This is a genomic window from Aureivirga sp. CE67, from assembly GCF_015767245.1.
In the GTDB taxonomy this organism is placed as follows: domain Bacteria; phylum Bacteroidota; class Bacteroidia; order Flavobacteriales; family Flavobacteriaceae; genus Aureivirga.
In genome coordinates, this window is sequence record NZ_JADOTV010000005.1 from 1 (window position 1) to 215783 (window position 215783).

The window sequence follows — 215783 nt, forward strand, 5'->3', positions numbered from 1 at the left end:
CTTTCCGTTTTAGCGGTTGCAAATGTAATAACTTTTTTTATTCTGACAAGTCTTTTTCAAAACTTTTTTAAAAATTATTTTTTCAACCTTGTTTTAGAACTTTTTGCTGCTACAAACGCCGTTGCCTTTGTTTGTTTTAGCGGATGCAAATGTACGTGAATTATTCGTTCCTGCAAGCCTTTTTGAAAAGTTTTTGCATTTATTTTTGATTGTTTTTGGAGAGGGTTTGGTTTTCAGTGGGTTGGGTGTGAAAAAATTTAACCACCCCCTACCCCTCCTTTAAAAGGAGGGGAGTTTTTGTGGGTATATTCGCAATGCGAATATATTATATTGTATTTGTAAGTGCGTTAGGGATTGGAGTGGTTAGCTTTTGTTTTTCAAAAATTAGAAGTTCTTGGGAAACGGAGGCGACCTAAGAAGCCAACGGATGATCTAGAAATTCTTTTTTTGAAGAACAAAACTAAAAACGGAAAGCCCGACCCGGAGTTTTGACGGAGGGGAACGCTATAATGTTAACTTGTATATATTGCTATTTCTTCTATCGTATTTCGTGAACTCAATCTAATTGCAAATGCAGTTGAGTCATATGATTCGTGAAAAATTATTATTGTATCTCCTTTAAACTTTTGACCAAAAAAAGATTCTAATTCTTTTCTATCTACCTTTTGAAACATTTTAAATTCTCTTCCTTTAAATTTTAATTTAGTTCCATAATGTTGTAATGAAAAAGAAATAATATGTATTTTATCTTCATTTTGTGGTATTTCATCTAGAGAAAAATTTTCTGAACATGAAGGGACTGTAAAAAAGATATCATTTCCATAAGTTATGCTTGTCCAATCGATAGTTGAATCGTTATAGATAAAAATAAAACCATCATCATAATTATTATGTATGATACCTTTGCAACCTCCTAAATAGTTTTTAAGATCTTTTATTTTTAGCTGATCAAAACTTATTTCTTGATTTTTGATTGTAAAAACGATATCCTTATCTGTGTAGGTTTTATTTTGTGCAAAATTGATTGTACAATTTAGTAATAGGAGTAATAAAGCAATTTTTTTCATGTTCGTTTAAGTTATAATTTGATTTTTCGTAAAAGTAATTTTTAATTAAATCTTTATCAATAACCTTAAACCGTTATTTTTTTATCGAAAAATAGAAAAATCTATTTTGGAAGTTATTTTCTGCAACTTTTGCTCTTTCTCTACTTTGAAATTTTCGAAATCGAAATCTTTTAGTTTTGATTGTTTTATTGAAGTAAATAAATCCTTTTTTTGAAGATAAGTTGCTAGGTATTCTTGTTCTTTTTGATTTGGTGTTGGAATTAGAATCGCATTTTTGTTTAGTTTGTATAAATCCATAATAGAGCTATAGCCTGCTCTACATATGATAAGGTTACTATGATTGAGTTCTTTTTCTAGTTCTTTGGTTAGTAGAAAATCTTTGATTTTAAAATTTGATAAAATTTGTGTTGTTTGATTTTCTTTTGTAATAATTCCTCTAATCATTAAAACCTGCTTTTTTGTGTTTTGAAACTTCTCTTTTAAAATTTCCTCTAAATAAGTTCTTTGTGGTTCTGGTCCTGAAAGAATAATCAGAATATCGTTTTGAGTTGGTATGTCTTGTTTTTGAAATCGACTTAAAGTTCCAATAAATTTTTGGTTAAGATTTCTATAAGAAAAACTCAATTTTCCGGAAATCCTTGTTTTCTCATCATCTGGAATCCAACATTCGTTGAACTTTTTTATGATGTTTTGATGAAAAAATGTTGTGATTGGAGTAGTAATCCCAGAAAAGACGGTAGTTTGGTGAGTGATGTAAACTGAAGGAGTCGAAGAATGACAAACTCCGAAACGATTATCAGAAATAATTCCTTGAATATTTTCTTTCTGAATAATTTCTTCTACTAGTTTTTTTTCTTGCTGGACAGCTTTCCAAATATGTGGTGCTTTTAATAGAAGATGTAAATTGAAAAAAAAACTGTTTTTGGAATAAGTTATATTATATGAAGGAAGTTTGTATGATTTTAGGTTTGGAAATTCTTTTTGAAGAAGTTTTAGCGCATTTCCGTCGCTAGCAATAATTGGTTCGAAATTATTTTTAAGAAGTTGATTGATAATTGGGACACACCGAGAAGCGTGTCCCAATCCCCAATTTAATGGAGCAATCAATATTTTCTTATAAGTCAAAACCTATATCTTTTCTATAATAAACTCCATCAAAGCTGATTTCTTTCGCATTTTCGTACGACTTTTCTAAAGCTTCTTTGAAATCATTTCCATAGGCAGAAACAGCGATTACACGTCCTCCATTTGTAAGAACTTTATCACCATCTAATTTTGTTCCTGCGTGGAAAGCCATACAATATCTTGTATTTTCTAATCCTGAGATTTCTTTTCCTTTTTCGTAAGCTTCTGGATATCCTCCTGAAACTAACATTACTGTAGTTGCACTTTTTGGTACAAATTCGATTGTAGCTGTATCTAAAGTTCCTTCTCCTGTTTTTTCTAATAATTCCACGAAATCAGATTGAATTCTTGGCATTACAACTTCTGTTTCTGGATCTCCCATTCTACAGTTGTACTCAATTACTTTTGGCTCATCTCCTACTTTAATTAAACCAAAGAAAACAAAACCTTTATATGGAAGATTATCTTTTTGAAGACCTTCGATTGTTGGTTTGATTACTTGATTCTCTACTTTTTCTAAGAAAGCATCATCTGCAAAAGGTACAGGAGAAACAGCTCCCATTCCACCAGTATTTAATCCAGTATCTCCTTCACCAATTCTTTTATAATCCTTAGCATTTGGAAGTGTTACATAGTTTTTTCCATCTGTAAGAACGAAACAACTCATTTCGATTCCGTCTAAAAACTCTTCGATTACAACTTTTGCACTTGCATCTCCGAATTTTTGGTTCGAAAGCATTTCTTTTAATTCTTTCTTAGCTTCGTCTAAATCATTTAAGATCAAAACACCTTTTCCTGCAGCTAAACCATCTGCTTTTAAAACATAAGGAGCTTTTAAAGTTTCTAAGAATTTATAACCATCTTCTAAAGTTTCTGCTGTGAAGCTTTCGTAAGCAGCTGTTGGAATATTATGACGCATCATAAATTCTTTCGCAAACTCTTTACTACCTTCTAATTGTGCAGCTTCTTTTTGAGGTCCGATTACTTTTACATCTTTCAATTCTTCATCAGCTAAAAAGAAATCGTGAACTCCAGCAACTAAAGGAGCTTCTGGACCAACTACTACTAAAGAAATATTGTTTTCTAAAACTAATTCTTTTACTGCTTGAAAATCTTCTGGATTGATAGCGATGTTTTTTCCAAGTTTTGCAGTTCCTGCATTTCCTGGAGCAATAAATAACTCTTCTACTTTTGGACTTTGCATGATTTTCCATGCAATTGCGTGTTCTCTTCCTCCAGAACCTAAGATTAAAATATTCATTGTTGTGTTGTTTTGTGTTGTTGTTTTAGTATGCTTTGTCTTCGCCTTCAATTGCATTTGTAACTGTCAGCAAAATTATTTTTAAATCTAATAAAAAAGACCAATTTTCAATATAAAAAATATCTAAACGAACACGATTATCAATATCATGTTTTGTTTCAATCTCTCCTCGATATCCTTTTACTTGTGCAAGTCCTGTAATTCCTGGTTTTACGAAATGACGAACCATATATTTATTTACAGTCTTACTATATTCTTTGGTTTGTCGTACCATATGTGGTCTTGGCCCGACAATACTCATATCTCCTTTAAGTACATTAAAAAACTGTGGAAGTTCATCAATACTTGTTTTACGCATAAAACTTCCAATTTTTGTGATTCTTGCATCACCACGAGTTGCTTGTTTTTTGTCTGAATCGTTATTTACTTTCATCGAACGAAATTTGTAACATTCGAAAGTAGATCCATTCAGTCCATCACGAGTTTGTTTGAAAAATACTTTTCCTTTAGATTCTAACTTAATCAGAATTGCAAAAATTGGTATTAACCAAGAAAGTACAAAAACAATTACTCCAAGCGAAAATAATATATCAAATAAACGTTTTAAACCTTTATTAAATGAATTATCAAAAGGAAGGATTCTTCTAGAAAGAATTGGGATATAATCGTAATATTCTAAAACTGTTTTATGCAGCATTTTGGTTGCATCTGGAACGAATTTCACCAAAACTAGATTGTTATCTCCAAAATCGACAATTTTTTCAGCCATTTTTGTACTCAGGCTTGAAATAGAACAATAGATTTCATCAATTTTATTATCTAAAACATAATCAAAACAATCTTCTACTTTACCTAAATACTTATTTCTACATTCTTTATTTGTCTCTGAGAAAAAACCTTGGTATTTATATCCGTATTCTGCATTTTTATTGAAAAAGTTTCTCAATAAATCTACGCTTTGATTTTCTCCAATAATCACAACTTTTCGAATATTTCCTCCTTCAATTCTATATTTTTTTAATGCGAAAATATATAAATAACTAAAAATAAATTGAATTGAAAAAGTAAGAAGTAAAACATTGATATTTCTATCTACATCAATAAATTTATTCGTTACTCCAAAATAAGCGAAAAATAAAAAACTAAACACGAAGGCATGTTTCAAAAAGTTGAACATGATTATCGATAATTTAGAATATCTTCTAATCCTATAAGTATTAAAAATTAATGATGTATACAGCCAACCTATATTATAGACTAATATAGATTCTAAATTCCAGTAGTTATTTTTAATCAAAAAATAAAAAATTCCATTTAAAATAAATAAATGGCTAATGATTAAAATAGGTATTATAAATATGGAATATCTTTTGTTCAAAATTAGCTGTTAGTTTTCTTAATTTTTAAATCCATTTGCAAAAGTACTGAAAAGCTGATTTTATATGTGCCATGAAAAGCGATAAATTTTTAGAAGATGCTCTTTCGTAATAATGATAAATTGGTGTATCTGGACTAAACATCACAGTATAGCCATGTTTGTAAACTTCTTTACAAATATCAATATCTTCTAAATACATAAAATATCTTGGATCAAAACCTTTCAATTCTTTAAAAACTGGTGTTTTGAATAATTGAAAGCAACCTAAAACATAATCCACTTGTGATATTTTATCGATATCTTGATCTAAATATTCTTCACTTTCAATTCTTTTTTTAAAAAACTTCTTGAATGGTCCAGATCTACGAATGATTAAATCAAAAACTGTAGGAAATTTTCTGATAGAAGGTTGTAATTCTCCATTTGGATACAAAACTTTTGGTCCTAACACTCCTGCTTTTTCATTTTGAATTAATTTTTCAATCATCTTTTCTAATTGAATTGCATCAAAATAAACATCTGGATTTAAAATAATGTGAAAGTCAGAATTAAGTTTATCTAGGATATAATTGTGCCCATTACCAAAACCTAAATTTTGCCCTGTATATATATAATCGATTTTTGGATGATTAAATTTACCTTCAAAAATTTTTGTAGGAGAATTATCTACTAGATATAAAATAGAAGCATTCTCTACATTAAGAAAACTTTGAATTGCTTTGTTTAACTTCTCTAGGTTATTATTGTATAATACAATTGTAGCAGAAACGCTATAATTTTGATTCATTTTGGTTTGATTTGATAAAAAGTGAGCTGAAAAATGCATAAAACACTACTCCATGATTCCTTACTAATACATTTTCTACAAGAAAACTTGTTGCTACCATTATTAAAAAGCATGCAAATAAAACATTCTGACTTGAGAATGCCAACTTGAATTGAAAAATTAGAGCTATTATAAATAAGAATAAACCTATAACTCCAGTAATTAAAGCATAATGAAAATAATTATTATGTGTATTATAGGATGCTCCATGGAATACTTTTGAATTAATTTTTTTCTTATAACATTCATTTAACTTTTCTTGTGCATCCCCGATACCAACACCAAACAACCAATTTTCTGAGAACACATCAGAAAAACATTTCATAATACCAAATCGAATATTAATCGAATTATGCGTATTTCCAACAGGTGGTTCGAACTTTGTAACTTTTATTTCATCTACAAATCTTACTTTCAAAAAAGGAATCTTAAATATTGCAACAACAGAAATTGTTAAAAAAGCTATAACACCAACAAGCTTCATTTTCCATCCTTTGATTTTTGAAAACAAAAAATATAACATTGCGAAACCAAAAGCGATAATCGATATTTTGGCTGAAGATGCAATTGATACAAATAACAAAAGTGCAATTGATATAAAAAGTAATAATTTCTGATATAGTTTTGTATCTCTATAATTTTCGAACAAATAATGAACTGAAATCATTACTGCAAAAAGTAACCAAAGAGAAAGATAACTTGGATGAAATTTCATATAATCAAGTTTATATATCAGTTCTCTAAAAGGTAAATTATAGAATTGTGCATTTCCAATTTTATTAAATAACCCGTGTGAATAAAATTGTGAAAGTATATAAATAGCTTGTAAAGAACAGGAAATAACAAAAGAAAAAGTAATATATTTCAAATGTTTTCTAGAAATATTACCTCCAAAAAGAAATAAAATTAAAGGAAAAAGTAATATAGGAACGCTTGTTTTTAATTCAGAAAATCCTTCTTTAATATCTGAAGAATAAGAAAGGCTTAAAATTGAATATAAAAAATATCCAGTTACTATAAATAAATTACGAACATCTAGCTTTTGAATTTTTTGCTTTGAATAAATAAAACACCCGAGAGTGACAGCAGAAAAAACAATAATAGAAATAGACGATAATGCATTTTTATAAAATGGAAAAAAAGCGACTACTATTAAACTTATAATGTCGAATCTTTTTTCTGAAATTAGCTCTTTCATTTAAAAATTTTACTGAATCAAATGGTTTAATAAATTATCCCAACCTACAACATGAGGATTAACGATTTTTTTCGCATTATGTTTTGTAAAATTTAGTTTTTTTGCAACAAAATTTTCCAAATGATTTTTTAATTCTTCTGCCTTATAAGGATCAAAAAAAACTACTTTATCATAATCCCCTAGCGTTTCGTGGGCATATGGAAGATCTGCAAGGAAAATAGGTTTATCATACTCTTTAAATTCAGTAATAGGTAAACCCCAAGATTCTAGTCTAGATGGAAAAATTAAAGCGTCTGACTCTTCATATAATTCAAAAACTCTTTCTCTAGGTTGTAAACCAATAAACTGTAAACCTTTTAAATGTTTATATTTTTCTACAACAAAACTAGCATAAGAATTTAAAGAAGCATCAATCGTTAATTTTATTTCTATTTTATCTTGAAACTCTTTATCTAATTTTTCGAAAGCTTCACAAATAATCTCAAAATTTTTAAATGACCTTGGGAAACTAGGATAAAATAATTGTACTTTATCATTCTTTTGTTTTTTAACTTCCTCCGAAATTTCTTTCTTTTTAAACTCAATAGAAGGATATGCTACCACAACATTTTCCAGACCCCATTTTTTATGAAATTCTTTACGTAACCAATCTTGTTGAACGATTACATTTGTATTTTTCTTGATATTAATTCCATACAAATAAATATAAAATAAAGAAAAAATTGCTGTTGTTTTCCCGTATTTCCAATCGTTTTTGGTTGGTTTAAAAAAAGGAGCAGAATTATGACAGTAAACAAATTGCTTTTCACAAAATACATTAGGTGTCATATCATGCATCGAAAACCAATATTTAGGCTTAAGTTCTTTAGAAAGTTTTTTAAAATACGAATATTCGTATTTCATTCTCTTTAGCCAACTACTCTTTGAATCTTCAAATTCAATATAAGTAACATTTGGAGTTGAATACAAGGTTTTCTTATGTACTAGAGCGATAATTTCATATTTATCTGCATAAATATGAGATATTCTGTCTAAGAAATCTTGCATTACTGAAAGGGGGCCTCCTTCGGTAAAATTAATACCTGATACAACAATTTTATTTGTAAATGTCATTATATATTTGTGGGTCTTTTTGTAAAATAAGTAGTTTTAAATTCTTTCCCAAGAATTTGTTTTATCATTAAACTTTTTTAATGCTCTAGCTGGTGTCCCGGCAATTATTAAATTCTCTTCAAATTTCCCTGAAACTACCGAATTTGCACCAATGATACAGCCATCACCAATAATTGTACCAGGAAGTATAGATACATTTTCAGAAATCCAGACATTCTTACCTATGATTACTTCTTTGGGAATTGCTTTTCTATCTTTTGGAGAAATTAAAGGAGAATCTTGATTATCTCCAATATATGTTCCATGATTATGGTCAATAATTAACACATTACTAGCTACTAAAGTATTAGCTCCAATAGATATTTTATTTAATACTCCAATATGAACATTATTATTTAAAGTAATATTATCTCCAAAAATTAATTCTGGTTTTCCATCAAAATCTACATTATGTCTTACAAAATTTTTATCTAAAACCTCCAAACGTAGCATATTACCAGAAGAAAAATTCTGTCCAAACTTTATGTGTTTTTTTCCAATAATATATGCAGGTTGTCTTATCATTCTTACAGAAGAAGGAAAAAATATTTTCGTTAATAGCATATCTCTCAACATTCTAAAAACATCTAGCATATAATAATTTTTAAATAACCTTATTAATTCTTTCATGTACCTATTTCTATTCTAAAAGCAAATATAACATATTAACTAAGCTTATTAAATTTATAAATCAATCTTATTGAAAAAATAAAACAATTGTCAGTTTGTTTTACTTCAAAAAGTATATTTTTGTTTAAAGTCATCATTATAACTACATATAAATTCATAGTAAAAAACAAATGTTAAACATAACTAGAAAAGAATTAAGTATTCTAATTTGTAAAAGGTTAGAAGAAGAAAAAGAGGTTTCAATAAATAAATTTAATCAATCAAAAGATAAAATTGGATATTTTTTTGTTGATGATTTATTACCAAAACATATCGTAGATGCAATTTATCAATCTTTTCCTAAAACAAATAATATGATTTTAAGAAAAAGCTTAAGAGAATATAAATATATTGCAGCTCAAATGGATAATTATCACCCAATATTAGAAGAAGTAATTTACGCCTTTCAAGAACCTAATGTTGTTAAAATAGTTTCTGAAATATGTGATTTAGATGATATTCATCCTGATGAAAACCTTTATGCAGGTGGACTTTCTTCTATGGGACATAAAAACTTCTTAAATCCACACTTAGATAATTCACATGATAAAGATCGAAATATGTGGAGAGTTTTAAATTTACTTTTCTATGTAACACCTGACTGGAAAGATGAAAACGGTGGACATTTGGAAGTTTGGCCTGATGGAATGAATAATCCTCAAACAACTATTTACAGTAGATATAATCGTTTAGCAATTATGGCAACTCATGATCAATCATGGCATTCAGTATGCCCTGTAAATGCTGATAAAGCAAGATCATGTGTTTCTAACTATTATTTTTCTTCGAAACCATTTAGGGAAACAGATAGTTTTCATGTAACAAAATTTAGAGGAAGACCTGAAGAAATTGTAAAGGATCAAATTCTTAAAGTAGATGCAGCAATTAGGTCTGGAGTAAGAAAAGTTTTTAAAAAGGGAGTCAGAGAAAATCCACATGTTTATAAAAAAGAAGAATAGAATTAAATATTTTATTTAAAACCAAAAGAGCATCGTAAACTTCAATCAATCTACAATGCTCTTTTTAAATCTTATTTTCTTCTAAATTCTTTTATAAACTAAAAGAAACCCCAATAGCACCATTAGATCCTAATTCTGTATAGACTGCAATAGAATTTGTTATCGCATACCTTGCGGCAATATGAAATCCAATATTAAAAGTTTCCGAACCTATTGCCCCTAATTCTGCTCCAGTATATAAATCCCACTGTCTAGGAATTTCCAAATAACTTGCGAAGTGAAAATCTCCTCTGGCATAAATATAAAAGTCTTCACTATATTTTCCTCCTGTAATTAGAGAAACTCCAGCTCCAATAGAAAAAGGCTCACTTATTCCATAATCATAAGTCAATTTTAAAGAATTTCTATTTCCTAAAGGATTAACTCCTGCAGATATCTTTTGGTCTCCTTGTCCTTTATATGCTGTTTGAGAAAATGCTGTAACCGAAACGAGCATCACCAATAATAGAATAAATTTCCTCATATATATAATTTCAGATTAAATATTAAATAATATAACTATTTTGAAATTTTGTAAACGCAAATATTAGTCCATTTATTTCGATAGATTTTAAAATATAAGCAAAATAATCTTCTTTTTATATTAATTCTTTGTAAATCATATCGTAAGATTTCTCTTTTAATATTTTTTTATCTTTATGTTCTAAATTTGTAGTTTTTATAAATGGTAAAATTTTCACTCTTAACTTACCAGGTTTTCCACTAAAGAAAGTATATGAAAAACGTTTTTTACAATCTAAAAATACCATCGGAACAATAGAAACATGATGATCTATGGCGATATTAAAAGCTCCATTTTTAAAAGGTGCCAAAACAACACTTTCATCATCAGGAACCATTCCTTCAGGAAAAATACAAATACTTCTTCCCATTTTTATTTTATTCTGCGCATCTTCAAAAGCTTTCTTTCTACTTTTCATACTTGAACGATCCACTAAAATATTCGTTCTTCTATAGAAATATCCGAAAATTGGATATTTAGCCAGTTCTGCTTTACCAATAAAAACAAAAGGATTTGGAACAATAGAAAGCATCAACATAATATCTATTATAGAGGTATGATTTGCTATGAAAATATAACTTTGTTTTTTATCTAGTTTTAATTTCTTATTCAGTTTTACTCGAAACCCCATTAAAAATAAAATCATTCGAGCCCAAGACTTCGCTATTTTGAAAAAAGCAGGATAAAAAGATTCTTTTGATGTTGTTATAATTAATAAAGGTAAAGCAATAATAATGGTCAACATAAAAATAGTGTAGAACCAAATTCTCCAAATTGCAATTAGCATTTTTTTTAAAAAACTCATTTTTTTAATATAAATAATTAGAGTTATTAACTTAAACAATCAATAACTTCTTCTTTTTAAACTCTCAAATTTAGAATTAATTTTTAATTCCTAACACAATTCTATGTTTTAGAAAAAATCAAAACTAAAATTTTGAATCATTATTTTAGTTTTTGAAAATAAAAAAGGTTACCCTAATGGATAACCTTTTCATTCTTTATTTCTTTTTATCTCGATTTTCTTCCAATTCTTTCAAAAATTCTTCCATAATCGGTTTAATAGTACTTTCTGGAATATCTTCAATTTTCATAAAAATTAATCCATCGATTGCATTATTAAACTTCGGATCTACATTGAAAGCAACCAATCTTGCATTTTGTTTGATATATTTTTTAATCAAAACAGGCATTCTTAAGTTTCCTGGTTCAATTTCATCAATAATTTTATCAAACTTATTCAAATCTGCTTTCGTTACATCAAAAATGAAATCTTTATCTGTATCTTTTAGCTTTACTTTATATTCTTTTTTCGGACGAATATATTGTGCTAAATATGGATCGTAATAATGAGATTTCATAAACTCAATCATCAATGATTTGGAAAAATCTGAAAACTGATTACTAATACTTACTCCTCCAGTTAGATATTTTAACTCCGGGTACCTAATCGTAACATGAATAATTCCTTTCCAAAGTAAAAATAAAGGCATTGGCTTTAATTGATACTCTTTAGAAACAAATGCTCGCCCCAACTCGATTGTTTTCTCAAACATTTTATGCAGTTCAGAATCAAATTTGAAAAGAGAATTCACATAAAATCCTTCCACTCCATATTTTTTATAAATATCTGAACCTAATCCCATTCTATAAGCTCCAACAATCTTGTTGTTTTCATTATCCCAAAGAAATAGATGCCTGTAATATTTATCATATTTATCTAAATCTATTTCTTCATTAGTCCCTTCTCCTACTTCACGAAAAGTCATTTCTCGAAGACGACCAATTTCATGTAAAATACTAGGAATATCCGAAGCTTCTGCAAAGAAAATTTCATAATCTTTGGTTTTCATCATTCTAGCATCTTTCTTTCTTAGCTTTTCAACTTCCTTGATGATTGCCTTATCTCCTTTTCCTTTTACAATTTCTTTCGGTGTTTTATTTAATTTTAAATTATTTGGTGTTAATAATTTCGAAGAATCTTCCACATAAGGATTTGCCAACATATAAGTTTTTCTTCGAAGAAAGTCACTTAAATTTTCTAAGTCTTTATATTGATCAAGATCTTTTACAGGAATCGGATTCCCGATTCTTACTTTAATCTTTTTATCTTTTTGTTTTAAAAGTTCTGAAGGAAGTTTTGCAGTTCTTAAAGTTCCGTTGATTTTTGAAAGAAGATAAAATAATCGACTATTTTTCGCATGAAAATAAATAGGAATTACAGGAACTTTTGCTTTTTGAATTAAACGTACTGCTCCAGGCTCCCAAGGTCTATCTACCAACAGATTTTCATCTTTTTGTGTAGAAACTTCTCCTGCCGGAAAAATTCCCATAGGCTTACCTTCTCTTATATGCATCAATGCATTTTTGATTCCTGCCACACTTGATTTTGCATCTTTATGATTTTCAAATGGATTTACAGGCATCACATAAGATTTCATCGGTTGAATTCTATGTAACAAAAAGTTGGCAATTACCTTATAATCTGGTCTCTTCTCTGCAAGAATTTTTAATAATAATATTCCATCAATTCCACCTAAAGGATGATTTGAAACTGTGATAAAAGGACCATCTTTAGGAATCCTTTTTAAATCTTCTTCTGGAATTTCAAAATCAATCTCTAAATCTTCTAATATCGCAGTAAAAAACTCTAAATCTTTTAGATGCTTATTTTTATTATAAATCTTATTAATTGTAGAAATTCTTAGAACTTCCATTAATGACCACCCTATAAAATTTCCAAATATTCCGAATTTGTCTAGGTTAATGGCTTTCGCCATTTCTTTAGGTGTTATTAAACTCATTTATATTCTTTAAATATTCTAATTTAATATAAAACAATATACAAACTATTTATTTAACAATAATTTGCAACGTTTTTTTACTCATTTGCTTCAATAAAACAGTATTTTCTTTTTCAATTGTTTCAATAGAATTTTGTGTGAAATGTCTTATAGTAAATAGACTCACATTTTCATTATATGTTACATTGTATTTTAGCTGCAAATCACTTAATAATTCTTCAAAATTTTCAAAAGAATCTTCTAAACAAACGGAAAAACTAAGCGCTGAGTTTTGAATTAAATTTACTTTTACTTTGTGTTTGTGAAACAAATGAAAAACTTCTCCTATAGACTCTTCTACCATGAAAGAAAAATCTGTTTTAGAAATAGAAACTAAATATTGTTTTTTCTTCAATATAAAGCAAGGAATTTTTGGCACAATATCCGTGCCTTTTCTTACAATTGTTCCTTTTTTTTCTAAATTAATGAAAGATCTAACATGAAGTGGAATTAATTTATTTTCTAAAGGCTTTAAAGTCTTTGGGTGAATCACAGAAGCTCCATAAAAAGCCATCTCGATTGCTTCCTTATAAGAGATTGATTCTAATAAACTTGTCTCTTCAAAATATTGTGGATTTGCATTTAAAACTCCTTCCACATCTTTCCAAATTGTCACACTATCCGCATCCATGCAATATGCAAAAATGGCAGCCGTATAATCTGAACCTTCTCGTCCAAGTGAAGTTGTAATATTACTATCTGTTCCTCCAATAAAACCTTGTGCGATATTCAGGCTTTTTCTGTCAATATCTTGAATGTTTTTTTGTGTCAATTTAAAATCCACTTTCGCATCACGATAATACATATCTGTTTTGATATAATTTCTTACATCCAACCAATTATTATCTACCCCAATTTCATTCAAATAAAAACTTACAATTTTTGTAGAAAGCAGTTCTCCAAAACAAATAATTTGATCATAAATAAAATCATAATCCTTACTTGTATTGTTACCCATAAAAATTCCTAAAGAACCAAAAAGGCAATTTACTTCAAACAAAACATCTTTAGAATCTTCAAAAAGATCTTCGATAATTGTAGCATGATATTGATATACAAAATCAATCGCATCTTTCAACGAAGGTTTTTGATAATAATAGCTGTCAATAATATTTTCGAAAGCATTTGTCATTTTTCCCATTGCAGAAATCACTATTAGCGTGTTTTCATATCCTTCATGTTGTAAAATTCTACCGACATTTCGCACAGAATCAGCATCTTTTACAGAAGCGCCTCCAAATTTATAAACCTTCATGTTTCAGAAACTTTAAGTAAATATTAAAATTAATTATCAAAATAATTTTTCAAACCATTCTCGTCCATCTGTACTGTTTTCCAATCATCAAAAACAGTTGCTCCACTTTTTTCGTAAAAGTCAATTGCATTTTGATTCCAATCTAAAACAACCCATTCTACACGACGAACTCCTTCATTTTTGGCATATTCAAGTACTTTATTGTAAAGTTTTTTTCCTACACCAAATTTTCTTTTTGACTCACGAACAATCAAATCTTCCAAATGAATTGTCTTTCCTTTCCAAGTAGAATATCTAGGATAAAAAAGTGCTGCACCGATAATATCATCACCTTCTAAAGCAACGAAAGTATTAAACAATGGATTTTCAGAAAAACCATCTTTTACTAGATCTTCAGCAGTAATTACAACCGCTTCAGGTTCTTTTTCAAAAACTGCCAATTCTCTAATAAGCTCTAAAACAGCTGGCATATCTTCTTTTTGTCCTTCTCGAATGATTATTTGCATCTAAAATTATTTTTTTCGCAAATTTAAGCGATATTTGTACACAACACACAATATGAACCGTATATAATGAAGAAAAAGCATATTACCTTAGGAGAATTTATCATTGAAAACCAAAAACATTTCAAATATACTTCTGGTGAACTTTCTAGATTAATCAATTCTATTCGTCTAGCTGCAAAAGTAGTAAATCATGAAGTAAACAAAGCAGGTTTAGTTGATATATTAGGAGCTGCAGGGGAAGTAAACGTTCAAGGAGAAGCACAACAAAAGTTGGATGTTTATGCAAATGATGTATTCATGCAAACACTTGTTAATAGAGAAATTGTTTGCGGAATTGCTAGTGAAGAAGAAGATGATTTCGTAGTAATTGAAGGAAAAGAAAATACGAATGAGAATAAATATGTTGTATTAATTGATCCTTTAGATGGTTCTTCTAATATTGATGTAAATGTTTCTGTAGGAACAATTTTCTCTATTTACAGAAGAGTAACTCCAGTAGGAACTCCTGTAACAAAAGAAGATTTCTTGCAAAAAGGAAACGAACAAGTTGCTGCCGGATACGTTGTTTATGGTACTTCTACTATGTTAGTTTATACGACAGGACACGGAGTAAACGGATTTACATTAAATCCTGCAATCGGAACTTTCTATCTTTCTCACCCAAATATGCAATTTCCAGAAAATGGAAATATCTATTCTATCAATGAAGGAAATTATAAGCAATTTGGACAAGGAGTAAAAGAATATTTGAAATATTGTCATTTAGATAATCCAGCTGAAAATACTCCTTATACTGCAAGGTATATCGGATCTTTAGTTTCGGATTTCCATAGAAACATGATCAAAGGAGGAATTTATATTTACCCTACAAGTACGAAAGCTCCACAAGGAAAACTACGTTTACTATACGAATGTAATCCAATTGCTTTCTTAGCAGAACAAGCAAACGGAAAAGCAACAGATGGATACAGAAGAATTATGGATATTCAACCTACGGAATTACACCAAAGAGTTCCAATTTTCTGTGGAAGTAAAAACATGGTGACAAAAGCAGAAGAGTTTATGGCACAATTTCCTGATGAAGCGAATTATTAGAGCTTAAGTTCATTCAAAATATTTAAAAGCTATCCTTAATTAGGATAGCTTTTTTCAATTCTAAAACTACCTTAACGTGTAGCATAAATATTACACCCCTAGTTTATATTTGAAATAGCAATCATAATTAATCAAAACCATGTATATCAAATATATTAAAAACACAAAAAAATCTCAGTGGGGCTGGGGAGGTTCAATTACTTCAAAAATCACAATCGAAGACGATTATATTTATTTCAACAACAATGCTCTAAATATTAATTTCTTGACAGAAGCTAGTATTGAAGAAAAAGTATTTTGGATTTCTAATAACTATTACATTCTTACTTTAGTTTCAAACGGAAATACCTATCATATTTCTTGTACAAGAAAACTAATTAAAAAACTAAAAGAAAAAACAAATCTAACTTATTCTGGTAAATCACTTAATATCTTAAATAATATATTATATACAGGAGTTCTTATATTAGGGCTTTATAGTATTTACAAAATCATTATGCCTCTTTTATAATTTATTGGAGAGTTTAAAAAATCACAAATATCTCTTTTAAATTTTTAAAAACGATTTTTTCTACCCAAAATAAATCTTCAAAAATTATCACTTTTTTACAGGTTTTACCTCTACTCTGTCAAACTTTTATTAAAAATAAAACAAGTATATTCTTAAAGAATTAATTAATTCTATATTTATTTGGTATAAAATTTGAATTTAAATACGCAAAACAGAGAGATATGAAACCTATAAAATACTTTTTCGGACTTTTATTCATCTTAGTAACAGCCAGTTCTTGTTATGTAGATGATGATTTTTACAGAGATGGACCAAACCCAGGAATTACACTAGATGAACTTCTAAACACTTATTCTATCTGGTATGTAGACTACGATAGAACTGAAGGACCTGATAATATTCCTTTCCTTTCCAAAGCTTTTACAATTTCTTTTAGAGACGGAAGACTTTATGCAAACAACAATTTAGTAGGAATTGGACAAACAGGAAATGGTCTTGGTGTACAGATAGGATATTACGATGCTTTTGGAGAAACATTAGAAGTTTTTCATGATTTAGATGGAAGATACGATTTCTATGTAGACCAATTAGCAAACAACAGAATCCGATTAGTAAGTAAAAACTACGATGTTTCCTACTATTTAATAGGTTACCACCGAAGTGATTTCGATTTCGATCGATTATTTTACGACAATATAGAATACTTTTTACAAGAATATAGAGCCTGGGAAAAGACCTATACTTCACAGGTTGGTGCCTTAAATGAGTTTGATAATGAGAACTTTTTAAGATTTACACCTGAAAATTTAACAACTTTTTATTCTTCACAAGACCCGATTGGTACGGATATTGATTTAATACAATGGGATTACGAAGGAGATTATGAAGTCTTTGATGTTCAAGGATATGAAAATCTCAAAATCCTACGTTTGGATTACGATTTCTTTAATAATGATGAAGAATTTGAGTTGACAGTTATAAACGATGCCACCATTTCTCTTTATCATGTAGAATCTGGAACAACATATCATTTCCAAGGAAGACAATTTACACCTTTCTTAAGAAAAAAATCAGATTCCACAGACGATAATCAAGGTCGCGAACGTTATAAAATAGAAAGAAAGATAAAAACTCGAAAGAGTTCTGAAAAATAAAGTTTGGTTAGTTGATTTTTGGTTGGTTATGTGGAAAACATAACCATTGAAGAGGTTATCTCAAGATGAGATAGCCTCTTTTATTATTACCACTATTTTAACGCTATTTTCAATTTCTTCAAGTTTTATTATTCGTATTTTTAGAATATGGAATCGGATAAGGCACTTTTTAATAGAAAAGAAGAAAATGTAAATATTCTCACACATGCCATCGGAGTTGTGTTGAGTATCCTTGCAATTTATTATCTCTACGAAAAAGCCAAAACCCATCCAGAACCAATTTATACCACAGCCTCTCTAGTTTACGGTTTCAGTCTTCTGATTCTCTACATTGCTTCCACTTCATTTCATGCAGCAACCAACAGAGTTTTAAAACTACAACTAAACGTATTCGATCATTCTGCAATTTTCGTACTCATCGCAGGAACGTACACACCTTATTGTCTTCTAAGTTTGCCAAAAAGAGATGGAATCTGGTTATTAATTTTTATCTGGATTGTAGCAATTCTCGGAATTACCATGAAAATTCTCACAAAACTGAGAAACAAAAAAAGATACGAAAACCTATCCACGATGATTTATGTAGTAGCAGGCTGGTTTTTCCTTGTAGAATTTCATCCACTCACACATTCTATACATGAAATAGGGCTTTTCTGGCTAATCCTCGGAGGCGTTTTCTACACAATCGGAGCAGTTTTCTATTCCTTACGAAAACTCCCTTATAACCACGGAGTCTTCCACGTTTTTGTTCTTCTCGGAAGTGCCTCACATTTTATCAGCATCTACAAATACGTATTATAATTTTTTGGGCGCGTCCCTTTCTTTTCGCTCCGTTGCACTTCGCTCAGCGTTCGGGTCGGGCTATCCGCTATATCTTTTTTGCTAAAGCAACTTTATGAAGAAAAGCAAAAAAGGATGCCGCTGCTATCCCTCGCGCATTTCGTCATTTCAAAAATCAAATCGTAATTGCCTATTTTTCGGTGGTTCTTTTTTCTCCGTATTCAAATTTGATAAACTAATCCCAAGCAAACGAACCGAATTCAGAATTTCATTCTGATACAAAAGCATTTTCGTCAACTCCAAGATTTCTTCTTCAGTCGCAATAAAATGATCCAAAGTTTTACTTCTAGTCTGTACCGAAAAATCACTGTATTTTATTTTCAACGTAATCGTTTTCCCTTTCGTCTTCGATTTTTCAATTCTTCGAATCAATTCTTTAGCAATTTTCTCCAATTTTTCCATCATAAAAATTTCCGAAGTCAGATTTTCAGAATAGGTATGTTCCACAGCAATGGACTTCCGAATACGATTTGGTTTTACAGCACTATTCTGAATTCCACGAACAATTAAATAATAATGTTTCCCAGAATTCTTAAAATGTTTTTCCAAAAAATCAAGAGATTTATTTTTCAAATCTTTCCCCGTAAATATTCCAAGACTATACATTTTCTTTGCAGTAACTTTTCCTATTCCAAAGAATTTCTCGATAGGAAGCTCTTCCAAAAAAGCATCAACTTCTTCTGGTGGAATAGTTTTTTGTCCATTCGGTTTATTAATATCCGAAGCTATTTTAGCCAAAAATTTATTGATCGAAATTCCCGCCGAAGCATTCAATCCAGTTTTTTCTTTTATCTCTTCTCGGATTTTTCGAGCAATCGAGCTTGCAGAACTTAAACCTTTCTTATTTTCTGTAACATCAATAAAAGCTTCGTCTAAAGATAGAGGTTCTACCAAATCCGAATATTCAAAAAAAATCTTCCGAATCTCCTTCGAAATTTCTTGATATCTAGAGAAACGAGGTTTTACAAAAATCAAATCTGGACAAAGTTCTTTTGCCAAAGCTCCAGAAATTGCAGAACGAACACCAAATTTTCGTGCTTCATAACTTGCAGCAGCAACCACACCACGAATTCCTCCTCCTCCAACAGCAATAGGTTTTCCACTCAAATCAGGAAAATCCAATTGTTCTACAGAAGCGTAAAAGGCATCCATATCTATATGAATGATTTTTTTTATGTGTTTTTCTACTTCCAAATCTTTCTTTTTTCAAAGGTATTTCAGAATATGGAATTTATCAAATCAAAAGAAATGGAAACCGAAATCGGAAAACATTAATTATTTATATCCAACGATGATATGAGAAGGTTGTCGTTCTAAAAAATAATCCCAATACCCATCTGGACATTTTTCAATTCCTACAGGATCCACTTCTACTGGATGCCAATGAATTTTCGAAAATCCAGCTTCTTTAAAAGCCCACTCGTAAGTTTCAGGAGAAAAATAAATACATCGCAAAGAAATTGGAGCTTCACTAAAATCATTTGCATTCATATTATCATACAAATCCAATCTATAAGTACTTCCTTCCAAACAAGGTTCTTCAAAAAACAAACGATAACCATATTTTCTAGTATTTTTTGGTTCACTTTTCGTAGAAAATGGATTAATTGTATAAGCTACAAATTGTCCTCCTTTTTTCAGATTATTATAGATCACTTTACAAAAAGCCAAAAGCTCTTCTTTATTTCTTGCATAGTAAAGAAGATAAACTGCAAGCACTAAATCAAAATCTTCTAAATAACCAATATCAGCAGCATTTTTCACATGAAACTCACACCCTAATGAATGTTCTTTTTCAGTTTCTTTAGCTTCCTGAATCATTTTTTCAGAAATATCATAACCAACGGTTTTTTTCGCTTCTTTTTGCATGCACAATCTAGAAATATTTCCATTTCCACAAGCCAAATCCAAAACACTAGCATTTTGAAGATGTTCTATGTATTTGAATACGCTATATTGTTTTGCATATACCGCACTTACATTTTCTGAAATACTTTTATAATTCTGATGAAAATTGTTGTAATCATTTGGATTCTCTTTCATAATGAAGATTTTATCAATTAAATATATACCAATCAGTTATACATGTTATTTCGTAATATAATTTACAAGAAAGTTACTATTTAATTTTCTCAAAAATGATTTATCGATTTTAATATATCAATAATAAGACCTACAAAAAATATGTCTTTTTTATTGATTTCTTTATTTAAATTTGTTATGTTTGAGATTAAATGAAATAAAAACCCCAACTTTTAACATTAAAAATAACTTAATATTCATTTAAATATAAAATTAACATTTTAAGCTCCTTTTTATTATTTAGCAATTAATCTTAAAATGTTTCTTTACTCATAAATGTTAATTAAAAAACAATATGTGTATTTACTATATCATAAAATTAAAATAATGGTTTTATTATGTTAAAAAAATAATATAACTATATATTTGTATATATATAATAATTACTGAAATCAATTACTTACTATTCAAGCCATGAGAAAAAAACTACTATTAGCTAGTGTTACTAGTGTAGCATTAGCGGTGGGTTTTGTTTCTTTTGATGACATGAATGTTGATTTAAAACAGAAACATTCATCATATTTAAAAAACAGCCCCCACAAAAAAACTTTACAACTTTCTAAACAAGAAAGAAAAGAAAATCAACTGCCCCCAAACAAGTATTATGAGAGAGAATGGGAATTAACTTTCAACCCTGAAATTGGAAGACCTACTCCTGAAAATGTAATTGCAGCCCAAAGAGAATTAAAGAATAATTTAGCAAGAATCCCTGGTGAATCTAATGATAATAGCTGGGAATTTGTAGGACCAAATAATGTTGGTGGTAGAACAAGAGCTTTATTATTCGATCCAAACGATGCTTCTGGAGAAACTGTTTTTTCAGGTAGTGTTAGTGGTGGATTATGGAAAAACACTAATATTTCTAATCCAAACTCTTCTTGGGAAAAGGTAGAAGGAGTTCCTCATAATTTAAATGTTTCTTGTATTATTTCTGACCCTACAAATCCACAAATTATGTATTTGGGTACAGGAGAACAATATACAAATGGTGCTGCTACTGGAGATGGAATGTATAAATCAACAGATGGAGGTAATAATTGGGAATCATTAGATTTTAATATTGAATATGATGATCAATTAATTAATGAAGAATTCTTTTTTAAATCAGGATTTAATTTTATTACAAAAATAACTCCTAGAGTTGTAAATAATTCTCTAGAATTATATGTAGGTGTTGGAGGTGTTTTTGCTTCAGCTTCTGGAAATGAGCAAATTGATTATTTAGGGATTTTAAATACGGGTTTATATAAATCCGTAGATGAAGGGGTTACATGGGAAAGAATAGAATCTGAAATCATGAAACAGAATTTCGGTTCGGATGAAGTATATTTTATTCCAAATGATATTGAAATTGCGACAGATAATTCCATTTGGATTTCTACTATGAATGTTCCTGGAGTAAATGCAGGAGCAGGAAAAGTATTTAACTCAGTAGATGGAGAAAATTGGGAGTTAAAAACCTTATTACCAAATGCAAATAGAGTAGAATTAGCAGTATCTAGTTCTAATCCTGGAATGTTAGTGGCACTTACTGAAAACATGAATAATATTAATCCTGTTTCATTATATAAAACAAATAATAAATTCAGTACTATTACACCTTTACCTCTTCCTCATGATGCAGATACGGGAATTGCTGATAATGACTTTACAAGAAATCAAGCATTCTATAATTTAATGTTAGAATTAGATCCAAATAATGATAATATCGTTTATGTTGGAGGTATTGATTTATTTAGAGCGTCTGATGGAGTAGTTTCTTCAAGTTCTTGGAGACAAATTTCTAAATGGTCCAATAATAATAATTTGTTTGGTTTAGATTGTTCTCTTGTTCATGCAGATCAACATGCTATGGTATTCCACCCAACAAACTCAAATAAAGCTTTATTTGGAAATGATGGAGGAGTATATTATGCAAATAATTTACAAAATGCAGAAAACTCTGAAACAATTTCAGAAAGAAATAAAGGATATAATACAACGCAATTCTATCATGGTTCTATTAGTCAAGTAGAAAATGAAGAAGGTGAATTTTTTGTTGTTGGAGGTACACAAGATAATGGAACGCATGTAGTTTCTTATCCAAACCAACAATCAACAAGAATCAGAGGTGGAGATGGAGCTTTTTGTGAAATTCATGAAAGCGATACGTATCTTATCGATTCTTATGTTTATAATTCTTACAGATATGTAGATATTGAAAATGAAAGTGAATATTATTTAGAATCAAATAATAATGGAGATTTTATCAATGCTGCTGCTCTAGATCATAATTTAGATATTCTTTATGCAAATGGTTCTTTTCAGAATCCACAAAATGGAGATTATTCTTATTTAATTTATAGATATCAATTAGGTGTTTCTTCTGCTCAAAGATCAGAGATTTTCTCTTATTTTATAACGGGTGCACCAACAACATTTAAAGTTTCTCCATATACAGAGGATAGTTCTTTATTATTAGTAGGAACAGAAGATGGAAAAATTATTAGAATTCCTGAAGCGAATCTGCCAGAACCAAATTCTACAGTTATTGGAGATTTCTTAGGTAGTATTTCTGATATTGAATTTGGTAAAGATGAAAATCATATTTTAGTTACGATTCACAATTATGGTGTAGATAACATTTTCTATACTTCTAACGGAGGAGAAACTTGGGAGAATAAAGAAGGAACTGGACTTCCTGATATTCCTGTAAAATGTATTTTACAAAACCCTCTTCCTGATACTACAACAGATACACAAACTTTAGAAAACGAAGTCATCATCGGAACGGAACTTGGAGTATGGAAAACAACAAATTTCCTATCTGAAAACCCAACTTGGTCACATTCTTATAATGGAATGAGCGATGTTAAGGTTGTAGATTTAGATTTAAGAAAATCAGATAGTAAAGTTTTAGCTACTACTCATGGTGCAGGTATGTTTGTTGGAGAATTCATCACAGATAATCCTATTATTATTGGAATTGATGAGGATAAATATTCATCTTCAGAGATTTCAGTTTATCCTAACCCAACAGTAGATTTTATTAATATAAAATCAAAAGTAAACTTTACAAAAGCAATTGTAAATGTATTTGATTTACAAGGAAAGTTAGTTTTAACAAAAGAATTAAAAGGAAATAGTTCTTCTATTGATATTCAAAATTTAGAACCAGGAACTTATATTTTAAATCTAAATAACAATGGCAAAACTTTTGAACAAAAAATAATTAAAAACTAATAGAAACTTTTAATAGGTTTTAATATTAAAGTTATTTGAGAGCTAGTGATAATCTAATATCACTAGCTCTTTTTTTATGAAAATGTATAAATCCTTAGTTTGTTTCTATATGGTAAATAACAAGCTTCCATTCGTAATATTATTGAATAAAAAAAGAGGTAACAATTATACTGTTACCTCTTCTATTTTATAAAACCTAAATTGTTATTTCAACCTAGAAAGCTTATGCGATTTCTAATGTAAAAGAAAATTCCGATCCTTGACCATATTCACTTTCGATGAAAATCGATTCGTTATGAGCTTCCAAGATATGTTTAACGATTGATAAACCTAAACCAGAACCTCCTTGATCTCTAGATCTACTTTTATCTACTCTATAGAATCTTTCGAACAAACGTCCGATATCTTCTTGTTTGATACCTTCACCGTCATCCGTTACTTTTACAAGAAGCTTATTTTCTTTATAAGATTCTATACTAACAGTGATTGTTCCGTCCATTTTTCCATATTTGATTGAGTTTACAATCAAATTAGTTAAAACTTGTTCGATTCTCTCCACGTCTCCTTTTACAAGGATTGGAACATCGTAATTTTTGTCAAATCTTAACAAGATATTTTTTCTTTTTGCTTTCATTTCAAAAAGATCAAATACATCTTGTACTAATTCAACACAGTTAAATGTAGAAATACTTAAGTTCAAATCGCTTGATTCTAATTTTGAAATCATATCAAGATCTTTAACGATCGAAACTAATCTTTCTACACCTTTATTTGCTCTTTCAAGATATTTATCACGAATATCTACATCTTCTAGACCACCTTCTAGTAAAGTTAAAATATAACCTTGTACTGTAAAAAGAGGTGTTTTTAATTCATGTGAGATATTCCCTAGAAATTCTCTTCTATAAGATTCTCTTTCATTCAGAGTTTCAATTTCTAATCTTTTTCCTTCTGCAAATTTCTGAACTTTTAAAGAAAGTGTTTCCATGTCTGTTGTAATAGAATCTCTTTTTAAATCATTAATATCTAACAAAGAGACATTGTCATAAATTTTTTCGACTCTTCTGTATATAAATCTTTCTACTCTATATTGAATAATAATAAATGTGAATATGAATATTAAAACAAGGAAAGTAAATAAAAACAAAAAGTTTATTTCCTTATAGAATATAAATAGACATATACTTATTAAACCTGTTGCGAAACAACTTAATAGTAGAGAAGACCAAAAAGCGAATGTATACGTTTTTTTAAATTTCATCCATTACAAACTTATAACCAACTCCTTTGACTGTCTTGAAGTAATTATCTCCAATTTTCTCACGAAGTTTACGAATATGCACATCAATAGTTCTTCCTCCTACTACTACTTCATTCCCCCAAACACTATCTAGAATAAGATCTCTTTTGAAAACTTTTCCAGGTTTTGATGCTAATAAAGAAAATAATTCAAACTCTTTTCTTGGTAGAGAAAAACGTTCACCATCTTTAATAATTACATACTCATCTCTATCGATGATAATATCTCCAACCGTGATTTGTTCTGCAGAGCTTTCTTCTTTGATTCTACGTAAAAGTGCTTTTACTTTTCCAATTAATACTTTTGGTTTAATTGGTTTCGTGATGTAATCATCAGCACCTGCATCAAATCCTGCTACTTGAGAATAATCTTCTCCTCTTGCCGTGAAGAAAACAACAATAACATCTTCCAAACCAGGAGTTTCTCTAATCTTTTCACAAGCCTCGATCCCGTCCATTTCTGGCATCATGATATCTAATAAAATTAAATGTGGTTTAATTTTTTTCGCCTGTGCAATAGCTTCTTTTCCGTTAGAAGCAGTATAGATGTTGTATCCTTCATTTGATAAATTGTAACCAACTATTTCTAAAATATCTGGTTCGTCATCTACTAGTAAGATTTTTATATCCTTTTTTTTCATCTGTTATTTGTTCCTTTTTTGCCAAAAGTAAAGATAATAATTTATAAAAAATTGGTTGTTAACGATGATTTAACTTGGTAACATTATAATAACACTGAAGTTAACTAATGTTAAAATTAGACTCCTCTTTAAGTTAAATTTTTAGTTTTTTTTTGCATCTAATATTACAAAACACAACACAACACCTAAATTATTTTTAAAAATGAAAAAATTTCTTTTCGTATTTATTTCATTATTATCCATTTCCGCATTTGCTCAGAAAGCAACAATTATCGGAACTGTCTTAGATAAAGACATGAATAATGAGCCTATGGCATTTGCTGATGTAACGATCCAAGGAACTACAATTGGATCTTCTACAGACATCGATGGTCATTATACATTACAAGTTGATCCTGGAACTTATACTGTCGTATTTAGTTTTATGGGTTATGAAACAATCAAGGAATCAGTTTCTATCAGTGCTGGAGAAACTAAAAGAATTGATAAGACTATGGCCTCAAGTGAAGGAATCACTTTAACAGAAATTGAAATTCAAGGAACTAGAAAGAAAGAAACAGAACAAGCTTTATTAAATGCTCAAAAAGAATCTGTAACAATTGTACAGGCAATTGGTTCTCAGGAGTTAAGCAGAAAAGCAGTTTCTGATGCATCTGGAGCAGTAGCGAAAGTAACAGGTATTTCTAAACAAGAAGGATCTGGAAACATCTTCGTACGTGGTTTAGGAGATCGTTATAATGTTACTACTTTAAACGGTTTACCATTACCATCAAATAACCCATCTAGAAAAAACATTGATTTAAACTTATTCTCTACAGATGTAATTCAATATATCGGAATTAGTAAAATCTTCAACCCTAAAAACTATGGAGATTTTGGTGGAGCAGATATTAACATTCAATCAAAAATTCATTCAGGAAAACCATCTTTCGAAGTAGGAATTACTTCTAGAGCTAACAGTAATGCTCTTTCTCAAGATAATTTTTATTTACAAGATGGACCAAATTATTCTGGATTCTATACAAATGATTACCCTTCAGATCCTTTAAACGGATACAACTTTGACACAAAATTAAACAGAGTATCTAAAGGATTTCCTGTTGGATTTGGTTTAGCTCTTAATGGAGGAAGAAGTTTTGAAGTTGGAGAAGATGGAAAATTAAACTTATTTGCTACAGGATCTTTCGATAATGGATTTAAATATAGAGAAGGAGTTACAAGAGGAGCTGTTACAAAACAGAGTGTTGCTAAAAGAGATTTAACAAACGAATCTTATAAGTATACTACGAATGCTACATTAATGGCAAACTTAGAATACAGAATTAATAATCAAAATAATATTGCTTTTAATACTTTATATATTAATTCTACAGAGCAAAAATTAGATGAGTATGAAGGTGTAATTAATATTTATGATAATGCACCAAAAGGAGGAGGATACATCAGTAGAGAATCTTTCGAAAGAACTCAAATTTTTGTAAACCAATTATTAGGTGAGCACAAATTAACTGATAGATTAACTGTAAACTGGGGAGGTGGATTTAACAATGTAAACAACACACTTCCGGACAGACGTCAAAACATGTTAGTACCTATCAGAAATAACGATTTAACAAAATTAACTTTCTCTGATATTTCACCATCAGACAACAATAGATTCTACCAAACTTTAAAAGAAGATGAATTTGCTGCTAACATTTCTGCAGATTATAAATTTGGAAAAGGAGAAGGAGAAGATGAGGATACTTACAGATTTAAATTCTCAGCTGGATATAGTGGAAGATTCAAGAAAGTAAACTTTGAAGTAACTCAGTTTAACTTCAAAATCAACGAATATTTAGAAGTTGATAAGCATAATTTAGATGCTTATTTTACACAAGAAAACTTTGATAAAGGATATTTTGATATCAAAACATTTAGAGGAGGAGCTACAAATGCAAATGCATTAAAGCCTCAAACTTATGATGGAGATCAAATTATCAACGCAGGATTTGCATCTTTAGAAGCAAAACTTACTTCAAAATTAACTGCAATGGTTGGTGCAAGATTTGAGCAAGTAACTCAAGAAATCAACTGGAATACACAAATTCAACCAGCAGGAGGAAATAGTAAATTTGATAAAACAGAAATTTTACCAAGTTTATCTGCAAAATATGCAATTAGCGAGAAACAAAACTTAAAGTTTGGAGCTAGTAAAACTTATACATTACCACAGTTTAAAGAAAGAGCTCCTTTCTTATTCGAAGAAATTGGACAATCTTCAATTGGTAACCCTTACTTATATCCATCTTCAAACTATAATGTGGATTTAAAATGGGAATTCTTCCCAGCAAGCTCAGAAGTATTAGCTGTAACTGCTTTCGGAAAATTAATCCAAGATCCAATTAACCAAGTAACTGTAGCATCTGCAACAAATGATTTATCATATTTCAATACAGGAGATGAAGCTAATGTTTATGGAATTGAGTTAGAGTTTAGAAAGAAATTATTCAAATCAAGTGAAGACGCTGAATTCAATTCAGATTTAACTTTCGGATTAAACGTTTCATATTTAAATTCAAACCAAGAATTTGATAAAGAAAAAATTCAAGAAGAAAACAACAACAAGTCTGTAAACTTTACAAATAATGATGGGCAACTTACTGGAGCTTCTGATTTATTAGGAAACGTAGACCTTTCTTACTTCAAAGAATTTTCAGAAAATAAAAATATTCAGTTAACTGTTGTTGGAGCTTATTTCTCAGATAGAGTTTATGCTATCGGAACAAACGGAGTAGGAAATGCAGTAGATAAGAGTTTTGTTACTTTAGATTTTGTAGCTAAATCAAAATTATCTGAAAAATTATCTATTGGATTATCAGTTAAAAACATTTTAAACCCAACAATTGAAAGAGTACAAGAAACTCAAAATGTTGTGTTACAATCATACAAAAAAGGAGTTAATTCAAGTATATCTTTAAAATATCAGTTTTAATAACATTAAGCAGACTTTCTTAACATACGTTTAATGTTACCATAAACACAAGAAAATAATGAAGTTATTTCTTTGAGGTATTAAAAAATAAACTAAAAAAGTAATTAAAAAACCAAACAATGAAAAAAATTTTCCTAACAATCACAGCGGTAGTAGCAATGTTAGCAACAAGCTGTAGTAGTGACGATGATAACAATACAACTATTACACCACCTGTAACTGTTGATCCAGATAACTTCCAAGGAACGTTTGATGAGGATGTAACTTTAGATGCTTCTTTAACTTACAACTTATCTGGTCCAATCATCATGAAAGATGGAACTACTTTAACTATTCCTGCAGGAACTGTTATCGAAGCAACTGGAACAACTTCTTCTTACATTGCAATCTCTCAAGGTGCAAAAATTAATGTAAACGGAACTGCTGATAATCCTGTTGTAATGACTTCTGGTGAAGCTACTCAGTCAGCTGGAGATTGGGGAGGATTAGTAATCTGTGGTAAAGCTCCAATTAACAATACTGTTGATGGTGGAACTGCTATCTCTGAAGTTGGAGATTTAACTTATGGTGGATCTGATTCTAATGATAACTCAGGATCTATCAAATATTTAAGAGTTGAGTACACTGGTGCTACTTTCAACGGATCTAAAGAATTTAACGGAGTTTCTTTCTTCGGTGTTGGAGCAGGAACAACTGCTGATTACATCCAATCTTACAAAGGAGGAGATGATGGAATCGAGTTCTTCGGAGGAACTGTAAACGGAAGTCACTTAGTTACTATTGATCACGCTGATGATTCAATTGACTTCGCTGATGGATGGTCAGGAACTGGAGAGTACTGGTACATCAAAGATGGTGATAAAGCAGGAATCGAAGGATCAAACAACGGAGATGATGCTGGAAAAACTCCATTAACAACTGCAAACGTTTCTAAAGTATCTATCGTAAATGTTGGTAGATCTAAGAACGAAGGTGGTATCTTCGTAAAAGAAGGAGGAGGAGAATGGACTATGTCTGATATCTTCATCAGTGATTCTGAAACTGGAATCTTCATGAAAGGAACTGAGGATGATCCTGTATCTAACCAACAAATTGCTGATGATAAAATTAACTTTACAAACGTAAAATTAATGAACATTAATGAGCAAACTAACTATACTGGAACTGCAGATTTCATCTCTGAAGCTGAAACTACAGGTGCTGGTGCAGGAGCTGATTTACCAGCTTGGGCTCAAGGATGGACTAAAGAATAATATTTCGATATAAGAATAATATATTATTAAGATTAGGTGTTTAAAAAGGGTAGTGTTAATTCACTACCCTTTTTGCTTTTATTAAGCAAAAATTAGTACAAAAAGAAAATGATTTTCCTTACTTTTGCCGCACTCAAATTTTTTAGATAATAGAAATACTATGGGAGTTATCAAAGTAAGAAATATCCGTGTATACGCTTATCATGGATGCCTAATAGAAGAAGGAAAGATTGGTTCAGATTATAGAGTTGATGTAACTGTAAAAGCAGATTTATCAAAATCAGCTAAAACGGATGAGTTAGCAGACACTGTAGATTATGTTTTTATCAATCGAGTGGTGAGAGAAGAAATGGAAATTCGTTCAAAACTTCTTGAAGAAGTGGTAGATAGAATTATCAATAGAATTTTGAAAGAAGAAAAATTGGTAAAAAAAGCAACAGTTGCAGTTTCTAAGATTAATCCACCAATTGGAGGAAATGTTGCAATGGTAACTGTAGAAAGAACAAAAAATAGAAAACATATTGAAAAAAATTTGTAAAAAATAAAATTTTACATATATTTGCAATCCAACAAAACAAGGTGTCGTGGCCGAGTGGCTAGGCAGTGGTCTGCAAAACCATGTACAGCGGTTCGAATCCGCTCGACACCTCGAAAAACAAACCGTTTCAATCTTTTTTGAAGCGGTTTTTTTGTTTTCTTTAACAATTTATTTCTATAATTTCTGCATATTTGTACTACTTAAAAACTAGTATGAAAATATATCCATTAGAAACAGGTAATTTTAAATTAGATGGAGGAGCAATGTTTGGTGTTGTTCCAAAAACACTTTGGCAAAGAACAAACCCTGCAGATGCTAACAACTTGATTAATTTGAGCATGCGTTGTATGCTTATTGAAGATGGTGATAGATTGATTCTTATCGATACTGGTATTGGAAACAAACAGTCAGATAAATTTTTCGGTTATTACTATCTATATGGAGATTTTTCTCTAGATTCTTCTTTAGCAAAATATGGATTTCATAGAGATGATATTACAGATGTTTTCTTAACACATTTACATTTTGATCATTGTGGAGGAAGTATTCAATGGAATAAAGATCGAACTTTTTTAGAACCAGCTTTTAAAAATGCGAAGTTTTGGTCAAATGAAAATCATTGGGATTGGGCTGTAAATCCTAACCCAAGAGAAAAAGCTTCTTTCCTGAAAGAAAATATTAATCCAATGCAAGAAAGTGGGCAATTAAATTTTGTGAATATTCCAGAAACAGATTTTCTACAAAATTCACCACTAGGATTTGATATTTTAATGGTAAATGGACATACAGAAAAGCAAATGATTCCACATATTCAATATAAAGGAAAGACAATTGTGTTTATGGCAGACTTATTGCCTACAACAGGACACATTCCGCTTCCTTACGTAATGGGATATGATACAAGACCTCTTTTAACAATGGATGAAAAATCTAAATTCTTAAATAGGGCTGCAGAAGAAGAATTTGTATTATTTTTAGAGCACGATTCTGTAAATGAGCTTTGTACAGTTCAAAAAACAGAAAAAGGTGTTCGTTTAAAAGAAACATTTAAATTTAACGAAGTATTTAATTAACAACTAAGTCAATAAACAATGAGAGTATTAAAACCACTTTATGTATCAGCATTTGTTGGAGCTTTATTAGCAAGCTGTGGAGCGCCAAAAACGTTGACTACTGCTGAAGCTTTACAAAAAGCAAACTTAAAAACATCAACAGAAAATGTTGTAGCTAAAAAAGCACCGATGACGGATGCTGAAATTAGAGGATGGCAACATGCTGATATTTATAAAGATTCTGTACCAGGAATTAGTTTATATCAAGCATACGATTTCTTAAAAGGTAAAAAAGCTTCTCCGATTGTAGTTGGAGTTATTGATTCTGGAACAGATATCGAGCACAAAGATTTAGTTGATATTGTGTGGACAAATCCAGCTGAGACTTTAAACGGAAAAGATGATAACGGAAATGGATACATTGATGATATCCACGGATGGAACTTCTTAGGAGGTGATGGTGTAAATACTCCAGAGCAATTAGAGTTAACTCGTATAGTAGCTAAAGGTGATAAGAAATTTGCAGGAAAATCTGCTGCAGATATCAAACCAGAAGACAAAAAAGAGTACGATTACTACATCGCAGCAAAAGCTGATTACGACAAAAAAATTAAAGAAACTAAAGAGACTGCTATGCAGCAGATGGCTTTCGTAAACCAAGCAGAGGCTGCATGGGAAAACTTAGCAAAAGCTATCGGAAAAGAAGATTTCACTTTAGAAGATTTAAAAGCTCTTGAAACTGAAGATGCTGAATTACAAAATCAAGCAGGTTTCATTGGTAATTTATTACAACAAGGTTTTGACAAAAAACGTTTAAACAGATATAAAGAATATTTCTCTAAGCAAGTAAATGTTGATAAAGAGCCTCATTATAACTTAGCATTCGAAGGAAGAATGACTAAAGATAACCCAGAGGATATCAATGATACAGTTTATGGAAACAATAAAGTAATTGGTTCTAAAGATGATGAGATCCACGGAACTCACGTATCTGGAATTATCGCTTCAATCATCGAAGGAGGATTAAAAGAAGATGGTACTTACAGAAAAGACCAAAAAGAAAACATGGAGAACATCAAAATCATGGCAGTTCGTGCAATTCCTGATGGAGATGAGAGAGATAAAGATGTTGCTTTAGCTATTCGTTATGCAGTAGATAATGGAGCTAAAGTAATCAACATGAGTTTTGGTAAAGCTTATTCTCCAAATGCAGAATGGGTTTATGATGCATTCAAATATGCAGCTGAAAAAGATGTATTATTAGTACATGCAGCAGGAAACTCTTCTTTAGATTTAGATGTTGCTAACAATTTCCCAACAGATTCTTACAACAAAGCTGATAAGTATGTAAACAATGTTATTACAGTTGGAGCAATGTCTCGTAACTTTAATGATCATTTACCAGCTTCTTTCTCTAACTACGGACAAAAAATGGTTGACGTTTTCGCTCCAGGATTAGAGATTTACGCTACTTTCCCTAAAGATACTTATGAGTCTATCCAAGGAACTTCAATGGCTGCTCCAGAGGTTGCAGGTGTTGCTGCTTTAGTTAGAGCTTACTACCCAGAATTAACTGCTCCTCAGGTAAAAGAGATCATCATGAAGTCTGGAATTGAGTTCCATAAAGATGTTATCGTACCAGGATCTCAAGCTACAAAGAAAAACTTTGATGAGATGTCTATTTCTGGACGTATCTTAAATGCTTACAATGCATTAAAATTAGCTGATGCAATGGCTAACAGAAAAAAATAATTAGTTATTTTTAAAAATATAGAAAGAGTATTTTCACTACGAGAATACTCTTTTTTTTGATATTTTTTAAAACTAAAATCATAATTATACTTTTTTCTAGTTATTTAAAATAAATTCTATCTAAAATAAAAATTAATAAAAATGAAAAAAAACAACTTATTGACACTTTTGTTTTTAGCACTTTCTACAGTTGTGTTTGGACAAAAAGACTGTGAATACTGGCAGCAGCATGTAGACTATACAATGGATATTGATGTAGATCATGAAAAATTCCAATATAAAGGAAAACAAAAACTAGTATACACAAATAATTCACCAGATGCATTAGATCAGGTTTTCTATCATTTATATTTCAATGCTTTCCAACCAGGAAGTGAAATGGATTTAAGACTTCAAAATATTGAAGATCCTGATAAAAGAATGATGCAAGAAGTTGAGGAAAATGGACAAAAAGTTTTAAAAAGTAGAATTTCTTTATTGAACGAAGATCAAATTGGTTTTATCAAAGTAAATTCTTTAACAATGAATGGAAAAGCAGTAAATCATAAAACTGTTGGAACTGTTCTACAAGTAACATTAAACGAAGCTATTCAACCTGGAACTTCTGTAACTTTTGAAATGGAGTTTGATGCTCAAATCCCAGAACAAATCAGAAGATCTGGTAGAAATAGTAAAGAAGGAGTAGCTTTTTCAATGACGCAATGGTATCCTAAAATGGCTGAATATGACTTTGAAGGATGGCATGCAGATCCATATATTGGAAGAGAATTCTTTGGTGTTTGGGGAAATTTTGATGTAACACTTCATTTAAATAGTCAATACATCATCGGAGGAACTGGAGTTTTACAGAATGCTAATGAGATTGGATATGGGTATGAAGATAAAGGTGTGAAAGTAAAAAAGCACAAAAAGAAAAAGAAATTATCTTGGAATTTCAAAGCTGAAAATGTTCATGATTTTGCTTGGGCTGCAGATAAGGATTATACACATGAAAAATTAGTGACAGAAGATGGAATTGTTCTTCACTTCTTATTTAAATCCACTATGGAACCAAAATTTGTAAAAAGCTGGATGAGATTACCTCAAAAAACAGCTGATATGATGAAGTTTTTTGGAGAAAAAGTTGGAAAATATCCTTACCCACAATATACAGTAGTTCAAGGTGGTGACGGTGGAATGGAGTATGCACAATGTACTTTAATCACTGGAGAAAGATCTTATGGTAGTTTAGTTGGAGTAACAGCACATGAGTTAGCACATTCTTGGTTCCAACATTTATTAGGAACAAACGAGAGTAAATATCCTTGGATGGATGAAGGGTTTACAACATACATTTCTACTTTATACGAAAATATGGAATTCAAAAAATCAGATGATGAAGCATTTCAAAATGCTTATGGAGGATATATGTATTTAGTAAGATCTGGTAAACAAGAAGCTCTATCTACACATGGAGATCGTTATAGTACTAATTTAGCTTACGGTATTGGTAGTTATACAATGGGGTCTCTTTTCTTAGCAGAATTAGAATATATCATTGGAGAAGAAAATTTAGATAAGACTTTAAAAGAGTATTATAATCAATGGAAGTTCAAACACCCAAATCCAAATGATTTTAAAAGAGTTGCAGAAAAAGTTTCTGGAATTCAATTAGATTGGTTCTTAAATGAATGGACACAAACTACACATACAATCGATTATAGCATTAAATCTGTAAACGGAACTGAAATTACTTTAGAAAGAGTTGGTGCTATGCCAATGCCTATTGATATTGCAGTAGTTTATGAAGATGGAACTTCTGAAAACTTCAATATTCCATTAAGAATGATGCTTGGATCAAAACCAACAGGTGCAAAAGTTTTAGAAGCTTGGGCTTGGGCTATTCCAACTTATACTTTTAATGTTTCTAAACCTGTAAAAGAAGTTATTATTGATCCTGCATTTAGATTAGCAGATGTTAATAGAAATACTCTGATTTATAAGAAGTAATATTTTAGAAATAATCAAAAAAATAGGCTATCTCAAATTTGAGATAGCCTATTTTTTTATTGTATAATTTAAAAAACTAATTAGATACTAGCTTTCATAAATTCTCTGTTCATTCTTGCAATGTTCTCTAAAGAAATTCCTTTTGGACACTCTACCTCACAAGCTCCTGTGTTAGTACAGTTTCCGAATCCTTCTTCGTCCATTTGTTTAATCATGTTACTAACACGCTCAGCAGCCTCAACTTGCCCTTGTGGTAATAAAGCATACTGAGATACTTTAGCTCCAACGAAAAGCATTGCAGAAGCATTTTTACAAGTTGCAACACAAGCTCCACATCCGATACAAGTTGCAGCATCCATAGATAAATCTGCATCTTCTTTAGCAATTGGAATTGCATTTGCATCCTGAGTGTTTCCTGATGTATTAACTGAGATATAACCTCCAGCTTGTTGAATTCTTTCAAAAGCAGTACGATCTACTACTAAATCTTTAATTACAGGGAAAGCTTTTGCTCTCCAAGGCTCGATATAAATAGTATCTCCATCATTAAACATTCTCATGTGTAACTGACAAGTCGTTACTCCTCTATCTGGACCATGAGCTTCTCCGTTAATAAACATAGAACACATACCACAAATTCCCTCACGACAATCGTGATCAAATGCAACTGGTTCTTCTCCTTTATTAACTAATTGCTCGTTTAATACATCCATCATTTCAAGGAAAGACATATGTTCCGAAATATCAGTCACTTTATATTCTACCATTTGACCCTCAACTTGAGAGTTTTTTTGGCGCCATATTTTTAGTGTAAGATTCATAATAATACTATTTATATGAACGAGTTTTTAATTCAATATCTTTAAATTCTAATTGCTCTTTGTGAAGTACAGCCTCGCTTGGTTGTCCAGTGTATTCCCATGCAGCAGCGTATGCGAAGTTTACATCATCACGTTTTGCTTCTCCATCTTCAGTCACATATTCTTCACGGAAATGACCTCCACAAGATTCTTTACGCTCATAAGCATCACGAGCAAATAATTCTCCTAATTCTAAGAAGTCAGCAACTCTTCCTGCTTTTTCTAACTCAGGATTCATTTCATGACCATCTCCAGGTACTTTCACGTTTTTCCAGAAATCTTCTCTTAATTCTTTGATTTCTTTCATCGCTTCTTGTAATCCTTTCTCATTACGAGCCATCCCTACTTTATCCCACATGATTTTTCCTAATTTCTTGTGGTAATAATCTACTGAATGTGCTCCGTCATTATTTAAGAAGAAATCAATTCTATCACGAACTTCTTTCTCTGCTTCTTCGAATTCTTTAGTTTGCGTTGAGATTTCTCCAGTACGAATATCGTCTGATAAGTAATCTCCAATTGTATAAGGAAGTACGAAATATCCATCAGCTAAACCTTGCATTAAGGCAGAAGCCCCAAGACGGTTTGCTCCGTGATCAGAGAAGTTTGCTTCTCCAATTGCGTATAATCCCTCTACACTTGTCATTAAGTTATAATCTACCCAAAGTCCTCCCATTGTATAGTGAGTTGCAGGATAAATCATCATTGGAGTTTTGTATGGGTTATCATCTACAATTTTCTCATACATTTGGAATAAGTTACCGTATTTTTCTTCTACGATTTTTGTTCCTAATTCTACGATTTTAGCATGAGTTGGATTGTGAATACCATGGATGTTTGCTTGTTCTTTTCCATAACGCTCAATAGCAGATTGGAAATCTAAGTAAACAGCCTCTCCAGTTTTATTTACTCCATAACCAGCATCACAACGTTCTTTTGCTGCTCTTGAGGCAACATCACGAGGTACTAAGTTTCCGAATGCTGGATATCTTCTTTCTAAGTAATAATCTCTATCTCCTTCTGCAATTTCTGTTGGTTTTAATCTACCTTCACGAATTGCATGAACATCTTCCATTTTCTTTGGAACCCAAATTCTACCATCATTACGTAATGACTCAGACATTAACGTTAATTTTGATTGGTAATCTCCTGATCTAGGAATACAAGTTGGGTGAATTTGTGTAAAACATGGGTTTGCGAAGTAAGCTCCTTTTTTGTGAGCTTTCCAAGCTGCAGTAGCATTAGATCCCATTGCGTTTGTTGATAAGAAATAAACATTTCCATATCCTCCTGATGCAATAACAACAGCGTGTGCAGAATGTCTTTCGATTTCTCCAGTTACAAGATTTCTTGCAATAATTCCACGAGCTTTTCCATCTACGATTACAACATCTAACATTTCATGTCTGTTGTGCATCTCGATTTTACCACGAGCAATCTGACGGTTCATTGCAGAATAAGCTCCTAATAATAACTGTTGCCCAGTTTGTCCTTTTGCGTAGAAAGTTCTTGATACTAATACTCCTCCGAAAGATCTGTTATCTAATAATCCTCCATAATCACGAGCAAATGGTACACCTTGTGCCACACATTGGTCAATAATGTTTGCAGAAACTTCCGCTAAACGATAAACGTTAGCTTCACGAGAACGGTAATCTCCTCCTTTTACAGTATCGTAAAATAATCTGTAGCTAGAATCTCCATCTCCTTGATAGTTTTTTGCTGCATTGATTCCTCCTTGTGCTGCAATTGAGTGTGCTCTACGTGGTGAATCCTGATAAGCAAATGCTTTTACATTGTATCCTAATTCAGCTAAAGTTGCAGAAGCAGAACCTCCGGCCAAACCAGTTCCAATTACAATAACATCAATATTTCTTTTATTGGCAGGATTTACCAAATCGATCTTATCTTTATAGTGTGTCCATTTATCTTTCAATGGTACACCAGTAGGTACTTTTGAATTTAACTTTGTCATACCTTTTCGTTATAGAGAATTAATATAATGAAATACTGCAATAAACATGTATCCTACAGGAACTGCAATTGCGTATATTGTTCCAAGTTTCTTGATAGCTGGCGTATATTTTCTATTGTTAAAACCAACTGATTGGAAAGCTGATTGAAATCCGTGTAATAAGTGTAATGCTAAGAAAGCAAAAGCTACAACGTAAATTAATACGAACACTGGATTAGCAAATTTAGCCACTACCATTTCATATGCATCTAAATGCGTATGATCAATGTAATGTGCTTTGATTGTTGGGAAAAAGAAGTCAACCATGTGTAAACAGATGAATAATAAAATCATCACACCTGTAATAATCATGTTTCTTGACATCCAAGAAGCATTAGCTGCTGCATTGTTTTTTGCATACTTTCCACCTCTTGCTCCTTTATTTTTTGCATCTAAATACATTCCCATAATCAAATGATAAATGATACCAAAGAAAAGTACTGGTTGCAAAGCGTATTGAACAAATGGGTTTGTTCCCATGAAATCTGACGCACCATTAAATGCCTCTTTGTTAAATACCGATAAAAAGTTAATTAAGAAGTGTTGTAGTAAGAAAAACAACAGAAAAAAACCAGAAAGTGCCATTAACACTTTTCGTCCTACTGAAGAAGAATAAAATCTGCTCATTTTTGTTTATTATGTTTTTACAAGAAACAAAGATAAGATATATACATGGCTATTTATAGCAATTTTCAGATTTTACACTTATTTAGAATCATTTTAAAAAAGATAAATTCATCAATTTTTCATAGTTTAAACTAATTTAAAATATTGTTTTACACATTTTTTAGCACTTACTTTATAAAATTCCTATTAAAATCAAGAAAAATCATTTTTATAAAGAAAGTGCTTTTAAAATTTTATGTGTTTTATATTAAAAAATAGTCTAATGCTTTTATATTTTAATTAAAAATGAATAATAACTTCAAATTTAAATATTCATTATTTCCATTCCAATAATTGCATCTTCCCGTCTTCTAAGACTCCGTAAGTAAAATAAGAAACCCAATCTCCTGTATTTATGTAGGTTGAATCTTCTTTCAACTTAATTTCCATTGGAAAATGACGATGTCCGAAAACAAAATAATCATAATGTTTTGTCTCCAATTTTCGCTTACAATATTGCACCAACCATTCTTTGTCTTCTCCCAAAAATTTTACATCTTCATCTCCTGAGATTAATTTATTTTTCACTGAAAGATATTGTGCCAAACGAACGCCAATATCTGGATGCAACCAACGATAAAGCCATTTTGAAAAAGGATTTGTAAACACTTTTTTCATTCTTTTATAACCTTTATCACCTGGTCCTAAACCATCTCCATGTCCGATTAAAAATTTCTTCCCTTGAAGTGTAAATTCTTTTTTCTCATGATATACTGGGATATTTAATTCCTTCTCAAAATAATCTCCCATCCACAAATCATGATTTCCAACAAAGAAATATACTGGAATTCCACTATCAGTGATTTCTGCAAGTTTTCCTAAAGTTCTAACAAAACCTTTTGGAACCACCGTTTTATATTCGAACCAAAAATCAAATAAATCTCCTAGTAAAAATATCGCTTCCGCATCTTGTTTTACTGTATCCAACCATTTGACAAATTTTTCTTCTCTTACTTTACTCAACTCTGGAGTTGGTGCTCCCAAATGTTGATCCGAAGCAAAATATATCTTCTTATTCGTCATTCTTCTCCTTTTGTAATTCCAACACTTTATCGATCATTTTGTCCGAATCTTCTTGTACTTTATAGTAACCTATATCGTCAAATAAGTTTTGTGCAATCAATGCTTTCAAATAACGATGAATTACTTTTTTCTCTTGTGTAGAAATATTTTTTTCTAAAGAAAACTTTTTTAAATATTGGTTTAAAATTTTATTATCTCTATCAAATTCTTTCACAAAAGTATCTACATCCCATTTGCTTAAATCTGCTCGATTATTATCTACATATTCAAATACAAAATTGTTTAAATCTGAAACAAAAACACCATGAACAGAAGTAGTAGTATCGATTGGAACAAAAACATCTGGAACGATTCCTCCTCCTCCATAAACTACTTTTCCTTTTGGAGTTGTAAATCGAAGAGAATCCACAGTTTTGATACTATCTGCACTCAATAACTCTCCACTTTCTACTCTTTTCAGATAATCTTCGTAGTAAGTTTCTGTTTTTTCTCCATAAGGTCTTTGAATCGATCTTCCTGTTGGTGTGTAGTATCTTGAAGTTGTCAAACGAACCGCAGAACCATCTCCAAGATTCATTTCTTGTTGTACTAATCCTTTACCAAAAGATCTTCTTCCAACAATAGTTCCTTTGTCATTATCTTGTAATGCTCCAGCAACAATCTCACTTGCAGAAGCAGAGTTTTCATTGATTAAAACATATAAATTTCCATCTTCAAAAGCTCCTTTTTTCTTCGCAAAAGATTTATTAATTGCTCCTTTTTTATTTTTAGTATAAACGATTAGTTTTCCTTTTTCTAAAAATTCATCAATAATTTGATTTGCAATATGAAGATATCCACCAGAATTATCTCTAAGATCTAAAACCATCGTGTTCATTCCTTTTGATTTTAAATCATCTAAAGCATTTTTAAACTCATCATAAGTTGTGTTTGCAAAACGCTCCATTTTGATATAACCTGTAGTATCATTCAACATATAAGCTACTGGAATACTTTTGATACTTACTTTTCCTCTCGTTACAGGAATATTCAATTTCTCTCCTGTTGATTTTCTATAAACCAACAAATCAATTTCTGAATCTGGAATTCCTTTTAAAGACTTCATCACATCCAAACTAGAAAATTGTCTTCCGAAAAGTGTATCCTTATTTGCCATCAAGAAACGATCTCCCGCCAAAATACCAGCTTTTTCACTTGGTCCATCTTCAATAGTTCTTACCACCATCAAAGTATCTTTATACATTCTGAACTGAATACCAACTCCAACAAAGTTTCCTTGCATTCTTTCTGTAACTTGCTCTAAGTTTTCTTTCGGAATATATACCGAGTGTGGATCTAATTTTTCAAGCATATTTTCGATAGCTTCATCCAAAAGGCTATCTGTATCTACCTCATCGACATATTCGTATTGAATATAATCTATCAGACGCTTGATTTTCTCTTCACTTCCAGTTGTTGAAGCAGAAAATACAATGGCATTATTTTTATAATTAAATGTACTTCCTATCAGAATTCCGAATGCAATTCCAAGTCCGATAAAAAGAGGTAAATTGATTTTATTTTTCATTGTTTAAACTTCTAAATGAATCAGTTCGACTCCTGCTTTTTCAAGAAACTTTACTCCAGCATCATCTTTATATTGTTCCTTATAAATCACTCTCGTGATTCCTGCCTGATGTATTAATTTACTACATTCTTTACACGGAGATAATGTGATATAAAGCGTTGCTCCTTTACAAGATTGTGTAGAACCTGCTACTTTTAAAATCGCATTTGCTTCAGCGTGTAATACATACCATTTGGTATTTCCTTCTTCGTCTTCGCAACAATTTTCAAAATTGGTTGGTGTACCATTGTACCCATCCGAAATAATCATTCTATCTTTTACTATTAACGCTCCTACTTCCTTTCTTTCACAGTGAGATAATTTCCCCCATTCCGTCGCCATTCGCATGTAAGCTTCGTGATATCGTAATTGTTTTTGCGTCATTTTCTTATAGTAATTTACTTATTTTATTTCTCTTTTACCAAATTTTATTTTCCATCAAGATTGGAAAAACTACTCCTGCCACCATAGACGAAGTAATCAGAATCCACTCTCTTTTCGGAAGTTTTGCATATCTTGATAATGCTGCTTCGATACTGAAAATTGCGAAAATTATAATGATTTGCGCAAATTCTATTCCAAGTGCAAACTCTAATAACGGTACAAATTTGTTTTCCGTACTTCCAATCAACATTTTAAAATAACTTGAAAAACCTAATCCGTGAATTAATCCAAAGAAAAAGGCAAAAATTAAATTCAAGTTTTCTTTCACAAATGATTTTTCTTTTCTCTTTTGTGTAATATTAAAAATACAAGTGATTAAAATCGTAACTGGAATCAAAAACTCAATAACTTCAGAAGGAAAAGCAACTACTTGATATGCTGCTAAAAGTAAAGTAACTGTGTGTCCAACCGTAAAAAGTGTAATCAGACTCACTGCTTTTTTCCATTCTTTAAAACTATAAATTACTGCTAATGCTATTAAGAATAAAACATGATCGTAAGCATTTATATCTAAAACATGATTTATTCCTTCATTAAGAAAAAATATAAAATCGTTCATTTCTGTGTGTATTTAATCGAAAATCAAAGGTAGTAGTTTTTTTAATTAGAATTACAGTTTTTCAGACAAGGCTTCAAAGCTTTTAAAAATACAAATGATATCCTCTTTTTTATTTTGGGCGAATCTTTTTCCTTTAAGAAATAAAGGAAAAAAGTCGGGCTTTTCTTTCCAAGTTTTCTCTTTCAAAAAAAGTTTTTCTAAACAATACGTGGGCTTCTTAGGTCGCCTACGCTTGTTAAGAAAAATTATTTTTTTTCAAAAGAAAAGCTTTCCACTACAATCCCTTTCGCAAAAAACAAAAAACCTAATTCTAAGCAATTATAGAATTAGGTTTTCATTTTATATCTTTAAAAATATTTTATTCCTGATCTGAAGCAAACCACTCCGCATGCGAAGTTCCTGTTTCTTGTAATCTTAAAGAATGAAGTTTAATGTTTTCTGGTAATTTTGCATTAATAATTGCTGCAAAATCAATCAACATCATCTCACTAGTTGGTTGATAATCTACCAAACGAACATCGTGTCCTCTAGCTTTTAACTCATTTGCAAGTTCAATATGTGGGGTATTTTTATTAAAAACAGTTGCATGATCGAATTTGTCCACAATTTCTTGCTTCACGATTCTTTTCAAATCTCCAAAATCGATTACCATTCCACATTTCACATTATCCATATCTGTAATTGGTTTTCCAATCACTGTTACAGATAATTTGTAGCTATGTCCATGTACATTCTTACACTTTCCATCATAACCAAATAAAGCGTGTCCCGCTTCAAAATCAAACTGCTTTGTAATTCGAATTGTACTCATAATTATTTATCTAAGTCTTTTATTTTCTTCATTCTATAATAAATGATGTATGCAAAGATAATCAATATTACCAAAGGAATAAATGATCCTATTGTTGCTCCAATCTCATAATCAGAATTTGGTGCATCTTTTATTTTTTGCTTTATATCTGGAACTTCTTGTATTAATGCGATGCTTGTTGCTAACATGTTTTATTTTTTAAATTTAGAAAGTGCTTCTTTCGTGAAATTAGAAAGGACTAATTTACCACTTATTTCTGCTCTTTCCGCTAATAAAGTATCCCAATTTTCTGTATTTTTCCAAAGTACTTTTTTCAAGTCTGCTAAAGCTTCTGGATTGTAGTTTGCAAAACGCTCTGCAAATTTTTGTACAGAAATATCCATTGTTTCAATAGACTCAAAAACTTCTTGAAATAATCCTTTTTCTGCTGCCCATTTTGCATTTCTCCAGTTTGTTGCATCTAAAGATAATTCTGAAGTTGCTGCCAATCCGATTTTTCTCTCCACAGCTGGCTCGATTACAAAAGGTCCAATTCCAATCGTAATTTCTGAAAGTTTTATAGAAGCTGCATCTGTTGCAAAAGCATAATCACAAGCAGCAGCCAATCCAACTCCTCCACCTACGGTTTTCCCTTGAATTCTTCCGATGATAATTTTAGAACATTTACGCATTGCATTAATTACATTCGCAAATCCCATGAAGAATTTCCCTCCATCTTCTAAATTATCAATTGCTAAAAGCTCATCAAAAGAGGCTCCAGCACAAAAAGCTTTTTCTTTCGCACTTTTTAAAACAATTACATTGATTTCTTCATTTTTATCTAATTGATTAAATGTTTCTGCCAATTCTGCTAGTAAATAACTTGGAAAAGAATTACTCGCTGGGTGAAAAAATGTAACTGTTGCTATTTTATTTTCAATATTCGTTTCAATCGTTCCTTGATTCATTAGTTGGTTATTTTTTGGGTTAAAATTTTTGTTTTGAATTTCCAGATTAAAATTCCTGCTCTAAACAACATCCAAACCGTGAAAGCTAGCCAAATTCCGTACAATTCATAATGGAAATAATCTCCCAAAAGAAGTGTAGGAACAAAACCGATAAAAGTTGCAATAATCAACGTATTTCTCAAAGTTGTAGCATCTGCCATTCCTTTAAAAATTCCATCAAAAACAAAAGCAATTGCATTCAATGGTTGCATTAAAATCACAATCCAAAAAACATCATAAAACAATTTTAAGACATCTTGTTCATCGGTAAACATTTCACCAATTGGTTTGTAAAGAGCGAAAAATAGAACTGCTAAAATAATAGAAATAACAATAGCATATTTACTTATAATTCTACTTAATTCTGCTAATCCATTATAATTTCCTTGTCCAAGTAATTTTCCAGAAACAATATTCCCAACACTGGAATAACCATCGATAAAAAAGGCGAAAAATAACCAAATCTGAAAAGCAATTGTTTGCGCTGCAATATGTGCTTCTCCATAGCTTGTCGCATAAGCATTTGCCATATAAAGTGCAATATTCAGAGATAAAGCTCTCAAGAATAAATTGATGGTGATGATTACAATTTGTTTTACTTCTTTGTGTAAAGGAAAAATTAGTTTCAATCTAAAAGGAGTTTTCCAAAGCATAAAAACAAATGCCAAAACAGACATTGTAATTTGTGCAATTACACTCGCAATTGCAGCTCCTTCAATGTGCATTGGTTCAATAAATCCTTCTACACCAAAAACCAATAAATAATCCAAACCTACATTCAAAACAGCTCCAATAATACTGATTACCATTGGCCAAAATGTATTCTGTAATCCTCTAAAAACTCCAAAAATGGAGAAAGTTAGAAGCGTAAAAGGCAAACCAATTGCCCGAATATTATAATATTGAATGGTATAGTTTAAAAGCAATCCATCGGCATTGTACATCTTAAAAATGGATTCTGCAAAAGTGATGGAAATGACATAAACGATTAAACTTAAAATCAGATTTATCGATAAAACTTGTGCTGGAAGAATATGAATATCTTCTATTTTTTCTGCACCATAATATCTTGCAATCGTTGCAGAAATTGCAGAACGAGATTGTGCTAAAATCCAGATTAGAGCAGAAATCAATGAACCTGCAATTCCTACAGCAGCCAAAGATTCGGTTGGATTTATTTTGATGTTTCCAACGATTGCTGTGTCTGTAATAGATAAAAGAGGTTCGACAATCCCAGCAATAATTGCAGGAATTGCTAAAGCATTTATTTGTTTAAATGTAATAACAGGTTTTCTTGTTGTCATGGAATGACTTTTTGAAAAGAGAATTAACCATTCAAAATTTCTAAACTTTCTTCTAACTTTTCTTCATTAAAACCTAGTGTAAGTTCAGTTGAAACTAAATGATTTTTGAAATTAGAGTTTAAAGAATGTAAAGACTTATCATCATCAAGGATTAAAAAATTCTCTATATTATTTTCTTTAATAAATTGTTCGATTTCTTCTTTTCGAGATTTACAATTTGGATATTCAGGTACAAAACCTTGAATTGTTTGTACAATATTTCTATGCGCAAAAATTGCATTAAATTCTTCTAAAGTTCTTACAGTTCTTCTAGTAGAACTTAACCAAATTTCAAAAGGATGATATTGTAAAAGTTGATTTAAATTTTGAACACATTTAGAATTAAATCTAGAATAATTATCTGAATCCATTTCATCTTGTTTCCAAGGAGGTGTTGTAATTAAAACTCCATCTAAATCTAAAATCAAAATTTTACACTCCATTAATTTTTGAATTATTTATCTCGATTAAAATCTGTGCAAATTTCGGAAATTGTTGTTGAAATTGGCTCAAAATCAAAGGATAATTCTTGTTTTATTTTATCGGAGTTGTAATACGTTTTAGAATGTGCAGATTTTACAGATTGTTCTGTCAGAAGTGGTGTTCCGTTTGTAAAGAAACATCTAATTTTATCTAAAACTGCTAAAAGTTTCATGCTTCCTTCTGAAACTTTTTTGGAAGGTTTTTTCTTTTGAAAATTTCCAGCAATGGAAAAGAACAAGTCTTTGAAAGAAATATTTTCAGAAACTAAAACGAATCTTTCATCTTTAATATCTGATTTCATCAACTGAATCATTGCTTTTACGGTGTCTTTCACACCAACAAATCCAGTAATTCCTTCTGTGTAATATGGAAAACCTTTATGAAATTTAGAGAAAATATCTCCTGTTCCGTTTTTCCAAAAACCAGCTCCTAGAATTACTCCCGGATTTACGATTACGGCGTTTAATCCCTCTTGTGTTCCTCGCCAAACTTCCATTTCGGCTCCGTATTTGGAAATTGCATAACCATAATTTTTTTCTTCAGGATTCCAATCACAAGATTCGTCTAAAAATTCTTGGTTTACTTTTTTGCTTAAAGTTGCTACAGAACTTACATAACATAGCTTTTCTACATTAAAATCAATACAGAAATTCACAATATTCATCGTTCCTTGAATATTAACTTGACGCATTTTTTTATAATCTTTCGGGTTGAAAGAAACTAATGCTGCGGCGTGATAAACTTGTGTGATTTTGTGTTTTTGAAAAAGTTCTTCTAAAGAAATAGTGTCTTCGATATCTGCTTTTTCCCAAATGATTTTTTTGAAAAGTTGGTTGGTGTTTTCAGTGTAGTAAGAAAATACGTTTTCTACAGCTTTTAATTTTGATTCGCTTCTGTAAATCGCAATTATTTGCTCGTTTTCTAGCGCTAAATGATATAATAAATGCGCTCCAACCATTCCTGTGCCTCCTGTAACTAAAATCATGCAACGAAAGTAAAGAATTATTCTAGAATGATACTTATAATATAAATGGATTTTTATCTTTGCTATACAATTTAAGAAACTTTATTGGTTTTTGGTTCTATTTCGTTGAAATGAATGCGTTAGGGATTGTAGTGGAAAGCTTTTGTTTTTGAAAAAATTAGATTTTCTTGGGAAACGGAGGCGACCTTAGAAGCCCACGGATGACCTAGAAATTCTTTTTTGAAAAAACGAAACTTGTAACGAAAAGCCCGACCTGTAGCTGGAACATAGAGGAAGCGAAAGGGAACGCCCAAATATTGTTTTTTGGATTTATGATTTTATTTTTAGAGGTTTTTACACACCCCTAGCCCCTCTCAAGAGGGGAATTTGAAATAAAATTTTTACTAATTTTTGAATTTAATTTTTATATAAATATGAATACTAACTTTGTTGAAGAATTACGTTGGAGGGGAATGTTGCACGACATCATGCCTGGAACGGAAGAGCTTTTGACTAAAGAAGTAACTACAGGTTATATTGGTTTTGATCCTACTGCGGAATCATTGCATATCGGAAGTTTGATTCCGATTATCATTTTGATGCATTTCCAGAAGGCAGGACATAAACCTTTAGCTTTAGTTGGAGGAGCGACTGGGATGATTGGTGACCCTTCAGGGAAGTCTAATGAGAGAAACTTATTGGACGAAGAAACATTGAATCGTAATGTTGCAGGTTTAAAGAGAACTTTAGAGCGCTTTTTAGATTTTGATGGTGATGCAGAAAATGCTGCGGAGCTTGTAAACAATTATGATTGGATGAAAGACATCTCACTTATTGATTTTGTTAGAGATGTTGGAAAACATTTAACTGTAAACTACATGATGGCAAAGGATTCGGTAAAGAAACGTTTGGGTTCTGAGTCGAATGTGGGAATGTCATTTACAGAATTTACTTATCAGTTATTCCAAGGTTACGACTTCTATCATTTATATAAAAATAAAAACTGTTTGCTTCAGATGGGTGGTTCTGATCAGTGGGGAAATATTACTACTGGAACGGAATTAGTTCGTAGAAAAGCACAAGGAAAAGCGTATGCATTAACTTGTCCTTTAATCACGAAAGCAGATGGAACAAAGTTCGGAAAATCAGAAGGAGGAAATGTTTGGTTAGATAAAGAATTGACTTCACCTTATAAATTCTATCAATTCTGGTTTAATGCTTCTGATGAGGATGCGGAAAACTACATCAAGAAATTTACTTTCTTAGATAAAGAAATAATTGATGCTTTAATTGCAGAGCATAAAGAAGCGCCTCACATGCGTATTTTACAAAAACGTGTTGGAGAGGAAGTAACTTGTATGGTGCACTCTAGAGAAGATTATGAGAATGCTTTAAAAGCTTCTGGAATCTTATTTGGAAAAGCAACTGCGGAAGAATTAAATGCTCTTGGTGAGCAAACTTTCTTAGATGTTTTCGGAGGAGTTCCGCAAGCAGAAGTTTCCAGAGATGCTATCGAAGCTGGAATTGATATTGTTGCTGCATTTGCAGAAAACGGATTCTTAAAGTCAAACGGAGAAGTTCGTAGAGCTTTAAAAGAGAATTCTATTTCAATCAATAAAGAAAAAGTAAAAGATGATTTTGTTGTTGGAACAAAAGATTTGATTGCTGATAAATATGTGCTTTTACAAAGAGGTAAGAAAAATTACTTCTTGTTGAAAGTAGTATAAATAATAGTTTAATAGATGTTAAAAAGGTTTTCTCAGTTTCTGAGAGAGCCTTTTTTTTATTCCAAAAAAAAGAGACTGAATTTGATAATTCAGTCTCTTTTTAATTTTATATAAGTTTTATTCTTATTTCTTACCTTCAGTAGCAGCTTCTTCTACTTCTTCCGTTCCTTGAATTTTAGCTACAATTTTAGCTTCTAATTCCTCAGCTAATTCAGGATTGTCTTTGATGATGTTTTTCACTGCATCACGTCCTTGTCCTAATTTAGAATCTCCGTAACTGAACCAAGAACCACTTTTCTTGATAATTCCGTACTCAACTCCTAAATCTAAGATTTCTCCTACTTTAGAAACTCCTTCTCCATACATAATATCAAATTCTGCAGTTTGGAAAGGTGGTGCTACTTTATTCTTAACAACTTTTACTTTCGTGCTGTTTCCGATTACTTTATCTCCATCTTTGATTTGCGTTCTTCTACGAATATCAATTCTTACAGATGCGTAGAACTTTAATGCGTTACCTCCTGTTGTAGTTTCAGGATTCCCGAACATTACACCAATCTTCTCACGTAACTGATTAATGAAAATAACCGTACAGTTTGTTTTATTAATAGAACCTGTTAACTTTCTTAAAGCTTGAGACATTAAACGAGCTTGTAATCCCATTTTAGAATCTCCCATTTCTCCTTCGATCTCACTTTTTGGTGTAAGTGCAGCAACTGAATCAATTACTACGATATCAAAAGCACCAGAACGAATTAAGTTATCAGCAATCTCTAAAGCTTGCTCTCCATTGTCTGGTTGAGAAATGATAAGGTTATCGATGTCTACTCCTAATTTTTCAGCATAAAAACGATCAAAAGCATGCTCTGCATCAATAAATGCGGCAATACCTCCAGCTTTTTGAGCTTCTGCAATAGCATGAATTGTCAAAGTCGTCTTTCCTGAAGATTCAGGTCCGTAAATTTCGATAATTCTTCCTTTTGGATATCCTCCAACTCCTAATGCCAAATCAACTCCTAAAGATCCTGATGGAATTACATCAACATCTTGCACAGCAACATCACCAAGCTTCATAACAGAACCTTTTCCGTATGTTTTGTCTAGTTTGTCAAGTGTTAATTGTAATGCTTTTAATTTTGCTTCTTTTTCTTTTTCTACGTCTTTTGTCGCCATAAGCTTAAAAATATATTTTTTTAAATATTGAGAAGCTAAAGTACAAAAAAACTAATGAAAAATAGCATCAATTTTATCATTAAAACCTATTTCATGATGGAAAAAAATTATACTTAAAGTCTTTCAAAATAAATTGTTTGAAAATGAGATATTTAAGTTTCACTTTTCAAAAAACACACATAAACACTTTAAAATCAACAGTTAATTTAACTTTGTAATTATTTGTAACTACCAACAATTAATAACAATCAAGTATTTATTAGAATAAATTATTATTCTGTTCTGAATAAAAAATAGTCCTTGCGAATTTGCCCATGTTTAATCTTAAAATTTAAAACATGGAAACAACTATTTTAGTAGAAAAAGAAACTTCTAACACCTATTTAGGGCATCCAAAAGGATTGTTCTATTTATTCTTTGCAGAGCTCTGGGAACGATTTTCTTTCTATGGAATGAAAGCTTTGTTAATGTTATACATGACACAAAAATTAATTTTCTCAGATCATAATGCTTTCGGAGTTTTTGCAGCATATATGTCTTTAGTTTATGTTACGCCACTTTTCGGAGGAATGATTGCCGATAAAATCATCGGATATCGAAAAGCAATTATGCTTGGAGGAGTTTTAATGGCAATCGGACATTTTCTTTTGAGTTTTGAAACACCAATTTTCTTTTACGCCTCTTTAGCAATTATCATTGTAGGAAATGGTTTTTTTAAGCCTAATATTTCTTCATTTGTTGGTTTATTATATCCTGTTGGAGATAAAAGAAGAGATTCTGGTTTTACTATTTTTTATTTAGGTGTAAATGTTGGAGGAGCTATCGCGCCGCTTATTTGTTCTTGGCTTGCTATTTCTTACGGATGGCATTATGGTTTCGCAATGGCAGGAATCGGAATGTTATTTGGGCTTTTTATGTTTTATAGAGGAATGAAAGTTGGCGTTTTTGGCGAAAAAGGAAAAATTCCAAAAAAAGAAGTTTATAATCAAAAAAGATTCGGAATCAAGCAAGGGAAATTAATCAACATTCTTTCCTTTTTAGTAGTTCCAATTTTTGCTGTATTAATTGTTTTTCATCAATACGAACATTATTTGGTAGGAATCGTTTTTCTATTAATAGCTACTATTTTATTCTTCATCTACAGAAAAGTTAGTAAAGAAGAAAAAAGAAGACTTCTGGCTGTTGTTTATTTTGTTTTGTTAGGAAGTTTATTCTGGGCAATTTTCGAACAAGCAGGAAGTTCTGTAACACTTTTTGCAAGTAGAAATGTGAATCTAATAGGAATCAATGCTGCACAGACAAATAGTATCAATTCTGGATTTATTATGTTATTGGCAATTCCTTTTTCTTGGTTATGGACTTATCTAGATAGAAAAAAAATAAATCCAAATGCTGCGGTAAAATTTGGAATCGGAATGTTTTTATTAGGACTTGGTTTTTTAATTTTTGGTATCTCAGGTCATTTTTCAGATGCTTTTGCTAGAACTCCTATGATTTTCCTTTTCATCGGATATTTTGTGCTTACAGTGGGGGAATTATTTCTTTCTCCAATTGGTTTATCTAAAATGGAAGCATTGTCTCCAGCAAAAATGGTTGCATTCATTATCGGAATTTGGTATTCGGCTTCTTTTTTCGGTCATTTTTTTGCAGGAAAAATAGCACAACTTACAACAAAAGTAGAAACTTCATCAGAGTCTAGTTGGTTGGATTCTATTGTTCATTTTTTTACAGGAATTTCTAATGAGAATTTCCTTAATGAAAACTTCCAACAGCTTTATGGTTATGTTTCTACTTTTGCAAGTTTTGGTTTACTTTCTATTGTAATCGGAATAGTAGCCATACTTATTTCTCCTTGGATTAAAAAATTAATGGTTTAAGAATTGGCCTAAACAAAAAAGCTCATTTTAATTAAAAAATGAGCTTTCTCTATATCTAAAATATTTTGTTTAAAATTCTCTGAAACTTTCCGATTGTACCCAACCTTCACTTCCATTTGCTATCTTGATTTTACTCCAACCATCTTCCATAGAATCGATCACTAAAACTTTCGTTCCTTCATGCAAATCATACAGTGTTTCACTATTCATTTTTGGTGATTCTTTCACAGGAATCTTTTCTGAGAAAATGATCGCTTCTTTTGTTTTTGTAATTAAACTATGATTTTTAATCGCAAAAAAGAAACTTATTCCAAAAACGATAAAAGCAAAAATAGAAACATTGAAAAACAATAATTTCTTTTTAGAAGTATAAGAAAAATAATAAATCAAAAAGAAAATTGCACAAACAAAAGCGCCAACTACAGCAATCCATGCCCATTGGTTATAATTGAACTTCATGATAAAATTATCCGAAATATTTTCCAAAACAGAGTTCGGAACTTCTTCAATTTTATCCAAAGCCAATCTGTTTGCAAAAACTAAATTGTTTTTCGCTTCTTTATTATTCGGATTTACTTTTAAAGCTTTCTCATAATAATAAATCGAAGGCGCAATTTGGTTCAATTTATAATACGTATTTCCCATATTGAAATACAAAACATCCGAGATATAATCTTCGCTTTCTATCTCTTTATATTTCTTTATTGCTTCGTTGTATTTATCTGCTTTGTAAAGAGAATTTGCTTGCTCAAAAAGCGTTTTTGGATTTTGATTTTGAGCACTTGCAAAAGAAAAAATACAGATACATAAAAATAAAATTAGTTTTCTCATCTCTTAAAGTGCTTTATCAAGTTTAATAATTAAATCTTTCGCTTTGTCAAATTCTTTTTGCATCATCACATTTGTTGTAGGTGTAAATCTTGCAAAATCACAATCGTCTAATACCGTAATAAATTCTTGAATCACGACAGCATCTACATCTTTAGATCTTAAAATATCCGCGATTTTCTCTTTACTGATATCTGTAGTTTCAATCTTCAATTTGGCTTTTAAGAAATTATGTAAAGCCTTTTCAAGTGCCACATAAAATTCTTCTTTTTTACCTAATTGCTTCTTAGCATCTGATAAATATTTCTTAGCTAATTTATTCGCTCTACGTAAACGTTTTCCTTCTACATCAGCATCTCTAGCTTGTTTTCTATTTCCAATGATGATTCCAACAGGAATAGCCAATAATGGAATTATAATTAAAATGTAATATAAAGTTGAGTTGTAGAAATCAGAAGTATCTTCTTTAAAGAACTTCGTTTTTGTCTCAATATCTTTAAAATTATTATCATTATTTGCTAAAATATCTTTCTTTGTTTCAACAGGTTTTTCTTCTTGTGCTTTTGGTGTTCCTCCTAAAGATTCGATGAAAATTGGTGCTGCTGTAATCGTATGATATTTTTTGTCTTTTGGATTAAAATACGAGAAAGATGTCTCTGAAATTTTATACTTTCCTTTATATTCTGGAACTACAACATAAGTATCCGAAACTCTTCCTGAAAGTGTATTCCCTGATGGTCTTACTTTATCAGCTCGAGTAGGTGTATAAACTTCTAACTCTTCTGAAGTTGTAATTTTTGGTAATTCAAACAGATTTAAATTTCCTTTTCCAGTTACTTGTACTTTAATTTCCGCAGAAGAATTCTCTTTTAATCGAGTTCTGTTTGCAGTCATTTTATACGTAAAATCTCCTACTGCTCCTGTAAAATTCTCTGGCTGTCCTTCTACTGGCAGTTCTTGAACATTGATCAATCTTTTCTTTGTAGTCAATTCTTTTGCAATATTTCTTGTAATCATATTACCAAAAAAATCTCCTCTACCTGTAGGAACTCCAACTGTTACTCCCATTTTAAAAGGATCAATATATAATTTCCCTGATTTCTGTGGAATCAAAAGATCTTTCTTTACAATCAAATATCTATAGCGCTCACCATTATACATTGTTTCTTGTACACGTTGGTTTTTAAGCTCGATATTCTGGTGCCAAAATCCATTAAATTGCTGTGAAGGCCTTTCTCTTAAATTATTTGCTATGATTTTTTCACTAACCAAGATTTTATATACAACCGTAATTGCTTCTCCAATATAGGGCTTCGTATTCGAAACCTCAGCAACTAGATGAATATTCTGATCTGCGATATAATCCGGATTATTAGGATCTGCTGGAACCTCAACTTCTTTTGTAACTGAAATTTTTACAGGTTTTGTTTTCAACAAATTCCCATTGTATTCAATCGTTGCACTTCCAACCGTAAGATTTCCCATCTTTTTAGGTTGTAGTGTATAAATATATCTTTGCGAAAAAGTGACTTTTCCATTCATCCAAGTTTGATTTACAGATTGACTTGGACCACTTATCACAGTAAAATTTGCAAAACTTGGTGGTGTAAAATTATCTGCTCCTTGAACATTAATATCAAACTCGATTCTAAAACGTTGGTTTAATCCTAATTTATTTTTACTCACACTAGCTTTGAAAGCTGCTTGTTGTGCAAAAATTAATTGTACTGCAAAAAAGAAAAATATTAATAAGTTCTTTGTTTTAAAATTCATTTGATTACCAGTCTTTTTCTTGATTAGATTTTTGACCTTTTGCTTTTTGTGCATTTATTTTTTTCTGAGTTTTATTCTCTTGATTATTCATCGCATCTAAAAGCTGTTTCATTTGTTGTGGAGAAAGTTTTCCTTTTTGCTGTTTAGGTTCTCCTTGCTTCTCCTGGTCTTTATTATCCTTATTGTCTTTGTTATCTTTATTTTGCTCGTCTTTATCTTCTTCGTCCTCTCCGTCTTTCTTGTCTTTGTCTTTATCCTCGTTTTTGTCCTTCTCGTCTTTCTTGTCTTCTTCGTCCTTTTTATTCTCGTCCTTATTGTCTTTTTTGTCTTCGTTTTTATCCTTCTCGTTTTCCTTGTTCTGATCTTTTTCGTTCTCCTTATCTTTATTCTGATCCTTGTTTTGATCTTTATTTTGATCTTGAGGCGGATTATCTTTTAAGAATTTTTGAGCTAAAGCTAAATTATAACGAGTTTCTTCATCTTTTGGATTATTACGAAGAGAATTCTTGAAAGCTTCCACTGCTTTTTGATAATCTTTTTCTACCATAAAAGCATTTCCAATATTATGGAAAGAAGCTGCTTTTTCCATTTTGTTATCAGACATTTTGTTGAAAGATTTGAATTGAGCAATTGCTTCTTTCATTCTTCCTTGTCCTAAAATAGCATCTCCAAGATTATACACAGCCTTTTTGTTTAAAGGATTTTTCACCAAAGCTTCTTTGTATTTTACTTCGGCTTCTGCATATTTCTTTTCTTCGAATAAATCATTTCCTTCTTTTACGAAAGCATCTGATTCTAATCTCATTTTTTTCAAATCTTCTTGTGAAAAAACAAAACTAGAAATCAAACAAATTATATATAGTATAGCTTTATTTTTCATTGAATAAATTTAATTTTTGAATCCACTTCGTTTTCTTTTCAAACAATAATAAATCGATAATTAACAGAATTAACCCAATTCCTAAAAACCATTGAAATTGTGATTTATAATCTGAAAACTGTTTTGATTCAAATTCATTTTTATCTGCTTTTACCAAAATATCTTGAATTGCATCTACAGTATTTTTTGTACTATTTCCATTCAGATATTCTCCATTTCCTTCCTCTGCAATTTGCATCAACATTTTAGGATCCATCTTCGTATTTACAACATTTCCTTCACGATCCCTTTTGTACTCTACGACTCTTCCATTATGCTTCAAAGGAATTGGACCTCCTTTTTCTGTTCCAACACTAATTGTATAAATCTTGATTCCGTCTTTTGCAGCTTTAGCAACAATAGAATTATCTACTCCTTGATGATCTTCACCATCCGAAATAAGAATCAAGAATTTATTCGTTTGTTCATCATTATTATAATACGTTTCTGCTAATTGTAAAGCATCATTAATAGAAGTTCCTTGCGAAGAAACTAAATTTGGATCTGCATTTTGTAAAAATATTTTTGCAGCTCCATGATCTGTTGTAATTGGTAAAAGAGGATAAGCATTTCCTGCATAAGCGATAATTCCAATTCTATCACTTCCTAATTTATCAATTACTTTATCAATAATTTGTTTTGCTTTCTGAAGTCTACTTGGCGCAATATCTTCTGCCAACATACTCTTTGAGATATCCAAAGCAAAAACAATATCTACTCCTTGTCTTTTTATCGTCTCTAATTTGGTTCCCATCTTAGGGTTTACCAAAGCAATTACTAAAAATGCTAATCCTAAAGAAAGTACTACAATTTTTAAAATAGATTTAAATGTAGATTTTTCTGGACTCAATTTTTTGATCAAAAAAGAATCAGCAAATTTCTTTTGTGTACGTTTTTTCCACCAATACATCCCTAAAAATGTAACGATTAGTATTGGTATCACTATAAGTGCTATAAAATATTTTGGTTCTTCTAATTGATACATTTTTAAATAAAACTTTTATAAACTGTAAATCGCAACAACATTTCTATAAATATCAAAATTCCTGCTAAAATCACTAAGAATCGATATTTTTCATCATAATTATAATACTTGAATTCTTCAATTTCTGTTTTTTCAAGTTTATTAATCTCGTCATAAATAGCTTGTAATTTGCTATTGTTTGTTGCTCTAAAATATACTCCTCCTGTTTCCTTTGCGATGTATTTCAAAAGTGTTTCATCAATTTCTACAGGAGCATTTCTATACATAAATCTTCCATTTGCAGTTTTCGCATATGGAAATGGCGCCATTCCATTCGTACCGATTCCGATAGTATAAACTTTGATTCCATAATTCACTGCAAGTTCTGTTGCTGTTTTTGGATCTACAAATCCTGCATTATTTACACCATCTGTAAGTAAAATAATTACTTTACTTTTTGCCTTACTATCTTTCAGTCGATTTACTGCCGAACCAAGTCCCATTCCAATGGCTGTTCCATCATCAATTTGTCCCCAAGTAATATTTTCAATCGAATTTTTTACAATTCCTTTATCACTTGTAATTGGAGTTTGTGTATAACTTTCTCCAGCATAAACAACAATTCCGATTCGATCATTCGGGCGTTCTGAAACAAAGTTAATTGCCACTTTCTTTAAAGCTTCCAAACGATTTGGCTTTAAATCTTTTGCCAACATACTTCCAGAAACATCCATTGCCATTACAATATCAATTCCTTTGTTCACTTTTCTTTTAGTACTAACATCTACCGTTCTTGGTCTTGCTAATGCTACAATCAAAAATGCAATTGCTATTAATCTTAAAATAAATAATAGCGGATATAATTTAGTCAACCACGAAGACTCTAATTGAAATCCTTTTAAAGATCCCATTTTCAAAGTGGCTCTTTCTTTTTTTCTTGTAAAAATTTTCCATACCAAAAGAAGTGGAATTATGATTAAAAACCACAAATAGGATGGATTCATAAACTCAAAATTTTCAAACATAATTTTATTCTTCGTCTTTTTCTAATTGAATAGAGTTTATAATTCTTTCTGAGATATCTTCTCCATAAACATCCGAGTCTAAATAACTAATCTGAACAATTTGAACTCCATGTTTACTTCCAAAAATTGCTAAATCTAAATATCTATCGTAAACTTCTTTAGATTCTGGATCTTCAAACGAGAAATAAGCTTTTACCAACATACACTCATTTCCGTTAATTGTTTTAATATCGCTATCAATTTTCTTAAAGCTTGCTCCTTCTTTCTTTAATCTTTCGATTGCAGAATTTTTCGCTGCTTCTAATTCGAAGTTTGGTAATTCTTGTTTGAAAGAAGTTGTATTTACTGCAATCTCGAATCCGCTAGAAGAAACATTTGAGAAAACACCAACTTCCATTTGCTCTTTGATTTGCGGAGGAAGCACAATATCTTCAGCTTTCAAGATTACAGGAGTTTCAATAGAAACCGATGGATATCCATAAGAAGATCGATTCCATTCTTTCTCTGTATACTGTAAACTTTCGTTTCTAAAAACAGTATCAATTACATATTTAGGTCCAAAATAAACCATAGAACCAACTGTAAGAACAATAATCGTTGCAACTGTAACAGAAACTGCAATTGCCATTCTTCTGTTTCCTTTTTTCTTTGCAATCATCTCTGGAGTTTCCTCTATAATAGGATTTCCATTTTCGTCCAGTTTTGGTTTATGAACAATAGATTGAATTTCTTTTACTACATTTTCTGCTGTGTTTTTATCCACAGACATTTCTTCTTGTAAAGGTCTAGATTTGGCAAATTTTACTAAATCTGCATTTTGTAAAAACTTACGTAAACCTTCAATAGTTTCTTTCGGAATTCCTAAGTTCTCCGACTTATTGTGTAAAGAAAGTAATGTAATCAACTCATCCGAAGTAACCTCCAGCGTTGGAATTTTCACATCACGTCCAATATAATTTCTCACAATTTCCGTAAGCATACTATAGTATTCCTTTGCTTCTTCTTGCGTATTTACTTTAGAAACATCCAATACTTTCAGTTTTTCAATTGCTTCTTCTAATGGAGGCAATACAATTTCTGAATATTTCTCTTTTCTTCTTTTTCTTGTAGAAATAATAAATAATGCAATCAAAATAATAACCATTACTCCAACAATCCACCAGATGTAATTGTTATTTGGAACATCTACTTCTTCTTGGAAGAATATTCCTTTGCTAGGATACAATTTTTGTTTCGTAGTATCCACAGCAACAGTTGCTACCTCAATAAAAAGTGAATCTGTATAAAATGGTTTATTATTTAAAAGAATTTTTTGTCTTGGAATCACATATCTTCCGCTATCAAAACTTGTCAAAAGATATTTTTTCACCAATCTTTCATTAATTGTATCCACATCAAAAGACTCTAAGACCTCTACTTTATTCAAATTTTCTAAAGTAGCAGGAAAATCAGCCTTTTCAGATGCTTCTACAGAAACTTCATAGTGAAATTGTTCTCCAATACGAATATTTTCAGTATCTGTTTTTGTCTCAATCTTATAGTCTTGTTGCGAAAAACCAACAAAACAAACTAAGAATAAAGCAATATGTAGTAAATATTTTTTCAAAATATTATGCTCCTTTTTGTTTAAAATAACCTAATAACTTTGTTACATAACTTTCGTCAATACGAGTACTAATCGTACCAGCTCCACTTCTACTAAATGATTTATCATAATAATCAATCATCTTTAAATAATGTGCTTTGTATTGCGTTCGAACTCTTTTAGAAGATGTATTCACCATCATTGTTTCTCCTGTTTCTGCATCTAACATCGGAACAATTCCAAGATTCGGTATTTCCATTTCTTTTTTGTCATATACTCGAATTCCGGTTACATCGTGTTTTTTCCCAACAATTTTTAGTGTTTGATAATAATCTTCATCCATAAAATCAGATAAAACAAAAACAATAGCTTTTTTCTTCATCACATTAGATAAATACTTTAAAGCTCCTGAAATATCTGTTTTTTTACTTTTTGGTTGAAATTCTATCAACTCACGAATAATTCTCAAAACGTGCGTTTTTCCTTTTTTTGGTGGAATAAAAAGCTCTATTTCATCCGAAAAAAGAATTAGTCCAACTTTATCATTATTCTGTGTTGCAGAAAAAGATAAAGTCGCAGCAATTTCTGTAATCGTATCTTTTTTAAATTGTTTGGTTGTCCCAAAAAGTTCCGAACCACTGACATCGACCATCAACATCATGGTAAGTTCTCTCTCTTCTTCAAAAACTTTGATATAAGGTTCGTTGTATCGAGCAGTCACATTCCAGTCGATTGCTCTTACATCATCTCCAAATTGGTATTTTCGAACCTCGCTAAAAGTCATACCTCTTCCCTTGAATGAACTATGATATTCTCCAGAAAAAATATGATCTGATAGACGACGTGTTTTTATTTCAATTTTACGTACTTTTTTAAGTATTTCTTTCGTATCCATTGTTTTTAGTTTTAAGTAAAGAAAGGAGAATCAAATTCTCCTATCATGATTTATTTTACATTAAAACATATTCTATGGCACTTCTACTTCATTGATAATTTTATTGATAATATCAACTGAAGTTACATTTTCTGCTTCTGCTTCATAAGTAATTCCGATTCTGTGACGTAATACATCAATCACTACAGCACGAACATCTTCAGGAATTACATATCCTCTTCTCTTGATGAATGCATAACATTTTGCAGCAGTTGCTAAACTAATAGATCCACGAGGAGAAGCTCCGAAACTAATTAAAGAAGATAAATCTCCTAAATTGTATTTTTCTGGATAACGAGTCGCAAATATGATATCAAGTATATATTTCTCGATTTTTTCATCCATATATACTTCTTTGATTGCTTTTCTTGCATTATTGATTTGATCTAAAGAAACCACTGGGTTTACTTTTTCAAAAGAACCTTTAAGATTACTTCTCATAATCAATTGTTCTTCTTCTAATTTAGGATAATCAATAACTGTTTTCAACATAAAACGATCCACCTGTGCTTCTGGTAAAGGATACGTTCCTTCTTGCTCCACAGGATTCTGTGTTGCCATTACTAAGAAAGGCTCGTCTAATTTGAAAGTTTCATCACCAATCGTAATCTGGCGCTCTTGCATTGCTTCTAAAAGTGCAGATTGTACTTTAGCTGGTGCACGGTTGATCTCATCCGCTAAAACGAAATTTGCGAAAATTGGTCCTTTTTTAATAGAGAAATCATTCTCTTTCATGTTGTAAATCATGGTACCAACAACATCCGCAGGTAATAAATCAGGAGTAAACTGAACTCTACTAAAAGAACCATGTACTGCTTTTGATAAAGTGTTAATCGCTAATGTTTTTGCAAGTCCTGGAACCCCTTCTAAAAGAATGTGTCCGTTACCTAACAAACCAATAAGTAATCGTTCAATCATATATTTTTGACCTACAATTACCTTGTTCATTTCCATTATTAGCATATCAACAAATGCACTTTCCTTCTCGATTTTCTCGTTAATTGCTTTAATATCAACAGATGCAGTAGTGTTTTCTTCCATTATTTTTTTCAATTATTTAATGCGTGAATTTACATTGCTTTATTTATGAATGCAAATAGCATAAAAAAAAATATTTTCCTTGTTAAAGAACGGTTAAAATTTTTTAACTAAAATTAAACTTAGATTAGTATTATTTCTTTTTTTTAACTATTTAAGTAGTAAAATTATAAAAAAATAGCAAGATTAAAATTATATATTCAATTTTAATTCAAGCATTTTTTTAAACTTTTTTCAAAAATTTTCTAGATTTTATTCACTTATAATAAAGAATGTTTCTAGAAATTAAAAAAGCAATGTCTTAGAATTAAAACATTGCTTTTTATTAAATATACTGTAAATCAATTTTTTATTACAAATTATGGCGCAGGATTTGGCTGCGAAGTATGTATTTTTTCGATCTCATTTAATAATTCTTCCGAAAGTTCTACATCCACACTTTCAATATTTTCCTTTAACTGCAACATTTTTGTAGCTCCAATAATCGTACTTGTCACAAAAGGTTGTTGTCTAATGAATGCTAAAGAAAGTTGTGCTAAAGAAATTCCGAAGTCATTTCCTAAAGAAGCATACTTTTTTACCACTTCTGAAACTTCCAAATTACTATATCTTTTCATTTGTGGATACAAAGTCAATCTTGCATCATCAGGTTGCTCTTGTAAATATTTCCCAGACAAAATTCCGAAAGCTAAAGGAGAATAAGCCAAAAGTCCGATATCTTCTCGGTGAGAAATTTCTGCCAAACCTGTTTCAAAAGTTCTATTCAACAAAGAATACGGATTTTGAATCGTGATAGGTTTTTCCCAATCATTTTTTCTAGCTTCTTCACAAAAACGCATCAATCCCCAAGGTGTTTCATTCGAAACTCCAAAATGACGAATTTTCCCTTCTTTTTTAAAACCCTCTAAAGTTTCGATGATTTGTGCAAAATTATCTTCCCAAAGATCTGTAGCGTCTTGTTTAAAACCTCTTTTCCCAAAAAAGTTCGTTTTTCTCTCTGGCCAGTGCAATTGATAAATATCCAAATAATCCGTTTGTAGTCTTTCTAAACTTTGTTCTAAAGCTTTATTTAAATTCTCTTTAGAAAAACTCAAATCCGGACGGATGTAATCTAAACTTCTGTTTGGTCCTGCAATTTTGGAAGCTAAAACAACTTTCGAACGATTTTCTTTCAACCAAGTTCCTAAAATTCGCTCTGTTTCTCCATAAGTTTCCGCTTTAGTTGGAACTGCATATACTTCTGCAGTATCGATAAAGTTTACTCCTTTATCTAAAGAATAATTCAATTGCTGATGTGCTTCCTCAAGCGTGTTTTGTTCTCCAAAAGTCATCGTTCCTAAACAAATCTGACTTACTTCTATTTCTGTGTTTGGTAATTTTTTATATTTCATTTCCTAGTTTTCGATATTTTGATTCTATTTTTTCAGTAATAATTTAAACTTGAAAACTAAAAATACAAATATTTTCTTTTGAAAAACTTACTTTAAAAAGTCTTATACTTGTAGTAGAACAATTTTTGTTATGAACTTATCTGTCGATTTTTTTCATCTTTTAGCAAGTATTTTTATTTCTTTTATTGGAGGAAGTCTGCTTCTTGCTATTTGGTACCATATTCAAAAACAATTTAAAACAAAACTTATAGAAGACGAGCAACAACCAAGATTAGATAAAGGTCTTTTTTACCTAGCTTTGGCAATGTTTGTTTGGGTAGTTTCTGGAGTTTGGAATTTAATTTATATCAATTTCTCTTCCTTAGATGCTCAAAACTTTACTGCAGGTCTTTCTATTTTTTCAGCTTTAAATAATATTTGCTTCTTTTTTGCGCTGTTTTATTTTCGTCATGCACCAAAATATTTATTTCAAAAATCTAAAATTCGAACTACGATTTCGTTTACCATTTTAGGATTAGCTTTTATCACCATCATTTCTACCTTTATTTTTGGTGACGATTTTTATATTTTTAATAGCTTAAAACTAAATGCCATTCCAGATTTTCTGATTTCTATATTAATCACTTATTGGCTGATGTTGACTTTTTATAAAACTTTTACCCAAAGAAATTTAAAACTAATTGGAATTATAGCATTTCTTGCTTTGTTGATGATGTTAGTTTCACAATTACCAGATGTGATCAAACTTCCTGAAAGTATTTTTACTTTTCATTTAATCAAAATCATTGCGAAAACTTCTCTTATAAGTATTTGTCTAGTTTTGGCTACTAGTTGGGTTATCGAACTTGCACAAACTCCAACTTCTAAGGAAGTAACTCTTCATTTTATAGATTGGTCTTTGGTAAAAATCACTATTCCTTCAAAAGATATTTATGATGAATTAATTGACTTTGGTTCTAAAACTACACAATTCAAAAATTTCTTGCTATTTGCTATTTCCAGACAAAATCAGAATGCTTCTAAACAGGGAATTTTAGTTGGTTCCGATGGGAAAATAAAAAGTCAAACTTATCTTTCTAGAATTATAGAAAACATTAATTCCATTTTAAATCTAGAAAAAAATAATGCTTTAGAGCGAAAAGATTTGTTTACTTTTTTGGGTGAAGGAACTTATCGACTTCGTGTGTTACCAGAACATATAAAAATAGATGAAGCTTTGAAAAATGAGTTTCAGAAGAAATAAAAATATTATCACTAAAAGATTTTGTTTCTTTAAAACACACCCTAGCCCCTCTCAAGAGCAGGGCTGTCAAGTTCTAGTCTGATTTTATTAATTTTATATGATCGCTGGCGCGAGTTTGTAACTCGTGACCATACAAATACTAGAAACAATGGGCACACTTTACAAAAGTGCACCAGGTTTTCAATTTAAAAAATGGAGAACCTGACAGCCCTGCCTCTCAAGAGGGGAACTTATTGATTTATAGATTTTAATACAAAATAAAGCTTACTAATATCAATTAAAATAAAAAGAGATTACCCTTTGATAGAATAATCTCTTTTTTAATATGGTTTAAAAATGAATTTTATTTAATCTCGAAAACAAATCCACTTTCTAAAAGTTCGAAATATTTTTCACGTTTAAAAGCAAACAAACTTGCAGGTCTTCCACGTCCTTCGCTTACTTTTTCGTTTAATTCTTCTAAAATATTAAAACTTAAAATCTTTTTTCTGAAATTTCTTCTATCGATACTTTTTTCTAAAATTGTAGTATAAAGTTTCTCTAGATCTGAAAATAAGAATTTGTCGTTTAAAAGTTCAAACCCAATTGGCTGATAAGAAAGTTTGTTTTGAAGTCTTTCTTTAGCATCTGCAATTATTTTTGCATGATCAAAAGCCAAGTCAGGAAGATCGTTAATCGGAAACCATTTTGCTTCCTTTGCATCCGTGTCTGCTTTTACTTCAAATTTATCAGGTTTTACAATTGCAAAATATGCAATCGAAATTACATGACCTCTCGGATCACGATCGGGTTTACCATAAGTATATAATTGCTCCAAATAATGGATATCTAAGTTGGTTTCTTCTTTCAACTCTCTACTTACTGCATCTTCTAGAGATTCGTTGTCTGTAACAAACCCTCCTGGAATTGCCCAACAATTTTGGAACGGTTCTGTTAGTCGTTCTATTAACAGTAATTGTAAAGAATTTTCGATATATCCAAAAACAATTGCATCGACTGCTACACTTATATTTTGTCTCATTTTAGTTTTTGCTTTAGCGCTTTCAATTCGTTCTCCAAAATTGATAATTTATTTTCAAATGGACTTTGTATTTCTGGTAATTTGTGATAAAAAGCGTGAATTACTTTCCAAACTTCTAAAATTTGGTCTTTTTCTATCTCTACATCGTCTACACTTGGGTGAAAAGCGCGCAACATCACCTTTTCTTCTTGCACTAAAATATTTCTAAATAAGATTTCATCTTCCAAAACTACGAAACCTAAAAACTCTCCTTCTTTCTTAAGAATGTTCTCTACAGACATCTCTTCTCCAATAACAATATCTTTTGGAGAAAAACCTTGTCCGTAATTATTCATTTCTAAAGAAGAAATCACCAAAGCTCTCATTTCTTTAGAACTGTTAGAAGGAATTGTAATGGTTGGAAGATCTTTTATATAATGTGCTTTACCAAAATAACTCGGATAATTTTTCAATTGACTTTTGGTAATACAAGGAATGGAAGTAAAATTTTCTTCCCAAGATATTTTAGATTGAAATAATAAATCGTCTTTAAACTGTAAAAGCTCGTTTACTTTCATCTCACGAGTCAAAATATCTTCTAAAGTAATTTGGAAATGTTTCGTAATCTTTAATAACGTTTCGATTTTTGGTTCCGAACGTCCTTCTTCATAAGCTCCTAAAGTTCCTCTCTTAAGATCAAATAAATCTGCAAATGCTTGCTGACTTAAATTTTTTACACCTCTTATTTTCTTTATGTTTTTACCAAAGTATGTCATCCTTCCTAAATTTTGAGCAATAATATAGAATATATTTTTAATGAGTAATAAAATTAGTGAATATTTACAGATACTAAAAAACTTAGCAATTTATTAACAAAAAAAAATATTTAACATAAACTATTGATTTTATTAAGCTTAAACTCAAATTAAAGAATAATTTAAACTAAAATAAATAGCTTAATTTCATTTTTTTGCAAATTATATTTGCATATACTAAAATTATGTGTACCTTTGAATCATTGAAAAGAAAGAAAAAGTCAATATTTGAAGCCTTAAAAACCGAAACTGGGAATAATTGCTAATATTTATTGCAAACAAAAAGAAAAAGTCAAATTTTAAAAGAAAAGAAAAAGTATTCACAAATCAATTTTGTAATATTGAAGTAAACAAACTAACTATTAAAAACCAATGAAAGATCATTTTCAAATTATCAAATCTTATTTACTAGAATTAGATTTTGACATTACGTATGAAAACCAAGAAGAAGGAATTTTAACCATTGCAAAAGAAGAAGAAGGAATTGCAAATTTAATTGTTGGCGTAGCTGCTCCGATTTTAATTTTAGAGCAGTTTATTTTTGAGATCAACAATCCTTCTGTAGACGTGTATCAGGAGCTTCTTAGAAAAAATAGAGATATTATTCATGGGGCTTTTGCATTAGATCAGACAGGTAGAAAGGTGATTTTTAGAGACACACTTCAATTAGAAAATTTAGATTTAAACGAATTAGAAGGTACTTTAAACTCATTAAGTTTATTACTTAGTGAATATTCTAAGCAGATCTTAGAATTTGTAAAATATTAATTAGACTATAAAAGAAAATTTAAGATGAATATATTTAGGAGATTATTTAAGATAGGTGAAGCAGAAGCAAACTCTGCAATAGATAAATTAGAAAACCCAATAAAATTGACGGAACAAGGAATCCGTGATTTGAAAAAGGATCTTGCAAAGAGCATGGAATCATTAGCACAAGTAAAAGCAATGACAATCCGTTCTAGAAAAGAAATGCAAGAGCAAGAAAGCGTTGCAAATGACTACCAAAGTAAAGCAATGCTATTATTGAAAAAAGCGCAGAATGGTCAAATGACTATGGAGGACGCAGACAGATTAGCTAAAGAAGCTTTAATCAAGAAAGATGCTGCTGTACAAAATGCTGCTAGAGCAAAAGAAGAAGTAACTAAATTTGAAAAATCTATTTCTCAGTTGGAAGCAAATATCCAAACAATCAAGAGTAACTTGAGTAAATGGGAAAATGAATTAAAAACTTTAAAGGCAAGAGTAAGAGTAACAGATGCTACGAAGAATCTTAATAAACAATTGGCTTCAATTGATAGTTCTTCTACAGTGAGTATGTTAGAGAAAATGAAAGAGAAAGTTGCTCAAGAGGAAGCTTTAGCAGAAGCTTATGGAGATATCGCAAATGAAAGTAAGAGTGTAGATGATGAAATCGAAAAAGCTTTAAATACCACAAATGCTTCAGCTGATAATGATTTAGAGAAGTTGAAAGCGCAGTTGGGAATGAACGATGATACAAACAAATTGTAGATTATAGATTAGTTTAAGTTTACGAATGCTTCTGTCAAACCTAGAGTTTGCAGAAGCATTTCAAAACATTCTTTATATAAATTATACCATTTTTAAATTCACATTATATGATACTTTTATACTTAGTTGGAGCTTTTGGCTTTTATTTATTTTCACAGATTTTTTAAACTCAACTTTCTTTTGAAAAAAGTTTGAATTTTATTCCAATTGTGGTAAACAAATAAAATATTCAATATTGCTACAATTGCTTCTAGACCTAATGTATTTGGATCTAGTTTCAGATAGAAAAATAATACATTAAAAGATAAAGGCATAAGCATTATAAGTGCTAAAACTTGCCATTTCTTAGTTAAAATCAGCCCGCCCCCTATTATTTGCATTATACTTATTACATCTGCAAAGTAATTTAAATTAAAAATATTTAGTAATTCTAGGTTAAAAATTTCTTCTGAAAGAAGATGAAAAAAGTGATTGAAACCTAAAAAAATAAGGATGGATGATAACAAAATCCTTAATAGTAGAGTTAATTTTCCATTCATAATGTAAGTGATTGTTTGTAAGTTAGTTGAGGTGTATTCCTTATAAATACAGGTCTAATATATATAAAATATTTTTTTAAAAAAAATTAAATTAATATTAAATATTTTAACATTAAACATTAAATTAATTACAAAATACCTAACAAACAAGCATAATCATTAAATTAAACATAATTAAAAATTAAGTATTAATACTTAATTTTTCTTGATATTCTCTACGTTTTATTTTGTACTGTAAAGAGGTTAAATAATACATTATCCACATAAATTCTATACCTAAATGAATATAATGTCCATTTCTCAATAATCTTAATATAAATAAGATGAAAAGTCCATTATTAAAACACCATAATAGTATTAACTCTTTATTATCTTGATAATTTTTAGGAAATCGAATTCTATAATGATATAGAAACCAAAAGTAAAATAAAATTCCTATAAGACCTGTCTCAGTAAGAAAACGAAAAAAAAAGCTGTTTGCCTCACCTCTATTCAACCATATTTTATATTTTATAAATTTATTAGGAGGTAGTACTTCATCAATCAATTCATCATATCTCAATTCATAATTTCCCAAACCACAACCAAAAATTGGATCTTCTTTAAATGAAGCCATTGCAACTTTAAAATTACTGAACAAAGCATAAGAACTAAAGTTTAGATCATCAATTTGTTCTGTAGTTATTTGATCACTAGTTAAAATATTTATAGTATCATCTACTCTAGTTTTAACTTTTGGTAAATTATAAACAAACAAAGAGACAATTATTACTGCAATACTTATACTTACTAGAAAAATAGGTTTCTTAACAAATGAATATTTTGAAATTAAAAATAATCCAACACTTAAAAGAATACTTATAAAACCTATTGATGACATTGATAAAAAAACTACAAAAATTGTCAGAACAGATATAAAAAATGAAACTTTTCGATGAAGTCCAAAAAATCTTGTAATGACAATTAATAATATTGGAGTGATTGCGTATACCAAAAAAGAAGGTTCTTGAAACCAGCTATGAACTCTAAAAGGATATTTTTTATATTCATTATTACCTAGATCAAATCCTAAAACTGAAAAATCAACTAAATAATGTTTTCCTAACTTTGCAAAAATAAATTGTAGCAGACCTCCTATTATAGCTATTTTTATAACTAATATATAATCTTCAATTATTTTTTTAAAATCAAACTTATAAACAGCTATAAATAAAAAGGAATAAATAAAAGCAATCGATATTCCAATAAATTGCTTCATAAATAAAACTATTCCTGAAATATTAACAAAAAGATTTATCATTAAAAAAAATAATACAAAAGTTAAAATTTGAAGATCTTCTTTTTTGATATTAACCCTTCCGATAATTGATGTTGCATATACAATAAATAACAACATAAATATATATATCAGTTTAAAATCAAAACCAATATCAAAAGGTAAATACATGTTATCAAAAAATATAAAGAATAATCCTAATTTACATATCAAGTTTTTCATAATTCAAATTTTATCTTCTGAACTTATTCTTAAGTTTTAAGAAATAACTTTCATAATACTTGAAAGATAGATGTGATATTAAAAATGTTAATATAAAAGTTAAAATATTAATAGAAATAATCACCAAAGTATCGGTTAATATTATTTTATCTTGAATTTTTAAAAATAAAAACACAACAAAATTTAAAACTATTACATGGTACATATAAATTCCATATGATATTTTACCCAAATAATTCAACATTTTATTCTTAATTTTAAAACCAACATTCCCATATCCTAAAACAAAAACAAAAAATGTAAATACAATTCCAGTAAATAAGTTTTTTAAAAATAAAGTTTTAAATAAGAATAAATCTGTAAAGAAATAAAGTACCGTAAGTGATATCATTGTGAAGGCAAATATTCTACTTTTTTTAAAAAACTCTAATTTCTTTTTTTCTTCAAGAATAGCAACAATACCTCCAAAAAATAAGAAAAAATACATAAATTCATATTTTCTCAGAAAATCAAGTGCAGGTAAATGAAATATTATAAAATATATAGAAGCTAAAATAATGAGCGTTTTTAAAATCTTTTTTAATGGTAATAAATACATCAAAGGTGCAACTAGAAGGTAAAATTGTTCTTCGATACCTAAAGACCATAAAACTTGTAAAATTCCTCCAGGCTCATACATGATACTAAATACATTTGGTAAAAAAAATACCATCATTGCCAATCCGACAGGAATCGAATAAGTTATTTCAAATGGTATTCCAATTAATGGTAATATTAAATTATAAAAAATTAAACCAAAAATCATCACAAAGTAATAGACAGGGAAAATTCGTAAAATTCTTCTCACATAGAAGTTTTTAATCGAAAAAAAACTCTTCGACTTCTCTTCATAAATGGATTTTATAATTAAAAAACCACTTAAAACAAAAAATACATAAACAGAATCTACTCCTCTATTTAAAATCGGTAAACCGTCAAAATATGGTAAGTTTTGATTTTTACACAGTTTTGGTAAATGTTGTAAAACTACAAAAGATGCCAAAAAAAAACGTAATACGTCTAAATTTGGGATCTTTTTCATATGAAACTTTTTATCTTTAGGGTTCATTTAATTTATTTCTTATTTTTATATAAACATTCTTTTAAACTTTCTCTCCAATAAGGAATCTGAAAATCGAAAGTTGTTAAAATTTTATTTTTATCCATCACACTAAATTTTGGTCTTTCTGCTGGTGTTGGATATTGTTCTGTACGAATAACATTCACTTTTACCTCTATATTCTCATACTCAAAAATAGCTTTTGCAAAATCATACCAACTTGCAGCTCCTAAATTGCTAAAATGATAAACTCCAAAATCTTGTTTTTTATTTTGAATTAAATAAAGAATAAACTTTGCTAAGTCCATTGCATACGTTGGAGTTCCGATTTGATCGTAAATAATTCCAAGTTCATCTCTATCCGTTCCAAGACGAATCATCGACTTCATGAAGTTATTTCCAAACTCAGAATACAGCCAAGAAGTTCTTAGTATAAAATAACTCTCCAAAACATTTTGAATCGCTAATTCCCCTTCTAATTTCGTTTTACCATAAACTCCAAGAGGATTTGTAACATCATTTTCTACATATGGCGTGTTTTTATTTCCATCAAAAACGAAATCCGTAGAAATATGAATTAAAACCGTTTTATTTTTTTTAGAAACTTCGGCAAGATTTTTACTTCCTAAAACATTTACTTTTTCAGCATTTTCAACATCTGATTCTGCCTGATCAACTGCTGTATAAGCAGCACAATTAATACAATAATCATATTGATTTTCTGTAAAATCTCTCTCTAAATCTTCAATATTTGTAATATCTAAATCTTTAGATGACTTGAAATAAAAAGCAAATTGCTTAAAAGAATCTGCTAACTCTTTTAAGCAATTACCTAATTGACCACTTGCTCCGGTAATTAATATTTTCATGCTAATCGCGCATTTTCAATGTTTGGTAAAACGATATCTTTATCAGAAATAATCAACTCAGATTCCTTCATCTTCCAATCGATTCCGATTGTTTTATCGTTGTAAATAATTCCTCCTTCGGATTCTTTATTGTAAAAATTATCACATTTATAAAAGAAAGTTGCAGTTTCACTTAAAACAACAAAACCATGTCCAAATCCTCTAGGAACGAACAACTGCTTTTTGTTTTCAGCAGTTAGTTCCACTACTACATGTTGTCCAAAAGTTGGTGAATCTTTTCTTAAATCTACTGCTACATCCAGAACAGTTCCTTCTAGAGCTCTAACTAATTTCGCTTGTGCATGTTCTCCTACTTGATAATGTAATCCTCTTAAAACTCCTTTAGAAGAAAAAGATTGGTTATCCTGAACAAAATTTATTTCTTTTCCAATTGCTTCATTAAACTTTTGTGTATTAAAACTTTCGAAAAAATAACCTCTTTTATCTTCAAAAACAGTTGGTTCGATAATAAAACAACCTTTTAGTTTTGTTTCTTGAACTTTCATTTATTTTAGTAATTCTAATAAATTCTTTCCATAACCACTTTTTACTAAAGCAGTCGCTAATTCTTTAAATTGCTCTTCATTGATGAATCCCATCTTAAAGGCAGCTTCTTCAATTGCTCCAACTTTCAATCCTTGTCTTTCTTCAATCACTTGAACAAACTGAGATGCTTGCATTAAAGAATTAAATGTTCCTGTATCCAACCAAGCTGTACCTCTATCTAAAATACTTACTTGAAGCTTATCTTTTTCTAGATAAACTTTATTTACATCTGTAATTTCTAATTCTCCACGATCGCTTGGTTTGATGTTTTTTGCAATTGAAACTACATCATTATCATAGAAATAAATCCCAGGAACTGCATAATTTGATTTTGGAACTTTTGGTTTTTCTTCCAAAGAAATCGCTTTTCCTTCTGCATCAAATTCCACCACTCCATATCTTTCAGGATCATGAACATGATAAGCATAGATAATTCCTCCATCAGGATTATTATTTGCTTGTAATAAATCCGCTAAACCTGTTCCGTAAAAAATATTATCTCCAAGAATCAGAGCAACTTTATCATCTCCGATAAATTCTTCACCAATAATAAATGCCTCTGCTAATCCATTTGGATGTTCTTGCACAGCATATTCGAATCTACATCCATATTTTTTCCCATCTCCTAATAAAGATTTGAATAATGGTAAATCATGTGGTGTAGAGATTATTAATATTTCATTGATTCCAGCCCACATCAAAGTTGATAATGGATAATAAATCATTGGTTTATCATAAACAGGCATCAATTGCTTGCTTACAGCTAAAGTCAAAGGATGTAATCTTGTTCCTGAACCTCCTGCTAATATTATTCCTTTCATATTCTATTGTAGTATTCCTGATTCTTTATATTTTTCGATGTACCATTCGATAGTTTTCACTATTCCTGTTTCGAAATTTTCATCTGCTTTCCAACCTAGTTCATTTTCTATTTTAGAAGCATCAATTGCATATCTAAAATCATGTCCAGGTCTATCTGTAACAAATGTGATTAAACTTTTATAAGAAGAACTATCCTCTTTTGGATAATTTTCATTTAAGTATTCACAAATAGCGTGAACAATATAAAGATTTGTTTTTTCGTTTCTTCCTCCGATATTATAAGTTTCTCCAGGTTTTCCTGTTTCATAAGCCAAAGCAATACCTTTACAATGGTCTAAAACATAAAGCCAATCACGAATATTTAAACCATCACCATAAATTGGAATATTTTCTCCCTGAAGTGCTTTTCTTAATATCGTTGGAATTAATTTTTCATCGTGTTGTTTTGGTCCATAATTATTAGAACAATTTGTAGTAACGACATTCATTCCATAAGTATGAAAATAACTTCTTACTACAAAATCACTCGATGCTTTTGACGCAGAATAAGGACTATTTGGTGCATATGGAGTTGTTTCTTCAAAAAGACCAGTTTCTCCTAATGTTCCATAAACTTCATCTGTAGAGACATGATGAAATCTTGTATTCTCATATCCTTCTTTATATGAATTTGGGGCATCCATCCAATAATTTCTAGCTACATCAATCAACGTAAATGTTCCAATTACATTCGTTTGCATAAATGCTTCTGGACCCGTAATAGAATTATCTACATGAGATTCTGCTGCGAAATGAATTACTCCTCGGATATCGTATTCCACAAATAATTCTTCTACAAGTTTTCTATCACAGATATCTCCTTCTACAAAAATATGTCGATCAGAATTCACATCTTTTAAATTTTCTAAACTACCAGCATAAGTTAGTTTATCCAAATTTATGATAGTTACATTTTCTTCCTTTTCTATATAATATTTTACAAAATTTGCACCAATAAATCCTGCTCCTCCCGTAACTAAGATATGTTTTTGATTCATTTATTTTTTATAGTTTTTTAAATATGTATTAAACTTTAAAAGTAATATAACTGCTAATGCCAAAACAAAACTAAGAATTCCAAATAGTTTAATCGGATCTGATGTAACAGACTTTGTATAAACTCCTTTAAAGTTTAAATCTGAAATAACTCTTATAATTTCTTGATATTTTAATTTTTGCTCTGAAACAGTATTTAATTTTTTAATTAAATCTTCTGCTGTACTATATAAGTTTTGATCTTCCGTAGTATTTCTTTGATCAACCTCATTTTCTTTTCGATCATTACTGTTTACAATATCAATATCAGAACCTAAAGTTGTAATATGTTCTGCTGATTTCAATGCAACTAATCTATTAGTTAGTCTTAAAGAATCAATATCCGCTAAACCTTTTTTAATTGTTTCTTCCTCTAGATCTAAGTTTTTAATTTTAAAATTTCTAGCAAGCTTAAACTTAGAATTTTCTGAAAAATAAGAAATTAATTGTTCTTGAAAATTCTTTGAAATAGGTTCATGTACAACTATATCTATATTATACCTTTTTGAAGAATATTTTGAAAAAGATTGTGACTGAAAATCCTTAAATGTAACTAATTTTGATACTATAGTATCATTATTCTTTATAAACTCTTCATATTCCAATACTTTATCTTTTAAATAATGAATTGGGATTAGTTCTATATTTTTAATTTTCTTTAAATCTTCAGCACTTAATTCTAAAATTTTATTTAATTCTTCATAGTTTTTAAAAGCTAATTGAATATTTATATTATTGATTTTATCCGCAATATAAACCTCACTATCATAGTTAGGCTTAATTTCCATCTCATAAAAGTATAGCTCTCCTTCATATTTTTTCACAAAATATCCAACGCCAATACCTATTAATATTGACCCTATAAAATACAAAGCATATTTTTTAAGAAATATAATAGTTAAAATAAAAACATGAAAAATCTTAGAAAAAAATCTTCCTATACCTTTAATAAAATTAGAAATTCCTTTACCTATAACTCCTAATAATTTTGATAATTCTACCTCTTCTTCAGGATTATGATTTGTACTCATTTAATGTGAACTTTAGTTTTTGTTTTTTTCCTTTCTCGACAAATATACAATATAATTTAAATGTTAAATTAAACATTACCACGATTAAAATAGTATAAGTTTAAAAAAGACTTCAAAAGGTTATAGTTTTGTTTCTACCAAAAAATAATCCTAACCCCCGAAGTCTTGAGCAAATTTAATTCATTATTAAGTCTAAATACAAAAGAAATAGAAATATTATTACCTGTATTTGAAAAATATGTAACGAAAAAAATAACACATTATACCTTGAAAGGGAAATTACGTAAAACTCCTTGTTATAAAGAACGAAAAAACATGAGTTTAAAAGGAAGCTATTTAAAGTTGAAATTCTATTTAATGTATCTTAAACATAATCCGCTACAAGTACTTCTAGAAGGTTTCTTTGAGTTATCCCAATCTAAAATTAGTGAGTGGTTTCACTTTCTAACAGATCCTTTTCTAGATTCTTTGAAAGAATTAATAGCACTTCCTCAGTTTGGAGAAATATATAACCATCTAGAGGATTCGGAGGATCACCTATTGGCTTATGTTGTTGAAAATCAAGCTCCAAGATAAACAAATTTAGCTAATCAAAAAGAAGAATATAGTGGCAAAAAGAAAATTCATACGATAAAACATTTGGCAATTGGAAACAAAAAAGGATATATTCATTTTTTAAGTTCAGCCTATTTTGGGACAGTTCATGATAAAAAAATTTGGGATGACCTTTCTATCAATATAGACAAAACACATATACTTGTCGATTTAGGTTTCCAAGGAGTTCAAAAGGATTTTGAAAATATTATTATCCCTTATAAAAACACAAAATTAAAGCCTTTGACACCATTTCAAAAAGTATATAAATACCCTTATTGAAAGTATGAGAGTAAGAATTGAGTATGCTTTTGCTGGTGTAAAAAGATTAAAAATAATCAAAGAGAAAATTCGAATAAAATACTTTAAAAAAAGAGAGAAAATTATGAAAATTGCTATCGGATTACATAATTTCAGAGTTACACTCAGAAGTCCATTACAAAATCAATCGTAATAATGTTTATTAAAAAATAAATACGACTTTTAACATTAATTCCACTTAAAAAACTCATTTTTAATTGATTTATTTTATACCAAAAAAAAAATCATCTAAGAATAACTCTTAGATGATTTATAGTTAATTTTGGTTAGTTTCTTTTTTATTCAACTAATGCGGCATACAACCCTGTGATATTATCCATATTCTTCAACATTGCATTTGTAGTAACTACTACTACTGATGGCATTAATCTATCTGATCTTGGATCAAATGTTTTCTTAGAGAAAGCCCATTGAGAATTGATTTTCTTTAAGTTTGTATCAATTTCTTCTGTATTTAGCTCTGATTCATTTAAGATAATTAAAGCTTGCTCGTACTCCTTAGTAGTATTTACAAGGTTTACATATAAATCATTATTTGGTACTTTCCAGTAATGTGCGATATAATACATCGCAATCTTTTGAGATAACATTCTCTGACGTCCTGCTTTATCAACCAATTTTGCTGATTTTAATCTTAAATGATTCTCTATTTCTTCAACAACATCTTGACTCGCTGTTAATAATTTGTCCGCTTCTTCTAATAACAAAGAAGCATCTTTATGATTTGGTGTAGATACAATATGTAATCTAAATGGTTCCCATAATTTTCTTACTTCATCAAGCGATTTTGATACTTTTCCACTTGAAGCATATTCACTCAATAACAAATACCCTTCTTCAAAAGCTGCTACTGATTCATCCAACTCTTTTCTTGCTTGATCAGTTTTAATATCAGCACCTATCATCATATAACATTTCAACATTCTTTGAGAAATCATTCTTTGTTTCCCTGCAATGTTTATAGCCTCACCATTTGATATTTGCGAATACCCAATTTGTGTTAGAAATGATATAACGAAGATTAATATAATTTTTTTCATTTTATTAGTGGTTTAACTTTGAGCAAAGTTATTTATTATGCATCCATAATTTTATGATTTATGTCATACTAATATTATTTTATTATTAGTATATATATAGTATCAAAATATGTGTTAATATTTAAATATATTTTAAATCATTTTACATATCATACAATAAAATTAATTCAATTGTATGATATAATTAATTACACAATACTATTAAACGTTACATAAAAAAACCTTTTTAGAATTAAAAACTATTAATAAGATTTACATATTAAACTTTTATTTATATTTAGACTCTTTTTCACAGATTCATATTCAGTTTAAATCAATTATTCTATTCCATTTTAGATTAAAAAATAATACTTACATTCACAAAAAAATAAATTCTAAAATTCTAGACAATGACAATAGAACTTGATAAAGAACTTTTTTTAGAAAAGGTCTTTAATTATGAAGAAAGCCAAGATTGGAAATATCAAGGTGATTTACCTTGCATCATCGATTTTTATGCTGATTGGTGCAATCCTTGTAAGATGTTGGCACCAATTTTGGAAGAACTAAGTGAGGAGTATAAAGATGAAATTATCATATATAAAGTAAACACAGAAGTAGAAAGAGAACTTGCAGCTGCTTTTGCTGTAAGAAGTATTCCTACTCTTGTTTTTTGTCCTAAAGAAGGGCAAGTACAAATGGCTCAAGGAGCTTTACCGAAACTACAACTTCAGAAAATTATTTCTGAAGTTTTTGAGGTATAAATAAATTTCCCCAAGAATCCAAGAGGTTATTTTTATTAAATAACCTCTTTTTTATTGTATCACAAAACCAATTGTCTTATCCACCACTTCTTGTAATTCATCCGACATAATTGGCGCTTTCCAAGGATGTTTGGTTTGGTAAGTATGGTTTGCATTTTCTAAAATATATAACTCACTATTCGAATTCCAGCGATTCATTTTAAAAGCTTCTTTGATCAAAACAGCTTCATCATTTGCTCCATGAATAATCAGATGTGGAACTTTCAATTTCTTCACGGCTCGCTGAATATTAAATCGTGTTTTATTTTCTTCAAAATTTTCAAAATAACTATAATAATGTGGCATTTGTTGATTTGTTCTAGCATTTGCTACATAAGTTACTCCTGTTTCTTCCCAAGCTAAAAGCTCTTCTCCTGCCGGAAATCTTTTTGAAAAATCACAAACTCCTGACCAAGTCGCAACTTTTGCTACTCGTTTATCTTCACTTGCTTTTAAACTTACAATTCCACCACCACGCGAATGACCAACAATAGTTATATACCTAAGGTTTACATCATCTTTATAATCTTCACATTCGAAAATCCAATCAATCATGGTTTCCAAATCATCCAATTCTTTTTCAATATTATTTTCTCCAAATGCTTCCAAATCTGGAAAATCTAACGGATGATCAATAGTTCCTCCATTATGAGAAAAATTAAATTTGATAAAAAAAACATTTGCAGCAGCAAAAGCTTCTGCAACCAAATTCCAAGCACCCCAATCTTTAAAACCTTTATATCCATGGCAAAAAATAACCACGGGTTTTGGTTCATTATTAGGGTTGTAAAATACGTCTGCTAAAATTGGTCTTTGGTGTTTTCCTGGGATTACGATGTTTTTCTCTATCCTCATAAATACCTAATTTTTAGGAGAAATTAAGCTTTAGACTTCTTTTCTTTCAAATAATTTATCCAAATCGAAAATATCTAAAATTATATTTCTCAATTGTTCTTCTAATTGTTCAAATCTCTCTTCGGTAATTTTACTATCTACAACATTTCTTTTCGTACTGAAATTAAGTTGTATCAGCTTTTCCTTTAAGTTTTTAAAAGAAAAAATACCACATATTACATCTTCATGGTTTTCGTTCTGATGTTTCTTATAGATATAAGCATACATCATCACTTGCAAAGCTTTCAGATATTTATCCTCAGAAATCATATTCTGAAAATCTGTAACTTTTAACTCCGAAGAAGTAACTCTTCCTGTCTTATAGTCAATAATTCGTTCTTCGCCATCTACTTCATCAATTCTATCCACTATACCCTTTAAATAAATTGGAAAATCAATCGAATCAACATTAAATTTTATCCTAAATTCTTTCTCTAACTTTAGGATTTTTATTTCTCTTCCTTTTTCTATTTCTGACTTCTCAAACTTCAAAAAACGTTCTACATAATTCTTAGAAACTTCATAGATCAATCTATTCTTTCCAGATGTGATATTTCCATTTTTATAATGCTTTTTAAAGTAATTTTCTACTAATATAGGAAATTTTGACATCATTTTTGCATTATCCTCTAAAGAAATGCATTTATTAACACCTTCATAATCAATATATAACGAATACAAAACATCATGAATGATAGTCCCCATCGTATTTGCTTCAATTGTTTCCTCAACTTCTTCAAGTTCACGAATTCCTAAAATTCTTTTCTCATAAAAATCAATCGGATCTTTGATATACATCGCTAAAGCAGAAGGAGAAATCCCTTTTTTAACAAATTCCTTCAACTTTTCTATCACTTCTTCCGTCTTCGGAACTGTAAGCGGTTCTTTGTTAATTGCTTTTACTGTCGGATTTAAAATTTTATATTCAATTCCTTTTTTATAAAGTTCCAATTGTGTCAAAAATCTACTCTTCTCTCCCGCTCCATAAAAATCTGGCTCAGTATTATAAATCATGTAAATTTTAGAAGCTCGCTGAATCAATCTATAAAAGTGATAAGAGAAAATCGCATCTTTTTCATAATATGTTGGTAAGTCATAAAAATTCTTCACATCATGCGGAATAAAAGAGTTTTCCGACTTTCCTGTTGGTAAAATTCCTTCATTCACCGAAGTCATAATCACCGTATCAAAATCTAAAACACGAGTTTCTAAAACTCCCATCAACTGCAAACCTTGTAGTGGTTCTCCCTGAAAAGATAATTTTTCATTTGCTGTCAGTTGATAATAAAATGACTGTAAAGTCTTGATATTTGTAATATGATTAAATTGTTTGTTTAAATTTTCTAACTGCTGAAAAACTTTAAAAAATCTATAAACATATTCTCTTTCCAATCCTTCTGTAAGATTTTTCAAGATTTTGATTATAGATAAACATCTTTCTATAATTTCTTTTGTAGAATAAACAGTATCGAAAAGCTCACTTACAAGTTTAAATTTTTCAATTTCTTCTTCGGTAAAATCAAACTCTTCTACATTTCTATTTTCAATTTCAAACATTAAATCTTTTTTCGATATAAAAATGTAATTCTTAAATCGAATTTGATTTATCAAAAAGATGGCAATATTATGATTTTCAGTAACTGTAATTTTCTTCAAATACGGATGGCTTAAAAAAGCAATTACATCTTTAAAATAAAACGAACCTTCTGCTTTTTTATGAAACTTTTCTTGATTCAAATGCAGTTTAAAAATCAAATCAAACAAACTCGTCACCGGAATATCTTTCAACGGATATCCCATCGTAATATTGATTTTCTCTACACTTTTTGGCAAAGAATTCAAAGCCAAAGAAAGCATCGCTTCTTCTGCCAAAACCAAAGCCGTATTTTCATAAGTTGGCAAATTCTCCAAAATCTCTCCAACATACTTCATCTGACTCACATTTTTCGGAGCTGCTATATAATGGATTTCTTTCTTTTTCTCTAAGTTTTTGTTAATCCAATTAAACGGATGATTATCAAAATAATTCCACTTTTTATGCTTTCTCAAAAACATTCCAGCTTCACTATTCGAATTAAAATACATCGCATCTACATCCCAAAAAACTCGATTTAACGGATTTTGCAAAATGGTTTTAAACATTGTTTCTTCCGCATTATTCAAAGCATTAAAACCAACTAAAACAATTTTATCCAATCCAGATTTTTGTAGATAATTTTCAATTTTCGCAGCAGATTCTCGATAAATCAAACCTTGATAAGCCGATTTCATCTCCAAAAGTCGGTTTTTCAAAGCTTCATAATAAACACCCAAATCATGAATAAAACTCAAATGTTTACTAATCAATTCCGTGATTTCCCCCTTTTCAACATCCCAATTATTAATACGATTGATATCCTGCAAATTCTCAAAAAACTTTTTCGTCGGAATCAAATAACGATCAATTTCATTATAATCATGAATTGCCATCGTTGCCCACTTCGAAAATTCATCAAAATTTTCAATTTTCTCCAAGTCCGTATGCTGTTTATACACCGCATAAAACTCAAAAAGCAACTGAATATTATCCATCTGTTTCAACTCCGCTACCTCCTGAATAAAATGCTCAATACTTGTCATTTTAGGCAAAAAAGTAACCTCCGAAACTTGCTTATGTATTTCATCTTTTAAGAACACACAAGCCCTCTGGCTTGGCAAAATAAAGGTATAATCAGAGATAGGAAACTCTTCCTTTAATATACTCGATACAACTTCTGAAAGAAATGTCTGCATTCGTTTTTTTGTTAAAAATAAAAATAATTAGAAGCTAAGAAAATCGAAACTATAAAAAAATCTTATTTTCTGGATTTTTATGCAAAAGGGATTGTAGTGGAAAGCTTTTGTTTTTGCAAAAATTAGTTATTCTTAGAAAACGGAGGCGACCAAAGAAGCCCACGTATTTCTTAGAATAACTTTTTTGGAAAGACAAAACTTGGAAAGGAAAGCCCTACCCTTTTTGATTTTTTAAATTGAAAAAAGGGTTTTGTCCAAAATAAATATTAAATTTAGTTATTATTTAAAAAAACACCTATGAAATTAATTACTTACTACATCGCCATCACATTTCCATTTGTTTTACTAGTACTGATGATGCAAAACGGCATGAAGACATTTGCCTCTTCTGGTCTACTTTTCTATGCTTTAATCTACCGACCAATCATCGACGGACAAAGACTGATGAATATCAATAAACTTGAAAAAAGTCAATTTATTCGTGTTTTCAATCCAATTTTCATGATGTTTAAAAGACGTGAAAACTACAGAGCAATCTATTTTGGAAAATAAATATTGATCGTTTGGGGCTTCCCATTTTTTCTTCGTTTCCAAAAAACTCAGAAAAAGGTCGGGCTATTCGCTATATCTTTTTTGCCAAAGCAACCTTATGAAGAAAAGCAAAAAAGGATGCCGCTACTATCCCTAAGCCAGTTTCAGCAACAAAACAAAAAACCTCTAAAACAATACATTTTAAAGGTTTTATTTTTTTGAATTAATAATCTTCTATATTTATAATAAAATTACTTCTGAAAACTTTTAGACAATTTGTCTAATCTGCAATCTTAAAATCAATTGCATGTCTAGTCTGCCATCCTGTTTTGTCCGTCAGACGAACTTCAAAATGATAATCTCCTACATCAATAGCATCAGGAATTACAATTTCCAATGTTGGTTGATATTCCTTTAAGTCACCTTCGATAGTAAAATTCTGTATATAGATGAAAGGATTTACAGGTGCCTTAATTGGAGATAAATCACATTGAACATCATAATTATCATGCGTATGATGATCAAAATTATTATGAATATCAATAGCATAAGATCCTAAAACATCATTATCTGAAAACTTCGCATGAAAATTGAAAGTTGTTCCTCTCTGTACAACCACACAAGGTTTCGGAAATGAAGATTCAAAATCAAAATCAATTGTCGGATTCGTTTGATCTATATCATCTTCATCATCAGAACAGGCTGCTAAAAAGATCATTAACACAAAAAATATTGGTGTAAATTTTAATTTTTTCATCTCTATAATATTTTAAATAATTAAAAAATTGGATTTTGAAAAAACACCATAGAGCTTACTTTCATCATTATCTCATTAAATTCTAAAAAAAGAATACAAAAGAAGCTCTACAGTATTTTAAAAGAAATTTTTATTATGCTTCTTCGTGTTCATCTTCATGCTCCACAATTTTCAATTCGGCATCTACTTCTTCTGTGTTTCCTGCTAAATCTTTTACTTCTAAATGGAAATGATAATCACCAGGAACTGCATCTTCTGGAATTAAAATATGTTCATGAAATTCTGTATTGATAGCATTTAAATACTTCCCAGTAAATACTTGCTCTAACTCCCAAGAACCTCCATTTTCACTATGTAATTCTACTGTGATTGTTGCAACTTTTTCTGAAGCATAAACTTGAGCAGCAATATGCAAATCTCCTCCTGGTTCTATTTCTGCAGCTTCCTCATGCTCATGTCCTTCTTCTTCGTGGTCATGCCCATCTTCTTCATGATCATGGTGTCCTGAACCAAGCTCTAAATCTGTAATTTCAATTCGTGCAGCTGCTGTAGCATCATCATCATCACTACATGATACAAAAGAAAATAAAGTAAATACGATCGCTGTTATATAAGTTAATTTTTTCATTTTTAAATATGTTTTAATTTTTTAAATCTTATTAATTGTAAGAGCTTTTTTAAAATTGTATCAGAATTGTTTTATAGCTTATTAAAATACTATTTTGAAGACTTTTTTAGAGTTCATAGCATCGCTATGGATGAGAAAAAAGACAAAAAAGAGCTTTTAAGAAGCATCGAAAACTTTTTGATATAAATTTAAATATGCTCTAATTCCGTTTTATTAGAATTTTCTAGGTTTATTTATTGTTTAATCTTCGATGTTTTTTCTATTCTTAAATAAAAACTTAGCAAAAGGCGGAGCTCTGGAATTAAAAATTAAGGATTCTTTTAAAAAATATTTTGCTTCTTTTTCTACGATAGAAACACCACTAAAATTTATTTCTAATTCTTCTTTATTTTGGCTATTTAACAAACTGAAATATTTCAATCCATAATAACAAAACTGACATTTTTCTGTAAGATTATTTTCTTCCCAATAATCTACTTTTTGCTCATGATTTTGAAAATCATTTCCACCTTTTGAAACATGAAACAACGAAGCATGACTTATTCTTAGCAATAAGCCAAACAGCAACACAATCCCATAGATTGTTTTCTTATTTGTATGTTTCAAAAATATCTTCAACTTGCAATTTTTAAAAAGGAATTCTTACTTCTAATGAAAAATTTCGACCTGGTTCTGGCACTTCAATTATTCTATAAAAACTAGTATGATTAAAATATTTTGTATCTAAAATATTATTGACTCTAAAGTATACATCAGCCCATTTTTTATCTTTTTTATACAAAGAAGTAGACATCGTAAAATTCCCAACAGTATAGCCATCTGTAGGACTTTCTGGCGGAACAATTTCATTTTGTTTCGCTGTAAATCTCCAGTCTAATTCAAACTTTGTATTTTTAAAATATTTGTAATTTTTCAGTGTATAATTCGCTCCAATAATTCCAGAAAGTGGCGGAGAAAATGGTAAGGTAAATCCTTTTTTAGCTCCACTTAATTGTCTTGCATAGATGTATTCTACAGAAGTATTTAGAAAAAGTTTTTCTGTCAAAAGAAACGAAGAAGTAATTTCTCCACCAAAACGAAAAACTTCTGCTTCTTGAAACTTATAAATCTGTAAAGCTTCATAATAATCTGAAGTTGGATTTAAATAAATATAATTTGGAAAATAATTTACAAAAGGACTTACAGCTACATTAAATTTTGGTTTTGTATAAGAATATTCCAAATCAACCTGATAGGATTCTTCCGCTTTCAAATCTGCATTTCCTAGCTCATATCTATACATGTGATAATTCACACCATCTGAAGTCAATTCGTTTGCTAGCGGCATACGAAAACTCTTTCCAAGATTGAATTTGAACATTTGATTCTTCAAATCATAAACTCCTCCGAAAGACGCACTAAAATCTCCAAATTTGAAATCTTTTGCAGTAGCTCTGATTAAATATTCTTCTTTAATCGTTCCATTTTCATTCACTGGAGATAAAAACCAATCTTGATATTGTTCTGTTTTCAGAGTTCCATAATCATAACGAATTCCTGTGTGTAAGTAGAATTTTGGAGAAATTTCAATTTTATCATACACAAAAGCTCCAGCAGAAAATCGATGATACGCTGGAATAATATATCCCCAACCTCCAATAGAATTATCTTGAAATTCAGAATTCACTCCAAATTTCAACTTGTGCTTACTATTTGTATATAAATCTGCAAAAACATTCAGAGAATAAGTGTTTTTATTAAATTCTCGCTCCAAACTACTTGTAGGTTTTGGCATATAACCATGTTCGGATGGCTCCGAAAGTTCTTGTCTTGCATTATTTTGAAATCCTGCATTAATCCTCAAAGTATAATTTTCCTTATGAATTTCTGTTTCATTCGTAATCTTGAAATGATTCAATTTATGTTTTGGCAAATCAATATCTCGACTGCTTTTATCATAATCTATCTGTGATTTTATAACTTCTAAACCATGTGCATTTGCAAAAAAACCATTCTCTTCATTTACATTACTTATGATTGTACGATTCAAAAAATCATCTTTTGTATAACCAATCGTTCCTGAAATATTTAAAACTCTCCCAGCCGTATTTCTCAATTGATGATTATGTAAATCAAATACATAACCGTTATACAGAATTTTATCTGTCGGAACTTTAAAATCTCCGTAACTATTCGCAGTAATTGTATTCTTGAAAAACCAATGCTCTTTTCTTCCACTCAAAAATGTAGAAAGCCCAACTAAATCATTGTTTGTTCTTCCGATCAAACTTACATTTCCACCAAAAGAATTCTTTTTTGGAATCGATACTTCTTTAATGTTTATCACACCTCCAATAGCATCAGAACCAACTAATAATGACAAAGGCCCTTTATAAATTTCGATATGTTCTACGGCATTCTGATCAATTTCCAAACCATGATCTGCTCCCCACTGCTGCGCCTCATGTTTGATTCCGTTTTGTACAACAACAACTCGATTAAATCCAAAACCCCTAATTGTTGGTTTCGCTTGCCCAGAACCAATACTAATTGTACTAACTCCAGCAACATGTTCTAGAGATTTAGCCAAGCTAGTTTCCTTTCTTTGTTGTAAATTTTCTTTATTAATTACCGTCGTAGACAAAGCTGATTTTTTCTGAAAAACTTTTCTTTTATTTCCATTAATTTCTACTTTTTCAAGCTCCTCAATATGATGTTCAAGCTTAAAAACTTCAGAAATATGCTCCTGATTGATGGTAATTTGTTTGGTAAGTGGCTCGCATTCGTAATGAAAAACAGTAACCGTATAAGTTCCAGAACAAAGATTTTTAAATATAAATTCTCCTTGCGGATTTGTAGAAACTGTTTTATTAATTTCTTTAATGTGGACAGAAGCTCCTAACAAAATAGAAGAATCATGTAAGTCCATTACCTTCCCTGAAAAGGTATGTTTACAGTCTTGACTAAAACTCAACATACTGCTGAAGATTAGCAAAACGAATAGATAAGTTCGCATGTACTTGTCTTTAATAATAAATAATTGGGTGAAAAGTTTGATTACATTCTGCTTGATTCGCAGTTGGAATAAATCTATTTAAAACAAAGACTTACGCAACTTAAAACACAGAATATCAAAAAGATAAAAAAACCATAATTATTCTTTAATCCGACAAAACAACATCCAAAAAGACATTATTCTCCCATCAGAAATAAAGCAATAAAATGATTAAAAATTAAGATAATACGGGAGGGGCTCTCAGTTGGCCCGAATCTATTTTATAAGAAAAGTATACAAAATCAAATAGAATTTGAGTTTTTGTATCTAAATTTTTAGGAGGAATTTCTTCCAGCGAAGAAACACTAGAGTTTTCTATATACTCTGATTGAGAAAGGTTAAAATGACACACGAAACAAGATTCGATATCCAAATCACTTGAAAGTTTATTAAACTCGTTTCCTTCAAAATTGTCACTTATCGAACTTTCTTCAACATTAGATGCATGGTGATGATGAAATGAAGATAATAAAATAGGAAATGCCACCAACACTGTCAAGAACAATGCGATGAATGTATTTGCTATATTTTTATTTCTTAAACTCATAATTTTACCAACACCTAATTGAAAATTCAACTAACCGTTTCAAGTCGGCTAATTTAGATAAATTTTAAACAAAAACACAAAGCTTTTTCATTTTTAAATTTACAGTGTACAAAATACCACAAGAAGATTTTAAATATTAAACCTGTTTAAAATTTATTTTCAAAATTGGTTTTTAATCAGTTTTACGAAATTTAAATGACCTATTTTTAAAATTGAAAAAATCAAGAATTTTGAAAATAATAGACGAAAAACTGTTTGAGCATCAGCGAGTTTTTTGAGTCTTTTTCAAATTTCGTAGATTTTTTATTTTAAAAATAAAAGTCTTGATTTTTTTGGTTCGTTTTTTTATCAAGAAAAAAATGAACATAGATTTTTTAAAAAGAAAAATATTATTTGGGGGCTTCCCATTTTTCTTCGTTTCCAAAAAACGTAGAAAAAGGTTGGGCTATTCACTATATCTTTTTTGCCAAAGTAACCTTATGAAGAAAAGCAAAAAAGGATACCGCTACTATCCCTAAGCCAGTTTCAGCAACAAAACAAAAAACCTCTAAAGCAGAACACTCTAGAGGTTTTAAATTTTATATTAAAAATTGTTTTAAGACAATTTCGAATTTCTATTATAAATCGGTAAAAAGATAAAAGCCAAAGCTCCTAAAACTAATACCATCGCTGTTTGCGCTGTCCACATAATCCAACCAAAAGCAACACCAGAAGCTTCTGCAATTCCGTAAATAGCAAATGCTTTACTCACTCCATAAGGATACGTTCCGATTCCTCCGTTTGTAAGTGCAATACTGATTGCTCCGGCAACAAATCCTACAATAATCGTCGCTAAAGAAAGGTTTGAAGTTTCAGGCAAAGCAAAAGTTACAACATAAAACATCGCAACATACATCACCCAAATAAATACTGTATGAAAGATAAAAGCCCATTTTTTCTTCATAGAAAAAATACTTTTTACACCTTCCACTAATCCAGCTACAAATCCTCTAATTTTTACAATTATTTTGTTTGTAGACTTCTGTAAAAATTTAAACCCTAAATAAGCTACAGCCAACACTCCTACTACAATCCCTCCTAGTTTTAAAGGATTCTCAGGAAGCGATTTAGAAATGATTCCGTAGAAATAATCAAACTGTAATAAAAAAGCCGTTAAGATGATTAATAAAAGCATTAATACATCCGCAACTCTTTCTGCTACAATAGTTCCAAATCCTTTCTCAAAAGGAACATCTTCGTATTTTGTAAGTGTTGTTGCTCTACCAATTTCTCCAGAACGAGGAATTGCTAAATTCAATAGATAAGTTACGGCAACTGCCATAAAATTATTCAAAAATCGTGGCTTATATCCAAGTGGATCTAATAAAAACTGCCAACGGTAAGCTCTAGAAAGATGGCTCAATGCTCCAAAAACTATCGATAGTAAAACCCACCAATAATTTGCATTTCTAAAGCTATCTTTTACTTTTTCTAACTCCGCATCATCAAGCCCAGAAAATACATACCAGACCAAAAAAACTCCCAATAAAATTGGGAGTGATAATGTGATTATTTTTTTAAGCTTTTTATTCAAACTATGTTAATGTGTTATCGTTTTCGTTTGGAAACACTAAAGTAGGCTTGAAATTTTTAGCCTCTTCAAAATCCATAATTCCATAAGAAATAATGATAATAATGTCTCCTTTTGCAACTCTTCTTGCAGCTGGACCATTTAATGTGATCTCACCACTCTTACGTGGTCCTGGGATAGCGTAAGTTTCCAGACGTTCTCCGTTATTAATATTAACGATCTGAACTTTCTCTCCTTCAATAATGTTTGAAGCATCCATTAAGTCCTGATCAATAGTAATACTACCGATGTACTGTAAATCGGCACCTGTTACTTTTACTCTGTGTATCTTTGATTTTACTACTTCTATTTGCATGGCGCAAAAATAATTATTTTGTTTAAAATAGCTTCTATATCAAGCTAATATTATCTATTAATCTAATTTCTCCTGCAAAAACAGCGATAAATGCTCTTGGCTTAACGCTATCGCTACCTGTTTTTATTTCTTTCAAGCTTTCTTCTTCTGCTATAATGAAATATTCAAGCTCTAGTTCTGATTGTGTTTTGAATTGATTTTCAACCCATTCACAAATATCATTCCTTTTTTCTTCACTAAAAAGTTTTTTAGCTTTTTGAAGTGTTTCGTAAATAAAAGGTGATGCTTTTCTTTGCGCTTCTGTCAGTCGCATATTTCTAGAACTCATTGCTAATCCATCTTTTTCTCTAAAGATAGAACAGCCTATAACGTTAACTTCTAAAGAAGTTTTCGCTACCATTTTCTTTATAATCTGAAGTTGCTGGAAATCTTTTTCTCCAAAGTAGGCATTTGTAGGATTTACGATTTCGAAAAGTCTTCTAACAATAGTTCCGACACCATCAAAATGTCCAGGTCTAAACTTCCCTTCCATCTCATTTTCTAAACCGTCAAATTCAAATGTTTCTGAGTTAATATTTTGTTCATACATTTCTTCCACAGAAGGAACAAATACACAATCACAATTCGCTTCTTCTAACATTTTCAAATCATTATCCAGTGTTTTTGGATAATTTACTAAATCACTAGAATTGTTAAATTGAGTTGGATTTACAAAAATACTTACTACAACAATTTCATTTTCCTTTTTCGCCTTTTCTACAAGAGAAATATGCCCTTTATGTAAGGCTCCCATTGTAGGTACAAACCCTATATTTTCCTGAGGAATAGAAGGTTTTAAATATTCAATTAATTCACTTTTTGTTTTGAACACTAACATGATATCTGTGTTGTTTACCGTTAAGCGGATGCAAACTTAATCTATTTAAAATCAATTTCTACATAAAATTTTGTAATTTTGCAGAATCTTTAATTATTTTAGTTCAATTTATGAAAGATAAAAGAGTTTTATTTGTTTCTTCGGAAGTTACACCTTATTTACCAGAAAACGAAATGTCATCAACCTCATTTGAAGCAGCAAGAGCTGTTCATCATAAAGGAGGTCAAACTAGAATCTTCATGCCACGCTTTGGAGTAGTAAACGAGCGTAGACATCAATTACACGAAGTAATTCGTCTATCAGGTATGAACTTAGTTATTAATGACATGGATATGCCATTAATTATCAAAGTTGCCTCAATTCCTAAAGAGAGAATGCAGGTATATTTCATCGATAATGATGAGTATTTCAAGAGAAAAGCTACCTTCACAGATGAGGATGGAAACTTATTTCCAGACAATGATGAGAGAGCAATCTTTTTTGCTAAAGGAGTTGTAGAAACTGTAAAGAAATTAAACTGGGCACCAGATATTATCCACGTGCACGGATGGATGTCGGCTATGCTACCTGTTTATTTAAAGGAATATTATTCAAATGATCCTTTATTTGAAAATAGCAAAATCGTAGTTTCTTTATATGATAATGGTTTTGAAGGAACATTAGATAGTGAATTCATCAATAAAGTTAAATTTGATCAAATTTCAGATGAAAACGCTGCTATTTTAGAAACACCTTCGTATGATAACGTTATGAAAAATGCTATCAATAATTCGGATGCTGTTTTAATAGCAAATGAAAATGTATCTGCTGATTTAAAAGAGTTTGCAAAAAATTCTGAGAAACCTGTATTAGAATATAATTCAGAATTGGATTTTTCAGAAGCATATTTATCATTTTATAACGAAAAAGTTTTAGATAACTAGAAGTTCGTTATTGATAATTTTTGATTTGCATTTGTTAATATTCTTTTAAATTAGGCACAACGTACTAGAATACTTAAAAATAAGTTTATATACTTGTGACTATAAATCAAAATTTATAATAACGATTCATTATTAAATTAAAATTTTAAAATTAATGACTATCAAAGTTGCAAAATATATAAGCTTATTATTGTTATCAAGTTTTGTTATCTCATGTGATAAAGAATTAGAGAACTCTGGAGTAGATTTAATTGACAATGATAAATTTTCAACTAGAACATATACTTCTCAAGTTAAGACAACTACTGAAAATGTGGAATCTGTCAGAACAGATAATGCTCCAAATTATCTGTTAGGAATTTACGATGATCCAGATTTCGGTGTAACAACAGGATCGATTGTTTCTCAATTAAGAGTTCCATTTGCTGGACTTTCATTTGATGAAACTGCTAGAATTGATGCTGTTATTCTTGAAATTCCATATTATTACACCAATGATGGAGTTTACGATGATAACAAACCTAAATTTAAATTAGATTCTGTTTACGGGAATGCTCAAACTCCATATAGATTAAAAGTAAATAGAGTAGCAACTTATTTGAATAATCTAGATCCTGAAGATCCTTCAAAACAATTGAAATATTATTCAGATAAGGATTATGAATTATCGGATCTTCTAGCAGAACAAGTATTCGTACCAAATCCAAATGATACGATGATTGTAATTTCAAGAAGAGCTGAAGATGGAACAATTTACGAAGAAGATGAACGTAAAAGTTCACCTGTAAGACCTTCAATTAAAATTTCATTAGATCCAGATTTCTTTACAAATAACTTTTTAGGGGACGAAAATAAATCAAAATTCACTACGAATGATGATTTTATAGACTTCTTTAGAGGAATTTATATCCAAGCTGAACCTATTGATGGATTTACAGATGCATCTTTAATTCAGACAAATCTAGATAATGCAAAATTGACAGTTTATTTTTCTGAAACTATTGATGGAGAAAATACACCTTCTCTTTTTAACTTTGGTTTTAATAATGTAACTGCAAATAATTTTGAAAACTCAACGATAACTTACAATCCACAGAACAATTACGTTCAGGGAGCTGGAGGTTCTATCACAACAATTTCTTTATTCGGGCAAGATTCAGAAGATGAAATTCCTGCTGAATTAGAGGAATTGAGAACTAAAAATTGGATTATCAATGAAGCTCGTTTGGTTTTCAATGTAAATGATGATCTATCTTCTGATTTTACTCCAGATAGATTATTAATCTATAACTACGATAAAAACCGACAATTACCAGATGTTTTTGGAATTGATGGTTTTTCAGGAATTGGTGGTAGTGTAGAAAAAGATGATGATGGTAAAGCTATTAAATATACATTTAGAATAACAGATTATATTACGAATTTATTAGACGAATCGAATGACGAGGAATTGAATAAGTTAGCTATAAAAGTCTACAATACATCTGATGCACCACAAAGCAACCAAGATTTTCTTATTAAAGATTATGGTTGGAATCCTAAAAGAGTAGTTCTTTATGGAAGTGAATCTCCAATTGAAGATAAAAAAGTGAAACTAGAAATAATATATTCGGAAATAAACTAAAAAAGTATGTGTGGAATAGCAGGATATATAGGACATAGACAAGCTTACCCTATTGTAGTTAACGGTCTGAAAAGACTTGAATATAGAGGATACGATAGTGCTGGTATTGTTTTATATAATGATCAAAAATTAAACGTAAGCAAGACAAAAGGAAAAGTATCAGATTTAGAAGAAATATCAAATAAAGATAATAACCATATCGGAAATATTGGATTTGGTCACACAAGATGGGCAACACACGGTGTTCCTAACGATGTGAATTCTCATCCACATTTATCTCAATCTGGAGAATTAGCAATTGTACATAACGGAATTATTGAAAATTATGATACAATTAAAAAAGAGCTAATTACTAGAGGGTATACTTTTAAAAGTGATACAGATACTGAGGTACTTATCAATTTAATTGAAGAAGTAAAGAAAGAAAACAATTGTAAATTAGGAAAAGCAGTTCAATTAGCATTAACTCAAGTAATCGGGGCATATGCTATTGCTGTATTTGATGTAAACAAACCTGACGAGGTAATTGTAGCTCGTTTAGGAAGTCCAATTGCAATTGGTATAGGAAAAGATAATAAAGAATTTTTTGTAGCTTCTGATGCATCTCCATTTATTGAATATACAAAAGAAGCAATCTATTTAGAAGATCAAGAATTAGCCATTATTAAGCTTGATCGTGATATTAGAGTAAGAAAAGTAAAAGATGATTCTATCGTTTCTTCTCCAGAGGTTTTAGAGCTTGAAATGAGCTTAGAACAAATTGAAAAAGGAGGATATGATCATTTTATGCTAAAAGAAATTTATGAACAACCAGATGCTATTGTTGACACTTACAGAGGTCGTCTTTTAGCAAATGAAGGAATCATAAAAATGGCAGGAGTAGATGATAACATGGAGCGTTTCTTAAATGCAAACAGAATTATCATCGTTGCTTGTGGAACTTCATGGCATGCTGGATTAGTTGCAGAATATATGTTTGAAGATTTTGCAAGAATTCCAGTAGAAGTAGAGTATGCTTCAGAGTTTAGATATAGAAACCCGGTTATCAACGAAAAAGATATCGTAATCGCTATTTCTCAATCTGGAGAAACAGCAGATACTTTAGCGGCTATCAAACTAGCTAAATCTAAAGGAGCGTTTGTTTTTGGAGTTTGTAATGTAGTTGGTTCTTCTATCGCTAGAGAAACAGATGCTGGTGCTTATACACATGCTGGTCCAGAAATTGGAGTAGCTTCTACAAAAGCATTTACAACTCAGATTACTGTTCTTTCACTTATCGCACTTAAATTAGGAAAAGCTAATGGAGCATTATCAAATGCTAGTTACCATTCTTATTTACAAGAAATGGAGCTAATTCCTAATAAAGTTCAAGAGTTATTGGTAATCAACGATCAGATTGAAAACATAGCAAGAGAATATAAAGATGCTCCTAACTGTTTATATTTAGGAAGAGGATTTAATTTCCCTGTTGCTTTAGAAGGTGCTTTAAAACTGAAAGAAATTTCTTACATCCACGCAGAAGGATATCCTGCGGCGGAAATGAAGCACGGACCAATTGCTTTAATTGATGAGCAAATGCCAGTTGTAGTTATCGCTACAAAGAAAGGACACTACGAAAAAGTAGTAAGTAATATTCAAGAAATTAAATCTAGAAAAGGTAAAATTATCGCTATTGTAACACAAGGAGATGATACTGTAAAACACATCGCAGATCACGTGATTGAAGTACCAGATTCTGAAGAAGCATTTAGTCCATTACTTACAACAATCCCAATGCAATTACTTTCATACCACATTGCATTAATGAGAGGATGTAACGTAGATCAACCAAGAAACTTGGCAAAATCTGTAACTGTAGAATAAAACTTATTCAAAATATATTAAAAAAGCCTCCAAAGGATTTCTTTGGAGGCTTTTTTTATGAAACTTAATTAAACAAGTTTAAGGTATTTTTCTTTTAATAATTTGTCTGAATGATTTGGAATAATTCGAACAATTATGTCTAAAAGTATAATTGAAATTGTATATGCAATAGATATAAAAATAATTTTATAACCATTTATCGAATTAAAAAAACTTGAAAGTAAAAAGAACTGATACATAAAATTCAAAGTTAAAAAACCTGTAGAATTTGCACCATAGAGTACTTTTTGCAACAACCATTTTTTATTATCCTTTTGAAGGAATTTATGAACAATTATTTTTCTCAAAAAAAGTATCGTGTAAATTCCTAAAAAGAATCCGTTAACAACCATGAAATTAATAGATTCATTGAAAAGAGAAACTAAACTAAAGATAACTCCAAATAGAAATAATGAAAACATAATTCTTGGAAAAGAAAAATACTTTAAAAACCAAGAAAACAACATTTTTCCATATTCTTTTTGAAGCTTATTATGATTTTCTTCAATCAATTTTTGAAAACCAGATAAACCAAACTTCTTAAAAGCAAAACGAAAAGCTTCATTAAAACTAATATTTGGATTCAATTCCATTTGTGATTCGATATCATTTGCCATATGATCTACAATCTCGATTTGTACATCATAGTATGGTACTTTTCCTTGTTTTTCTACAAAGTCATAAATCGTATCAATTTGCTCTTTAGTTAATTCTTTTTTCATAGTTTTTAATGGATTAGTTTATAATATGGATATTTTTTCTCTAATAAATCATTCTCAATATCTGGTATATCTTTCGTAAAAATTATTTCTAATAAAACCCAAACAGCTGCGATAATTGTTGCAATAACTACTAAATAAATATTTGTACTATTAAAAGCTAAATCTGTTGTTTTAGTTAAATTATCAGGATTAAAATATATTGGTAATATAGCACCTGTTCCCAAAGCTCCATTTCCTAAATATTTAAATTTTATCAATATCACTTCAAATAAAAGCTTCTTTTTACCTTTATTTTTCTTTCTATGTTGAAAAGATTTTACAAGATTAAAAATCAATTTTGAAAAATATAATATCCCAAAACCAATAAAAGCATATTGAAAAGGTAAAATTTTAAAAAATGAAAACATCAACGCAAAAATGAATAGAGTTCTAAAAATTCTTGGAAATTTAAATTGATTCCAAAACATTTTAAAAACCAAATTTCTATATTCATCATGCATAGACTTTTCTTTTTCTTCTTGAATTTCAGTAAAACCAAATATTCCAAACTTTTTAAAAGCTTTATCTCTAGCTTCCGAAAAAGTAAGTTTTGGATTTTCTTCCAGAATATCCTCTATATCATTTGCCATATGATCTACCAATTCCAATTGTAAATCATAATATTCTACATAATGTTTTTCTGTAAACTCAAATAAGCTATCTATCTCTTTTTCATTTAATTTCATCTTAAGCCAATTTTGTATTTAATAATATTTCCATGTTTTGGATAAAAGAAGCCAAATCACTTAGCCGATTCGCCGTTTCTTTCGTTCCTTTTTCTGTTAGTTTATAATATTTTCTAGGTCTATTTCCAACCATTTCTATTTCTGAAGTCAGTAAATCTTCTGCTTCCAATTTGTGTAGAGCAGGATAGAGGGCACCTTCTGTAATTTTTAAATCTCCTTTAGTGATTTCTTTTACTTTTTGCGTAATCTCATATCCATACATTCTAGTTTCGCTCTCTAAAAGCTTTAAAATGATTGTTTGAAGAGATCCTTTATACAATTTTTGATTTGACATTGTTTCATAATTTTGATTCAAATATACATAATTTTCTTATACATAAAAAACTTAGGTATATGAATTTGAATTTTGACTTGAATAATTGAAAAGGAAATGTGTATTTTTGTTTTTATTAAAAAAATAAGAAATGTCAAGAATATTAACAGGAGTTCAGAGTACAGGAACACCACATTTTGGTAACCTTTTAGGGGCTATTATACCGGCAATTGAAATGTCTAATGCCCCTAAAAATGAATCTTTTTTGTTTATTGCAGATATGCACTCTTTAACACAAATCAAAGATGGAGAAACTTTACGTCAAAACACTTATAGCACAGCTGCTGCTTGGCTTGCTTGTGGTTTAGACACCGAAAAAACTGTTTTCTACCGTCAGAGTGATATTCCAGAAACAACTGAACTTACTTGGTATTTAAGCTGTTTCTTTCCATACCAAAGACTGACTTTAGCGCATTCTTTCAAAGATAAAGCAGATAGATTAGAAGATGTAAATGCAGGACTTTTCACATATCCAATGTTAATGGCAGCAGATATTCTTTTATACGATGCTGAGATTGTTCCTGTAGGAAAAGATCAATTACAACATTTAGAAATGACTCGTGATGTTGCTTCTCGTTTTAACCACAAAATGGGAGAAACGTTCGTACTTCCTGATGCTAAAATTCAAGAAAGTACAATGTATGTTCCTGGAACAAACGGAGGAAAAATGAGTAAATCTAAAGGAAACATCATCGATATTTTCTTGCCAGAAAAAAAACTGCGTAAGCAAATCATGAAAATCGAAACAGATAGTACGCCTTTAGAAGAACCTAAAGACACAGAAAACTGTAATCTTTTTGCACTTTATAAATTAATTGCTTCTGAAGAGCAAATTGCTGAAATGAAAGCAAACTATGAAGGTGGAAACTACGGATTTGGTCATGCTAAACAAGCTTTCTATGAATTAATCTTAGAAAAGTTTGCAGAGCCACGTGAGAAATATAATTATTACATGAATAATCTAGAAGAGATTGATAAAGTCTTAATGTCTGGAGCTGCTAAAGCAAAAGTAATTGCAGCAGATGTTCTGAAAAGAACTAGAGAAAAAGTAGGATATTAGAAAAATAAAAAAGAGGATTTTCAGTGTGAAAATCCTCTTTTATTTTATGCTTTAAAGTTTAAGATTCAATCTTCTTGGTTAGAAGCCAAGCGTCTTTATATCCTTCCTTTTTTATCTTATTTAAAGTTGTCAATGCTTCTTCTTTTGTCTTAAAACTAGCAAACGCAACTTGAATTAAATCCCATTTATTTTTCCCAATAACTTTAGCTGAAAATCCTTTTTTAGACAATTCATTTATTTTTTTGTCAGCATTTTTCATTTGTCTAAAACTTCCAGCAACGATATGATAGTTTAAAGTCTCTGCTTTTGGTTTTAATCCAATATTTAGAGTAATAGCAGGTAATGGATTTCCAACATAAAAAGTAGCTTCCTGTATCTTCTTTTCGATGTTTTCTTGCTGTTTACTAGAATCTGCAAATTCTGTTTCTAATTCTTTTTCTTCATAGAAATAATTTCCAGCACTATACAATCCGAAAAGTAAAGCAATTCCTGCAGCATATTTTATATATGTTTTATAATTCGTAGGAGTAGCTTCTTTTTCTTCTACTTTTTCTGCTCTTGGAAGTTTGATAACTGGTTTTTCTTCTACAACTTTTTCTTCTTCTCGCTTGATTGGAGGAGAAACAAAACTTGAAAGTCCAAATGAAGATCTTAAATAATTAATATCATTTGAAGGTTCAAAAACCAAGTTTTCATTTTGATCTAAAGAGAAAGAACCAATTCCTGACAACTCTAGCGTACCAGCTTTTATTGAAGAATTCCATTCTGAAATTGTTTCTTCAATTTTAAGCATCGCTTCGTCATAAGTAATTTTGTTTTGTTTCGCAATATAATTTGCCAACAAACCATCATTCTCACTTAAATACTTGTTGAATGTTATTTTCTTAGTTGGAGGTGTAAATGTATGTGTTATTTCGTCCAGTGTTGCTGAAGTTTCTGAACAAATAAATCCCCCAAAATTTGGTACAATTACGCAATCGTATCTGTACAATAAATCTGCTATGTTCTCTACTATCATCCTCATTGCTACAAATATAGCTAAAAAAGAACTACTTAGATATATAAAATTTACTATTTTTATTAACATAACCTATTAAAGCTCAGTGAAAGAAGTTAAAATCTATGGAAGAAAATCTACGTTATGTATTGGCTTTGCAAAAAGTAAAAGGAATTGGAGATACTTATGCGAAAAAATTGATCAATTATTGTGGAAGTGCAAAAGCTGTTTTTGAAGAAAAAGAGAAAGATTTATGCAAGATAAATGGTATCACTCCAAACATCATGAAAAATTTAAAAAATCCAGAAATTTTTCAAAAAGCAGAGGAGGAGCTAAAGTTTATCGAACAGAATAATATTCAAACTGTATATTTTGAATCAGAAGAATATCCTGATAATTTAAAACAATGCTTAGATAGTCCTATTTTACTTTTTAAAGATGGAAATTTTGATTTTAAAGATCGAAAGACTTTAAGCATCGTCGGAACTAGAAATATGACTAGCAATGGAAGAATTTTTTGTCAAGAACTTGTAGAGGAAGTTGCATCTTATGATCCTATTATTGTTAGCGGTTTTGCTTACGGTGTCGATATTTGCGCACATTTAGCTGCTTTGGATAATCACTTGAAAACTGTTGCTGTTTTAGCGCATGGTTTCGGACATATTTACCCAAAAGTTCATAAGAAATATGTGAATAAAATTAATGATTGTGGAGGATTCCTGACGGATTTTTGGTATGAAATGACTCCACAAAGAGAGTTTTTCTTGAGTAGAAATCGAATTGTTGCAGGAATTTCGGATGCTGTTATTGTGATTGAGTCTGCTGAAAAAGGTGGTTCTTTGGCTACAGCTGAAATTGCAAATTCTTATCAAAAAGATGTTTTTGCTGTTCCTGGAAGAGTTTCTGATAAATTCAGTGTTGGATGTAATAATTTGATTAAAAATCATAAAGCAACAATGATTACAAGTCCTTCAGATTTGATAAAAGCTTTGAAATGGGATGAAAAAAAACAAAAACCAATTCAGAAAATGCTTTTTGTGAATTTGGATGAAGACGAACAAAAGATTTTTGATTTTTTGGAAGAAAATGGAATGCAATTACTGGATTTAATTTCTTTAAACTGTGATATTCCAATTCATAAAGTAGCGTCTATTTTGTTGAATTTGGAACTAAAAGGAGTCATCAGACCTCTTCCTGGAAAAATGTTTGAGTTGGCTTAAAAATAGAAATGAAATAACCGTTTACATTCGTTTAAATTCAAATGTAATCGGTTTTAAATAATTATTAACCGAATCTAATTTTCGATTCGTCTTTACTTTGTCTCATAATCATTTAAAATCAACGCATTATGAATAACTTAAGAAATAAAGTACAGTTAATTGGAAGATTAGGAATGGATCCAGAAGTAAAGGTTTTAGATTCGGGAAAAAAATTAGCAAAATTTTCTATCGCAACCACAGAAGCTTATAAAAATCAAAAAGGAGAAAGAGTAGAAGATACACAATGGCATAATATTATCGTGTGGGAACGAAATGCTGAATTTGCTGAAAAATTCTTATCAAAAGGAAAAGAAATTGCTTTAGAAGGAAAACTTTCAAATCGAACTTATGAAGACTCTAATGGTGTAAAAAGATATACAACAGAAATTATTGCAAACGACTTTGTTTTGTTTGGAAAAAAGTGAACTGATTTAAACTTTTTAGCCAAAACAAAGAGTTTCATCTGATGTTTATTACTGGTGAAGGAAAAAGTTTTCAGCATAGCCTTAGTTATGGTTAAAATTTTTTACAAACCAGAAATGAACATGCTTAAAACGAATTTTGAGTTAAAATTTTAAATCTGTTCAAAAATTAAAAAGAAACTCTATACAGTAAATTAGGAGTAATTTTCAGTCCAAGTCTATCAATTACTTCTAATTTATTTTCTAGTGTAGAACTGGTTCTATACTCTCGATTTATGTAATTATTTTGATTTAAGACATTCAAAATTGAAAATCCGATTTTACTTTTAATATTTGATTTTTTTACCAAATCAAAATCGTAAGTCATCGAAAAATCTACTCTAGAATAGTTTGGAAGTCTTTTATTATTTATTTCATCATAAGCAATAATTGGAGCACCAAAAGAAGTCAAGTTTGAATTGTAAATTTCCGTATAAGGTTTTCCTGTATGCCAAGTCCATAAAAGTGCAAATTGAATCTTATTTAACTGATAAATATTCGTCCATTTTATAGCATGTTTGATGTCTGTATTCGCAAAAAAATCTTTGTTGTCATTTAAGTTTTCGAAATAGGTTTTATTTCTTAAAAAAGAATAACTAAAAGAAGTTTTGAAATTATGAATCGTTTTCTGACCAAAAAAATCTAAACCACTAATCGTACTATTCCCGATATGATATGCATTGTCATAAGGATTTAAAAAACCAAGGGTTCTCGTGGTAATTCCTTTTACTTTTTTCTGATAAAATTCAGTACTGAAATACCATTTATTCTTGAAATAAGAAAGACTTAATGTATTCTGAGTACTTTTTATAATCGGAAATTTATCTTCGCTAGAAAGCGTCCATAATTGATTTTCTAAAACAAAATTATTGAAAGCATTTTCACGAATTTGACTAATTATTTGATGTTTTAATTCTGAAGAAAAAGAAACCTTCCAATTTTTGGCAAATGGCTTCGAAATCACAATTCTTGGCTCTAAATAGTTTTTAGACAAAAGAGAAAAATAATTCGATCTTAAACCAACATCTAAAAAGATAAATTTGGAGTTTTTATAAGAATACTGTAAAAATCCGGCGTAAGTTCTATTTTCTTTTTTACTTGCATCCAGATCCAAAACATAGTCTTTTCCTTTTCCTTTGAAATCGTATCCAACATTTTTATAATCATATTCAAAACCAAAATGAAGACGATTAAATTTATCAAAATGATACTTCCAATTAGACTTCGCACCAACATCTGAAATACTATTTCTTTTCGCATAATTTTCCAAAATATTTTCTTCCGAATCTTGATAAACATTATAGTTATAAATCAATTTATATTTGGATAAAAATGCAGAAGTTTCAGATTCTAATTTTTCAGACCATTTATTTTTTGCTTGAAAACTATAACCGTAATTTCTTGTGAAAAGATTGTCTTTAAAAATCTCATTATTTTCTGAAATACTCTGATATTCTAGTTCATTATTCAAATAAATATAACTGAAATAAAATTTATGATTTTCTGTAGGATGCCAATTGATTTTTCCGTTTAAATCATTAAATCTAAAAGTTTCAAAATCTTCATCTTTATAGGAAATACGTGTGTTTTCGAAAGTTTTTTTAGCAATATTTTTTAAGGTTATCGACTGAAAAACGGGAGCAATAGAAGTTCTGTTTGCAACTACAATTCCTAGTTTATTTTTGATAATCGGAACATTTAAAGCAACATCTGTATTCAGTAAATTTATTCCAGCTTCTCCTCGGATTTTCTCTGGAATATACTTTTCCGATTCCATCAAAATTGTACTTGAAACTCTTTGCCCAAATTCTGCTGGAGTTCCTTTGTTTATAAAAGTAACTTTCTTTGTGATATAAGGATTAAAAGCCGAAACCATTCCGAATAAATGTCCTGTATGAAACATCTGAATTCCATCCCAAAGAATCAAATTCTGATCAGGAGTTCCACCTCTCACATGAAGTTTTGTAGCAGATTCTGTAGGACTTTTGACACTTGGTAAAAGTTGAATACTTTGTAAAATATCTGGTTCAGTAAGTCCTGGAATAATTCCTAGTTTTTTAGGTTTAATAACAAAAGAATTGCTGGTTTTAATTATTCCTTTTGTCAAGAAATTCGAAATATTGATATTCGGAATTTGATTTACTTTTTCTTTTAATTGAAGTTTTAAAACTGTTTCTTTTTTCTGAGAATTCAACAAAATAGTTCGAGTTTCATAAACGATATGTTGGATTTTTAATTCCTTGAAATTATTCGTTTCAATTTGAAAATAACCAAATTTATTCGAAATCGTATATTGTTCTCCAACTCGAATAACCGCTCCAGCTATCGGTTGTTTATACTCAGAAAACAAATATCCTTTTATAATTTTTGGAGTTTGAATACCTCGAATTACATAATATTTTTCAGAAATTAAATCAAACTGTAAATTGGTTTTTGATTCTAAAACTTGAATTAATTCTTCAAGATTTAAATCTTTATCCGAAGCTGAAATTTGAATCGTTTCTATAAGGTTTGATTCATAAGAAAAACGAATATCAAAATGGTCTTCTATCTTAGAAAGTGCGGATTTTAAAGCTGTATTTTTAAAATTACACGTGTAGGTATTCTTTTTCTGAGCAAACACAGAAATAGTTAAGCATAAACTAAAAAAGACACCTAAAAAGAATTTCATTATTTACTCCGTTATTGTAATATTTTTTCCTGAAATAGTATATTTTAATTGCATTGCAGAAGTCAAAGTCTGTAAAGCTAATTCAAGATTGGTATTACTTAACGTACCTGTAAATAATTTATTTGATGAAGTTTTGTTTTCAATAGAAATATCAAATTGCTTTTCAAGGCTTTCGAAAACAATTTTTAAAGGTGTTTTTTCAAAAGAAATTTCACCATTGATCCATGTTGGAGCTTCGTTTTTAGAATTCCAAGTAGTTATTTCGTTTTGAATATTTTGATAAGCATCTGATTGCGTAAGAATTACTTCTTTATTTTGTTGTTTTACGGAAACTTTTCCTTCATAACAAACAACTTTGAAGAAATCATCCGACGTATTCACGTCAAACTGTGTTCCTAAAACAGTAACGCTTCCGTTTTCTGTTTCTACTGTGAAAGTACTTCCTTTTTTAACTTTGAAATATCCTTCCCCTTCAAGTTTTAATTTTCGTTCAAACTTCCATAATTCTGGTTGGTAAGTCAATTTCGATTTTGCATTCAAAATTACTTCCGAACTATCTGCAAGCATCACGATTCTTTGCTCTCCAAAACTTGTCTGAATCACTGTAGAAGAAGTTTTAAACAAGAAAAATGAAATCATAATCACCACAGAAGCAGCAGCAGCGTACATCCAAAGTGGAATAACTTTAGATTTTTTCTTAGGAGTTTCCAATTTTTGCTTGATTGCACTAAAGTTTTTATCTGTATCAAAATTTGGTACAGACAAATGTTCTGATTGATTTTTTATTTCTTGAAAGACATTAAAATCTTCTTCCGAAACTAATTTTTTCAATTCAGAATCTGAGATTTCTCCAGCAATCCATTTTGCTAAAAAAATATCTTTATTTTCTATGTTATCTTCTGTTTTCATGACTTTACACAAATAAAACAACTAGAGTAAAAAATACCCTACCTTAAATTTTTCCAATTTTATCTCTTAAAATAACCAATGCATTATGCATTCTTTTTTCTACCGCTTTTACAGAAATACCAAGTGTTTCAGCTATTTCTGCATATTTTTTCTTGTCGATTCTACTCATTAAAAAAACTTCTCTTTGTTTTTCAGATAAAGAAGCAATCGCATTATTCAGCTTGTCCTGAAATTCTTTTTGTCTTAAAACATTTTCAGGAGTATCATTATCTTTATAAGAACTTTTATTCTGATTTTCAATGTATTTATGTACAACTTTTTCGTGTTTCTTTTCGTTTAGAAACAAGTTAGACGAAACTGTAAAAAGAAAAGATTTTGCTTTTTCATAAGCGACTTTCTCACAGTTCTTCCAAAGTTTTACAAATGCTTCTTGAAGCAAATCTTCTGCATTTGCTTTTGAACCTGTTTTGTAAAACATAAAGTTGAAAACATCTTTGGAATGTTTCTTATAAAGCTCTTCAAAAACGGTAGGTTTACAAACTGATTTTTTATCTTCTGTCATCTAAGAGTAAAATTAAAAGATGGTAAAATTATTATTTTCAACAAAAGAATGAAAGTTTTGAAATAATTTATTTTATTTGACAAATTAAGTAGGGTAATTTAGAATCATATTGTTTTATCGATATAGTATAGTAGGGTGAACATGAAAAATTTAATGACATATTTTCTTTTGATAATCTTTTCTTTTTCCATTTTTTTAGGGTGTGAAAATGATGATTCTATTGGAGATAATTCGTCTAATACAGAAAATATACAAGAGAGTGCTTCCTTGGAAGATTTTATGGTAAACTTTCGTTCTTATCTTCAAAATGAAGAAGAAGATATTGAAGATTTATTATGTTTTGATTTTATATACCCAATAAAACTTCAATTTGATGAACAACTAGTTATTACTATTGAAAACTTTGAAGGTTTAAAAGAGATTATTGAGTTTCAAAGTACAGATAATACGAAGTATGGAATAAAATTTCCTTTCCAGATTTCTTTTCCAAAAGTTGGAATCACTAAAGATATTTTAAACGAAGATATTTTTGAAGAAACTATAGAAAATTGCAATTTTGAAACAGAAGAATGTTTTGAAGTACAGTTTCCAGTACAAGTGAATATTTATGGTTCTCCATTGATTATTTACTCGATAGATCAATATGAAGATATTATCGAAGAATATGATGAACAAGATGTTATTAATATCTTCCCTGTTATTGTTAGAATGAATACTGGTGAGATTCGAATTATCGAAAATAATCAACAATTAGAATCTCTTTTAGAAGAATGTGAAGATGACGAAGATAATGAAGCTCAAGCTTATTGTTATACTCTTGATTTTCCTGTTGAATATACTATAAATGATAATGAAGATGAAATAGAAAATCATGGACAGCTTTTAGGGCTTATAGAAACTTTTATTAGTGGAAATAATGATAATATCGAGTTCGATTTTCCATATACAGTAATTAGTGAAGATGATGAAGAATTTGAGATAGAGGATTTTGCTCTTTTAGTTCATTATATCAAATTCTGTGGAGATTTTCATTTAGAAACTGCTTTTGATTTTTCTTATCACGAATGTATTTCTAGTTTGAAATATCCACTACAAATGACTATAAGTGGGAATACTGTAACTTTCCAAAATCAAACACAACACGAGAATCATTTTTCTGATTATGATGAAGAAACAATAGAAAACGTTGAATATGTTTATCCAATAACTTTTTATTTGAATAATCAGGAAGAATATACTATTGAAAATGAAATCGAATATGCTGAGTTGATTTTTGCAGAAGATTGTGAAGAATTGATCGAAGATTAAAACAAAAAAGGCATCCGATTAAAATCGGATGCCTCAATATCTTTTTTTTAGTTTCTTTTACATGTTTAATACACTAAAACTAACTCTTCTATTTTTAGCTCTTCCTTTACTAGTTTTATTTGTTGAAATAGGATTTGCCTCACCATTTCCTTTTACTTCTAGTCTTGAAGCTTCAATACCATTTTCTATTAAATACTGACGTACACCTTCAGCTCTTCTTAAAGATAATTTCTCATTATAAGTATCAGAACCAACATTATCTGTATTTCCAGTAATTAAGAATCTTGCATTTTTAAATTCTTTCATCAATGCTAAAATTTCATCTAATTCTTTTGATTTTTTTGGAGCAAAATCATCATTATCTGTATTGAATTTAATAGATTTTGCAGCGTACTGAATCTGTTCTAAAGCTTTTAAAGTAATAATCACTTTTGGACAACCTCCTTCACCAGCAACACCTGCTTCGTTTGGACATTTATCATCCTTATCTTGAACTCCATCATTGTCAGAATCCACAAAAGGACACCCTCCATTTTCAGTTGTTCCAGCTTCTTCTGGACATTTATCTTCACTATCTAAAACTCCATCATTATCCTTATCAGGACAACCATTTGTTTTTCTATCACCTTTTAAATTTGGACATTTATCTTTTTTATCAATAACTCCATCTCCGTCTGTGTCAGGACACCCTCCTTTTGTTCCTTTTTCTAAAGGACAAGGATCATTTCTATCAATAACTCCATCTCCGTCAGAATCTGGGCATCCTTTGTTTTTCTTAAGCCCTTTAATTCTTGGACATTTATCTTCTTTATCTTTAATCCCATCTTTATCTGTATCTGAAGCTCCAAATCTGAATGCTATACCAACAAAATGCTCAAAATGTCTCATTACATTATCTTGATTTGTAGTTCTTTTATATTCTGTTTGAATATTTAAACCATATTGATCAAGAAACCAAATATTGAAACCGGCCTCGGCATCGTATAAAAAACTAGTTTGATTATCCATTCCTGCCATACCGATTTTAAGACCTAAATAAGGATCAAACCAACCTCTTTTCCCGAAAAAACCTTCTTTTCCGAAAATATGGCTAAGTCCATATTTAGCTCCTCCTGTAAATGATAAATAAGGAATATCTTGTCCTCTAACTCTTTCACTTCCAAACCTGTCAATAGAATTTACTGACATATCAACCTCTGGGCTAAGTCCTATTTTAAAATTATACACGATATTAAATCGTATAGAAGTAGCATGAATATTATAATGTTTATCATTAAAAAATTCATTAAATCTACCATTTCCTGTAGCTCCTGAAGAGTTAAAATCAACAGCATTATAACCTGCTTCTACCATCCAACGATAGGTGCCTGACCCTTGTGCTGAAATTTCTTTTGTACATAGCAATAAAGCAAAAGCTAAAACAGCTTTGAGTAAAAATTTGTTCTTTTTCATTTTTTTATAGATTAAGTTTTAATTTTCTGGACAACCATTATTTTCTTTCGTCCCTTTTTCTAAAGGACATTTATCCTCTCTATCTGTAATTCCATCTCCATCAGAATCTGGACAACCATCTAAAGCTTTTGGACCATAAATTTTCGGACACTTATCTTTTCTACCTTTTACACCATCTTTATCCGCATCCGAATCTAGTCTTAAAACAATTCCTAAACTGTGTTGAAAGTGCTTTTTAACTTCTTCTGTTTTTAAAGTATTTTTAAACTCTGTTTGGATATTGAAACCAACAGTTTCAGAAACCCATAAATTTGTTCCTAATTCAAAGTCATAATAATTACTTTTCCCTTTATCTAAAAATACCATTCCGTATTTTACTCCAGCAAAAGGGGCAAACCACTCTTTATTTCCAAAACCATCTTTTCCTGTTACTCTTGCAATATTATATTTTGTTCCAAGTGAGATAGAAAAATAAGAAAGATCTTGTGTTTTAACTTCTTGTTCTAAAAATTTATCAATAGAATTTAGAGAAAATCCAAATTGAGCACTTATTCCTTTTGTAATAAAGTAAGCTGCGTTAAGTCTGATTGAAGTAGGATGAATATTAAAATATTTTGGATTATAATAATCTGAAAAATTACCTTTTATATTTTTCGTTATAGTTTGTGTTTCTAAGGTTACTGGATCCGTAATTTTCTCATCAACATCATATGAATTAAAAGAGATCGCATTAATTCCAAATCCAAATAGAAAACGACTATTTTCATTTTGTGAAATTGCTTCTTTTGAGCATAATAAAACAGTTAAAATAAATAGTACGTTTAAAGAAAAAATCTTCATTTATATAGTTAAATTAAGGTTGAATAATCATAGCAGAAAACTTCATAGCATCCATTTTCAAAGCCAATATTTTTCGTTTTTTAAAATTATCAAAAACTATGCAAAACTAAATAAAATGTTAAAAAAAGCAAACTAAACTATTGATTATCATAAATTATAGCATTTTATTAATATTCAACCATCTTTTATTATAATTAATTTCAAACAAAAAAGGTAATGAGAAATTAATCTCATTACCTTTTTTATATTTTATTTTAAAGTTAAATCTAATTAAAGAATCTGTTCTAAAATTTTCTGTGTAATTGCATAAGTTGGCGTAACTCCTGTAGTTCCTAATCCTCCCGAAGCTAATGTACTTCCTGTTTCTAGTGGATTATCCGAAGCATAATATGCATATCTTACTTTTACATCTTTAGAAATTGTATGTCTAATTTTTGAAGCAGCCTGAATCGCTTTTTGATAATGCGCTCCTTCCATTTCTAGACCAATAACTTTCCAAGTTGATTTTGAGAAAAACTCTAAGATATCTTTATTTTGAAGAGAAGTTCCAAGAACAGAAACCATTGCTCCATCATAAACTCCAAGTCCAAATCCTTCTAAATCCTCTTTTTTCAATTCATTTTCAAATGGATAATTATCCGCAGTTCCTTCGAAAATATGTGAGTTTGGAATCATGATATCTCCTTTTCCTCCAAATAGAATCCCCGCTTTTCCCATAATAGAAACAGACTTTACGTCTAAATAATGAACATTTCCTTCCTCACAGTAATAAGGTTTTAAAAGTTCATCCATTGTTTCATAAGCTTGCTCTCCGAAAGCATAATCCATCACGATTATCACAGGATCTTTTCCTTCTTTTTTAGAATTTTTAATTTCAAAATCAGAAGATTTAAAATCAATTTTAGAAGTATCAATAATTTGAACATTAATATTTGTTCCAGAACTATCTTTTAAGTAAATCAATCCGTTTTTTGCAGCGTATTCTTTTACTTTTTTAGACAAATGTTCATTTTCATTTAAACTTAAAAGTTCAAAAAGCTTGATTCCTTTATTTTGCTTTGCTTCTTTAGTTAAAACACTTTTCGCATAAAGAGAATTCATAACACTATGCATATTTGCACTAATAATATGAATTGGCCTTTTTAATAAATCATTACTTCTAAGCGTTTCTTTGATATTATCCGCCCAAATTTCACCATAAATATGATGACCAATTCTCTCACGCATTACAGGACTAAAAGAAATTGCTCTTTTTTCATTGTCAACAACTTCTCTGATTCCTAAATAACCTAACCAATAAATTAAATGTAAGAAACGATCAGGGTTATCTTCTGTAGCTAAATCTGCATGAACTTTTAGAGTTTCTTCAAAAGTTCTTCCCAAAATAATTGCTAAAAGTGCTAAAACAACTTCTCTTTCTTTCTGATCAATTTGTTTATTGTTAACAACTATTTCTTCCAGTTTTTGCCACTCTCTAGTAGTTTTTTCACCCCCATCGATGATTACTCTATTACAGATTTTATGTGATTCTACGAAAAGAAATGTAAGGTGTGTCAGAATATCATAAATTTCAGAGCGACCTCTGGTAACTTCAATATTCATCTGATCTGCATCAATTCTATAGCAATTTCTTCTTCTTTTGGGAGGAATGATTGTTTCAAAATGTGATTTTGAGTAACCTTCGTCTGCAGTTAAATTAATAAATCTACATTCTTCAATTCCTTCTGGAAGCCTTTCAATCACATAAACTAATCCATTCAATTCTACTTTCTCCTCAGCGATAGAACCATAAATTTCTGGTCGTAACATCAACAATGATTGTCTTAATGTTTCTCCTGAAATTCCCATCGGCTTATAAAAACCTCTATTAAACAAGTGACGCATCGTGATATAAATACGTTCAATTGCTCCTGATGATTCTTGCGCTCTAGTTCTTGCTTTTATTTTCTTCTTATCCATTGGCTTCCTCATTTTACTTATTAAAATTATTACAAATATACGATATTGATAGGCATAACTTGTTTATTCTAAACTTATAAAACTGCTAATTTTTTGTTTCCCTATCATTTATTTACAAAAAAGCAGATTATTTAGAATAATCTGCTTTTTGAATTTTTTATTTCATTTTTGTTACTTAACCGTAACAACATTATTCAACATCTTAAACAATTTTTGTGTTGTTTTATGATCATCTAAATTTTTAGATGTATGCACTTCTGCTACAAAAGATTCTTCTCCATTTGCATAAATATAAAAGAACACTGAAAAATGAATATCCAACATATCTCCATCTACTTTATAGAATGTTACTTTATTTCCATTAACAATTCTATCTTCTTCAATGGAAATCTTAGCATCTTCATCTACAGTTCTGATTTCCTCCATAACTGCATTAAAAATTTCATCTACAGTAGCATTCGATTTATCAGCTGAAAAAGTTCCATAAACTGTTTTTCCATCAATCTTTGTTCTCAAAATGTATTCCGTAGAGTCATCCTCATTATCATTTACTTCAAATTTCCATTTTTTAGGATCTAAATAAATTCCATATTTCGGATTTCTTTTACTTTTAACTAAAAAAGTAGCTTTTTTATCTACATAAAACTCCTCATCATTTAGATCACGATAATTGATTCCGTTTGTTGGTTGCTCAACATATTCCCATGTTCCATCACTTTTTAAAAATACCTGTTTTCCTTCTGATGTTAAAGCATTTTGAGCAAACATTGTAGATACTCCAAGCGTTAAAATTGCTGCTAGTTTGATTCCGTTCTTCATGTTCTATAAATTATTATTAATTGAATGTAGATTGTTAATTTATAAAATTAAATGTCAAATAAAAAACTCATTTTAAGGTACGAAAATATTGTTATGAAAACTTCATAATTATCCCTTTGATATTGTTCATATCAGAAAATTGTACTTTAAAAATTATAGATTTTTAATAGGTGGTTTTTAAAAACAAATCCAAATTATAAAGAGTAAATCGAACTGAATTTATATGACATAAATTTTCAAAAATTGAAATAAAATCTTGTTTTTAAATATTTTAAAAATATTAACAAAAATGATACCAAAAAATTAAAAATAACTAAGGAATATTCTGTAATTTAAATATACTAAAACTTAAAAATATGTCTTACAAGGAATTATACAAGAATATTTCTTTCTTAATTACAATAGTACTTATTATCATAAGTTTTTTTTGGATTCATGCTTTATGGTTTTTTCTCTTTTTTGGGCCATTATTTCTTCTCGGAATCTATGACATGCAGCAAAAAAGACATGCTATTTTAAAAAACTTTCCTGTGATTGGTCACTTTAGATATTTGTTTGAAAAAATTCGACCAGAAATCATGCAATATTTTGTTGAAACCAACACAGAAGGAAGACCAATTAATAGAATTTATCGTTCTCTAGTTTACGAAAGATCAAAAGGTGTGAACGATACAACTCCTTTTGGAACTCAAATGTCTACTTACAAAGCAGGATATGAATGGATTGATCATTCTATGTATGCAAAAAATAAAAAAATTGAAAAACCTTTTCCAAGAGTTTTGATAGGAGGAAAGGACTGTAAACAGCCATACTCTGCTAGTCTTTTAAATATTTCTGCGATGAGTTTTGGAGCTTTGAGTGATAATGCTGTTTTAGCTTTAAACAAGGGTGCAAAAGCTGGAAATTTTGCTCATAATACAGGTGAAGGAGGTTTAAGTCATTATCATCTTAGAAATGGAGGAGATATTGTTTGGCAAATCGGAACTGCATATTTTGGTTGTAGAACTGAAGATGGAAATTTTGATGAAAAATTATTCGAAGAAAAAGCTAAGAAAGAGCAAGTAAAAATGATTGAAATCAAACTTTCTCAAGGAGCAAAACCAGGCCATGGAGGAATTCTTCCAGCTGTCAAAAATACTCCAGAGATTGCTAAAATTAGAAATATAAAACCGCACATTGATGTACATTCACCTCCTTCACATACTGCTTTTTCAAATCCAATGGAGTTTGTACATTTTATAAAAAAACTTCGTGATTTGTCTGGTGGAAAACCTGTTGGATTTAAATTATGTGTAGGGAAAAAACAAGAATTTGTAGATGTTTGTAAAGCAATGATAGAAACAGGAATCAAACCTGATTTTATTACTGTTGATGGAGGAGAAGGTGGAACTGGAGCTGCGCCTGTAGAATTCTCCAATTCGGTAGGTTTTCCTCTTCGTGATGGTTTGGTTTTCGTGGTGGATACTCTGGTTGGTTTTGATTTAAAAAAAGATATTAAAGTAATTGCTTCTGGAAAAATATTGAGCAGTTTTCATATTGCTCGTGTACTTGCTCTTGGTGCAGATTTATGTAATAGTGCTCGTGGTATGATGCTTTCTCTTGGTTGTATTCAATCTTTAGAGTGTAATAAAAATACTTGTCCAACAGGTGTAGCTACACAAAATCAAACTTTAATCAAAGGATTAGATGTGGATAGAAAAGCAAAACTTGTGGAAAACTTTCATAATAATACAGTTTTTAGTCTTTTAGAACTTATTGCAGCTACAGGAGTGGAAAGTCATACAGATATCGAAAGAAAACATGTCATGCGAAGAATAAACATGAATAATGTAATGAGTTTTGCTGAAATTTTTCCCGAATTAGAACCAGGTTGTTTTATCAATGAGAAAAATATTCCGCATCGCTTTGCGCAATTCTTTGTTTCTTCTTGAATGAAATAAGTAATTTTTTTCATAAAACATCTTCAAAACATTCTATTTCAATTGAAATTAAACTATAATTTTCTGTAATTTTGCACCTTAATTTAACATTAATAGTTGAAAGAAATGACAGAAGAATCAAAATCGCTTAATTTTATTGAGCAAATTATTGAAGATGATCTAACTAATGGATTATCAAAAGATAAGTTACGTTTTAGATTCCCCCCAGAACCAAATGGATTTTTACACATTGGTCATGCTAAAGCAATTTGTCTAAACTTTGGATTAGGAGAAGAATACAATGCTCCTGTAAATTTACGTTTCGATGATACAAATCCAGAGAAAGAAGAGCAGGCATACGTTGACGCAATCAAGAAAGATGTAGAATGGCTTGGATTTCAATGGGATAAGGAATGTTATACTTCTGATTATTTCCAGCAACTTTATGATTGGGCTGTTCAATTAATTAAAGAAGGAAAAGCTTATATTGATACACAAAATTCTGAAGAAATTGCTTCTCAAAAAGGTACACCAACAACTCCAGGAACAAATAGTCCACAAAGAGACAGATCTGTGGAAGAAAACTTGGAGATGTTCGAAAAAATGAAAAATGGGGAATTCCCAGAAGGTCATTGTGTACTTCGTGCAAAAATCGATATGGCTTCTCCAAATATGCACATGCGTGATCCTATCATGTATCGTATTATGCATAAAGATCACCATAGAACAGGAAGCGATTGGAAGATGTATCCAATGTATGACTGGGCTCATGGACAATCAGATTATATGGAGCAAATTAGTCACTCATTTTGTACATTAGAATTTGAAGTACACCGTCCATTATACGACTGGTATTTAGATCAAGTTTATGATTCAGAAACTGTAAGAAATAAACAGAGAGAGTTTGCTCGTTTAAATCTTAACTACACAGTGATGAGTAAAAGAAAACTTTTACAATTAGTAGAAGATGAAATTGTAAATGGTTGGGATGATCCACGTATGCCTACTATTTCTGGTTTAAGAAGAAGAGGATATACGCCAAAATCTATTCGTAATTTTGCTAATACAGTAGGAGTTGCAAAACGTGAAAATATCATTGATGTAGCTTTATTAGAATTCAACATTCGTGAAGATTTAAATAAAATAGCTACTAGAGTTATGGGAGTTTTAGATCCTGTAAAACTAGTAATTACTAACTATCCTGAAGGAGAAGAAGAGTGGTTAACAGCTACTAACAATCCTGAGGATGAAAACTCTGGTACACACCAAGTTCCTTTCTCTAGAGAATTATTTATCGAAAGAGAAGACTTTAAAGAAGAAGCAAACAAAAAATTCTTCCGTCTTACTTTAGGTAAAGAAGTTCGTTTGAAAAATGCTTACATCATCAAAGGAGAAGATGTTGTAAAAGACGAAGAAGGAAATATTACAGAAATTCACTGTACTTACGATCCAGATTCTAGAAGTGGAAGTGGAACAGAAGCTAGTAAGCGTAGAGTAAAAGGAACACTTCATTGGGTTTCTCAGAAGCACGCAGTTCCTGCTGAAGTTAGATTATATGATCGTTTATTTACAGATGAAGCTCCTGATGGACACAAAGAGCAAAGCTTTAAAGATTTTGTAAATCCAGATTCTTTAGAAGTGATTACAGCTTATGTAGAGCCTTATTTAAAAGAAGCTAAAATTGGAGATAGATTCCAGTTCCAAAGAAAAGGATATTTCTGTGTAGATAATGATAGTACTGAAGAAAATTTAGTTTTCAACAGAACAGTTACATTGAAAGATTCTTGGGCTAAAAAGCAAAAGAAATAACATATAAATACATAAAAAGAACCTAAAATTTAGGTTCTTTTTTATCAACAAAAAAATCCTGATTGTTAATTAAAATAAATTAATAATCAGGATTTTTCTTTCTGTATATTAAAGACAATTACTATTCTTTATCTTCGTTTTTCTTGTCGATGGCTTTCTTATCGTCATCATCGTCCTTAGAAGCATCTTTAAATTCCTTGATTCCGCTTCCAAGACCTCTCATTAATTCTGGAATTTTTCTACCTCCAAAAAGTAAAAGTATAGCGACCACAATTAAAATAATTTGTGGTGCTCCAAACATTCCCAAAAATATATTTAGTGTATTCATTATCTTAATATTTATGTTGCAAAGATACTAATTAATTATTTATACAAAGTATTAATATAAAATAAAATACTAATCTGTTTTTTCAATTTTACCTCCTAAAATCTTGTCTTTGTTTAAGGCAGAAGGGTTTCCTCGATAGTAAATTTCACCACCAATCTTCACTTTAGCGTTTAAAACATCATTAACCAAAACGTGACCAATTCCTCCTGTAGCAGCAGAAATAGTAGTTTGAGCTGTTCTTAAACCATATCCGTTATAAATTCCTCCAAGAGAAAGAACAACATCTTGTGTTTGAGAAAAACCAGTAGTTTCTACTCTAGATCCTGAAACAGATTTTACTTTTAAATAATTTAAACTTAAATCAATCTCAATCATAGAACCTTCTTGAGCTCTTAGTTCTAGAGCACTTTGTTTTATCGTTTCTCTAGCTGTAATTTTTGCACCTTCGTTTACATCAATTACATTGATTGGATCTTTATAAAATACTTGAATAATTGCATCTTTTGAATTGAAAAGCCCTGAGATATTCACAGAAATTTTCAACATCTTGTTTTTTAATTTCACACGAACATCTTCTGCTCTTTTTCCAGCAACTATAACTTTTGCTTCATCCGATTTGATTAACTCAACTTCTAAAGCATTAAAAACTTTTAATGAATTAAATCCATCAACACTAGTTGTAATTTGTTCTTGTGCAAACGAATTTGAAGTAAATAAAAACATCATCATAGTTATCAACATACTTGTTAATAACCCTGACTTTTGTTTATAAATATCATTTAAATATTTTATCTGCATAATTTTACTTATTAACTTTATTCAACAGAAAACAATAACTGTACCCAAAAAAAGATTGGAACTAAAAAATGTTACATCTGCCTTTTTCCTTTTTTGGTTTTAAAATTAAATATTTAGAATAAAATAATCGATCAAATATATATTTTTTATCATTTTTTTAAAAAATAATTTAAAAAAACGGATTCTCATTAAAAGTTTTTAAACGAAAAAAATTATAATTTTTCTATCAATTCGAAATCTAAATGCTTTCTTTCTAGGTCAGTATTCTTCACTTTGATTACAACATCGTCTCCTAATTGGTAAAGATTATGTGAACTTTGTCCTACTAAAGCATATTGTTCTTCGTCAAAAATGTAATAATCATCTTTCAGATCTCTAGTTCGAATCATTCCTTCACATTTATTTGACTTGATTTCTACATAAATTCCCCACTCTGTTACTCCAGAAATTACACCTTCGAACTCCTCATCCTTATGATCTTCCATGTATTTCACTTGCATGTACTTAATAGAATCTCTTTCCGCTCTTGCTGCTAATTGCTCTCTATCTGAACTATGTTTAGATTTATCTTCATAAACTTCAGCATTCGGCGATTTTCCTCCATCTAAGTAATGTTGTAATAAACGATGTGTCATCACATCCGGATATCTACGAATTGGAGAGGTGAAATGGCTGTAATAATCAAATGCAAGACCGTAATGTCCTATATTGTCTGTTGTATAAAGTGCTTTACTCATCGAACGAATCGTTAAAGTTTCCACCATATTTGCTTCTCCTTTACCCGAAACATCCTTTAAAAGCTTGTTAAGTGAGTCGGTAGTCGACTTTCTTGAATGCGTATCAATCTTATATCCGAACTTATTAACAATATTCTGTAAAGATGTTAATTTCTCACTATCTGGCTCATCGTGCACACGGTAAATAAACGTCTTATTTGTCGGACGTCCGTTGGTAAACCCAATGAATTCGGCTACTTTCTTGTTCGCAAGTAGCATAAATTCCTCGATTAGCTTGTTAGAATCTTTTTGTTCTTTAAAGTAAACTCCTGTCGGATTTGCTTCTTCATCAAGGTTAAACTTCACTTCAATCTTATTATCGAAGGTAATTGCACCAGCATCCAAACGTTTTCCGCGTAAAATCTTGGCTAGTTTGTCTAAAGTTGTAATTTCTTCTACAAATTTACCTTCTCCAGACTCAATAATCGCCTGTGCATCTTCGTATGTGAATCGATGATCCGAATAAGTTACTGTTCTTCCAAACCACTTATTAACAATTTCAGCTTTATTGTTCATTTCGAAAACAGCAGAGAATGTCAATTTCTCCTCATTTGGACGAAGTGAACACACATTATTGGATAAAACTTCTGGTAGCATCGGAACCACTCTGTCTACTAAATATACAGAAGTTGCTCTAGAATATGCCTCCTCGTCTAGGATTGTGTCTGGTTGTACGTAGTGAGAAACGTCTGCAATGTGAACTCCAATTTCGATATTTCCGTTTTCTAATTTTTCAAAAGAAAGCGCATCATCAAAATCTTTTGCATCTTTTGGATCAATTGTAAAAGTCGTCACAGAACGCATATCTCTACGTTTTGCTATTTCTTCTTCAGTAATCTCTATAGGAAGCTCAGAAGCTTCTTTTTCAACCTCTGGAGGGAAATTATAAGGTAATCCGTATTCTAATAAAATAGAATGGATTTCTGTATCATGCTCTCCTGGTTTTCCAAGTACTGTGGTGATTTTTCCAAAAGGATTTTTAGAATTTTCTGGCCAATCTGTAATTTTTGCAACTACTTTATCACCATCTTCTGCATCTCCAACTTTGTTTTTAGCGATAAAAATATCTGCATACATTTTTGGATTATCTGGAACAACAAAACCGAAGTTTTTACTCATTTGCAGCACTCCTACGAACTCTTTCTTAGCTCTTTGGATGATTTCTACAACTTCTCCTTCAAGTTTCTTATTTCGTCTTCTTTTATAAACATATACTTTTACAGTATCGTCTTGTAGTGCATGATTTAAATTGATCGATGGAATAAACACATCGTCTTCAAATTCTTCACAAATAAAATATCCATTACCTGAAGATGTTAGATCTACAGTTCCTGTATAATAATCTTTTGCAAGATTGATTTTATATTTTCCTCTACTTGTTTCTTCAATTTTTTTCTGAGCCTTCAATTCTTCAAGCTTCTTGATCACTTGTGCCTTTCCACCTGCGTTTACCACACCCATTTTTGCACAAATCTGCTTATAATTGAAGGATTTATTAGAATCTGCATTTAAGACTTTCAACACTTTCCTAGTTAAATCTTTAATAACATTTCCTTTTTTCTTAAATAATCTTTTTTTTCTACTCATTATACTATAGTATTTCTCTAATAACAATAGTTATCAACAATTGTTATCAATATCTTTTAATAAAACTAAATCTTTGGGCGAAATTCTTTAATTCAAGGACACTAAATTGTGCCATTAAATAATACTAGGCAGTAAAACTGTTACAAAGGTAGTCTATTTTTTGAATCTAAAGCTAGAAACTAAATACTTAATTATTCTATAACATTGAAAAATGAAAAATAGTTACTTGTTATTAACATATATTAATATATATACTTTCTTTAAAAATTTTTAAAAAAATAATTTATGTCTTATTATATAGTGTTAATAAGTACAATAAGTTGTGGATTAAAAATTTGGTTTTCTACTTATGTAAGACTAATGAACAATTATAAACACCTTATGTTGATAGTAAACTATTGAAATACTTAGCTTTTATTAGGGTTATAAACATTTTGTTCATAATTGTTAATTACAGTTTTGAAGATAAAAATAAGATCTGATATTGTTTATAACTGGCTTTATAACTGTGTAAAATCTTTCAATAATAAAAAGAAAAAAAAGTTGCAAATATTGAAAGTAGTGCTGTATGTAAATCTTATGTTAAAAAACAAATTATCTTATTTTTTTTAGTTCCTATTTTATTCACATCTGTTGTTAATTTTAAACCCTTGATTTTCAAAGGAAGTTTAGTTTTCATTAACATTGTTGATAAAGGGGTGTTAATAAGACGGAATTCGTATTTTTGTACCTATATATTATTAATAATAACAAACACAACTTATGACAATAGCTATTGGAAATGACCACGCTGGTACAAATTACAAGTTCGAAATCATCGAATATTTAGAAGCAAAAGGAATTAAAGTATTAAATTTTGGTACTGATGCTGAAGATAGTATGGATTATCCGGATGCAGTTCACCCTGTTGCAGATGCTGTAGAATCTAAAGAAGCAGACAGAGGAATTATTATTTGTGGTAGTGGAAATGGAGCAGCAATGACAGCAAATCACCATAAAGGAATTCGTGCAGCTTTATGTTGGACTAATGAAATTGTATCTTTAGCAAGACAACATAATGATGCTAACATTTTAAGTATTCCTGCAAGATTTGTTTTATTAGAAGATGCTATTGAATTTGTGGAAACTTTCTTATCAACTGAATTTGAAGGAGGTAGACACCAAAATAGAATTGATAAAATTCCTGTAAAATAATGAATTGGATCTTGAAGACTTTTGATGAATTGTCAAAAGAAGAACTTTATCAACTATTAAAATTACGCTCTGAAGTTTTTATTGTTGAACAAAATTGTCCTTATCAAGACATTGATGATCTAGATCAGAAAGCTCATCATTTATACATATATAATAAGGAGAATACGAAGATTGTAGCTTATTCACGACTTTTCAACAAAGGTATTTATTATGAACAAGCAGCAATTGGTAGAGTTTTGGTTTCGGAAGAATATAGAAAATATGGTTATGGTCATGATTTGATGAAAGAATCTAAACGAGTTATTAAACAATTGTTCACAACTTCGGAAATAAAGATAGGAGCGCAGTTATATTTGAAGAAATTTTACGAATCTCACGGTTTTCAACAATTAGGAGACTCTTATATTGAAGACGGAATTCCACATATTCACATGCTTTGTGAATAATTTAAATAGTTTAAAAAGAATTATTTAGGTTTAAAATTTCTTAAAAAAATATAAAAATAGAAAAGAATTAAAACTAGGTTGTAAACAAGTTATTCACAATATTGTTGATAAGTTAATAACTGTTTATAAAGTGAAATTTAGCTTTAAAACTTTCCAAAATATACTTAGAAAAGTGATATGAAGATTTTATATAATTCATATCACTTTTTTACGTTAATAACTTGTTGATAACCTATAATAATTGTGAATTAAATCTTAATATTTAATAAATCTGAGTTTGTTTATAGGTATTTTATAATTAGATAATTATTAATGCATAATACTTTTTAAACCTTATTAAATATTAAAAGAATCCACTGTTTATAACTTGTTGATATATGTTTAATAATTGTATATTGCAGAAAAATTTACAGAGGAAATTTAACACCAAATTAAACTTATGAAAATTATTGTCCCTATGGCGGGAGTTGGTTCGAGATTGAGGCCTCATACATTGACTACCCCAAAACCATTGACACTTATTGCAGGAAAACCAATCGTTCAGAGATTAGTTGAAGATATTACAAAGGTTGTAAAAGAAGATGTTGAAGAGATTGCATTTATCATCGGGCCTGCAACTAAAGGATTTAAAGAAGAAACAAAAGAAAACTTAATAAAAATAGCAGAAAGTTTAGGAGCAAAAGGACATGTATTTGTTCAGGAAACTGCTCTTGGAACTGCACACGCAATTAATTGTGCAAAAGATGTTTTAGACGGACCATGTGTGGTAGCGTTTGCAGATACTTTATTCAAAGCAGAATTTACTTTAGACACAGAAGCTGACGGAGCTATTTGGGTAAAACAAGTAGAAGATCCAAGTGCTTTTGGAGTTGTAAAGTTAAAAGACGGTATCATCACAGACTTCGTTGAAAAACCTAAGGAATTTGTAACTGATCTTGCAATTATTGGAATTTATTACTTCAAAGATGGAGCAAAATTACAAGCAGAATTACAACATTTAATTGACAACAATATCATGGATCGTGGAGAGTTTCAATTAACAGATGCTCTTGAGAACATGAAACAACAAGGAATGAAATTTGTTCCTGGTAAAGTTGACGAGTGGATGGACTGTGGTAAAAAAGATCCTACAGTAGATACAAACACAAAGATTTTAGGTTTTGCACATAAAGATGGTGAAAAACTTATTGCTGATTCTGTTGTTTTAGAAAATGCAACAATTATTGAACCATGTTTTATTGGTGAAAATGTTGTGTTGAAAAATGCAATCGTAGGTCCAAATGTTTCTTTAGGAGAAAATAGTGTTGTAGAAAATGCTACCATCAAAAATTCTTTAATCCAAAAGAATGTGGAGATTTCAAATGCAAATTTAGACAATGCAATGATCGGAAATCACGCAAAATACAATGGTAACTTTACTTCTGTTAGTATTGGAGATTACACAGAATTAATTTAACTTAAACCATATGAAAAAAAGGAATACACATATAGCTATTTGGATAGGAATCTTTTGTATTCCTTTTTTTATCAATGCGCAAAAAAATCAGGAAGAAGAAAATTATTTAAAATTCCAAGAACACTTTTTTGAAGCTTTAAAATTGAAAGCAAACAATGAAGTTGAAAAGTCGATTTTGGAATTTGAAAATTGCTATACTTTAGATACTTCAAATACTGCAGTACATTTTCAGCTGGCAGAGAACTATTTAAAACAAAAAAAATATTTTGAAGCAGATTTATTTATCAACAAAGCTTTAAAACAAGAAACGGATAATTATTGGTTTCAAGAATTGGCAGCAACTATTTTTGAAGAGCAGCATAAATATGAAGATGCAATTGTGCTTGTGAAAAAAATGGTAGAGAAAAAACCTTATAAATCGAATGATCTAATTATGCTTTATATCAAAAATCGAGAGATGGAAAAAGCGCGTGATTTGATAAAAGATTTGGATGAAAAAGGTTTGTTGGCTTCCAAATATAATTACTACAAAGAGTCTGCAAGAAGAAATGCGGACAAGAATAAGAATAAAGGAAATTCAGATAAAAATTCTATTAAAAGTTTAATTAACGAATTTAATTCTACGCAAAAATTTGAAGTTTTAAGACAGCTTTTGATTTTGGTAGAAAAAGAAAATGATTTTCAAAAATTATTAAAATACAGTGAAGTTGGAATAGAATTGTATCCAACACAAGCTTTTTTATATTTGCAAAATGCAAAAGCTTTAAACCAACTAAAAAAATATAGTGATGCAGTTGATATCCTAGAAATGGGAATGGAATATGTTTTTGAAAACAAGAAAATGCAAAAACAATTCTACAAACAATTTGTGATGTCTTATGAAGGTTTAAATAAAAAAGACAAAGCAAAAGAATATCAAAAGAAGCTTTAAAATAATTTATTGAAAATGAAATCTTTATTAAAATATACTTTATTAATATCTGTATTGGTATTGAGCTCATGTAAGAGTACGAAAAATGTTACTTCTAATGTTTTGGAAGTAAAGGAGATGAGTTCTAAAAAAATTATCAAAAGACATTATAAAAACGAATTACCAGAAAAGACAGTTCTAGCGAAAATGAAAGTTCGTTATGAAGATCCAAATCAAACACAAAATGTTACGGTGAAACTTCGTATGGAAGTGGATAAGAAAATTTGGATAAGTGCTGGAATGTTTGGAATAACTGGTGCAAAAATGTTAATAACTCCGGATAATGTGAAGTTTTATAACACGATTGATAACACTTATTTTGATGGGGATTTTGAAATTTTGAGTAATTTTTTAGGAACGGATTTAGATTTTGAAAAAGTACAAAATTTACTTTTAGGACAAGCTATTTATGATCTTAAAGATGGAAGATATTCTTCTGAAATTGAAGCGAAAAATTACTTATTAACACCAAAAAAGCAAAAAGAATTATTTGATTTGTTTTTCTGGATCAATCCTTCAAATTATAAAGTTGCAAAACAACATATTATTCAAGAAGAAAAAAATCAAGAACTTACAATTGATTATCAGTCTTATCAGACTAAGAATAATATAATTTTCCCTAAAGACGTAGAAATTATTGCTAATTCTGAAGATAAAATCACGAAAATTAATATTGATTATAAATCGGTAGAATTAGACAAAAAATTAAGTTTTCCATTTAAAATACCAAAAGGTTACAAAGAAATCAGTTTAGATTAATGAAACGAATTGTAAAATATTTCATCGTTTTAAGTTCTTTTTTTCTTTTTGCAAATGTAGGTTATGCACAATCTACCAAGCGAAAAGAATTGGAAAAGAAGCGTGAGCAACTTCAGGAGGAAATTAAAACGATTCAAAACTTATTTTTTAAAACCCAAAAAGAAGGGAAAAGTTTGTTGGTGAAAGTAAATGATCATCAACAGAAAATTCAACGACGAAATTATTTGATTCAAACAATAGAAGAAGAAATTGAAGAACTTTCTTTAGAAATTGATTCCTATCAGGTTGTTGTAGATACTCTTGAAAATAAACTTCTTAAGTTGAAAAAAGAGTATGCAGATATGGTTTACCAATCTTATAAAAGTAAATCGCAAAATAGTCGTTTGATGTTTATTCTATCTTCCGAAGATTTTTATCAAGCTTATAAAAGATTGCAATACATGAAGCAATATTCTCAGTTTCGAAAGAAGCAGGGAGAAGTAATTGTGATTCAGAAATTGGAAATTCAGAAGTTTACAGATTCTCTTTTAAATAGAAAAAAATTAAAAGAATCTTTGATAGAAGAACAAGTTGGTGAGCAAAGTTTGATTGCACAAGAGAAAGAAAATCTTGAAAAAATTATTAAGCAAATCAAGAAGAAAGAATCGAAGTATAAAAGAGATATTAAGAAAAAAATTGCTGCTGAAGCAAAGATAGATAAGCAAATTGATAAGTTAATTAAAGACGAGATTGCAAGAGCAAATAAGAAGGCAAAAGAAGAAGCGGCAAAGAAATTAGCTGCTGCATCTAAAAAGCCTGTTAAAAAGCCAAAAACAACTGAAAAACCTAATAATAATAAGTTCATTCTGACGAAAGAATCTAAGTTTTTAGCGGTAAAGTTTGAGTCTAATAAAGGAAAACTTCCTTGGCCAGTAGAACGAGGTTTGGTTGTACGAAAATTTGGTCCGCAACCACATCCTACATTTAAAGGAATTACGATTGTAGGAACTGGAATTCATATTGCAACAGAAAAAGGTGCAAAGGCTCGTTGTGTTTTTGATGGTGAAGTTTTTGCAATTCAGGTTTTAAAAGAAGGGAAAAAAGCTGTTTATATTCGTCATGGAAACTATATCACGATTTATAATAATCTGGAAAATGTTTCTGTGGCTAAAGGAGATATCGTGGAAACGAAGCAGGAAATAGGAACTATTTTTACGGATAAAGTTACGGACAAAACTATTTTATCTTTTGTACTTTCTAAAGATACCAAACGTCTAGATCCGATTAAGTGGATTCATAAAATTTAGGCATAAAAAAAGTAAGAGATCTAAAAATTGCGCAAAACTGATCTCTTACTTAAAATTATTTAATCTTCAAAAAATGAAAAAAGTATTTATTTTTACTTTCTTGATGCTAATATAAGTATATTTTTATATTATACAATAAAAATGTTAAATAATTATTTATTTATATTGAAATTTAGATTTATTAACTAATAAAAAATAATCATAACTTTTAATAATTGATTATTCTACAATTGATTATTAGTTCTGTTTGAAGATTCAATTTTTTCTTTTCCCTACCTTTGTATTTTATTAAAAATCATCATGAAATTATATTTAGTTCCTACGCCAATCGGTAATTTAGAAGACATGACTTTTCGTAGTGTGAAAGTGTTGAATGAAGTAGATGTTATCTTAGCAGAAGATACAAGAACATCAGGAAAACTTTTGAAACATTATGAGATTTCTACACCAATGCAAAGCTATCATATGCACAATGAGCATAAAATTGTAGATAGATTGGTAGAAAGAATGAAATCTGGAGAAACGATGGCTTTAATTACAGATGCAGGAACTCCAGCAATTTCTGATCCTGGATTTTTATTAACAAGAGCTTGTGTTGAAGGAGATGTTGAAATTGAATGTCTTCCTGGTGCTACTGCTTTTGTGCCTGCTTTGGTAAATTCTGGTTTGCCAAATGACAAATTTGTTTTCGAAGGTTTTTTACCAATTAAAAAAGGAAGACAAACAAGATTTAAAATTCTTGCTGAAGAAAATAGAACGATGATTTTTTATGAATCTCCACATAAGTTGTTGAAAACTCTTCAACATTTTAAAGAATATTTCGGTGCTGAACGAAAAATGTCGGCTTCTCGTGAGCTTACGAAGATGTATGAAGAAACAATCCGTGGAACTGTGGAGGATTTAATCCAACATTTTGACAAAAAAGCTCCAAAAGGTGAGTTTGTTTTGATTGTTGAAGGAAAGAAATAATTATAAATTGTAGCTTTTTACACATTATTTGTGAACAACTTGTTGATAACTGTGAATAAAGTTAAATAAATTTTAATAAAAATTAACAAATAAGAAAAGACTGTTGATAAGCAGTCTTTTTTGTTTATAATTGTTTTTTACTTTTAATTAAAAATCAAATTCTAGAAAATGGAAACAAAAAATTGGTTGATAGAAAAAGAATATCTTTTAGAGAAATTTACTGGAAAAGCAGCATGGACTTATATAGAGATTCCAGAAATCAAACCAAATAAAAATATGCCTTTTGGTTGGGTAATTGTTTCAGGATTTATTGATGATTTTAAATTAGAGAAAATAAAATTGATGCCAAAAGGAAATGGAAATCTATTTTTGGCTGTGAATGCTAAAATTCGAAAAAAGATTAAAAAAGAAGCAGGAGCGAAGGCTTTTTTAAAATTGAATATCGAAAATGCTCCTAGCGAAATTCCTGAAGAAATCATGGAATGTTTTGCAAATGAATCGAAAAAAGTCTACACCAATTTTTTAAACTTAAAAAAAGAACAACAACAAACTTTTCTAAATTGGATTTATAGCGCAAAAAGTGAAGATCAAAAAGCAGAAAGAATTATTGACATGATGGATAAATTAGCTAGAGGTGATCATTTTTTTACTAGAAAAGAGAAAACATAAAAAAAGCTGTCCGAAGACAGCTTTAATAAAAGTGTTTGATTTTGACTTGTTTATTAAAATTTGGTGTAAATACCGAAGCTTAAAGCGTTTTTCCTTGCAACCAAGTTTCCAGAAAATGCGCTATTCGTTCCGATTACTGCACCAAACTTAGGAGTGATCTCTCCTAAAATCTTAAATCCGTAAGCAATAAACTCTTGATTATCTAAATATAATCCTGTTTGTAAATTAGACATTGGAAGTGCAATTTCTCCATCTTCAAAAGATTCTAAAACATGAATTCCTCCAATTACCCAAATTCTATTTATGAATTTAATTCCACCTTCTAAATTAGCTACAACACTGTTGCTATATTTATTTGTTTTGAAGTTGAAACCAAAATTACCTTGAAGATACACTTTTTCCCATCCTTTTCCAATATTAATTGTTGGAATAATTTCCCAAGCATCGTATCCTGTTCTTAGTCCAGTTTCATTATCAAAATCTGAAGTATTGATTCCAATATTTAACTGACCTGAAACAACAACACCTTTATCTATCAGCTTTTGTTGTACTCCAACGGTAATATTTCCAAGTCCAGAAAAGTCTCCTTCTTTAATTGTTAATGGATGTGTAGGGTTATCAACAATATCTCCTGTCTTCAAAATTTTATATGGAAGGTCTATTAAAACCGTTGTTTTATCTGTAATTCCATATTTTGCATAAATTTGTAAAGTATTGTCTGTTATTTTTCTAGAAGTTCTATAAGTATTGTCATTTGTACCAAAAAGCCTCGAATATTCGTTTATATTAGAGAAACCAGCTTGTACATACCATTCATTTTTTTTCTGTGTCCAAGCGCTTTGTGCATAAATACTTAGAGAAAGAAAAAATGCACACAGAATCAAATACGTTTTTTTCATAATTATATTAACTTTACGTTTTTACTAACTATTTAAATAAATTGTCTGTTTTGCAATCCATTCATTACATAAAAGATAAGTTAAAATTCTTTATCAAAAAATATTATCGAAACGAATTATTAAAAGGAAGCATTTTATTTTTTAGTTTCGGATTGCTTTATTTTATTGGTACTCTGTTTGTTGAGCATTTCTTTTGGTTGAAATCTTCTTACAGAGCTTTGCTGTTTTGGATGTTTATTTTGGTAGAATTAATTTTATTAATTCGTTTTATTTTTCTTCCAATTTTTAAATTAATCGGTTTGCAAAAAGGAATTTCGAATGAAGATGCTTCAAAAATCATCGGAAATCATTTTCCTGAAGTAGGAGATAAGCTTTTAAATGTTTTACAGTTGGGAGCTTCGGATGCAAAATCAGAATTATTATTAGCTAGTATTGAACAAAAAAGTAAAGAGTTACAACCGATTCCTTTTAAAAAGGCAATTAATTTTAAAACAAACGTAAAATATCTTCGCTACGCAGCTTTTCCACTTGGAATTATTTTTATCACACTTTTGACTGGAGATGTAAAAATATTTAATGATAGTTTAGGTAGAGTAGTTCAGTATCAAAAAGAATTTGAGCCACCAGCACCGTTTAAATTTCATCTTTTGCATGAAAATTTAAAAGCAGTAGAAGGGAGCTCGCTTCCAATAACCCTTGAAATTATTGGTGATGTGTTACCAGAAAATGTAGAAATTCATTTTGATGGTGAAAATTATCTTTTGACTAAAAATGATTTAGGAGCTTTTGAATTTACTTTTCAAAACATTCAAAAACCTGTTGATTTCTATTTTGAAGCAAATGGTTATGCTTCTAAAAATTATAAAATTGATTTAGTAAATGCTCCTGTGATTACTGATTTTGAAATGTTATTAAGTTATCCAGCTTATACAAACAAGAAAAAAGAAACAGTAAAAAACACAGGAAATATCGTGATTCCTGAAGGAACAAATGTGGAATGGATTGTTAAAACTAATAATACAGAAAATGTAGCATTCAATTCTGAAGAAATTGAAAGTTTTACAAAATCTAATGATAATAATTCAGAGTATCATTTTAAGAAAAGAATTTTTAAACCAATAAATTATACAATTTCTTCTTCTAATAAAGCTTTGAAAGATTATGAAGTTCTACAATTTTCTATTGAAACGATTTCAGATGCTTCTCCAAAAATTGATGTGATTACGAATATCGATTCTATTTCTCGTGGGCCAGCTTTTTTCAAAGGACAAGTTTCGGATGATTATGGAATTTCGAAATTGCAATTGGTTTATTTTGATGAAAAAAATCCTGAAAACCAGAAGATTTATCGTTTTCCAATAAATACGGAGAGTTATCAACAATTTCAATATGTTTTTCCACAACACTTAAAGATTGAAGATGGCGTTTCTTATGCTTTTTATTTTGAAGTATTTGATAATGATATTCTTCATGGAAATAAATCTGCAAAAACAAAGACATTTAGTTATTATAAAAAGACGCAAAAAGAAGTTCAAAACGAATTAATCAAAGAACAAAAACAGTCGATTGATAAGTTGGAAGATGCTTTAGAAAACACAAAAGAGAATTCTAAAGAGTTGAAAAATTTTGAAGATAATCTACAAAAGTCTGAGAAAATGCAATGGTCTGATAAGAAAAAATTAGAGCAATTTTTGAAAAGACAAGAGCAGTATAATGAAATGTTGGAAAAACAAGCGGAGACTTTAAAGCAAAATTTCCAAGAGCAGAAGTCAAATGATCTAGAAGAACGATTAAGAGAAGATCAGGAAGCTATTGAAGAAAGATTAAATGAAGCAGAAGATCTTGAAAAACAAAAGAAACTTCTGGAAGAATTAAAAGAACTTTCGGAGAAATTAAATAAAGAAGATTTAGTTGAAAAACTGAAACAATTAGCAAAACAACAAGAAGCACAGGAGCAAAGCTTAGAAAGAGTTTTAGAATTGACAAAGCGTTTTTATGTAGAGCAAAAGGCAAATGATATTGCGAAAAAATTAGAAGATTTAGCTAAAAAACAAGAAGAACTTGCAGAGAATAAAGATAATAAATCTTTAGAAGAGCAGAAAAAAGCGCAAGATGAATTGGCTAAAGAATTTGAAAAATTGAAGAAAGCATTGGAAGAACTTCGAAAAGATAATGAGGAGTTAAAACAACCAATGCAATTACCTGATACAAAGTTTGAAGAAAATCAAGTTTCTAAGGAATTAGAAAAAATTGAGAAAAAGCAAGATGAACAATTAAAAAATCAGGAAAAAACGGAAGGTGAAAAATCTTCAGATTCTGAGAAAAAAGATTCTGAAAAAGGAGAGAAAAAAGACGGAGAAAAACAAAATAGCGATAAGAAGGACGGTCAAAAAAACGACGAAGAAAAGAAAGAAGGAGAAAAACAAGACGGAGAGAAACAGGATTCTGAGAAAAAAGAAGAAGAGCAAAATAAGAAGCAAGGAGGAAAACAACCTTCTAATCAGCAAAAGCAAAATTCACCTCAGAAAAACCAGAAAAAAGCTAGTCAGCAGATGCAAAATATTAGCATGCAAATGATGCAGATGATGCAACAACAATCTGGTGATATGATTCAAGAAGATATTGAAACACTTCGTTTGATTGTTGAAAATCTATTGACTTTTTCTTTTGAACAAGAAGATTTAATGAAACGATTTGAAAGCGCTTCTACAAAGCATCCATCTTTTGCTTCAAATATCAAATTACAGCAAAAATTAAAACAACATTTCGAACATATTGATGATAGCTTATATGTCTTATCGTTACGAACACCAAAATTGTCCAATAGAGTTTTAGAAGATGTTTCTAATATTCATTATTACATAGAAAATTCATTTGAACATTTTACAGAAAATCAATATGAAACTGGACTTTCAGATCAACAATTTATCATCACTGGAGCAAATAATTTAGCCTTATTATTGAGTGAATTATTAAATAATATGCAATCTCCACCGCCATTTCCTGGGCAAGGAGAAGGAAATTCACAGGATCAGAATTCCTTTAGTTTACCTGATATAATCCAACAACATGATGAAATGATGGAGAAAATGAAAGAAGGGCAGAAACCAGGAGAGAAAGGTAAAGAAAGTGAACAGCAAGGCCAGAAACAAGGGCAAGGCGAACAGCAGGGGCAAGGTGAAAAAGGTCTGCAAAAAGGAGGACAGAAACAGGGAGGAAAATCTCAAGGGCAGAGTGGACAAGGAAACCAAAATGGTGAAGGAGATAACTCTGAACAAGAGAGTGAAGAATTGTATGAGATTTATAAGAAGCAAGCGAAATTACGTCAAGCTTTAGAGGACTATTTAGAAAAAAATGGTAAGAAAGGAAAAGGAGGAAATGGTTCGAAAGCAGTTACAAAAATGAAACAATTAGAAAAACAATTGTTGGATCAAGGAGTAACAGAATCTTATAAACAGCAAATGCAATTATTAAAACATGAGCTTTTAAAACTGCAAAAAGCTGAGAAGGAACAAGGAAAAGATTCGAAAAGAGAATCGAATACAAATAAGACGGAATACGATTTTTATCAAATAGATTCTTTAAACTTGCCAAAGAATTTCTATAATAAAGATGAGATTTTACAAAGGCAATCTTTACCTTTACAGTCTATTTACAAGAAAAAAGTTCAAGAATATTTTCAACAACAATTAAAATAAATGACATGGTACTTTTCAATTACGAGTTAGATTTCGAATTAGATGATGAAGCAAGAATAACAGAGTGGATTGCTGCTTGTTTTGAAGAAACAGATTTTACAGAAGGTGAGATCAATTATATCTTTTGTGATGATGAATATTTGCATAGTCTAAATGTAAAATATTTAGATCATGATACTTTGACAGATGTGATTAGTTTTGATTATACAATGGGAAAATTAATCAGTGGAGACATTTTTATTTCAGTTGAAAGAGTTCGCGAAAATGCTGTTGATTTAGGTCATACTTTCGAGGAAGAATTACGTAGAGTTATGATTCATGGTGTTTTACATTATATGGGATATAAAGACAAAACTCCTGAGGAAAAGAAAATTATGAGAGATAAAGAAGATGAATGTCTTAACTTATTCTAAATCTATTATTTAGGAAAACTCTAGTATTTGAATTAAAATCCTTTTTGTACTTTTGCAAAAAATTTTAAATCAATGTTCCACGTGGAACTTTTTTAAATATGAGTTTATTTACAACAACATATGACGTAATTGTCGTTGGTGGTGGACACGCAGGAAGTGAAGCTGCTGCAGCTAGTGCAAACTTAGGTGCAAAGACATTGCTTATAACAATGAGTTTACAGAACATCGCTCAGATGAGCTGTAATCCAGCAATGGGTGGAATTGCCAAAGGACAAATTGTAAGAGAAATCGATGCACTTGGAGGATATAGTGGAATTGTAACCGATAAGACAGCTATTCAATTTAAAATGTTGAATAAGTCAAAAGGTCCTGCTATGTGGAGTCCAAGAGCACAAAGTGATCGTATGCGATTTGCTGAAGAGTGGAGAGTGATGTTAGAACATACTGACAATCTTGACATGTATCAGGAAATGGTAACGGGACTTATCATTGAAGACAACGAAATTAAAGGAGTAATTACTGCTTTAGGAATCGAGATAAAAGCAAAAACTGTAATCATCACTGCTGGAACTTTCTTAAATGGATTGATTCATATTGGAGAGAAAACATTTGGTGGAGGAAGAGCTGGTGAATCTGCTGCAAGAGGAATTACAGAAGACTTAGTAAAAGTTGGTTTTGAAGCTGGAAGAATGAAAACTGGAACACCTCCAAGAGTGGATGCTAGATCTTTAGATTATTCTAAAATGATTCCGCAACCAGGAGATGAAAACCCAGAGAAATTCTCTTATTTACCAACTTCTAAAAAATTAGAAACACAAAAAGATTGTTACATGACATATACTTCTAATGAAGTACATGATTTGTTACGTTCTGGATTTGATCGTTCTCCAATGTTCAACGGAAGAATTCAAAGTACTGGTCCGAGATATTGTCCTTCTATTGAAGATAAAATTGATCGTTTTGCTTCTAAAGATAGACACCAAATTTTCGTGGAACCAGAAGGATGGAATACGATTGAAATGTATGTAAATGGTTTCTCTACTTCTTTACCAGAAGATGTTCAGGATAAAGCTTTACGTAAAGTAGCTGGATTTGAAAATGTGAAAGTGTTGCGTTATGGATATGCAATCGAGTACGATTATTTCCCACCAACACAGTTGAATCATACTTTGGAAACGAAGTTGGTTTCTAATCTTTTCTTCGCAGGACAGATTAATGGAACAACTGGATATGAAGAAGCTGCTGCGCAAGGATTAATGGCAGGTATAAATGCTGCTTTAAAAATTCAAGATAAAGAGCCATTTATTTTACAAAGAAATGAAGCTTATATTGGAGTTTTAATTGATGATTTAATTACGAAAGGAACAGAAGAGCCTTATCGTATGTTTACATCTCGTGCAGAATATCGTACGCTTTTAAGACAAGATAATGCAGATTTACGTTTGACGAAAAAGGCTTATGATTTAGGTTTAGCTTCTCAGGAGCGAATGGATTTAGTAGTGGATAAAGAAATCAAAACACAGATGTTTGTAGATTTCTTAAAAGAAACTTCTGTGCGTCCTGAAGAGATTAATCCTATTTTGGAAGAAAAAAATACATCCGTGATACCACAATCGATGAAGATGTTTAAAATTCTTGCTCGTCCACAATTAGACTTTAATGATTTTAAAAGATTAGAGAAAGTTGCTGCATTTATTGAAGAGCATAAATTGACACATGATATCATTGAGCAAACGGAAGTTCATGTAAAATATTCAGGATATATTGCAAAAGAAAAAAACAATGCAGATAAACTGAATCGTTTAGAAAATATTAAAATTCGTGATGATTTTGATTTTACAAAAGTGAAATCTTTATCGCATGAAGCAAGAGAGAAGTTGATGAAGATTCGTCCGAAAACGATTTCTCAAGCAAGTAGAATTAGTGGAGTTTCTCCAAGTGATATTTCTGTATTATTGGTTTATATGGGAAGATAGTTTCGACTACGCTCAACTTCCAAGTTTCTACTTTGCTCAGCTTCTTTTTTTGCTGAATAAAGTATCTGAGTTTTGAAATTACAGAATTATATAAATAAAATATTAAGTCCTTTTCAGTTTTTGAAAAGGACTTTTTTTGTAGAATTATTTTAGTTTTTATAATGTTTCACGGAATAGTTCCACGTGGAACGGTATCTCTTTTTTGAGTTAAATTTTCAATTTTTGAAGATAAAAGTCCTTTTATTATTGATTAAAAATCTTGATGTAAAATTATTTTCTGATCAACAATATTATACAAAAAGAAATAAAAACCTGTATTTATTCTTTGATAAAAAGTTGAAATTAAATTTCTTTTTTCTAGAATCTTTTGATTTTGAAAATAAAATTTATTCGAGTTGAGAAAAGCTATTATATTTGTTTTCTAAAAATTTCTAGAGGTTCTGTTTTGCAGAATTTTTGCGTTAGGGATTGCAGTGGTATCCTTTTGTTGTTTCTGAAAACAACAAAAGATATAACGGAAAGCCCGACCTTTTTTCTGAAGTGTAACGGAAGAAAAAATGGGAACGCCCAAATAATAAAAAGAGAATTTTTAGAATTAAAAAAATTAATCCCCAAATACGAAACAAATACGATGAAAGATACTTTTGAAATTATTGATAAATCTCCGATTACAAATTCTGAATTGATTGAATTTATAAAATGTAAAGATTATACGGTTTCAAAAGAAACTTTTCAGCTTATGATTGATGAAGAATCTGAACTTTTAATTACATCGCCAAGACCGAAAGTGGAAGTTTTAGGATCGTATTATGAAAGTGAAGAATATATTTCGCACACAGATGCAAATACTTCTTTTGTGGATAAAATTTACCAACGTGTGAAAAAACATACGTTGCAAAAAAAATTACAATTGCTAAATTCTTTTCAGACAGAAGGAAAAAAGATGTTGGATGTTGGAGCTGGAACGGGTGAGTTTTTGAAAGTTTGTGAAGAAGGAAATTGGAAAGTTTTTGGAGTGGAACCAAATGAAGGTGCGAGAGATTTAGCAAATAATAAAATTTCTGAAAGTACAGTTAAAGAAAAAATTGAAGCTTACTCAAAAGAAAAATTTGATGTGATTACGATGTGGCATGTTTTGGAGCATGTTCCAAATTTGAATGAATACACTGAGCAATTAAAAAAGATGTTGAAGAAAGATGGTGTCTTGATTGTGGCAGTTCCGAATTACAAATCGTATGATGCAGATTATTATAAAAGTTTTTGGGCAGCTTATGATGTTCCTCGTCACCTATGGCATTTTTCAAAAAAATCAATTTCGATGTTATTTGCAAAAGTGAATATGGAAGTGGAAAAAGTTTTACCGATGTATTTTGATTCTTTTTATGTTTCTCTTTTGAGTGAAAAATATAAAACAGGAAGTTCGAATTTGATCAAAGCTTTTTGGATTGGTTTTGTTTCGAATTTGAAGGCAATTTCTACCAAAGAACATTCATCGCATATTTACATCTTGAAAAATAAATAAACAAGACATAAATTTTAATAAATACTTCATTTAAGCTTCTTTAGGAAGCTTTTTTTGTTTTTAGAGTATAAATAGATGTGAAAAAATAAAAAACCGCTTAAAAACGATTTATTTAAGTGGTTTTTTATAATGTTTTATTATTGAATTTTATTTTTATATAAATTATTTTTATTATAGTTTTTAATAATTTAATTTATAAGTGTAATAAAAATAATTTATTGATTTAAAATTGTAAAATACTAATGTGTAAGCATATAAATCACCATTACATTTAAAATAAAATAAACGGTCAATGACATTGCTCCAGGATAATCTTTTGCCAAACGTTGTCCGATTAATAAAAAGATAAGTGTAACGGCAGAAAGAACAGCTCCATATAAAGCCATATCTGTAGCTCCTGAAGTAGATAATTGATAAATTCCTGCAATCATTAATACTCCAGCAATAGTTTCGATAATCATGACGATTCCTAAAAGTAGTGGAACCATATTTCGAAGTGGAGAAAGTTTGAAATGATCTGTGATGAAAGAAACATTTCCTTTCCAATCTAATATTTTATCAATTCCTGATTGTACAAATGTGATGATTAGAAAAACTAGAATTAAAATTTCTGTGATATTTTCTTTGATTAAATCCATGGTTTATTGTTCTTTTTGGTGTAAAAACCTTGTTAATTTGATAGATAAATCTAACAAAATTATTTTAGCATTCCCATTTCTTTCGATATGATATATTGCATCATCCAATTCTTTGAAAATAGCATGAATATTTTGACTATGAATAAATGGTGCAAAATTCTCCAATTTGAAATTTGCAGTTTTTGGTTTCATAAAAACTAAATCCTTTGCTCCATAATTATAAAGCAAAGCTTGACGGAAAAACTGTGAGCAATAATTCAGAAATTGCTTTTGTGTTTCTCTTCCAGAAGCTGCAATCGTATCGCTCCATTCAATCAATTGTTGAATAACAGAAGCATTTCCTTTTGCTCTAAAAGCAGCACGAATCCAAGTAATAAACCATTGTTCGAATTCTAATTCTTTAGAATTATCAGAAAGTAGTTTTAAAGCTTTGTTATAATTTCCATTTGCTTGCATTGCAATACTGTTTGCTTCTTCGCTAGAAACATTTTTCTTAGAAATTAAAGTTTCAGCAATTTGACTCACACTCAAAGGAGGGAAATGAATAATTTGACAACGAGAACGAATTGTATTGATAATCTTCTCTTCATCTTCTGAAACCAAAAGAAAAACAGTATTTTTTGGTGGTTCTTCAATCAGTTTTAAAAGTTTATTTGCAGCAGAAACATGCATTTTTTCTGGCATCCAAATAATCATCACTTTTGCGCCACCTTCAAAAGATTTTAGTTGTAAAGTTTTTACAATTTGTTCTGCTTCTTCAACACTTAATTGCCCTTGTTTATTATCAACGCCAATGTATTGAAACCAATCATAAAGATTTGCGTAGCTGTTTTCTTTCAAAAAACTTCGCCATTCGTTTAAAAACAAATTACTAATTGCGTGTTTCTTTACTTTATCATTTGTTGCTACTGGAAAAGCAAAATGTAAATCCGGATGTGTTAGCTTATCACATTTTAATTCACAAACATTTTTATCCTTACTATCCTTACATAATAATATTTGCGCATAGGCTAAAGCCATAGCCAAAGTTCCACTTCCTTCTTTTCCAACAAACAGTTGCGCATGTGCAATTCTGTTATTTTCTATGGTTTGAAGTAAATGGTTTTTAATATGTTCCTGTCCAATTATTTCTGAAAAATGCATAAGCAAATATAACTAGTATATCTAAAATTACAGCACAATTATTAGTTTTTAAAGTATATTTGTATCAAAACAACAAAACCTGATGAAAACAATACAACAAGTAAATTTTGAAAATAAAAAGGCATTGATCAGAGTTGATTTTAATGTTCCTTTAGATGAAAACTTCCAAGTGACAGATACTACAAGAATTGAAGCAGCAAAACCTTCGATTATCAAAGTATTAGAGGATGGTGGTTCTGTGATTTTAATGTCACATTTAGGAAGACCAAAAGGAGTGGAAGAAAAATTTTCTTTAAAACACATTGTAAGTAAAGTTACAGAGATTATAGGTGTACAAGTGAAGTTTGTATCAGACTGTGTTGGAGAAGAAGTAGAAGAGGCCGCAAAATCATTACAAAACGGAGAAGTTTTATTATTAGAGAACCTACGTTTCCACCCAGAAGAGAAAAAAGGAGATGTTGCTTTTGCTGAAAAATTAGCAAGCTTAGCAGACATTTATATCAACGATGCTTTCGGAACTGCACACAGAGCGCATGCTTCTACAGCAATTATCGCTCAGTTTTTCCCAAATAATAAATATTTCGGATTCTTATTAGCGAAAGAAATCGAGAGCATTGATAAAGTTTTAAACAACAGCGAAAAACCTGTAACAGCAATTTTAGGAGGAGCAAAAGTTTCTTCAAAAATTGGAGTTATCGAGAATATTTTAGACAAAGTAGATCACATCATCGTTGGTGGAGGAATGACATTTACTTTCGTAAAAGCTCTTGGAGGAAAAATTGGAAATTCTCTTTGTGAGGATGATAAATTACAATTAGCTCTAGATATTTTAGAAAAAGCAAAAGCGAAAAATGTTCAAATTCACTTGCCTGTAGATGCTGTAATTGCTGATGCTTTCTCAAATGATGCAAACACGCAAGAAGTAGATACAAACGAAATTCCTGACGGATGGATGGGATTAGATACAGGTTCAAAAACTGCTGAATTATTCGCTGAAGTAATCGCACAATCTAAGACAATTCTTTGGAATGGTCCTTTAGGAGTTTTCGAATTAGATAATTTCGCAAAAGGAACAATTGAGTTAGGAAACAGCATTGCGGAAGCAACGAAAAATGGAGCATTCTCTTTAGTTGGAGGAGGAGATTCTGTTGCAGCAGTGAAAAAGTTCGGATTCCAAGACAAAGTTAGTTATGTAAGTACAGGAGGAGGAGCTATGTTAGAAATGTTAGAAGGTAGAACTTTACCAGGAATTCAAGCAATTTTAGACTAGTTTCCAAATTTCCCCTCTTGAGAGGGGTTAGGGGTGTGTTTTTCAAACAAAACTCTTAATCTATATAAAAATATTTAGGGGCTTCCCATTTTTCTTCGTTTCCAAAAAACTCAGAAAATGGTCGGGCTATCCGCTATATCTTTTTTGCTAAAGCAGCAGTATGAAGAGAAGCAAAAAAGGATGCCGCTACTATCCCTAAGCTAAAAAAACAGAAAGCTTCCAATTCATTTTGGAAGCTTTTTTTAGTCATCCGATTTAGAACTTATAAAAGTAACATAAATCGAAAGTAAGACCATAATTCCGATGATCCCGAATTGTAAATAAAGCAATTTGTCTTCTTTATCAAAATAACCTATTCCAATCAGAATTGCCAATAAGATTAAATTTATAATCGATATTCTTTTTCTAGTCATAAATTTTAAATTTTTAGCAATAAAAGAAAAATAATTTATACAAAAAATAGCTAGACTCGTTTAGTGTAAATATTTATAAGTTTAATGGGTAAAAATCAGGAATAAAAAGCCAATATCTTATCAAAAATTGGACTTTAAAATAAAAATATTAAAGGTCTAATTAGTGATAATTCCCCTCTTGAGAGGGGTGAGGGGTGTGTTTATATTTAATCTAATATTTCTTCAAAAATAAAACACCAAAAAAATAAAAAGAATCCTTCTCAAATTCTTATTTTTGTTACAATCAATAATTTTTAGAATACTTAATAATTATGAAATACCATCCTATAGATAAATCACTTTTTATAAAAAATAGAGCAAAGTTTACAGCACAAATGAAGCCTAATTCAATTGCTGTTTTCAATTCAAATGATATTTACCCTGTAAGTGCAGATAGTACATTGCCTTTCGCACAGCACAGAGATATTTTTTATTTAAGTGGAGTAGATCAGGAAGAGAGTATTTTAGTACTTTTTCCAGATGCAATGGACCCAAAACACAGAGAAATTCTTTTCGTAAGAGAAACAAATGAGCACATTGCTATTTGGGAAGGAGAAAAACTTTCTAAAGAGTCTGCTTTCGAAACTTCTGGAATCAAAACGGTTTATTGGTTAAGCGATTTTGATAAAGTTTTTTACGGATTAATGATCGAAGCAGAGAAGATTTATTTCAATACAAACGAACATTACCGTCAAGCAGAAGAAACAGAAACTCGTGAGGCTCGTTTTATTAAGAAATGTAAGCAAGATTTCCCTGCACATTCTTGGGAGAGATCAAACCCAATTTTACAAAGAATTAGAGGTGTAAAAGAGCAAGAAGAGTTAGATTTAATGCAACAAGCTTGTGATTTAACAAACAAAGGATTCAGAAGAATTTTAGAGTTTGTAAAACCAGGTGTGATGGAGTATGAAATTGAAGCAGAATTTTTACACGAATTTGTAAGAAATCGTTCAAAAGGATTTGCTTATACGCCAATTATCGCTTCAGGATACAATGCATGTGTATTACACTACATCGAAAATAACCAAGAATGTAAAGATGGAGATTTATTATTGTTAGATGTTGGAGCTGAGTATGCAAATTACGCTTCAGATATGACAAGAACAATCCCAGTAAGCGGACGTTTTACAGATAGACAAAAAGCAGTTTACAATGCTGTTTTAAGAGTGAAAAATGAAGCTACAAAAATGTTAGTTCCAGGTACTCTTTGGGCAGAATATCACAAAGAAGTTGGAAAAATCATGACTTCTGAGCTTTTAGGTTTAGGATTAATCGATAAAGCAGATGTTCAGAATGAAAATCCAGACTGGCCAGCTTATAAGAAATACTTCATGCATGGAACTTCTCACCACATCGGTTTAGATACGCATGATTATGGAGCTTTAAAAACTCCAATGGTAGAAAACATGGTATTTACAGTGGAGCCAGGAATTTATATTCCAGAAGAAAACATGGGAATCCGTTTAGAGGATGACGTAATTATCCAAGCAAATGGAGAACCTTTCAACTTAATGAGAGATATTCCAATTGAGGTAGAAGAAATTGAAGAATTAATGAATAAATAATTCTTTTATTTAAAGAGACTCTTAAATATATTTTTAATGAAAATGAGTGAAAACTTAATGTTTTTGCTCATTTTTGTTTTTTAAAAGAGAAAAATGTCTGACAAAGTATATTCTGTAGAAGAAGCAAAGAGAGCTTTAGAAAGATTTTGTGTGTATCAAGATCGAAGTCATAAAGAAGTAGAGGAGAAGCTTCGTAAAATGCGTATGATTCCAGAAGCGATTGAGGTAATTTTAATTCATTTGATGGAACATAATTTTTTGAATGAAGAAAGATTTGCACAAAGTTTTGCAAGAGGAAAATTTCGAGTAAAAAAATGGGGAAGACAAAGAATTACGCAAGAATTGAAAATGCGAAATATTTCTTCTTATAATATTAAAACTGCACTAAAAGAAATAGAGGAGGAGGAATATATAAAAACTGTTTATGAAATTGCTGAAAAGAAATTTGAAAGTATTCGAGAAACAGATATGTACAAAGTAAAGCAGAAATTATTTGCTTTTTTACAGTATAGAGGCTATGAAACAGATTTGATTTATAAAGTAATAAATGATGTGATTTCTTAATAAAACCACATCATTTACCATTCCACGTTTACAAATAACGTATTCCCTTTATGTCAATATTTTCAGCAAACTCTTCGATTGTTTTATCCTGAAATTTTTTCAAAAGACCTTTTTTAAATCCTTTGAAATTATCGTGTACAGGGCAAGGTTCTTCATCATTACATTTTGAAAGACCTAAAAAACAATTTTCGAATTTACTAGTTCCATCTATACATTCTACGATATCATAAACTGTGTTTTGCTTATTATCATCACTTAAAAAGAATCCACCTTTTGGTCCCTTAGTTGAAGAAACCAGATTTTTTCTTGTTAACTGTTGTAATAATTTAGATAAAAATGGCTGTGGACAATCTAATTCTTCCGAAATAGTTTTCACACCATATTTCTTGTTATCCCCAGCATTTAAAGCTAAGAATAATACAGAGCGTATAGCATACTTACAGGCGTTTGATAGCATAGGAAATTCTTTATTGCAAAAATACGAGTTTTAATGTTAAAATCTGTTAATACTACAAATTATACTACTTTAAATTACGAATAAAAATGCTACCAGTTGCAATCAGAAATAGACAACTTGCTAATAATAAATAAAGAAAATATTCTGAAAATAAGTTTCCTCCTGTCTGAAGAATCATTCCTTTGTAAAATAAAAGTCCTTCAGTAAGTAGGAATGCTGCTAAAAAACAGTAGATATCAAACTTTTTAAGTTTAATTGAATGGAATAAATAAAGAAAAAATAGTAATCCAAAAGTTCCAATTCCTAGAAAATTCCAATGTAAATATCCAATTACGATCTCACGATCTAAGGCCATGCTATTTGCTAGGTTTGGAAATGAACCTAAAAGCTGCATGATTAGTTTTGCCAAAAAGATAAATCCTAAAATGAAAAATAGTTTGGTTTTAAATTTTGTCAAATCCGTACGAAGATATTTCCAGCTGATCAGGATAAATTTCAAAAGAATTCCGAAAGCAATCACCTGTAAAATACTACCTCCAACTGCTATTCCATAAATAAAACTTGATGGTTTCATCCATAAAACAGAAATAAAAAAAGTTAAAAAGATACTTAAATGAAGGTAAACAGAGAATCTTTTGAACACATTTCTAGTCAAATGGATATTTGATTTTTCAAGATAATAAAGAAAGAAACTTAGTAAAATTACTGTTATCCAGCCATTGTATTGAAAATGTAAATAGAAATAAATTGCATTTTTATACAAAGGAGAACTTGCTCCAAGCTTTGTCATGATGATTCCAAGAGACCAAGGTCCTAAGCTGGAAAGAATCAAATAATAAAGTCCAGTTTTTGCTAATTTAAAAGAATTAGATTTCTTTAGTTTAAAACTAACTTTCTTGATGAAAAAATAAGCAAACCAGTAGGAGCAGAGTAAAAATAAAGTTGAAAAAATGATGGAAAATAAAGCATAACCTTGAATCGGAAAAGTAACAAACATCCCGATAATGGTGATTTGTGTTGCAATAAATATTTCTCGAAATTTCTTCCGATTTCTATATTTTTTCTGAATAAATAATTGATACAAAAGCACAATAATTCCCGAATATACCCAACCTAAAAGTGCTATATGAGAATGTGTGTGAAGTATGTTTTTATAAGATATTCCAACAGGTGCAACAAACATCAAGCGAAGTATAACGCCTAATACTGCAATGCAGAAAAGGTAGAATAATCCTATTCTGTTATATATTTTAAGGGAGAATTCCATATCGAAAAAAGTTGCCTAAACTTTATTTATTATACAAAAATACTATTTCTTTCTACTAAAGTATTGCTAAATATAAACTAACTAACATGATTTAGTCTAGGCAACTCATTCGCATATCTCTATCATGAATTTTAGCCCAAAACTTCTTCTTCTAAAGAAATTGCTTTTGGGTGTAAAATATTATTTTCTAAATGAATGTGTGTGTGCAGATCGCTTTCGAACTCACCAAGTAAAGCATATAAAGCTTTAAAAGTATTACAAGCTCCTTCTGGTGGTGTATAATTATTTGTCAATTTTGCGATTTCCTTGAAAACATCTCCAGCATTTTCATGCTCATATTCCATCATACGAACAGGATTGTTTACCGTTCCAAAATGCGGAAATTCAATTTTCTGATTTTGTCTTTTTGCAGTTAAAAGTTTTTTCACAAAAGGGAATAAAACCAATTCTTCTTTTTTCAAATGCATTGCTAATTCTCCTGCAACTTCCTCAAAAAGTTCATTGATTTGTATTACTTCCGTATAATGATGTCCGTGTACTTCTGCTACGCGATTTGCATAAGCTTTAATCACAGGAATTGTTTCCTCTACATAAGAATGATGATTATCTACAATATAATCTAGTAATGTGTCTAATTCCCAATTATTGAAGTCTTTTTCTTCGGTTATTGGTGAATTAACTTTCTCCAAAGCATCTAAAACTTCCGAAAGTTGTAAATTATGTTTTGCACAAGCTCTTTCAACAGAAATTCCACCACCACAACAAAAATCAATTCCAAACTTCTTGAAAACATGTGCATTTGCAATATTCTCATTTACATAAGATGCTACTGTTTTTTCTTTTGTAAACTCCATATCTTTTCTTTTTTAAATTAAATAAAAGATTAAAAGGTCCTTTATTTTACAAATGTAAAAAAATTATTCTATTTAGAGCATTTAAATAGAATAATTTTAGAAAAAGGAATATTGTTATAGATTTAAATAATTAACGTCTTGGCAGTATTTAAAATACGTTTGAAACAAATTTTTAGAAGGAGCTTCACATTCGATTTCATAAAAAGAAAGTAGAGAAGAGGTTTTGGTGGCATCCACATAAGTTTTTGTTTCCACTTCCATTTCTTCTGGATGAAGTTTTAATAAATCTAAAGTCATAGAATTATATTCCTTTCCATGTTCGTCTTTAAAGTCATTTTCCAAAACTTTCTTCATATATTCTTTTTGCTTCAAAACAGAAAAGTCAAAACCAATTGATTTTATCAAAGCTAAAACATCGTTGTATTTTGTAATATTTCCATTTTTTAAATGATAAGTTCCATAAACAAAAGGATATTTAAACAATAAAAATACGATGCTATTACTTACAAAATCTACAGGTGTAATATCAAAATAGCGACTGCTTTCCATTGCATTTCTAGTTTTGATAACTGTTTTTAAAATATCATAATAAATTCCGGTAACAGTAGTCTGATAAAGTGGATAAGCTCCAGTTTTAGAATCTCCGTAAATATCTCCAGGACGAACAATTGACCATTTTAGACCTTTTCTACTCGAAGCTCTAACCAAGATTTCAGCTTCAAATTTTGTTTGCTGATATCCCATATTTTCAAATTTTTGTTCAATATCAAAATATTCTTCTGTTAGCGGATTTTCATGTGTATAAATTGCATCTCCATAAATACTATAAGTAGAAACATGAATCATACGTTTTGTTTTGGTTTTAAGTGCAAATTCGATACAATTTTTTGTTCCTAAAACATTGATATCATAAAGTTCTTCATAAATTCCGTGTAGCGAAACTTTTGCAGCACTGTGAATTGTAGCATCAATAATATTGCATAATTGCTCGTATTCTACATTATTTAAACCAAAATTTTCTGAAGAAACATCTCCAAGAATAATATGAATTCGATGTTTTACAGCTTCAAATTCTTCTTTACTGATTTGATAAACTTCCAATAAAGAAGTAATTCTATCAAATGCTTTTTCTTTCTCTTTTTCTCTAGATAGACAGTAAACTGTAACGTCTGTATTTTTCAATAAATTCAACATAACATGCCCACCAAGAACTCCTGTAGCCCCTGTAATGAAGATATTTTTCAAACTAGGAGTTTTATACGGAATTTGCTTTTCTGCGTTTTTACGCCATCTAATTCCTTTAAATTCATATAACTCTTCTTGTTCTTCAATTTTTTTAAGTTTAAAAGTTGGTTTTCCAAGCTGAATTGTTTCTGAAAGTTCTTTCACTGTCGGATTTGCATAAATCCATTCAGCACGAACTTTCTCAGGAAATTTTTCTTTTAATAAATTATAAAACTGAATACTCATAAGAGAATCCAAACCAAATTCACTCAGATGTTTATTTTCCCAAATTCCTTCTTCATATGTATTCTTGCATAAATATTCTAAAAGTTGGACAATTTCAGTAGTTACATGATCTAGATTTTCCTTTGTAGAATTTATAGTTTCAATTTTTTCTTCTGTCGTATTTAAGCTTTGAAGAATCTGTTCTGTAAGTTTTTTTCTTTTGACTTTTAAAATACTTGTTCGAGGAATTATAGCAGTATAAAATATTTCTTTCACCTGAAGTCTATGAGGCAAAGTTTCATTTCTGTTTAAAATTTCTCTTTCTAAAGCTTTTTTCTGTTTTTCTATTTCTTCTTCCTCATTTAAAACTACAGCTAGAAAAACTTCATCTCCTTCATCATCATTTTGAGAAATTCCTACTGCAGCAAAATCTTCAACATATGGTAAATTTTTAAATTGAATTTCAATTTCATCTGGGCTTGTTTTTTTACCTGTTGCAGAAACAATTAATTCCTTGGCTCTTCCTGTCAAATACAAGAAATGATTTTTATGAACACTTCCGATATCTCCTGTATAAAGCCAACCTTTTTTTATCGTTTGATTTGTCAATTCTTCATCTCTAAAATAACCATCCATTACAATTGGACCACGAACCATTACTTCTCCTTCATTAAAAGAATCTGGATTGCTAATTCGTAATTCCACACCATGAATTGGCGTTCCTACCGCTCCAATTCTTCTACAATCTGCAGGTGAATAAGTAATGGGTCCAGTTGTTTCAGACATTCCATATCCAATATGAATTTCGATTCCACAACCTTCGTAGAATCGAGTTAATTTTCTACCAATTGGAGCTCCTCCACAAATAACTTTGATCAATTCTCCACCAAAAACCTGAATAACTTCTTTGAAAAAAACTCTTCCAATTTTCCATTTTAGTTTTCTTGAAAAATTAAAAGAAAGTTCGTTTAAAACATGGATAACATTTTTCTTTAAAGGTGAAAGATGTTCTAGTTTTTCTTGCACTTTCATATAGATAGCTTCCAATAATCTTGGTGTGCTAATAATCAGTCTTGGCGACTGATCTTTGAAGGCTTTTGTGATTGCTTCCAAACTCAATGTATCGATCAAAACGATACGAGCATGAGAGAACGGCCCCAGGAATACTAAGGCAACAAGTGGAAAAACATGAAAAAATGGAAGCACAGAGAACACAGGTGTCTTAATATCTGGTAGAAAATCTACAGAAGTTAATTGATGAATTAAAGCATCATGAGAAATGATTACTCCTTTCGAATTTCCAGAAGTACCGGAAGTAAGAATCACAATTGCTTCTGAAGTTTTCCCATCTCTAATTCTAGGTTGCACAACTTCTTTTGGTCGAGCAAATTCTTCAATAAATTCTGTTTTATTTTCTTCTAAAAGAAGCATTGCAATTTCATTTGGTAATTTTCCTTTGTATTTTTCATAAGTTGGAGTATCGCAAATAATTAAACTCAAATCCATTTTTCGAATCTGTTGTGAGACTTCATCCGCAGTTCCCATTTCATTTAATAAAACGGCAATAGCATTTAATTTTAAAACACTATAACAAGCTTGAATCCAATCAGGCGACGATTTCATTAAAATTCCGATTCGCATTGTTGGTTCTACACCTGCTTTTTTCAGAAAAACAGAAGATTTTTCTACATTTTGAATCATTTGTGCATAAGAAAGATCTTTCCATTTTCCATTTTTAAGATAAGAAGTCATAATGCCATCATAATGACTTAATCTTTGTGCTAAAACCGTATATACATTTTGATTTTTCATGCGACGTTACTTTTTGAAATCATACATTGGTTCGTATAAACCTATCATTTTGAAGAACCAAATAGAGAAATTTGGAACTAATTTGTAGCAAGACAGAAAGAAGTTTAGTTTGGAAGGAAAAATATTTTCTTTTTTATCTTTTTGTAGTGTTTTATAAATTTTTTCTGCTGCTTTTTGTGTCGAAATTTCAGGAAACCATTTAGAAGCTTTTGGATACCAAGTAAAATCTGCATTATTATTTTTTAAATATTCAGAATTTACTTTTCCAAAAACTACAAGATTCACTTTTATATTATCTTTTTTTAATTCATCTCTTAGCGCAAAAGAAGCTGCTTTAATTCCATATCGACTTGCAGTATAACTAATCATATAAGGCAAAGGAAAATAAGAAACTGGACTTGTAATGAATAAAATTCGTCCATTATTCGCTTTTTTCATTTCTTTTACACAATAATAAGAACAAAGAATTGCTGCTTGAAAAGGAACTTTAATTGGCTCTATTATTTGCTCTGGAGACATTTCATCTATTGGTTGAAAAGTTCCTACTCCAGCGTTATTAATAAGAATTGTTGGAGTACCAATTTCTTTAAATATTTGTTTAAAAACTTTTTCAATTTCTGTAGCATTTTTCAAATCGATTGGATAGAAATCACAAAGTTGATTTTTGTCTAAAATTTTATTCTGAATTGCCTTTAACTTTTCTTCGTTTCGAGCAAGTAATATGACATGAGCTCCCTTTTCAGCTAGTAAATATGCTGTTGCCTCTCCAATTCCTGAAGATGCTCCTGTGATGATTACTTTTTCGTTTTTCATAAGTCTGGGCTGAATAATTCTCTGAAATAATTGTTTAAAAATCTTTCTTCTGGATCCATTTCTTTTCGAATTTTCCAGAAGTCTTTTACTTTAAGTCCGAAAGCTTTGTGAACTAAGTCACGATTTAGCCATTTGGATTGGTTGAACATCGGAATACCTTTTCTTTGAATACAGAATTCGTTATAAGCTTGTAGAAACTCATCCCAACCTTTTTCTCCTGTAGCTACTGGATCAGCAGTCATTACATTTCCATTATAAGAATAAGAAAACATCGGATTTTGATCTTTTGCAATTCGATATCCAACATTTAAAACATCGGTTTTATATCCTGTATTTTTGTAGTGTTTTTTACAAAATTCGAAGTAATCTCTAAGAATTTCAGGGAAAACTTTTTCAGGAAAAGCCCAAATACTAAAAGTGTATTTACTTCGATTTTTCTTTTCCGGATAACGTATCATTTGATCTGTAGCAATCGTACAATTTGAAACAATCACATTACATAAAAGAAAGCGTAATAAACTATTAAAACTATTGTATAAAAAGGTTTGTAAACCTGGAAAAGGAATATATTTTGTTACATAATATCCATAGGCTGGAGCGATTTTTTTCCAAAATAAATTTCGCATTTTCCATTTTCTTCTACTGACAGATTTATTAGGTTTTTTGTTGGAATAACTTCTGAATTCAATTGTGATTTTATCTCGAAAAGGAAATAAATAATACATGATAGACTCTTTGGATTGAATCAATTCATGATGAATTTTAGCAAACTCATCTATCGTATAAGTTTTATGAAAAACTCGTAAACATTGAATATCTTTTATCTTAAAAGTCGCTTCATAAACAATTCCAAAAAGACCATAAGAAGAGCGCAAACTTTGCATTTGCGGATGATTTTCATCAAATATTTCTATTTCTCCTTTTGCATTAATGATTTTTGCTTCTACCAAATAGGAACCTAATTGTCCAAATTCTCCTTCAAAAGAAGCATCTTTTGTTCCACAAGTTGCTGCACTTCCAATAGTGATATTTCCAATTTCTACATTTACATGAAACTGTTTCCCTTCTTGTTCTAATATTTTTGCAGCATCGATTAGTAAACAACCAGCTTCTACTGTAATTGTATCATCTGTAATTTCTAAAACCTGATCAAAATTTCGCATATCGACTAAAGTTCCATTATCTGAAACACCACATCTGGTAGTAGAATGTCTAGATCCGGAAGCTCTCACTGGAGAAGGATTTTCTTTGTTTAAAACAATTTCTTTGATTTCATCTAAAGTATGTGGTCTGAAATATTTTCCAACTTCAAGATTGATACTTTCTTCCCAATTTGTGATCTGTGTAATTTCTTTAGACATCGGCTTCCATATTTGGTTTTTGAATAACTACAAAAGCAATTGCAGAGGTTTTTGAATGTGTGATAGAAAGATGAATTGCAGCTGCATTTTTCTTTTCGGCAAGTATTTTTGCTTTTCGATATAATTTTATCAGTGGCTTTCCAAGTGCATCTTGAATTACTTCTACATCTTTAAATTTCATTCCAAAACCAATTCCGGTTCCTAAAGCTTTGAAAAAAGCTTCTTTAGCAGCAAATCTGCCTGCGTAGTGTGTTTCTGGAAATGCCATAGACTCACAATACCGAATTTCGTTATTGGTAAAAATTTCATCAATAAAGACTTTAGATTGTCGTTTATATTCAGCAATTTGTTGGGTGTTTACTAAATCTGTTCCTATTCCTACAAGCATAACCTTTTGTTTTTAAAATAATGATAATTAAGGTTTTACTTAAATTTAATAAAAAAAGAGAGTAATTAAAAGCTAAATTTTTTTAAAAGAATTTTGAAGATAAAAGGCATAAAAAAACCACGGAAAAATCCGTGGTCATTTTATAATATTTAAAAGTAAATTATTTCTTGTTTACTTCTTTGATGTATTTTTCTAAAGCCATTGTCATAGATGGAGTTTCTGGTGTTGGAGCTTTAATGTTTACATTAAGTCCAGCATCTGTAGCGGCTTTTATCGTTGTGTTTCCAAATACTGCGATTCTCGTATTGTTTTGTTTAAAGTCTGGGAAATTCTTAAATAAAGATTGAATTCCTGAAGGACTAAAGAAAACTAACACGTCGTAAAAAACATCTTCTAAGTCTGATAAATCACTAACTACAGTTTTAAATAAAACAGCTTTATCCCATTTTACTTTTAACTCATCTAATAGTTCAGGTACAATTGGTTTTAATTTGTCTGAACTAGGTAATAAGAAACGTTCATTTTTATGTTTCTTAATCACTTTGATTAAGTCTGGGAATGTTCTTTGCCCAACATAAATTTTACGTTTTCTATAAACTACGTATTTCTGTAAATAGTAAGCAATTGCTTCAGATTCACAAAAATATTTCATATCATCAGGTACTTTAAAACGCATTTCTTCTGCGATTCTAAAGTAGTTATCTACAGCATTTCTACTCGTAAAGATTACGGCTGTATAATTACTAAAGTCAATTTTTTGAGCTCTTACCTCTTTTGCCTCTACTCCTTCAACATGGATAAACGAGCGAAAATCTATTTTGACTTTTTGCTTTTCAGATAATTCGTAATATGGGGAATTTTTTGAACTAGGTGCCGGCTGAGAAACCAAAATCGTTTTCACTTTCATAAATCTGATATTTTTTTGCTTAAAATTTTAATTTATAAAAAATTATAAATGGTGCTATTTCCACGGTGCAAAGGTACAAAATAAAATAAAACAAGTAGCTAACTATCAATAATTTATTATTTAGTACCAACATTAAATATCTATATAACAATAGAATAATGAATAAAATTAACGAAATTTTAAATATTTTTTCAGGATAAAATTGTGAATAATTAGAGATAATTAGCAAAGGAAATAATAAAAATGCAATACTTGTTAAATAACTAACTTTTTGAAAAGTCACAGATTCGTAAATAGTGCTTATATCAAAAACAATTTTAAATAATAGTCCAATTAGAAGTTTACCGATAAAGTAAACATTGATAATTCCTGCAAGTATTCCAAATGTTAATAAATTTTCTGAAAATAAATCATTTGGGTTAAATTTGAAGTATGTAAACGCAAATAACGTTAAAAATAAACATTGAAAGAAATAAGAAATCAAAAAATAAGAATTGAAAATTGATTTAGAATCCTTTCCAAAATTCAAAAAATACTTATTAGAAAAGAATACAATATAGTTCTGAAAAAGTCTTTCTTTGTAAATAAGTTTGAAGCCAACAAATAGAAAAAATGAAAAAATGAGCATTAAACTTAACCAATTTGAGGTTGGTAGGGATCTAAGTGTAGTTTCAAACATAATATATTAGAAAATTGAATGTTTATTATTATTCAGAGTATAAACTGTAAAAAATTAAGACAAAATTAGGGAATATTTTTTTTAACTTTGACGCGAAAATAGAATTTATGAACGACACTTTAGTCATTATTCCTACATACAACGAAAAAGAGAATGTTGAAGCAATAATTGAGGCTGTATTTGCTTTGAAGAAAGAATTTGACGTTTTAATTGTTGATGATAACTCTCCTGATGGAACTTCTGAAATTGTAAAAAAATTAATCAAAAAATATCCAAATCGACTTTTTTTAGAAATTAGAAAAGAAAAAGCAGGTTTAGGAACGGCATATATTCATGGATTTAAGTGGGCGATAGAAAAGAAATATGATTATATCATAGAAATGGATGCCGATTTTTCTCACAATCCGAAAGATTTACCAAGACTTTATGAATCTTGTACGAAAGAAGGTGCAGATGTTGCTGTTGGTTCTAGATATATGAATCATGAAATCAACGTGGTAAATTGGGATATGAAGCGAATTTTACTGTCTTATTTAGCTTCGAAATATGTGAGAGTGATTACAGGAATTCCGGTGTATGACACCACAGCAGGTTTTGTATGTTATAAGAGAGAAGTGTTGGAAAAAATTGATTATGATAAAATTCAATTTGTTGGCTATGCTTTTCAAATAGAAATGAAATACAAATCATGGAAACATGGTTTCAAAATAAATGAAGTTTCTATCGTATTTACAGATAGAGTTCGAGGAGCTTCCAAAATGAATGGTTCTATTATCAAAGAAGCCATTTTTGGAGTTTTAAAAATGAGATTAAAAGGTTTGCCCAAAATAGATAAATAATGAGTTCTACATTAATCAAAAATGCTTTCGTAGTTAACGAAAACAAGACAGAAGTAAAAGATGTTTTAATTAAAGATCAAAGAATCGTAAAGATCGAAGAAAACATCGCAGATTTACCTGAAAATTGTACAGTAATCGATGCAACAGGGAAATATTTATTACCAGGAGCTATCGATGATCAAGTGCACTTTAGAGAGCCAGGTTTAACGCACAAAGCGAATATTGAGACGGAGAGTAGAGCGGCAGTTGCAGGAGGAATTACGTCATTTATTGAAATGCCAAATACAAATCCTCAATCTGTAACACAAGAGTTATTAGAGGAAAAATTTGATATCGCTTCCAAAACATCTTATGCGAATTATTCATTTATGTTCGGAGGAACAAATGATAATTTAGAAGAATTATTAAAGACGAATCCTAGAAACGTTGCTGGGATTAAGTTATTCTTAGGTTCTTCTACAGGAAACATGTTAGTTGATAATGAAGAAGTTTTAGAAAAGATTTTTTCAAGTACGGACATGGTAATTTCTGTACATTGTGAAGATGAAGGAACGATTAGAGCTAATTTAGAAAAGTATAAAGCAGAATTTGGAGAGGATATTCCTATCAAATATCACCCGATTATTCGTAGTGAAGAGGCTTGTTACCTTTCTTCTTCAAAAGCAATTGAATTAGCAAAGAAAACTGGAGCAAGACTTCATATTTTCCATTTATCTACAGGGAAAGAAACTTCTTTATTCAGAAATGATATTCCATTAAAAGATAAAAAGATCACAGCAGAAGTTTGTGTACATCACTTAAATTTTGACGATTCTATGTATGATGAAAAAGGAACTTTTATCAAATGGAATCCAGCTGTAAAAACAAAGAAAGATCAGGATATGTTATGGGAAGCATTATTAGATGATAGAATCGATGTAATTGCTACAGATCATGCTCCTCATACTTTAGAAGAAAAACAACAAGTTTACACAAAAGCGCCAAGTGGTGGACCTTTAGTACAACACGCAATGGTAGCAATGTTGGAAGCTGTGAAGAATGGAAAAATTTCTATCGAAAAAATGGTAGAAAAAATGTCTCATAATCCAGCAATTTTATTCCAAGTAGAAGATAGAGGTTATGTTAAAGAAGGATTTTATGCAGATTTAGTTCTTGTAGATATGAATGATCCTTGGACAGTAAACAAAGAAAATCTTCTTTACAAATGTCAATGGTCTCCATTTGAAGGAACAACATTTAATTCGAAAATTACTCATACCTTTGTAAACGGAAATTTAATTTATAACAACGGAGAATTTAATGATGATATTAAAGGAGAACGTTTGTTATTTACTAGAAACTAATGAAGAAATTTATCTACATACTTTTAGCAGTTTTTGTTTTTAGTTCTTGTAAAGAGAGTAATACTATTTTCAAGGAACCAGAGAATTTGATACCAAAAGAGAAATTGATTGATCTGATGGTAGATATGCAAATTGCACAAGGAGCATATTCTGTAAAGAACAAAAATCAACAAAAGAAAATTGACTATATGCCATTTGTATATGAAAAATACAAAATTGATAGTGCGCAGTTTTCAGAGAGTATAAAATATTATATCACTACAGTTGATGAGTATTCTGAGATTATGTATACAGCTCAGAAAAGGCTAGAAGATATGCGAGAAAAAGTAGATAAAGAGAGACTTTTTCAGTTAAAAAGTAAAGAATCTAAAAATTTAATTCAAAAAAAGGATTCTATTTCAGATTCAAAAAAATAAACAGAAACAAAAGCAGCAATAATTTTATTGCTGCTTTTTTCTTTTTACAGAACATTATCACGATTCATTTTGTGTTAATCTTTACAGGTTTTAAATTCCCCTCTTGAGAGGGGCTAGGGGTGTGTTTTTAAAATATTTAAAATTCTATCAAAGGATTTTAAACATGAAAATATTTACTTTTTTAAAATAATTGTATTTGGAAATTCGTTTATTTTTTATGTATTTTCGACTTAAAATATTTATTTATGAGATTATTTAAACTATTTGTATTCTCTTTTTTGATTTCTTTTGTAGGTATTCAATGTAAATCACAAAAAGTGGACAGTACACCAAAATTGACAACAGAAATTCCGTTTAAAATAGATAAAGCGACTATTCAGAAGTGGGTTGGAGGAAGACCAAATGCTGGTGGAACTAACGTGAAATTATATCTTTCAGATGTAAAAGATGTGGAATTTAAGGAAATCTATTTTAGAGGAAAGAAAACAGCTTTAAAAGCTTTTAATAATGATAAAAATAGAAGCGGGACAAATTTAGTTGCTGCTTTTAATAAAGAAAGAAAAAAAGATATTAATTTAAGTGGAAATTCTAAAGAAGAATATGGAAACAAAGCTAAAGAGATGATTCCTTTTGAATTGACTGCAAAGCAAGCAGTAATTAGTTATAAAGAAGATGGAAAATTGAAATACTATAAAATAAATAGTATGAGAGAGCTTGAACCAATTTATTATCCATAGAAATTATTTTATTAAAATATTAGAAAGCGCTTTTGGAATTTAATTCTGAAAGCGTTTTTTCTTGGACAAGATTTGAGGCAAAGATTTAAAAATTATATTTGTAAGGATTAAAAATAAAAGAAATGCTAGTTACACAATATATAACGAAACAGCTTAGTGATATTTCACCGAAAAGTATTGAAAATACGATTGCTTTGCTGAATGACGATTGTACAGTTCCATTTATTGCACGATATAGAAAAGAAGTTACTGGAAACTTAGATGAGGTACAGATTTCATCTATTGTGAAATGGAAAAAGCAATTTGAAGAAATTGAAAAAAGAAAAAAAACGATTCTAAAAGCGATTGAAGAACAAGGAGAGTTGACTGATGAAATCAGAGAAAAGATTGACAGAACCTTTGATTTGACAGCTTTAGAAGATATTTATTTACCATTTAAGAAGAAAAGAAAAACAAAGGCAAGTGCTGCAAAAGAAAAAGGTTTGGAGCCTTTAGCAAAAATTATAGCCTCTCAAAAAGCTACGGATATAGAATCTATTGCTTTAAAATATACCAACAATGAAGTTGCTTCTGTAGAAGAAGCTCTGGAAGGAGCAAGACATATTATTGCAGAATGGATGAGTGAAAATACAGCAGTTCGAAATAATTTAAGACGAGAGTATAAAAAGTCTTCTTTCTTAGAAACAAAAAAAGTAAAGAACATCGAAAATGAAGAGGAAGCTCAGAAATTTAAAGATTATTTTGATTGGTCTGAGCCAATTCAAAAATGTCCTTCACATCGATTGCTAGCAATTCTTCGTGCAGAAAGTAAAGGTTTCATAAAGCTTAAAAATGAAATAGATCGAGAAGAAGGTGTTGATTTGATTTTGGATAAATTTTCTCGTTCAAATCATGTGGATAAGCAAGTTTATTTAGCTGCGGAAGATTCGTATAAACGTCTTTTAGCTCCTTCGATTTCAAATGAAACGGTAACTTCTGCAAAAGAAAAAGCAGACGATACAGCGATTAAAGTTTTTGCGAAAAATTTAAAACAATTATTGCTTGGAGCTCCACTAGGAGAAAAGAATATTCTTGCAATTGATCCTGGATATAGAACAGGTTGTAAAGTAGTTTGTTTGAATAAACAAGGGGATTTGGTACATAATGAAACCATTTTTCCACATGCGCCACAAAAACAAACGACACAAGCGATGAAGAAAATTAATTCTTTGATTAGCGCTTATAAAATTGAAGCAATTGCCATTGGAAACGGAACAGCTTCGAGAGAAACGGAAGCTTTTATCAAGAGAATGCGTTTTCAAAAAGATGTTCAGGTTTTTATCGTAAATGAAGCAGGAGCTTCTATATATTCTGCTTCAAAAATTGCGAGAGAAGAATTTCCAAATTATGATATTACTGTTCGTGGTGCGGTGAGTATTGGAAGAAGATTAGCTGATCCTTTGGCAGAGTTGGTGAAAATTGATGCAAAATCGATTGGAGTTGGACAATACCAACACGATGTAGATCAGTCGAAATTGAAAGAAGAATTAGACGAAACAGTTTTTACTTGTGTAAATAGTGTAGGTGTAAATATCAATACGGCGAGTAAATCTTTATTGAGTTATGTTTCTGGAATTGGAGATAAACTAGCTGAAAACATTGTGGAATATCGTAAGGAAAATGGTGCTTTTTCTTCTAGAAATGAAATTAAAAAAGTAAAAAGATTGGGAGCAAAAGCTTTTGAGCAAAGTGCGGCTTTTCTTCGAATTAAAAATGCTAAAAATCCTCTAGATGATTCAGCAGTACATCCTGAAAGTTATCCTATTGTGGAGAGAATGGCAAAATCTTTAAAAGTTTCTCTGAATGATTTAATTGGAAATAAAGATTTGATTTCTAAAATAAAAGTAAATGATTTTGTTTCGGATAAAGTAGGAATTCCAACTTTGGAAGATATTGTGAAGGAATTGGAAAAACCAGGTTTAGACCCAAGAAAGAAAGCAACTATTTTTGAATTTGATGCTACGATTAAAACAATTGAAGATTTGCGAACAGGACAAATCCTACCTGGAATCATCAATAATATTACAAATTTTGGATGTTTTGTTGATATAGGAATTAAGGAAAGTGGATTGGTACATATTTCTAATTTGAGTAATACTTTCGTAAGTGATATCAATGAAGTAGTAAGCTTACATCAGCAAGTAAAAGTGAAAGTATTAGAAGTAGATTTAACAAGAAAACGAATCCAACTTTCGATGAATTATAAATAATACGTTCATAAAAAAAAACTGTACGCTTATAAAGAATTATCCTTGTTGCAGAAAATACTTTCTATATTCGTTTTGAAAATTTATAGAGGTATAAATATATCACAAGACCCCTTTTTTTATAGCTTACTTAAAATTATCGGAATATATTTCGGTGTTATCAAAAAAGAGCTAGCTTTCATCGCCCCCCGTTGATATTTCTGATATCGATAACGTATGAAGTTAGCTTTTTTTGATTTTAAAAATGAACCTTCTTAAGATTTTAATTAAATTTCTTTAACTCAAATTAATACAGTTTCTCTTATTTTTAACTTATCTTTGCAGATAGAAATACAGACAATCATGCATTTATTTATAAGCGGACCAGAGATTTTTGTAGTACTACTAATTGTAGTGATGCTTTTTGGTGCAGATAAAATTCCTGAAATTGCTAGAGGATTAGGAAAAGGAATTCGCCAAGTGAAAGATGCCACAAATGACATCAAGAAAGAGATCACAGATAGTGCTAATTCTAATGAAGTAACAAAGCAAGGTAGAGATTTATCACAAGATATCACCAAAGAAATTAATAAAGTAAAGGACGATATTGACGATTTAACAGGACCTATAAAACGTAACTTTTAATGTTTGATTCTATACTTCAATTAGATAGAAAAATTTTAATCTTTTTAAATAATTTAGGAAATGAAAATTGGGATGCTTTTTGGCTTTTCATTACAAACCAAAAACATTGGATTCCTTTCATTTTACTTCTTTTAGTTCTAATTTGGGTAAAAACAAATTGGAAATATGCACTTGTAGTTTTATTAGTTGGAGGGGCTTTAGGAGGAGTTTCTAATGAGATTGTAGATCTTTTTAAAGAAACTATTCAGCGTTTAAGACCAAATAACGATGAAAGTATCAAGCATTTAATTCGTGTACTTAAAAATCCACGAAGCTTTAGTTTCCTTTCAGGTCATGCAACAACTTCTACAGCTTTGTCGATGTATTTATTCTTACATTTAAGAAAATACTACAAATTCGCAATTTTAGCCTTTATATGGCCTTTATTATTCGCTTACAGTAGAATTTACCTTGGAGTTCATTATCCAACGGATATCACTGTAGGAATGCTATTCGGAATCGTTTTCGGAATAAGCTTTTACAAACTTTCGAAATATATCATTGAGAAGAAAATAAAAAAAGTAAAGTAGTTATCAAATAACTACTTTACTCTACTTATCGTTAAACCATCTCTTATTGGTAAAAGAACGGTTTCTATTCTTGGATCTTCTTTTAGTAGCTTATTATACTCTAAAAGCGCTGGAGTATCCTTATCTTTTTTATCTAAAGGTTCTACAACCTTTCCACTCCATAAAACATTGTCAGATAATATAATTCCTCCTTTATTCATTTTATCAATGATTAAATTAAAATAATTCGGATAATTCTTCTTATCTGCATCGATAAATACCAAATCAAATTTTTCATCAATAGTAGGAATGATTTCTATTGCATTTCCTATCAATTGTTTTATCTGGTTTGAATAATCAGACTTATCAAAATACTTTTTCTGAAAAGATTCTAATTCTTCATTTTTATCAATCGTGTATAAAACACCATTTTCTTGTAATCCTTCTGCTATACACAGTGTAGAATACCCTGTATATGTTCCTATTTCTAGTACGTTCTTAGGAGAAACTAATTTCGAAATTATCGATAATAATCTCCCTTGAAAATGTCCACTTAGCATTCTTGGATTTAAGACTTTTTGCCAAGTTTCTCTTGTAAGCTCTTTTAATAATGCTGGCTCATCTTCAGAATGTCTTACAACATACTGATCTAACTCTTCAGATATAAAATTCATTTTGTTTATTCTTAAGAATTATTCTTTAACATTTCTTGAAATTGTTTTGAAAGCTCGCTCTTGTCATTTTCAGACATTTTTTGCTTGTTTTCATTCAGGCTACATTTTGACTTAAATATATCCGTCAACTTTGAATTTTGTTGCGAATACATTTTGCAAATTTTACAAAACATAACATGGAAATTCAATTTCAATTTCTCACTAAATGAGGCTTCACCATACTGACTTTTATCGCAAATCATAGTAGCCTCATCGCACGATAGTTTAAATTTTCCCATTTTAAATTAATTTTTAAACCAATTTTTCTCCATACATCTTCTCAGTTGTGTTCTGGCTCTATGTATCATTACCCATAAATTGGACGAAGTGATATCTAGTTCCTTACAGATTTCTTCGGTCTCAAATTGTTGAATAGTTTTCATTCTAAAAACCATTGCATATTTCTCTGGTAAATTATCAATACATTTTTCTAAAGTATCTTTCAACTCATCATTTTCGATACTTTTCTCCGCCTCATTATCCCAAGATTGAGGTACTCTTTCTTCGATCCAATTTCCTTCATTTTCACCATCTGTATAGAAAGATAGCTTTACTTCAGCTTGACCTTTTGCAGAATTAATCTTTCTGTAATGATCAATGATTTTTCTTTTTAAGATCGATACAAGCCATGTTCTCTCACTTGCCTTTCCTTGGAAATTATCCTTTGCTCTTAACCCTGCAAAAAACGTTTCTTGAACTAAATCCTTTGCAGTGTCATGATTATTTACTCTTGTTATTGTATAATTGAATAAATAATCAGCATATTCATCAATCCACTTGTTTGGATTTAAAATATGTTGTTTCATTTTATCCATGTACCTGTTATTTTCAAATTGTTCTATTTCAATATATTCTAAAACAAATAAAAGATTTTACTTTATAAATTATAGCCTAAACTGATAGAAATAATTTATAGCAATAAATATATTTTATTTGCCTGTGACAGGACTTTTTCTTGTTCATTCCATAATTTTAAGGAAAAATTTTATCTAATAATAGTTTAGACTACAATTAATCCTTAAAATAGTTTCATTCTAAATTTGTTATAGATACAATTATGTACAACAACCTTATGTGAAAGGTTCAAAAGTAACTAATTTGATTTATTTACAATAAAATTGCTACTAATTTGGACTGAATTCATTTTAACTCAAAAAAGTATAAACTAACAAAGACGAAACATATGCTACAATTCCCATTCCGAAAAGTTGTAACATTGGCCATTTCCACGAATTTGTTTCTTTTTTTACAATCGCTAAAGTTCCCATACATTGCATTGCAAAAGCATAAAAAACTAAAAGCGACATTCCTGTAGGGAAATCAAATCGTTTTTTTCCTGTCTCCGGATTGATCTCCGCAGCCATTCTTTGTTTTATGGTCGTTTCATCATCTGTATCATTTCCGATGCTATAAATCGTTGCTAGCGTTCCTACAAATACTTCTCTCGCAGCAAAAGAACTAATTAAAGCAATTCCAATTTTCCAATCATAACCAAGAGGTTTAATAGCTGGTTCAATTGCTTTCCCCATTTGCCCGATATATGAATTTTCTAACTGAAAAGAAGAAATATCGTTTTGTAATTGTTCTTCTGAAACTTGTGTATTTGCGTATTTATCTTTTATAATCTGCTCTGCATTCTGAAATTTCTCTCCTCCATTAGAAGCTAAAAACCAAAGAATAATCGAAATTGCTAAAATAATTTTTCCTGCTCCCCAAACGAATGCTTTTGTTTTTTCTACTACCGTAATTCCAATATTTTTCAACAAAGGAAGTTTGTAAGTTGGCATCTCGATAATGAAGAAATTCTTCGCTTTTACTTTCATGATTTTGTGTAAAACATAAGCAGAAAGTATCGCCATTCCAAAACCTAAAAGATACATTCCTAGTAACACAAATCCTTGTAAATTGAAAATTCCAAGTATTTTTTGTTCTGGAATCACAAGCGCAATAATAATCGCATATACAGGAAGTCTAGCAGAACAAGTAGTAAATGGCGTTACTAAAATTGTAATCAATCTTTCTTTCCAACCATTGATGTTTCTAGCTGCCATAATCGCTGGAATCGCACAAGCAGTTCCTGAAATTAACGGAACCACACTTTTTCCACTCATTCCAAATTTTCGCATGATTTTATCCATCAAGAAAACTACACGACTCATATATCCTGTTTCTTCCAAAAGGGAAACAAAAAGGAAAAGAATTACAATTTGCGGAATGAAAATGATAATTCCTCCAATTCCTGGAATGATTCCTTGCGTGATTAAATCTGTAAACGCTCCTGCTGGAAGATTATTGGTAGCAAAATCAGCTAAATTAGTCGTTTGTTCATCAATGAAATCCATTGGAACACTTGACCAACTAAAAATCGATTGGAAAATCAGTGCTAAAATCATAAAGAAAATCACATAACCAAAAACTTTATGTGTCAATATTCTATCCAATTTCGCTTGAATTCCTGATGCTTTTGATTTATCTACAACATAAGTTTTCTTCAAAACATCATTAATAAACTGATATCTGAAAATCGTTTCTTTTTGTTGTAGTTTTTTGATTTTTGCTCTTTCTCCCTCATAAGTAGAAATCAATTTCTCATGTTCATTCCTTGTTTTTTCTGGTAAAAACTCTTGAGAAATCAACAACCAAAGCGTATAAAGAGCTATTTGTGGATTGTCATTTTTAAGTTTAGTAAAGAAATCAGTGTCCATTCTCTTCGAGATTTCTTCCAAAGGTTGTGTCGAAATATTTTTATAATCCAACATTGCCTTTTTCAAATCATCAATTCCTTCGTTTTTCTTCGCACTGATTAAAACAATTTTCGTGTGTAGTTCTTTTTCCAACTGCGCAATATCGATAGAAATTCCTTTCTTTTCCATCTGATCCGCCATGTTGATTACCAAAATAGTCGGAAGCTCCAAATCTTTAATCTGAGAAAACAAATACAAGTTTCGCTTCAAATTCTCAACTTCTGCAACTACAACAACTAAATCTGGATATGCTTTATTTTCTTGGTCAATCAAAGTATCCAACACAATCGCTTCATCCAAAGAAGAAGGCGTGATACTATACGTTCCTGGCAAATCGATAATCGTAGCCGATTCTGTAGCCGAAAGTTTACAACTTCCTGTTTTTTTAGAAACTGTAATTCCCGGATAATTCCCGACTTTCTGATTTAAACCTGTTAATTGATTGAATAAAGATGTTTTTCCCGTATTAGGATTTCCAATTAATGCAACTTTCATAAAATTCTAAAGCTTCGTAATTTCTATTTGTCTCGCAGTCTCTTTTCTGATAGCAATATCGCTACCATTTACACGAATGTAAATCGGATCTTTCAGTGGTGCAATCTGAATCAGTTCTACCACTTTTCCTGGTAAACATCCCATTTCCAAAAGCGGCAATGGCACATCCGAAAACAAAAAATCTTTAATTATTCCTTTTTCTCCTATATGAAGTTGTTCAATCGTCATGATATCTTATTGTGTGAAATTTCTATAAGAATATAATTTTCTATTAAAAAGTATCAAGTTCCCCTCTTGAGAGGGATTAGGGGTGTGTAACTGTTTTAATTAATTTTTTCCTTTACAAACCAAACGAGATTCTATTTATTATTTGGGCATTCCCCTTTTTGTCTTCGACTACGCTCAGACAACAGGGTCGGGCTTTCCGTTACAAGTTTTGCTATTTCTGAAAAAGAATTTCTAGGTCATCCGTGGGCTTCCGTTGGTCGCCTCCGTTTCCCAAGAATTCTAATTTTCAGAAAAATCAAAAGCTTTCCACTACAATCCCTAATGCAATGAAAAATAGTATCTAAACATTTTTCAGAAAATCATATTCAGCCACAAAGATACTAAATTAGAATCGTTCTAAAGTGAGCTTTGTTAGAGAATTGAAAGTTTAATTATTATCAAAACTCATCTTGCATAAAAATTCAGAGATTCTCAAATTCCCCTCTTGAGAGGGGTTAGGGGTGTGTAACTGTTTAAATTAATTTTTCCTTTATAAATCAAACATAATGATGACTGTTAATTTAAATATTCTTCTATATTTGTGTATTTGTTGATATTAAGTAAATTTTTTAACTGAATATTTTAATATTATATATAATGGAAATTCTTGTAATAGTTTTTGTTTAACATAACAATTATTCTTGAATTTAGTTTATTGTTAGTTAACATAATAAATGAATTTTCAATCAATCAGCTTTCCATAATCATATTTTAAAAATTGAATTGTTGTATAGAATGCTAATAAAAGAATAAAGAAAATATAATAAGAATGAATGAAAATAATAATATAATAAATAATTATATAAATAAATTTTTTAATTCTCCAATTGAAAGAACTGGAAATTATTGGTTTGTAAGAACTGATAAGGGGGTGAATTTTGATATTTTTACAACAAATGGTTTTGTTGGTATAGGTTGGAATGATATTGAATTAAGCGATTTAATTCCTGTTAATGAGCATGCCACAAAACGAAAAATAGCTTTAGTTGAAAATCTTGATATTGATGAATCAAGTGATAAAAGTAAAATAACTTCTATATATAATAAATTAATACGTTTCAATTCTCTTTCAAAAGGAGATGTTATAGTTAGTCCAAGTAGAAAATCTAAGAGAATTGCTTTTGGTGTAGTAGAAAGTGAAAACTGTTATTGGGAAGAGAATCCAAATGATTTTTGTGAACATAAAAAAAGAGTAAAAGTAAATTGGGTTTTAACAAAGAATTTTAATACTCTTGACTCGATGTTTTATAAAATAAAAGGATCAAGGCATTCTATTTCAGATATAAAAGGTTATGCACCTTTCATTGATAAAGAGATGAATACTTTTTATTTTAAAGACAATTCAGGACATTATGTTGTAGATGTTAGATCATCAAATGATATTAATACTTTTGCTTTAGTAGAATTCATATATCAAACTAACAACTTTCTTTCAATAATAAATGAAGAATTTGATTTTCAAGAATCAATAGATGATAGTTCTATAAAATTAAATGTTCAATCCCCTGGGAAAATAGAGTTCAAAATGCCTGGAGGTAAAACTATGTTGCTTTTAACAATTTTAATTCCTATTCTTGGTGGATGTGAAGATGCAGTTAGCGAAACTCCAGATGAATTGAAATCAAAATTAAAAAATATAGTAGAAAAACATCCTGATAAATCAAATGAATTGAAAAAAGCAATGGATGAACTTGAAGTAAAATATGATAGTATAAACTCTTATCATTAAATTGAAATCATGTTAGATTTAAGTAATGTATTCTCTGGAATTGATAACATTTATAAGTTTTTAACTATAAGTGGCTTAATTATGTTTTGTACTGCAATGATTTATCCATTACAAAAAGAACAAATTCTAAAACTTGAAAAAAATAAATGTGAGGAGCAAGATAAATTACTTTTAAAGGAACAAGAAAATTTAACAGAGAAAGTATTAAAGCTTATTGAAGAAGGGACTTTTATTGAAAACTCTTTGAAAGAACTATCAAATAATGATTCAATTAGAAATAAAAGTATTAAAATAGATTCATTACAAGATATTTTCAATAAAAAGTATTTAAAAATGATAGATAAAGAATTAATTCTTAGTAAGAAAGAAATAAATATTGAATACAATAAAAAGAAGATAACTATATTAGAAAATGATATTTCTTCGTATCAAATTTATGTGAATTTACTCAAATTCCCCGGAATAATTTCATTTATACTAGGTTTAATTTTTTGGATTAGATCTACAAGGATATCAGAAAAATTAAAAAAGAAAGAATTAGATAATTATTAAATATTTTTCATAAATAACACTCCAACTCAAAACCACCTATTCGTTGCAGAATTATTATAAAAATAAAGAGCATCTTCTTTATTGATGTAATTATTTTCAAGCAAAAAATCTATAATTTCATCTGCAATCATCAAATCTTCAGCACATCCAGTTAATTTAGCAAAGACAATAGAACTTTTCTGATAAAAACAGAATCTCTATTCTCTGTTTGAATAAACAATTCTTTGTACTTATTCTTTACTGATTTATTGTGTTCAAATTCGTCCTCTTCATTTGCAAAAGATAACTTAAAGTAATCATAAATCTCTTTTTCTATTTCTTTTATTTTTTTTAGATAAACTGTATTAGATTTCATTTTTTAAGGATAAATCAATTATAATATTTACACACCCCTAACCCCTCTCAAGAGGGGAACTTATTGATTTGTAATTAAAAAGCCAGTATTTTATCAATTTAAATACTGGCTTTTTTTTTACTCATATTCTTTTTTCAAGATTTTAATATCTTCTATTAAACGCTGAATATCTTCAGGATTGGTTCCGTCGTAATAATTACGGATTTGCTTTCTTTTGTCTATCAAAACAAAATTTTCTGTATGGATAAAATCTTGTTCTCCACCATCTCCTTCTTCCAATACAGCGAAATAACTTTTACGAGCCAATTCGTAAATATGTTTTTTATCTCCAGTAGTCACATGCCATTTTCCGTCAATCACACCTTTTTTCTTCGCATATTCTTTTAAAACAGGAACACTATCCATCACAGGAGTAACAGAGTGCGAAAGAAACATAATATCATCATCATTCTTAAAAGCTTCTTGTATTTTTGCCATATTCGTTGTCATGATCGGACAAATCGTTTGACATCTTGTAAAAAAGAAATCTGCAACATAGATTTTTCCGTTATAATCTTCTTGCGTAATTGTTTCTCCATTTTGGTTAATTAACTCAAAATCTGAAATTTTATGATTTCTTCGTACGTGACGCATACTTTCATCGACTAAAGTAGGGTTCACGTCTACAGGATTATAAACTGGAAGTTTTTTCTCAGGAATCATCATGTAAAAGATTAATGAAATTGCGATTACAGAGAAAATTCCCATTACGATAAGAGTTGGGATTGATTTTTTAAAAAATTTTAAATCCATTATTTACATATATTTGGGATAAGTATTGATGAATTTCATGTATTTTAATCAAAACTTTTTCAATTATTAATTTTATCCTTACTGAGGTCAGAAATAGCCTTAAATGTGAAAAAGATTTTTAATAAAAATTCAAAAAATAAATATTTTGCAAAATTACCATAAATGAAACAATTTTACACGCTTATTCTACTATTATTCATCGGAATAACTGGTAGAGCCCAAGAAGAGCCTTACTACAAAGATGCTTATTTAGAAGACTTAATCAAAAATGAAGGTAGAAAATATGCTTTCCGAAATACGAACAGTGAAACGAATCACACTTCAAACTATGATTTGACATATCATAAATTGGAATGGAATGTAGATCCGGATATTACACAAGCTTATATTTCCGGAACAGTAACTTCCAATTTTACAGCTTTGGAAGACATGACAACTATTGCCTTCGATTTAGCTGATAATATGGCTGTTTCGGAAGTGAAACAAGGAGAGAATTCTCTTACATTTACACATGAAGATGATATTCTAACAATTACTTTAAGCGAAACTGTAGCAGAAGGAGATGCTTCAGCAGTAGAAGTAACTTATAGTGGAAATCCAGAATCAAACACAGGGTTTGGTGCTTTTACAAGAGCTACGCATCAAGGAACTCCAATTGTTTGGACACTTTCAGAGCCTTATGGAGCAAAACAATGGTGGCCTTGTAAGCAAGACTTAATTGATAAAGTAGAAGAAATAGATATTTATGTAACAACTCCTTCAGATTATACAGTTGCTTCTAACGGATTAAAACTTTCAGAAGATATAAATGGAGATTCTAAAATCACACATTGGAAGCATGAATATCCAATTCCAGCTTATTTAATAGCAATTGCGATAACAAACTATTCTATTTATACAGAAACTGTTTATGAAGGAACAGAAAATGAATTTCCAATAGAAAACTACGTATACCCAGAAAACTTAACTTTAGCACAATCAAAAACTCCTGTGACGGTAGAAATCATGGAGCTTTTTGGTGATTTATTTGAAATTTATCCTTTTAAAGAAGAAAAATACGGACATGCCCAATTTGGTTGGGGAGGAGGAATGGAACATACAACGATGAGTTTTATGGGGAATTTCAACAGAGGATTAATTGCACACGAATTAGCACACCAATGGTTTGGAGATAAAGTTACTTGTGGTTCTTGGTCAGATTTGTGGGTAAATGAAGGATATGCAACTTATTTGAGTGGAATTGTAATAGAACATTTAGATGGAGAAGAAGATTTCAAGAATTGGAGAATTAATAAGATTTTAAGTATCACTTCTCAGCCTACAGGATCTGTTTATATTCAACCAAATGATACTTTAAGCGAAAGTAGATTATTTAGCTCTAGATTGACATACAACAAAGGTTCGATGCTATTACATATGTTACGTAAACACATAGGAGATGAAGATTTCTTCCAAGCTTCAAAAAATATTTTATCAGATGAAGAATTAGCTTACGGATATGCAAAATCAGATCAAGTAATTGCACATTATGAAGCAGCGAGTGGAGAGGATTTAACCGAGTTTTTCGCAGATTGGTTATATGGAGAAGGATATCCAACTTATGGATATAATTGGTCACAAGATGGAGATAATTTAAGTATTACTTTAAACCAAGCACAATCGGATTCGTCTGTAGACTTCTTTGAGATACGATTACCTGTCGAATTAAAAGGAAGTGGAGGAGAATCTGAGTTTATTATTTTAGATCATGCACAAAATTTCCAAACTTTTACAGTTCCTGTTTCTTTTCAGGTAACAGAAGTTGTTTTAGATCCAGCAGCAGATTATATCATGATCGAAAATCCAGATTTAAACACAGATGATTTTATTAAAAGTAGGGTAGAAGTATACCCAAATCCGACAACAGGAAAAGTATTTATAAACCAAAACAACCAAGAAGTCATCTCTGTGGAAGTTTATGATTATTTATCTAAAAGATTAAAAGTTTTAAACCAAAATAATAAAGAAATAGATTTAAGCTCATTTGAAAAAGGAGTTTATTTTATTAAAATAGCAACGGAACAAGGAACACAAATCGAGAAGATTGTTTTAGAAAAATAAATATTATCACAATTCATTTTATATTAAGATTTATAGATTATCAAATTCCACTCTTGAGAGGGGCTAGGGGTGTGTTTTAAAATAATTAAAATTCTCTCTGATGATTTCAAATATGATAATGTTAAATAACAATCAGAAAATCGATTCGTTTTCTTTAGGTCTAAGTTTCTAGATGTTTTATTTTTGCTATCTATTTTAGAACGAAATTTATGAGAAAATTAAAAAACAGCGAATTAGGAAGACTGGATGTTGAGAATTTTAAAAAGGCAGAAAAAATTCCTTTAATTATTATTCTAGATAATATTAGAAGTTTAAATAATGTTGGGTCTGTTTTTAGAACAAGTGACGCTTTTTTAGTAGAAAAAATTTATCTGTGTGGAATTACAGCAACGCCACCGAATAAAGAAATTCATAAAACAGCATTGGGAGCAACAGAATCTGTAGAATGGGAATATGTAGAAGAAACAATAGATGTTGTAAACAAGCTGAAAGAAGAAAATGTTGAGGTGTATGCAATCGAGCAAGTAGAGGATAGTATCATGCTACAAGATTTTTCTGTAGATAAGAATAAAAAATATGCAATTGTAATGGGAAATGAAGTAAAAGGAGTGCAACAGGAAGTAGTTTCTGCTTGTACAAATTCTATTGAAATTCCACAATTTGGTACAAAACATTCTTTAAATATTTCTGTAAGTACAGGAGTTGTACTTTGGGATATTTTTAGCAAGATGAGGTATTAAGATTAAAAATGAAATCCATAAAAAAAGCCAGTAATAAAATAAATTACTGGCTTTTTGTTTTAATTATTTTGTTTTCAAAGAGTGTGTTTATTTCAACTTAAATACTGCATAAGTTTGATTCACTGAAACTTCATCTGGCGTTACCGGAATTCTCATTTTAGTATAATTTTCTCTAAATTCTGGATAGATAATATCTAATTCGAAATCTCCACCACCAGTTTCTTGAGCGGCAATATTATAACCACCGTCATTTCTTCTTGACCAATCTCCATCGTATAAAGTTTCTATACAATTTGAATCATCATCTTCTTCAAACCAATTTGAAGTCAAATCTCCATTTACTTTAAAATAAATAGAAGATTGTAACTCACAATCGTCTCCCACTTCTATTTCAGTTCCGTCAGGAGTCACCATGATTATTTTGTATAAATCCCAATTACCAATAATTGGATCTACGTAATTATTATCATCATCATCGCTACACGAAACTAATGCCATTGTCGCAACTACAAAAAACAAAAGTATTTTCTTCATAATAAAATCATTTAAATAATTAACTATACTCAAATATAAATAATAAAATTTTGAATAAAACACTTAAAAAACTTAAAATCAGTAATTTAGACTAATTTTAACATTTTTAGATTCCTGTACTTCCAAATCCACCAGTTCCTCTTTCTGTAGAACCTAACTCAGAAACTTCTTTCCATTGGATGTGTTCGTATTTGGCAATAACCATCTGTGCGATTCTATCTCCATCGTTGATGGTAAACGTTTCGTTAGAAAGATTTACTAAAATCACTCCAACTTCTCCACGGTAATCTGCATCAATTGTTCCTGGAGCGTTTAATACCGTAATTCCATACTTTGCTGCCAATCCACTTCTTGGACGAACTTGTGCTTCAGTTCCTTCTGGAAGTGCAATAAAAAGTCCTGTTTTTACAATAGTTCTTTCTAAAGGTTTCAACGTAATTGCTTCTTCAATATTCGCTCTTAAATCCATTCCTGCCGAATTAATTGTTTCATAACTCGGAGTTTCATGTTTTGATTTGTTTATGATTTCTACTTGCATTTTTATCGTTTTAAAATTTTTCTCAATTCCTTTTTTTCTTTTATAAATAATACGCCTAAATAAACTAATAAAAAGACTGTAGCAATCCATAAATTATCTGTAACAAAATAATCATAAGCTATAATAAGTGCTACAGAAAATAAAATGTAAAAAAGAATATCTTTGATTTTATAAGGAATTAAATAATGTTTTCTACTATATAAATAAGAAATTACAGTCATACTTCCATAAGCTGCTAAAGTTGTCCATGCGGCAGCAATTGAACCAACAATTGGTACTAAAATGAATAAAAGACTAATCGTAATTAAAGCTCCTATAATTGAAAAATACATTCCATATTTAGTTTTGTCTGTCAATTTATACCAAATAGAAAGATTGTTATAAATTCCAGAAAAAAGTAATGCTAAAAGAACGATTGGAACAATATTTAATAGTTGGAAGAATGTATTTTTTCCTAATAAAAGAGGTGCGATAATATCTAGATATAACATTACAAAAAGCATTAGTAAACTCCCTGCAATTGTAAACCATTTCATAATGATTGCATAAGCTTCTTTCGCATTATCTTTAGAAGCATAATTGAAAAAAAATGGTTCTGCACCAAGTTTGAAAGCAAAAATGAATAAAGACATAATTACTCCAATTTTGTAAGCGGCTGCATAAGCTCCCATTTCAAAATCTCCCATGATACTTTTAATGATTAGTTTATCCAAATTTTCATTTGTAATATAAGCCAAACCTGCTACTAAAATTGGCCAACTATAAGAAAGCATATTTTTGATAATTCTTCTATCAAAAGAAATTTTAAATTGGAAAATTATTGGAAGTAAGACTATAAAAGTTACCGCACTCGCAATTAAATTTGCAATAAAAATATATCCTTCTTTGAAACTTGCATCATAATTTGAAGCAATAAATTCTGGTAAAAAATAGCCTTTTTTTATTGCTGTTGGTATATACCAAATGAAAAGAATATTGAAAAAAGCATAAATACAAATATTCAAAATTCGAATTGCTGTATAGCGAATTGGTCGATTTGTAACACGAAGATATGCAAAAGGAATTGCTACTAAAGCATCTAAAACACTAATCCAAATAAGAAGTTCAAAATAAATTGGTTTTGAGAAGCCAATAAAATTTGAAATTTCATTTTTGAATAATAATAGAAGTAGAAGAGCAATTATTGAAGTAGATAATATCGTCAAAAAAGATGTAGAAACAACTTTTCCTTTTTCCTTTTCTTTATTGAAAAAACGAAAAAAAGAAGTTTCCATTCCGTAGGTTAAAATAACATTCAAATAAGCAATCCACACATAAAAATGGGTGTTACTACTATATTCTTCATTAGATAAATATAATGTATGAAATTTAACTAAAGCTACATTGATAGCTTTTGGTAATACAGCTGCAATTCCGTAAATCACAGTGTTTTTCAAAAATCGTTTTAGTGTACTCAATTTATTTGTTTAAGTGAAAACAAAGATAAAAAAATGTGCTTTTTAAGGGTGAATTATAAGGAATCAAATGCATTAAATTTTTAAGTCTCCATGAAAAAGCGTTATTTTTGCATATATAAAACAATTATTTACATGGATTTTTTACCGAAAATTGCCGTTTTTGGCGGAGGAAGTTGGGCTACGGCTATCGTTAAAATGTTGTGTGAAAACCTTGAAACAGTAGGTTGGTATATGCGAAATCAAAACGCAATTGATTACATTGAAAAAAACGATCACAACCCAAACTATTTAAGCTCAGCCGAATTTAACACCAAGCAATTATATTTAAGTTCTGATATAAATGAGTTAGTAGAATATGCTGAAATCTTGATTTTTGCTATTCCTTCAGCTTTTTTAAAGAATGAATTAGAAAAAATTACGGTTCCATTAGATGATAAAATTATCTTCTCTGCAATCAAAGGAATTGTTCCAGAAACAGGACTGATTGTAGGAGAGCATTTTCATAAAATTCATAATATTCCTTTCGAAAACATTGGTGTAATCACAGGACCATGTCACGCAGAGGAAGTTGCGATGGAACGCTTATCTTATCTGACAATCGCTTGTCAAGACGAAGAAAAAGCTATAGAATTAAGTAAATATATCGTTGGAGATTATATCAAAGCAAAAATCTCAGATGATATTATAGGGACAGAATACGCAGCAATGTTGAAAAACATTTATGCAATCGCCGCCGGAATTGCACACGGTTTAGGTTATGGAGATAATTTCCAGGCAGTGCTAATGTCGAACTCGATTCGTGAAATGAAACGATACATTCGTAAGATTCACAAAATGAAACGAAACATTAATAACTCAGCTTACCTAGGAGATTTATTAGTAACAGGATATTCTGTTTTTAGTAGAAATAGAACTTTCGGAAACATGATCGGAAAAGGATATACCGTAAAATCTGCAATGTTAGAAATGAGTATGATTGCCGAAGGATACTACGCCGTAAAATCTGCTTACAAGATCAACAAAGAACTAAAAGCAAAAGCGCCAATCATCAACTGCGTTTACAACATTATCTACGAAGGAAAAGATCCGAAAAAGCAATTCAAGAAATTGACAGATTTATTAGATTAATTTTTGTTCGCCTCTAGAGAGAGGTTAGGGGTGTGTAAAATCCAGTTGAAAATTACACACTAAAAATCTAAAACTTTATAGATCAAATAAAACATAAAAAAAGGGAATCAGTATTTACAACTAATTCCCTTTTTTATTTCAATAATTTGGGCGAAACCATTTTTCTTCGTTTCCAAAAAACTCAGAAAAAGGTCGGGCTTTTCGTTTCTAGTTTTATTTTTCAAAAAAAGTTTTTCTAAAGAAATCCGTGGGCTTCTACGGTCGCCTCCGTTTTCTAAGAAAAAACTAATTTTTGCAAAAACAAAAGCTATCCACTACAATCCCTTTCGCAAAAACACCAAACTATTTCAAAATATCTTCATATTTTTTAGAGTCATTCAAAGTCTTCACAGCCTCCTGAATCACTTCATCATATTTTATTTTATGCTCATAAACTCCATCCTGATAAATATATCTTTCAATAATAAAATCTTCCATTTTATCCTGAATTCTATCCTGAAAATCATCAAATTTATCTACAGTTTCTTTTTTCAATTTTGTTCTTAAAGCTTTATATTCTTTAGAAATACCTTTTGATAAATCATCTTCACTTGAAATTTCTAAAGCTTCTGCAAAAGCAACATCTGCTGGAGTTCTGAAAGTTGTATCTTTTTCGATCAGATAATCTTTTAAAGCAACAAAATCATTTTTAGAAATCTTAAAATCCATCGGATTCTGTAAATTCTGATTTTTATAATAATAATCTGTCACGAAATTAAACATCGCCTCCGAATGAATCAATCCTTCCATCATATCTGAGTCAATTCTTTCTCCAACTTTAATATCCGGAGCAACTCCTCCGCCATCATAAACAGTTCTTCCGTTTTTAGTTTTAAAGCTATTCACACCATTATCCGAAAATTTAGGAACATTTCCATCTTTATCCATATTCGCATAATCTAATTCCTGAATACATCTTCCACTTGGCGTATAATATTTAGAAATCGTAAGTTTCATCTGCGTTCCGTAAGATAATTTTCTAAAACGCTGTACCAATCCTTTTCCAAAAGAACGTTGCCCAATCACAACTCCACGATCATAATCTTGTAAAGAACCAGCTAAAATTTCAGAAGCAGAAGCGGAACGATTATCCACCAAAATAGCAATCGGAATCTGTAAATCTAAAGGTTGTTTTGTTGTTTTATAGGTATCACTCCATTTTTTTACTTTAGCTTTTGTAGTTACAATTACTTCTCCTTTTGGTAAGAAAAAGTTTGCAATATTTACAGCTTCATGAAGTAAACCTCCAGGATTTCCACGAACATCGATGATTAATTTCTCCATACCTTGCTCCATCAATTCCGTATAAGCTGCTTTTACTTCTTTAGATGCTTTTTCATTAAATTTTGTAAAAACAATATATCCGATTTTATCATCAATCATTTTGTAGAAAGGAACTGCATGAATTTCAATTTTTTCACGAGTAACATCAAATTCCATTTTCTTTCCTTGTCTTTCTACAACCAAATGAACTTGTGTTTTCGGAGTTCCTTTTAATAGAGTTTGTACTTCCGCAGCAGGAATTTCATTCAATTTGATTTCATCAATCTGAACTACTTTATCCCCAGCTTTTAGTCCAGCTTTGTCTGCTGGCATTCCTTTATGTACTTTTTGAAAAACTAAGAATCCATCCTTATAACTTGTGATAGTTCCAATTCCTCCATATTCTCCTTTATTATGAATTTTTGCATCAATCACACCTTGTTCGTCATAAAAGTTGGTATATGGATCCAAACTTTTCAACATATTATCAATTGCTACTTCGGTTAACTCTGCTGGATTTACTTCATCGATATAATACATGTTTAACTCTTTAAACAATGTTGTATAAATATCAATTTGTTTTGCCACTTCAAAAAAATCAGATTTGAAAGACAAAGAAATTCCAATCGTAAAGGTCAAAAAGCAAGTGATAAATATCTTTTTGATGGAAAATTTGACTTTTTTCATAATAATTACGGAATATTTAAATTTTAATCACAAACCAATTTTAGTTTGTTTTTTATTAAATGATGTGTGAGACCGTTATGTTTTTTAAGCATAAAATCTCAAAGTTCTCAAATTACAAATTTTAAGAAGAACTTTTTTCGCTATTTACTTTTTCAATGAATTTATGCATCACTTTTACCATTTTAGATTCCAACTCCGCATATTTCCATTCATCACGTCCAGTGTATATAAACATACAAACGTATTTTTCCGTGATTTCTTTTTCTAAAAGGTGTTTATTTAAACGGTAAGCCTCTCGCATTAATCTTTTTATACGATTTCGATCTACCGCTTTTTTAAAGTTACGTTTTGAAACAGAAACTCCCACTTGAAATATTTTTTCATAATCATGATCCGCCTTTACATATATCATTCTAAGTGGAAATGATTTTACATGTTCTCCCTCTGCAAAAAGCTTTTCGATTAGCTTTTTACTTTTTAATTTTTCTTCTTTTCTGAATGTAAATTTCATAACAACAAATGTACGGAATTAAAGATTTCCTTTAAAAAAGAAAATAAGAACTATTAAATTCTTAATTTTGGTAAATTAATAAGACAATATAGAAAAACATGGCACAAGATTTATTTCAAGCACCAGATTATTTCGGACTAGATGATCTGTTGACTGAAGAGCACAAATTGGTTCGTGATGCTGCTCGCGAATGGGTAAAAAGAGAAGTTTCTCCAATTATCGAAGATGCTGCACAAAAAGCGGAATTTCCAAAGCAAATCATCAATGGATTAGCAGAAATTGGAGCTTTCGGACCATATATCCCAGAAGAATATGGAGGAGCTGGTTTAGACCAAATTTCTTACGGATTAATCATGCAAGAGATTGAAAGAGGAGATTCAGGAGTTCGTTCTACTGCATCTGTTCAGTCTTCTTTAGTAATGTATCCTATCTGGAAATATGGAACTGAGGAGCAAAAACAAAAATATTTACCAAAATTAGCTTCAGGAGAATTTATCGGATGTTTTGGATTGACAGAACCAGACTTCGGATCAAACCCTGGTGGAATGGTAACAAACATCAAAGATATGGGAGACCACTATCTTTTAAATGGAGCAAAAATGTGGATCTCGAATGCACCTTTTGCTGATATTGCAGTTGTTTGGGCTAAAAACGAAGAAGGAAGAATTAAAGGACTTATCGTGGAAAGAGGAATGGAAGGATTTTCTACTCCTGAAACACATAATAAATGGTCTTTAAGAGCTTCTGCTACTGGAGAGCTTATTTTTGATAACGTAAAAGTTCCTAAAGAGAACTTAATGCCAAACAAAGATGGACTTGGTGGACCTCTTGGATGTTTAGATTCTGCTCGTTACGGAATCGCATGGGGAGCTATCGGTGCTGCAATGGATTGTTATGATACTGCTTTAAGATATGCTAAAGAAAGAGTGCAGTTTGACAAACCAATTGCTGGAACACAATTACAACAAAAGAAACTTGCTGAAATGATTACTGAAATCACAAAAGCACAATTCTTAACTTGGCGTTTAGGTGTTCTTAGAAACGAAGGAAGAGCAACTTCAGCTCAGATTTCTATGGCGAAAAGAAACAATGTGGATATGGCTTTAAATATAGCTAGAGAAGCAAGACAAGTTCTTGGAGCAATGGGAATTACTGGTGAGTATTCAATCATGAGACACATGATGAATTTAGAGAGTGTAATTACTTATGAAGGTACACACGATATTCACCTATTAATTACAGGATTAGATATTACTGGAATTCCAGCTTTCAAATAAGAATGTAAAAAATTACATTAAATCAAAACTAGGGCAGCGTTTACAGCGTTTGCCCTTTTTAAATTTCTTACAACACTTCTTCTTCATTTTCTTACAAGACGTACTACAATCACTTCCACAAGAAGTTTCCATTGTATTATTCGCTGTAATTGTTTCTGGCGTGAAAATTAGCATGTTATCTTTTTTTATTCCTCTGCAAAGATACTTAATTTAGATTAAGTAAAAATAAAATTTTCTTAAATTTTCTTTTTTAACGCTTTTAGAACTCGAATTTTTACTTTTCATGAATTCTATATTTTGTTAGTATTTAATGATTTAGCAACAATTTTTATAAAAATAAATAAACTTCACTTAACGATTTTAAAACTCTAGATATTTTCTTTTACATATTATAGATTGATATTTCCAGATATGTAAAATGAAAAAACACATAGTAATATTTGAAGCAAGAGGAGGAACAGATAAAGGTTCTTACGGATTTAGAAATGATTCTAGACCAATTATAGATTCTCTAAGAAAAAGAGGCTGGAAAGCAGAAATTATTTTTTATTCTGATGAAAATAGAGGAGAAATTTATAGGCATACTGTTGAAAAAGCAGATGCTTATATTAGTAGAGTAAATCCTGGAAATTTACCTAATGAAACAGGATATTTTCAAATGCTCCGAGAATTGGTGACTAATGGAGTTGCAGGATTACCACATCCAGATGCGATGCAATCTTATGGTGCGAAAAACTCTATAGAAAAGCTAAAAGGAACACCTTTAGTTCCAGAAGATGTATTTTCATATTACACTTTTGAAGAATTTAAAGATCATTTTCCAAATACTTTATTAAAAGGAACTAGAGTTGTCAAACAAAATAGAGGTTCTACAGGAGAAGGAATATGGCGTGTGGAAGTTGTAGATAAAGATAAATACAAAGATGAAATTCCTTTAGATGCTGAATTAAAACTTACAGAAGCAAAAGATAATCACACAGAACATAAATCGCTTCAAGAATTTTTGGAGTTTTGTATTCAATATTTGGAAGGAGAAAATGGAATGTTATTAGACATGCCATTTTTAGAACGAATTGTAGAAGGAGAAATTCGTGTGTTGATGTTGCGAAATACAGTTGTAAATATTGTACATAAAAAGCCAGCAAATACACCAGATGCTTTTTCGGCAACACTTTTTTCTGGAGCAGTTTATCGTTATGACAAACCTGAAGAATGGCCAGATTTGGTAAAATTGATTAACAAAAATATATCGATGATCCAAGATCGATTAGGAAGTTATGATTTACCACTTATTTGGACTGCGGATTTTATCTTAGATACGGATAAAAAGACGAAAAAAGATAAATATGTCTTAGGTGAAATTAATGCTTCTTGTGTTGGATTCACTACTTTCTTAGAATTAAGTGAACAAATTGCAGACGAACTTGTAAACTTACTTTACGCAGAAAATGTTGTAAATAAAAAATGGTCTGCATTCAAAAAATAAAACTAAAAACAAGCTGGGATTTCTAGCTTGTTTTTTTATGCTTGAAAAATATTTTTCTTAAAATAATTAGCTCAACTTTCTTATTTTAAAATCTTTAAGAATCTGTTTTAAAGACTTTGCTCAAAATTTCCTTAACTTAAATAAGCTAAAAACTTTACAAAATATTTAGTTTTATAATGAAGAAGCACATTGTTATTTTTGAAGCAAGAGGAGGAACGGATAAAGGAGATGATGGATTCAGAAATGATTCGAAGCCAATTATTAATTCTTTACGAAAAAGAGGTTGGACGGCTGAAATTATCTTTTATTCCGATGAAAATAGGGGAGAAATTTACAGACATACCATAGAAAAAGCAGATGCCTATATTAATAGAGTGAATCCAGGAAATTTACCAAATGAAAAAGGCTATTTTCAAATGCTACGAGAATTGGTAAATAATGGAGTTTCTGGCTTTCCACATCCAGATACGATGCACATTTATGGTGCAAAAAATTCTATTACAAAGCTAAAAGGAACTTCTCTGGTTCCAGAAGATATTTTTACCTACGCTACTTTTGAAGAATTAAAAAATAACTTTCCCAAAAAATTGGCTGAAGGAATTCGTGTGATTAAACAAAATAGAGGTTCCACAGGGCATGGAGTCTGGAAAGTTGAAGTTTTGGAGAACGAAAAATATACAGACAAAATTCCTTTAGACGCAAAATTGAAATTAATCGAGGCAAATGATAACCATATTGAATATAAATCGCTTAAAAAGTTTTTAAAATTTTGTAAAAAATATTTGAAAGGAGAACATGGAATTATTTTAGATACTCCTTTTTTAGAAAGAATAATAGAAGGAGAAATTCGTGTGATAATGCTGAAGGATAAAATTGTAAATATCGTACATAAAAAACCTGCAGATGTTCCAGATGCTTTTTCTGCGGCACTTTTTTCTGGTGCAATTTATCGTTATGATAAACCTGAGAAATGGCCAGATTTAGTAAAATTAGTAACCAAAAATATTCCTTTGATTCAAGAAAAATTAGGAGGTCATGAATTACCTCTTTTTTGGACAGCAGATTTTATTCTAGATACAGATAAAAACACAAAGGAAGATGTGTATGTTTTAGATGAAATCAATGCTTCTTGTGTTGGTTTTACTACTTTTCTGGAGCTTAGTGAGCAAATTGCAGATGAACTTTTAAATGTTCTTTACGCAGAAAATGTTGTAAATAAAAAGTGGGCTGCTTATAAAAACTAAAAAACTCTAGAATTTGATTTTCTAGAGTTTTTCTTAATTTATTTTTTCAACAACATTTTCTTGATTTCGTTTAACTTCATCAGTGCTTCTACTGGAGTTAAAGTATCAATATTTGTATGAATAATTTCTTCTTTAATATTTTCTAAAAGTGGATCGTCTAATTGGAAAAAGCTCAATTGCATATCCGATTCCTCTTTTGCTTGTTTCAACGATTCTTTTACATCTTCACTGCTATGACTATTTTCCAGATGTTTCAACATTTTAGAAGCTCGATGAATCACAGATTGTGGCATTCCTGCTAATTTCGCTACATGAATTCCGAAACTATGTTCACTTCCTCCTTTAACTAACTTACGCAAGAAAATCACAGTATCTTTTAATTCTTTTACAGAAACATTGTAATTTTTAATTCTCTCAAATTCTTCCTGCATATCATTTAATTCATGATAATGTGTTGCAAAAAGTGTTTTTCCTTTTGTCGGATGCTCATGTAAATATTCTGCAATTGCCCAAGCGATAGAAATTCCATCATATGTACTTGTTCCTCTTCCAATTTCATCTAAAAGAACCAAACTTCTATCTGAAATATTATTCAAAATACTCGCAGTTTCATTCATTTCTACCATGAAAGTTGATTCTCCCATCGAAATATTATCACTTGCACCAACACGAGTGAAAATCTTATCAATAATTCCAATTCTTGCATGTTCTGCAGGAACATAACTTCCCATTTGTGCTAAAAGAACAATCAATGCTGTCTGACGAAGAATTGCAGATTTACCACTCATATTTGGTCCTGTAATCATGATAATCTGTTGTTGTTCTCTGTTTAAAACAACATCATTTGCAATGTATTCTTCTCCAATTGGCAATTGTTTTTCAATCACAGGATGACGACCATTTTTAATTTCTAAATCTGTCGAATCATCCATCAGTGGACGAACATAATTATTTTCTCTCGCAATCGAAGCAAAAGAAGTCAAACAATCCAATTGTGCGATTAATTGTGCATTCAACTGAATTGGCTTGATATAATCCATCATAAAACTAATCAACTCTGCAAAAAGTTGCTGTTCTAATTGTCCGATTTTCTCTTCAGCTCCAAGAATTTTTGCTTCGTATTCTTTCAGTTCTTCCGTAATATATCGCTCAGCATTTACCAAAGTTTGCTTACGAATCCATTCTTCTGGAACTTTCGATTTATGCGTATTTCTTACTTCAATATAATATCCAAACACATTATTAAAAGCAATTTTCAAAGAAGGAATTCCTGTTCTTTCCGATTCTCTTGCCAAAAGACCATCTAAATATTCTTTTCCTGAATTGGAAATATTTCGAAGTTCATCCAATTCTTCCGAAACTCCATCTGCAATGGCATTTCCTTTTGCAATATTTACAGGAGCATCTTCTCGAAGTGTTTTGGTAATTTTTTCTCTTAAAGTCGTACAATCTTGTAGTTGCTCCCCGATTGCTCGTAAAGCTTCGTTTGTACTTAATAAAGCTGCTTCTTTAACAGGAATAATCGCATTTAAAGAATCTTTTAAAAGAACTACTTCTCTTGGACTTACTTTTCCTGTAGCAACTTTTGAAATCAAACGTTCAATATCGCTTATTTGCTTTATTTGATAAGAAGAAACTTGATGAAATTCATCGTTTTCTAAAATATATTTTACAACTTCATGTCGTTTCTTAATTCGATTAATATCTTTTAAAGGAAGTGCTAACCAACGTTTCAACAATCTTCCTCCCATTGGAGAAATTGTTCGATCAATTACATCTAAAAGCGTTACAGCATCTACAGAACTTGAATTGTATAATTCTAAATTTCGCACTGTAAATCGGTCCATCCAAACGTAATAATCTTCTAAAATTCGCTGAATCGAAACAATATGTTGTAATTGATTATGCTGGGTTTCTCCCAAATAATACATAATCGATCCAGAAGCAATTTGTCCTTCTTCTAAATCTTCAATTCCAAATCCTTTTAAAGATTTTACCTTAAAATGATTGTGTAAAGTTTCCAAAGCATAATCAATTTGGAAAATCCAATCTTCTAAATAAAAAGAGTAATAATTATCTCCAAAAGTTTCAATAAACTTCGATTTATGCTGTTTTTGAACTAAAACTTCATTTGGTTTAAAGTTTTGAAGTAATTTATCAATGTATTCTTCATTTCCTTCTGCCACTAAAAATTCACCTGTTGAAACATCTAAGAAAGAAATTCCCATTTGTTTTTTACCAAAATGAATTGCAGCTAAAAAGTTATTTGATTTCGAATGTAAAACTTCATCATTCAAGGAAACTCCAGGTGTTACCAATTCTGTAACTCCTCTTTTTACAATTTTTTTGGTCATTTTCGGATCTTCTAGCTGATCACAAATTGCTACACGCATTCCAGCTTTTACCAATTTTGGTAAATAGGTATTCAAAGAATGATGTGGAAATCCTGCCAAAGCAGTCTCACTATCACTTCCTGCACCACGTTTGGTCAACGTAATTCCAAGAACTTGCGCAGCTTTTTTCGCATCCTCTCCAAAAGTTTCATAAAAATCACCAACTCTAAAAAGTAACATAGCATCTGGATATTTCGCCTTGATACTATTGTATTGTTTCATCAACGGAGTTTCTTTCTTTGCTTTAGCCAATGGTCTGAAGTTTTTTAATTTTTGAAATGCGAAATTAAGGATTTTAAAAAAACCTTTAAAATAAAAAAAGCTTCTAGATAATTCTAGAAGCTTTCTTTATTACTGTTTAAAATATATATCTTTAGATAACGGCAACATTTACTGCAACCATACCTTTACGTCCTTCGCTTTCGTCGTAACTAACTTTTTCTCCTCCTTCTAGAGTAGTTCCTCTTTTTAAACCTGTAATGTGAACGAAAATGTCTTTTCCTGTTTCGTCAGAAGTAATGAATCCAAATCCTTTAGACTCATTGTAAAATTTAACTGTACCTGTCATTTTAAAATTTATAAATTATTAATATTCAATTTAATACTTTTTTAAGAAATATCAAATTTTTGTTATTCTTTTTGTTTTGAAGAGTTTTTCTCTTCGGTATTTTTATCTAATTCCTCAGGATTGGGGTTATGTTTAAAACTGTACTTAGTTAAATCTTTTCCTTGTAATCTGATATAAAGGAACAAAGGTATTAAAATAAATGCAATTCCAAGCATGGAAATTCCGATTACTACATCATTTTTTTCTATCTCAAAGTGTTTCATTGTAAAGCCAATAGCTAAACCTAAGGCAAATACAACTACTAAAATTCTAAAAACCACTTTCATGTTTTAATTATTTAATTTTTTAGGGATGTTACTTCGATTAATTTTCTTCGGTAAACAGTTAAAAGTTTTGACTTTGATATGAATCCAACATATTTTTTTTGATGAATAACTGGCAGATTCCAGGCATTTGTATTTTGAAATTTTTGCATAATTTGCTCCATAGAATCTTCTTCAAAATTAATAATCGTTGGTGCATTATGCATTATTTCCGAAACATGAACTGTTTCATACATATCGGATTCAAACATTATACTGCGAATATCGTCTAAAAGTACGACACCTAAAAAATTTTCTTCTTCATCTATTACAGGAAAAATATTTCGACTACAATTCACCACAGCTTCATGCAACATTTTACCTAAACTCATTTTTGGAGTTACAGGAACAAAGTTTTTTTCTATCAATTCTTCAATTTCCATCATCATCAACACATTTTTATCTTTATCATGTGTGATTAATTCCCCTCTTTTTGCCAATTGCATTGTATAAATAGAATGCGGAATAAAATATTTTGTACAGATAAAAGAAATTGTTGCTGTAATCATCAAAGGAATAAATAGTTTATAACCTCCAGTAATTTCTGCAATCAAGAAAATAGCTGTCAACGGTGCATGTAACATTCCTGCCATGACTCCAGCCATTCCTACCAAAGAAAAATTTCGAGTAGAAGTTTCAATATTTAAAAAAGGTAGATTGTTTAATAAAAGAGAAAAAGCTTGCCCGATAGCACTTCCAACAAAAAGCACTGGAGAAAAAATTCCTCCAACTCCTCCAGAGGCAGTAGTCAATGTAGTTGCAATTGCTTTAAAAATTACCAAACCAACCAAAAGTCCAATAACCATCCAGATATTTTGCAGATATTTATCAAAGAAATTAGTTCCTAAAGCTTGCATATAATCTTCTTCCAATAAACTATTTATTACTTGAAAACCTTCTCCATAAAGCGGTGGAATAATAAAAACCAAAACTCCAATCATAATTCCTCCAATCAATAATCTGTAGACATTATTTTTAAACTTGTGGAATTTCTCTTGAATAAAAAAATGTGTTTTTGTGAAATAAATACAAGTCGCAGAAGTGATAAATCCTAATAACAAATAATAAGGTATATCTTTTAAAACAAAAGCATCTTTTAGTTGAAAGTGTAATAATATTGTCGATCCAAAGAAAAAATGAGAAGTTATTACAGCAGAAGAAGATGCCAATAAGAGTGGAATTAAAGAAACCAAAGTAAGATCTAAACTAAAGACTTCTACTGCAAAAATAATTGCCGTAATCGGAGCTTTATAAATAGAAGACATTGCTCCAGCTGCCGCACAACCAATCAAAAGTGTTCTCGTAGATTGACTCATGTGAAGTAATTTAGACAAACGTGTTCCAACAGAAGCTCCTGTCAAAATTGTAGGTCCTTCCAATCCTGCCGAACCTCCAAAACCAACAGTAAGTGGTGCAGTAATCAAATTGGAAAACATATATTTTTTTGGAAGAATGGATTTCTTTTTCGAAATCGAGTGTAGTACTGTCGGAATACCAAAACCAACATCTTTTTTGAAAATGTACTTTACAACAAGAATGGTAAGTAAAATTCCGATTAAAGGAAAAACGAAGTAAAAAATATTGTGATAATAAACCACCAGATTTCCTTCGAGAATATATTTAATCAAATGCGTCAGGTTTTTAATAATTACTGCCGCAATTCCAGAAAGAAATCCGATGATAAGACTTAATGCATAGACAAAATTTCGTTGCGAAATATTTTTATATCGCCAAATTAAAAAACGAGTAAGAATATTTTTTTTCTGTCTAGGCATTTTAAATCACACATCTCTAAGAGCTTGTTTGAATTTATATCAGAATAATTTTATAGCTTATTAAAACACAATTTTGAAGACTTTTTTAGAGAACATAGCAGCGCTATGTTAAATAAAAAAGACAAGAAATAGGTTTTAAGAAGTGAATAAAAAATTTTGAGATAAATTTTTAAACATGCTCTAAATATCATTTATAAGATACGCAATTTTTTGTAAATCTTCTTTGGTTAATTTCAATATATCTGCAAATGGTGTTTCCTTTAAGAAAGCATCCCAAAGTTTATTTTCCTCAATTACGGCAACCTCCATTTTTAAGTATTTCATAAACTCTTCACCAGCTTCTTCATACTGCGCTCTTAATAAAGCCTCGTATTTTGCGATGTCAAACGTTTCATTTTCTCCAGCATAAATAGCCAATAATTCATAGAAAATTCCTTCGTCTTCCTCATCATCCAAATCCAAACTATTTTCAGCAATCGTAGGATTCGTGTCAGTTAATTGACTCAAAATTCTTTCTAAAATAACCTTTGAAGTATCCATATCCGGAATCAAATAAGCTTCTTGCTCTTCGATAAACTGTAAACCTTCCACATCTTCCAAAATGTTATCTTTCACAACTCTTGCCACCAAGTTTGCTCCGATCACTTTCTTAAATGTCTCATCAGTTTGTACGATAAACACTACAACACGCTCATATTCGTCTTCATTTTCAAAAAGGAAATAAACCGAAACTTCATATCCATTATCATTTTTCGAAACCTGAACTTCAAAAATAATTTCCTCTTCTACACCCCACCAATCCAATTTTATAGGGTTATATTCATAGATTACATTCTCAAAAGAAGTAACTCCATATTTTTTTAAAACAATATCCATTTTATATTTTTTATTTGGGCGTTTCCCTCTCGGGTCGGGCTTTTCGCTATATCTTTTTTGCTAAAGTATCAGAATGAAGAGAAGCAAAAAAGGATGCCGCTACAATCCCTAACGCATTATACCAATACAAAAGTAACCAGAAATCAAAAGAGATTTTTAAAATAAAATGATAATTATTTATAAAATTTTCAAGATTTAAACTTTAGGTAACAGTAAAAAGTTTCGATTCTTAGTTTACCTAAAAATCAAATCAAGGAATATCTAAAACCTAAACAGTCTTTTCTTTCTTCAAAAATTGGAAAGCCATAAAACTTAAACCAAGGATATAAAGCGTAGCACAAAACCATTTGAAATAAAAATTTGAAGCATTAAAAAATACAATCATTAAAAATATGGTAGCAATCGTGAATCGTATAAATTTTGACATAGCTTTTCGTTTTAATTTAGCGCAATATATAAAAAAACTTAAAAGTAAAGAATACCCAAAAGAGTAGTGGAACTTACTAAAAAATAAAGCCTCTAAAAATTAATTTAGAGGCTTTTGGCTTAAAAATATAATTACAAATTACTCTCTCTCCTTCCTTCTCTTTACAATTCCAAATGTAATTGCTCCTCCAAGTAATAGTATGATCCACAGAATTGTAGATAGATTATCTTTTAATAATTCTTGCACAGATGATTTCTGAATTTCTTCTTTTTCTAAAACCATTCCTTCTGCTTGTTCTGCTTTTTTTCCTGAACGAACTTCTTCGATTTGTTGTGTATAACTTTCTTTTAAATCTTTATCCAAAAGACTTGAAATCATTTCTTTTAATTTTGAATTATCACAAACAAATTCGCTACATCCAGCACTGTTTTCTTTGATTAATTCCGCATGTAATTTCGCGATATCTTTCTTCACATTTTCACTTGGTTTCCAATATCCTTTTCGCACAGTTTCCAACATCACTGCGGTCATTTCTTGTAAAGCATACGGATTGGTGTTTTTGAAGAATTCAATCGTTCCAAGATTCTGCTTATCTTTTACATAAATATCATAATATCCTTCCCAAATCTCTTTATCAATCGCATCTGGTTTCATCACATTCCAACCATAGGTATCACGGAAATTCTCAGCAAATCCTTCTGCTGCAGATTCTCCTTCTTTCATTTGCCCTTTGATATATTTCGGATTGAAAAGATTGGTTCTTGTTTCTGTCCAAATTGCTTCTTTCAGACCTTGAACTTTCGGATTGTATTTATTTCTATTATCATTAAAATATCCATCAGGATCTTTTCCAGTTGTCACACGAATACTTGCTGTGATTCCTCCCATAAATTCATAAACATGATCCAGAGAAATCGGTCCAGTTTCATTCGAGGATCTAGGGTGAACAACAACTTCTGCATTTTCCATCATGGTTTCCAACAATCCTTCTTTAAAAGTTGTCCAATCTCCTTCCTGATAAATTGCTCCCATATTTTTGATATAAGTTTCTGCAATTTCATCTTCCGTTTCCCAAGCATCACCTTTTTCTACCATTCCCATAATTCCTGTTCCATAGTGCCCATTTGCACCACCAAAAACTCTAGTTGTAGCGAACTTTTGTGCTTCTTCTGGAGAAAATCCTTTTGCTTTTAAAGATTTTTCTGCTTGTAATGTTCCAGCTTTTACGAAGTTTTCTTCTCCATTTTCTTCTTTCGCATTTGCAGCTAATTCCACAGCTTTATTAATTAAATTAATACGAGAAGCCGCTAAATCTCTAAATTGTCCTGAAGTTTGTACCAAAACATCAATTCTAGGTCTTTTTAAATCTTCTAAGGGAATCAGACGAACATCATAAACTCTTCCATAAGTATTTCGAACTGGTTCTACTCCCAACATGTAAAAAATTTGCCCGATATTCATTCCTTGATTTCGGATAAATTCTCCTCCCCAAAGTGAATAGGTAATTTTCTTTGGATATTTTCCATGTTTATCTAAATGCTTTTTCAGAATCTGTTTTGCCAATTCTTGCCCAGTTTCATAAGCTTCTTTTGTTGGCGTAACTTCTGCATTAATCGCATATAAATTCTTTCCTGTTGGCGTTGCTAAAGGATTCGAAACTGGATCTCCTCCAGAAGATGGCGAAATATATCCTCCATTTAATCCATTTAACATCGCTTGCATTTCAAAATTCGGCGATTCTTGTAAATTCAATCGATAATCTTGAACATTATATAAAGCTTCTTTTAATTGAATTAAAGCTTCTAAAATTCTTTTTTCTTTCGTTTCAATTCTTAAAAGTCTACTTTCAATTGCTTTTTCTTTTTCTAAAAGTGAAGCAAATCCTTTTTCACTTTTTAAAATTCCTTGTAAAGCTTTGAAGTTTGGCGAATCCGAATTTTCAACTGCATTTAAAACTTCTTTATTATTTATATAGAAAGAAATAATTTTCTCTTGTTTTTCAACAGTTGATTTTTCTTCTTTCTTTAAATATTTCTCATAAGCTACAGGAGATTCTTTATAAATTTTAAAGAATTCATTTAGTTTCGATTTTTCAATCGCTTTGTCATAAATTCCTTTCTCCACCATTGCTCGATATTTCGTTGCTCTATCTACTACAGAAGCTTCTTTTATATTATCGAAAAATGGCTGTTGTTGTGTAGAATCTTTCAAGAACTTCACTACTTTTTGGAAATATTTATTTTCCATTGCAGTAACTTTCCAAGCATTTGAATCATCTAATCGTAAAGCATTTTTATATTGCTTTAAACTTTTCTCATTTAATAATCCTAAGAATTCTTGAAGTCCTTCTTTTGTTTTTAAATAATCTAAAGCTTGCTCATTTTTTCTATCTGAAAATAAATGTACATAAGTACTTGTCACTTTCTTTAAATCTACTTTTTCTGGTTCTGTACTAGATTTCGGAACCATCTTATGTGTTTTAGGGTCATAAACCATTTCTTGCTTTGATTTACTTCCTTTAGATTCATGTTTTACAGCACTAGATTTCGGAACCATCTTATGCGTTTTCGGATCATAAACCATTTCTTGCTTTGATTTACTTCCTTTTGTTCCATGTTTTGCAGTACTAGATTTCGGAACCATTTTATGTGTTTTAGGATCGTAAACCATTTCTTGTTTAGCTCCTTTATTTTCATTTAAAATAATTCCTTTTCTTTTTTGCTTTGCATAATTTCCTCCGTAGTATGAAGAAATATTTCCTTTATCTTCTAAACCATAAGCAGCAAATAATTCTTGTAAACGAGCTTCTCTTTTTGTTCCAAAAACATCTTGAGGATTTTTGTTTTCTTTTAAAATCGCATCTACAATCGTTAAAGCTTGTGCTTCAAAATTAGAATGATGATTATCTTTTTTATGATCATGTTCTTCTTCAAGAGAATTTAAATAACTCAAACTTTGTGAAATCGGATCAACAGACATCATTTTCACTGTTTGATATGTTTCATCTTCTGTTTGTTTCTCTCCTAAAACATGAAGTCCTGTTATGATTTTCTCTTTTTCAATTTCATGTAAATACGTATCAATAATTCGAACCGTATTTTCATCTAAATTCGCAACTTCTTCTTTACTTAACTCTAAATCTTTTGCTAAATGTAAAGTATCAATCACTGTTTGAATATTCTTCTTGTATGTTTGCTTTAATTTTCCTTCTTCCAATTCAGGATATTTATGCAATAATTTTGCAATATCTTTTAAAGAACCATACAATTCTGAATCAGTATAAGGAGGTGTCAAATGAGAAAGCATTGTCGCATAAGTTCTACGTTTTGCCATCATTGCCTCTCCAATATTGTCAATCGAATAGAAATATAAATGTGGAACTGGTGCAACTAATACTTCTGGCCAATCTTTTTGAGAAAGTAATAATTGTTTCCAAGGTGTAAATTCTACACTTCCGTGCGCTCCAAAATGCGCAACCACATCCGTATCAAATCCTTTTCTTGCCCAAAGATATGAAGCAATATAAGCATGTGGCGGAGGCTTTGGAAGACCGTGTTGTAATTTGAATTCATTTTCTCCCAAAGCAGCTTGTAAAACTGGCATCAATACAACATTTCCAAATTGTACTCTCGGAATTGCTAAATATTTTTCATTTTCAATCGTTGTTGTATAATATTTTCCTGGAGCTTCTCCATACATTTTCTCTACATTCTGCACGCTTTCTGGATGCAATTCTTCTTGAATCCATTTTTTATATTCTGTTGCAGAAACTAAAGCTGGTTTTCCTTCTTTGATAAATTTATCTAAAGTTCCTTTTGCATAATCTCCTAAAATTGGTCCTTCCGTATGAATTCTTTCCATGAACTTATCAAAGTCTCCTGAAAAATCTCCAACATTATAAGCCTCTTTTTCTAAAGTCTGAAGCATCGCAAAAAGAGATTTTCCTACTTCTAAACCTCCTGCGCTTAAAGCATTTTTTCCATTTCCTTTATAGTAATAAACAACAAACTTTTTGTCTTTGTTTTCTTTATCTTTTAAAGAAAGCCAACGCGTTGCAGTTTTCGAGAAATTTTCAACTCTTCCTGGAATTGGCTTATACGTATGAAATCCGTTTTCCGTAATATATTCTGCAGCAATTGCAAAAGGATGAATTCCTCCGTCTAATTCTGGAACCACGATATTTTGTCCCATCAATCCACCAGAAATTCCTTGCTGATCTGCTTCCCATTCTTTTTGAGAATTAAAAACTAATTGTGGCGTTAGATAAAGAATATTTTCTTCCTGAAGATATTTTACAAAAGAATCATTTCTACCAATTCTTCCATGTGGGAAATTAATAATCATCGAAGGTTTTGCAGCTTTAATATTGTCTAAAACTTTTTTGAATCCTTCAATTGCAACTACATTATGTCCTCTTTTTTCTAGTTCCAAAATCATAGCATCCATATATTCTCGATACTGAGATTGCGAACCATTATTAGAACTCATCAATACGATAGTTTTCGCATTTTCTTTATAAAGGTTTTGTTCTTTATAATACTTCCAATAATCTTCAATATTTTCGAAATAATCCGTTGTTCCTATTCTATAAAAAACATCTTTTGGAATGACAACTGGTTTTTCAATTTCTGAAGTAAAAAGCGATTTTCCATCGAATTTCTTTCTAGAATAATTCAAGAAGTTCTGAATATTTTTTACACTTTCATTTTCAAAACATTTTGTGATATATTCCAAATCTTCTCCAGTGATATTACTGAAATTATTCTCCTTACTTGTCGCCATTAAAACGTGTACAGTACTTCCGTTTTCCATGGCTTTTTTCAAGTTTTCTTTTTGTGTTTCAGACAACATACTGATATGGAAAAGATAAATCACAGGATATTTTTCAATTCCTGTAAAATCATTTTCTTTCAAATCAATTTGTTCTACTTCAATAAAATGATTCTCATTCGCCTTGACAATTTCTGCCATTTGCGAATCACGATAATTTACTAAAGCGATTTTTGTGAATTGTGCTTTGTATAAGAAAAAAGCGACGACCACAATAACTAAAACGCTAAAGATGTAAATAAGTCTTTTTTTCATTTTGGGTAAAATTTGTCCCACCTTCCTTGGCAGAGGATGGAATCTGTTGAATTAGGATGTTTATATAATTGTATAGTGAAATCTTACAATCAACATTTTTAGTAAATAAAATCCTCCGTTATTTTAGAGATGGGTTAAAAGAATTTTACCACTAAAAAATCAATTGTAAAATTGTTTATTCTTCAGGTACGTAGATAATTTCTCCGTTTTCTAATTGATATGCAGTTCCAACTTTCTTTCCTTTTCCTTCCGAACTTCCTTTGGAACCTTTATATTTTTCGATGGTTTTTCCTTTCTTTTGAATGATTTCCATATTTGTTTTTCCAGGATTTTTCACAATTGTAAAATCATCTTTAGTCAACATTTCTGTCATTTGAAATCTAGAAACTAAAGCAACCATCAGCGCAACTGCAAAAACCATTGCGATATCAAATAAATTGGTCATTCCAGACATCGGATCATCATCTCCAGCTTGTAACAATCGTTTTTTTCTTTGCATCTTAGTTTTTGTTTTTTAAAGTATTTGCTAAAAATTCTAAATTGTTCAAATCTGAAATAAACCAGCGTTGTTTCACCAATTGCGTTACATAACCAATTGCTCCAGCGAAAATCCCTACAACTGTTGTTGAAAAGGCAACTTGCATGTTTTGCGCCATCGAAGCGATATCTCCATTTGCCAAACCAACTAAAGCAGGACCAAGAGGAATCAAAGTTCCCATCAGACCAACCATAGGACCTAATTTTGCTAAAGATTTTGAACTACTTAATTCTTTTTCAGAAGCGATTTCGAAGTCCGATAAAATCTTTTCAATATGGTGTTCGTTTGACTTATATTTAACGATTTCTAAAAGGTGATTTTTGAATAATTTATTTCCTGTAATTTTCTCTTGAATATCGTTTTCAGTGATTTTATTTTCCGAGAATTGTTTTAGAAAATCTTGGATATGGCTTTCATATTTTAATCGATTGATATACATTCCGAAAAATCCTCCTAACAACATCAATGCGCGTACAAAACCGAAAAGTAATAATGCGATAACAGGAATTAATAACCCTGTAGAAACCCAATAAAGTATATTTGTAATACTATCCATAATCTGTGTAATTTATTTGTGGAAAAACTTCTTGAAGAAATTTATTTGAATATTCTTTTGATAAAAAAAGTAACCGAGAATAGCGAAAATTCCGATGATTCCAAAAGTGAAAGTAATCGGGAACCATTCGATGGTTAATTGTGTAAATGGAATTTTTGTTCCTTTCACAATCAGTGGCAAAAACATGGCTAATAACAATTGAAAAAGTGCAATTAGGATTTTCACTTCTGCTCTTGTTCCCCAGTCTTTAATAATGATTTTGCTTAAAAAACTTCCTAAAAACAGTATGATTCCAGTTCCTAGTGCGAAAATTAAAGACAAGTAGAAATAATTAATATTGTGTATTTCTAAAAAGAAAAGTGTTTGTGTGAAAAAAATTCCGATGATAAATAAAAAAGATGGGAAGACAGGAATCCAATTTGTCAATTGTTTTTTCTTGGTAATAAAATGTCCTTTCAGTTGAATAAGAGAAAAGATTATTTGAATAAAAGCTTCAAAAATCTGGAAAATTGCAACTAAAGAAACCACTCCTGCAAGATTTAAAATCTCTTCCATTGTTTGGCTATTTTGCTTTGCTGAAAAAGAATAAATCCCAACAATAAAAAACATAGGAATAGCGATAGAAATCAACTTTATCCAGCGGTTTTCTGCCAAAGAAATATGTACAAAAGTGTATAGAATTGCAGTAATAAAAAACAATAATAAGAATACTGACATTTTGAATCTGGTTTACCTTATTTTTATTCAATCTAAATAAAAGCAAAAGTAACTAGTTTTTTCAAACTGCAAAACTTTTCTTTAAAATAATTCTAAATAAGGAGTTTTCGACTTTAATTTCAAGGGGAGAAAACCTTTATAAAAAAGGTATCTTTGCAATTAATTCAAATAAAAAATGAGTCAATTCTTAGAAATATTACAACCAATAGTTCATTATAGCTTACACTTTCTTGTTCCTGGTCTGATTGCTTATATTTTTTTTAGAAAAAACTGGAAACAAGCTTGGCTGATTATGATTTTAACGATGTTGGTAGATTTGGATCATTTGTTTGCAACACCCATTTTTGCTCCAGGAAGGTGTAGTATTAATTTTCATCCATTACATTCTTATTATGCAATCGCTTTTTATTTCGGAATGCTATTTTTTCCAAAACTAAGAATTGTTGGAGTAGGTTTATTATTTCACATGTTTACCGATTATCAGGATTGTCTTTGGATGTGGTATGTAAATAATTAAAAAAAGCTCCACTCTTCCAAAAGAAGAATGAAGCTTTTAACTATTATAATTTCCCAAAAATAATAGTCTAATATACAAATTTACTCACCAGCTAGGTTTACAAAATATTCAGCTACACCACCGTTTGAGATTGTGTAAAGTTGTTTGATTTGTTGTGTTGCAAAATCATACTCATAGAATCCGTTGATTTGTTCATCTTGGTTGATGTTTTGCATGTAGATTTTGTTTCCATAAGTTACAGCAACAGGATAAGAGAATCCAGCTGTAACAGGCGTTCCATTTAAGAAAGTAGCAGATTGAGAGTTTAAATCAATTTCTGCCCACTTCATTGTTGGCCCATAAATCACCAATTGATATAATTCCTGAACTTCTGCTTGTGTAGCAGTTCCAGTTGCTAATTTTTGTAATAATTCTAAAACTCTAGGATCATCTGGTACAGCATTTAAACAAGCATAAGCTTTTCCGTTTGCTCCATAAGTTAATCCAGTTGCCATGTGTACTACATTTGTTCCAAATCCAGCAGCAACTACAGGATTGAAGCTATAGTTTTCATCAAAATCATTTGATCCTACAGGAATTTTTAATACTTGGGGTTGCGATTCCGTTGTTGCTAAAGGTCCAACTCTTCCGTCTAATCCGTAAGAACCTTGTGCTAAGATGAAAATATTTCCTTGCTCATCTACAACAGGGTTGTTCATTCCACGTGTGTAAGGATCCATCGCTCCTTGATATTCTGCAGTAGCAACTCTTTTCTTTGTATTTAAATCAATAACTTCTACATAAATTGAAGAAGCATCATAGAATTGTTGTGTATCTTGATCTACTGTAGAAAGTGGTGCGAATAACTTGTTATCTTGTGGTCTATAAATAAAATTATAGTAAGTATTTCTTTCGTTATCTGGGAAAACTTTTTGACCTGTCATGTCAATTTTTCCAAGATTTGTCATTGTTGTTGGATTAAACATATAAACGTCTACTCCGTTAATTAAAGAATAAACACCTAATTCATCATTAATCACAGCAGCAGAACCAACTCTGTCTACAGTTGCAATTCTTCCTTGCTCTACAACTTCTCCGTTTTCATCTGCAACGATTTTTACGAAAGCATCACTACCATCCGTAGCTGTTCCGAAAATTGCATTTTTATATTGTGTTTCAACATTAAAACTAATGAAAGGTTTTTCTTTAGTCATGTCTAAAGCATCCGTAGGGATTTCTTCAAAATATCCTCCGAAATAACTATTGTTCCCTTGAGCATATGTAGTCGAAGTAATGATAAATCCTTCTGTTTTGTTTTGCTCTTGAGGAGTTGTTGGTGTTGAATCATCATCGCTTGAACATGATGTAGTTCCAACTAAAAGAGAAGCCATAAATAGGCTAAGAATCATTTTTTTCATGATATATTTAGTGTTTAGTAGTTCTTAAAATTGATATTGTAGATTAATTTAAAATGATAGTTCCTTGTAGGTTTCGGAACTTTATAGAAATCATAAACTTCGTTGTCTAATAAATTATTTACGATAAAAGAAGCTGTCCAAGTCTTCTGCGGAAAAATATAAGTGATTCCAGTATTTATAATTTGTTGTGTAGGAACATACACATCTGGATTTCGAATACTAGATTTCGTTACTGGAATCACAGCATATTCGTCAACGTAATTATGGTAAATGAATGCTTTAAATGTATCGTCTTCTTGGAATAAACTTGGATAAGAAAAGATCAATTCCGTGTTTGTAAAAAACTGTGGAATGTTCGGAACTTGTGTTCCAATAAAATCATCTTGATTTTCATACGAACTTCTGAATTCTGAACTTTGATAAGTTACGTTCGTATTCAGCGTAAAATATTTTAAGAATTTTACGGTCAATTCTGTTTCAAAACCTTTATTTCTTACTTTTTCAACATTTTCATAATGTGCAGGAATATTAGGATTTAGACGAATCAATTCTTTTTGTTGTCTTAAAAATCCTCCTACTTTTAAAATATAAGACGTTTTGATATCTTGTTTTGATTTTAAAATAAAACCTAAGTTTAAGTTTTCACTTCTTTCAGGAACAAGCGCAGTATTTGGAGAAATAATAATTCCATCTCCAAAATATTCGTAGAAATCCGGAATTCTAAGAGCATCTTCATAAGAACCACGAATTAAAAACTTATCCGAAAATTTGTATCTGAAACTTCCATTCCAACCAAAATTTTCGTCTGTTACCTTAATTTCTTGTTGATTTTCATTTTCTAAACCAACCAATTCATTATAAAAATACTTTCCTGCAACACTTAAATCTAATTTTTCAATTGGCTTAAAAGTATATTGAGCTCCCAAAATATTTTTCAATAATTTCTCATTGTCATTATTTTGAGCAGGATTTAAATGATTTTCGATTTTCCTTCTCTGAAAAGCAACAAAATTATTCAGTGTAAATTGGTGTTTTTCATTGTCAGAATTGAAATCAAAATTTGTACGATTTACATAACTATCGATTGTCTGATCTTGGTTACTTCCTCCTGTGCTTAACTCTCCAGGTTGAATATTATATCCAATGATTTTACCTGACCAACTATAAATTGCACGAGCAGTATCCACTAATTTTAGATTTTGCTGATTTACATTAAAATGTGTTTTAGCTTCAATTCTGTCCGTTATTTTTTTCTCATATTTCAAATTTACACCATAGTTTTGACCTTCATAAAAAGCAGCACCAATTGCTTTAGATTCTACTTGAACACCATTCTGAATTTGCTTATCTAAATTTGTAAAATTGAAAGAAATACTAGCTTTATCCGCCCATTTTTTATTAATTGTTCCAACTTCTAAAGAGTTGATTAAATAGCGATAACGATCGTGAAAACGTTTTACTTTTTCTTTTTTATTCGATTCTAATACAACTGTTTCAAACTCAAAATCATTATCTGAATAACTCCAGTTTGTAAAGAATTTGATATAATTATCTTTTTTACTGAACAAAGCAAAATCCAAATTAGCTATATTCGTATTGAAAGATCCATACGAATATGAAGCTGTTAAATAACTTTTTTTCTTTTGACTTGTGATGATATTTACTCCACCACCAAGTGCATCCGTTCCTACAGAAACTGGAAGAACTCCTTTGTAAATGTCAATTCTTTTGATGTTTGAAAGCGGAATATTTGAAATATTCAATCTTGGATATAAATATTCTAATGGAATTCCATCAATGTATTTTCTGATTGCATTTCCTTTCAATCCATTAATCGAAATTTCACTACGATCTCCTAAAGAACCCGAATTTCTAATCTGAACTCCTGAGTTTTTATTTAAAACATCTTTTATTTCTATAGATTTTGTCAAAACATTTTGCACATCTACACTTGCAATATTTAATGCTTTTTGACTTTGACCTCTTGCTGTTTTTTCTCCTTTGATGGTAATTTCACTCAGATTTTCCGTTTCTGTCTTCATCGAAAAATTTTTCTGAACATTTCCTTGAATTTTGATACTTAAAACAGTTTTTTTATAACCAATAGAGCTAATTTCTACCATATAATTTCCAAAAGGAATATTCTCTATTTTATAAATTCCATTTTCATCCGAAGTTGCATAATATTTTGTGTTTTGAAGTACAATTGTAGCAAATGCAATCGGAGATTTCTTCTCATCATATATTTTTCCATAAAGTGCTCCTTTATTTACTTGAGCTATTGATAATAAAGGAATTAAAAATATAATTAGTAGTAGTTTTTTCACTTTTTCTTGATTTATGATGCGACAAAAATAGTATTTTTCTTATATTATTTATAATTAGTTTAAATAAATATAATATTTTTGTTTCACCAAAAGTGAAGTCATGTATATTTTACCAATTTTTATAGGAAATATTTTTTTATACAGTAAATCAAAATATTTTCCAGAAAATTTTACAAAAAATTATCATATATCTAAAAAATATAACACTCCCTTAAACATCCTGTCTTTAATCTCTTTCTATATTTCGTTCGATTTACTTAGAAAAGAATTTGATGTTTTAAGTGCCGTGATGATTTTTATTTTCTCAGCCTTATGCACTTACGCATTACTAGTTACATTGTTGAAAATTGATCGAAAATTCATCTATCTATTTTTAGCGATTTTTTTAGGAATAATAAGTTTTAATATTTTTTAAGATGCCTGCACAAACAAAATATTTATCAGACAAAACAAATCGATTTTTGAAAATTTCGGCTGGAGTTGTTGGTGGATACTTTTTGAGTATTTGTTTCCATCTGATTATTGGACTAATTATTACTAACAAAAGTATTCTGGTTATGACCTCGGCATACAGTGCGTTTCTACTTTGGGTTGCATTTTTAGTTTTTGCATTTTTAATCCGAAAAGGAAAACACGTTTGGCTAATTTATAGCATCTCAATTCTTATTCTATCGTTTATCATCTACTTACTAAAATGAAATTAAAAAGCCTATCGAAAAGATCTTATAACATACTTTTTCACACTCATACAGTTTCCGGAATTGTAATCAGTTTCGCACTTTTTATCATATTTTTTGCTGGTTCTTTTTCTTTGTTTAAAGACGAAATTTATACTTGGGAAAACCCTGAAGCAAGATTTGAAATACCAAAAGAAATTGATTTTCCACAAATTTTAGATGCTGTAGAAAAAGAATATCCAAGTGTGGATTTGAACAAAGAATTCACATTGAGCTACCCAACAAAAAAATATCCTTTTGTTTATTTTTATGGAAAATCTGAAGAGAATGAAGGAATTTATGCTGGAGTTCATCCAATTTCTTATGAAATTACAGATCATGATAAAGCCAAAACTACTGTAGCAGAAACTATCTACGAACTACATTATTTTGATCAAATTCCAACTTTAGGATTATACCTTTCAGGATTTGTTGCATTCTTCTTTTTGTTTGCAACGATTACAGGAATTTGTATTCATTGGAAGAACATCTTAGCAAAGTTCAGTGATTTTTCTACCAAAGGAAAATTAAAACAAGTTTGGACAAAGTCACACACCGTTTTAGGAGTTATTGGAATTCCTTTTCAAATTATTTACGCAACAACAGGAGCTGTTTTTGGTTTGTTGAATTTGTTGTTACTTCCAAGCGCACTTGTACTGTTTGATGGGAAAACGGAACCAATTTTTGAAAATATTGAACCAGAACATAGTATTGTTTTAAACGAAGAAGCAAAAGAAATGGATTATTCTGGGAAGATTCTTCCGATTTTAAATTCAGTTCAAAATGAGTATAAAGATTTCGAAGTTCGAAAAATAAACTTGCATCATTATAAAAAAGAGGACGGATTTATTACAGTAACTTTAGATGATCATGAAGGAATAGTTGGAGATGGAAATATTACAAAATCCTTGAAAACAGAAGAAGTTTTGACATCTATAATTCCTTATGAAAAAGAATATAGTCAAGCAGTTTATAATTCAATTATCAAACTTCACTTTGCAAATTATGGTGGGTTTTTTCTAAAAATTATCTATTTCATTCTTGCAATTATGACTTGTGTTGTGATTAGTTCTGGAGTTTTAATTTGGCAAAAAGCAAGACAAAACAACCGATATACGGAAGCACAACAAGTTTTTCATAAGAAAGTAACAAAATCATATTTAACAATCACTTCTTCTTTACTTCCTGCGATTGCCATTCTATTTTTAGCAAACAAATTTGTGCCTTTTACATTAGAAGGAAGAACTTTTATCGTTAACAGTATCTTCTTCGGAGGTTGGTTGCTTCTTTCACTTTTAGCTTATTTTGAAAAGCAAGAAAAGATATTTTCAAACCGATTAATGTTGACAGCAATCTTCGCTTTATTAATTCCCATTGCCAATGGAATAATTACTGGAGACTGGATCTGGACAGCATTTTCTAAAGGATTAATCTTTGTAGCAAGTGTAGATTTATTTTGGATCTTTTTATTTGGAGTTATTTTACTAATTTTGAAGCTGAAAAGAACAAAGTAAATTTTTTTACTTTATATTTTTATTACTACTAATTAATTCGAAAGTCTGTCAGAGTATTTTGACAGACTTTTTTATTTCATTAATTTTTTAATTCTAGGGGAAATACAAAATGCTAAAATTCCAATTAATATTACTATAAGCCCGGAAGCAGCAAAAACAGAAACAAATCGATATAAGTTTCGAAAATGTTGGTTTGCAAAATCTGTATGAGAAATTCCTGTTACAAATTCTAAAAATGTATTGAAAATAGAATCTGCTTCTCTTGGGCGTACTCTAGTTATTAATTGTGCCATTTTTCCTGCAAAAAAATGACCGAAAAAGGATGCTGAAAACCAAACCCCAATAATAAATGTCGTCATTTTTGCTGGAGATAAAGCTTCCATTTTAGAAAGTCCGATTGGCGAAACAAATAATTCACCAGTTGTAAGAAAGAAGTACCCTACGAATACGAAAATCATCGGAACGTTTGCATTCGTATCTGCAAAATGTCCAGACATTCCCATGATTAAAAAACCGATTCCAAGTGAAATAATTCCGATACTAAATTTAACAGCAGCATTTGGGTTTTTCTTTGTTTTGTTTAAATAAGTCCAAAGCCAAGAAAAAGGCAAGGCAAGTAACATGATAAACCCTGCATTGATACTATTTGTTTGTGCTGCATTAATTCCAATTAAATTGACATGTTTGTGAGCAAAAATGGTTAAAGAACTTCCTATTTGATAAAACAGCGTCCAAAAAACAACAGCAGATATGACAAAATAAAAAACAGCACCTAATCGTTTTTTTTCTGGTTTGGTAATTTTTCTAGAAAGTAAAAACATGATTGCAACAATTAAAAAGAAAACAATTGCAACTAAATATTTTTGATAATGATGAAAAACGATCACGAGCCCAAGAATAGGAACAACTAATAATGAAAAGATGTTAACAAGAACTCCTTGCTTTATCCCAAATCTTTTTTGATTAAAAACACTTTTTTGTGGAATTTTTCCTTTGTCTTGAAAAACGCCTTTTTTCAAACCTCGAAGAAACATTAATAATCCTATCAACATTGTAATTCCTGCAACAAAAAATCCATATTGCCAACCATATGAAATCGCTAGCCAGGCACAAATTAAAGGTCCTAAAGCTCCACCAACATTGATTCCTAAATAAAAAATAGTAAATGCAGATTCTCGTTTTTTATCATGTACAGAATAGAGAGAACCTGTAAGAGAAGACATATTTGGTTTAAAAAAACCAATTCCAACAGTGATAATTGCTAATGCCGTATAGAAGAAAAAAGGAGTTTGAATTATTAAAAGAAAATAACCGATACTCATCAAAATTCCACCTAAAATAATGGCTCTTCGTAATCCTATAATTTTATCTGCGATTATTCCTCCAAAAAGTGGAGTGACATATGCTAAACTCATATATGCTGCAAAAATTCCGAAAGCATTTCGGTCTGTCATGATTAATTTTTGTGTCATATAAAGTACCAAAAGAGCTCGCAGACCATAAAAAGCAAAACGCTCCCATAGTTCTGAAGTAAATAAATAAAGTAGTCCTTTTGGATGTTCAGAATAGAATTTCAAAGTTTTATTTTTTTGTCATAAATAGTTTATTTAAGTTACTGAATATCTCTGTGAAATAAATGTGAAAAACATTTTAAAACAAAAAAAACCTGATAGAACTAATTCCTATCAGGCTTTAAATATATAAGATTGTAAATTATATTTTATACTAAATCATTCGCAACTAAATATTCTGCGATTTGTATTGCGTTGGTAGCAGCTCCTTTTCTTAAATTATCAGAAACAATCCACATGTTAACTGTATTTTCTTGAGAATAATCACGACGAATTCTTCCTACAAATACTTCGTTTTTACCTTCTGCATAAATTGGCATTGGGTATGTGTTTGTATCAATATTATCTTGAACAACAATTCCGTCTGTGTCGTTTAACATCTTACGAATATCTGATTCAGAAAAATCGTTTTCAAACTCGATGTTTACACTTTCACTATGTCCTCCAACAACTGGAATTCTTACTGCTGTAGCAGTAATTTTTAAACTATCATCACCTAAAATTTTCTTAGGCTCTCTTGTTAGTTTTAATTCCTCTTTTGTATATCCGTTATCTTCGAAAACATCACAATGTGGAATGGCATTTTTGTGAATTGGATAATGGTAAGCCATATCTCCTTGCTTGTTTTCATATTCATTTTCTAATTGTTGTACAGCTTTTACACCAGTTCCAGTAATAGATTGGTAAGTAGAAACAATTACTCTTTTGATTCTATATTTTTTATGAAGTGGAGCTAAAGTCATTACCAATTGAATTGTAGAACAATTTGGGTTTGCAATGATTTTATCTTCTTTTGTCAATTCATTTGCATTGATTTCTGGAACCACTAATTTATGATCAGGATGCATTCTCCAAGCAGAAGAATTATCAATTACAGTAATTCCTGCTTCTGCAAATTTTGGAGCCCACTCTAAAGAAGTTCCTCCACCAGCTGAAAAAATTGCAATCTCTGGTTTTAAAGAAATAGCTTGTTGCATTCCTACAATCTTATAGGAATTTCCCTTAAAACTAATTTCTTTTCCGATAGATCTTTCGGAAGCAACAGGGATTAACTCAGTAATAGGAAAGTTTCTTTCCTCTAAAACTTTTAACATAACGCTACCTACCATTCCAGTAGCGCCAACTACAGCTATTTTCATTTTTATTAGTTATTATATTGTATAATTTTTTGCAAATTTTCGGAATTAATTGATTAATTCCTAATCATCTATCGCAAATGTACAAAAAAGAACACCTTGTGCTATTTTTTATTTAAATTTATATTTTAACAGTTATAAATAACAAATTGTATTATATGAAACAATTAAAATAAAACCATGTAAATATAACTTTCTTCTCCAATTTCGTATTGATTTTTAACTTAACTTTAATAGAATCGAATGTGAATCAAACACTTATAGAGTTATGAGAAAATTTATACTATTTATAATTATATCAATTTTTACTTTTCAAGTAAATGCACAAAGAGTAAGTTTAGAGTTAAACTTAGAGAAAGGAAAAATATATTATCAAAAATCTGTTAATACAACAGAAGTTGACCAAAAAGTTCAGGGAATGGACATAAATGTGAAGGTCAAAACAAGTTCTACTATCGGTTTTAAAGTAATGGATTTAAAAAATGATAAGTATTTAATGAACTGTGAATATGTTAGTATCATTTCAGAAATCGAGGCTCCACAAGGGAAGAAGACTGTAGATTCTGAAAATTTAGTCCCAAATGATCCAACTTCTAAGTTTTATAATTTGTTGAAAAATGAAGAATTTCAAATAGAAATTTCAAAACACGGAAGAATTATTTCAGTTAAAAATCTAAATGGACTTGTTGATCGAATTTTTAAAAAAGGAGAATTTTCAGAATTTGATAGAAATACTTTAAAGCAAAGTTTTGATGAAAATTTTGGTGAAGAACAGATCAAAAGTAATATGGAATTAAATCTAAAAATTTATCCAGAAAGCAAGGTGAAAGTAGGGGATACTTGGGAAAGAAATATTACCCAAGTTTCAAATACTGAGATTGGAATGCAGAATAGTTATGAATTTATAAGTTCTTCTAAAACGGAGAATAAAATAGGAGTAAAAGGAACTTTAAAGTCAGATGCAAATGGTTCTTTTTTCCTTTCTAATGGTGTTTATGTCAAGCCTCAAATAGAAGGAAACTACGATGCTACTATTATTTTGGATGCTAAAACAGGATGGATAAAAAAGTTAACATCTACACAGCATTTGAAAGGAGAAACAAAAGTGAAATATACACAAGAAGGCGAAGTGGCGATGGAGATTCCGTTGATTATTCTTACGTCTATTGAGATTACAGATTAAATAATCAAAAGGTATAATTAAAAAGGAGGTATTGAAAAATACCTCCTTTTTAGTTTATTTTAAATATCAGTAATTATAGTTTCTGTAGTGGTTTTCATAGGAACTTTCATTTCAACTGGTCCTTCTGGGGTCGTTTTTATTTCTGTATTCCCGTCTAATTCTTGAATGATAGTAGATTTTATAATCCAACCTGTTTTTGCATCAATAGAGATTATAGATTTTATTGTTCCAGAAAGATTAGGTTTTGCATAAAATCCATTTGTAGGAATAAAATCAGCATTAGGGTCTGTTTTCATAGTTCCATTTCCTTCAATTGTATAAGTTTTTTTCTTATCAATTTCTGTAAGTGTATATTTTGAATTTACATGAACATTGGTATTTGTAATTATTTCATAATCGAATTCCCAAGTATCTCCAATCTTATTTTTATTATTTCCAGGAAATATTTTTGTAATTATTTCCATACTTCCTCTTAGTTTTTTTTCGTTGAATGAAGCTTCAAAAATCTGTTTTAATTGTGCAGCTTCTAAATTACTAAAATCTCCTTTTTTGAAAGTTCGATCAAAAAGTGAATCTAGGTTTTCGAAAGAAATGACTTTACCTTTTTTTGAAATCGTAACTAAAAATGATTCAGTTTTTAATAGCCTATAGAATTTAGAGGTAGGATCAAGAGCTGATTCATCTTCTGAAGATAATGTCACCGAATTTCCAGGCATATTTACAGATGTTGCTATTTTTTCAATAGTACATTTTGTTAAATATCCGTTTTCTAGTTCTTCTAAAACTAAAAATGAAGATAGACTTTGGATATTCATTTTAACATCAACATCAACACCATTTACATTTTGATGAACTAATGATTCAATATTTGAGTTTTGTAGATATGTTTCTCCTTTTTTTAAGTTTAATTCAAGTTTCACTTTTTGTGAAAAAACAGAAAATGAACTTAATAAAATAACTAATAGTATAGCTTTTTTCATGATAAATAAATTGATTTTTTGCAAAGGTATCGTTTTAATAAAATAAAAAAGCCAATTCCGTAAAGAATTGACTTTTATGAGTTTTTATGTATGTTTTCTCTAAATATTGAAATAAGCACTTAAAATAAAATTTCGTCCAGGAGAACTAATTCCTGAAGCAAATTCTTTATAGTGAATGTCGAATATATTTTCAACATTTAATTGTAAATCGATATTTTTTGTTAGACCATATTTAGAATAAAAATTAAAAGTCATCCAACTTGGGGAACCATAATATTTATCAATATCTTCCTCTGCATTTTCATTTATAACAGGTGTCTGTTCAACATTATCAATACCTTCTATTAAATTATAATCCGACACATTTTTCTTTGCATTAAATCTACAATTTAAAGAAGTATCAAGTTTTCCATTATTATATCCAAAACCAACATTTCCGAACAAAGGAGGAATAGATGATAAAGGCGTATCTGTATCATATGTTTTTCCTTTTGTATAGGTTAAAGAAGCATTTGTGTTCCAGTTTCCTTTTATAATTCCTTTTACAGTTAAAGTTCCACCAGCAATAAAAGCAGATCCTTTATTTACATTTGCATAAGTAACCACTTCTTCATCATCATATAAAATAGTTGGAGAATCATTTAAAGAAAAATCTTCACGAGTGATATAATCATCTAATAACGTATAATAAACATTTGCTCCAATAACGATATTTTTCTTGTTCAAATATTTTAAAATTCCGATTTCTCCAGTATAAGCATACTCTGGTTTTAAGTGAATATTTGGAACACTTACTCTTCCTGATTTTTCACGAATTTTACCAATATCATCCACATTTGGCGAACGGAAACCAGAAGAAAGTCTACTATTAAACTGTATATTTTCAAAAGGTTTGTAAACATATCCAACTGTTGCAGTAACAGCAGCATTATTTAATGTAATATCGTTATCTGGAAGTTGGATATAAGTATCATCCTCCCATTTTGCAGAAAGACTTGTTCCTGTAAAACGAACTCCCATATTTAAGGTTGATTTTTTATTGTAATCTTTTCTATAGTCTAAGTAAACTGCAGCAGTAGAATAAGTACTTCCTCCATCTGGGTATCTAGATTGAACAACGAAATTATCTCCATATCCTATAATTGAATTTCCAGCAACATCTAAAGTTCTTCCGTAAGAATCTGAGCCAACATCGTTATGTGTTACTTCAAATCCGTATGCTAAATTTTGCTTCTTTGAATTAAAAAGGGGTAAAAAGAAATCTCCATTTAAACTAAAAACATCTACATTTTCATCTCTATAAGCTCGTTTTAGACTAGAAAATTTTCGTTGGACTCTTGATTCATTAATATTTTGATATGCAAGTGTGATAGTTCCACTTTTCATGTATTCTTTTTCAGGAGTAATTTCGAATTGTAATGCTGTTAAGAATCTTTCTTGTGGTCCATAATACCATTCTGCAAACTTTAATTCTCCTTTTGAATATTCCGCTAGTTTATCAAATCTTGGAATATCAGAAGATTTAGAATATTGGAAATTTACGGTAACATTTGTTCTTTCAGAAAAAGGAATAAAGATTTTTTGAATGAAATCTGTTTGAGAATATCCTGTGTTTTTCTGAATATGAGAATCATTGTTTAATGATGGATTTTCGGTATAATAAGTATCCGTATTTTGAGAATAATCTTTTACAAGTCCCCAATCATCAAAATCATGGTTTCTATTTTTCCCCATTCTTAAATCTCCGAATTTACTATGTGTGAAACTTGTAAATGTTGCAAATTTTTTATGTTGTAATTCTAGGTTAAAGTGATTTGTAAATTCCTCATTCACGCTACCAAATCTCGAAAAAACACCTGCTTTGTATTTGAATTTATTATCAGATGTTCTAGGTTTTTTTGTGTAATAATGGACAACACCACCAAGTGCATCTGAACCATAAAGTACAGAAGATGGCCCGAATAAAATTTCCGTTCTTTCTAAAACAGAAGGGGCGATAGTGATAGAATTTTGAAGATGTCCTGTTCTGTAAATAGCATTATTCATTCGAATTCCATCTACAACCAATAAAACTCTATTTGCTTCCAATCCACGAATTACAGGACTTCCACCACCAAATTGAGATTTTTGAACCTTTACACCCGGTAGTTTATCTAATAAATCTGCTGAAGATTGTGGAGTTAATTTCTCTATTTCAAATCTTGTAGCAATTACAACTTGCTCAGCAACTTCATCACGACTTAATTTTCCTCTAGAAGCAGAAAGTATAATTTCGTTTAATTGTTCTGATTTTTTATGAAGATATATTGCAGGATTATGAAGATTGATATCTTTTTTTATAATTTGAAATTCATCATAGTTGATATGATTAAAAAACAGCGTGTCTTGCTCTTGAAATTCAGTAATATCAGCATATCCTTTATCATTAGTATAGACATATTTTTTTCCATCGAAATTATAGATATCTACATGAGAAATAGGGGATAATGTTCCTGATTCATATACCCTAATTTTTTGTGCAAAAACAGTGAATTGTATAAAAAAAAGAAACAATAATAATTTTTGATTCATTGGAAAATCGATTTTAATATATCTAGAGATTTGGGTTTTTTAAAATTTGCAATATGTAATTCATAGAATCTTAACAATAAATCTAGTAGATTTTGTCTTTCAATGTTTGTAAAATATTGCATTGAAATCCCATCAAATTTTATGCCTTCCAACTGTTTAAAAATTGTTAAATTTTCACCTTCAATACATTCAAAATCAAATTGATTTGTAAATCGTCCTTCTTTTAAATCAAAATAATTTGCATTTTTTTCGCTTAAATCTGGAAAAAAGCCTAAAAATCTGGTTAATTTAAACAGGAATAAAATATGAAAATTAGCAACTTTATCTTGAGTGTCAAACCATTTCAAACTATGTTCTATATACTCAAATAGTTCTTTATGTTCTGATTCTTCTTTTAGAGACATTTGCAAAACTTCCGACAAAAATAAAATAATTGTTTGCTTTACAATACTGATATAGATATTTTTATAATGATAGACATCCGTAACTTCCTTAATAAAATTCATATCTCCTTTTTTTGAAGGATTTGTTACGATATTAAGAATTGTTAAAGGTTGAAAGTAGGCTGCTTTGATTTTTCCTTTTTTGTTACTCAGAACTCCTTTTAAAAGGTAAGTCTGATTACCAAATTGTTCTGTATAACATTTGACAATCAGACTTGTGTCTTTATATTTTATAGCTTGAAGAACTATTGCTTTTGTTTTGGAACTCATGTGCCTAATTTACAATCGCAATTTTAGTCATTTGTGTTTCACTACGGTCTTCTGTAGTTAGTAATACAATATAGATTCCAGAAGCAACTTTTCTACCAGCAAGGTTTCTTTTATTCCATACAATTTTACCTCCGGTTGTAGATTCTCCTTCATCTGCATTTGCTTCGAACACAAGATTACCAGCAACATCTAATATTTTTACATTTGTTCCTTTTGGTAAATGTGTTCCATATCTACCATCAATTGTTACTTCATTATGTTCTTTTGTAGCAGGATTTGGGTAGGCATATACTTCTTCTAAACCATCCGAAAAAGGTACTACATTACTATTATAAGCTACAAGACCTTTATCTGTTAAGAAATAAACTTTACCATTTATATTATCAATTTTTACTTTTAAAATAGTATTAGAAGGAAGTGGTGAATTATCTTTTGTGAAAATATTTAAAGTTTCTTCACCCGAAGAATTTGTATTGATAACTCCACTGTTTCTAGTTCCAAACCATTTATTATCGGATCCATCAATTGCAATAGAATTAATAACTTGTTCACCTAAAAGTTTCTTTGGAATACCATCATCTAAAATAATAACAGGTTCTGCAGCATATTGATTTACATTTACTACGTTTGGAGCATTTCTATAAACTACCAAACCTAATTTTGTTCCAATCCACATTGTGTTGTCAGAATCAATAGCAATAGTTCTTACGTTTTCACTAGGTAAGTTTCCTTTAGAAGAATTCAGAGAGAATCTTTTTGTAATATTATCATTAGGATTATATGCAACTAAACCTAAATTATTTGTTCCAACCCAGATAGTATTAGTTTCATCAATTACCATTTCATTGATCCCATAATTTGTATTAAGAGTAGGAACTTCATAGCTTGTCCATTCTCCATCAACAGAATATTTATGAATATTCCTAACATTCCAAGAGTTTGAAACCCATAAATTACCATCTCTATCAAAACTTTTTCCATCAATTCTTATTTCTCTGTAATTTGTCGTTAATGATTCTAAAGTCGAATTAGTTTCATTCCAAACTTGAATAGGCTCATCATTTTCAGTAACTAATATTCCTTCTCCCCAAGAACTGTAATAAGCAATTTCTGGATTTTCTGGACTAATTGTTATACTTACTAAATCAGTCATTTTTAAATTTTCATCATAAGGAATATTATTCCAAGTCTCTCCATCAAAATGGCTATATCCTGCTCTTTTCTCTTCTGGAGTATAAATTTGATTATATCCACCATATACTGCCCAAATATTATGATTTTGAGATTCTAATGAAAATATTTTATTTGAAGAAGGTCCATCAGGATGAATTTTAAGCATATTTACGAAAGAATAAATAGAAGAATTTAAAATTCCTTTACTATCAGTTGCTACATAAAATTTATTTTCATAAGTATATGAATTATTAACTCTGAATTTTAAACCATTGATTCCTGTTCCTACACCTGAAAGAGTATTATAATTTGAGTCAAGTACATTCATCCCAAATTCAAAAGATACAACCAATTGTTCAGTGTTAGAAGTAAGATTAATAATATCATTACTTCTAGTAGATTTTAAAACCAACACATCATTTTCTATTTTAAATATTTGTTTTCCAATTCCAACGTTAATATTGTTTTGAAAAACAGCAATAGCGTTTATTTCAGAACTAGATATTTTTTCCCAATTATTAGAATCAATTAAGAATTCACTCGTAACATCAGCTTTAAATAAACCATCAGAAGTTGCTGCATAAATATCATTATCTAAAATTACTGTTTTAACTACTTTTGTTTCCGTGGAGTTTGTATTGATGAAAAAAGTAGATCCAAACTCTAATTTTTCTAGATTATATTCTACAATTCCAAAAGAAGTAGAAATAAATAATCTATTTTCATATTGAGTAATGTGGTTGATACTTTTATCTCCGATAAAGTTGAAGTTGACAATATCTTTTGCAATATGAATTTTACGGTCTTTTTCTATAATTTCTAACAAACCATTATCATGTCCAAGAACAATTCTTTCAATATCTTCGTCATAAAAAATAGAAGTAATAATATCTCCAGAAAGACCTTGAACAGTAGAAATTGTTTCATATGTTTTTTCGTCTTCATTATAAATGAACAAAGCATTATCTGATATAGCGTAAATTGTTCGATCTACTTTTACAAAATCTTTTACATTATTGTATGAATAAAATGCTTCCCATTTTTCGCTGTAATCTACTTGAGCATAGGAATTAAAAAAAGTGGTTAATAGAATTAAGAATAAAATTTTTTTCATTTTTAAGTGTATGGATTTTGTTCAAATATATCTATAATTAACGTAAAGAAGAAAAGTATTATTTTAGTAATTGAAAAATCTTTAAAATGCAGGAAATAGAACGAAAATTTTTAGTCAAAAACGATGATTTTAAAAAAGAAGCTTTTGATAAAAAATATATAAAACAAGCTTTTTTAAATTCAGATAAAAACAGAACTGTACGAGTTCGTGTTAAAGATGAAGAAGCCTTTTTGACAATCAAAGGAATTTCTAACCAAGAAGGAACTACAAGGTTTGAGTGGGAAAAAGAAATCTCTGTAGAAGAAGCAACATCTTTATTTCATCTTTGTGAAAAAGGAGAAATTGAAAAATATCGATTTTTAATAAAATCCGGAAAACATACTTTTGAAGTAGATGAGTTTTTAGGAGAAAACGAAGGATTGTTGATTGCAGAAGTCGAATTAGAATCTGAAAATGAAACTTTCGAAAAACCTGATTGGTTAGGAAAAGAAGTTACTGGAGATATAAAATATTATAATTCTTGTATCAGTAAAAATCCATATAAGAATTGGTAAAAGAAAAAACCGAAGTAAAAAGTTACTTCGGTTTTGTTTTATGCAGCAGATTTTGCCAAATTTTCGTTTAAAACTGTTGTTTGTTGTTTTTCCATGTCTAAACCTTTTTTCAGAATTACTCCTAAAAGAACAGAAACAAAAAGTAAAATAGACATCAGATACCAGTTTGCTTCAAAACCATAATTTTCTACCATAAAAGTTCCAAGCTTACCACTGATAATATGTGCAAAAGAAAAAGCCATTGTATACATTGCCATATATTTTCCTTCTTTTCCTTTTGTAGCTCTGTCCATTGCGATTTTGTTTGTAAAAGGGAATGAAAACATTTCGCCAAACGTAATCAGAATCATCGAAATTACTAGAATCAATAACGCATGACCAAAATTGAAAAATAAGAAACTAAATAACATCATCGCAAGACTAAAAATTGTCATTTTCACTTTTGAAATCAATTTCTTCTCGATATAATGAATCAAAGGCATTTCTAGAATAAAAATCAATAATCCGTTCATCGACATAAAAAGTCCAATTTCCCATTCTTCTAATTGGTACTCATTTCTATAATAAAGTGGAAGAATTGAAAACATTTGTAAAAAAGATACAGCCATTAAAAATACCATCAACATTAAAACTGCAAAAATTAGAATGTTTCTTGTATTGTCTTTCTTTGTTTTAGGTACAAAAGTATCTTCGTCTAAATTTTCTTTTGCTAAAGAATTCGGACGTTTTTTAGGATTCAATTTTGTAAACAATAAAGAAACCGCAAGAATACAAGTAATTCCGTCTACCCAGAATAATCCGTTATAATCTAAAGCTGCAATAATAATTCCGCCTAAGAAAGGTCCGAATGAAAAACCAAGATTAATTGCTAAACGAATCAGCGTCAAAGATCGAGTTGTATTTTCTGGTTTACTATAAGATTTCATGGATACAAACATCGCCGGACGGAAAGTATCTGCTATCACCATTGTAAAAAATATTCCTATACAGAAACCTATGAAGGTATCAATATATTGAAGTATTAAAAAAGAAATACCTGTTAAGAATAAACTTCCTACCATGACTTTATAATAACCAATCCTGTCGGTAAGCTTTCCACCAATAAAAGATCCAGCTAAGGATCCAAATCCGAAAACGACCATGACTGTTCCCACTTGTGATAGTGAAAACCTCAAATCTTCTTGAAGGTAAAGCGTAAGAAATGGAAGAACCATTGTTCCAGCTCGATTGATAAAAGTAATAAGTGCTAACCACCAAATTTCTTTTGATAGCCCTTTGTACGTTGCAGCATAATTATTTGCGCCATTTCGTACTGCTTTTGATAAGGAAGTAAATAATAACATTTCTCCATATTTTTAATTTAATTCAACAAAAAAAGGCCCAGCAATCAAATTGCTGGGCCCTATACCTTAAAAATCTAAATAGAATATATCTTTAATTTATACACACAGCATACCTATACAGTTGTCTCTTCTTTGAGACCTGTTTGAAAATGGTACACGTATATGTATTAAATTTTGTCATTTTTGTTTATTTCTGTTGCAAAGATATTTCAAATATTTTAAAATCATAGATTTCTTCATACGAAAAAAGCATACGAACATAAATTTAATCTATAATTAACAAAATTTTGATATTCAGTGATTTATAAAAACTTTTGTTTATAAAAAGTAAAACTTCTTTTTTTATTATTTATTAAAAAACAAACCTGAATTTGATGTGAGTTTGGAAAAGGAGAATTAAAAGCATAAAAACATTCTTTTCCTTCTAGGTTTTCAAAAGATTTTCCATTAATAGAAATTATTTGCATTTCTGGTTCTATTCCAAATTCTTCTGCCATGGAATTTTGAATTACCGCAGCGACTTTTAATTTATCATCTTCTATTTTAGTGAAAAAACCGAAACTTGTAACTGAATCATAATCATATCTCGATTTTACAGCCAAATGAATTTTATTTGTTTTCCAATCAAAATAAACAATATAATTATCCAGAAACTCATTCCCGATAGTTCTTGCCGTATTTTTCTGAAAACTTATAATTTGATTTTTAAAAGAAAGATCACCAAAAGTTAGCTTGTTTATATTACTCCAAACCTGTACTTCATTTTTTCCTCTACCATAAACCCCAGCAGAAGCAGAACCATATAATTGTATGTCTTGTGTTTTGTTTAAAATCTCAGGATAATCTTTTTCTTCAAAATCAAAAGCTCCGTTAGAACCAGTATCTACAGAGACGTTTTTAATTTTTTTTCCATCAATTTTTACTTCTACTTTTGGTGTCAATTGGTTTTTTTGAGGTTTAAAATTTAAAGTAAAAGCACTTTCAGGAACAAAAAACTCTTGACTACTCACAGTAATCATTTGATCTTGGAAATCTAATTTCCAATAAGCTTTTCCCATCAAATTCGCACCGATTATTCCATCAATCTTCAAACAGGAAATTTCAAAAGTTTTTTGAATATCAGAAATCACTGCTCCAATATCTGTAAAATGAACTTCACCTATTTTGATGTTGGGTATTTGAATGAATTTTTCTTTTTCTTTATTTCCTTGAGAATCGAAAACTCTTTGTTTGACAATAGAATTATATTTCAATTTTTTAGCAACGGAAACATCTAAAACTGTTGGAGCTCCAGTATCGAACAAAAAGCGGTAGGTTTGATTTTCTATTTCGACTTCTATTATCGGGACGCCATAACTATAATCAAAAGGTATTTCTTGTCTAAAATCGGAGTTATTTACTTTTCCTCCATGTAGTAATTTGCGAGTTTTTTGGCTGCAAGCATACAATAGGCTTAGGCACAAAATGAATAAAACATACTTCCACTTCATCTGTAAAATTTTTGGGGTAAACTTAAATTTTGGTAGAGTAATTTTTATTCTTTTTAATCTTACTTAAAGTTAGTAAAAACCAAAAAACGATTTCGCTAGATAAACAAGATTTAACGTATTTTTGTAATTCAAAATGAATGTATGAAGAATCGAATTTTTGATATAAAAACAGAAGAAGAATTTAATAATGCTGCACTGGATGTCTTCCGATTTCAGGTGAAAAATAATGAAGTCTACGGAAGGTTTGTAAAATATTTAGGTATAAACCCAGAGGAAATAAAAGAAATTGAAAAGATTCCTTTTTTACCAATTCAGTTTTTTAAAACCGAAAAAATACTTTCTACAACAGATACTGTAAAACAAATATTTTTGAGTAGTGGAACTACAGGAAGTGTGCAAAGTCAGCATTTGGTTACAGATTTAGGTTTGTACGAACAGAGTTATCTGAAAGCTTTCGAACAGTTTTATGGTAATATTGAAGATTATACGGTTTTAGCTCTTTTACCTTCTTATTTGGAAAGAGAAGGTTCTTCTTTGATTTATATGGTTAATGATTTGATAAATAAATCTAAAAATTCGAAAAGCGGATTTTATCTTCATAACTTAGAGGAATTAAAGAATACATTAAATGAATTAGACATTTCTGGTGAGAAAGTTCTTTTGATTGGAGTTTCTTTCGCATTGTTGGATTTAATCGAAGAATACAATTTTCAATTAAAGAATACGATCGTGATGGAGACAGGAGGAATGAAAGGTAAACGAAAAGAAATGATCCGTACAGAACTTCATGAAGTTTTGAAAAAAGGATTTGGACTATCGGAAATTCACTCGGAGTATGGGATGACAGAATTATTAAGTCAAGCATATTCTAAAGGACATGGTATTTTTGAAACGCCTTCTTGGATGAAAATTTTGATTCGAAATACAGAAGACCCTTTTGAGATTTTTCCATTAAAAAAAGCAGGAGGAATCAATGTGATTGATTTGGCAAATATCAATTCTTGTTCTTTTATTGCTACGCAAGATCTAGGGAAAAAAATGGATGCTAATTTATTCGAGATTCTTGGAAGGTTTGACAATTCAGATATTAGAGGTTGTAATTTATTAATTCAATAAAGTATGAAAACGAAAGTATTATTATTAGTGTTTTTTCTTTTTGCAACTTTTTCTTTTGCACAAAGAGCTGGTCAAGGTTATGTAATATATAAGGACAGTACGAAAACTTATGGTTATGTTCGATTAAAAGGAAATAAAGTTATTTTTAAAAACACAGCAAAAGGGAAAACTAGAAAGCTTAATTATAAAGATCTTTTAGGAGTGACTTTTAACCCAAATGGAAAGGAGTTACAATATGATTATGTAAAAATTACTAGTAGAAGAAAACCACAATTGCTAAGAAAGATAATAAGTGGAGAGATTAGTTTGTATGAGAAGACGACTACGCAATTTTTAGGAGATTTTCAATCGCAATCCAATCCAAATCCTAACCAAAAAACTTCGGTTTCTTATATAGAATACTACATTAAGAAAAAAGATGCGCTTCAAGGACATCCGTATGTGGTGAAGAATTTTGATATGTTTGATCAGAATTTTACGCAGATAGTGAATAGATATTTTTCAGATTGCCCAGATTTGATTTTAAAAGTAGAAGCAGGAGAATATCGTATTGAAGATTATCAGAGAGTAGTAGAGTTCTATAATAAAAATTGTTTGTATTAAAATTTAATGGAAGAAAACTTCTTTGAAAGGGTATACAAAGTTGCTCGACAGATTCCATACGGAAGAGTTACCAGTTATGGTGCCATAGCAAAATATTTGGGAGCTCCTCGTTCGGCAAGAATGGTTGGTTATGCAATGAATGCTTCTCACGAAATGGAAGATATTCCGGCACACAGAGTTTTAAATAGAAAAGGAATATTGACAGGAAAGCATCATTTTGATGGGACAAATCTAATGCAGCAACTTTTAGAAAATGAAGGAATAGAAGTAAAAGATTTACAAGTAACAAAGTTTCAAGAATTATTTTGGGATCCAGTGGTAGAGTTAGCATAACACAGAATTATATGCTATTTCGATAGAACTCACTATCTTTGTGGTAATTTTTTACAAGTCACAATATTATATATAAATGAGCATTCAGAAAAACGATATAAAAAAAGCATTAGAAACTATTACAGCACCAGGAGAAGGTAAAAGCTTAATAGAGAGTAATGCAGTGAAAAACATTGTAATCTTCGATACAGAAGTTGTTGTTGATGTAACAATTTCAAATCCAAGTTTACAAGCAAAAAAGAAAGTTGAAGCTGAAATTAAAAAAGCAGTACAACAAATCACAGAAACTCCATTAACAATAAAAGTAAATGTTTCTGTTGAGGTTCCACAAAAAGAAACTGAAATCAAAGGAAAAGAAATTCCTGGAATCAAAAACATCATTGCTGTAGCTTCAGGAAAAGGTGGTGTAGGAAAATCTACAATCACAAGTAACTTGGCTGTAACTTTATCTAAGATGGGATTCTCTGTAGGAATTTTAGATGCAGATGTTTACGGACCTTCAACGCATATTATGTTTGATGTTGAAAGAGAAAAGCCAATTTCTGTAAATGTTGATGGACGTTCTAAAATGAAACCAATCGAGAGTTACGGAATTAAGATTCTTTCTTTAGGTTTCTTTACAAATCCTGATCAAGCAGTAATTTGGAGAGGACCAATGGCTTCAAAAGCATTAAACCAAATGATTTTTGATGCAGCTTGGGGAGAATTAGATTTCTTATTAATCGATTTACCTCCAGGAACAGGAGATGTACATTTATCAATCGTACAAGCATTACCAATCACTGGATCTGTAATCGTAAGTACGCCACAAAACATTGCTTTAGCAGATGCTAAAAAAGGAGTTGCAATGTTCCAGCAAGAGTCAATCAACGTTCCTGTTTTAGGAATTATTGAAAATATGAGTTACTTCACTCCTGCAGAATTACCAGATAATAAATATTATATTTTCGGACAAAGCGGAGCGAAAAACTTAGCAGAAGATTTAAATACAGCTTTCTTAGGAGAAGTTCCTTTAGTACAAAGTATTCGTGAAGGTGGTGATGTAGGACACCCCGTTGCGTTACAAGAAAACACTCCATTAGAGAAAGCATTCTCAGAAATTACAAAGAATGTAGTTTCAGAATTATTAAAAAGAAATAAAAACTTACCTCCAACAGAAGTTGTTAGAATTACTACGATGAGTGGATGTAGCACAAAATAGAAAACATGGAAACATCAAATGAATTAAGAACAAATGTAGAAAAAGCGTTAGAAGAAATTCGTCCATTTTTAATTACGGATGGAGGAAACATTTCGCTAATTTCTATTGAAGATAATATTGTAAAAGTTAAGTTAGAGGGAGCTTGTACAAATTGTTCAGTAAATCAAATGACTTTAAAAAATGGAGTAGAAGCTACTATTAAACGTTATGCTCCAGAAATTAAAGAAGTTGTTGAGGTTCGATAAACAATTGTACTGATAAAAATCATTTATCAACAAAGAAAGTATCCCTACTTTTAGCCCCAAGTTATGAGCATGAAAGAACACAATATAGATAAGGCTACTATTCTCTTTGCAGGAGATTCTGGAGATGGTATGCAATTAACAGGAGGACAATTCTCTAATACGACAGCACATCAAGGAACAGACTTGAGTACTTTCCCTGATTTCCCTGCCGAGATTAGAGCTCCGAGAGGAACAGTTGCAGGAGTATCTGGATTCCAAATTAATTTTGGAAGTGTAGATATTCACTCACCAGGAGATTTATGCGATGTTTTAGTTGCAATGAATGCAGCAGCATTAGTAAAGAATGGAAGTAAACTGAAGAAGAATGGAATTTTAATTGCGAATACTTCAGGGTTTGATTCTAAAAACTTAAAGCTTGCAAAATGTGAGGAAAATCCAATTCATGATGCTGCTTATAAAGACAAGCAGATTTTTGAGATTGATGTAACAAAACTTACAAAAGAAGCTTTAAAAGGATCTGGTTTATCATCCAAAGAAGTAGAACGAAGCAAGAATATGTTTGTGCTTGGTTTTATTTATTGGCTTTATAATCGTGAAATCTCATATTCAATTGAATTTTTAGAACATAAATTTGCAAATAAACCAGAAATTGCAAAAGCGAATATCACTGTTTTAAAAGCAGGATATCACTATGGAGACACAAATGGAGTCTTTACAGAAAGATTTACCGTTTCTCCAGCAAAAATGGATGCAGGTTTATACAGAAATATTACTGGAAATCATGCTACGGCAATCGGTCTAGTTGCTGCTTCTAAGAAAGCAAATCTAGATTTATTCTATGGTGGTTATCCAATTACACCAGCTTCGGATGTATTACATTATCTTTCTTCTTATAAGAATTATGGTGTCAAAACTTTCCAAGCAGAAGATGAAATTGCAGGAATTGCTTCTGCAATCGGAGCTTCTTATGGTGGAAATCTTGGAACAACTGCTACTTCTGGACCAGGAATGGCTCTAAAAGGAGAAGCTTTAGGTTTAGCATTGATGTTGGAAATTCCACTTGTAATTGTAAACGTACAACGTGGAGGACCAAGTACAGGTTTACCAACAAAAACAGAACAATCAGATTTAAACCAAGCATTATATGGACGAAACGGAGATGCTCCAATTCCTGTAATTGCAGCAAAATCACCTTCAGATTGTTTCTACATGGCTTACGAAGCTTCAAGAATTGCATTGGAGCACATGACACCAGTGATTCTTTTAACAGATGGTTTCATCGCAAACGGATCAGAACCTTGGAAGTTTCCAAAGGAAGATGATTTAGGTGAAATTGAAGTAAAAGGAGTTTCAGAAGAATCTATTGTGAATGGACAACATCAACCTTATTTGAGAGATGAAAACTTAGTAAGAGAATGGGCAATCCCAGGAACGAAAGGTTATGAAAATAGAGTTGGTGGTTTAGAAAAGGAAGATAAAACAGGAAATGTTTCTTATAACGGAGAGAATCATCAAGTGATGACTAAGATTCGTGCAGAGAAAGTTGCAAAAATTGCTGATTTTATCCCAGAACAAACTATTGATAATGGAAAAGAATCAGGAAAAGTATTAATCATGAGTTGGGGTAGTACTTATGGTAGTATCAAAACTGCAATGGAAGAAATGTTGGCAGAAGGAATGGATGTTTCGCACACACATTTACAATACATTTTCCCTTTCCCAAAGAATTTAGGAGATCTTTTATCTAAATATGATAAAATTCTAGTTCCAGAATTGAACAATGGTCAATTGGTAAATGTACTTAGAAGTACTTTCGCTATTGATGCAATTCCTTTCAATAAAATTAAAGGAGTTCCGTTCTACACAAATGAGATTGTAAACAAGGTTAGAGAACTATTATAATTAATTTTATAAATATGAGGAAAAATGCTATCTCAAATAAAGAGATAGCATTTTTTATATAAAGTCAATAACTTATCATATTCCCTTTCTTGTGAAACTAACTATACATGTTTTACAGATTAAATAATTCCTACATAAAATTTCAAACAGATAATACCTTTATTATATATAATTAAAATTCGGGCGTTCCCCTCCGTCAAAACTCCGGGTCGGGCTTTCCGTTTTTAGTTTTGTTCTTCAAAAAAAGAATTTCTAGGTCATCCGTGGGCTTCCGTTGGTCGCCTCCGTTTCCCAAGAACTTCTAATTTTTGAAAAATAAAAGCTAATCACTCCAATCCCTAACGCAAAAAACAAATACATTATAGTGGTACTACCCACTATATATAATAAGTACATAATCCAAAATATAGTTCATCGGTGGCTGAGCGAAGCCGAAACAAAAAAACTCCCCTCCTTTAAAAGGAGGGGCAGGGGGTGGTTAAATTTTTCCACACCCAACCCACTGAAAACCAAACTCTCTCCAAAAACAATCAAAAATAAATGCAAAAACTTTTCAAAAAGGCTTGCAGGAACGAATAATTCACGTACATTTGCATCCGCTAAAACAAACAAAGGTAACGGCGTTTGTAGCAGCAAAAAGTTCTAAAACAAGGTTGAAAAAATAATTTTTAAAAAAGTTTTGAAAAAGACTTGTCAGAATAAAAAAAGTTATTACATTTGCAACCGCTAAAACGGAAAG

Annotated in this window: 190 protein-coding genes, 1 tRNA gene and 1 pseudogene; 73 read left to right on the forward strand and 119 right to left on the reverse strand. The window is 30.1% G+C overall.

The window, feature by feature from the left end; all coding sequences use genetic code 11:
* Positions 1-512: 512 nt before the first annotated feature.
* The 8 genes from I0K12_RS08035 to I0K12_RS08070 all read right to left on the reverse strand — a co-directional run bounded on the left by I0K12_RS08035 (position 513) and on the right by I0K12_RS08070 (position 8637).
* Positions 513-1067 (reverse strand): hypothetical protein, encoded by a 555-nt coding sequence (locus tag I0K12_RS08035; protein WP_196886885.1) that lies wholly within the window; start codon positions 1065-1067, stop codon positions 513-515.
* Between the two features lie 81 nt (positions 1068-1148).
* Positions 1149-2192, reverse strand: coding sequence for a glycosyltransferase (locus I0K12_RS08040; protein ID WP_196886887.1), 1044 nt, complete (start codon positions 2190-2192; stop codon positions 1149-1151).
* Positions 2182-3453, reverse strand: a complete 1272-nt coding sequence (purD, locus tag I0K12_RS08045; RefSeq protein WP_196886889.1) for a phosphoribosylamine--glycine ligase — start codon at positions 3451-3453, stop codon at positions 2182-2184. The genes I0K12_RS08040 and purD overlap by 11 nt, the downstream gene beginning before the upstream one ends.
* A 25-nt stretch (positions 3454-3478) precedes the next feature.
* Positions 3479-4831, reverse strand: a complete 1353-nt coding sequence (locus tag I0K12_RS08050) for an undecaprenyl-phosphate glucose phosphotransferase (protein WP_231372721.1) — start codon at positions 4829-4831, stop codon at positions 3479-3481.
* A 25-nt stretch (positions 4832-4856) separates the two neighbouring features.
* Positions 4857-5618, reverse strand: coding sequence for a glycosyltransferase (locus tag I0K12_RS08055; RefSeq protein WP_196886891.1), 762 nt, complete (start codon positions 5616-5618; stop codon positions 4857-4859).
* Positions 5602-6855 carry an O-antigen ligase family protein gene (locus I0K12_RS08060; RefSeq protein WP_196886893.1) on the reverse strand — a complete coding sequence of 418 codons (1254 nt, stop codon included), beginning with the start codon at positions 6853-6855 and terminating at the stop codon, positions 5602-5604. Before I0K12_RS08060 ends, I0K12_RS08055 begins: the two co-directional genes overlap by 17 nt.
* 9 nt (positions 6856-6864) lie before the next feature.
* Entirely contained in the window at positions 6865-7968 is a 1104-nt protein-coding gene (locus I0K12_RS08065; RefSeq protein ID WP_196886895.1) for a glycosyltransferase, read from the reverse strand.
* A gap of 36 nt (positions 7969-8004) precedes the next feature.
* Entirely contained in the window at positions 8005-8637 is a 633-nt protein-coding gene (locus tag I0K12_RS08070) for a DapH/DapD/GlmU-related protein (protein ID WP_196886897.1), read from the reverse strand.
* 170 nt (positions 8638-8807) lie between these two features.
* Between I0K12_RS08070 and I0K12_RS08075 the strand changes: the two genes are divergently transcribed.
* A complete protein-coding gene (locus I0K12_RS08075; RefSeq protein WP_196886899.1) occupies positions 8808-9635 on the forward strand; it encodes a 2OG-Fe(II) oxygenase in 828 nt (275 codons plus the stop codon).
* 91 nt (positions 9636-9726) lie between these two features.
* On the opposite strand, the gene I0K12_RS08080 is transcribed toward I0K12_RS08075, so the two are convergent.
* The 5 genes from I0K12_RS08080 to I0K12_RS08100 form a co-directional block, all read right to left on the reverse strand.
* Positions 9727-10158: a hypothetical protein gene (locus I0K12_RS08080; RefSeq protein WP_196886901.1), complete on the reverse strand. Its 432-nt coding sequence runs from the start codon at positions 10156-10158 to the stop codon at positions 9727-9729.
* Positions 10159-10273: 115 nt separating this feature from the next.
* Entirely contained in the window at positions 10274-11002 is a 729-nt protein-coding gene (locus I0K12_RS08085) for a lysophospholipid acyltransferase family protein (protein ID WP_196886903.1), read from the reverse strand.
* A gap of 196 nt (positions 11003-11198) precedes the next feature.
* Positions 11199-13001 (reverse strand): GNAT family N-acyltransferase, encoded by a 1803-nt coding sequence (locus tag I0K12_RS08090; RefSeq protein ID WP_196886905.1) that lies wholly within the window; start codon positions 12999-13001, stop codon positions 11199-11201.
* 49 nt (positions 13002-13050) lie between these two features.
* Positions 13051-14295 (reverse strand): aspartate kinase, encoded by a 1245-nt coding sequence (locus tag I0K12_RS08095; protein WP_196886908.1) that lies wholly within the window; start codon positions 14293-14295, stop codon positions 13051-13053.
* 29 nt (positions 14296-14324) lie between these two features.
* Positions 14325-14795 carry a GNAT family N-acetyltransferase gene (locus tag I0K12_RS08100; RefSeq protein WP_410548826.1) on the reverse strand — a complete coding sequence of 157 codons (471 nt, stop codon included), beginning with the start codon at positions 14793-14795 and terminating at the stop codon, positions 14325-14327.
* Between the two features lie 72 nt (positions 14796-14867).
* Between I0K12_RS08100 and fbp the strand changes: the two genes are divergently transcribed.
* The 4 genes from fbp to trhA all read left to right on the forward strand — a co-directional run bounded on the left by fbp (position 14868) and on the right by trhA (position 18362).
* Complete coding sequence (gene fbp, locus I0K12_RS08105; RefSeq protein ID WP_196886910.1) at positions 14868-15896, forward strand: class 1 fructose-bisphosphatase; 1029 nt, start codon at positions 14868-14870, stop codon at positions 15894-15896.
* 139 nt (positions 15897-16035) lie between these two features.
* Entirely contained in the window at positions 16036-16407 is a 372-nt protein-coding gene (locus tag I0K12_RS08110) for a hypothetical protein (protein WP_196886911.1), read from the forward strand.
* 221 nt (positions 16408-16628) lie between these two features.
* Complete coding sequence (locus I0K12_RS08115; RefSeq protein ID WP_196886912.1) at positions 16629-17561, forward strand: hypothetical protein; 933 nt, start codon at positions 16629-16631, stop codon at positions 17559-17561.
* Between the two features lie 147 nt (positions 17562-17708).
* Positions 17709-18362, forward strand: a complete 654-nt coding sequence (trhA, locus tag I0K12_RS08120; protein ID WP_196886913.1) for a PAQR family membrane homeostasis protein TrhA — start codon at positions 17709-17711, stop codon at positions 18360-18362.
* A gap of 147 nt (positions 18363-18509) precedes the next feature.
* Here trhA and dinB read toward each other — a convergent pair whose 3' ends face one another.
* Entirely contained in the window at positions 18510-19595 is a 1086-nt protein-coding gene (dinB, locus tag I0K12_RS08125) for a DNA polymerase IV (protein ID WP_196886920.1), read from the reverse strand.
* 81 nt (positions 19596-19676) lie between these two features.
* Complete coding sequence (locus I0K12_RS08130) at positions 19677-20444, reverse strand: class I SAM-dependent methyltransferase (protein ID WP_196886922.1); 768 nt, start codon at positions 20442-20444, stop codon at positions 19677-19679.
* 453 nt (positions 20445-20897) lie between these two features.
* On the opposite strand from I0K12_RS08130, the gene I0K12_RS08135 reads away from it, so the two are divergent.
* Positions 20898-23705, forward strand: a complete 2808-nt coding sequence (locus tag I0K12_RS08135) for a T9SS type A sorting domain-containing protein (RefSeq protein ID WP_196886924.1) — start codon at positions 20898-20900, stop codon at positions 23703-23705.
* 223 nt (positions 23706-23928) lie between these two features.
* On the opposite strand, the gene I0K12_RS08140 is transcribed toward I0K12_RS08135, so the two are convergent.
* Positions 23929-24738, reverse strand: a complete 810-nt coding sequence (locus tag I0K12_RS08140; RefSeq protein WP_317194426.1) for a sensor histidine kinase — start codon at positions 24736-24738, stop codon at positions 23929-23931.
* Between the two features lie 217 nt (positions 24739-24955).
* The gene (locus I0K12_RS08145; RefSeq protein ID WP_196886928.1) at positions 24956-25645 is read right to left on the reverse strand and encodes a response regulator transcription factor; all 690 of its coding nucleotides are present in this window, start codon (positions 25643-25645) and stop codon (positions 24956-24958) included.
* Between the two features lie 202 nt (positions 25646-25847).
* Between I0K12_RS08145 and I0K12_RS08150 the strand changes: the two genes are divergently transcribed.
* The 7 genes from I0K12_RS08150 (at position 25848) to I0K12_RS08180 (ending at position 35203) form a co-directional block, all read left to right on the forward strand.
* Positions 25848-28619: a TonB-dependent receptor gene (locus tag I0K12_RS08150; protein WP_196886930.1), complete on the forward strand. Its 2772-nt coding sequence runs from the start codon at positions 25848-25850 to the stop codon at positions 28617-28619.
* A 119-nt stretch (positions 28620-28738) separates the two neighbouring features.
* The gene (locus tag I0K12_RS08155; protein ID WP_196886932.1) at positions 28739-29872 is read left to right on the forward strand and encodes a hypothetical protein; all 1134 of its coding nucleotides are present in this window, start codon (positions 28739-28741) and stop codon (positions 29870-29872) included.
* A 160-nt stretch (positions 29873-30032) separates the two neighbouring features.
* Complete coding sequence (gene folB / locus I0K12_RS08160; RefSeq protein WP_196886934.1) at positions 30033-30410, forward strand: dihydroneopterin aldolase; 378 nt, start codon at positions 30033-30035, stop codon at positions 30408-30410.
* A gap of 40 nt (positions 30411-30450) precedes the next feature.
* Positions 30451-30521, forward strand: a tRNA-Cys gene (locus tag I0K12_RS08165).
* Positions 30522-30622: 101 nt separating this feature from the next.
* Positions 30623-31483 carry an MBL fold metallo-hydrolase gene (locus I0K12_RS08170; protein ID WP_196886935.1) on the forward strand — a complete coding sequence of 287 codons (861 nt, stop codon included), beginning with the start codon at positions 30623-30625 and terminating at the stop codon, positions 31481-31483.
* A gap of 18 nt (positions 31484-31501) precedes the next feature.
* A complete protein-coding gene (locus tag I0K12_RS08175; RefSeq protein ID WP_196886936.1) occupies positions 31502-33214 on the forward strand; it encodes a S8 family serine peptidase in 1713 nt (570 codons plus the stop codon).
* Positions 33215-33355: 141 nt separating this feature from the next.
* Entirely contained in the window at positions 33356-35203 is a 1848-nt protein-coding gene (locus I0K12_RS08180) for a M1 family metallopeptidase (RefSeq protein ID WP_196886937.1), read from the forward strand.
* Between the two features lie 80 nt (positions 35204-35283).
* On the opposite strand, the gene I0K12_RS08185 is transcribed toward I0K12_RS08180, so the two are convergent.
* The 13 genes from I0K12_RS08185 to I0K12_RS08245 form a co-directional block, all read right to left on the reverse strand.
* The gene (locus I0K12_RS08185; RefSeq protein WP_196886938.1) at positions 35284-36024 is read right to left on the reverse strand and encodes a succinate dehydrogenase/fumarate reductase iron-sulfur subunit; all 741 of its coding nucleotides are present in this window, start codon (positions 36022-36024) and stop codon (positions 35284-35286) included.
* 7 nt (positions 36025-36031) lie between these two features.
* Complete coding sequence (locus I0K12_RS08190; RefSeq protein WP_196886939.1) at positions 36032-38038, reverse strand: fumarate reductase/succinate dehydrogenase flavoprotein subunit; 2007 nt, start codon at positions 38036-38038, stop codon at positions 36032-36034.
* Positions 38039-38047: 9 nt separating this feature from the next.
* Positions 38048-38704 (reverse strand): succinate dehydrogenase cytochrome b subunit, encoded by a 657-nt coding sequence (locus tag I0K12_RS08195; RefSeq protein ID WP_196886940.1) that lies wholly within the window; start codon positions 38702-38704, stop codon positions 38048-38050.
* A gap of 315 nt (positions 38705-39019) precedes the next feature.
* Positions 39020-39766 carry a UDP-2,3-diacylglucosamine diphosphatase gene (locus I0K12_RS08200; protein WP_196886942.1) on the reverse strand — a complete coding sequence of 249 codons (747 nt, stop codon included), beginning with the start codon at positions 39764-39766 and terminating at the stop codon, positions 39020-39022.
* Positions 39756-41333 (reverse strand): S41 family peptidase, encoded by a 1578-nt coding sequence (locus tag I0K12_RS08205; protein ID WP_196886944.1) that lies wholly within the window; start codon positions 41331-41333, stop codon positions 39756-39758. Before I0K12_RS08205 ends, I0K12_RS08200 begins: the two co-directional genes overlap by 11 nt.
* Before the next feature lie 3 nt (positions 41334-41336).
* On the reverse strand, positions 41337-41756 hold the full coding sequence (locus I0K12_RS08210; RefSeq protein ID WP_196886946.1) for a deoxycytidylate deaminase: 420 nt from the start codon (positions 41754-41756) through the stop codon (positions 41337-41339).
* Positions 41757-41790: 34 nt separating this feature from the next.
* Positions 41791-42375 carry a HupE/UreJ family protein gene (locus I0K12_RS08215; protein ID WP_196886948.1) on the reverse strand — a complete coding sequence of 195 codons (585 nt, stop codon included), beginning with the start codon at positions 42373-42375 and terminating at the stop codon, positions 41791-41793.
* 358 nt (positions 42376-42733) lie between these two features.
* A complete protein-coding gene (locus I0K12_RS08220; protein ID WP_196886950.1) occupies positions 42734-43186 on the reverse strand; it encodes a 6-pyruvoyl trahydropterin synthase family protein in 453 nt (150 codons plus the stop codon).
* Between the two features lie 2 nt (positions 43187-43188).
* Positions 43189-43374: a hypothetical protein gene (locus tag I0K12_RS08225; RefSeq protein WP_196886953.1), complete on the reverse strand. Its 186-nt coding sequence runs from the start codon at positions 43372-43374 to the stop codon at positions 43189-43191.
* A gap of 3 nt (positions 43375-43377) precedes the next feature.
* On the reverse strand, positions 43378-44133 hold the full coding sequence (locus I0K12_RS08230) for an enoyl-CoA hydratase/isomerase family protein (protein WP_196886956.1): 756 nt from the start codon (positions 44131-44133) through the stop codon (positions 43378-43380).
* Entirely contained in the window at positions 44133-45476 is a 1344-nt protein-coding gene (locus I0K12_RS08235) for an MATE family efflux transporter (protein WP_196886959.1), read from the reverse strand. The genes I0K12_RS08230 and I0K12_RS08235 overlap by 1 nt, the downstream gene beginning before the upstream one ends.
* 23 nt (positions 45477-45499) lie before the next feature.
* A complete protein-coding gene (locus I0K12_RS08240) occupies positions 45500-45958 on the reverse strand; it encodes an HAD domain-containing protein (protein ID WP_196886963.1) in 459 nt (152 codons plus the stop codon).
* A gap of 11 nt (positions 45959-45969) precedes the next feature.
* A complete protein-coding gene (locus I0K12_RS08245) occupies positions 45970-46983 on the reverse strand; it encodes an NAD-dependent epimerase/dehydratase family protein (RefSeq protein ID WP_196886965.1) in 1014 nt (337 codons plus the stop codon).
* Positions 46984-47396: 413 nt separating this feature from the next.
* Here I0K12_RS08245 and tyrS point away from each other — a divergent pair, with 413 nt between their 5' ends.
* Positions 47397-48689 carry a tyrosine--tRNA ligase gene (tyrS, locus tag I0K12_RS08250; protein ID WP_196886968.1) on the forward strand — a complete coding sequence of 431 codons (1293 nt, stop codon included), beginning with the start codon at positions 47397-47399 and terminating at the stop codon, positions 48687-48689.
* Between the two features lie 123 nt (positions 48690-48812).
* Here tyrS and recA read toward each other — a convergent pair whose 3' ends face one another.
* Positions 48813-49862, reverse strand: a complete 1050-nt coding sequence (recA, locus tag I0K12_RS08255; RefSeq protein ID WP_196886970.1) for a recombinase RecA — start codon at positions 49860-49862, stop codon at positions 48813-48815.
* A 338-nt stretch (positions 49863-50200) separates the two neighbouring features.
* Between recA and I0K12_RS08260 the strand changes: the two genes are divergently transcribed.
* Complete coding sequence (locus I0K12_RS08260; RefSeq protein ID WP_196886973.1) at positions 50201-51739, forward strand: peptide MFS transporter; 1539 nt, start codon at positions 50201-50203, stop codon at positions 51737-51739.
* Positions 51740-51808: 69 nt separating this feature from the next.
* On the opposite strand, the gene I0K12_RS08265 is transcribed toward I0K12_RS08260, so the two are convergent.
* From I0K12_RS08265 to I0K12_RS08305, 9 genes are all read right to left on the reverse strand, one after another.
* On the reverse strand, positions 51809-52570 hold the full coding sequence (locus I0K12_RS08265; RefSeq protein WP_196886976.1) for a tetratricopeptide repeat protein: 762 nt from the start codon (positions 52568-52570) through the stop codon (positions 51809-51811).
* Between the two features lie 3 nt (positions 52571-52573).
* The gene (locus I0K12_RS08270; RefSeq protein WP_196886979.1) at positions 52574-54340 is read right to left on the reverse strand and encodes a BatD family protein; all 1767 of its coding nucleotides are present in this window, start codon (positions 54338-54340) and stop codon (positions 52574-52576) included.
* A gap of 4 nt (positions 54341-54344) precedes the next feature.
* Positions 54345-55145, reverse strand: coding sequence for a tetratricopeptide repeat protein (locus I0K12_RS08275; protein ID WP_231372722.1), 801 nt, complete (start codon positions 55143-55145; stop codon positions 54345-54347).
* A gap of 64 nt (positions 55146-55209) precedes the next feature.
* Positions 55210-56244, reverse strand: a complete 1035-nt coding sequence (locus I0K12_RS08280) for a VWA domain-containing protein (RefSeq protein ID WP_196886985.1) — start codon at positions 56242-56244, stop codon at positions 55210-55212.
* Between the two features lie 2 nt (positions 56245-56246).
* Positions 56247-57248, reverse strand: coding sequence for a vWA domain-containing protein (locus tag I0K12_RS08285; RefSeq protein ID WP_196886987.1), 1002 nt, complete (start codon positions 57246-57248; stop codon positions 56247-56249).
* A gap of 4 nt (positions 57249-57252) precedes the next feature.
* Complete coding sequence (locus I0K12_RS08290; protein WP_196886989.1) at positions 57253-58854, reverse strand: hypothetical protein; 1602 nt, start codon at positions 58852-58854, stop codon at positions 57253-57255.
* A 4-nt stretch (positions 58855-58858) separates the two neighbouring features.
* On the reverse strand, positions 58859-59728 hold the full coding sequence (locus tag I0K12_RS08295) for a DUF58 domain-containing protein (RefSeq protein WP_196886992.1): 870 nt from the start codon (positions 59726-59728) through the stop codon (positions 58859-58861).
* 72 nt (positions 59729-59800) lie between these two features.
* Positions 59801-60808, reverse strand: a complete 1008-nt coding sequence (locus I0K12_RS08300; protein WP_196887257.1) for an AAA family ATPase — start codon at positions 60806-60808, stop codon at positions 59801-59803.
* Positions 60809-61164: 356 nt separating this feature from the next.
* Complete coding sequence (locus I0K12_RS08305; RefSeq protein ID WP_196886994.1) at positions 61165-62196, reverse strand: aldo/keto reductase; 1032 nt, start codon at positions 62194-62196, stop codon at positions 61165-61167.
* Positions 62197-62326: 130 nt separating this feature from the next.
* Between I0K12_RS08305 and I0K12_RS08310 the strand changes: the two genes are divergently transcribed.
* Positions 62327-63439 (forward strand): hypothetical protein, encoded by a 1113-nt coding sequence (locus tag I0K12_RS08310; protein ID WP_196886997.1) that lies wholly within the window; start codon positions 62327-62329, stop codon positions 63437-63439.
* A gap of 343 nt (positions 63440-63782) precedes the next feature.
* On the opposite strand, the gene I0K12_RS08315 is transcribed toward I0K12_RS08310, so the two are convergent.
* Both I0K12_RS08315 and I0K12_RS08320 read right to left on the reverse strand, forming a co-directional pair.
* The gene (locus tag I0K12_RS08315; RefSeq protein WP_196886999.1) at positions 63783-64460 is read right to left on the reverse strand and encodes an NUDIX hydrolase; all 678 of its coding nucleotides are present in this window, start codon (positions 64458-64460) and stop codon (positions 63783-63785) included.
* Entirely contained in the window at positions 64457-65215 is a 759-nt protein-coding gene (locus I0K12_RS08320) for a helix-turn-helix domain-containing protein (RefSeq protein WP_196887001.1), read from the reverse strand. Before I0K12_RS08320 ends, I0K12_RS08315 begins: the two co-directional genes overlap by 4 nt.
* A gap of 411 nt (positions 65216-65626) precedes the next feature.
* Between I0K12_RS08320 and I0K12_RS08325 the strand changes: the two genes are divergently transcribed.
* The gene (locus I0K12_RS08325) at positions 65627-66022 is read left to right on the forward strand and encodes a YbjN domain-containing protein (RefSeq protein ID WP_196887002.1); all 396 of its coding nucleotides are present in this window, start codon (positions 65627-65629) and stop codon (positions 66020-66022) included.
* Between the two features lie 24 nt (positions 66023-66046).
* Positions 66047-66766 (forward strand): PspA/IM30 family protein, encoded by a 720-nt coding sequence (locus I0K12_RS08330; protein ID WP_196887005.1) that lies wholly within the window; start codon positions 66047-66049, stop codon positions 66764-66766.
* 152 nt (positions 66767-66918) lie between these two features.
* On the opposite strand, the gene I0K12_RS08335 is transcribed toward I0K12_RS08330, so the two are convergent.
* From I0K12_RS08335 to I0K12_RS08370, 8 genes are all read right to left on the reverse strand, one after another.
* Complete coding sequence (locus I0K12_RS08335; protein WP_196887006.1) at positions 66919-67305, reverse strand: hypothetical protein; 387 nt, start codon at positions 67303-67305, stop codon at positions 66919-66921.
* A 181-nt stretch (positions 67306-67486) separates the two neighbouring features.
* Positions 67487-68803, reverse strand: a complete 1317-nt coding sequence (locus tag I0K12_RS08340) for an O-antigen ligase family protein (RefSeq protein WP_196887007.1) — start codon at positions 68801-68803, stop codon at positions 67487-67489.
* Positions 68804-68813: 10 nt separating this feature from the next.
* Positions 68814-69884, reverse strand: a complete 1071-nt coding sequence (locus tag I0K12_RS08345; RefSeq protein ID WP_196887008.1) for an acyltransferase family protein — start codon at positions 69882-69884, stop codon at positions 68814-68816.
* 32 nt (positions 69885-69916) lie between these two features.
* On the reverse strand, positions 69917-70771 hold the full coding sequence (gene rfbD / locus I0K12_RS08350) for a dTDP-4-dehydrorhamnose reductase (protein WP_196887009.1): 855 nt from the start codon (positions 70769-70771) through the stop codon (positions 69917-69919).
* Positions 70768-71316 carry a dTDP-4-dehydrorhamnose 3,5-epimerase gene (gene rfbC / locus I0K12_RS08355; protein WP_196887010.1) on the reverse strand — a complete coding sequence of 183 codons (549 nt, stop codon included), beginning with the start codon at positions 71314-71316 and terminating at the stop codon, positions 70768-70770. Before rfbC ends, rfbD begins: the two co-directional genes overlap by 4 nt.
* Positions 71317-72177 carry a glucose-1-phosphate thymidylyltransferase RfbA gene (gene rfbA, locus I0K12_RS08360; protein ID WP_196887011.1) on the reverse strand — a complete coding sequence of 287 codons (861 nt, stop codon included), beginning with the start codon at positions 72175-72177 and terminating at the stop codon, positions 71317-71319.
* Between the two features lie 3 nt (positions 72178-72180).
* Complete coding sequence (rfbB, locus tag I0K12_RS08365; protein WP_196887013.1) at positions 72181-73215, reverse strand: dTDP-glucose 4,6-dehydratase; 1035 nt, start codon at positions 73213-73215, stop codon at positions 72181-72183.
* The gene (locus I0K12_RS08370) at positions 73216-74283 is read right to left on the reverse strand and encodes a hypothetical protein (RefSeq protein WP_196887015.1); all 1068 of its coding nucleotides are present in this window, start codon (positions 74281-74283) and stop codon (positions 73216-73218) included.
* Between the two features lie 165 nt (positions 74284-74448).
* Between I0K12_RS08370 and I0K12_RS08375 the strand changes: the two genes are divergently transcribed.
* The 3 genes and pseudogenes from I0K12_RS08375 (at position 74449) to I0K12_RS08385 (ending at position 75331) form a co-directional block, all read left to right on the forward strand.
* Complete coding sequence (locus tag I0K12_RS08375) at positions 74449-74859, forward strand: transposase family protein (RefSeq protein WP_196887017.1); 411 nt, start codon at positions 74449-74451, stop codon at positions 74857-74859.
* Positions 74860-74874: 15 nt separating this feature from the next.
* A pseudogene (locus I0K12_RS22220) lies at positions 74875-75159 on the forward strand (transposase family protein); the annotation flags it as partial.
* A 4-nt stretch (positions 75160-75163) separates the two neighbouring features.
* A complete protein-coding gene (locus tag I0K12_RS08385) occupies positions 75164-75331 on the forward strand; it encodes a hypothetical protein (protein ID WP_196887018.1) in 168 nt (55 codons plus the stop codon).
* Between the two features lie 145 nt (positions 75332-75476).
* Here the strand turns inward: I0K12_RS08385 and I0K12_RS08390 are convergent, their stop codons facing one another.
* Positions 75477-76238: a type IV pili methyl-accepting chemotaxis transducer N-terminal domain-containing protein gene (locus I0K12_RS08390; protein ID WP_196887019.1), complete on the reverse strand. Its 762-nt coding sequence runs from the start codon at positions 76236-76238 to the stop codon at positions 75477-75479.
* Between the two features lie 389 nt (positions 76239-76627).
* On the opposite strand from I0K12_RS08390, the gene trxA reads away from it, so the two are divergent.
* Positions 76628-76981, forward strand: coding sequence for a thioredoxin (gene trxA / locus I0K12_RS08395; RefSeq protein ID WP_196887020.1), 354 nt, complete (start codon positions 76628-76630; stop codon positions 76979-76981).
* Between the two features lie 51 nt (positions 76982-77032).
* On the opposite strand, the gene I0K12_RS08400 is transcribed toward trxA, so the two are convergent.
* Positions 77033-77875 carry an alpha/beta hydrolase family protein gene (locus tag I0K12_RS08400; RefSeq protein ID WP_196887022.1) on the reverse strand — a complete coding sequence of 281 codons (843 nt, stop codon included), beginning with the start codon at positions 77873-77875 and terminating at the stop codon, positions 77033-77035.
* A 30-nt stretch (positions 77876-77905) separates the two neighbouring features.
* Positions 77906-80686 (reverse strand): PD-(D/E)XK nuclease family protein, encoded by a 2781-nt coding sequence (locus tag I0K12_RS08405; protein WP_196887023.1) that lies wholly within the window; start codon positions 80684-80686, stop codon positions 77906-77908.
* A 297-nt stretch (positions 80687-80983) separates the two neighbouring features.
* Here I0K12_RS08405 and I0K12_RS08410 point away from each other — a divergent pair, with 297 nt between their 5' ends.
* Positions 80984-81238 carry a hypothetical protein gene (locus tag I0K12_RS08410; protein WP_196887025.1) on the forward strand — a complete coding sequence of 85 codons (255 nt, stop codon included), beginning with the start codon at positions 80984-80986 and terminating at the stop codon, positions 81236-81238.
* Between the two features lie 259 nt (positions 81239-81497).
* On the opposite strand, the gene I0K12_RS08415 is transcribed toward I0K12_RS08410, so the two are convergent.
* From I0K12_RS08415 to panC, 8 genes are all read right to left on the reverse strand, one after another.
* Positions 81498-81974, reverse strand: a complete 477-nt coding sequence (locus tag I0K12_RS08415) for a DUF4625 domain-containing protein (RefSeq protein WP_196887026.1) — start codon at positions 81972-81974, stop codon at positions 81498-81500.
* A gap of 133 nt (positions 81975-82107) precedes the next feature.
* A complete protein-coding gene (locus I0K12_RS08420) occupies positions 82108-82602 on the reverse strand; it encodes a DUF4625 domain-containing protein (RefSeq protein WP_196887029.1) in 495 nt (164 codons plus the stop codon).
* A 240-nt stretch (positions 82603-82842) separates the two neighbouring features.
* Complete coding sequence (locus I0K12_RS08425; protein ID WP_196887032.1) at positions 82843-83220, reverse strand: hypothetical protein; 378 nt, start codon at positions 83218-83220, stop codon at positions 82843-82845.
* 10 nt (positions 83221-83230) lie between these two features.
* Positions 83231-85597, reverse strand: a complete 2367-nt coding sequence (locus tag I0K12_RS08430; RefSeq protein ID WP_196887035.1) for a TonB-dependent receptor — start codon at positions 85595-85597, stop codon at positions 83231-83233.
* A 217-nt stretch (positions 85598-85814) separates the two neighbouring features.
* Positions 85815-86183, reverse strand: a complete 369-nt coding sequence (locus I0K12_RS08435) for a hypothetical protein (protein WP_231372723.1) — start codon at positions 86181-86183, stop codon at positions 85815-85817.
* A gap of 595 nt (positions 86184-86778) precedes the next feature.
* A complete protein-coding gene (locus I0K12_RS08440) occupies positions 86779-87756 on the reverse strand; it encodes a lysylphosphatidylglycerol synthase transmembrane domain-containing protein (RefSeq protein WP_196887040.1) in 978 nt (325 codons plus the stop codon).
* A 1-nt stretch (position 87757) separates the two neighbouring features.
* A complete protein-coding gene (panD, locus tag I0K12_RS08445) occupies positions 87758-88108 on the reverse strand; it encodes an aspartate 1-decarboxylase (protein ID WP_196887043.1) in 351 nt (116 codons plus the stop codon).
* 34 nt (positions 88109-88142) lie between these two features.
* Positions 88143-88985: a pantoate--beta-alanine ligase gene (panC, locus tag I0K12_RS08450; protein ID WP_196887045.1), complete on the reverse strand. Its 843-nt coding sequence runs from the start codon at positions 88983-88985 to the stop codon at positions 88143-88145.
* A 110-nt stretch (positions 88986-89095) separates the two neighbouring features.
* Here panC and I0K12_RS08455 point away from each other — a divergent pair, with 110 nt between their 5' ends.
* From I0K12_RS08455 to glmS, 3 genes are all read left to right on the forward strand, one after another.
* Positions 89096-89908 carry a glycogen/starch synthase gene (locus I0K12_RS08455; protein WP_196887048.1) on the forward strand — a complete coding sequence of 271 codons (813 nt, stop codon included), beginning with the start codon at positions 89096-89098 and terminating at the stop codon, positions 89906-89908.
* Between the two features lie 154 nt (positions 89909-90062).
* Entirely contained in the window at positions 90063-91532 is a 1470-nt protein-coding gene (locus I0K12_RS08460; RefSeq protein ID WP_196887050.1) for a DUF4270 domain-containing protein, read from the forward strand.
* A 6-nt stretch (positions 91533-91538) separates the two neighbouring features.
* Complete coding sequence (gene glmS / locus I0K12_RS08465; RefSeq protein ID WP_196887053.1) at positions 91539-93395, forward strand: glutamine--fructose-6-phosphate transaminase (isomerizing); 1857 nt, start codon at positions 91539-91541, stop codon at positions 93393-93395.
* A gap of 68 nt (positions 93396-93463) precedes the next feature.
* Here glmS and I0K12_RS08470 read toward each other — a convergent pair whose 3' ends face one another.
* From I0K12_RS08470 to I0K12_RS08480, 3 genes are read right to left on the reverse strand one after another with little or no spacing between them, the layout of a single operon-like run.
* Positions 93464-94156 carry a hypothetical protein gene (locus I0K12_RS08470; RefSeq protein ID WP_196887055.1) on the reverse strand — a complete coding sequence of 231 codons (693 nt, stop codon included), beginning with the start codon at positions 94154-94156 and terminating at the stop codon, positions 93464-93466.
* A 5-nt stretch (positions 94157-94161) separates the two neighbouring features.
* Positions 94162-94881 carry a hypothetical protein gene (locus I0K12_RS08475; protein ID WP_196887058.1) on the reverse strand — a complete coding sequence of 240 codons (720 nt, stop codon included), beginning with the start codon at positions 94879-94881 and terminating at the stop codon, positions 94162-94164.
* A gap of 1 nt (position 94882) precedes the next feature.
* The gene (locus I0K12_RS08480) at positions 94883-95215 is read right to left on the reverse strand and encodes a PadR family transcriptional regulator (protein ID WP_196887060.1); all 333 of its coding nucleotides are present in this window, start codon (positions 95213-95215) and stop codon (positions 94883-94885) included.
* A gap of 130 nt (positions 95216-95345) precedes the next feature.
* Here I0K12_RS08480 and trpS point away from each other — a divergent pair, with 130 nt between their 5' ends.
* Complete coding sequence (gene trpS / locus I0K12_RS08485; RefSeq protein WP_196887064.1) at positions 95346-96314, forward strand: tryptophan--tRNA ligase; 969 nt, start codon at positions 95346-95348, stop codon at positions 96312-96314.
* Between the two features lie 58 nt (positions 96315-96372).
* Here the strand turns inward: trpS and I0K12_RS08490 are convergent, their stop codons facing one another.
* Positions 96373-97332, reverse strand: a complete 960-nt coding sequence (locus I0K12_RS08490; RefSeq protein ID WP_196887066.1) for an SPOR domain-containing protein — start codon at positions 97330-97332, stop codon at positions 96373-96375.
* A 104-nt stretch (positions 97333-97436) separates the two neighbouring features.
* On the opposite strand from I0K12_RS08490, the gene dprA reads away from it, so the two are divergent.
* On the forward strand, positions 97437-98531 hold the full coding sequence (gene dprA, locus I0K12_RS08495; RefSeq protein ID WP_196887076.1) for a DNA-processing protein DprA: 1095 nt from the start codon (positions 97437-97439) through the stop codon (positions 98529-98531).
* A gap of 128 nt (positions 98532-98659) precedes the next feature.
* The gene (locus tag I0K12_RS08500; protein ID WP_196887078.1) at positions 98660-98995 is read left to right on the forward strand and encodes a single-stranded DNA-binding protein; all 336 of its coding nucleotides are present in this window, start codon (positions 98660-98662) and stop codon (positions 98993-98995) included.
* A gap of 166 nt (positions 98996-99161) precedes the next feature.
* On the opposite strand, the gene I0K12_RS08505 is transcribed toward I0K12_RS08500, so the two are convergent.
* From I0K12_RS08505 to I0K12_RS08515, 3 genes are read right to left on the reverse strand one after another with little or no spacing between them, the layout of a single operon-like run.
* Positions 99162-101702 carry a FecR domain-containing protein gene (locus tag I0K12_RS08505; protein WP_196887081.1) on the reverse strand — a complete coding sequence of 847 codons (2541 nt, stop codon included), beginning with the start codon at positions 101700-101702 and terminating at the stop codon, positions 99162-99164.
* A gap of 3 nt (positions 101703-101705) precedes the next feature.
* Positions 101706-102611, reverse strand: a complete 906-nt coding sequence (locus tag I0K12_RS08510; protein ID WP_196887083.1) for a FecR family protein — start codon at positions 102609-102611, stop codon at positions 101706-101708.
* A gap of 43 nt (positions 102612-102654) precedes the next feature.
* On the reverse strand, positions 102655-103173 hold the full coding sequence (locus I0K12_RS08515) for an RNA polymerase sigma factor (RefSeq protein ID WP_196887084.1): 519 nt from the start codon (positions 103171-103173) through the stop codon (positions 102655-102657).
* A gap of 141 nt (positions 103174-103314) precedes the next feature.
* Here I0K12_RS08515 and I0K12_RS08520 point away from each other — a divergent pair, with 141 nt between their 5' ends.
* Positions 103315-104481: a hypothetical protein gene (locus tag I0K12_RS08520; RefSeq protein WP_196887086.1), complete on the forward strand. Its 1167-nt coding sequence runs from the start codon at positions 103315-103317 to the stop codon at positions 104479-104481.
* A 57-nt stretch (positions 104482-104538) separates the two neighbouring features.
* Here the strand turns inward: I0K12_RS08520 and I0K12_RS08525 are convergent, their stop codons facing one another.
* The 4 genes from I0K12_RS08525 to I0K12_RS08540 form a co-directional block, all read right to left on the reverse strand.
* Positions 104539-105933, reverse strand: coding sequence for an OmpA family protein (locus I0K12_RS08525; protein ID WP_196887088.1), 1395 nt, complete (start codon positions 105931-105933; stop codon positions 104539-104541).
* 18 nt (positions 105934-105951) lie between these two features.
* Positions 105952-106773 (reverse strand): hypothetical protein, encoded by an 822-nt coding sequence (locus tag I0K12_RS08530; protein WP_196887090.1) that lies wholly within the window; start codon positions 106771-106773, stop codon positions 105952-105954.
* A 270-nt stretch (positions 106774-107043) separates the two neighbouring features.
* Entirely contained in the window at positions 107044-108732 is a 1689-nt protein-coding gene (locus tag I0K12_RS08535; protein WP_196887092.1) for a DUF6909 family protein, read from the reverse strand.
* A gap of 171 nt (positions 108733-108903) precedes the next feature.
* A complete protein-coding gene (locus I0K12_RS08540) occupies positions 108904-109551 on the reverse strand; it encodes a hypothetical protein (RefSeq protein WP_196887094.1) in 648 nt (215 codons plus the stop codon).
* 356 nt (positions 109552-109907) lie between these two features.
* Here I0K12_RS08540 and I0K12_RS08545 point away from each other — a divergent pair, with 356 nt between their 5' ends.
* Both I0K12_RS08545 and I0K12_RS08550 read left to right on the forward strand, forming a co-directional pair.
* Positions 109908-111482, forward strand: a complete 1575-nt coding sequence (locus I0K12_RS08545; RefSeq protein ID WP_196887096.1) for an FMN-binding glutamate synthase family protein — start codon at positions 109908-109910, stop codon at positions 111480-111482.
* 114 nt (positions 111483-111596) lie between these two features.
* A complete protein-coding gene (locus I0K12_RS08550) occupies positions 111597-113279 on the forward strand; it encodes a glutamine--tRNA ligase/YqeY domain fusion protein (protein ID WP_196887098.1) in 1683 nt (560 codons plus the stop codon).
* Positions 113280-113400: 121 nt separating this feature from the next.
* Here the strand turns inward: I0K12_RS08550 and I0K12_RS08555 are convergent, their stop codons facing one another.
* From I0K12_RS08555 to rnr, 3 genes are all read right to left on the reverse strand, one after another.
* The gene (locus I0K12_RS08555; RefSeq protein WP_317194427.1) at positions 113401-113607 is read right to left on the reverse strand and encodes a twin-arginine translocase TatA/TatE family subunit; all 207 of its coding nucleotides are present in this window, start codon (positions 113605-113607) and stop codon (positions 113401-113403) included.
* 69 nt (positions 113608-113676) lie between these two features.
* Positions 113677-114405, reverse strand: a complete 729-nt coding sequence (locus I0K12_RS08560; RefSeq protein WP_196887101.1) for a head GIN domain-containing protein — start codon at positions 114403-114405, stop codon at positions 113677-113679.
* A gap of 212 nt (positions 114406-114617) precedes the next feature.
* Entirely contained in the window at positions 114618-116768 is a 2151-nt protein-coding gene (gene rnr / locus I0K12_RS08565; protein ID WP_196887103.1) for a ribonuclease R, read from the reverse strand.
* Positions 116769-117530: 762 nt separating this feature from the next.
* Here rnr and rpiB point away from each other — a divergent pair.
* The 8 genes from rpiB (at position 117531) to I0K12_RS08605 (ending at position 124517) form a co-directional block, all read left to right on the forward strand.
* Positions 117531-117962, forward strand: a complete 432-nt coding sequence (rpiB, locus tag I0K12_RS08570) for a ribose 5-phosphate isomerase B (protein ID WP_196887105.1) — start codon at positions 117531-117533, stop codon at positions 117960-117962.
* Positions 117962-118408: a GNAT family N-acetyltransferase gene (locus I0K12_RS08575; protein WP_196887106.1), complete on the forward strand. Its 447-nt coding sequence runs from the start codon at positions 117962-117964 to the stop codon at positions 118406-118408. Before rpiB ends, I0K12_RS08575 begins: the two co-directional genes overlap by 1 nt.
* A 439-nt stretch (positions 118409-118847) precedes the next feature.
* Entirely contained in the window at positions 118848-119864 is a 1017-nt protein-coding gene (locus tag I0K12_RS08580) for a sugar phosphate nucleotidyltransferase (protein WP_196887107.1), read from the forward strand.
* Positions 119865-119874: 10 nt separating this feature from the next.
* A complete protein-coding gene (locus I0K12_RS08585; RefSeq protein ID WP_196887108.1) occupies positions 119875-120795 on the forward strand; it encodes a tetratricopeptide repeat protein in 921 nt (306 codons plus the stop codon).
* A gap of 15 nt (positions 120796-120810) precedes the next feature.
* Positions 120811-121593, forward strand: a complete 783-nt coding sequence (locus I0K12_RS08590; protein WP_196887109.1) for a DUF4292 domain-containing protein — start codon at positions 120811-120813, stop codon at positions 121591-121593.
* Positions 121593-122879 carry a murein hydrolase activator EnvC family protein gene (locus I0K12_RS08595; protein ID WP_196887110.1) on the forward strand — a complete coding sequence of 429 codons (1287 nt, stop codon included), beginning with the start codon at positions 121593-121595 and terminating at the stop codon, positions 122877-122879. Before I0K12_RS08590 ends, I0K12_RS08595 begins: the two co-directional genes overlap by 1 nt.
* Before the next feature lie 297 nt (positions 122880-123176).
* The gene (gene rsmI / locus I0K12_RS08600; protein WP_196887263.1) at positions 123177-123848 is read left to right on the forward strand and encodes a 16S rRNA (cytidine(1402)-2'-O)-methyltransferase; all 672 of its coding nucleotides are present in this window, start codon (positions 123177-123179) and stop codon (positions 123846-123848) included.
* A gap of 168 nt (positions 123849-124016) precedes the next feature.
* Positions 124017-124517: a YdeI/OmpD-associated family protein gene (locus I0K12_RS08605; protein ID WP_196887111.1), complete on the forward strand. Its 501-nt coding sequence runs from the start codon at positions 124017-124019 to the stop codon at positions 124515-124517.
* Positions 124518-124570: 53 nt separating this feature from the next.
* Here I0K12_RS08605 and I0K12_RS08610 read toward each other — a convergent pair whose 3' ends face one another.
* Positions 124571-125416 carry a hypothetical protein gene (locus I0K12_RS08610; protein WP_196887113.1) on the reverse strand — a complete coding sequence of 282 codons (846 nt, stop codon included), beginning with the start codon at positions 125414-125416 and terminating at the stop codon, positions 124571-124573.
* Between the two features lie 50 nt (positions 125417-125466).
* On the opposite strand from I0K12_RS08610, the gene I0K12_RS08615 reads away from it, so the two are divergent.
* The 4 genes from I0K12_RS08615 to I0K12_RS08630 all read left to right on the forward strand — a co-directional run bounded on the left by I0K12_RS08615 (position 125467) and on the right by I0K12_RS08630 (position 133025).
* Positions 125467-129114, forward strand: a complete 3648-nt coding sequence (locus I0K12_RS08615; RefSeq protein WP_231372726.1) for a DUF4175 family protein — start codon at positions 125467-125469, stop codon at positions 129112-129114.
* A gap of 5 nt (positions 129115-129119) precedes the next feature.
* Positions 129120-129527: an rRNA maturation RNase YbeY gene (ybeY, locus tag I0K12_RS08620; RefSeq protein ID WP_196887120.1), complete on the forward strand. Its 408-nt coding sequence runs from the start codon at positions 129120-129122 to the stop codon at positions 129525-129527.
* A gap of 98 nt (positions 129528-129625) precedes the next feature.
* A complete protein-coding gene (mnmG, locus tag I0K12_RS08625; RefSeq protein ID WP_196887121.1) occupies positions 129626-131503 on the forward strand; it encodes a tRNA uridine-5-carboxymethylaminomethyl(34) synthesis enzyme MnmG in 1878 nt (625 codons plus the stop codon).
* A gap of 631 nt (positions 131504-132134) precedes the next feature.
* Complete coding sequence (locus I0K12_RS08630) at positions 132135-133025, forward strand: class I SAM-dependent methyltransferase (RefSeq protein ID WP_196887122.1); 891 nt, start codon at positions 132135-132137, stop codon at positions 133023-133025.
* Positions 133026-133264: 239 nt separating this feature from the next.
* On the opposite strand, the gene I0K12_RS08635 is transcribed toward I0K12_RS08630, so the two are convergent.
* Entirely contained in the window at positions 133265-133663 is a 399-nt protein-coding gene (locus I0K12_RS08635; protein ID WP_196887123.1) for a DoxX family membrane protein, read from the reverse strand.
* Between the two features lie 3 nt (positions 133664-133666).
* On the reverse strand, positions 133667-134806 hold the full coding sequence (locus I0K12_RS08640) for an ATP-binding protein (RefSeq protein ID WP_196887124.1): 1140 nt from the start codon (positions 134804-134806) through the stop codon (positions 133667-133669).
* Positions 134807-134888: 82 nt separating this feature from the next.
* Here I0K12_RS08640 and I0K12_RS08645 point away from each other — a divergent pair, with 82 nt between their 5' ends.
* On the forward strand, positions 134889-136076 hold the full coding sequence (locus tag I0K12_RS08645; RefSeq protein WP_196887125.1) for a phosphoglycerate kinase: 1188 nt from the start codon (positions 134889-134891) through the stop codon (positions 136074-136076).
* Positions 136077-136318: 242 nt separating this feature from the next.
* Here the strand turns inward: I0K12_RS08645 and I0K12_RS08650 are convergent, their stop codons facing one another.
* A complete protein-coding gene (locus I0K12_RS08650) occupies positions 136319-136489 on the reverse strand; it encodes a hypothetical protein (RefSeq protein ID WP_196887127.1) in 171 nt (56 codons plus the stop codon).
* Positions 136490-136800: 311 nt separating this feature from the next.
* On the opposite strand from I0K12_RS08650, the gene I0K12_RS08655 reads away from it, so the two are divergent.
* Both I0K12_RS08655 and I0K12_RS08660 read left to right on the forward strand, forming a co-directional pair.
* Positions 136801-138093, forward strand: a complete 1293-nt coding sequence (locus I0K12_RS08655; RefSeq protein ID WP_196887129.1) for an aminopeptidase P family protein — start codon at positions 136801-136803, stop codon at positions 138091-138093.
* A 93-nt stretch (positions 138094-138186) separates the two neighbouring features.
* The gene (locus I0K12_RS08660; RefSeq protein ID WP_196887131.1) at positions 138187-138657 is read left to right on the forward strand and encodes a regulatory protein RecX; all 471 of its coding nucleotides are present in this window, start codon (positions 138187-138189) and stop codon (positions 138655-138657) included.
* Between the two features lie 28 nt (positions 138658-138685).
* Here the strand turns inward: I0K12_RS08660 and I0K12_RS08665 are convergent, their stop codons facing one another.
* The 9 genes from I0K12_RS08665 to I0K12_RS22225 form a co-directional block, all read right to left on the reverse strand.
* Positions 138686-139114 (reverse strand): RrF2 family transcriptional regulator, encoded by a 429-nt coding sequence (locus tag I0K12_RS08665; RefSeq protein WP_196887133.1) that lies wholly within the window; start codon positions 139112-139114, stop codon positions 138686-138688.
* 64 nt (positions 139115-139178) lie between these two features.
* A complete protein-coding gene (locus tag I0K12_RS08670) occupies positions 139179-140381 on the reverse strand; it encodes a hypothetical protein (protein ID WP_196887135.1) in 1203 nt (400 codons plus the stop codon).
* Between the two features lie 131 nt (positions 140382-140512).
* Positions 140513-141235 (reverse strand): iron-sulfur cluster repair di-iron protein, encoded by a 723-nt coding sequence (gene ric, locus I0K12_RS08675; protein WP_196887137.1) that lies wholly within the window; start codon positions 141233-141235, stop codon positions 140513-140515.
* Between the two features lie 114 nt (positions 141236-141349).
* The gene (locus tag I0K12_RS08680; protein WP_196887145.1) at positions 141350-144496 is read right to left on the reverse strand and encodes a thioester reductase domain-containing protein; all 3147 of its coding nucleotides are present in this window, start codon (positions 144494-144496) and stop codon (positions 141350-141352) included.
* Between the two features lie 6 nt (positions 144497-144502).
* Positions 144503-145309 (reverse strand): SDR family NAD(P)-dependent oxidoreductase, encoded by an 807-nt coding sequence (locus I0K12_RS08685; RefSeq protein WP_196887147.1) that lies wholly within the window; start codon positions 145307-145309, stop codon positions 144503-144505.
* Positions 145306-146670, reverse strand: coding sequence for an FAD-binding protein (locus I0K12_RS08690; RefSeq protein WP_196887148.1), 1365 nt, complete (start codon positions 146668-146670; stop codon positions 145306-145308). The genes I0K12_RS08685 and I0K12_RS08690 overlap by 4 nt, the downstream gene beginning before the upstream one ends.
* Positions 146663-147058, reverse strand: a complete 396-nt coding sequence (acpS, locus tag I0K12_RS08695) for a holo-ACP synthase (protein WP_196887149.1) — start codon at positions 147056-147058, stop codon at positions 146663-146665. The genes I0K12_RS08690 and acpS overlap by 8 nt, the downstream gene beginning before the upstream one ends.
* A gap of 160 nt (positions 147059-147218) precedes the next feature.
* Positions 147219-147965, reverse strand: coding sequence for a uroporphyrinogen-III synthase (locus I0K12_RS08700; protein ID WP_196887150.1), 747 nt, complete (start codon positions 147963-147965; stop codon positions 147219-147221).
* 19 nt (positions 147966-147984) lie between these two features.
* The gene (locus I0K12_RS22225; RefSeq protein ID WP_410548825.1) at positions 147985-148644 is read right to left on the reverse strand and encodes a DUF4271 domain-containing protein; all 660 of its coding nucleotides are present in this window, start codon (positions 148642-148644) and stop codon (positions 147985-147987) included.
* A gap of 107 nt (positions 148645-148751) precedes the next feature.
* Between I0K12_RS22225 and I0K12_RS08710 the strand changes: the two genes are divergently transcribed.
* The 7 genes from I0K12_RS08710 to I0K12_RS08740 all read left to right on the forward strand — a co-directional run bounded on the left by I0K12_RS08710 (position 148752) and on the right by I0K12_RS08740 (position 155418).
* Positions 148752-149483, forward strand: a complete 732-nt coding sequence (locus I0K12_RS08710) for a polyprenol monophosphomannose synthase (protein WP_196887152.1) — start codon at positions 148752-148754, stop codon at positions 149481-149483.
* Positions 149483-150826, forward strand: a complete 1344-nt coding sequence (locus I0K12_RS08715) for a dihydroorotase (protein ID WP_196887153.1) — start codon at positions 149483-149485, stop codon at positions 150824-150826. Before I0K12_RS08710 ends, I0K12_RS08715 begins: the two co-directional genes overlap by 1 nt.
* Entirely contained in the window at positions 150826-151242 is a 417-nt protein-coding gene (locus tag I0K12_RS08720) for a DUF4296 domain-containing protein (protein ID WP_196887154.1), read from the forward strand. The genes I0K12_RS08715 and I0K12_RS08720 overlap by 1 nt, the downstream gene beginning before the upstream one ends.
* A 245-nt stretch (positions 151243-151487) precedes the next feature.
* Positions 151488-151979: a hypothetical protein gene (locus tag I0K12_RS08725; protein ID WP_196887156.1), complete on the forward strand. Its 492-nt coding sequence runs from the start codon at positions 151488-151490 to the stop codon at positions 151977-151979.
* 122 nt (positions 151980-152101) lie between these two features.
* Complete coding sequence (locus tag I0K12_RS08730) at positions 152102-154228, forward strand: Tex family protein (RefSeq protein WP_196887158.1); 2127 nt, start codon at positions 152102-152104, stop codon at positions 154226-154228.
* 339 nt (positions 154229-154567) lie between these two features.
* Positions 154568-154849, forward strand: coding sequence for a twin-arginine translocase TatA/TatE family subunit (locus I0K12_RS08735; RefSeq protein ID WP_196887159.1), 282 nt, complete (start codon positions 154568-154570; stop codon positions 154847-154849).
* Positions 154849-155418 carry a phosphatase PAP2 family protein gene (locus tag I0K12_RS08740; RefSeq protein ID WP_196887162.1) on the forward strand — a complete coding sequence of 190 codons (570 nt, stop codon included), beginning with the start codon at positions 154849-154851 and terminating at the stop codon, positions 155416-155418. The genes I0K12_RS08735 and I0K12_RS08740 overlap by 1 nt, the downstream gene beginning before the upstream one ends.
* 11 nt (positions 155419-155429) lie before the next feature.
* Here the strand turns inward: I0K12_RS08740 and I0K12_RS08745 are convergent, their stop codons facing one another.
* The 4 genes from I0K12_RS08745 to I0K12_RS08760 all read right to left on the reverse strand — a co-directional run bounded on the left by I0K12_RS08745 (position 155430) and on the right by I0K12_RS08760 (position 159577).
* Positions 155430-156071, reverse strand: a complete 642-nt coding sequence (locus I0K12_RS08745; protein WP_196887163.1) for an O-methyltransferase — start codon at positions 156069-156071, stop codon at positions 155430-155432.
* A gap of 284 nt (positions 156072-156355) precedes the next feature.
* Positions 156356-156916, reverse strand: a complete 561-nt coding sequence (locus I0K12_RS08750) for a sigma-70 family RNA polymerase sigma factor (RefSeq protein ID WP_196887265.1) — start codon at positions 156914-156916, stop codon at positions 156356-156358.
* A gap of 339 nt (positions 156917-157255) precedes the next feature.
* Positions 157256-159349: a ferrous iron transport protein B gene (gene feoB / locus I0K12_RS08755; RefSeq protein WP_196887165.1), complete on the reverse strand. Its 2094-nt coding sequence runs from the start codon at positions 159347-159349 to the stop codon at positions 157256-157258.
* A gap of 6 nt (positions 159350-159355) precedes the next feature.
* Complete coding sequence (locus tag I0K12_RS08760; RefSeq protein ID WP_196887167.1) at positions 159356-159577, reverse strand: ferrous iron transport protein A; 222 nt, start codon at positions 159575-159577, stop codon at positions 159356-159358.
* Between the two features lie 808 nt (positions 159578-160385).
* On the opposite strand from I0K12_RS08760, the gene I0K12_RS08765 reads away from it, so the two are divergent.
* Positions 160386-161345 carry a hypothetical protein gene (locus I0K12_RS08765; protein WP_196887169.1) on the forward strand — a complete coding sequence of 320 codons (960 nt, stop codon included), beginning with the start codon at positions 160386-160388 and terminating at the stop codon, positions 161343-161345.
* 9 nt (positions 161346-161354) lie between these two features.
* Positions 161355-161897, forward strand: a complete 543-nt coding sequence (locus I0K12_RS08770; protein ID WP_196887170.1) for a hypothetical protein — start codon at positions 161355-161357, stop codon at positions 161895-161897.
* A 151-nt stretch (positions 161898-162048) separates the two neighbouring features.
* Here I0K12_RS08770 and I0K12_RS08775 read toward each other — a convergent pair whose 3' ends face one another.
* Together I0K12_RS08775 and I0K12_RS08780 are read right to left on the reverse strand one after the other, a co-directional pair.
* The gene (locus tag I0K12_RS08775; protein WP_196887171.1) at positions 162049-162252 is read right to left on the reverse strand and encodes a hypothetical protein; all 204 of its coding nucleotides are present in this window, start codon (positions 162250-162252) and stop codon (positions 162049-162051) included.
* Positions 162253-162369: 117 nt separating this feature from the next.
* Entirely contained in the window at positions 162370-163044 is a 675-nt protein-coding gene (locus tag I0K12_RS08780) for an SCO family protein (RefSeq protein WP_196887172.1), read from the reverse strand.
* Positions 163045-163206: 162 nt separating this feature from the next.
* Here I0K12_RS08780 and I0K12_RS08785 point away from each other — a divergent pair, with 162 nt between their 5' ends.
* Together I0K12_RS08785 and I0K12_RS08790 are read left to right on the forward strand one after the other, a co-directional pair.
* Positions 163207-165144 carry a M1 family aminopeptidase gene (locus I0K12_RS08785; RefSeq protein ID WP_196887173.1) on the forward strand — a complete coding sequence of 646 codons (1938 nt, stop codon included), beginning with the start codon at positions 163207-163209 and terminating at the stop codon, positions 165142-165144.
* 209 nt (positions 165145-165353) lie between these two features.
* A complete protein-coding gene (locus tag I0K12_RS08790; protein WP_196887174.1) occupies positions 165354-165884 on the forward strand; it encodes an RNA methyltransferase in 531 nt (176 codons plus the stop codon).
* Positions 165885-165971: 87 nt separating this feature from the next.
* On the opposite strand, the gene I0K12_RS08795 is transcribed toward I0K12_RS08790, so the two are convergent.
* The 3 genes from I0K12_RS08795 to I0K12_RS08805 all read right to left on the reverse strand — a co-directional run bounded on the left by I0K12_RS08795 (position 165972) and on the right by I0K12_RS08805 (position 168413).
* Entirely contained in the window at positions 165972-166418 is a 447-nt protein-coding gene (locus I0K12_RS08795; RefSeq protein ID WP_196887175.1) for a lipocalin family protein, read from the reverse strand.
* Positions 166419-166524: 106 nt separating this feature from the next.
* A complete protein-coding gene (gene dut / locus I0K12_RS08800; RefSeq protein WP_196887176.1) occupies positions 166525-166956 on the reverse strand; it encodes a dUTP diphosphatase in 432 nt (143 codons plus the stop codon).
* A 2-nt stretch (positions 166957-166958) separates the two neighbouring features.
* Positions 166959-168413 (reverse strand): lipopolysaccharide biosynthesis protein, encoded by a 1455-nt coding sequence (locus tag I0K12_RS08805; protein WP_196887178.1) that lies wholly within the window; start codon positions 168411-168413, stop codon positions 166959-166961.
* 132 nt (positions 168414-168545) lie between these two features.
* On the opposite strand from I0K12_RS08805, the gene I0K12_RS08810 reads away from it, so the two are divergent.
* Positions 168546-169541 (forward strand): NAD(P)H-dependent glycerol-3-phosphate dehydrogenase, encoded by a 996-nt coding sequence (locus tag I0K12_RS08810; RefSeq protein ID WP_196887180.1) that lies wholly within the window; start codon positions 168546-168548, stop codon positions 169539-169541.
* 342 nt (positions 169542-169883) lie between these two features.
* Here I0K12_RS08810 and I0K12_RS08815 read toward each other — a convergent pair whose 3' ends face one another.
* Together I0K12_RS08815 and rnpA are read right to left on the reverse strand one after the other, a co-directional pair.
* Complete coding sequence (locus I0K12_RS08815; RefSeq protein ID WP_196887183.1) at positions 169884-171530, reverse strand: S41 family peptidase; 1647 nt, start codon at positions 171528-171530, stop codon at positions 169884-169886.
* A 121-nt stretch (positions 171531-171651) separates the two neighbouring features.
* Positions 171652-172041 (reverse strand): ribonuclease P protein component, encoded by a 390-nt coding sequence (gene rnpA, locus I0K12_RS08820; RefSeq protein ID WP_196887184.1) that lies wholly within the window; start codon positions 172039-172041, stop codon positions 171652-171654.
* Between the two features lie 98 nt (positions 172042-172139).
* Between rnpA and I0K12_RS08825 the strand changes: the two genes are divergently transcribed.
* From I0K12_RS08825 to I0K12_RS08835, 3 genes are all read left to right on the forward strand, one after another.
* A complete protein-coding gene (locus I0K12_RS08825) occupies positions 172140-173318 on the forward strand; it encodes an acyl-CoA dehydrogenase family protein (protein WP_196887186.1) in 1179 nt (392 codons plus the stop codon).
* A 418-nt stretch (positions 173319-173736) separates the two neighbouring features.
* Positions 173737-174804, forward strand: coding sequence for a Cj0069 family protein (locus I0K12_RS08830; RefSeq protein WP_196887188.1), 1068 nt, complete (start codon positions 173737-173739; stop codon positions 174802-174804).
* 176 nt (positions 174805-174980) lie between these two features.
* Positions 174981-176048, forward strand: coding sequence for a Cj0069 family protein (locus I0K12_RS08835; protein WP_196887190.1), 1068 nt, complete (start codon positions 174981-174983; stop codon positions 176046-176048).
* A 38-nt stretch (positions 176049-176086) separates the two neighbouring features.
* Here the strand turns inward: I0K12_RS08835 and mutS are convergent, their stop codons facing one another.
* The 10 genes from mutS to I0K12_RS08885 all read right to left on the reverse strand — a co-directional run bounded on the left by mutS (position 176087) and on the right by I0K12_RS08885 (position 189345).
* Positions 176087-178663 carry a DNA mismatch repair protein MutS gene (mutS, locus tag I0K12_RS08840; protein WP_196887267.1) on the reverse strand — a complete coding sequence of 859 codons (2577 nt, stop codon included), beginning with the start codon at positions 178661-178663 and terminating at the stop codon, positions 176087-176089.
* 151 nt (positions 178664-178814) lie between these two features.
* Positions 178815-179009 (reverse strand): cold-shock protein, encoded by a 195-nt coding sequence (locus I0K12_RS08845; protein ID WP_196887192.1) that lies wholly within the window; start codon positions 179007-179009, stop codon positions 178815-178817.
* A 62-nt stretch (positions 179010-179071) separates the two neighbouring features.
* The gene (locus I0K12_RS08850; protein WP_196887195.1) at positions 179072-179335 is read right to left on the reverse strand and encodes a hypothetical protein; all 264 of its coding nucleotides are present in this window, start codon (positions 179333-179335) and stop codon (positions 179072-179074) included.
* Positions 179336-179346: 11 nt separating this feature from the next.
* Positions 179347-181146 (reverse strand): chloride channel protein, encoded by a 1800-nt coding sequence (locus I0K12_RS08855; RefSeq protein ID WP_196887197.1) that lies wholly within the window; start codon positions 181144-181146, stop codon positions 179347-179349.
* Positions 181147-181326: 180 nt separating this feature from the next.
* A complete protein-coding gene (locus tag I0K12_RS08860) occupies positions 181327-182022 on the reverse strand; it encodes a hypothetical protein (RefSeq protein WP_196887199.1) in 696 nt (231 codons plus the stop codon).
* A gap of 268 nt (positions 182023-182290) precedes the next feature.
* The gene (locus I0K12_RS08865) at positions 182291-182449 is read right to left on the reverse strand and encodes a hypothetical protein (protein WP_196887200.1); all 159 of its coding nucleotides are present in this window, start codon (positions 182447-182449) and stop codon (positions 182291-182293) included.
* Positions 182450-182587: 138 nt separating this feature from the next.
* A complete protein-coding gene (locus tag I0K12_RS08870; RefSeq protein WP_196887202.1) occupies positions 182588-187534 on the reverse strand; it encodes a cobaltochelatase subunit CobN in 4947 nt (1648 codons plus the stop codon).
* 175 nt (positions 187535-187709) lie between these two features.
* Entirely contained in the window at positions 187710-188033 is a 324-nt protein-coding gene (locus I0K12_RS08875) for a DUF2149 domain-containing protein (RefSeq protein WP_196887204.1), read from the reverse strand.
* Position 188034: 1 nt separating this feature from the next.
* Positions 188035-188628, reverse strand: a complete 594-nt coding sequence (locus I0K12_RS08880; RefSeq protein ID WP_196887206.1) for a MotA/TolQ/ExbB proton channel family protein — start codon at positions 188626-188628, stop codon at positions 188035-188037.
* A 12-nt stretch (positions 188629-188640) separates the two neighbouring features.
* On the reverse strand, positions 188641-189345 hold the full coding sequence (locus I0K12_RS08885; protein ID WP_196887208.1) for a hypothetical protein: 705 nt from the start codon (positions 189343-189345) through the stop codon (positions 188641-188643).
* A gap of 175 nt (positions 189346-189520) precedes the next feature.
* Between I0K12_RS08885 and I0K12_RS08890 the strand changes: the two genes are divergently transcribed.
* Positions 189521-189862, forward strand: coding sequence for a DUF6122 family protein (locus I0K12_RS08890; protein WP_231372727.1), 342 nt, complete (start codon positions 189521-189523; stop codon positions 189860-189862).
* Between the two features lie 80 nt (positions 189863-189942).
* On the opposite strand, the gene I0K12_RS08895 is transcribed toward I0K12_RS08890, so the two are convergent.
* Both I0K12_RS08895 and I0K12_RS08900 read right to left on the reverse strand, forming a co-directional pair.
* Entirely contained in the window at positions 189943-191259 is a 1317-nt protein-coding gene (locus I0K12_RS08895) for a hypothetical protein (RefSeq protein ID WP_196887210.1), read from the reverse strand.
* A 14-nt stretch (positions 191260-191273) separates the two neighbouring features.
* Complete coding sequence (locus I0K12_RS08900; protein ID WP_196887212.1) at positions 191274-193586, reverse strand: TonB-dependent receptor; 2313 nt, start codon at positions 193584-193586, stop codon at positions 191274-191276.
* 416 nt (positions 193587-194002) lie between these two features.
* Between I0K12_RS08900 and I0K12_RS08905 the strand changes: the two genes are divergently transcribed.
* Together I0K12_RS08905 and I0K12_RS08910 are read left to right on the forward strand one after the other, a co-directional pair.
* Complete coding sequence (locus I0K12_RS08905) at positions 194003-194284, forward strand: hypothetical protein (RefSeq protein WP_196887214.1); 282 nt, start codon at positions 194003-194005, stop codon at positions 194282-194284.
* Positions 194281-195816, forward strand: a complete 1536-nt coding sequence (locus I0K12_RS08910; RefSeq protein WP_196887216.1) for a PepSY-associated TM helix domain-containing protein — start codon at positions 194281-194283, stop codon at positions 195814-195816. The genes I0K12_RS08905 and I0K12_RS08910 overlap by 4 nt, the downstream gene beginning before the upstream one ends.
* Positions 195817-195887: 71 nt before the next feature.
* Here I0K12_RS08910 and I0K12_RS08915 read toward each other — a convergent pair whose 3' ends face one another.
* Positions 195888-197393: a peptide MFS transporter gene (locus I0K12_RS08915; protein ID WP_196887218.1), complete on the reverse strand. Its 1506-nt coding sequence runs from the start codon at positions 197391-197393 to the stop codon at positions 195888-195890.
* A 143-nt stretch (positions 197394-197536) separates the two neighbouring features.
* On the reverse strand, positions 197537-198526 hold the full coding sequence (locus tag I0K12_RS08920) for an aspartate-semialdehyde dehydrogenase (RefSeq protein ID WP_196887226.1): 990 nt from the start codon (positions 198524-198526) through the stop codon (positions 197537-197539).
* A 265-nt stretch (positions 198527-198791) separates the two neighbouring features.
* On the opposite strand from I0K12_RS08920, the gene I0K12_RS08925 reads away from it, so the two are divergent.
* A complete protein-coding gene (locus I0K12_RS08925) occupies positions 198792-199706 on the forward strand; it encodes a DUF6263 family protein (protein WP_196887228.1) in 915 nt (304 codons plus the stop codon).
* 59 nt (positions 199707-199765) lie between these two features.
* On the opposite strand, the gene I0K12_RS08930 is transcribed toward I0K12_RS08925, so the two are convergent.
* The 4 genes from I0K12_RS08930 to I0K12_RS08945 form a co-directional block, all read right to left on the reverse strand.
* The gene (locus tag I0K12_RS08930) at positions 199766-200686 is read right to left on the reverse strand and encodes a DUF6263 family protein (protein WP_196887230.1); all 921 of its coding nucleotides are present in this window, start codon (positions 200684-200686) and stop codon (positions 199766-199768) included.
* Between the two features lie 99 nt (positions 200687-200785).
* Entirely contained in the window at positions 200786-203257 is a 2472-nt protein-coding gene (locus I0K12_RS08935) for a TonB-dependent receptor plug domain-containing protein (protein WP_196887232.1), read from the reverse strand.
* Entirely contained in the window at positions 203254-203970 is a 717-nt protein-coding gene (recO, locus tag I0K12_RS08940; protein WP_196887234.1) for a DNA repair protein RecO, read from the reverse strand. The genes I0K12_RS08935 and recO overlap by 4 nt, the downstream gene beginning before the upstream one ends.
* A 4-nt stretch (positions 203971-203974) precedes the next feature.
* Positions 203975-206257 (reverse strand): two-component regulator propeller domain-containing protein, encoded by a 2283-nt coding sequence (locus I0K12_RS08945; RefSeq protein ID WP_196887236.1) that lies wholly within the window; start codon positions 206255-206257, stop codon positions 203975-203977.
* An 86-nt stretch (positions 206258-206343) separates the two neighbouring features.
* Here I0K12_RS08945 and I0K12_RS08950 point away from each other — a divergent pair, with 86 nt between their 5' ends.
* Positions 206344-206811, forward strand: a complete 468-nt coding sequence (locus I0K12_RS08950) for a CYTH domain-containing protein (protein ID WP_196887238.1) — start codon at positions 206344-206346, stop codon at positions 206809-206811.
* Positions 206812-206849: 38 nt separating this feature from the next.
* On the opposite strand, the gene I0K12_RS08955 is transcribed toward I0K12_RS08950, so the two are convergent.
* Positions 206850-208154 (reverse strand): MDR family MFS transporter, encoded by a 1305-nt coding sequence (locus I0K12_RS08955; protein ID WP_196887239.1) that lies wholly within the window; start codon positions 208152-208154, stop codon positions 206850-206852.
* A 302-nt stretch (positions 208155-208456) separates the two neighbouring features.
* Complete coding sequence (locus tag I0K12_RS08960; protein ID WP_196887241.1) at positions 208457-209644, reverse strand: retropepsin-like aspartic protease; 1188 nt, start codon at positions 209642-209644, stop codon at positions 208457-208459.
* 141 nt (positions 209645-209785) lie between these two features.
* Between I0K12_RS08960 and I0K12_RS08965 the strand changes: the two genes are divergently transcribed.
* The 6 genes from I0K12_RS08965 to I0K12_RS08990 all read left to right on the forward strand — a co-directional run bounded on the left by I0K12_RS08965 (position 209786) and on the right by I0K12_RS08990 (position 215044).
* Positions 209786-210760 (forward strand): acyl transferase, encoded by a 975-nt coding sequence (locus I0K12_RS08965; protein WP_196887243.1) that lies wholly within the window; start codon positions 209786-209788, stop codon positions 210758-210760.
* Positions 210761-210763: 3 nt separating this feature from the next.
* Positions 210764-211363: a hypothetical protein gene (locus tag I0K12_RS08970; protein ID WP_196887245.1), complete on the forward strand. Its 600-nt coding sequence runs from the start codon at positions 210764-210766 to the stop codon at positions 211361-211363.
* Positions 211364-211369: 6 nt separating this feature from the next.
* Positions 211370-211696, forward strand: coding sequence for an MGMT family protein (locus I0K12_RS08975; RefSeq protein WP_196887248.1), 327 nt, complete (start codon positions 211370-211372; stop codon positions 211694-211696).
* Between the two features lie 76 nt (positions 211697-211772).
* Entirely contained in the window at positions 211773-212897 is a 1125-nt protein-coding gene (locus I0K12_RS08980; RefSeq protein ID WP_196887250.1) for an Mrp/NBP35 family ATP-binding protein, read from the forward strand.
* 5 nt (positions 212898-212902) lie between these two features.
* Complete coding sequence (locus I0K12_RS08985) at positions 212903-213142, forward strand: NifU family protein (protein ID WP_196887251.1); 240 nt, start codon at positions 212903-212905, stop codon at positions 213140-213142.
* 69 nt (positions 213143-213211) lie between these two features.
* Positions 213212-215044 (forward strand): 2-oxoacid:acceptor oxidoreductase subunit alpha, encoded by a 1833-nt coding sequence (locus I0K12_RS08990; protein ID WP_196887252.1) that lies wholly within the window; start codon positions 213212-213214, stop codon positions 215042-215044.
* The last annotated feature ends 739 nt before the right edge of the window (positions 215045-215783 follow it).

Coding starts and splice junctions, on each gene's coding strand:
- I0K12_RS08035 (WP_196886885.1), bottom strand. CDS start 1,067: ATGAAAAAAATTGCTTTATTACTCCTATTACTAAATTGTACAATCAAT.
- purD (WP_196886889.1), bottom strand. CDS start 3,453: ATGAATATTTTAATCTTAGGTTCTGGAGGAAGAGAACACGCAATTGCA.
- I0K12_RS08055 (WP_196886891.1), bottom strand. CDS start 5,618: ATGAATCAAAATTATAGCGTTTCTGCTACAATTGTATTATACAATAAT.
- I0K12_RS08060 (WP_196886893.1), bottom strand. CDS start 6,855: ATGAAAGAGCTAATTTCAGAAAAAAGATTCGACATTATAAGTTTAATA.
- I0K12_RS08065 (WP_196886895.1), bottom strand. CDS start 7,968: ATGACATTTACAAATAAAATTGTTGTATCAGGTATTAATTTTACCGAA.
- I0K12_RS08070 (WP_196886897.1), bottom strand. CDS start 8,637: ATGAAAGAATTAATAAGGTTATTTAAAAATTATTATATGCTAGATGTT.
- I0K12_RS08075 (WP_196886899.1), top strand. CDS start 8,808: ATGTTAAACATAACTAGAAAAGAATTAAGTATTCTAATTTGTAAAAGG.
- I0K12_RS08080 (WP_196886901.1), bottom strand. CDS start 10,158: ATGAGGAAATTTATTCTATTATTGGTGATGCTCGTTTCGGTTACAGCA.
- I0K12_RS08085 (WP_196886903.1), bottom strand. CDS start 11,002: ATGAGTTTTTTAAAAAAAATGCTAATTGCAATTTGGAGAATTTGGTTC.
- I0K12_RS08090 (WP_196886905.1), bottom strand. CDS start 13,001: ATGAGTTTAATAACACCTAAAGAAATGGCGAAAGCCATTAACCTAGAC.
- I0K12_RS08095 (WP_196886908.1), bottom strand. CDS start 14,295: ATGAAGGTTTATAAATTTGGAGGCGCTTCTGTAAAAGATGCTGATTCT.
- fbp (WP_196886910.1), top strand. CDS start 14,868: ATGAAGAAAAAGCATATTACCTTAGGAGAATTTATCATTGAAAACCAA.
- I0K12_RS08110 (WP_196886911.1), top strand. CDS start 16,036: ATGTATATCAAATATATTAAAAACACAAAAAAATCTCAGTGGGGCTGG.
- I0K12_RS08115 (WP_196886912.1), top strand. CDS start 16,629: ATGAAACCTATAAAATACTTTTTCGGACTTTTATTCATCTTAGTAACA.
- trhA (WP_196886913.1), top strand. CDS start 17,709: ATGGAATCGGATAAGGCACTTTTTAATAGAAAAGAAGAAAATGTAAAT.
- I0K12_RS08130 (WP_196886922.1), bottom strand. CDS start 20,444: ATGAAAGAGAATCCAAATGATTACAACAATTTTCATCAGAATTATAAA.
- I0K12_RS08135 (WP_196886924.1), top strand. CDS start 20,898: ATGAGAAAAAAACTACTATTAGCTAGTGTTACTAGTGTAGCATTAGCG.
- I0K12_RS08145 (WP_196886928.1), bottom strand. CDS start 25,645: ATGAAAAAAAAGGATATAAAAATCTTACTAGTAGATGACGAACCAGAT.
- I0K12_RS08150 (WP_196886930.1), top strand. CDS start 25,848: ATGAAAAAATTTCTTTTCGTATTTATTTCATTATTATCCATTTCCGCA.
- I0K12_RS08155 (WP_196886932.1), top strand. CDS start 28,739: ATGAAAAAAATTTTCCTAACAATCACAGCGGTAGTAGCAATGTTAGCA.
- folB (WP_196886934.1), top strand. CDS start 30,033: ATGGGAGTTATCAAAGTAAGAAATATCCGTGTATACGCTTATCATGGA.
- I0K12_RS08170 (WP_196886935.1), top strand. CDS start 30,623: ATGAAAATATATCCATTAGAAACAGGTAATTTTAAATTAGATGGAGGA.
- I0K12_RS08175 (WP_196886936.1), top strand. CDS start 31,502: ATGAGAGTATTAAAACCACTTTATGTATCAGCATTTGTTGGAGCTTTA.
- I0K12_RS08180 (WP_196886937.1), top strand. CDS start 33,356: ATGAAAAAAAACAACTTATTGACACTTTTGTTTTTAGCACTTTCTACA.
- I0K12_RS08185 (WP_196886938.1), bottom strand. CDS start 36,024: ATGAATCTTACACTAAAAATATGGCGCCAAAAAAACTCTCAAGTTGAG.
- I0K12_RS08190 (WP_196886939.1), bottom strand. CDS start 38,038: ATGACAAAGTTAAATTCAAAAGTACCTACTGGTGTACCATTGAAAGAT.
- I0K12_RS08195 (WP_196886940.1), bottom strand. CDS start 38,704: ATGAGCAGATTTTATTCTTCTTCAGTAGGACGAAAAGTGTTAATGGCA.
- I0K12_RS08200 (WP_196886942.1), bottom strand. CDS start 39,766: ATGACGAATAAGAAGATATATTTTGCTTCGGATCAACATTTGGGAGCA.
- I0K12_RS08205 (WP_196886944.1), bottom strand. CDS start 41,333: ATGAAAAATAAAATCAATTTACCTCTTTTTATCGGACTTGGAATTGCA.
- I0K12_RS08210 (WP_196886946.1), bottom strand. CDS start 41,756: ATGACGCAAAAACAATTACGATATCACGAAGCTTACATGCGAATGGCG.
- I0K12_RS08215 (WP_196886948.1), bottom strand. CDS start 42,375: ATGAACGATTTTATATTTTTTCTTAATGAAGGAATAAATCATGTTTTA.
- I0K12_RS08220 (WP_196886950.1), bottom strand. CDS start 43,186: ATGAGTACAATTCGAATTACAAAGCAGTTTGATTTTGAAGCGGGACAC.
- I0K12_RS08225 (WP_196886953.1), bottom strand. CDS start 43,374: ATGTTAGCAACAAGCATCGCATTAATACAAGAAGTTCCAGATATAAAG.
- I0K12_RS08230 (WP_196886956.1), bottom strand. CDS start 44,133: ATGAATCAAGGAACGATTGAAACGAATATTGAAAATAAAATAGCAACA.
- I0K12_RS08235 (WP_196886959.1), bottom strand. CDS start 45,476: ATGACAACAAGAAAACCTGTTATTACATTTAAACAAATAAATGCTTTA.
- I0K12_RS08240 (WP_196886963.1), bottom strand. CDS start 45,958: ATGGAGTGTAAAATTTTGATTTTAGATTTAGATGGAGTTTTAATTACA.
- I0K12_RS08245 (WP_196886965.1), bottom strand. CDS start 46,983: ATGATTTTAGTTACAGGAGGCACAGGAATGGTTGGAGCGCATTTATTA.
- tyrS (WP_196886968.1), top strand. CDS start 47,397: ATGAATACTAACTTTGTTGAAGAATTACGTTGGAGGGGAATGTTGCAC.
- recA (WP_196886970.1), bottom strand. CDS start 49,862: ATGGCGACAAAAGACGTAGAAAAAGAAAAAGAAGCAAAATTAAAAGCA.
- I0K12_RS08260 (WP_196886973.1), top strand. CDS start 50,201: ATGGAAACAACTATTTTAGTAGAAAAAGAAACTTCTAACACCTATTTA.
- I0K12_RS08265 (WP_196886976.1), bottom strand. CDS start 52,570: ATGAGAAAACTAATTTTATTTTTATGTATCTGTATTTTTTCTTTTGCA.
- I0K12_RS08270 (WP_196886979.1), bottom strand. CDS start 54,340: ATGAATTTTAAAACAAAGAACTTATTAATATTTTTCTTTTTTGCAGTA.
- I0K12_RS08275 (WP_231372722.1), bottom strand. CDS start 55,145: ATGAGATTAGAATCAGATGCTTTCGTAAAAGAAGGAAATGATTTATTC.
- I0K12_RS08280 (WP_196886985.1), bottom strand. CDS start 56,244: ATGTATCAATTAGAAGAACCAAAATATTTTATAGCACTTATAGTGATA.
- I0K12_RS08285 (WP_196886987.1), bottom strand. CDS start 57,248: ATGTTTGAAAATTTTGAGTTTATGAATCCATCCTATTTGTGGTTTTTA.
- I0K12_RS08295 (WP_196886992.1), bottom strand. CDS start 59,728: ATGGATACGAAAGAAATACTTAAAAAAGTACGTAAAATTGAAATAAAA.
- I0K12_RS08300 (WP_196887257.1), bottom strand. CDS start 60,808: ATGGAAGAAAACACTACTGCATCTGTTGATATTAAAGCAATTAACGAG.
- I0K12_RS08305 (WP_196886994.1), bottom strand. CDS start 62,196: ATGAAATATAAAAAATTACCAAACACAGAAATAGAAGTAAGTCAGATT.
- I0K12_RS08310 (WP_196886997.1), top strand. CDS start 62,327: ATGAACTTATCTGTCGATTTTTTTCATCTTTTAGCAAGTATTTTTATT.
- I0K12_RS08315 (WP_196886999.1), bottom strand. CDS start 64,460: ATGAGACAAAATATAAGTGTAGCAGTCGATGCAATTGTTTTTGGATAT.
- I0K12_RS08320 (WP_196887001.1), bottom strand. CDS start 65,215: ATGACATACTTTGGTAAAAACATAAAGAAAATAAGAGGTGTAAAAAAT.
- I0K12_RS08325 (WP_196887002.1), top strand. CDS start 65,627: ATGAAAGATCATTTTCAAATTATCAAATCTTATTTACTAGAATTAGAT.
- I0K12_RS08330 (WP_196887005.1), top strand. CDS start 66,047: ATGAATATATTTAGGAGATTATTTAAGATAGGTGAAGCAGAAGCAAAC.
- I0K12_RS08335 (WP_196887006.1), bottom strand. CDS start 67,305: ATGAATGGAAAATTAACTCTACTATTAAGGATTTTGTTATCATCCATC.
- I0K12_RS08340 (WP_196887007.1), bottom strand. CDS start 68,803: ATGAAAAACTTGATATGTAAATTAGGATTATTCTTTATATTTTTTGAT.
- I0K12_RS08345 (WP_196887008.1), bottom strand. CDS start 69,884: ATGAAAAAGATCCCAAATTTAGACGTATTACGTTTTTTTTTGGCATCT.
- rfbD (WP_196887009.1), bottom strand. CDS start 70,771: ATGAAAATATTAATTACCGGAGCAAGTGGTCAATTAGGTAATTGCTTA.
- rfbC (WP_196887010.1), bottom strand. CDS start 71,316: ATGAAAGTTCAAGAAACAAAACTAAAAGGTTGTTTTATTATCGAACCA.
- rfbA (WP_196887011.1), bottom strand. CDS start 72,177: ATGAAAGGAATAATATTAGCAGGAGGTTCAGGAACAAGATTACATCCT.
- rfbB (WP_196887013.1), bottom strand. CDS start 73,215: ATGAATCAAAAACATATCTTAGTTACGGGAGGAGCAGGATTTATTGGT.
- I0K12_RS08370 (WP_196887015.1), bottom strand. CDS start 74,283: ATGAGTACAAATCATAATCCTGAAGAAGAGGTAGAATTATCAAAATTA.
- I0K12_RS08385 (WP_196887018.1), top strand. CDS start 75,164: ATGAGAGTAAGAATTGAGTATGCTTTTGCTGGTGTAAAAAGATTAAAA.
- I0K12_RS08390 (WP_196887019.1), bottom strand. CDS start 76,238: ATGAAAAAAATTATATTAATCTTCGTTATATCATTTCTAACACAAATT.
- trxA (WP_196887020.1), top strand. CDS start 76,628: ATGACAATAGAACTTGATAAAGAACTTTTTTTAGAAAAGGTCTTTAAT.
- I0K12_RS08400 (WP_196887022.1), bottom strand. CDS start 77,875: ATGAGGATAGAGAAAAACATCGTAATCCCAGGAAAACACCAAAGACCA.
- I0K12_RS08405 (WP_196887023.1), bottom strand. CDS start 80,686: ATGCAGACATTTCTTTCAGAAGTTGTATCGAGTATATTAAAGGAAGAG.
- I0K12_RS08410 (WP_196887025.1), top strand. CDS start 80,984: ATGAAATTAATTACTTACTACATCGCCATCACATTTCCATTTGTTTTA.
- I0K12_RS08415 (WP_196887026.1), bottom strand. CDS start 81,974: ATGAAAAAATTAAAATTTACACCAATATTTTTTGTGTTAATGATCTTT.
- I0K12_RS08420 (WP_196887029.1), bottom strand. CDS start 82,602: ATGAAAAAATTAACTTATATAACAGCGATCGTATTTACTTTATTTTCT.
- I0K12_RS08430 (WP_196887035.1), bottom strand. CDS start 85,597: ATGCGAACTTATCTATTCGTTTTGCTAATCTTCAGCAGTATGTTGAGT.
- I0K12_RS08435 (WP_231372723.1), bottom strand. CDS start 86,183: ATGAGTTTAAGAAATAAAAATATAGCAAATACATTCATCGCATTGTTC.
- panD (WP_196887043.1), bottom strand. CDS start 88,108: ATGCAAATAGAAGTAGTAAAATCAAAGATACACAGAGTAAAAGTAACA.
- panC (WP_196887045.1), bottom strand. CDS start 88,985: ATGTTAGTGTTCAAAACAAAAAGTGAATTAATTGAATATTTAAAACCT.
- I0K12_RS08455 (WP_196887048.1), top strand. CDS start 89,096: ATGAAAGATAAAAGAGTTTTATTTGTTTCTTCGGAAGTTACACCTTAT.
- I0K12_RS08460 (WP_196887050.1), top strand. CDS start 90,063: ATGACTATCAAAGTTGCAAAATATATAAGCTTATTATTGTTATCAAGT.
- glmS (WP_196887053.1), top strand. CDS start 91,539: ATGTGTGGAATAGCAGGATATATAGGACATAGACAAGCTTACCCTATT.
- I0K12_RS08470 (WP_196887055.1), bottom strand. CDS start 94,156: ATGAAAAAAGAATTAACTAAAGAGCAAATTGATACGATTTATGACTTT.
- I0K12_RS08475 (WP_196887058.1), bottom strand. CDS start 94,881: ATGAAATTAAATGAAAAAGAGATAGATAGCTTATTTGAGTTTACAGAA.
- I0K12_RS08480 (WP_196887060.1), bottom strand. CDS start 95,215: ATGTCAAATCAAAAATTGTATAAAGGATCTCTTCAAACAATCATTTTA.
- trpS (WP_196887064.1), top strand. CDS start 95,346: ATGTCAAGAATATTAACAGGAGTTCAGAGTACAGGAACACCACATTTT.
- I0K12_RS08490 (WP_196887066.1), bottom strand. CDS start 97,332: ATGATAGTAGAGAACATAGCAGATTTATTGTACAGATACGATTGCGTA.
- dprA (WP_196887076.1), top strand. CDS start 97,437: ATGGAAGAAAATCTACGTTATGTATTGGCTTTGCAAAAAGTAAAAGGA.
- I0K12_RS08500 (WP_196887078.1), top strand. CDS start 98,660: ATGAATAACTTAAGAAATAAAGTACAGTTAATTGGAAGATTAGGAATG.
- I0K12_RS08505 (WP_196887081.1), bottom strand. CDS start 101,702: ATGAAATTCTTTTTAGGTGTCTTTTTTAGTTTATGCTTAACTATTTCT.
- I0K12_RS08510 (WP_196887083.1), bottom strand. CDS start 102,611: ATGAAAACAGAAGATAACATAGAAAATAAAGATATTTTTTTAGCAAAA.
- I0K12_RS08515 (WP_196887084.1), bottom strand. CDS start 103,173: ATGACAGAAGATAAAAAATCAGTTTGTAAACCTACCGTTTTTGAAGAG.
- I0K12_RS08520 (WP_196887086.1), top strand. CDS start 103,315: ATGAAAAATTTAATGACATATTTTCTTTTGATAATCTTTTCTTTTTCC.
- I0K12_RS08525 (WP_196887088.1), bottom strand. CDS start 105,933: ATGAAAAAGAACAAATTTTTACTCAAAGCTGTTTTAGCTTTTGCTTTA.
- I0K12_RS08530 (WP_196887090.1), bottom strand. CDS start 106,773: ATGAAGATTTTTTCTTTAAACGTACTATTTATTTTAACTGTTTTATTA.
- I0K12_RS08535 (WP_196887092.1), bottom strand. CDS start 108,732: ATGGATAAGAAGAAAATAAAAGCAAGAACTAGAGCGCAAGAATCATCA.
- I0K12_RS08540 (WP_196887094.1), bottom strand. CDS start 109,551: ATGAAGAACGGAATCAAACTAGCAGCAATTTTAACGCTTGGAGTATCT.
- I0K12_RS08545 (WP_196887096.1), top strand. CDS start 109,908: ATGTCTTACAAGGAATTATACAAGAATATTTCTTTCTTAATTACAATA.
- I0K12_RS08550 (WP_196887098.1), top strand. CDS start 111,597: ATGACAGAAGAATCAAAATCGCTTAATTTTATTGAGCAAATTATTGAA.
- I0K12_RS08555 (WP_317194427.1), bottom strand. CDS start 113,607: ATGAATACACTAAATATATTTTTGGGAATGTTTGGAGCACCACAAATT.
- I0K12_RS08560 (WP_196887101.1), bottom strand. CDS start 114,405: ATGCAGATAAAATATTTAAATGATATTTATAAACAAAAGTCAGGGTTA.
- rnr (WP_196887103.1), bottom strand. CDS start 116,768: ATGAGTAGAAAAAAAAGATTATTTAAGAAAAAAGGAAATGTTATTAAA.
- rpiB (WP_196887105.1), top strand. CDS start 117,531: ATGACAATAGCTATTGGAAATGACCACGCTGGTACAAATTACAAGTTC.
- I0K12_RS08575 (WP_196887106.1), top strand. CDS start 117,962: ATGAATTGGATCTTGAAGACTTTTGATGAATTGTCAAAAGAAGAACTT.
- I0K12_RS08580 (WP_196887107.1), top strand. CDS start 118,848: ATGAAAATTATTGTCCCTATGGCGGGAGTTGGTTCGAGATTGAGGCCT.
- I0K12_RS08585 (WP_196887108.1), top strand. CDS start 119,875: ATGAAAAAAAGGAATACACATATAGCTATTTGGATAGGAATCTTTTGT.
- I0K12_RS08590 (WP_196887109.1), top strand. CDS start 120,811: ATGAAATCTTTATTAAAATATACTTTATTAATATCTGTATTGGTATTG.
- I0K12_RS08595 (WP_196887110.1), top strand. CDS start 121,593: ATGAAACGAATTGTAAAATATTTCATCGTTTTAAGTTCTTTTTTTCTT.
- I0K12_RS08605 (WP_196887111.1), top strand. CDS start 124,017: ATGGAAACAAAAAATTGGTTGATAGAAAAAGAATATCTTTTAGAGAAA.
- I0K12_RS08610 (WP_196887113.1), bottom strand. CDS start 125,416: ATGAAAAAAACGTATTTGATTCTGTGTGCATTTTTTCTTTCTCTAAGT.
- ybeY (WP_196887120.1), top strand. CDS start 129,120: ATGGTACTTTTCAATTACGAGTTAGATTTCGAATTAGATGATGAAGCA.
- mnmG (WP_196887121.1), top strand. CDS start 129,626: ATGAGTTTATTTACAACAACATATGACGTAATTGTCGTTGGTGGTGGA.
- I0K12_RS08630 (WP_196887122.1), top strand. CDS start 132,135: ATGAAAGATACTTTTGAAATTATTGATAAATCTCCGATTACAAATTCT.
- I0K12_RS08635 (WP_196887123.1), bottom strand. CDS start 133,663: ATGGATTTAATCAAAGAAAATATCACAGAAATTTTAATTCTAGTTTTT.
- I0K12_RS08640 (WP_196887124.1), bottom strand. CDS start 134,806: ATGCATTTTTCAGAAATAATTGGACAGGAACATATTAAAAACCATTTA.
- I0K12_RS08645 (WP_196887125.1), top strand. CDS start 134,889: ATGAAAACAATACAACAAGTAAATTTTGAAAATAAAAAGGCATTGATC.
- I0K12_RS08650 (WP_196887127.1), bottom strand. CDS start 136,489: ATGACTAGAAAAAGAATATCGATTATAAATTTAATCTTATTGGCAATT.
- I0K12_RS08655 (WP_196887129.1), top strand. CDS start 136,801: ATGAAATACCATCCTATAGATAAATCACTTTTTATAAAAAATAGAGCA.
- I0K12_RS08660 (WP_196887131.1), top strand. CDS start 138,187: ATGTCTGACAAAGTATATTCTGTAGAAGAAGCAAAGAGAGCTTTAGAA.
- I0K12_RS08665 (WP_196887133.1), bottom strand. CDS start 139,114: ATGCTATCAAACGCCTGTAAGTATGCTATACGCTCTGTATTATTCTTA.
- I0K12_RS08670 (WP_196887135.1), bottom strand. CDS start 140,381: ATGGAATTCTCCCTTAAAATATATAACAGAATAGGATTATTCTACCTT.
- ric (WP_196887137.1), bottom strand. CDS start 141,235: ATGGAGTTTACAAAAGAAAAAACAGTAGCATCTTATGTAAATGAGAAT.
- I0K12_RS08680 (WP_196887145.1), bottom strand. CDS start 144,496: ATGAAAAATCAAAATGTATATACGGTTTTAGCACAAAGATTAAGTCAT.
- I0K12_RS08685 (WP_196887147.1), bottom strand. CDS start 145,309: ATGAAAAACGAAAAAGTAATCATCACAGGAGCATCTTCAGGAATTGGA.
- I0K12_RS08690 (WP_196887148.1), bottom strand. CDS start 146,670: ATGTCTAAAGAAATTACACAGATCACAAATTGGGAAGAAAGTATCAAT.
- acpS (WP_196887149.1), bottom strand. CDS start 147,058: ATGCTTGTAGGAATAGGAACAGATTTAGTAAACACCCAACAAATTGCT.
- I0K12_RS08700 (WP_196887150.1), bottom strand. CDS start 147,965: ATGAAAGTGAAAACGATTTTGGTTTCTCAGCCGGCACCTAGTTCAAAA.
- I0K12_RS22225 (WP_410548825.1), bottom strand. CDS start 148,644: ATGTTTGAAACTACACTTAGATCCCTACCAACCTCAAATTGGTTAAGT.
- I0K12_RS08710 (WP_196887152.1), top strand. CDS start 148,752: ATGAACGACACTTTAGTCATTATTCCTACATACAACGAAAAAGAGAAT.
- I0K12_RS08715 (WP_196887153.1), top strand. CDS start 149,483: ATGAGTTCTACATTAATCAAAAATGCTTTCGTAGTTAACGAAAACAAG.
- I0K12_RS08720 (WP_196887154.1), top strand. CDS start 150,826: ATGAAGAAATTTATCTACATACTTTTAGCAGTTTTTGTTTTTAGTTCT.
- I0K12_RS08725 (WP_196887156.1), top strand. CDS start 151,488: ATGAGATTATTTAAACTATTTGTATTCTCTTTTTTGATTTCTTTTGTA.
- I0K12_RS08730 (WP_196887158.1), top strand. CDS start 152,102: ATGCTAGTTACACAATATATAACGAAACAGCTTAGTGATATTTCACCG.
- I0K12_RS08735 (WP_196887159.1), top strand. CDS start 154,568: ATGCATTTATTTATAAGCGGACCAGAGATTTTTGTAGTACTACTAATT.
- I0K12_RS08740 (WP_196887162.1), top strand. CDS start 154,849: ATGTTTGATTCTATACTTCAATTAGATAGAAAAATTTTAATCTTTTTA.
- I0K12_RS08745 (WP_196887163.1), bottom strand. CDS start 156,071: ATGAATTTTATATCTGAAGAGTTAGATCAGTATGTTGTAAGACATTCT.
- I0K12_RS08750 (WP_196887265.1), bottom strand. CDS start 156,916: ATGAAACAACATATTTTAAATCCAAACAAGTGGATTGATGAATATGCT.
- feoB (WP_196887165.1), bottom strand. CDS start 159,349: ATGAAAGTTGCATTAATTGGAAATCCTAATACGGGAAAAACATCTTTA.
- I0K12_RS08760 (WP_196887167.1), bottom strand. CDS start 159,577: ATGACGATTGAACAACTTCATATAGGAGAAAAAGGAATAATTAAAGAT.
- I0K12_RS08765 (WP_196887169.1), top strand. CDS start 160,386: ATGAATGAAAATAATAATATAATAAATAATTATATAAATAAATTTTTT.
- I0K12_RS08770 (WP_196887170.1), top strand. CDS start 161,355: ATGTTAGATTTAAGTAATGTATTCTCTGGAATTGATAACATTTATAAG.
- I0K12_RS08775 (WP_196887171.1), bottom strand. CDS start 162,252: ATGAAATCTAATACAGTTTATCTAAAAAAAATAAAAGAAATAGAAAAA.
- I0K12_RS08780 (WP_196887172.1), bottom strand. CDS start 163,044: ATGGATTTAAAATTTTTTAAAAAATCAATCCCAACTCTTATCGTAATG.
- I0K12_RS08785 (WP_196887173.1), top strand. CDS start 163,207: ATGAAACAATTTTACACGCTTATTCTACTATTATTCATCGGAATAACT.
- I0K12_RS08790 (WP_196887174.1), top strand. CDS start 165,354: ATGAGAAAATTAAAAAACAGCGAATTAGGAAGACTGGATGTTGAGAAT.
- I0K12_RS08795 (WP_196887175.1), bottom strand. CDS start 166,418: ATGAAGAAAATACTTTTGTTTTTTGTAGTTGCGACAATGGCATTAGTT.
- dut (WP_196887176.1), bottom strand. CDS start 166,956: ATGCAAGTAGAAATCATAAACAAATCAAAACATGAAACTCCGAGTTAT.
- I0K12_RS08810 (WP_196887180.1), top strand. CDS start 168,546: ATGGATTTTTTACCGAAAATTGCCGTTTTTGGCGGAGGAAGTTGGGCT.
- I0K12_RS08815 (WP_196887183.1), bottom strand. CDS start 171,530: ATGAAAAAAGTCAAATTTTCCATCAAAAAGATATTTATCACTTGCTTT.
- rnpA (WP_196887184.1), bottom strand. CDS start 172,041: ATGAAATTTACATTCAGAAAAGAAGAAAAATTAAAAAGTAAAAAGCTA.
- I0K12_RS08825 (WP_196887186.1), top strand. CDS start 172,140: ATGGCACAAGATTTATTTCAAGCACCAGATTATTTCGGACTAGATGAT.
- I0K12_RS08830 (WP_196887188.1), top strand. CDS start 173,737: ATGAAAAAACACATAGTAATATTTGAAGCAAGAGGAGGAACAGATAAA.
- I0K12_RS08835 (WP_196887190.1), top strand. CDS start 174,981: ATGAAGAAGCACATTGTTATTTTTGAAGCAAGAGGAGGAACGGATAAA.
- mutS (WP_196887267.1), bottom strand. CDS start 178,663: ATGAAACAATACAATAGTATCAAGGCGAAATATCCAGATGCTATGTTA.
- I0K12_RS08845 (WP_196887192.1), bottom strand. CDS start 179,009: ATGACAGGTACAGTTAAATTTTACAATGAGTCTAAAGGATTTGGATTC.
- I0K12_RS08850 (WP_196887195.1), bottom strand. CDS start 179,335: ATGAAAGTGGTTTTTAGAATTTTAGTAGTTGTATTTGCCTTAGGTTTA.
- I0K12_RS08855 (WP_196887197.1), bottom strand. CDS start 181,146: ATGCCTAGACAGAAAAAAAATATTCTTACTCGTTTTTTAATTTGGCGA.
- I0K12_RS08860 (WP_196887199.1), bottom strand. CDS start 182,022: ATGGATATTGTTTTAAAAAAATATGGAGTTACTTCTTTTGAGAATGTA.
- I0K12_RS08865 (WP_196887200.1), bottom strand. CDS start 182,449: ATGTCAAAATTTATACGATTCACGATTGCTACCATATTTTTAATGATT.
- I0K12_RS08870 (WP_196887202.1), bottom strand. CDS start 187,534: ATGAAAAAAAGACTTATTTACATCTTTAGCGTTTTAGTTATTGTGGTC.
- I0K12_RS08875 (WP_196887204.1), bottom strand. CDS start 188,033: ATGCAAAGAAAAAAACGATTGTTACAAGCTGGAGATGATGATCCGATG.
- I0K12_RS08880 (WP_196887206.1), bottom strand. CDS start 188,628: ATGGATAGTATTACAAATATACTTTATTGGGTTTCTACAGGGTTATTA.
- I0K12_RS08885 (WP_196887208.1), bottom strand. CDS start 189,345: ATGTCAGTATTCTTATTATTGTTTTTTATTACTGCAATTCTATACACT.
- I0K12_RS08890 (WP_231372727.1), top strand. CDS start 189,521: ATGAGTCAATTCTTAGAAATATTACAACCAATAGTTCATTATAGCTTA.
- I0K12_RS08895 (WP_196887210.1), bottom strand. CDS start 191,259: ATGAAAAAAATGATTCTTAGCCTATTTATGGCTTCTCTTTTAGTTGGA.
- I0K12_RS08905 (WP_196887214.1), top strand. CDS start 194,003: ATGCCTGCACAAACAAAATATTTATCAGACAAAACAAATCGATTTTTG.
- I0K12_RS08910 (WP_196887216.1), top strand. CDS start 194,281: ATGAAATTAAAAAGCCTATCGAAAAGATCTTATAACATACTTTTTCAC.
- I0K12_RS08920 (WP_196887226.1), bottom strand. CDS start 198,526: ATGAAAATAGCTGTAGTTGGCGCTACTGGAATGGTAGGTAGCGTTATG.
- I0K12_RS08925 (WP_196887228.1), top strand. CDS start 198,792: ATGAGAAAATTTATACTATTTATAATTATATCAATTTTTACTTTTCAA.
- I0K12_RS08930 (WP_196887230.1), bottom strand. CDS start 200,686: ATGAAAAAAGCTATACTATTAGTTATTTTATTAAGTTCATTTTCTGTT.
- I0K12_RS08935 (WP_196887232.1), bottom strand. CDS start 203,257: ATGAATCAAAAATTATTATTGTTTCTTTTTTTTATACAATTCACTGTT.
- recO (WP_196887234.1), bottom strand. CDS start 203,970: ATGAGTTCCAAAACAAAAGCAATAGTTCTTCAAGCTATAAAATATAAA.
- I0K12_RS08945 (WP_196887236.1), bottom strand. CDS start 206,257: ATGAAAAAAATTTTATTCTTAATTCTATTAACCACTTTTTTTAATTCC.
- I0K12_RS08950 (WP_196887238.1), top strand. CDS start 206,344: ATGCAGGAAATAGAACGAAAATTTTTAGTCAAAAACGATGATTTTAAA.
- I0K12_RS08955 (WP_196887239.1), bottom strand. CDS start 208,154: ATGTTATTATTTACTTCCTTATCAAAAGCAGTACGAAATGGCGCAAAT.
- I0K12_RS08960 (WP_196887241.1), bottom strand. CDS start 209,644: ATGAAGTGGAAGTATGTTTTATTCATTTTGTGCCTAAGCCTATTGTAT.
- I0K12_RS08965 (WP_196887243.1), top strand. CDS start 209,786: ATGAAGAATCGAATTTTTGATATAAAAACAGAAGAAGAATTTAATAAT.
- I0K12_RS08970 (WP_196887245.1), top strand. CDS start 210,764: ATGAAAACGAAAGTATTATTATTAGTGTTTTTTCTTTTTGCAACTTTT.
- I0K12_RS08975 (WP_196887248.1), top strand. CDS start 211,370: ATGGAAGAAAACTTCTTTGAAAGGGTATACAAAGTTGCTCGACAGATT.
- I0K12_RS08980 (WP_196887250.1), top strand. CDS start 211,773: ATGAGCATTCAGAAAAACGATATAAAAAAAGCATTAGAAACTATTACA.
- I0K12_RS08985 (WP_196887251.1), top strand. CDS start 212,903: ATGGAAACATCAAATGAATTAAGAACAAATGTAGAAAAAGCGTTAGAA.
- I0K12_RS08990 (WP_196887252.1), top strand. CDS start 213,212: ATGAAAGAACACAATATAGATAAGGCTACTATTCTCTTTGCAGGAGAT.